The 230,686-nt window shown below is 38.0% G+C and carries 212 protein-coding genes, 5 tRNA genes, 2 pseudogenes and 2 riboswitches (1 of these 221 cut by a window edge); of the genes and pseudogenes, 84 read left to right on the top strand and 135 right to left on the bottom strand.

Annotation, left to right across the window (positions count from 1 at the left end):
- From QSH13_RS05600 to QSH13_RS05610, 3 genes are all read left to right on the top strand, one after another.
- Positions 1-126 (top strand): transposase (locus QSH13_RS05600; protein ID WP_196544385.1); only part of this gene is annotated, 126 nt, incomplete at its 5' end.
- Between the two features lie 432 nt (positions 127-558).
- Positions 559-816 carry a hypothetical protein gene (locus QSH13_RS05605; RefSeq protein ID WP_109398388.1) on the top strand — a complete coding sequence of 86 codons (258 nt, stop codon included), beginning with the start codon at positions 559-561 and terminating at the stop codon, positions 814-816.
- A gap of 110 nt (positions 817-926) precedes the next feature.
- Complete coding sequence (locus QSH13_RS05610; protein WP_109398389.1) at positions 927-1,619, top strand: XRE family transcriptional regulator; 693 nt, start codon at positions 927-929, stop codon at positions 1,617-1,619.
- Positions 1,620-1,628: 9 nt separating this feature from the next.
- Here the strand turns inward: QSH13_RS05610 and QSH13_RS05615 are convergent, their stop codons facing one another.
- From QSH13_RS05615 to QSH13_RS05630, 4 genes are all read right to left on the bottom strand, one after another.
- Positions 1,629-2,255 carry an ABC transporter ATP-binding protein gene (locus tag QSH13_RS05615; RefSeq protein WP_109398390.1) on the bottom strand — a complete coding sequence of 209 codons (627 nt, stop codon included), beginning with the start codon at positions 2,253-2,255 and terminating at the stop codon, positions 1,629-1,631.
- On the bottom strand, positions 2,249-3,025 hold the full coding sequence (locus tag QSH13_RS05620) for an ABC transporter permease (protein ID WP_109406656.1): 777 nt from the start codon (positions 3,023-3,025) through the stop codon (positions 2,249-2,251). The genes QSH13_RS05615 and QSH13_RS05620 overlap by 7 nt, the downstream gene beginning before the upstream one ends.
- A 100-nt stretch (positions 3,026-3,125) precedes the next feature.
- Positions 3,126-3,881 carry a molybdate ABC transporter substrate-binding protein gene (modA, locus tag QSH13_RS05625; RefSeq protein ID WP_109398392.1) on the bottom strand — a complete coding sequence of 252 codons (756 nt, stop codon included), beginning with the start codon at positions 3,879-3,881 and terminating at the stop codon, positions 3,126-3,128.
- 241 nt (positions 3,882-4,122) lie between these two features.
- On the bottom strand, positions 4,123-5,106 hold the full coding sequence (locus tag QSH13_RS05630) for a sugar-binding transcriptional regulator (RefSeq protein WP_109398393.1): 984 nt from the start codon (positions 5,104-5,106) through the stop codon (positions 4,123-4,125).
- Positions 5,107-5,474: 368 nt separating this feature from the next.
- Here QSH13_RS05630 and cutA point away from each other — a divergent pair, with 368 nt between their 5' ends.
- Together cutA and sra are read left to right on the top strand one after the other, a co-directional pair.
- On the top strand, positions 5,475-5,783 hold the full coding sequence (gene cutA, locus QSH13_RS05635) for a divalent-cation tolerance protein CutA (RefSeq protein ID WP_109398394.1): 309 nt from the start codon (positions 5,475-5,477) through the stop codon (positions 5,781-5,783).
- Positions 5,784-6,171: 388 nt separating this feature from the next.
- Positions 6,172-6,405: a stationary-phase-induced ribosome-associated protein gene (sra, locus tag QSH13_RS05640; RefSeq protein ID WP_109406657.1), complete on the top strand. Its 234-nt coding sequence runs from the start codon at positions 6,172-6,174 to the stop codon at positions 6,403-6,405.
- A 126-nt stretch (positions 6,406-6,531) separates the two neighbouring features.
- Here the strand turns inward: sra and QSH13_RS05645 are convergent, their stop codons facing one another.
- From QSH13_RS05645 to QSH13_RS05705, 13 genes and pseudogenes are all read right to left on the bottom strand, one after another.
- Positions 6,532-7,584, bottom strand: a complete 1,053-nt coding sequence (locus QSH13_RS05645; protein ID WP_109406658.1) for a DNA polymerase beta superfamily protein — start codon at positions 7,582-7,584, stop codon at positions 6,532-6,534.
- The gene (locus tag QSH13_RS05650; protein WP_286038915.1) at positions 7,568-8,347 is read right to left on the bottom strand and encodes a nucleotidyltransferase domain-containing protein; all 780 of its coding nucleotides are present in this window, start codon (positions 8,345-8,347) and stop codon (positions 7,568-7,570) included. Before QSH13_RS05650 ends, QSH13_RS05645 begins: the two co-directional genes overlap by 17 nt.
- A gap of 508 nt (positions 8,348-8,855) precedes the next feature.
- Positions 8,856-12,287, bottom strand: a complete 3,432-nt coding sequence (locus QSH13_RS05655; protein ID WP_286038916.1) for a DEAD/DEAH box helicase — start codon at positions 12,285-12,287, stop codon at positions 8,856-8,858.
- 119 nt (positions 12,288-12,406) lie between these two features.
- Positions 12,407-12,647: pseudogene (locus QSH13_RS05660) on the bottom strand (integrase core domain-containing protein); the annotation flags it as partial.
- 199 nt (positions 12,648-12,846) lie between these two features.
- Positions 12,847-14,616, bottom strand: coding sequence for a hypothetical protein (locus tag QSH13_RS05665; protein ID WP_196544234.1), 1,770 nt, complete (start codon positions 14,614-14,616; stop codon positions 12,847-12,849).
- Positions 14,617-14,968: 352 nt separating this feature from the next.
- Entirely contained in the window at positions 14,969-15,199 is a 231-nt protein-coding gene (locus QSH13_RS05670; protein WP_196544235.1) for a type I toxin-antitoxin system ptaRNA1 family toxin, read from the bottom strand.
- A 343-nt stretch (positions 15,200-15,542) separates the two neighbouring features.
- Positions 15,543-16,880, bottom strand: a complete 1,338-nt coding sequence (gene trbL / locus QSH13_RS05675; protein WP_286038917.1) for a P-type conjugative transfer protein TrbL — start codon at positions 16,878-16,880, stop codon at positions 15,543-15,545.
- Positions 16,881-16,891: 11 nt separating this feature from the next.
- Entirely contained in the window at positions 16,892-17,128 is a 237-nt protein-coding gene (gene trbK / locus QSH13_RS05680) for an entry exclusion lipoprotein TrbK (RefSeq protein WP_196544237.1), read from the bottom strand.
- 10 nt (positions 17,129-17,138) lie between these two features.
- Positions 17,139-17,918: a P-type conjugative transfer protein TrbJ gene (gene trbJ, locus QSH13_RS05685; protein WP_196544238.1), complete on the bottom strand. Its 780-nt coding sequence runs from the start codon at positions 17,916-17,918 to the stop codon at positions 17,139-17,141.
- Positions 17,919-18,023: 105 nt separating this feature from the next.
- Positions 18,024-18,386 carry a conjugal transfer transcriptional regulator TraJ gene (gene traJ / locus QSH13_RS05690; RefSeq protein ID WP_238564006.1) on the bottom strand — a complete coding sequence of 121 codons (363 nt, stop codon included), beginning with the start codon at positions 18,384-18,386 and terminating at the stop codon, positions 18,024-18,026.
- Between the two features lie 455 nt (positions 18,387-18,841).
- Positions 18,842-19,693: an ABC transporter ATPase gene (locus QSH13_RS05695; protein WP_235375947.1), complete on the bottom strand. Its 852-nt coding sequence runs from the start codon at positions 19,691-19,693 to the stop codon at positions 18,842-18,844.
- Positions 19,677-20,528, bottom strand: coding sequence for a helicase RepA family protein (locus QSH13_RS05700; protein ID WP_196544240.1), 852 nt, complete (start codon positions 20,526-20,528; stop codon positions 19,677-19,679). Before QSH13_RS05700 ends, QSH13_RS05695 begins: the two co-directional genes overlap by 17 nt.
- Positions 20,513-20,764 (bottom strand): helix-turn-helix transcriptional regulator, encoded by a 252-nt coding sequence (locus QSH13_RS05705; RefSeq protein ID WP_196544241.1) that lies wholly within the window; start codon positions 20,762-20,764, stop codon positions 20,513-20,515. Before QSH13_RS05705 ends, QSH13_RS05700 begins: the two co-directional genes overlap by 16 nt.
- A 94-nt stretch (positions 20,765-20,858) precedes the next feature.
- Here QSH13_RS05705 and QSH13_RS05710 point away from each other — a divergent pair, with 94 nt between their 5' ends.
- Positions 20,859-21,893: a LuxR family transcriptional regulator gene (locus QSH13_RS05710; protein WP_196544242.1), complete on the top strand. Its 1,035-nt coding sequence runs from the start codon at positions 20,859-20,861 to the stop codon at positions 21,891-21,893.
- Between the two features lie 177 nt (positions 21,894-22,070).
- Complete coding sequence (locus QSH13_RS05715; RefSeq protein ID WP_115983594.1) at positions 22,071-23,786, top strand: hypothetical protein; 1,716 nt, start codon at positions 22,071-22,073, stop codon at positions 23,784-23,786.
- 94 nt (positions 23,787-23,880) lie between these two features.
- Here the strand turns inward: QSH13_RS05715 and QSH13_RS05720 are convergent, their stop codons facing one another.
- The 3 genes from QSH13_RS05720 to guaB all read right to left on the bottom strand — a co-directional run bounded on the left by QSH13_RS05720 (position 23,881) and on the right by guaB (position 28,454).
- Positions 23,881-24,999, bottom strand: coding sequence for a tyrosine-type recombinase/integrase (locus QSH13_RS05720; RefSeq protein WP_196544243.1), 1,119 nt, complete (start codon positions 24,997-24,999; stop codon positions 23,881-23,883).
- Positions 25,000-25,308: 309 nt separating this feature from the next.
- On the bottom strand, positions 25,309-26,886 hold the full coding sequence (guaA, locus tag QSH13_RS05725; RefSeq protein WP_023581924.1) for a glutamine-hydrolyzing GMP synthase: 1,578 nt from the start codon (positions 26,884-26,886) through the stop codon (positions 25,309-25,311).
- A 101-nt stretch (positions 26,887-26,987) separates the two neighbouring features.
- The gene (gene guaB, locus QSH13_RS05730) at positions 26,988-28,454 is read right to left on the bottom strand and encodes an IMP dehydrogenase (protein ID WP_109398397.1); all 1,467 of its coding nucleotides are present in this window, start codon (positions 28,452-28,454) and stop codon (positions 26,988-26,990) included.
- Between the two features lie 169 nt (positions 28,455-28,623).
- On the opposite strand from guaB, the gene xseA reads away from it, so the two are divergent.
- A complete protein-coding gene (gene xseA, locus QSH13_RS05735) occupies positions 28,624-30,006 on the top strand; it encodes an exodeoxyribonuclease VII large subunit (protein WP_109406659.1) in 1,383 nt (460 codons plus the stop codon).
- Positions 30,007-30,121: 115 nt separating this feature from the next.
- Here the strand turns inward: xseA and QSH13_RS05740 are convergent, their stop codons facing one another.
- From QSH13_RS05740 to maeB, 5 genes are all read right to left on the bottom strand, one after another.
- Positions 30,122-32,365 (bottom strand): TonB-dependent receptor, encoded by a 2,244-nt coding sequence (locus QSH13_RS05740; protein ID WP_109406660.1) that lies wholly within the window; start codon positions 32,363-32,365, stop codon positions 30,122-30,124.
- Between the two features lie 170 nt (positions 32,366-32,535).
- Positions 32,536-34,704 carry a S9 family peptidase gene (locus QSH13_RS05745; protein WP_286038918.1) on the bottom strand — a complete coding sequence of 723 codons (2,169 nt, stop codon included), beginning with the start codon at positions 34,702-34,704 and terminating at the stop codon, positions 32,536-32,538.
- A gap of 26 nt (positions 34,705-34,730) precedes the next feature.
- Positions 34,731-35,522, bottom strand: coding sequence for an energy transducer TonB (locus tag QSH13_RS05750; RefSeq protein WP_235375946.1), 792 nt, complete (start codon positions 35,520-35,522; stop codon positions 34,731-34,733).
- A gap of 36 nt (positions 35,523-35,558) precedes the next feature.
- Positions 35,559-36,428: a ChaN family lipoprotein gene (locus tag QSH13_RS05755; protein ID WP_109398402.1), complete on the bottom strand. Its 870-nt coding sequence runs from the start codon at positions 36,426-36,428 to the stop codon at positions 35,559-35,561.
- A 183-nt stretch (positions 36,429-36,611) separates the two neighbouring features.
- On the bottom strand, positions 36,612-38,894 hold the full coding sequence (gene maeB / locus QSH13_RS05760) for an NADP-dependent oxaloacetate-decarboxylating malate dehydrogenase (protein ID WP_109398403.1): 2,283 nt from the start codon (positions 38,892-38,894) through the stop codon (positions 36,612-36,614).
- 555 nt (positions 38,895-39,449) lie between these two features.
- On the opposite strand from maeB, the gene QSH13_RS05765 reads away from it, so the two are divergent.
- A complete protein-coding gene (locus tag QSH13_RS05765) occupies positions 39,450-40,073 on the top strand; it encodes a response regulator (protein ID WP_109398404.1) in 624 nt (207 codons plus the stop codon).
- Positions 40,074-40,152: 79 nt separating this feature from the next.
- On the opposite strand, the gene QSH13_RS05770 is transcribed toward QSH13_RS05765, so the two are convergent.
- The gene (locus tag QSH13_RS05770; RefSeq protein ID WP_109398405.1) at positions 40,153-40,713 is read right to left on the bottom strand and encodes a hypothetical protein; all 561 of its coding nucleotides are present in this window, start codon (positions 40,711-40,713) and stop codon (positions 40,153-40,155) included.
- A gap of 206 nt (positions 40,714-40,919) precedes the next feature.
- Here QSH13_RS05770 and QSH13_RS05775 point away from each other — a divergent pair, with 206 nt between their 5' ends.
- Genes QSH13_RS05775 through QSH13_RS05785 form a run of 3 tightly spaced genes read left to right on the top strand, consistent with a single transcriptional unit; the run spans position 40,920 to position 43,092 of the window.
- Positions 40,920-41,291 carry an ArsC family reductase gene (locus QSH13_RS05775; RefSeq protein ID WP_109398406.1) on the top strand — a complete coding sequence of 124 codons (372 nt, stop codon included), beginning with the start codon at positions 40,920-40,922 and terminating at the stop codon, positions 41,289-41,291.
- 5 nt (positions 41,292-41,296) lie between these two features.
- The gene (dapE, locus tag QSH13_RS05780; protein WP_109398407.1) at positions 41,297-42,427 is read left to right on the top strand and encodes a succinyl-diaminopimelate desuccinylase; all 1,131 of its coding nucleotides are present in this window, start codon (positions 41,297-41,299) and stop codon (positions 42,425-42,427) included.
- Positions 42,424-43,092 carry a M15 family metallopeptidase gene (locus tag QSH13_RS05785; protein WP_109398408.1) on the top strand — a complete coding sequence of 223 codons (669 nt, stop codon included), beginning with the start codon at positions 42,424-42,426 and terminating at the stop codon, positions 43,090-43,092. Before dapE ends, QSH13_RS05785 begins: the two co-directional genes overlap by 4 nt.
- A 2-nt stretch (positions 43,093-43,094) precedes the next feature.
- Here QSH13_RS05785 and QSH13_RS05790 read toward each other — a convergent pair whose 3' ends face one another.
- Positions 43,095-43,478 (bottom strand): DUF454 family protein, encoded by a 384-nt coding sequence (locus QSH13_RS05790; RefSeq protein WP_286038919.1) that lies wholly within the window; start codon positions 43,476-43,478, stop codon positions 43,095-43,097.
- 98 nt (positions 43,479-43,576) lie between these two features.
- Between QSH13_RS05790 and QSH13_RS05795 the strand changes: the two genes are divergently transcribed.
- Positions 43,577-43,786 (top strand): YpfN family protein, encoded by a 210-nt coding sequence (locus tag QSH13_RS05795; RefSeq protein WP_109406665.1) that lies wholly within the window; start codon positions 43,577-43,579, stop codon positions 43,784-43,786.
- Here QSH13_RS05795 and QSH13_RS05800 read toward each other — a convergent pair.
- From QSH13_RS05800 to ypfJ, 3 genes are all read right to left on the bottom strand, one after another.
- A complete protein-coding gene (locus QSH13_RS05800) occupies positions 43,749-45,797 on the bottom strand; it encodes a tRNA(Met) cytidine acetyltransferase TmcA (protein WP_286038920.1) in 2,049 nt (682 codons plus the stop codon). The two genes, QSH13_RS05795 and QSH13_RS05800, sit on opposite strands and share 38 nt — an antisense overlap.
- A gap of 2 nt (positions 45,798-45,799) precedes the next feature.
- The gene (locus tag QSH13_RS05805; RefSeq protein WP_006533030.1) at positions 45,800-46,252 is read right to left on the bottom strand and encodes a DUF441 domain-containing protein; all 453 of its coding nucleotides are present in this window, start codon (positions 46,250-46,252) and stop codon (positions 45,800-45,802) included.
- Between the two features lie 61 nt (positions 46,253-46,313).
- Positions 46,314-47,198, bottom strand: a complete 885-nt coding sequence (gene ypfJ, locus QSH13_RS05810; protein WP_109398412.1) for a KPN_02809 family neutral zinc metallopeptidase — start codon at positions 47,196-47,198, stop codon at positions 46,314-46,316.
- 265 nt (positions 47,199-47,463) lie between these two features.
- On the opposite strand from ypfJ, the pseudogene QSH13_RS05815 reads away from it, so the two are divergent.
- Positions 47,464-47,559: pseudogene (locus QSH13_RS05815) on the top strand (HTH domain-containing protein); the annotation flags it as partial.
- 107 nt (positions 47,560-47,666) lie between these two features.
- Here the strand turns inward: QSH13_RS05815 and purC are convergent.
- The 4 genes from purC to dapA form a co-directional block, all read right to left on the bottom strand.
- On the bottom strand, positions 47,667-48,380 hold the full coding sequence (gene purC / locus QSH13_RS05820; protein ID WP_098942498.1) for a phosphoribosylaminoimidazolesuccinocarboxamide synthase: 714 nt from the start codon (positions 48,378-48,380) through the stop codon (positions 47,667-47,669).
- Between the two features lie 523 nt (positions 48,381-48,903).
- On the bottom strand, positions 48,904-49,494 hold the full coding sequence (locus QSH13_RS05825) for a phosphatase PAP2 family protein (protein ID WP_109398413.1): 591 nt from the start codon (positions 49,492-49,494) through the stop codon (positions 48,904-48,906).
- A 287-nt stretch (positions 49,495-49,781) separates the two neighbouring features.
- Positions 49,782-50,828, bottom strand: coding sequence for an outer membrane protein assembly factor BamC (bamC, locus tag QSH13_RS05830; RefSeq protein ID WP_109398414.1), 1,047 nt, complete (start codon positions 50,826-50,828; stop codon positions 49,782-49,784).
- Between the two features lie 16 nt (positions 50,829-50,844).
- The gene (dapA, locus tag QSH13_RS05835; RefSeq protein WP_109398415.1) at positions 50,845-51,744 is read right to left on the bottom strand and encodes a 4-hydroxy-tetrahydrodipicolinate synthase; all 900 of its coding nucleotides are present in this window, start codon (positions 51,742-51,744) and stop codon (positions 50,845-50,847) included.
- A 215-nt stretch (positions 51,745-51,959) separates the two neighbouring features.
- Between dapA and QSH13_RS05840 the strand changes: the two genes are divergently transcribed.
- On the top strand, positions 51,960-52,517 hold the full coding sequence (locus QSH13_RS05840) for a glycine cleavage system transcriptional repressor (protein WP_088495300.1): 558 nt from the start codon (positions 51,960-51,962) through the stop codon (positions 52,515-52,517).
- An 18-nt stretch (positions 52,518-52,535) separates the two neighbouring features.
- Complete coding sequence (gene bcp, locus QSH13_RS05845; RefSeq protein WP_109398416.1) at positions 52,536-53,006, top strand: thioredoxin-dependent thiol peroxidase; 471 nt, start codon at positions 52,536-52,538, stop codon at positions 53,004-53,006.
- Positions 53,007-53,079: 73 nt separating this feature from the next.
- On the opposite strand, the gene QSH13_RS05850 is transcribed toward bcp, so the two are convergent.
- Positions 53,080-54,156: an AI-2E family transporter gene (locus tag QSH13_RS05850; protein WP_109398417.1), complete on the bottom strand. Its 1,077-nt coding sequence runs from the start codon at positions 54,154-54,156 to the stop codon at positions 53,080-53,082.
- Between the two features lie 154 nt (positions 54,157-54,310).
- On the opposite strand from QSH13_RS05850, the gene bepA reads away from it, so the two are divergent.
- From bepA to QSH13_RS05865, 3 genes are all read left to right on the top strand, one after another.
- Entirely contained in the window at positions 54,311-55,783 is a 1,473-nt protein-coding gene (gene bepA / locus QSH13_RS05855) for a beta-barrel assembly-enhancing protease (RefSeq protein WP_286038921.1), read from the top strand.
- A gap of 8 nt (positions 55,784-55,791) precedes the next feature.
- Positions 55,792-56,148: an arsenate reductase (glutaredoxin) gene (arsC, locus tag QSH13_RS05860; protein WP_109398419.1), complete on the top strand. Its 357-nt coding sequence runs from the start codon at positions 55,792-55,794 to the stop codon at positions 56,146-56,148.
- Positions 56,149-56,840: 692 nt separating this feature from the next.
- Positions 56,841-58,091: an MFS transporter gene (locus tag QSH13_RS05865; protein WP_286038922.1), complete on the top strand. Its 1,251-nt coding sequence runs from the start codon at positions 56,841-56,843 to the stop codon at positions 58,089-58,091.
- Between the two features lie 217 nt (positions 58,092-58,308).
- Here QSH13_RS05865 and hda read toward each other — a convergent pair whose 3' ends face one another.
- The 4 genes from hda to upp all read right to left on the bottom strand — a co-directional run bounded on the left by hda (position 58,309) and on the right by upp (position 62,846).
- Positions 58,309-59,016: a DnaA inactivator Hda gene (gene hda, locus QSH13_RS05870; RefSeq protein WP_006533048.1), complete on the bottom strand. Its 708-nt coding sequence runs from the start codon at positions 59,014-59,016 to the stop codon at positions 58,309-58,311.
- A gap of 222 nt (positions 59,017-59,238) precedes the next feature.
- Entirely contained in the window at positions 59,239-60,444 is a 1,206-nt protein-coding gene (locus QSH13_RS05875; RefSeq protein WP_109398421.1) for a mechanosensitive ion channel family protein, read from the bottom strand.
- 285 nt (positions 60,445-60,729) lie between these two features.
- Entirely contained in the window at positions 60,730-62,031 is a 1,302-nt protein-coding gene (gene uraA / locus QSH13_RS05880) for a uracil permease (RefSeq protein WP_109398422.1), read from the bottom strand.
- A 188-nt stretch (positions 62,032-62,219) separates the two neighbouring features.
- Positions 62,220-62,846 carry a uracil phosphoribosyltransferase gene (gene upp / locus QSH13_RS05885; RefSeq protein WP_109398423.1) on the bottom strand — a complete coding sequence of 209 codons (627 nt, stop codon included), beginning with the start codon at positions 62,844-62,846 and terminating at the stop codon, positions 62,220-62,222.
- A 231-nt stretch (positions 62,847-63,077) separates the two neighbouring features.
- Here upp and purM point away from each other — a divergent pair, with 231 nt between their 5' ends.
- The 6 genes from purM (at position 63,078) to mgtE (ending at position 70,819) form a co-directional block, all read left to right on the top strand.
- The gene (purM, locus tag QSH13_RS05890; protein ID WP_286038923.1) at positions 63,078-64,118 is read left to right on the top strand and encodes a phosphoribosylformylglycinamidine cyclo-ligase; all 1,041 of its coding nucleotides are present in this window, start codon (positions 63,078-63,080) and stop codon (positions 64,116-64,118) included.
- A 13-nt stretch (positions 64,119-64,131) separates the two neighbouring features.
- Positions 64,132-64,761 (top strand): phosphoribosylglycinamide formyltransferase, encoded by a 630-nt coding sequence (gene purN, locus QSH13_RS05895; protein ID WP_109406670.1) that lies wholly within the window; start codon positions 64,132-64,134, stop codon positions 64,759-64,761.
- A gap of 106 nt (positions 64,762-64,867) precedes the next feature.
- On the top strand, positions 64,868-65,458 hold the full coding sequence (speG, locus tag QSH13_RS05900) for a spermidine N1-acetyltransferase (RefSeq protein ID WP_286038924.1): 591 nt from the start codon (positions 64,868-64,870) through the stop codon (positions 65,456-65,458).
- A gap of 46 nt (positions 65,459-65,504) precedes the next feature.
- On the top strand, positions 65,505-67,586 hold the full coding sequence (gene ppk1 / locus QSH13_RS05905; RefSeq protein WP_109398427.1) for a polyphosphate kinase 1: 2,082 nt from the start codon (positions 65,505-65,507) through the stop codon (positions 67,584-67,586).
- A gap of 4 nt (positions 67,587-67,590) precedes the next feature.
- The gene (gene ppx, locus QSH13_RS05910; RefSeq protein ID WP_109398428.1) at positions 67,591-69,123 is read left to right on the top strand and encodes an exopolyphosphatase; all 1,533 of its coding nucleotides are present in this window, start codon (positions 67,591-67,593) and stop codon (positions 69,121-69,123) included.
- 232 nt (positions 69,124-69,355) lie between these two features.
- On the top strand, positions 69,356-70,819 hold the full coding sequence (gene mgtE / locus QSH13_RS05915) for a magnesium transporter (protein ID WP_109398429.1): 1,464 nt from the start codon (positions 69,356-69,358) through the stop codon (positions 70,817-70,819).
- 71 nt (positions 70,820-70,890) lie between these two features.
- On the opposite strand, the gene QSH13_RS05920 is transcribed toward mgtE, so the two are convergent.
- On the bottom strand, positions 70,891-71,112 hold the full coding sequence (locus QSH13_RS05920) for a hypothetical protein (RefSeq protein WP_109398430.1): 222 nt from the start codon (positions 71,110-71,112) through the stop codon (positions 70,891-70,893).
- A 772-nt stretch (positions 71,113-71,884) separates the two neighbouring features.
- Between QSH13_RS05920 and QSH13_RS05925 the strand changes: the two genes are divergently transcribed.
- Positions 71,885-73,258 carry an MFS transporter gene (locus QSH13_RS05925; protein WP_185902028.1) on the top strand — a complete coding sequence of 458 codons (1,374 nt, stop codon included), beginning with the start codon at positions 71,885-71,887 and terminating at the stop codon, positions 73,256-73,258.
- A gap of 135 nt (positions 73,259-73,393) precedes the next feature.
- Here the strand turns inward: QSH13_RS05925 and dtpA are convergent, their stop codons facing one another.
- Entirely contained in the window at positions 73,394-74,860 is a 1,467-nt protein-coding gene (dtpA, locus tag QSH13_RS05930) for a dipeptide/tripeptide permease DtpA (protein WP_286038925.1), read from the bottom strand.
- Between the two features lie 561 nt (positions 74,861-75,421).
- On the opposite strand from dtpA, the gene QSH13_RS05935 reads away from it, so the two are divergent.
- From QSH13_RS05935 to fbaB, 8 genes are all read left to right on the top strand, one after another.
- Complete coding sequence (locus QSH13_RS05935) at positions 75,422-76,657, top strand: MdtA/MuxA family multidrug efflux RND transporter periplasmic adaptor subunit (RefSeq protein WP_109395688.1); 1,236 nt, start codon at positions 75,422-75,424, stop codon at positions 76,655-76,657.
- On the top strand, positions 76,657-79,788 hold the full coding sequence (locus QSH13_RS05940; protein ID WP_196544697.1) for an MdtB/MuxB family multidrug efflux RND transporter permease subunit: 3,132 nt from the start codon (positions 76,657-76,659) through the stop codon (positions 79,786-79,788). Before QSH13_RS05935 ends, QSH13_RS05940 begins: the two co-directional genes overlap by 1 nt.
- Positions 79,785-82,868 carry a multidrug efflux RND transporter permease subunit MdtC gene (mdtC, locus tag QSH13_RS05945; protein WP_109406672.1) on the top strand — a complete coding sequence of 1,028 codons (3,084 nt, stop codon included), beginning with the start codon at positions 79,785-79,787 and terminating at the stop codon, positions 82,866-82,868. The genes QSH13_RS05940 and mdtC overlap by 4 nt, the downstream gene beginning before the upstream one ends.
- Positions 82,865-84,241: an envelope stress sensor histidine kinase BaeS gene (baeS, locus tag QSH13_RS05950; RefSeq protein ID WP_286038926.1), complete on the top strand. Its 1,377-nt coding sequence runs from the start codon at positions 82,865-82,867 to the stop codon at positions 84,239-84,241. The genes mdtC and baeS overlap by 4 nt, the downstream gene beginning before the upstream one ends.
- Before the next feature lie 24 nt (positions 84,242-84,265).
- The gene (baeR, locus tag QSH13_RS05955) at positions 84,266-84,973 is read left to right on the top strand and encodes an envelope stress response regulator BaeR (RefSeq protein WP_109395692.1); all 708 of its coding nucleotides are present in this window, start codon (positions 84,266-84,268) and stop codon (positions 84,971-84,973) included.
- 119 nt (positions 84,974-85,092) lie between these two features.
- Positions 85,093-86,472, top strand: a complete 1,380-nt coding sequence (gene trhP / locus QSH13_RS05960) for a prephenate-dependent tRNA uridine(34) hydroxylase TrhP (protein ID WP_109395693.1) — start codon at positions 85,093-85,095, stop codon at positions 86,470-86,472.
- A 296-nt stretch (positions 86,473-86,768) separates the two neighbouring features.
- A complete protein-coding gene (gene yegS, locus QSH13_RS05965) occupies positions 86,769-87,662 on the top strand; it encodes a lipid kinase YegS (protein ID WP_109395694.1) in 894 nt (297 codons plus the stop codon).
- Positions 87,663-87,711: 49 nt separating this feature from the next.
- On the top strand, positions 87,712-88,761 hold the full coding sequence (gene fbaB / locus QSH13_RS05970) for a class I fructose-bisphosphate aldolase (protein ID WP_006533078.1): 1,050 nt from the start codon (positions 87,712-87,714) through the stop codon (positions 88,759-88,761).
- A gap of 50 nt (positions 88,762-88,811) precedes the next feature.
- On the opposite strand, the gene thiD is transcribed toward fbaB, so the two are convergent.
- Positions 88,812-89,609, bottom strand: a complete 798-nt coding sequence (thiD, locus tag QSH13_RS05975) for a bifunctional hydroxymethylpyrimidine kinase/phosphomethylpyrimidine kinase (protein WP_109395695.1) — start codon at positions 89,607-89,609, stop codon at positions 88,812-88,814.
- Between the two features lie 51 nt (positions 89,610-89,660).
- Positions 89,661-89,749: riboswitch (TPP riboswitch) on the bottom strand.
- 774 nt (positions 89,750-90,523) lie between these two features.
- On the opposite strand from thiD, the gene pagP reads away from it, so the two are divergent.
- Entirely contained in the window at positions 90,524-91,159 is a 636-nt protein-coding gene (gene pagP, locus QSH13_RS05980; RefSeq protein WP_109395696.1) for a lipid IV(A) palmitoyltransferase PagP, read from the top strand.
- A 114-nt stretch (positions 91,160-91,273) separates the two neighbouring features.
- On the opposite strand, the gene QSH13_RS05985 is transcribed toward pagP, so the two are convergent.
- Positions 91,274-92,656, bottom strand: a complete 1,383-nt coding sequence (locus QSH13_RS05985) for an amino acid permease (protein ID WP_109395697.1) — start codon at positions 92,654-92,656, stop codon at positions 91,274-91,276.
- Between the two features lie 149 nt (positions 92,657-92,805).
- Complete coding sequence (mgrB, locus tag QSH13_RS05990) at positions 92,806-92,982, bottom strand: PhoP/PhoQ regulatory lipoprotein MgrB (RefSeq protein WP_164996175.1); 177 nt, start codon at positions 92,980-92,982, stop codon at positions 92,806-92,808.
- 337 nt (positions 92,983-93,319) lie between these two features.
- Between mgrB and QSH13_RS05995 the strand changes: the two genes are divergently transcribed.
- The 3 genes from QSH13_RS05995 (at position 93,320) to brnQ (ending at position 96,289) form a co-directional block, all read left to right on the top strand.
- Positions 93,320-93,706 carry a helix-turn-helix domain-containing protein gene (locus tag QSH13_RS05995; RefSeq protein ID WP_006533085.1) on the top strand — a complete coding sequence of 129 codons (387 nt, stop codon included), beginning with the start codon at positions 93,320-93,322 and terminating at the stop codon, positions 93,704-93,706.
- Positions 93,707-93,833: 127 nt separating this feature from the next.
- Entirely contained in the window at positions 93,834-94,640 is an 807-nt protein-coding gene (yidA, locus tag QSH13_RS06000; RefSeq protein ID WP_109395698.1) for a sugar-phosphatase, read from the top strand.
- Positions 94,641-94,942: 302 nt separating this feature from the next.
- Complete coding sequence (brnQ, locus tag QSH13_RS06005) at positions 94,943-96,289, top strand: branched-chain amino acid transport system II carrier protein (protein WP_109395699.1); 1,347 nt, start codon at positions 94,943-94,945, stop codon at positions 96,287-96,289.
- A 130-nt stretch (positions 96,290-96,419) separates the two neighbouring features.
- Here the strand turns inward: brnQ and QSH13_RS06010 are convergent, their stop codons facing one another.
- Positions 96,420-97,259 (bottom strand): N-acetylmuramoyl-L-alanine amidase, encoded by an 840-nt coding sequence (locus QSH13_RS06010; RefSeq protein ID WP_109406674.1) that lies wholly within the window; start codon positions 97,257-97,259, stop codon positions 96,420-96,422.
- Positions 97,260-97,358: 99 nt separating this feature from the next.
- Positions 97,359-98,831: an alanine/glycine:cation symporter family protein gene (locus tag QSH13_RS06015; RefSeq protein ID WP_109395701.1), complete on the bottom strand. Its 1,473-nt coding sequence runs from the start codon at positions 98,829-98,831 to the stop codon at positions 97,359-97,361.
- Between the two features lie 1,329 nt (positions 98,832-100,160).
- Between QSH13_RS06015 and QSH13_RS06020 the strand changes: the two genes are divergently transcribed.
- Positions 100,161-100,394 carry a DNA polymerase III subunit theta gene (locus QSH13_RS06020; RefSeq protein ID WP_023581873.1) on the top strand — a complete coding sequence of 78 codons (234 nt, stop codon included), beginning with the start codon at positions 100,161-100,163 and terminating at the stop codon, positions 100,392-100,394.
- A 104-nt stretch (positions 100,395-100,498) separates the two neighbouring features.
- Here QSH13_RS06020 and yebF read toward each other — a convergent pair whose 3' ends face one another.
- Together yebF and QSH13_RS06030 are read right to left on the bottom strand one after the other, a co-directional pair.
- The gene (yebF, locus tag QSH13_RS06025; protein ID WP_109395702.1) at positions 100,499-100,888 is read right to left on the bottom strand and encodes a protein YebF; all 390 of its coding nucleotides are present in this window, start codon (positions 100,886-100,888) and stop codon (positions 100,499-100,501) included.
- A gap of 96 nt (positions 100,889-100,984) precedes the next feature.
- Positions 100,985-101,167 (bottom strand): YoaH family protein, encoded by a 183-nt coding sequence (locus QSH13_RS06030; protein WP_069367593.1) that lies wholly within the window; start codon positions 101,165-101,167, stop codon positions 100,985-100,987.
- A 112-nt stretch (positions 101,168-101,279) separates the two neighbouring features.
- Between QSH13_RS06030 and pabB the strand changes: the two genes are divergently transcribed.
- From pabB to mntP, 4 genes are all read left to right on the top strand, one after another.
- The gene (gene pabB, locus QSH13_RS06035) at positions 101,280-102,665 is read left to right on the top strand and encodes an aminodeoxychorismate synthase component 1 (RefSeq protein ID WP_185902019.1); all 1,386 of its coding nucleotides are present in this window, start codon (positions 101,280-101,282) and stop codon (positions 102,663-102,665) included.
- Positions 102,652-103,215, top strand: a complete 564-nt coding sequence (locus QSH13_RS06040; RefSeq protein WP_109395704.1) for a CoA pyrophosphatase — start codon at positions 102,652-102,654, stop codon at positions 103,213-103,215. The genes pabB and QSH13_RS06040 overlap by 14 nt, the downstream gene beginning before the upstream one ends.
- A gap of 184 nt (positions 103,216-103,399) precedes the next feature.
- On the top strand, positions 103,400-104,761 hold the full coding sequence (locus QSH13_RS06045) for an L-serine ammonia-lyase (RefSeq protein WP_286038927.1): 1,362 nt from the start codon (positions 103,400-103,402) through the stop codon (positions 104,759-104,761).
- A gap of 491 nt (positions 104,762-105,252) precedes the next feature.
- A riboswitch (yybP-ykoY riboswitch) is annotated at positions 105,253-105,366 on the top strand.
- A gap of 84 nt (positions 105,367-105,450) precedes the next feature.
- Positions 105,451-106,038, top strand: a complete 588-nt coding sequence (mntP, locus tag QSH13_RS06050) for a manganese efflux pump MntP (RefSeq protein WP_109395706.1) — start codon at positions 105,451-105,453, stop codon at positions 106,036-106,038.
- 91 nt (positions 106,039-106,129) lie between these two features.
- On the opposite strand, the gene rlmA is transcribed toward mntP, so the two are convergent.
- Both rlmA and psiE read right to left on the bottom strand, forming a co-directional pair.
- Positions 106,130-106,945 carry a 23S rRNA (guanine(745)-N(1))-methyltransferase gene (gene rlmA / locus QSH13_RS06055; RefSeq protein WP_109395707.1) on the bottom strand — a complete coding sequence of 272 codons (816 nt, stop codon included), beginning with the start codon at positions 106,943-106,945 and terminating at the stop codon, positions 106,130-106,132.
- Between the two features lie 147 nt (positions 106,946-107,092).
- Complete coding sequence (gene psiE / locus QSH13_RS06060) at positions 107,093-107,506, bottom strand: phosphate-starvation-inducible protein PsiE (RefSeq protein ID WP_109395708.1); 414 nt, start codon at positions 107,504-107,506, stop codon at positions 107,093-107,095.
- A 234-nt stretch (positions 107,507-107,740) separates the two neighbouring features.
- Between psiE and QSH13_RS06065 the strand changes: the two genes are divergently transcribed.
- Both QSH13_RS06065 and QSH13_RS06070 read left to right on the top strand, forming a co-directional pair.
- The gene (locus tag QSH13_RS06065) at positions 107,741-108,187 is read left to right on the top strand and encodes a universal stress protein (RefSeq protein WP_109395709.1); all 447 of its coding nucleotides are present in this window, start codon (positions 107,741-107,743) and stop codon (positions 108,185-108,187) included.
- Positions 108,188-108,439: 252 nt separating this feature from the next.
- The gene (locus QSH13_RS06070) at positions 108,440-109,024 is read left to right on the top strand and encodes a GrpB family protein (protein WP_109406677.1); all 585 of its coding nucleotides are present in this window, start codon (positions 108,440-108,442) and stop codon (positions 109,022-109,024) included.
- A 74-nt stretch (positions 109,025-109,098) separates the two neighbouring features.
- Here QSH13_RS06070 and QSH13_RS06075 read toward each other — a convergent pair whose 3' ends face one another.
- The 3 genes from QSH13_RS06075 to cycA all read right to left on the bottom strand — a co-directional run bounded on the left by QSH13_RS06075 (position 109,099) and on the right by cycA (position 112,241).
- Positions 109,099-109,917, bottom strand: a complete 819-nt coding sequence (locus QSH13_RS06075; RefSeq protein WP_109395711.1) for an MBL fold metallo-hydrolase — start codon at positions 109,915-109,917, stop codon at positions 109,099-109,101.
- Between the two features lie 198 nt (positions 109,918-110,115).
- Positions 110,116-110,550 (bottom strand): universal stress protein, encoded by a 435-nt coding sequence (locus QSH13_RS06080; protein ID WP_109395712.1) that lies wholly within the window; start codon positions 110,548-110,550, stop codon positions 110,116-110,118.
- 278 nt (positions 110,551-110,828) lie between these two features.
- Positions 110,829-112,241, bottom strand: coding sequence for a D-serine/D-alanine/glycine transporter (gene cycA, locus QSH13_RS06085; protein WP_109395713.1), 1,413 nt, complete (start codon positions 112,239-112,241; stop codon positions 110,829-110,831).
- Positions 112,242-112,501: 260 nt separating this feature from the next.
- On the opposite strand from cycA, the gene QSH13_RS06090 reads away from it, so the two are divergent.
- Both QSH13_RS06090 and QSH13_RS06095 read left to right on the top strand, forming a co-directional pair.
- Positions 112,502-112,577: transfer RNA gene (locus tag QSH13_RS06090), tRNA-Lys, on the top strand.
- A 192-nt stretch (positions 112,578-112,769) separates the two neighbouring features.
- Positions 112,770-113,000, top strand: a complete 231-nt coding sequence (locus QSH13_RS06095) for a hypothetical protein (protein WP_249717691.1) — start codon at positions 112,770-112,772, stop codon at positions 112,998-113,000.
- A gap of 493 nt (positions 113,001-113,493) precedes the next feature.
- On the opposite strand, the gene QSH13_RS06100 is transcribed toward QSH13_RS06095, so the two are convergent.
- From QSH13_RS06100 to QSH13_RS06200, 22 genes are all read right to left on the bottom strand, one after another.
- Positions 113,494-115,140: a hypothetical protein gene (locus QSH13_RS06100; protein ID WP_286038928.1), complete on the bottom strand. Its 1,647-nt coding sequence runs from the start codon at positions 115,138-115,140 to the stop codon at positions 113,494-113,496.
- Positions 115,137-115,730, bottom strand: coding sequence for a baseplate complex protein (locus QSH13_RS06105; RefSeq protein WP_196734776.1), 594 nt, complete (start codon positions 115,728-115,730; stop codon positions 115,137-115,139). The genes QSH13_RS06100 and QSH13_RS06105 overlap by 4 nt, the downstream gene beginning before the upstream one ends.
- Positions 115,702-116,424, bottom strand: a complete 723-nt coding sequence (locus tag QSH13_RS06110) for a hypothetical protein (RefSeq protein ID WP_286038929.1) — start codon at positions 116,422-116,424, stop codon at positions 115,702-115,704. Before QSH13_RS06110 ends, QSH13_RS06105 begins: the two co-directional genes overlap by 29 nt.
- A gap of 4 nt (positions 116,425-116,428) precedes the next feature.
- On the bottom strand, positions 116,429-118,450 hold the full coding sequence (locus QSH13_RS06115; protein WP_286038930.1) for a phage tail-collar fiber domain-containing protein: 2,022 nt from the start codon (positions 118,448-118,450) through the stop codon (positions 116,429-116,431).
- A gap of 3 nt (positions 118,451-118,453) precedes the next feature.
- A complete protein-coding gene (locus QSH13_RS06120; protein WP_060554721.1) occupies positions 118,454-119,011 on the bottom strand; it encodes a phage tail protein in 558 nt (185 codons plus the stop codon).
- Positions 119,004-120,188, bottom strand: a complete 1,185-nt coding sequence (locus QSH13_RS06125) for a baseplate J/gp47 family protein (RefSeq protein ID WP_249717678.1) — start codon at positions 120,186-120,188, stop codon at positions 119,004-119,006. The genes QSH13_RS06120 and QSH13_RS06125 overlap by 8 nt, the downstream gene beginning before the upstream one ends.
- Positions 120,178-120,513 (bottom strand): DUF2590 family protein, encoded by a 336-nt coding sequence (locus QSH13_RS06130; protein ID WP_036935273.1) that lies wholly within the window; start codon positions 120,511-120,513, stop codon positions 120,178-120,180. The genes QSH13_RS06125 and QSH13_RS06130 overlap by 11 nt, the downstream gene beginning before the upstream one ends.
- Before the next feature lie 11 nt (positions 120,514-120,524).
- Positions 120,525-123,041 (bottom strand): phage tail tape measure protein, encoded by a 2,517-nt coding sequence (locus QSH13_RS06135; protein WP_286038931.1) that lies wholly within the window; start codon positions 123,039-123,041, stop codon positions 120,525-120,527.
- Positions 123,041-123,184, bottom strand: a complete 144-nt coding sequence (locus tag QSH13_RS06140) for a DUF6890 family protein (protein WP_162837603.1) — start codon at positions 123,182-123,184, stop codon at positions 123,041-123,043. Before QSH13_RS06140 ends, QSH13_RS06135 begins: the two co-directional genes overlap by 1 nt.
- A gap of 44 nt (positions 123,185-123,228) precedes the next feature.
- A complete protein-coding gene (locus QSH13_RS06145; RefSeq protein ID WP_109373044.1) occupies positions 123,229-123,498 on the bottom strand; it encodes a putative phage tail assembly chaperone in 270 nt (89 codons plus the stop codon).
- Positions 123,495-123,713 (bottom strand): Rz1-like lysis system protein LysC, encoded by a 219-nt coding sequence (lysC, locus tag QSH13_RS18585; protein ID WP_232805433.1) that lies wholly within the window; start codon positions 123,711-123,713, stop codon positions 123,495-123,497. The genes QSH13_RS06145 and lysC overlap by 4 nt, the downstream gene beginning before the upstream one ends.
- Positions 123,607-123,981 carry a hypothetical protein gene (locus tag QSH13_RS06150; RefSeq protein WP_286038932.1) on the bottom strand — a complete coding sequence of 125 codons (375 nt, stop codon included), beginning with the start codon at positions 123,979-123,981 and terminating at the stop codon, positions 123,607-123,609. Before QSH13_RS06150 ends, lysC begins: the two co-directional genes overlap by 107 nt.
- The gene (locus QSH13_RS06155) at positions 123,981-124,313 is read right to left on the bottom strand and encodes a M15 family metallopeptidase (protein WP_159364093.1); all 333 of its coding nucleotides are present in this window, start codon (positions 124,311-124,313) and stop codon (positions 123,981-123,983) included. Before QSH13_RS06155 ends, QSH13_RS06150 begins: the two co-directional genes overlap by 1 nt.
- A complete protein-coding gene (locus QSH13_RS06160; RefSeq protein ID WP_036935263.1) occupies positions 124,310-124,603 on the bottom strand; it encodes a phage holin family protein in 294 nt (97 codons plus the stop codon). The genes QSH13_RS06155 and QSH13_RS06160 overlap by 4 nt, the downstream gene beginning before the upstream one ends.
- 17 nt (positions 124,604-124,620) lie before the next feature.
- Complete coding sequence (locus QSH13_RS06165; protein WP_036907273.1) at positions 124,621-125,073, bottom strand: DUF2597 family protein; 453 nt, start codon at positions 125,071-125,073, stop codon at positions 124,621-124,623.
- Entirely contained in the window at positions 125,073-126,191 is a 1,119-nt protein-coding gene (locus QSH13_RS06170; protein WP_286038933.1) for a DUF2586 domain-containing protein, read from the bottom strand. Before QSH13_RS06170 ends, QSH13_RS06165 begins: the two co-directional genes overlap by 1 nt.
- 14 nt (positions 126,192-126,205) lie before the next feature.
- Entirely contained in the window at positions 126,206-126,904 is a 699-nt protein-coding gene (locus QSH13_RS06175) for a hypothetical protein (RefSeq protein ID WP_060554729.1), read from the bottom strand.
- On the bottom strand, positions 126,901-127,389 hold the full coding sequence (locus QSH13_RS06180; protein WP_060557611.1) for a phage tail protein: 489 nt from the start codon (positions 127,387-127,389) through the stop codon (positions 126,901-126,903). The genes QSH13_RS06175 and QSH13_RS06180 overlap by 4 nt, the downstream gene beginning before the upstream one ends.
- Positions 127,386-127,838, bottom strand: a complete 453-nt coding sequence (locus QSH13_RS06185; RefSeq protein ID WP_286038934.1) for a head completion/stabilization protein — start codon at positions 127,836-127,838, stop codon at positions 127,386-127,388. The genes QSH13_RS06180 and QSH13_RS06185 overlap by 4 nt, the downstream gene beginning before the upstream one ends.
- A 98-nt stretch (positions 127,839-127,936) precedes the next feature.
- A complete protein-coding gene (gpM, locus tag QSH13_RS06190; RefSeq protein ID WP_286038935.1) occupies positions 127,937-128,641 on the bottom strand; it encodes a phage terminase small subunit in 705 nt (234 codons plus the stop codon).
- A 5-nt stretch (positions 128,642-128,646) separates the two neighbouring features.
- Positions 128,647-129,678, bottom strand: coding sequence for a phage major capsid protein, P2 family (locus QSH13_RS06195; RefSeq protein WP_286038936.1), 1,032 nt, complete (start codon positions 129,676-129,678; stop codon positions 128,647-128,649).
- A gap of 10 nt (positions 129,679-129,688) precedes the next feature.
- Complete coding sequence (locus QSH13_RS06200; protein WP_286038937.1) at positions 129,689-130,525, bottom strand: GPO family capsid scaffolding protein; 837 nt, start codon at positions 130,523-130,525, stop codon at positions 129,689-129,691.
- A 161-nt stretch (positions 130,526-130,686) separates the two neighbouring features.
- Here QSH13_RS06200 and QSH13_RS06205 point away from each other — a divergent pair, with 161 nt between their 5' ends.
- The 3 genes from QSH13_RS06205 to QSH13_RS06215 are packed head-to-tail and all read left to right on the top strand — an operon-like array spanning position 130,687 to position 133,816.
- Complete coding sequence (locus QSH13_RS06205) at positions 130,687-132,477, top strand: terminase large subunit domain-containing protein (RefSeq protein WP_286038938.1); 1,791 nt, start codon at positions 130,687-130,689, stop codon at positions 132,475-132,477.
- A complete protein-coding gene (locus QSH13_RS06210; protein ID WP_286038939.1) occupies positions 132,477-133,511 on the top strand; it encodes a phage portal protein in 1,035 nt (344 codons plus the stop codon). The genes QSH13_RS06205 and QSH13_RS06210 overlap by 1 nt, the downstream gene beginning before the upstream one ends.
- Positions 133,508-133,816, top strand: coding sequence for an Ogr/Delta-like zinc finger protein (locus QSH13_RS06215; protein WP_036935239.1), 309 nt, complete (start codon positions 133,508-133,510; stop codon positions 133,814-133,816). The genes QSH13_RS06210 and QSH13_RS06215 overlap by 4 nt, the downstream gene beginning before the upstream one ends.
- A 1-nt stretch (position 133,817) precedes the next feature.
- Here the strand turns inward: QSH13_RS06215 and QSH13_RS06220 are convergent, their stop codons facing one another.
- The 7 genes from QSH13_RS06220 to QSH13_RS06250 all read right to left on the bottom strand — a co-directional run bounded on the left by QSH13_RS06220 (position 133,818) and on the right by QSH13_RS06250 (position 138,506).
- A complete protein-coding gene (locus QSH13_RS06220; RefSeq protein WP_060554736.1) occupies positions 133,818-134,000 on the bottom strand; it encodes a hypothetical protein in 183 nt (60 codons plus the stop codon).
- 122 nt (positions 134,001-134,122) lie between these two features.
- Positions 134,123-134,779, bottom strand: coding sequence for a terminase large subunit domain-containing protein (locus QSH13_RS06225; protein WP_259493166.1), 657 nt, complete (start codon positions 134,777-134,779; stop codon positions 134,123-134,125).
- Complete coding sequence (locus QSH13_RS06230) at positions 134,745-136,892, bottom strand: replication endonuclease (protein WP_286038940.1); 2,148 nt, start codon at positions 136,890-136,892, stop codon at positions 134,745-134,747. Before QSH13_RS06230 ends, QSH13_RS06225 begins: the two co-directional genes overlap by 35 nt.
- Position 136,893: 1 nt before the next feature.
- A complete protein-coding gene (locus QSH13_RS06235; RefSeq protein ID WP_286038941.1) occupies positions 136,894-137,145 on the bottom strand; it encodes a DUF2732 family protein in 252 nt (83 codons plus the stop codon).
- 76 nt (positions 137,146-137,221) lie between these two features.
- Complete coding sequence (locus QSH13_RS06240) at positions 137,222-137,569, bottom strand: DUF5347 domain-containing protein (protein WP_049219058.1); 348 nt, start codon at positions 137,567-137,569, stop codon at positions 137,222-137,224.
- Positions 137,570-137,733: 164 nt separating this feature from the next.
- A complete protein-coding gene (locus tag QSH13_RS06245) occupies positions 137,734-138,243 on the bottom strand; it encodes a phage regulatory CII family protein (protein WP_049212274.1) in 510 nt (169 codons plus the stop codon).
- A 32-nt stretch (positions 138,244-138,275) separates the two neighbouring features.
- Positions 138,276-138,506 carry a helix-turn-helix transcriptional regulator gene (locus QSH13_RS06250; RefSeq protein ID WP_249717635.1) on the bottom strand — a complete coding sequence of 77 codons (231 nt, stop codon included), beginning with the start codon at positions 138,504-138,506 and terminating at the stop codon, positions 138,276-138,278.
- Between the two features lie 147 nt (positions 138,507-138,653).
- On the opposite strand from QSH13_RS06250, the gene QSH13_RS06255 reads away from it, so the two are divergent.
- The 5 genes from QSH13_RS06255 to QSH13_RS06275 are packed head-to-tail and all read left to right on the top strand — an operon-like array spanning position 138,654 to position 142,569.
- The gene (locus QSH13_RS06255; protein WP_286038942.1) at positions 138,654-139,244 is read left to right on the top strand and encodes a phage repressor protein CI; all 591 of its coding nucleotides are present in this window, start codon (positions 138,654-138,656) and stop codon (positions 139,242-139,244) included.
- 13 nt (positions 139,245-139,257) lie between these two features.
- Positions 139,258-139,707 carry a hypothetical protein gene (locus tag QSH13_RS06260; protein WP_286038943.1) on the top strand — a complete coding sequence of 150 codons (450 nt, stop codon included), beginning with the start codon at positions 139,258-139,260 and terminating at the stop codon, positions 139,705-139,707.
- A complete protein-coding gene (locus QSH13_RS06265) occupies positions 139,697-140,521 on the top strand; it encodes a SecC motif-containing protein (protein WP_286038944.1) in 825 nt (274 codons plus the stop codon). The genes QSH13_RS06260 and QSH13_RS06265 overlap by 11 nt, the downstream gene beginning before the upstream one ends.
- Before the next feature lie 12 nt (positions 140,522-140,533).
- Positions 140,534-141,550 (top strand): phage integrase, encoded by a 1,017-nt coding sequence (locus QSH13_RS06270; RefSeq protein WP_286038945.1) that lies wholly within the window; start codon positions 140,534-140,536, stop codon positions 141,548-141,550.
- Positions 141,547-142,569 (top strand): hypothetical protein, encoded by a 1,023-nt coding sequence (locus tag QSH13_RS06275; RefSeq protein WP_286038946.1) that lies wholly within the window; start codon positions 141,547-141,549, stop codon positions 142,567-142,569. The genes QSH13_RS06270 and QSH13_RS06275 overlap by 4 nt, the downstream gene beginning before the upstream one ends.
- A 353-nt stretch (positions 142,570-142,922) precedes the next feature.
- On the opposite strand, the gene QSH13_RS06280 is transcribed toward QSH13_RS06275, so the two are convergent.
- The 6 genes from QSH13_RS06280 to QSH13_RS06305 all read right to left on the bottom strand — a co-directional run bounded on the left by QSH13_RS06280 (position 142,923) and on the right by QSH13_RS06305 (position 149,924).
- Positions 142,923-143,612, bottom strand: coding sequence for a fimbrial biogenesis chaperone (locus tag QSH13_RS06280; protein WP_109406679.1), 690 nt, complete (start codon positions 143,610-143,612; stop codon positions 142,923-142,925).
- 2 nt (positions 143,613-143,614) lie between these two features.
- On the bottom strand, positions 143,615-144,994 hold the full coding sequence (locus QSH13_RS06285; RefSeq protein WP_286038947.1) for a fimbrial protein: 1,380 nt from the start codon (positions 144,992-144,994) through the stop codon (positions 143,615-143,617).
- Positions 144,991-147,519, bottom strand: coding sequence for a fimbria/pilus outer membrane usher protein (locus QSH13_RS06290; protein ID WP_286038948.1), 2,529 nt, complete (start codon positions 147,517-147,519; stop codon positions 144,991-144,993). Before QSH13_RS06290 ends, QSH13_RS06285 begins: the two co-directional genes overlap by 4 nt.
- 15 nt (positions 147,520-147,534) lie before the next feature.
- Positions 147,535-148,260, bottom strand: a complete 726-nt coding sequence (locus QSH13_RS06295) for a fimbrial biogenesis chaperone (RefSeq protein ID WP_109406681.1) — start codon at positions 148,258-148,260, stop codon at positions 147,535-147,537.
- 62 nt (positions 148,261-148,322) lie between these two features.
- Positions 148,323-148,853, bottom strand: coding sequence for a fimbrial protein (locus QSH13_RS06300; protein ID WP_109395717.1), 531 nt, complete (start codon positions 148,851-148,853; stop codon positions 148,323-148,325).
- Between the two features lie 624 nt (positions 148,854-149,477).
- Positions 149,478-149,924 (bottom strand): DUF6386 family protein, encoded by a 447-nt coding sequence (locus tag QSH13_RS06305; protein WP_286038949.1) that lies wholly within the window; start codon positions 149,922-149,924, stop codon positions 149,478-149,480.
- A 279-nt stretch (positions 149,925-150,203) separates the two neighbouring features.
- Between QSH13_RS06305 and QSH13_RS06310 the strand changes: the two genes are divergently transcribed.
- Positions 150,204-151,040 (top strand): hypothetical protein, encoded by an 837-nt coding sequence (locus QSH13_RS06310; RefSeq protein WP_286038950.1) that lies wholly within the window; start codon positions 150,204-150,206, stop codon positions 151,038-151,040.
- Between the two features lie 268 nt (positions 151,041-151,308).
- Here the strand turns inward: QSH13_RS06310 and putP are convergent, their stop codons facing one another.
- Positions 151,309-152,793, bottom strand: coding sequence for a sodium/proline symporter PutP (putP, locus tag QSH13_RS06315; protein ID WP_109395720.1), 1,485 nt, complete (start codon positions 152,791-152,793; stop codon positions 151,309-151,311).
- Positions 152,794-153,264: 471 nt separating this feature from the next.
- On the opposite strand from putP, the gene putA reads away from it, so the two are divergent.
- On the top strand, positions 153,265-157,233 hold the full coding sequence (gene putA, locus QSH13_RS06320) for a trifunctional transcriptional regulator/proline dehydrogenase/L-glutamate gamma-semialdehyde dehydrogenase (RefSeq protein ID WP_286038951.1): 3,969 nt from the start codon (positions 153,265-153,267) through the stop codon (positions 157,231-157,233).
- Positions 157,234-157,689: 456 nt separating this feature from the next.
- On the opposite strand, the gene fliZ is transcribed toward putA, so the two are convergent.
- The 6 genes from fliZ to QSH13_RS06350 all read right to left on the bottom strand — a co-directional run bounded on the left by fliZ (position 157,690) and on the right by QSH13_RS06350 (position 164,668).
- Entirely contained in the window at positions 157,690-158,220 is a 531-nt protein-coding gene (gene fliZ / locus QSH13_RS06325; RefSeq protein WP_075673009.1) for a flagella biosynthesis regulatory protein FliZ, read from the bottom strand.
- A gap of 58 nt (positions 158,221-158,278) precedes the next feature.
- Positions 158,279-159,001, bottom strand: coding sequence for an RNA polymerase sigma factor FliA (locus QSH13_RS06330; protein WP_036912728.1), 723 nt, complete (start codon positions 158,999-159,001; stop codon positions 158,279-158,281).
- A 441-nt stretch (positions 159,002-159,442) separates the two neighbouring features.
- The gene (locus QSH13_RS06335; RefSeq protein ID WP_235376121.1) at positions 159,443-160,558 is read right to left on the bottom strand and encodes a FliC/FljB family flagellin; all 1,116 of its coding nucleotides are present in this window, start codon (positions 160,556-160,558) and stop codon (positions 159,443-159,445) included.
- A 159-nt stretch (positions 160,559-160,717) separates the two neighbouring features.
- The gene (locus tag QSH13_RS06340; protein WP_286038952.1) at positions 160,718-161,845 is read right to left on the bottom strand and encodes a FliC/FljB family flagellin; all 1,128 of its coding nucleotides are present in this window, start codon (positions 161,843-161,845) and stop codon (positions 160,718-160,720) included.
- A 155-nt stretch (positions 161,846-162,000) separates the two neighbouring features.
- On the bottom strand, positions 162,001-163,116 hold the full coding sequence (locus tag QSH13_RS06345) for a FliC/FljB family flagellin (RefSeq protein ID WP_286038953.1): 1,116 nt from the start codon (positions 163,114-163,116) through the stop codon (positions 162,001-162,003).
- A gap of 442 nt (positions 163,117-163,558) precedes the next feature.
- Positions 163,559-164,668, bottom strand: a complete 1,110-nt coding sequence (locus QSH13_RS06350; protein WP_196544107.1) for a FliC/FljB family flagellin — start codon at positions 164,666-164,668, stop codon at positions 163,559-163,561.
- Between the two features lie 386 nt (positions 164,669-165,054).
- Here QSH13_RS06350 and fliD point away from each other — a divergent pair, with 386 nt between their 5' ends.
- From fliD to fliT, 3 genes are read left to right on the top strand one after another with little or no spacing between them, the layout of a single operon-like run.
- Positions 165,055-166,485 carry a flagellar filament capping protein FliD gene (gene fliD / locus QSH13_RS06355; protein WP_196544108.1) on the top strand — a complete coding sequence of 477 codons (1,431 nt, stop codon included), beginning with the start codon at positions 165,055-165,057 and terminating at the stop codon, positions 166,483-166,485.
- A 20-nt stretch (positions 166,486-166,505) separates the two neighbouring features.
- Positions 166,506-166,904 (top strand): flagellar export chaperone FliS, encoded by a 399-nt coding sequence (gene fliS, locus QSH13_RS06360; protein WP_109396455.1) that lies wholly within the window; start codon positions 166,506-166,508, stop codon positions 166,902-166,904.
- Between the two features lie 18 nt (positions 166,905-166,922).
- Positions 166,923-167,276 carry a flagellar protein FliT gene (gene fliT, locus QSH13_RS06365; protein ID WP_109396456.1) on the top strand — a complete coding sequence of 118 codons (354 nt, stop codon included), beginning with the start codon at positions 166,923-166,925 and terminating at the stop codon, positions 167,274-167,276.
- A gap of 140 nt (positions 167,277-167,416) precedes the next feature.
- Here the strand turns inward: fliT and QSH13_RS06370 are convergent, their stop codons facing one another.
- The 5 genes from QSH13_RS06370 to fliE form a co-directional block, all read right to left on the bottom strand.
- On the bottom strand, positions 167,417-167,887 hold the full coding sequence (locus QSH13_RS06370) for a GNAT family N-acetyltransferase (RefSeq protein WP_109406687.1): 471 nt from the start codon (positions 167,885-167,887) through the stop codon (positions 167,417-167,419).
- Positions 167,888-168,036: 149 nt separating this feature from the next.
- The gene (locus QSH13_RS06375) at positions 168,037-169,170 is read right to left on the bottom strand and encodes a hypothetical protein (protein ID WP_286038954.1); all 1,134 of its coding nucleotides are present in this window, start codon (positions 169,168-169,170) and stop codon (positions 168,037-168,039) included.
- 350 nt (positions 169,171-169,520) lie between these two features.
- Complete coding sequence (locus QSH13_RS06380) at positions 169,521-169,736, bottom strand: hypothetical protein (protein WP_023581839.1); 216 nt, start codon at positions 169,734-169,736, stop codon at positions 169,521-169,523.
- Positions 169,737-169,968: 232 nt separating this feature from the next.
- A complete protein-coding gene (locus QSH13_RS06385) occupies positions 169,969-170,307 on the bottom strand; it encodes a GlpM family protein (RefSeq protein WP_196544109.1) in 339 nt (112 codons plus the stop codon).
- Between the two features lie 484 nt (positions 170,308-170,791).
- Positions 170,792-171,103 carry a flagellar hook-basal body complex protein FliE gene (gene fliE, locus QSH13_RS06390; protein ID WP_162556427.1) on the bottom strand — a complete coding sequence of 104 codons (312 nt, stop codon included), beginning with the start codon at positions 171,101-171,103 and terminating at the stop codon, positions 170,792-170,794.
- Between the two features lie 276 nt (positions 171,104-171,379).
- Between fliE and fliF the strand changes: the two genes are divergently transcribed.
- The 13 genes from fliF to fliR all read left to right on the top strand — a co-directional run bounded on the left by fliF (position 171,380) and on the right by fliR (position 182,460).
- Complete coding sequence (fliF, locus tag QSH13_RS06395; protein WP_109396461.1) at positions 171,380-173,107, top strand: flagellar basal-body MS-ring/collar protein FliF; 1,728 nt, start codon at positions 171,380-171,382, stop codon at positions 173,105-173,107.
- Positions 173,104-174,102, top strand: coding sequence for a flagellar motor switch protein FliG (gene fliG / locus QSH13_RS06400; RefSeq protein WP_109396462.1), 999 nt, complete (start codon positions 173,104-173,106; stop codon positions 174,100-174,102). Before fliF ends, fliG begins: the two co-directional genes overlap by 4 nt.
- Positions 174,095-174,814, top strand: a complete 720-nt coding sequence (gene fliH, locus QSH13_RS06405) for a flagellar assembly protein FliH (RefSeq protein WP_109396463.1) — start codon at positions 174,095-174,097, stop codon at positions 174,812-174,814. The genes fliG and fliH overlap by 8 nt, the downstream gene beginning before the upstream one ends.
- Positions 174,814-176,181: a flagellar protein export ATPase FliI gene (fliI, locus tag QSH13_RS06410; protein WP_286038955.1), complete on the top strand. Its 1,368-nt coding sequence runs from the start codon at positions 174,814-174,816 to the stop codon at positions 176,179-176,181. Before fliH ends, fliI begins: the two co-directional genes overlap by 1 nt.
- A 36-nt stretch (positions 176,182-176,217) precedes the next feature.
- The gene (gene fliJ / locus QSH13_RS06415; RefSeq protein ID WP_006533149.1) at positions 176,218-176,664 is read left to right on the top strand and encodes a flagellar export protein FliJ; all 447 of its coding nucleotides are present in this window, start codon (positions 176,218-176,220) and stop codon (positions 176,662-176,664) included.
- Positions 176,664-178,067 carry a flagellar hook-length control protein FliK gene (locus QSH13_RS06420; RefSeq protein WP_286038956.1) on the top strand — a complete coding sequence of 468 codons (1,404 nt, stop codon included), beginning with the start codon at positions 176,664-176,666 and terminating at the stop codon, positions 178,065-178,067. The genes fliJ and QSH13_RS06420 overlap by 1 nt, the downstream gene beginning before the upstream one ends.
- Positions 178,068-178,244: 177 nt before the next feature.
- Positions 178,245-178,727 (top strand): flagellar basal body-associated protein FliL, encoded by a 483-nt coding sequence (gene fliL / locus QSH13_RS06425; protein WP_006533151.1) that lies wholly within the window; start codon positions 178,245-178,247, stop codon positions 178,725-178,727.
- Positions 178,728-178,732: 5 nt separating this feature from the next.
- Positions 178,733-179,764 (top strand): flagellar motor switch protein FliM, encoded by a 1,032-nt coding sequence (gene fliM / locus QSH13_RS06430; RefSeq protein WP_006533152.1) that lies wholly within the window; start codon positions 178,733-178,735, stop codon positions 179,762-179,764.
- Positions 179,757-180,167 (top strand): flagellar motor switch protein FliN, encoded by a 411-nt coding sequence (gene fliN / locus QSH13_RS06435; protein WP_006533153.1) that lies wholly within the window; start codon positions 179,757-179,759, stop codon positions 180,165-180,167. The genes fliM and fliN overlap by 8 nt, the downstream gene beginning before the upstream one ends.
- Before the next feature lie 3 nt (positions 180,168-180,170).
- Positions 180,171-180,617, top strand: a complete 447-nt coding sequence (gene fliO, locus QSH13_RS06440; RefSeq protein ID WP_109396466.1) for a flagellar biosynthetic protein FliO — start codon at positions 180,171-180,173, stop codon at positions 180,615-180,617.
- Positions 180,617-181,387 carry a flagellar type III secretion system pore protein FliP gene (gene fliP / locus QSH13_RS06445; protein WP_286038957.1) on the top strand — a complete coding sequence of 257 codons (771 nt, stop codon included), beginning with the start codon at positions 180,617-180,619 and terminating at the stop codon, positions 181,385-181,387. Before fliO ends, fliP begins: the two co-directional genes overlap by 1 nt.
- A 15-nt stretch (positions 181,388-181,402) precedes the next feature.
- Positions 181,403-181,672 carry a flagellar biosynthesis protein FliQ gene (fliQ, locus tag QSH13_RS06450; protein WP_006533156.1) on the top strand — a complete coding sequence of 90 codons (270 nt, stop codon included), beginning with the start codon at positions 181,403-181,405 and terminating at the stop codon, positions 181,670-181,672.
- Positions 181,673-181,677: 5 nt separating this feature from the next.
- Positions 181,678-182,460: a flagellar biosynthetic protein FliR gene (gene fliR, locus QSH13_RS06455; RefSeq protein WP_109396467.1), complete on the top strand. Its 783-nt coding sequence runs from the start codon at positions 181,678-181,680 to the stop codon at positions 182,458-182,460.
- A 199-nt stretch (positions 182,461-182,659) separates the two neighbouring features.
- Here fliR and QSH13_RS06460 read toward each other — a convergent pair whose 3' ends face one another.
- The 13 genes from QSH13_RS06460 to flgB all read right to left on the bottom strand — a co-directional run bounded on the left by QSH13_RS06460 (position 182,660) and on the right by flgB (position 194,878).
- Positions 182,660-182,860 (bottom strand): MrpH family fimbial adhesin, encoded by a 201-nt coding sequence (locus QSH13_RS06460; RefSeq protein ID WP_196544110.1) that lies wholly within the window; start codon positions 182,858-182,860, stop codon positions 182,660-182,662.
- A 419-nt stretch (positions 182,861-183,279) separates the two neighbouring features.
- On the bottom strand, positions 183,280-183,534 hold the full coding sequence (locus QSH13_RS06465; protein WP_109396469.1) for a helix-turn-helix domain-containing protein: 255 nt from the start codon (positions 183,532-183,534) through the stop codon (positions 183,280-183,282).
- Between the two features lie 1,178 nt (positions 183,535-184,712).
- Positions 184,713-185,657: a flagellar hook-associated protein FlgL gene (gene flgL / locus QSH13_RS06470; RefSeq protein ID WP_109396470.1), complete on the bottom strand. Its 945-nt coding sequence runs from the start codon at positions 185,655-185,657 to the stop codon at positions 184,713-184,715.
- 31 nt (positions 185,658-185,688) lie between these two features.
- On the bottom strand, positions 185,689-187,344 hold the full coding sequence (gene flgK, locus QSH13_RS06475) for a flagellar hook-associated protein FlgK (protein ID WP_286038958.1): 1,656 nt from the start codon (positions 187,342-187,344) through the stop codon (positions 185,689-185,691).
- 118 nt (positions 187,345-187,462) lie between these two features.
- Positions 187,463-188,449 (bottom strand): flagellar assembly peptidoglycan hydrolase FlgJ, encoded by a 987-nt coding sequence (flgJ, locus tag QSH13_RS06480; RefSeq protein ID WP_109396472.1) that lies wholly within the window; start codon positions 188,447-188,449, stop codon positions 187,463-187,465.
- The gene (locus QSH13_RS06485; protein ID WP_099075765.1) at positions 188,449-189,555 is read right to left on the bottom strand and encodes a flagellar basal body P-ring protein FlgI; all 1,107 of its coding nucleotides are present in this window, start codon (positions 189,553-189,555) and stop codon (positions 188,449-188,451) included. Before QSH13_RS06485 ends, flgJ begins: the two co-directional genes overlap by 1 nt.
- A gap of 14 nt (positions 189,556-189,569) precedes the next feature.
- A complete protein-coding gene (locus QSH13_RS06490; protein WP_109396473.1) occupies positions 189,570-190,313 on the bottom strand; it encodes a flagellar basal body L-ring protein FlgH in 744 nt (247 codons plus the stop codon).
- Positions 190,314-190,376: 63 nt separating this feature from the next.
- Positions 190,377-191,159: a flagellar basal-body rod protein FlgG gene (gene flgG, locus QSH13_RS06495; RefSeq protein ID WP_036935743.1), complete on the bottom strand. Its 783-nt coding sequence runs from the start codon at positions 191,157-191,159 to the stop codon at positions 190,377-190,379.
- 19 nt (positions 191,160-191,178) lie between these two features.
- Positions 191,179-191,934, bottom strand: a complete 756-nt coding sequence (locus QSH13_RS06500) for a flagellar basal body rod protein FlgF (RefSeq protein ID WP_109406693.1) — start codon at positions 191,932-191,934, stop codon at positions 191,179-191,181.
- 21 nt (positions 191,935-191,955) lie between these two features.
- Complete coding sequence (gene flgE / locus QSH13_RS06505) at positions 191,956-193,182, bottom strand: flagellar hook protein FlgE (protein WP_185900961.1); 1,227 nt, start codon at positions 193,180-193,182, stop codon at positions 191,956-191,958.
- A 27-nt stretch (positions 193,183-193,209) separates the two neighbouring features.
- Positions 193,210-194,040, bottom strand: a complete 831-nt coding sequence (locus QSH13_RS06510) for a flagellar hook assembly protein FlgD (protein ID WP_109396476.1) — start codon at positions 194,038-194,040, stop codon at positions 193,210-193,212.
- A gap of 12 nt (positions 194,041-194,052) precedes the next feature.
- Positions 194,053-194,457 (bottom strand): flagellar basal body rod protein FlgC, encoded by a 405-nt coding sequence (gene flgC / locus QSH13_RS06515; protein WP_006533173.1) that lies wholly within the window; start codon positions 194,455-194,457, stop codon positions 194,053-194,055.
- A 10-nt stretch (positions 194,458-194,467) separates the two neighbouring features.
- A complete protein-coding gene (gene flgB, locus QSH13_RS06520; protein ID WP_006533174.1) occupies positions 194,468-194,878 on the bottom strand; it encodes a flagellar basal body rod protein FlgB in 411 nt (136 codons plus the stop codon).
- A 209-nt stretch (positions 194,879-195,087) separates the two neighbouring features.
- Here flgB and flgA point away from each other — a divergent pair, with 209 nt between their 5' ends.
- The 3 genes from flgA (at position 195,088) to QSH13_RS06535 (ending at position 196,784) form a co-directional block, all read left to right on the top strand.
- Positions 195,088-195,744 carry a flagellar basal body P-ring formation chaperone FlgA gene (gene flgA, locus QSH13_RS06525; protein ID WP_196544112.1) on the top strand — a complete coding sequence of 219 codons (657 nt, stop codon included), beginning with the start codon at positions 195,088-195,090 and terminating at the stop codon, positions 195,742-195,744.
- A gap of 286 nt (positions 195,745-196,030) precedes the next feature.
- Positions 196,031-196,330, top strand: coding sequence for a flagellar biosynthesis anti-sigma factor FlgM (flgM, locus tag QSH13_RS06530; RefSeq protein ID WP_109396479.1), 300 nt, complete (start codon positions 196,031-196,033; stop codon positions 196,328-196,330).
- 13 nt (positions 196,331-196,343) lie between these two features.
- Complete coding sequence (locus QSH13_RS06535) at positions 196,344-196,784, top strand: flagella synthesis protein FlgN (RefSeq protein ID WP_109396495.1); 441 nt, start codon at positions 196,344-196,346, stop codon at positions 196,782-196,784.
- A 180-nt stretch (positions 196,785-196,964) separates the two neighbouring features.
- On the opposite strand, the gene QSH13_RS06540 is transcribed toward QSH13_RS06535, so the two are convergent.
- The 20 genes from QSH13_RS06540 to cspE form a co-directional block, all read right to left on the bottom strand.
- A complete protein-coding gene (locus QSH13_RS06540; protein WP_196544113.1) occupies positions 196,965-198,224 on the bottom strand; it encodes a two-partner secretion domain-containing protein in 1,260 nt (419 codons plus the stop codon).
- A gap of 120 nt (positions 198,225-198,344) precedes the next feature.
- Positions 198,345-199,568: a two-partner secretion domain-containing protein gene (locus tag QSH13_RS06545; protein WP_196544114.1), complete on the bottom strand. Its 1,224-nt coding sequence runs from the start codon at positions 199,566-199,568 to the stop codon at positions 198,345-198,347.
- Between the two features lie 181 nt (positions 199,569-199,749).
- Positions 199,750-200,532 (bottom strand): two-partner secretion domain-containing protein, encoded by a 783-nt coding sequence (locus tag QSH13_RS06550; protein WP_286038959.1) that lies wholly within the window; start codon positions 200,530-200,532, stop codon positions 199,750-199,752.
- A 186-nt stretch (positions 200,533-200,718) separates the two neighbouring features.
- The gene (gene flhA / locus QSH13_RS06555; RefSeq protein WP_109396482.1) at positions 200,719-202,809 is read right to left on the bottom strand and encodes a flagellar biosynthesis protein FlhA; all 2,091 of its coding nucleotides are present in this window, start codon (positions 202,807-202,809) and stop codon (positions 200,719-200,721) included.
- Positions 202,802-203,950, bottom strand: coding sequence for a flagellar biosynthesis protein FlhB (gene flhB, locus QSH13_RS06560; RefSeq protein WP_109396483.1), 1,149 nt, complete (start codon positions 203,948-203,950; stop codon positions 202,802-202,804). Before flhB ends, flhA begins: the two co-directional genes overlap by 8 nt.
- A gap of 424 nt (positions 203,951-204,374) precedes the next feature.
- Positions 204,375-205,031, bottom strand: coding sequence for a protein phosphatase CheZ (gene cheZ / locus QSH13_RS06565; RefSeq protein ID WP_023581808.1), 657 nt, complete (start codon positions 205,029-205,031; stop codon positions 204,375-204,377).
- Between the two features lie 9 nt (positions 205,032-205,040).
- Positions 205,041-205,430, bottom strand: a complete 390-nt coding sequence (gene cheY, locus QSH13_RS06570) for a chemotaxis response regulator CheY (RefSeq protein WP_109396484.1) — start codon at positions 205,428-205,430, stop codon at positions 205,041-205,043.
- A 59-nt stretch (positions 205,431-205,489) separates the two neighbouring features.
- On the bottom strand, positions 205,490-206,542 hold the full coding sequence (locus tag QSH13_RS06575; RefSeq protein ID WP_109373805.1) for a protein-glutamate methylesterase/protein-glutamine glutaminase: 1,053 nt from the start codon (positions 206,540-206,542) through the stop codon (positions 205,490-205,492).
- Complete coding sequence (gene cheR, locus QSH13_RS06580; protein WP_072063121.1) at positions 206,535-207,425, bottom strand: protein-glutamate O-methyltransferase CheR; 891 nt, start codon at positions 207,423-207,425, stop codon at positions 206,535-206,537. Before cheR ends, QSH13_RS06575 begins: the two co-directional genes overlap by 8 nt.
- 6 nt (positions 207,426-207,431) lie before the next feature.
- Entirely contained in the window at positions 207,432-209,078 is a 1,647-nt protein-coding gene (locus tag QSH13_RS06585; protein ID WP_109406699.1) for a methyl-accepting chemotaxis protein, read from the bottom strand.
- Positions 209,079-209,137: 59 nt separating this feature from the next.
- Positions 209,138-210,844, bottom strand: a complete 1,707-nt coding sequence (locus QSH13_RS06590; protein WP_109396486.1) for a methyl-accepting chemotaxis protein — start codon at positions 210,842-210,844, stop codon at positions 209,138-209,140.
- A gap of 384 nt (positions 210,845-211,228) precedes the next feature.
- Complete coding sequence (cheW, locus tag QSH13_RS06595; protein WP_023581802.1) at positions 211,229-211,729, bottom strand: chemotaxis protein CheW; 501 nt, start codon at positions 211,727-211,729, stop codon at positions 211,229-211,231.
- A 21-nt stretch (positions 211,730-211,750) separates the two neighbouring features.
- Positions 211,751-213,928, bottom strand: coding sequence for a chemotaxis protein CheA (gene cheA / locus QSH13_RS06600; protein WP_109396487.1), 2,178 nt, complete (start codon positions 213,926-213,928; stop codon positions 211,751-211,753).
- Positions 213,929-213,963: 35 nt separating this feature from the next.
- Positions 213,964-215,010 carry a flagellar motor protein MotB gene (gene motB / locus QSH13_RS06605; protein WP_109396488.1) on the bottom strand — a complete coding sequence of 349 codons (1,047 nt, stop codon included), beginning with the start codon at positions 215,008-215,010 and terminating at the stop codon, positions 213,964-213,966.
- A gap of 2 nt (positions 215,011-215,012) precedes the next feature.
- Complete coding sequence (gene motA / locus QSH13_RS06610) at positions 215,013-215,906, bottom strand: flagellar motor stator protein MotA (RefSeq protein ID WP_036935706.1); 894 nt, start codon at positions 215,904-215,906, stop codon at positions 215,013-215,015.
- Positions 215,907-216,040: 134 nt separating this feature from the next.
- Positions 216,041-216,622, bottom strand: coding sequence for a flagellar transcriptional regulator FlhC (flhC, locus tag QSH13_RS06615; protein WP_006533207.1), 582 nt, complete (start codon positions 216,620-216,622; stop codon positions 216,041-216,043).
- A gap of 2 nt (positions 216,623-216,624) precedes the next feature.
- The gene (gene flhD, locus QSH13_RS06620; RefSeq protein WP_072063484.1) at positions 216,625-216,975 is read right to left on the bottom strand and encodes a flagellar transcriptional regulator FlhD; all 351 of its coding nucleotides are present in this window, start codon (positions 216,973-216,975) and stop codon (positions 216,625-216,627) included.
- 3,717 nt (positions 216,976-220,692) lie between these two features.
- Positions 220,693-221,391: an MgtC family protein gene (locus QSH13_RS06625; protein ID WP_286038960.1), complete on the bottom strand. Its 699-nt coding sequence runs from the start codon at positions 221,389-221,391 to the stop codon at positions 220,693-220,695.
- Positions 221,392-221,781: 390 nt separating this feature from the next.
- Positions 221,782-221,976: a protein DsrB gene (dsrB, locus tag QSH13_RS06630; RefSeq protein ID WP_109396490.1), complete on the bottom strand. Its 195-nt coding sequence runs from the start codon at positions 221,974-221,976 to the stop codon at positions 221,782-221,784.
- 107 nt (positions 221,977-222,083) lie between these two features.
- Entirely contained in the window at positions 222,084-222,296 is a 213-nt protein-coding gene (cspE, locus tag QSH13_RS06635; protein WP_004243573.1) for a transcription antiterminator/RNA stability regulator CspE, read from the bottom strand.
- A 455-nt stretch (positions 222,297-222,751) separates the two neighbouring features.
- Here cspE and QSH13_RS06640 point away from each other — a divergent pair, with 455 nt between their 5' ends.
- Entirely contained in the window at positions 222,752-223,258 is a 507-nt protein-coding gene (locus QSH13_RS06640) for a YlaC family protein (protein ID WP_286038961.1), read from the top strand.
- Positions 223,259-223,414: 156 nt separating this feature from the next.
- Positions 223,415-223,490, top strand: a tRNA-Asn gene (locus QSH13_RS06645).
- A 141-nt stretch (positions 223,491-223,631) separates the two neighbouring features.
- Here QSH13_RS06645 and QSH13_RS06650 read toward each other — a convergent pair.
- On the bottom strand, positions 223,632-224,225 hold the full coding sequence (locus QSH13_RS06650) for an NAD(P)H-dependent oxidoreductase (RefSeq protein WP_286038962.1): 594 nt from the start codon (positions 224,223-224,225) through the stop codon (positions 223,632-223,634).
- 534 nt (positions 224,226-224,759) lie between these two features.
- On the opposite strand from QSH13_RS06650, the gene QSH13_RS06655 reads away from it, so the two are divergent.
- The 6 genes from QSH13_RS06655 (at position 224,760) to QSH13_RS06680 (ending at position 228,188) form a co-directional block, all read left to right on the top strand.
- Positions 224,760-224,835 (top strand) — tRNA-Asn (locus tag QSH13_RS06655).
- A gap of 327 nt (positions 224,836-225,162) precedes the next feature.
- Positions 225,163-225,238: transfer RNA gene (locus QSH13_RS06660), tRNA-Asn, on the top strand.
- A 261-nt stretch (positions 225,239-225,499) separates the two neighbouring features.
- Positions 225,500-225,575 (top strand) — tRNA-Asn (locus QSH13_RS06665).
- Between the two features lie 198 nt (positions 225,576-225,773).
- Entirely contained in the window at positions 225,774-226,826 is a 1,053-nt protein-coding gene (pyrC, locus tag QSH13_RS06670) for a dihydroorotase (RefSeq protein WP_109406701.1), read from the top strand.
- Positions 226,827-227,037: 211 nt separating this feature from the next.
- Positions 227,038-227,292: a biofilm formation regulator BssS gene (bssS, locus tag QSH13_RS06675; RefSeq protein WP_286038963.1), complete on the top strand. Its 255-nt coding sequence runs from the start codon at positions 227,038-227,040 to the stop codon at positions 227,290-227,292.
- 293 nt (positions 227,293-227,585) lie between these two features.
- The gene (locus QSH13_RS06680; protein WP_109396021.1) at positions 227,586-228,188 is read left to right on the top strand and encodes a response regulator transcription factor; all 603 of its coding nucleotides are present in this window, start codon (positions 227,586-227,588) and stop codon (positions 228,186-228,188) included.
- A 269-nt stretch (positions 228,189-228,457) separates the two neighbouring features.
- Here the strand turns inward: QSH13_RS06680 and ttrA are convergent, their stop codons facing one another.
- Positions 228,458-230,686, bottom strand: partial view of a tetrathionate reductase subunit TtrA gene (gene ttrA / locus QSH13_RS06685; RefSeq protein WP_286038964.1) — the 3' portion only. 852 nt of this gene lie beyond the right edge of the window; the window shows 2,229 of its 3,081 coding nt (coding positions 853-3,081); its start codon lies beyond the right edge, outside the window; the stop codon is at positions 228,458-228,460.

Consider the following 230,686-nt stretch of genomic DNA (forward strand, 5'->3'; position numbering starts at 1 on the left):
ACACATTTACGGATGCAAAGTAAAACGGGGCTTTTGTGGTCGAGATCGTACTTTGTCTGTAGCACCGGAGGGGCAACGATTGAAACGCTCAGAGCCTACGTTCAGAGTCAGTCAACGTCTGATTGATCTTTAAAGCCCTGCGGGCTTTTCGCCTTATATCCCCGCTCGCATTGGGCGAGGGTTTACGGCGTTTTTCGCTAAATATAAGGTTTTTTACCTAACATTATCTAATTAACAAACATTATTTAAATTAATATTTCATAGAGAATATTAATTTAAATAATACTAATAACAACATTACAACAAGTAAGCAGAGCAAAAAACAATTCTATTTGTTTTCACAATATATCATAGCGTATTATTGTCTGATATTTAGGTCATTCGCCTATAACACATTGCAAAAAAATACAAACAAACACTAGAAAAATTGTGATCACATACACTTTTTTGCATCATTAATGCTATTTAAGACAAATAGAAACTGCTTTTTTATCAACAAATAGGTAATCTAGCGGTCTGATTTTGATGACCAAACATGAATAGTTAAAAGGATATTTTATGTTTACTTCACAGCTCATGCTGGTCGGTTATGTATTGTTGGTAAGTCCTTGTGGAAATGATTCTTGTGATGCCGTTCCTGTTACAGAAACAATTTATACTAAAGATGAATGCACAACGCGACTTAACTACTTAAAACACAAAAGACCTGACCTTATTATTTTCTGTGGAGAAGTCTTGAGAGATCCTGAAGTTACTGATGAAAACCCTTATCTTACCCCACCAGATAGTGCTGACGACGTTTTCAAAATTAAGTAATTAATCTATTCTTCATTTTAAGCTTAAGATAAAATACAATTTAATTTGTTTTCTTTTTACGATATACTCTTTGTACTTGAATATGTAAGGACACGTATTAGGAGTCACTAATGTCTATTGCGAAACGTACCAAAGATAAACGCATTGCGTTAGGTTTAACACAATCAGAACTTGCCACTTTAGCAAGTACGACACAGCAATCCATAGAGCAACTAGAAAGCGGTAAAACTAAACGTCCCCGTTTTTTACCTGAATTAGCAAAAGCATTAGATTGTGATTTAGCTTGGCTACTTGAAGGTGAAGAAAAAACCAATGCAACTTCTGAAATTCCACCAGAGAATGAATGGCAACCTGTGAGTGAATGGGACAGTAATACCCCTTTAGGTGCTGATGAAGTAGAAATTCCCTATTTTAAAAGTATTGAGCTCGCAGCAGGTGACGGTTGTTGTACTAACGAAGATCATAATGGATATAAATTAAGATTTTCAAAAAGCACATTACGCCGTTATGGCGCATCTTCTCAGAACGTAATTTGTTTTTCTGTTTATGGCGACAGTATGTCACCTGTTATTCCAAATGGCTCAACAGTTACTGTCGATACGGGCAACACACGTATTGTTGATGGTGGTATTTATGCGATCGAACAAGATGCCTTGTTTAGAATAAAACTGCTCTATCGCCAACCGGGCGGTAAATTGATTATACGTAGCTATAATAAAGACGAATTTCCTGATGAATCAGCGGAAACAAATTCTGTAAAAATTATGGGCCGTATTATCCATTGGTCAGTAATGGCTTGGTAATCAATAATTTCATAGCATAGAATTCTCAGTCACAACTTGTCCTTTAGACAATAAAACCGTTTTATCTGCTAGCGCTTTTATTTCACGAGGCTCATGAGTAACCATGATCATCGTTATCTCCTTAGATTTTAAGGAATCAATTAAATCCCAAAGTTGATAACGTGTTTCCCAATCCAAACTTGAAAAAGGTTCATCCAGTAGTAAAAGTTTGGGTTGGCTAATAAGCGCTCTTGCCAATGCGACGCGCTGTTGCTCCCCTCCTGATATTTGATAAGGATAACGTGTAGCAAGATGTGCAATTCCCATTTGCTCTAATATCGCTTTTTCTCTCTCTTTACTTCTTTTCTGTTTTGCACCATATTGTGCTAACCATAAATTTTGTGTCACTGTCATAAACGGAAATAAATAAAGCCGTTGATTTAAATATCGGCAAGAGCGTAACCATACTGGTTGTTTATTTATATTTTTATCTGCAAGGTAGATATCACCAGAGTATAAAGTATATCCAGCAATTGCATTTAAAAGCGTTGTTTTACCACTTCCGGATGTACCACTTATTCCTAAACATGTTCCTTTTTCTACCTCCAACGAAACATTTTTTAATATACCCGTTGTTAATGAACGAATTTCTAGCATGATCTTTTCCTTTCTCGCTGTAAACGATGTAAGGCAAATAATAAAGTAATCGCGATAGCAATAAGAACAAGTGCACAGCCTATTGCCAGAGTGAAGTCTCCACTAGCGATATTTAAATAAATTGCCATAGGCAACGTTTCGGTTTTTAGCCTTGTTGCACCCGCTAACATTAACGTAGCGCCAAATTCACCTAAAGCTCTAGAAAATGCAATAATGCTTCCGCTCATTAGCGCCGACCAGCAAAGTGGTATTTCAATCAAGAAAAATGTTTTTGTTGGTGTTAATCCTAAATTTTGTGCAGTTTGAATATAAGCAGGATCAACCGACTTAAAAGCAGAAAGGCTATTTCTCATAATTATCGCGCTAGCGACATAAGTTTGAGCAATAATAATACCCAATGGTGAAAAAAGAGAGCGAGATAACTCAGGAAAAATACCCGTTAAAGGCCCCTGATTTCCTAACAATAATAATAATCCGATACCAATAACTAATGGAGGAGTCACCAAAGGCAAATCTAATAACGCATCAATGAAACGATGCCCTTTAAAAGGAATTCTTGCCATTGCCCATGCGGCGGGTACACCTAAGATAATTGCTAAACATAAAGACGTTAGCGCTGTACTAAGTGACATGCCAATAGCAAAATGGAATTCAGGATCAATAATAACTTGCCTCAATTCAACATAAGAAAGTTGAGATATCAGCGCAATTAGTGAGCCTAAGATCAGAAATAACAATAAAAAAAGTGGAATTAATGCCCATCGAAACACGTTATTTCCTTTTTTTAAGATAATATTTATTTTGCTATAATAATGAAAAAAGCCACCAGTGAGTTGGTGGCAAAAAAACACAATTTATGTGAGAAAAAATTTATGGTTTCGAAATTACAGGAAGAAAACCATAATCAGTAAAAGCCTTTATCCCTTCAGCGCGAGTAAAATAATCAGCAAGTAATTGTGCTTCTTCTGGATTGACTGATGTTTTTAAAACAGCAAGTGTTGCCACTTCTTCTGGGCTACCTTCGGGAACTGGAAGTAAAACAAGTTTATCTTGATTTTTCATTGCATCTGCATATCCAACAATGGCAGCATCCACTTCCCCATTTAATAAATACATAAGCAATTGTTTAATAGTTGCTGTACGTACAACAACTTTATCACGTAATTTATCGCCTTGGCCTGATGCATCAATAAGTTGTTCGCCACTTTTTCCTAATGCGATAGCTTTAGCATCCCCCATTCCTAGTTTTAATGAACTATTCGCAAGATCTTCTAGCGTTTTAATATTACCCACTTTATCTTTACGCACAGCAATAACTGGAATATGGCGAACAATAGAATACTGATTAACAACTTGGCCTTCTTTATCTAACTTTTCAACATAATCTTGTGATCCAGGAAAGAATAAATCTCCCTGCTTAGTTAAATTAAAGCGTGTTAATATTTGGCCTGAGCCACCATATTCAATAGTGACTTTATTTCCTGTCTCTTTTTCAAACACATCCACAACCTGCTCTACGGGTTGCTTTAATCCAGCCCCTGCATAAAGATGAAGCTCGGCTGCAAATGTATTATGGCAAATTAATCCTAATGCTAATCCTAGACTAGCAAGCAATTGGCGTTTCATAAAAGTGGTGATCCCAATCATCGCTATATAATTTTTTATATAATGAATGATATAAGTGTTTAAGGCAAGGGGCTCATATTAAAAAAGATAAAAATGTTAACAACTTATCATTTTTATCTTTTTCTTAAAGCTTACACATAAAGAAAAAGGCCGCTCAAAATAAATGCTTATTATCAGGGATAAGCAGATCTTAAATAGTCACACTTGCCAACAAATCCTCGCTTTCACGAGGATTTTATTATTAGTTATCTAGCTCTAATAATGCCAACGCTGTCACTTCATCAATCACAATATCAGTGGCATAACCTCCTTTTATCGCCCCTATTGTTGCTTGAATATTTTCCACACCACCAGCAATAAAAAGTCGCTGTGTTATTTGTCTTAACTGAGCAAGGCTTATTCCCATTATTCTAAGATCAATATCAGAAACTAAAGGATTACCTTGCGCATCATAAAAACGGCCACAAATTACACCAACAGCACCTAAATCACGATATTGAGCCATCTCACTGCTCGTTAAAACCCCCGTTGTTACCAAAGGATTATCATCAAATGTATTACCCACAACAAAAAGGGCTTTATTACACTGATTTAGCGCTGAAAAACTGCGCCTAATAATAGGCTCAGCTTGAAGTTCCATTGCTAGACGCGCACTAGAAACTACCGCAGGTACATGCAAATTAATACTGCACCCTGACAACTTGTTTGCAATTAACGCGGCTGCTTCTGTTGTTTTAAAATCTGGCTGTGGTGCTACGGCACCTATCATTTGTAGTACCGTGATATTTTTTAATGACTTGGGTGAAAGATAATTACCCAATTTATAAATTGTTCGTCCCCAAGCAACACCTAAAATATCATCATCATTAATTATCTGAGAAAGATACATTGCTCCTGCTTTTGCTAATCTTTCTCTGTTCATATTTAAAGTATGTTGCGACTTATTCTTTTCTTCATCAGGTAAAATAAGCACATTATTAAGATCGAATTTTGCTTTTATTCTGATGGCATAATCAATCGTAGAAAATACTGATGAATCCAAGTTAATATTTACGAATCCTTTTTCTCTAGCTAAATGCAAATATTTCACGACAGTAACACGAGAAACACCCATAATATTTGCAACTTCACTTTGGCTGAGTCCGTCCTGATAGTAAAGCCACGCTGCATAGAGAACGGGATCATTATCAAATAAACTCGCGTTTTTTAGCGAATTATTATCCATTTTAAACCCCACAAATTTTTATAAATCTTATGACTAATTAGTTTATTTTATATTAGAGATATTATTGAAGATAAAATGCCTTTGGCCAAATTAAGCCTATAACACAAATAGATAGATTTCATTAATCTGCTAATAATATCGGCACCCTGATATTTTTCTTTACTACAAGAACCTTATAATACGTAAAATGCCCTTAATAATGCCGTAAACAGCTCGTATCGAGAAAGTTTTTTTTGAAAATACTGTTTTATTTCGCTAAAAATAAAAATATTAGATTTAAGTTTTAAAAAGTTTTATTTTGATAAAATTAAAATCACCAAGCCTTATTGCTACTATGAAAAATCAAATTAATTTTAAAAGGAAAAACAATGATAATTGCATACTCAACAGCACCAAATGAAACAATCGCTAATGAAATTGCTCATTACCTCATCAATGAAAAACTTGCTGCTTGTGTAAACTTAATACCTCAAGTTAAATCTATTTATCATTGGGACAATAAAATTATTGAAGATAATGAAGTACTTATGATGATAAAGTCCGAAAAAAGCAAACAGCAAAACTTAATTGATGCTCTTGTCGAAATACATCCCTATGAGACTCCTGAAGTGATTATAATACCGATTGAAAATGGTTTTAAAGGTTATCTTAATTGGATCCATACCTCTTTAAATTAAAATAACGTAAATTTTTAGCGATATCTCGTTTCTAATATTTTTTCAAAAAAATGATAATTAATTGTAATTTGAAACAGCTTATTTTATCTCAATTATGAGACAAATAACTTATTGTTAATATTAAAGTAAATTTATTATTTTTAATATGACAAATATTTAAAATACACCTAATAAGTGTAAATAGTTTAATTTTAACTAAATACAATTTAGATAGTTAATTAAATTTTAAATAGAAAAATATTTATTTTATTAGTCTTGTTATATTTTAAAATATAGAGACTAAATAGCCTTTAATGCTAAACTAATAAGATTACCAGCATCTTATCCTTTTTATTTTCTGTTATAATGAATAGGCTTTCTCTAAATTACATGCAAAAAGGAGTGAGTTGTGAAAACAAACAGAGTCGCAAGACGTATTTTAGGTTTACCTTATAATTTAAGTCGGTCTAAAAGGAAAGTGCGTTTTTCCATTATTGCCTCTACAAACGCTGAAAATGTACCAGCAGAGTTAAAAAATACAGCTAAAATCTGTTTAAAACAAGATTTCAGAAAAAATGCAGAGCACAAACGTATATATATGAAGTTAACAGATGCTTACCCAGAGTACCTTGCAACTAATTAATATTTTTATACGTTAACGCTATTTAATAAATATTTTCATATTTTGTTCGTATATTTAAAATATTAAAAATAGCATATCCCTTACATTACGTAAGGGATATTAATTTCTAGTTAGTTTATTTTCCTACTATTTATAAAGCTCTTTTCTCATATTTATAAGAGCAAGTTCCGCACTTGAAGGTTCAATTTCATCAGGCAATAAGCTTAGCTGAAATGCACTCTTAATAGCCTTAATAAGAATTTCACTACGCTCTAATAATTCATCATAACTAAACTGTCCTGCTTTAATTGCTAATAATTCATCTCTATTATCACACCAAACCTTCACTTTCCCTTCTTGTGCTATCCCTAGTGCGATATAAAGTAATCTAAAAGTATGCATCATATTCTTACTATCGTAACTTCTTCCATGCCCGATGTTTTGTTGATAACGAGCATCATTACGTTGCTCAACCCATTGCCAATATTCATGATATTGTTTGCGATATGCGCTATAACCTTCTTTATTAAAACTAAGATAACCTTCTAGTTTTGCTGTTTTAGAAATACTACTTAGCAATACATCATTAGCATTCTCTTTTTTTATTATTCCTTGATAAGGCGCTTTATCATCATAATAAATTGCATAAATATCTTGAGCATGGGGAAGTTTTGTTAACCCAATATGCTCTTGTTTCCAATGTCGATTTTCTAGCCACGTATTGATTAATATTGTTTTCCCATTTTCAATTACATAACAAAAATCGAGGATCGTTTTTAATTTTTTTTCAACCGGATTTACTATTTTTTTGTTTAGTCCTTGAGCTTTCTTAATTTGTCCTTGAGCATAGTGCACAAATGTTTGAACGCAAGTTTTAGACAAAAACCATTCTGGTTTTATCAATGACATTAAAGGGTGTCGATAAATAACCATATGTTCAGGTGAATTCAACAGCTCTAAAATATTAGGGTTAGATGCACACAATAGTTCTATAAACCTTCCAAGTTCGTAATAGACTATATCATTAGTTTCATTACTTACTTGGGGTGTGTATTCCAATCCATAAAAAAGATCTTTAGGGAGATAAAATACACCTTTAATATCTGTATCCGATGTTTCCGTTGCAAGATTATGTGAACGACTTCCAGCAATACTTTCAAATAAAAGGTAAGGTTTTATATCTTCAATAGTCAGTTTCATCTAATTTTTTCCTAAACCAATTATTTAAAATTTCATTATCTGGTACTGTTCTTTTAGCTAATTGGACATTTGTCTCTTGCCATAAAAAAATCACCAGATGTTGCATCGCCACTGTTGGAACCCAAGTAAAATGCTCATCTTTATCTGATTTAAATTCTACTAATTCGTGGATAACATTTTGTTCTTCAACAGATAAGATTTTTATCAATTTATTTAGCTCCATGGGTGGGATATCACCTGTTTTTACTGTCCAATAAGCCGACAGCAGAGAGCGTAATAGATAGAACCATTTTTTTAATTTTATAGGTTTTTCATCGGCTTCATTTTTTGTTTTATCTTCCGGAAAATAGCCACTCACAACTTTAGCTATCCCTCTATAATGATGCACAATGACTTTTGGCTGGTAATAGAGTGTTGCCAGTTCAAACAACTCTTTTTGAACATTAGGATATTGTTGATAAACTATTGGCGATTGAAGCCATTCTAATAATATACAGTTCGATTTTCGCAATAGATGTAGTGCTTTGGTAATATCCCAAGCGCCTACATCAAACCAACTATTTTCTATCCATTCGAAGGTTTCTTTTGGCTTATCTATAGAAAGATAAGCATTGCGAGGACGTATAAAAATACCTCGTACATCATAATCACTATCTGTTGAAGCAAATCCCCAGGCTCGGCTACCACTTTCTGCAACATAAAGTAATTTAACTTGATGCTCTTGCTCTATTTGTGGGAGTTTTTTTAATATCTCATTATGCATGATCTCCTTATCTCCTATTTTCTTAATTTGTAAGATCTCTTAGTAAGAATAATAAAGGTCTATTCATTACGATAGAACAACTTATTCTAAATTACCGTTAAGCGAATAAATATCAATTCAAAAATTTATTGAGTTTATTGTTTATAAAAATAAGCCTATCGCTAATAAATAGAAATAGACAAAAAAGCCACCAGTAACATACTGATGGCTCTTGGTTTTTTAACCTTTATCAACTATTGCTGATAAACGGTATTTTATTCCCACTCCATTATTAATAGACATATAAATTATATATTTATCAGTAAATTATTAAGAAAGATACAAACAATACCATGATTGATGCCATGCTTAGAACTAAAGGCCCGGAGGTGCTCCCTTTTGCCGTTCAACAATGATTCACCGAAACCACAGAGAGAGGTTGTAAGCATGGCCGGGCCTGGACCGAAGGCGCCGTTCCTCCGCGACTGGTTGAACGGCGGGTCTGGCAAGTCGCGGACGCTCGATTACCCTAGTGCGCAAAGATCCTCAGCCTGGCGTTCGCGCGGCCGCACGTCGTCGACAGGCCGTCGATGTACATGAGAAGTTGCCGCGTCCGGTTGGTCAAAGTGTTCGCCAACGCACGTTTGCGCGCAGTCTCAATGTTTAGCAACCGGCCTGCGACGAGCCAGACCTCCTTGGCAATACGGCGATCACGCAACGCCGCGCGTACCGTATCAGCAACGTCAGCGGGAGCGACCCCTCCAGTGTTGCGGAAGATGCGGATACTTCCCGACGCTGGCGCTGGGATAGTGGTCTTGTTCGCGGTGTATGCGCGCTGCCACCGATCGTTCTCGATTTGGGGCGACGAGGTCAGGAAGAACCCTAGCGATGCAGCCACCTGGCGTCCAACCTCCTGGATGGCCGTCACGGAGGCGCTTTCGTCACCGTCGTCCTTCCCCAGAGCTTTTGCGTGAAGCAGCACCACCTTGCTGTCTGAGACCAGAATGAAGTCGGCCATCTCCTGGCCGTCGTCGTCAAGGAGGATAAGAGGGAACTCCCGCAGCGCCTTGGCGTAGTCGTCGGGTGCCGGGCCGGTGAGGCCGATGTATTTGGCAGTCAGTCCGAAAATCGACTCCTTTTGCCACTTGCTGACGTTGCCGTTCGCCCATGCTGCTTCTCCTTTCTCCACGAACGTGTCTCTCAGCGCCGGTACGGCAACAGCAACATCGAGTGCCGGGACACGTCTGTCCGACACGATCTCCCGCGCCTTGGCCCATTTGCCATGCATGTAAACCTTATCGGCCTCGTCGGTGAGGACGCGAAACGCCTGCTCGGCGTTGATTCTCTCGGTTAACGTCATGACCATACCCGAAGCCGAGAAGCCTTGCTGGAAAATGGCGTTGAGTTCGTCGCTTGAGATTGCGTAGCGGCCGGACTTGGGGTTGTAAGTGATCGAGCAGCCCAGCTTGCTACCATCACTCATCGTAACCTGGAATTGGCCGTCGTCGATGTCGGCGCAGAGGTCGATCAAGGACGGCGCCTTCGGCGTCGACGGCTGCCCCTCACGGTCGGCGATGAACGCTCCAAAGTCGTCAAGCGGCTGCAGATCGAGCAGTATATTCCGGGGGTTCTTCGCCTTTTCTGGGTCCGGTGTTGTGAGCTGCGCGAAACGATCGAACACCCGGTTGCCCGCCGTCGCGGCGGTGAGCTCGCGGTCGATATCGGTGGCCCACCTCACGTACTCATCGACGCCAACGCGGCGGACACTCGCGTCAGTGACCTTGGAACGGCTAAGGCCTAAGTAGCGTGCGGTGCCTCCAACATATCCCGCGACGTTGGTAGGAAGGAGCACCGCATCCAGCAAGTCCGTAAACGTATCCTCGAAAGATGCGGTGCTGGTCGTCGTCGCCCGGATCGCGCGGTCCGCCATTTCGAGCGATGTGGCAGCCAGCTTGGTGATGCGGACCTTACGGTCGTTGCTGCTCGGACCGAAGAGCCGGACGAGGATCTGCCTGTCCAGACGCGTGACGCCGATCTTGTTGGCATCGAACGGCACACCGTCGGTGTCGAACACGAACAGTCGGTCGTTGATCCGCACCATTAGCGTGACCCCAAACTGCCATTCTGTAACAAAATGGCGACTGAGGTAGGGGCTTTCGTCGACGGAGAAGAAGGTCCAGCCCCAGACTCCTTCCGGCAAATCGTCCACGGGGTGGACCACGAAGCGATTGCGGGCGACGATGCCCTCGCGGGTCTCAGTTTCCGCAAGAGTCGCGTCGAAGTCCGGACCGATGGCGAAAATCGCTGCGCGGCGGGGGACCAGAAGATCATCACGGTGCAACGGACCCGTTACAGGAAGTCTCTGGCGGAAGCTCCCATCAACATACTGTTGATCCGGCATCGCCGGGACGATCCTCTCGGGCAGATAAGCCTCGCCGGGAATGATGCTGGCAAGATTCTCCTCCCCTGCGGCTTCGAAGGCCAGGTATTGTGCCCAGCTGGTCTTGAGCCTTGCGAGCTGCTCGGCGTTGCGTGCAACCACCGTCGCCATCTGGATTTGCTGGCGCTTCGCATCGGTCGAGCGCAACACCCGACCGATCTGTTGCACGAGCTGGCGGTCGTTCGTGAAACCATCCAAAATAGCGACAGCGACGAACATCGGATCGTCGATGCCTTCAAGTAATTTTGTTTGGTGCAGCCAGAAGGTCGCTTCTCCGGCCTTCTTCTGCGCCTCCCTTACCGTGACGAAGCGAAGCGGATGCAATTTACGGTTATCACCCTTGCCCACTTGGTCATGGATCAACACCGCGTCTGTCTGTTTGCTCCCCGAAAGGAGGGGCTGCAACGTCGCGAGCGCGCTCCATGATGCGGCCCGCACGATGATTTTTGAACCGGCCGGGCGGTCCTTAGTAAGCAAGGGTGCGAGTTCGAGCAGCTGGTCAGCAAAGGTCTTGATTGCCGATGCGTCGCCGTCGGCTAACGCCTGGTCGATATCCTCGTTAAAGCAGTTGATGGCCGTCGCGCTACCGTTCTGCGAGTCTAGCGTGGCGAAGCACACGTCCCTCACGATTTTGGCGTCGGCCGCCTTCAGAAACGAGAAGTTGTAGGCGAACGAGCCGCGTACGGTGAAAAGTTTATAGTCGTTGCGGAAGGGGGTAGCGCTAAGCAGGATAGTTGGCAGCGCAAGTTCTCTGACGCTCCGGCTCCACGACGCTGCCGGCTCGTAGTGCCCCTCGTCCACGACGACGAGATCGAACGTGCCCAACAGATCAAGGATGCGGTCCAGCCGTGTGAGTTCCGCCAACTTTGCTTCATTTAGCGGAACGCCAGCAGCCTGACGCCTCAACTTGTCTCGCTCTGTCCGGATCTTGTCGAGAGCTTGGAGGGTGCCTACAAGAACGGTTCGGTCGCTAGCTTCCACCATGTTGCAAATCTGTTCGGTTCGAGCCCTGTTCGGCAGCAGAATTTCGATCGCCGCAGGTTCGACGCCAGAGTCCGACCAGACCTTGTTGCCCGGCTCTGCGCATCCCATGTTCGCCCAAAACCTGCGCCGGATATCGGCGTGCATTTGCTGAACAAGGCCTTCCCTTGGCGTTAGTACCAGCGCACGTCGAACCTTGGGGAGGCATCGAGTCAGCACGGCGATGACCCCCGATTTCCCGCTACCCGTCGGCATCTTGACAAGGGCGCCTTCGGGTTCACCCGTTTGTTGCGAAACGCGGACGTAGGCGGCACCGAGAGCTATTGCCTCCTTCTGGTTCTGCCAGAGTGATAGGCCGTTCGGAGTACCGGTCCACACAGGCAGGGCTTCAAGGACCTTAATGTCCGCAGCATAGGCGCCACCATCGAACTTAGAGGCCTCAGGCACGTCGAAGGTCGTGTTCCGACCATGGTAGGCAAGGTTCAATCTCACTCTGTTCACTCCAATATAGCTCCCGCTGTCAGAAAATGAATAATGCATGCTGTGCGCTCTTATCCAAACACTTTTCGCATTTGTAGTGGTCAACTAAAACTAGCTACTGTTTTAGAGTTTTTCCAGTATCTTGATCCTGTCCACCAACTGTAGATGTCTACTTCCCCTTATCTGAAATAGTTCTGATTAGCGTTTTCCAGTTGCTTACGGTAAAACTCGAGCGGAAGATTATTCAGGTTTTCATGTGTCAGGTTACGGTTGTAATCCTGCATCCAGAACTAGGCCATTTTTTTATCTGACTCAGTGATTCAAATAAATAGGCATCTAAAAAATCACGGCGAAAAATGCGTTTTGTTGAGGTTTACCCAGTTGAATATAATTCAGTGTGACACCGTTTTCTGTACAGAAAACGGTACCAGTTTATAAGATGAATCGGCCTGGAAAAGCTCGACCCTCGACTTGTCGTGACTACGGTCTTTCATCAATCACCTATAGTTCATGAATGCCCTCAGCCATAAGAATAACCTGCTCAAACCACTAAAAATCCGTCCATTCTTGGCTGTACCGCTTATCCGGACTGACTGAAACCGGACAGAAGCAGTCATTACTACTCGTCCGACTTATCAGTCTCACCGAACAAAAATTTTCCTATGTACCAAATCGATCGCCCAACGTTGTGAATGAGTTGCTCTCCCTGCCGCAATGGCGAGTTTTCTTCATCGACGCCCGCAAGTTTGATCGCGTCTGTTATCTTTGAGCCTGTAGGGTGTGCATCTCCCACTCGCATATCATAAGCACCGGCAATTTCAGCAAATACTCTCTTGGCTTTGTCGTCTCCAATTTTCTCAGCCAAAATACTTTGGAGCAACTTGTTTGAACCGAGCTTGGCTTTCTCTTGGTGTGTAGAAAGCTTGCGTAGCTCGGTTACGTTGAGCCTGTCCGAGAACACGCGAATAATATCCTTGGCTAGTCTGAGTAGTGTCACTCTGTCTTTGCTTGCAAACCTTGATATTTGCTGCCCTACTTCAGAGTCATCAATATTATGGGTGAACAGCGATATTCCGTATTTATGCCTGAAGCCGTCTTCCAAAAGCCTCATGCTTCCAAAAAACATTTCTTCAACCGCATATGTGGATGCTGGTTTCACCATCACCTGAGCGTCCAGTAGTTCACTTGAAACCTTTCCTTCAGGAGCTACATTATGCCCCGCCCAAACATGCTGCTCCCATGGGGCGAGTCGTGCGATATCATAAGCATATACGGTAATAAGATCCGAATTGTTTATCCCGAAATGCGTTTTACATCCTGATGTGGAATTAATAGCTCCAGTTTCAGCCGTATACCACTCCAACTTAAATCCTCGACTATTGAGAAGCTCATTCACGACGCTGACCCGAAACCATAGCCAGCGGCCTATGTCCTCGTTATCAAGCTCTGCTGATCTCATTCGCGTTCCATCAGTTTCCACGATGAATTGTGGTAGACTCGGATCTGTATCGCCACGGACACGTAGGCTTTTTGATTGGTGGTCTATCCATTCCTCACGCCAAAACTCTCCCTCTACCCGTACACCTTTATAGCCTCCACTATGCCCCTCAGATCTTTCATAGTCAGTGTTCGAGTCATTCTCAGGGCCCATCATAGGGGCGTCTTCATCCTCATCTACATCCGTTCTCCAGGCTCTAAACATCGCCCAGCTTCCCCCAAAGACGTCATCAAGTTTGCGAATGGTTAGGGTGAATTTACCATTATCTCGTTCCTCATTGTGAGACTGCAGATTTGAATATACGCTGTCCTCAAATACAGGGACGTTTTCTACCCTCTGTCGGTAATATGAAAGACGGAGCGATAAATTTCTGGCTGCTAGATAATCGAGTAAAAATTCTCTTTTTATTTCTATCTGACGATACTCGCCATCTTCACTCACTGTCTCGCGAGCTACCACAACGAAATTTTCTTCAGGTCTGACCCAGTTGTCCCCCTCTTTGATCAAGCGCAACGCGACTACCAAATCAGGGCTCAGTATCCATTTTTTACCACCAACAACAGGTTGCGGGTGTACATAAACTAGATTGACACCTATTGGCTCTTTATCATTGTATTGATATTGGTCAATGGACGCATAATATCCATCTTCGTATGCATGAGGCACGGCTGAGTACCCAATGCCTATATTGTTCCATCCAAGACGTTCCTCAACTAGCTGCCGATGCTCTGGCAGGAATGCAACAGAGCCACAGCCGAAATATTCACTGACATAGCCTACTTCTTTTAGCTCCCCTTTCTTACTCTCAACAGATGCTCTCAAAGGAACCCACGCCGCGTTAGAAAATACCCTGCGAGTTTCCTTAGTCTGGAGAATCCACTCTTCACTCATGGTTGAATTTCCTTTATTTATGACAACATGCTGGGATTAAGAAATGGCCATCGCTCGATAGTCTCCTACCCGATGAGGGTCACCCACACTCGATTGTCAATAAAAATTAAATATTTTTTAAAACAAATAATTACAAATACAATTTATCTTAAAACCACAAAAATACCATATTCAGTTAACAACTACTTTACTCGATCCACCAGTTCGATCATTACCGAAAACCCAATTGCGGTCAATTATATGCTACGCATTATAGTAAATATGATTGAGTTGTTAAAATCATAATACACAAAACTATTTACAGGCCTTACAGGACTCAAAGGCGGTTAATTACCGCCTTTGAATCGACAAATCATAATGTTAACAACACTTCCTGAAGCTTAGCCTGTGCTTCCTGAAAATCCTGTTTTGTTGCATCTCCGGTTTCTGCTTGGTAATAAAGCACCGTAAACATATTGGCAACCGCTTCGGCAACTTGTGAGATCTCGCGTGCAGCATCTTGATTTATAAACTCTAACGCTGCCAGTTCGCTCGCTACGTGATGAATTGTTTTTTGAACTTCTGTATTATGTGGAGCTGTCATATATCACCTCATATTCAGGTGGTCTGTGAAAATGCAGGTCAGTGCACCATCACTGGCCTGCGTGCTTTAAAAACACTAGCTAGTAAGCCCCGCAGCTATTGAAAATGGACTATCTTCCGATTTTTCCTCAAACACATTACCGGCTAGTTCACTACAAAATTCCTCATTTTTAACTTCAATTTCACACTTTTAATGAAATTAGCTATTTCTTCTGTCGCATCTGCTTTTTCTTCAGCGGGGACAATATCAATCGGCTCATAGGCAACTTTTGCATTTAAATCTGCAGTCTAGTCGAGCAAATCGAATGCGACCAAGAAGCTACTTTGTTTCATGTTCAATACCTCTATTTATCTGATTTGTTACGATTAACAAAGTCACTAACCTCATCATTATCAGTAGTTGATTGATTCATGCTGTGTTTATCACCTCCTGACAAAGCATTATCGGAAAACTCGGCCATATCATCACGAATTGATGAATCTGCATCCTTAGTACGGTTTTGGGTGCTTACAGAAGATCTGTCCGTGCAATCGAAACCAGCGGCCTTGCTGAAAGGTGAATCGCCTGAATCAGTATTAGACTTCGCGCTTCTCTTTTGTGTTGTCTCACTACCTCCACTTGGCATTGCTCCATCAGCCATGCTGCTTTGTGCTTGCTCAAAAGCCGCCTTTATCGCGCTGATACCACTAGTCGCATTAGCAGCTCCGCTTGCTATCGCACTACCTGCAATTTTCATTCCTGTCGCTCCCATACTGGCAGCCGTCATCACTGTCCCCATCGCGGCTCCAGCACCGAATGAACCAATCCCCATCGTTCCGATATTACCGCCAGAAACTAAGCCTGAAATCATCGGTGGAACCTTGTTCACTAAAAACAGTAAGCAAAGAGAAATAACTAACATCACGGCTAATTCCTGGCTTGCCATGTTCTCACTGATTTTATTGTGATAATCCAGCAAGAATTGTTTACCAATAGCGACGATAAGTACCATAGACAATAGCTGTGCAGCTATACCAAGAATGGATTTGTAATAGTTGATCGCCATGTCAGAAGTCCATCTGGAACCGCCAAAACCAAGGAAAAACACGCCTGCGTATAATAAAATCCAACTAGCAGCTAACAGTAATAATAAATTCACTGAAATAATGGCTAATACAACCAGTACTGCCAATGCCATTAGCTCCATCATTAAAGCTGTGGCAAACTCCTTCCAGCTTAATTCTGAAGTTGCCTCAACAGTTCTGTCATATAATTCAAAGCCCATATCTAAAATGCTGGAAGGGCCTAATTTACTGCTACTTAGCCCTCCCGCCTCGGCACCCAACTGTTGTAATGAATCCACTATTGAACCTGCTATATTCATTCCATGTGTTGCATTGGAGAGTAACCACCAATAGAAACCCGTGAAAATAGTAAAACGAACCAATTCAGCAAAGAACTCACCAATATCCGCTTTACGTAGCGCCATCATGCCAAACGTCCACACCATAGAAATGGTTACTAATGTCCAAAATAACCGACTGGCAGCGCCTTCTATTGTTGGAGCCCAGGTTGAAGCTGCACTATGAAAACGATTAAGAACATCATTCATCACACCACTACTACTTAGTTCTTGTGCTAATGCAATATCAGGAAATAACCCTAATATAATTAAGAAACAACATGAGATAGTGACTTTCATAATTTATTCCCTTAAAAGTTGTCTTCTGGACTTGATTTAAATTCCCACTCTCTCATTCCCTTCGATTTTCTTATGGAGTTACATTCACCAATAAATATTTCCTGTAAACTCTTATCTTTAATTTCCGATAATGACTTTTCATAATTATCTTCATGGCATGTTATTTTATTAGCCTCTATTATTGTCCTTTCACATCCAGTTAAAAAAACACAAAATAAAGTCAACGCGATAAAAAATAAATTATTCATATTTATTACCTCAATAATTATCGGTTGGGCTTGGTTGATAATTCCATGTCCGTAATTGCTTTTCTCTTGCTGCACCGCGAGCCTCATCATCCAGTTCAGAGGATAATCTAGCCGCAGCGGCATTCTGCTGAGTAATTAATAAACTACGAATTTGTAATAGCTGGTTTGCCTGATTACTCGCCAATTGGTTTGCATAACCAATTGCTGCTAATTGTCCATTAGCGCCTTGGGCTGCTTGTTGTAAACGTTGTAATTTCCTTGCATCTTCTTGTATATTTTTTTGCTGCTGATCTAATCCACGAAATAGCGCATCGTTCGCAGATTTCTGCGATTCAAAAGCCAATATGCGATTTTCTTCCATTGCTTTTTTTTCTGATGGCGTGCATCCGCCTGTACCATTAAAGCAAGGAGATCCTCGATAATATGAAACATCCTGGAATTTACTCAGGTATGCATCCAAGCTTCCTAATTGATTCTGATAGTGCTGAAGTGTATCCGTTGCCTGTAATAAATTATCAATCGTAGTTTGAGCCTGATCCCAGATATAGGCTGCAGGTGCTAATGTGTTTTGTAATTGATTTTCATATTGTTGTAGTTGAGTTTGGTACTGTTCAATTTGCTTCGCTGTTTGGGCTACAGCTTCCATAGCAGACATAATGTTCTGGCTTAAATTCGTACCATCAAGTACGGGAATGCCTACTGACATAGCAATTGGAGGCTGTATGTAAGTCACAGTTGAAATTGAAGCGACAAACATAATTTTAGCCGCTAAAATTTTTATTTTTTGCATAGGTATACCTCTTTATAAAAGATAATTAACATTAAGATGCTGCTTTTAATTACTGGATATTTATTTTTTAAGTCTGAAGTAAATTTTAGCCACTAAAGTTTACTATTATTTTCGCATTACAATATCTTTCATTATTCTTCCTATTTCATTTTGATTAGATTCTATTTTGTTTAATACTGCTCTTATGGTTACACTGCTAATGTTTTTTGTTTTGATATTATTTGTTAGCCATAATTTTAATAGCCCTCCTAACCGACCTAAATCACCATTTATTTTTGCTAGCTCTCTAACACATTCATAATCAACTATTCCTGTTATTCGATAGCCTTGACCTACTTCCCGTAAATATTTAGCAACACTCATACCTGCTTTTCTAGCTTGAGATTCAATATTCTCTTTTTCACTTCGCAAACAATAAACTTTTATAGGCGTGCTATTCTTCCGTGTTTCGTTTAATTCTTTATTCATCATCACCTCATTAATAGCGGTAGATTATAACCTCGTAGAGCAGGATTTATTGTTGAGCACCGAAGTGCGAATAAAATCGAGTGAAGAGCGACTAACAACTTGTTGGTAGTCCTACTTCACCTATCCTGCCCTAACTTCAGAGTTCATTACTTCACTTCATACTCATACAATAAATCGCTATTTTTTCGCTATACCTAAATTAACTGCTTTATATCGCCACATTCTTACTATCATTTAATAATTTAGTGATAAAACAGCGATTAAATAGTGTCGTTATAGTGCTCAAATAGCATTTCAATAGCGTTTGAGTTGTGTTCTAGTAGTGTTAAAACATCATTTTATTGATTAGCCCTTTGGGCGAACCAAACGCCAGGAAAGAAGCTTTATTTCACAGATAAAACTTTGTTCCTTTCTTGGCGTTCAAACCATCGGCGTATGCCGATTGAATTTAGGTGTTATGTCCGCATAAAGCGGGCAATACACCTTTTGTATATCCTGAATAATTCTAAAGATCCTGCCAAAACCAAAAAATATCGGGCCCCTGTGAGTCGTTTGATCCGATTTTCTGAATTGATATCAACGCCTATAACGCGCAAACTTTCTATATCATCTTTAATTCTGGTTCGATAATTACTCATTGTCTTTGCGCTAACATCATTGCCACTTACTGCGACAAATAATGTATCAAGATACCAACCACCAGGCGGGTTATTATTATGTGTTAGTACATGGCGAGCTACTGCCTGGCTAATTCCATGTTTCAGTCGTGCAATTAATTCAGGCCGATAATATAAAGACAAATCACGCTCCAGTAACATAACAAGCGCGATACCTAGTCTTACCTTCCAAAGCCTGCGAACTCCTCCCTGACTATCCGGAAGAGGATTATTCCTCGTCATTGGTGACGGAATAACATGATCAATTAAGCCACCAATAATACGCTCCCCAATTTGATCAAGTTTTGGAGTCACAATTTCGACTGTTGCAGCCTTCAACTCCAGAAGTAATTTATTTAACCTTCCTCCACTATATTGATTGTCTGATAATACTTTCCTCAGTTTTGCAGGGTCGACCAGCAATTCTATTCCGCCATCATTTATGTCTCGCCTACGTTCTGCCACGAAAAGCATACTTTTAACAATATCAGCGTGCCGTTGACCCAGTCTTCCTGTCACTCTGCACCTGCCAAATGAAGTATCAATCCACTGACCTTTACGCTCTAAAGGCTTTTTACTCGGCTGATAAATAACCACTCTCGCCTGTAAAACTGTGCTTGTTGGAACAAGCCTCTTACCAGTTATCGTCATCGCTCATCACCACTGCTTTGTTTCTGGTTACGTTCTGGCGTTTCTTTTTTGTCAAAGTAACTGGTAATAACACCCCGCCCTCATGACGTTGAAACCAGCGTTCAGTAAAAGGCTCACCATAATTTGCTTTACTGATACCAAAGCGAACAAAATAGTTCCTTTGGCTATGCTCTATACCCCACTCAGCTGCCTCTTCAGGTGTCATAGCTGATAGATATGATTGCCAACGGATATTATCGACTAATACAGAGGAACCTCGGCTGGCTTGTTGCTGGTCTCCCGTACGCATCATGGCAGCTCCTTTGCTTGAATGGTGCAGGAAGATGATTGAGCAATTTGTCTCGGTTGATATCGCTTCCATTTTTGCAATTACTTGCGCCATTGGGCCACTGGCATTTTCTTCTTCAATATGAAAGCGCCTTAAAGTATCCAAAATTAATAAACGCCTATTTTTTGCTATATTGCGTAAATCATCAAACCATTCAGAAGACATAACATTTGGGGATTTGCCAATTAAAGGTTCAATCATGAGTGCATTTGCCACAGATTGCTGCTGCTTATAAGTAAGACTTGCACCTAAAGCATATAGTCTGTGATATATCGCTATCGTTGGATCTTCAGCAGGTAAATACGCTACATTACCTGTCATTAGCTCCCCCATTCCTAATAAATCAGGCCCACCCGCTATCTGAACAGCTAATTGCAAAGCCAGCATAGACTTACCTACACCTCCTGGAGCAACTATTGCCCCTACAGTCCCAGCGACCATATTGGGTAAAACATAGTCAAATAGAGGTGGTTCATTTGTAAATGCAGACATTATTTCAATCGCCATGATAACTCCCTGCATAAATCTCCTGGTCTAGCCGCTTTTAACAGTGATCTGCGTCTTTCTTCTATCCAGTTTTCAACTTCAACCAAATCCCAGGCAACGCTCCGACTTGTCAGCACAATACGACGAGGAAACTCCCCTCGTTGCTCGAGGTTGTAGATGGTTCGGTCTGACAATGGGATCATTTTCAACAATGTCTTACGGTTGATCAGCGTTTTTTTCGTTACTAAAGCATTCATAGCTTCTCCAATCTTTTCGTCATTCTTTAGTTGATGATGCCTGACGATTCCAGTATGTTACTGTCATAGATTGGACAAAAAGGTTGGATGCTGAATGATTGAAACAGAAGAAAAAGCGCAATATAGGCTTGGTGAATTTTATATCCCTATTTGGAAGTATTCCGATATGTCTGTATCCAACGCTGTTAGCCTATTTCGAGAAAATTGGCACTCATATTCCTTGGAGTCCAAAAGTCATAATATAATTACACTGATTGAAAAAATAATTGATCCCGCTATAGCTGAGTATTTAGTTACTCTTCCAAAAACATACTTACGCTATAGCCCAATATCAAAAGAAAACTTAACCTATAGTGAGCTAATCAAACTAAAAGGTTTCCATTTTGTTATCGACCAAATTCATATTTATCTGCGTGATTTTATTAATCATTGCACATACACAGAACAAGATCTTTTATTTATTTCGACTCAGGATATGCTTAAAGAGCTATTTTCTCTTTGTGAAGAAAAACGACCTAAAAGAACTAAATTAGCTCCTGACATTCATTTAAATACCGAAAGGAAAATGAGGCTTTGCGCCTGTTGTGGGAACCTAACAGAATTTTCCATGTTTATTAGTACATGGGAAAAATATGGTACTGTTGAAGATGATGAATACGACGACTATGAGAAAGAGGGAAAAAAAAAGCGCCCAGACTTGAGCCATACATACTGCTTAAATCATCGACCAAAATTACATGATGGCTCATGGAACGCCATGTATAAGCAAGCCATACGCTCTAAAGAACAATTTGAGCAAGAACTTCTAAGACTCCGATGCCAAATCGCTCATCCTGATCGCTATAATGCAAAATCTGGTGATACCCTAATTGATGAGTATTTTTATCATTATATGTTTGATTCACCACTCGACCCCACCAATGTAGCTGAACTTCGCGATTTGGCACGAAGAATGGTTGACTCCCGACTGACTGATAACAAAAAACGTATGCTTGTTCTCCGTAAGCAAGGTTTGTCTAACCAACAGATTGGTATCAAGCTTGGAGAAATTACCAATAAATCATTGTCAAACCAGGCTGTTTCTAAGGCAATACTCTCTGTACGTGAAGAGTTTCACTTACTTGAGTAAAAATTAGACTTAAGTGGATGGTAGCTAAAATTCTCATCAAATTTTCAATAAAAGTGAAGACCTACTTTAATGGCTCACTCACCACCAAAAGTAAATGTTCAATAAATTATCTGTATCATTGAGCTCGCGACTACTACACGGTACACTTTGTCCAAAGCTATTTGATGGATTTAAGTGATGAAAAAGCGGAATAAAAAGCAAGTTAAAGCTAATCTCTCTCGTAAATTTCGTGCGACTAAGCCATGCCAAGAGCAAATACCAATTCAGAAACAAGAAAGTTTCCTCTCTGTTTGTGAAAAGGTCATCCTTCATACAGAAGAAACTAGCGAGACTACTGTAGATTATTATTTCAGCAAAGCTGTAGTGGCAAGGGAGGAAAAATCGTTTCAAACAGAAAGGCAGGCTATTCTGAACTTGATTGCATTTTCTGACCACCCAATTACACCACTAATTCAATCAGCATTAAACCAAGATAAACGGTATGAATTTAGCGAACAAATTTATACAGTACTTTCCTTGGTGAAAAATGATGGCTCACATAGCCCCTATATGGAAATCATCAAGGCATTTATTCTTTCTGGTACAAAACAACAATATACTACTTACTTCAATTGTTTGATGGGTACTTCATCGTCTTTTAATAAAGAGTTACCTATTTTTGATATCAATATTCTGAACAATACACAGTTATTAACCTTTTATGAAGTAACTCACCGTATCCTGCTGGATAATTCACGTCAACTTCAAACCCTTGAAAAATTAACTAATTTCATATCCAATCAAGTTGGTGAATACACATCTCAAAGTCTGCTTTTTTTTGAATCCTATTTTAGCATTGATAAAAATCCCAAACACAGCCTAGATATTGCAGGGCATTTTTTTGATGCTCCCAACCTTTCGGGTGGATGCACAAACTATCTAAGTTCACTAGCATTTAATACAGTACATGCAGCTATAGCTATGGCTGATATTGAGGAAGCTAATTACTGGGTAGATTATATTAGTGATGACGAGAAAGCCGCATCTCTCAGACACTCAATTACCAAACTAGAGGAAAAAATTGGTGCGAGAACTAATCACCCATTAAATCCTGAATATATTCCTCCTTCCTCACTTGAAAAAATATCAACTCGAATGCTAATGATTTTATGTGCGTTTGTTGATGGCTGCGGTGATGATTGGGGATTCAAAACATTAAAACATTCTGGGAAATACATATTTCCTTCAGATACAATCACAGAAACACTTTTCCAGTCCCTAGCAATCAATGGATTCATTAAAATTTCCAAATCCTCTTTTAATTCTCTGGATAATTCTGTACTGGAACACTTTAATGAAATACTGTGGAATGCTAAATTTCATTTAAATGTCATAGGTATTTCAGATAACCGATTGATGGCATTACCAATATTGTTAGAAGAGTTAGAGCGCCGAAATGATAAAAATGAGGTAGCTTGGCAAATCCGTCAACTCATAACGACAGGTTATTTTTACAGCTCATTTGAGTATTATCTCGGTAACGTTGATGAAAACTGGGCAAGAGAATTTACCCTGAACGAGGCTACGATAGAACGAATAAATTTATCAACACTCAGCGGCAAAGACTTATCCTATATTGCAAAATCGTCTATTCGCTTCACAGCAGGACAATACTCAATCGGTAGTACAAGTAGCAATAAACATACTTGTAATACTCTAATTGGTAGCATTAATAGGTATTTCGACTGGGTAGATGAAGGACGTTTTTCTCATAACGAATATGAACGAAGCAAAAAACAACCAATACTTTCCTCAGAAAGATTACTCGAGCTGATTTCAGGTTTCACACCTGATGATATCTACAACCTCCCATCTTTACCTCAAGAAACAGAAGAAGAACCTGAAGAATATTGATTTTCCAGGTTCTTCATACCCATAAGGTTAGATTTGGCTTTGTACAATAACTATGTCAGGCCAAATCTTGGCTGAGTACCTTTACATTAATAGTTTAGAGTATCCACTCATCAATCATATCTGCCCAATCCTGCAACATAGCGGTGCGCTGCTCACGGTACTCTGCCTTATTATACACTGCCCTAACCCCTTTTTGCTCGTGCGCCAGGCATTTCTCTATCCAATCCGAGTTATAACCAGCTTCATGTAGCAATGTACTCGCTGTTCTGCGCAAATCGTGAGGCCCAAATTTAGCAAGGTCGTGCCCGTCTTTTTGTGCTGCTTTATAGGTGAGATCCAGTACCCGATTCATTGTTGCACTACTCATTGGTGCATCTGAATCATAGCGCGATGGTAGAATAAAATCAGAACCGCCTGCAAAGGTTTTTAAGGCAACTAAAATATCCATTACCTGACGCGATAAGAAAACCAAATGCGGATTGCGACGTTTCATTCGCTCTTTTGGGATTGTCCAAATTGCTTCACTGAAATTAATTTCACTCCAGGTGGCATTCGTTAACTCACTTTTACGTACCATTGTTAACAATAGCAGTTTTACAGCTACCCGAATTGAGGGCGTTGTCCCAACCTTCTCAAGGTAGCGATACATTAAACCAATTTCACCTGGCGTTAACGAGCGATCTCTGGGTTCAAATTTAGCAATACTTGCAGGTCTCACTAAATCTGCTGGATTTTCTACCTTCTGGCCACGTTCAACAATAGTGTCAGTGATCGCCCGTAAGTCTTCGTGCGTGATTTCATTTAACTTTTGGTTGCCAAATTTGCCCTTGAGTTCCCTGGTATAAACTGATCGCCGCATATCCCGTGTAGAATCTGCCATTTGATAGCCACGAAGCCACTTTTCAGCCCATGTACCAAATGTTTCCGCACCTTTAATTCTCGCTTTATCTCTGGCTTTTTCTCTAGCCAGGGACTTACCATCTGCCACCATTCTTTTGGCTTCCCCTAGCCGCTTTCTGGCTTCAGCTAAAGTTATCCCTCCAATACCATAACGACCAAAAGTCACCGTTTCCTGTCTGCCATTAATAGCGTAGTTATAACGAAAAGAGACAGAGCCAGCAGGCGTTACAGCGACATACAGCCCATCTCTATCATTCACTTTATAGAGTTTTTCTTTCGGTTTTAAATTTCTTAGTTTGGTATCAGTCAGCATTCATTTTCATCCTTTTTTAACGTTTTGATACCATGCAAAACAACCGTAGGAAACTATAATTCAATTCCTTTAAAAACAAAGAATTACTTATTTTTAATACCATGTAAGGATCAAAAACTATCGCATGGTATCAGTCAGTGTGCATGGCATCTGCTTGCGATAATACCGACTTTAATACCACATTCAACTTGTGCTTGACGCTGCTAATAAGTGCCAGATACGGCAAGCTATAAAAACAAAAAAGCCCATTTTTACATGGGCTTAAGTCGTTATTTTGCCAGTCAGTGCCAGCTGATTCTTATTTGGGGATTATTCCCACTCAATAGTTGCTGGTGGTTTACCGCTAATATCATAAACGACGCGGGAGATACCACTAACTTCATTAATAATGCGGTTAGAAACACGGCCTAAGAAGTCATAAGGTAAGTGAGCCCAATGCGCTGTCATAAAGTCCACAGTTTCAACGGCACGTAATGAAACAACCCAGTCATATTTACGACCATCGCCCATAACGCCTACTGAACGTACAGGTAAGAACACAGTAAATGCTTGGCTTACTTTGTTATATAGGTCAGCTTTATGCAATTCTTCAATAAAAATAGCATCAGCACGACGTAATAAATCACAGTACTCTTTCTTGATCTCACCTAATACACGAACCCCTAAACCAGGTCCTGGGAATGGGTGACGATAAAGCATATCGTATGGTAAACCTAACTCTAGACCAATCTTACGTACTTCGTCTTTAAACAGCTCTTTTAATGGCTCAACTAAGCCCAACTTCATATCTTCTGGTAAACCACCCACGTTGTGATGCGATTTAATCACATGAGCTTTACCCGTTGCTGATGCGGCTGATTCAATCACATCAGGATAGATAGTACCTTGTGCTAACCATTTAACTTGTGGCTGTTTAACGGCTTCTTCATCAAAGATTTCAATGAATGTATGACCAATGATTTTGCGTTTTTTCTCAGGATCGTTTTCGCCTTTTAACGCAGTTAAGAAACGATTTTCTGCTTCAACATGGATAATATTTAGGTCAAATTTACCTTTAAACATTTCCATAACTTGTTCTGCTTCATTCAGACGCAATAAACCGTTATCAACAAACACACATGTTAAACGCTTACCAATTGCACGGTTTAACAGTAATGCAGTCACTGAAGAATCAACACCACCTGATAACGCTAAAATAACGTGATCATCACCAATTTGCTCTTTTAAACGAGCAACGGTATCTTCAATAATTGCGGCAGAAGTCCACAGAGCATCACAGCCACAAATATCTAAAACGAAACGTTTTAAAATCGCTAAGCCTTGATGAGTATGTGTAACTTCTGGATGGAATTGAACACCATAAAAGCGTTTTTCTTCATTGGCCATAATAGCAAATGGGCAAGTTTCGGTGCTAGCTACTGTCACAAAGTCTGATGGAATAGCAGTAACTTTGTCACCGTGGCTCATCCACACATCTAATAATGGTTTGCCATCTTCGCTAACTGAATCTTGAATATCATTGAACAGTGCACAAGTTTCACGAATTTCAACTTGTGAATAACCAAATTCACGCTCACCAGAAACTTCGACGTCGCCACCTAATTGCATCGACATCGTTTGCATACCATAACAAATTCCTAATACAGGAACGCCTGCATTAAAGACATACTCGGGTGCTCGAGGACTATTGTCTTCTGTAGTACTTTCAGGGCCACCAGACAGAATAATACCATTAGGATTAAATTCACGAATTTGTTCTTCTGTAACATCCCATGCCCAGAGTTCACAATAAACGCCGATTTCACGGATACGACGAGCAATAAGCTGCGTATATTGTGAACCGAAATCAAGGATAAGAATGCGATGATTATGGATATTTGCTGTCATTTGTGGTGAATTCCAAAACAGATAAAGTCATAAAGTTGAAAGGCTTGCTAATTTATAATTAAAACAAGGTAATAACTAAAACAAGCCTTTCTCGGGATAAATTACATGCCTAAACGATAGTTAGGTGATTCTTTCGTGATAGTCACATCATGAACATGGCTTTCTTGAATACCAGCACCACTGATACGGACAAATTCAGCTTTGGTATTCAACTCTTTAATTGTTGCGCAGCCTGTTAAGCCCATGCATGAACGTAAACCACCCATTTGTTGGTGAACGATAGTTTTCAATAAACCTTTATAAGCAACACGGCCTTCGATACCTTCTGGTACTAATTTGTCTGCTGCATTATCAGTTTGGAAGTAACGATCTGATGAACCTTTAGACATTGCACCTAATGAACCCATGCCACGATAGGATTTATAAGAACGGCCTTGGAACAGTTCGATTTCGCCCGGAGATTCTTCAGTACCTGCAAACATTGAACCAACCATAACACAAGCCGCGCCTGCTGCTAATGCTTTTGCAATATCACCAGAGAAACGAATACCGCCATCTGCAATAACAGGAATGTTGCGATCTTTCAGTGCTTCTACTGCATCTGCAATAGCGGTAATTTGCGGTACACCAACGCCTGTTACGATACGTGTTGTACAAATTGATCCTGGACCAATACCTACTTTAACTGCGCTTACACCAGCATCAGCTAATGCTAAAGCACCTTCTGCAGTTGCAACATTACCACCAATAATAGGTAAGTTAGGATATAAAGCACGAGTATCACGAATACGTTGTAATACACCTTCAGAATGACCGTGAGAAGAGTCAATCAGTAAAACATCTACACCAGCCGCGACTAATGCTGCCACGCGCTCTTCATTACCTGCACCCGCACCAACAGCTGCACCTACACGTAAACGACCGTGTTCGTCTTTACAAGCATTAGGTTTACGTTCTGCTTTTTTGAAATCTTTTACTGTGATCATACCTTTCAGGTGGAAGTGGTTATCAACCACTAACGCTTTTTCTACACGTTTTTCATGCATTTTTTGCATAACGATATCGCGTGCTTCACCTTCTTGTACCGTAACTAAACGTTCTTTAGGTGTCATTACCGCAGTAACGGGTTGGTCTAAATCAGTAACAAAACGAACATCACGGCCAGTAATAATACCAACTAATTCGTTATCATTAGTCACAACAGGATAACCCGCAAAGCCATTGCGTTCAGTCATTGCTTGAACTTCACGTAAAGAAGTTTCCGGTGTTACGGTGATAGGATCAGTGACAACACCACTTTCATGTTTTTTCACGCGACGAACTTCTTCAGCTTGGCGTTCGATAGACATGTTTTTGTGGATAAAACCAATTCCACCTTCTTGAGCTAATGCAATAGCTAAAGGGGCTTCAGTCACAGTGTCCATTGCAGCAGAAAGCATAGGAACATTTAGGCGGATTGTTTCAGTCAGTTGAGTAGATAAGTCGGCAGTATTAGGAAGAACAGTGGAGTGTGCAGGAACTAACAAAACATCATCAAATGTAAGTGCTTCTTTTTTAATTCGTAACATAGCAATATCTCACCAAGGCGGCTTTTAGGAAATAGAAAATATTGCCGCGGCATTATACACACCGAAATCGGTTGCTTCTAGCTTTTTTTCAAAAATTTTATTGACCCTACCACTAACTTAGGTAGTATCAATCAATTAAGTCTTTGTTTTAAAATTTGATCTGGCTCACATGACACTACCGATAAACAATAATATTTTTACTGTTAGCCGTCTAAATAAGACCGTTCGCCAGTTATTAGAAATGGAAATGGGTCGCATTTGGATCAGTGCTGAAATTTCCAATTTTACTCAGCCCTCTTCTGGTCACTGGTATTTTACGTTAAAGGATACTAATGCCCAAATTAGAGCTGCGATGTTTCGTGGGCAAAATACTAAAGTAACTTTTCGCCCTCAGCATGGTCAGCAAGTCTTAGTTCGCGCAACAATTACCTTGTATGAACCACGAGGCGATTACCAATTGATTGTTGAAAGTATGCAACCAGCTGGTGACGGACTTCTACAACAACAATTTGAACTATTAAAACAAAAACTCAGTGCAGAAGGATTATTTGATGCCATTTACAAAAAACCGTTGCCATCACCAGCAAAACAAATCGGGGTCATCACATCTTCAACGGGTGCAGCATTACACGATATTTTAAATATTCTTCGCCGTCGTGATCCTTCATTACCTGTGCTTATCTACCCTACTGCTGTTCAAGGTATTGAAGCGCCTATGCAGATTGTTCATGCCATCGAACTTGCTAATCGCCGTAAAGAGTGTGATGTTTTAATTGTTGGCCGTGGTGGTGGTTCATTAGAAGATCTCTGGGCGTTTAATGATGAACGTGTTGCTCGTGCTATTTTTGCCAGTGAAATTCCAATTGTGAGTGCAGTTGGTCATGAAACCGATGTGACCATTGCTGATTTTATTGCCGACCTTAGAGCACCAACCCCCTCTGCTGCGGCAGAACTCATTAGTCGTAACAAACTTGAGCTATTGCGCCAATTACAATCGCAACAACAACGCCTCGAAATGGCAATGGATTACTATTTAGCGAAAAAACTTCGTGCAATAACACAGCTCCATCATCGTTTGCAGCAACAGCATCCTCATTTACGCCTTGCTCGTCAGCAAAATGTATTAGCTTCCACACAACAGCGTTTAGTTTCTAGTTTTCAACGACTATTTCAAGCCAAGCAACATCAACAAATACAACTACAAAAACGCCTTAACTACCAAGAACCTAGCTCCCAAATTCAGGCATTACTTCGTCAACAACAACTGTTGATTTACCGTATGCGAGAAAGTATTTCACAACAGTTATCTCGTCAACGTGAACAGTTTGCAATTAGCTGTTCTCGATTAGAAAGTGTGAGCCCTCTCGCAACACTTTCTCGCGGTTACAGTATTAGTGAAACAGTGTCTGGAGAGGTGCTGAAAAATACTAAACAAGTAAAAGTGGGTGATCCACTAAAAACCCGTGTTGAAGATGGCTGGATCACTAGTGAAGTAGTTAAAACACAAAAAATAAGAACAAAACGTAAAACAACCACTAAAAGTGATAATTAACCTTCATTGCTGATTTAATTTCATACAAAAGAAAGACGGCATCAAAATCATATTTGATGCCGTCTTTTATTATTTATCTATTCAGATGGTATTTTTAGATAATTATCATTGAATACTAAAAACGCACTTCTCCTGCAAACAAGTAACTTCTACCGCGAGCGGTCTGTGTGTTAGCCCCCGGATCTTGCATAATTGGTGATGAATTACTTCTATCAAGTGCATTAGAATAATTTTTATTCATTAAATTATGCACAGCAAATTTCAATGAGACATTTTTATTAATTTGATAATTACTGTAAACGTCAATTATCGTTGGGATTTTTTCTTGCTCTACCATAGGTACTATACCTAAATCGTAGTCTATTCCTTCCGGTGCAGATTTACGTGATTTACCTGTTATTTGGATCACTGTGCCTAATTCTAATGACCGGTCATCAAAGAAGCGAACACCAGTATCAATAGTGGCATAATATTTAGGAAGTTCTGAAGCCGGAGTTTGTCCAAAATCTAAACTCGCAATTGATGTGGGTTGTGAAGTGCGTTGATCACTATAGGAAAGGTTAGCGTAAAATATCCCTGCATCATAATTAGCTTGTAACTCATAACCACGCAAAGTCACAGGATCGATACTGTTAGTATGAAGATGAATATTACCATCATTTTCCATATTGGCGTAGTCATCCAATGTTAGTGAATCATCCGCTCTACAACGGATCCCTCCTTTACACACGATAAAAGATTCACTAGAAATATAATTTTTGATCTTGGTGTGATACCACAATCCTTTAAATCGTAAGCTATCCCCTTCAATAATTAAATCAGGACGATAACTATTAAATCCAAGTTGGAATGTATCAGCCTTTTCACTCTTTAAATATGGGTTCATTGACGCACCACCTTCATTGGCAAAGAAGATCTCTTGTGAAGTTGGCGCTCTCATAGTGTAAGCATAACTTGCAAAAGGCTGAAATTCAGGAATAATTTCAGCTGCAATTAGCATTCCCGGCTCCCAATTTCTATCATGGCGATTAAGATCCATTGCACCTTCAGGGAAACACGCATCACGGCTAGCACACGCCGGTTTATGTCCTTTTATATTGTAATCCACATAATTTAAATTGAGATCTAACGTATAAATGTCATATTCAAATTTCATTTGTGAAAAGAAGCTGGTTAAATTATTTTTCCCTTTAGGTGCAAACGCGTTATTTTCAACCATATTGTTTGCTTGCCAAGCATCTGTCGATGGGGCAATAACGCTACGTTTATATTCTGTAAACATTAACTTTGAACCTAATGTAAATGCCATATCTAATTCACCATAATTAAAACGACTAGTATTTTTAGCCACTAATGAATCAGAGATATTTTCTGCATTTGCATTACGCAAGCTCATTAAAGAATCACCTTCAAATTTTTGAGATGCTTGGCTGTGACTTAAGCGAATTTCACTATCAAAAAGGTCATTTAATGGCGTATAGCGATATTTTGCATAATAATCTTTGGCATCAATTTTACGCCTATTAAAATTATTATTATAAAATCGACCACTTAATTCTAATTCATGAGAGTCATTAGGTTTAATATTAATTTTCGCCAATTCTGAATGTGGTTTTTGATTAAAGTGTTTATTAGTGGCAAATTCTTCACTATTAAATCCTGCACCATTCTTATAAGACGATTCTATTTTATGTCCACTTAAAGCAAGCATTGCGCCAACTGAACCATCATCATTAAATAGGGAACGTTGCCCAGCAAAAGCAACCATACCGTTATAACCTAGACCATTCGTACCACCAGCAGCTTTACTTCTTACTCCCCATGAATTCCCTTTAAATAAAACATCTTCTACACCAATAGTTTTAAAGTTAGCGCTACCTGCCAAGGCATTGATGCTATTTTCACCATCTTGTTGGCCTCGCGAAATATCCACTTGAACAATAAAGTTTGGGTCAAGCATGCTATTAAATTGGTTATATGGTTGGCCGCCATGGCTAATTTGACTAGGTGATGTGCTATATGTTGTTTGTGTGACACCATCCACCATCATATTCACACGCCCAAAACCACTAAGCCCGCGAATATTGACACTAACGCCCGGTTGACTTACATCCATTTGAGTATACGTTCCTGGCGTTGAACGTAATGCTTGTTCTACAGATTCAAGATTATTAATTTCACCAATAGCGCTATAAGCCCCCGGTTTTCCCAATGCTTTTTGTTCTGGTGTTTCTTTTTGTGCTGATGAAACTTTTAAGCTACTAAATTGAACTGCTTTATCTGTTTCAGATGCGATGACAAAATGATTAACACCCGAAAATAAAATAAGAGTGCTAAGTATTTTCCTTGTAACTTTCATAATAAACCTATTCTTTATTTTTATTTAAATAGGCTCACGTTGCTTTATATAAATATAAAGTGATTAAACTAGAAAATATTATTATTGTTATATTCGTTTTAAATAATAGCACTGTCCCTCTTAAAGAGAGACAGGCTAAATTATTAAACTGATTTATTATACCGATTATTCTATTTTATATTTTGAGTTTTAAAATAGACGTCAGGCTGTTCTAACATCAGAATAAAGGCATATTCTTTTGCTGTATCACGTAAACGATTAAAACGTCCTGATTTGCCACCATGCCCTGCACTCATATTAGTATCAAGCAATAGTAGGTTATTATCTGTTTTTAATTCACGTAATTTAGCAACCCATTTTGCAGGCTCCCAATATTGTACTTGTGAGTCATGTAATCCTGTTGTGACTAATAAATGAGGATAGTCCTTAGCAACCACATTATCGTATGGGCTATACGATTTTAAGCGGAAATAAACTTCTTTATCCGCAGGATCCCCCCACTCTTCATATTCCCCTGTTGTTAAAGGAATTGAAGCATCGAGCATTGTTGTCACAACGTCCACGAATGGAACTTGAGATACCACACCACGGTATAATTCTGGTGCCATATTCACAACGGCGCCCATTAATAATCCTCCCGCACTGCCTCCCATTGCATAAACATGTTTAGGTGCTCCATAACCTTTGGCAATTAGGTATTTAGTGGCATCAATAAAGTCAGTAAAAGTATTAACTTTATGTTCCATTTTACCTTGGTTATACCAACGCTTACCTAATTCACCACCACCACGCACATGCACAATCGCATAAACAAAGCCTCTGTCTAACAAACTTAAACGAGGTGAGCTAAATGAAGGATCAATGCTACTACCGTAAGAGCCATAGCCATAAATTAAGATAGGGTTTTCACCTTTCTTAAATAAATCTTTGCGATAAACCAATGATACAGGAACTTCAACACCATCTTGTGCTTTTACCCAAATACGCTCACTTTCATACAGATCGCGTTCAAAGCCTTTTACTTCTTGTTGTTTAAGTAACTGCTTTTGATGCGTTTGCATATTCCATTGATAAGTTGAAGACGGCGTTGTCATAGAAGTATAACCAAAGCGAAGCTCTTCGCTATCTGCTTGCGGGTTAAACCCTAGCCATGCCATATAAACAGGATCGTCAAACGTAACATAAGTTGATTGACCTGTTTTCCAATCAATCTGGCGTAATAACACGAGACCTTGTTTTCTTTCTTCAACAACCAACCAGCGATTAAAGAGATCAAAACCTTCTAAATCGACATCTTTTTGTGGTGCAATAACAGTTTCCCAAGGCTTATCGATTGACGCGGTTTTATAAAGGCCAAATAGTTCACTCTCATGATTCGAACGAATATAGAATTCGCCATTGAAATGCTCGATATCATATTCACGCCCTTCTTGACGAGCAGAGAAAACAACCATCGGTTTTTCTGGCGCATTTGCGTCAATTAAACGTGATTCTGAGGTTGTTGAACTTTCAATAGAGACCAGAATGTAATCTTCAGATTTACTTTTACCCATCCATGTATAAAAGCGATCATCGTTTTCTTCGAAGATTTTGACATCTTGTTTACGATCAGTGCCATATTGATGGCGATAGATTTGATAAGGCAGTAGCGTTTGCGGATCTTTATCAACATAAAATAGTGTTTTGCTATCATTTGCCCATACTAAGTTTGCTGAGATATTGGTTAACACATTCTCTTTCCATACATTATCCGATAAATCTTTATAGGCAACATTATAGTTTCTACGCCCTTCTTTATCTTCAGCAATAGCAATACGTTTGTTATCTGGGCTAATTGTCAGATCACCTAATTGATAGAATTCGTGCCCTTTAGCACGTTCGTTTCCATCAACGAGAACCTCCCATTCACCTTCACTATTTACTGGTTTACGCTGATAAATAGGGAAATTTTTACCTTCTTGATAAATAGTACGATACGTATATCCGTTATAAATATAAGGCACTGATTCATCGTTTTGAGCCATACGGCTTACCATCTCATTGAAGAGTGTTTCCTCAAGGGCGTTACCTTCTTTCATCACTGATTCAGTATAAGCATTTTCTGCATTCAGATAATCGAGCACTTTGGGATCTTTACGTGAATCATCTCGTAACCAATAATAATTGTCGGTACGCGTATCTCCATGCGCTGTCATCACGTGAGGTATTTTATTTGCTTTTGGTGGCATCACTAGGGAGTCCTTCTGATTTTGAGCCAATGCAGGTGTTGCTGAAATTAACAATGCCATGATCGCACTCGTTAATTTTAACGTCATCCGTTTTTTTGTTGCGATTAACATAATGTTTATTTCCTTTTAACCTGTCGTTAGAACATTAGTGTAGAAAACTCAATTGGCATTTCAACCATTATTTTACCTTTCGACAATAACTCGAGAGGCGGTGTAGGCAAGGGTTCAGCACGTTTGAGTACTCTTTGTGCTTCTCTGTCTAAAGAACGCACGCCACTACTGAGAATTAATTCACTCGATATAACATAACCTTGTTCATCAACAATAAAGCGCACTTTAGAGATACCTGTTCTACCTTTGTTTTTTGCTTCTTCAGGATAGTCTTTATAGCGATTAAGGTGCCCTTTTGTTTTAGATTGCCATAATGCTAACGCGCTTTCTGAACTATCTGAATCGCTGTCATAATTTGCACTAACATCATTAGATTGCTGTTTCGCCGCAGAGCGACTACTTGAAGGTGCTGATTGGCTAGACACATCTTCACTAACAGTAGGTGCTGGTTTTACAGGCGAAGTAACAGGTATCGTTTTAGCTGTCTGCTCAATATTGACTCTTTTTTTCGGCTTTTCGAACAAAATATCTGCATTTTCATTCACAACCAGATCGGGTTGTTTTTCAGCAATATCTTGCTCTACCTTTTTTTGGCTTGCCACTGCCAGTTGTTGATCGACGCCTATAACCTGTGTTTCATCGCTGATTGCTTGTACGTTTTCACTTAAGCTCATCATTACAGCTAATTCGGGCTCTTGTATAAATACCGCCTTCTCTTTATTGAAATAAAAATAAGCTATGACAAAAACAGCATGTACACCGATAGCTAAAATCAATGCCTTAAAACTATAAAGCTGAAATTTTGGTATTTGATCCATACAAGATGAAATAATCATATTCGTGTTATCAAGAAATTAAGGTAATGCAACAGGTGTTATCCAAAGATAATCCGCATGAACTGAAGTAATATCACTTCCCTTTTCCACCATTATCACGACTGTCACGTTTTCATGTGGTGCTAAATCAGTAACGTGTAAAGGTACACCCATTACTTTTGTGGCATGAAAAGAGCCAGCAATTAAAAGTGCGGGCGTCGGTGCATCTAATAAACTTTTTGCCATTGCACGATCACGCAATTGTTGAATAGCCGTCATTTTTTCGGCTTGTGTTTCATCAAGTTCACCGCCATGAGAAAGCTCGATTGTTTTTTGAATGAGTTGGCGAACAGATATATCTGTTGAATGCACACCATCAATAACAGGAGGATTTTTATACGCGCTAGATATTTCGCTACGGTCAATATTAGCAGCTAATAAAGGATAATCAGCGCTTAGCCCAGCTTTAACAATATTACCGTACCATTTCCAAGGCCAACCTGAATTCCATTTTAATGCCGCCATTAGACGTTCATCCCGTAGATATTCAGAACCAGAATAACGTTTCTTTGTGTTATCAACTAAGGATTGCTGGCTTGGTGTTAACATCTCGAGTAAAACGGCGCCTTGAGGGCGCTTTTTAGGCAGTTCTGTCATTAACCAATATTCAATATCATGATGATAAGCATTGTCATGTTTTTCACCAATAATCACACGTGATTGACTTGCTAATCGTGTTAACAGTGTATCTGCCGTGATGGATTGCCCAGTTCGTGTATCAATGATGTTTGCCGACTGAATCATTTCTAGATCTATGGTTGATACTGGTTGTTTTTCTATCGAATGACATGCTGAAAGGCTTATTAATGAGACGAGTAGTAAGATCCTTTTTGATATTGAGAAAAACATAATCATCCTATTAGTTATATATACTTATTTTAATTGGATTGCTAGATTAATATTATTAATAATAATTATCAATATCATTCTCATATTAATTTGTATTTAATAATTACTATCTATTTTAAACGTATAAAAAAAGCGCCGGATAAAAGGCGCTTTTTATGTATACAACTATTTAATTAGTAACAATTAATTTTGAGATTGAGCCTGAGCTTCAACAACCGCTAATGCCACCATATTCACGATACGACGTACTGATGCTATTGGCGTCAAAATATGAGCAGGCTTAGCAACCCCCATTAATACTGGCCCTACAGTCACACCATCAGAGCTCGTTACACGTAGTAAATTATAGCTAATACGTGCGGCTTCCATTGTTGGCATCACTAACAAGTTTGCAGAGCCTTTTAATGGGCTATCTGGCATCACATCACGACGAATAGATTCTACTAATGCTGCATCTGCATGCATTTCACCATCAATTTCTAATTCAGGTGCACGTTGTTTGATTATCTCTAATGCTTTTCTGAGTTTGATTGAAGATGGGCTATCAAATGAGCCAAAGCTTGAACGAGAAACCAACGCAGCTTTTGGCTCAATACCAAAACGACGAATAGTATTAGCGGCCATAATCGTAATATCGGCTAGTTGTTCTGCCGTCGGATCTTCATTGACGTAAGTGTCTGTAATAAAGGTATTACCGCTTGGCAATAACAGGGCATTCATTGCCCCTGCTGTCTCCATTCCTTCACGTAAACCAAACACATTTTTGTAGATTTCAAAATGTTCAGAATAGCTGCCCACTGTACCGCAAATCAGACCATCTGCTTCACCTCTGCGCACCATAATGGCGCCAATAAGTGTTGGATTGCCAATCATCGCACGGCGAGCTTGCTCTTGTGATACACCGCGACGCTTCATAATTTGGTGATATTCTTGCCAATACTCTTTGAAACGTGGGTCATTTTCATTATTCACCACTTCAAAGTCTTTACCCGCTTTAATATGTAAACCCAATTTCTGAATACGCATTTCAATTACACTAGGGCGACCAATTAAGATTGGTGTGGCTAATCCTAATGTGACTAATTCTTGTGTTGCATGCAGGACACGGTTTTCTTCCCCTTCTGCTAACACAATACGTTTTTTCTCTTTTTTCGCTTGAGAGAAAATAGGCTTCATAAATAAGTTTGTTTTATAAACAAACTCATTAAGGTGTTCAATATAAGCAGAGAAATCTTCAATTGGACGTGTTGCAACACCAGAATCCATTGCTGCTTTTGCAACAGCTGGCGCAATTTTCACAATCAAACGTGGATCAAACGGTTTTGGAATAATATATTCAGGACCAAAAGAGAGCTCCTGATCACCATAGGCAGAAGCAACTTCTTCGTTTTGTTCAGCTAATGCTAATTCGGCTATCGCATGAACACAAGCAAGTTTCATCTCTTCATTAATTGTCGTCGCACCAACGTCTAATGCACCACGGAAGATGAAGGGAAAACACAATACGTTATTAACCTGATTTGGGTAGTCAGAACGTCCTGTACAGATAATTGCATCTGAACGTACTGCTTTCGCTAACGGTGGTAAAATTTCAGGTTCTGGATTTGCAAGCGCGAGAATCAGTGGGTCTCGTGCCATTTTTTTGACCATTTCTTGCGTTAATACACCGGGCCCTGAACAACCTAAGAAAATATCAGCATTATTAATAACATCATCTAATGTACGAGCGCCGTTATCTTCTATCGCATAAGCAGCTTTGGTTTCTGCCATATTAGCTTCACGTCCACGATAAATAACCCCTTTAGAGTCACATACTGTGATGTTTTCGCGTGTTAACCCTAAAGCAACTAATAAATTCATACACGCAATTGACGCGGCACCCGCTCCTGATACCACTAATTTTACTTTGCTAATTTCTTTTTTAATAATACGCAAACCATTGAGAATAGCGGCTGTAGAGATAATCGCTGTACCATGCTGATCATCATGGAATACAGGAATATTCATTTTCTCACGCAGCTTTTTCTCGATATAGAAACACTCTGGTGCTTTAATATCTTCGAGGTTAATACCACCAAATGTTGGCTCTAATGACGCAATAATATCAACAAGTTTATCAGGATCTGTTTCATTTACTTCGATGTCAAAAACATCAATGCCAGAAAACTTCTTAAACAAAACGCCTTTACCTTCCATCACAGGCTTACCAGCTAAAGCGCCGATATTTCCAAGTCCAAGTACCGCAGTACCATTTGAAATCACCGCGACAAGGTTACCTTTTGCTGTGTAGCGATAAGCAGCAAGAGGATTTGCTGCAATTTCTAAACAAGGAACGGCGACGCCTGGTGAATAAGCTAATGCTAAATCACGTTGGGTTATGAGTGGTTTTGTTGGTGTTACGGTGATTTTGCCAGGTACGGGAAATTCATGAAAATCTAGAGCGCTTTGTTTTAATTTGTCTTCCATCTTCATATCCTTTGTATCAATAGGGTAAGGGCTTCGTTAGTATAATGGTAATGGAGCGTTAAATCATGACGGCTACGACACTTTTTTCAAATTAGTAAACTCGATTTATTAAAAACAATTAATACCTAGTTATAGGTATATTATTAACACTATTTAATTTCATCGATGTAATAAACTCGAACAGAAAAAAGACAATATTTGTTTATTATTTACCAGATATTAAATTAACATTTAAAATAATTAAAATTTTTATATAGTTAAAAAAAACAATAACTGTTTTCACTTATTGATTATTTTTAATATAGACTCTCTTCTGTACAACTCATTGTAACTATAAAGATTTTATAGAATTAGAATTTTTGTTAGTCTTTTCGGTTATTTTCTTTTTTACCCGTAACAATAATTGGTGTAATATTGCCAACCGTCAATTTTATTTTCTTATTGTTTTAATAAGATGTCTGATTCTAATTTTTATTCCTCATTTGGAATTTGCTTTTTTATTTTCTGCGATTGAAAAGATTACGCACATTATTATTTTTTTTAGGGAGAGGGGTTATGCCTAGCTACTCAATTATGATAGTGGATGATCACCCTATCATGAGATATGGATTACGGCTATTGTTAGAAAAAGACAAGGATTTTGTCGTAGTAAGCGAAAGTGGCAATGCTCAAGAGGCTGTAACCGCTGCAAAACAGTTAAAACCAGATTTAATTATGATGGATTTAAATCTGCAAGGGCGTTCAGGTATTGATATTATTCGAACACTTCGTCGCTCCGGATTAACATCTTATGTTCTTGTTTTATCCGTTTCTGATTCACGTAATGATGTTTATGCTGCATTGGATGCTGGCGCAAACGGTTATCTTTTAAAAGAGTGTGAATTAGACATGCTATTACTTAGCCTACGCAAAGCGGCTGTTGGGCATCCCGTTTATAGTGAGCGAGTGTGGCAATATATTCAACTTAGGCAAAACTATTCTGATCCACTTTCAGCGTTGACTAAAAGAGAGTTAGATGTTCTTCATGAAGTGTCTGTTGGAATGAAAAATAAACAAATTGCTGAGAATTTATTTATTTCTGAAGAAACAGTGAAAGTTCACATTCGTAATATTTTAAAGAAATTGCAAGTCACGTCCCGTTTAGCTGCTAGTCTTATTCTTATTAAGCATCAGTACTAAACGTTTTACCCCGACACAAGGTCGGGGTAATAAGATATATCGCTTTAATATTCCATTTAAATCTATATCAAATCATGTATTACTCAATCGGTACTGGATAACTCAATACTTTAAAATGGTTGCCAGGTAATTTTTCGATGTTTAGCTGATACAACTCTCGATTTATTCCATTAATCACAATATCAAGTTCACTAAAGGCGGATTGTATTTCTTCATTGGTTGCCCATGCTGGAATACCTCTCACACCATAATAAAAATAAATTTTACTTTTACCTGAGTCTATTGGCTGAATTTCTTTTATCTGACTAATGAAAAGGTGTCCATAACAGAAGTCTTGATAAGGTTGCCAAGCTTTACGCCCTTTTTCACTAAGATTAAACACCCATTCTTCTCCATTTTCGGTTTGTTCAATCAATCCAGCTTCAACTAATGCATGCATTCTTTCTAATACCCATGGTGCATCATCTTCATTGCTGTAGACAGGCCATTTCCCTTCGCCCAAACACAATAAATAATCACTGTTAAAAAAAGCCTCTAAGGCTATTTTATACTCATCAACTTTTGGGTCATCTTTTTCTTCATCAGCCCAGCTAAAAGAAGAGAGTAAAAGCAATATAAGACTCAGTGAAATACTTTTCATATTTTCTTTTACCAACGGAAATCTTTATTCGTATTTATATTACCCTACGCTACACAATTCGTTACACTAACGTGACAGTTTAATATCCGATATATTTTATAATGTAAATAGGATTTTTCACTACACCAAAAGCTGTTATTTTGGAATTGTATAACACTCATTCTCATCAATACTAATATTACGTATTGTCATATAAGGAAAATATCATGTCCACGACAAACCTGACATATACCATGTACGGCATAAAAAATTGCGATACCATCAAAAAAGCGCGTAAATGGTTAGATGATAATCACATTCCTTACGCATTTCATGATTACCGCAAAGAGGGTTTGACGGAAGCATTATTACGCACCTTTACAGAAAATTTAGATTGGCAGACACTTGTGAATAAAAGAGGAACAACTTGGCGCCAATTATCCGATGAAGAAAAGAGTGCAATCACTGATGTTACCTCTGCAATCTCACTTATGTTAGATAAACCTGCCATTATTAAACGCCCTATCCTTGTGTCATCAGACAATCGCTTTATTGTTGGTTTTGATGTCAATAATTATTCGACCTTTACAGGAGCTTAATTTTTATGTCCTGTCCTGTTATTGAGCTTGCACAACAACTGATTTCGCGTCCATCAATCAGTCCTGATGATCAAGGTTGTCAACAACTGATTATTGATAGGCTTGTCCCTCTTGGTTTTACTATTGAAAGAATGCCTTTTGGTGAAACTGAAAATTTCTGGGCTTGCCGTGGTGGTGAAGGTGAAACGCTGGCTTTTGCTGGTCATACTGATGTTGTACCAACAGGTGATCCTAATTTGTGGGATAACCCACCTTTTGAACCATCTATTCGTGATGGCATGTTATATGGGCGCGGAGCCGCAGATATGAAAGGCTCGCTTGCTGCAATGGTTGTAGCGGCTGAACGTTTTGTTCGCTCTTATCCCGACCACCGTGGACGACTCGCTTTTTTAATTACATCAGATGAAGAAGCAAAAGCTGCTGATGGTACGATTAAAGTCGTACAATCTTTAATGTCGCGAGGTGAACGCCTCGATTATTGCCTTGTCGGTGAACCTTCAAGTCAACATCATTTAGGCGATATGGTAAAAAATGGTCGTCGAGGCTCAATAACAGCAAATTTAATTATTCAAGGTGTGCAAGGTCATGTCGCTTATCCACACCTTGCAAAAAACCCTATTCATCTTGCCACCCCTTTTATCCAAGAACTCGTTAATACTGTTTGGGATGAAGGTAACGAATTTTTCCCTGCGACCACAATGCAAATTGCCAATATCCATGCCGGTACAGGCAGTAATAATGTGATCCCCGGTGAGCTATTTATTCAATTTAATTTCCGTTTTAGTACGGCTATTACAGATGAAGAAATTCGCCAACGTACAGAGGCGTTATTACAAAAACACCGACTTCACTATCAGTTGGAATGGTCTTTATCTGGTCAGCCTTTTATTACTGGGCAAGGAAAATTACTTGAAGCTGTACGTTACTCCGTTAAACATTACACCAACTTAGAACCGGAACTCTCCACCAGTGGAGGGACTTCTGATGGTCGGTTTATTGCCCAAATGGGCGCGCAAGTTGTCGAGTTAGGCCCCGTTAACGCAACAATTCATAAAGTTAATGAATGCGTTAATGCCGCAGATTTACAACAACTTAGCCGAATTTATCAGCGGGTTATGGAGCAACTTATTTTATGATAACGCCTTTAATGTTAACAGGCCGTTCTACCGACCATTTAGTCACTTTATCCGGTCAGCATCGCTTACAATTTAATGCCACTAAGGCTTTTTTAGCATTACAACAACAAGCCACAAAAGCGGGTTTTAAATTAATGCCTGCTAGCTCTTTTCGTGATTTTAATCGCCAATTAGCAATATGGAATGGAAAGTTTGAAGGCTCTCGTCCTGTTTTAGATGCACAAAGTCAGCCAATAGATATTCATACATTATCAGAAGGTGAACGCTGTATTGCGATTTTAAAATGGTCAGCATTGCCCGGTGCAAGTCGTCATCATTGGGGCACTGAGATTGATATTTATGATCCTTTTCGTTTACCTGCAGGCCAGTCATTACAATTAGAGCCTTGGGAATACGAGGATGGTGGCTATTTTGCAGAGCTTAATGAATGGTTAACAGAAAATATGTCAGCGTATGATTTTTATCGCCCTTTTACTCATAAAGAGAGCAATATTGCTTACGAGCCATGGCATATCAGTTATTGGCCTCTTTCTCATGAAGCGTCTCTTGCTTATACACCTGATATTCTAAAATCTGTGTTAGAAGAAGAGAATATTTATGGTAAACAGTGGCTTTTAGCTAATCTTGACGAGATATTTGCTCGTTACATTGTTTTACCTGAATAATGTTATTTTTCATATGGAGCTTCTTGTTGATCATTAACAGGAAGTCTCCACATAAAGATCAATAAACAGACTAAAATTACCAGTAATAATATTCTGACCCAAAGCATAGACACTAACCACAGTGAAATTGCAAAGGTAATTAAGATCACTAAAATAGCTTTAGGCTTTGCCCCTTTAGGCATAGCGCGATAAGTTTGCCAATATCGTAAATAAGGACCGAACCAAGAGCGATAAAGTAACCAATAATGGAAACGCTTTGACGAACGAGAAAAACACCATGCAGCAAGTAATAAGAAAGGTGTAGTAGGTAACACAGGCAAAATAACACCTAATGTGGCTAATCCAACACATAACCAACCTGCTATAATCAGTAATATCCGTTTCATGCTGTGTTTTTCCAACCTATGCTTTATTGCGTTATTTTATAGAGCAAATAAAAAAGATCCTCATTCTCAACAACAATTTTAAAATATAAGGCTTATTTATGCACTGGTTTGCTGACTATTGGTGGGTAATTTTAATTCTTTTAATAGGAATTATTATTAACGCTATTAAAGATATGAACAAAATCGATCCTAAGCAATTTCTTAAAAATAAGCGGAAATTACCTCCACATCGTGATTTTAATGATAAATGGGATGATGAAGATGATTGGCCTAAACAAAATCAAAACAAGAAGGATGAGAATAAGTAGATAACCACTGTTGATAACGCGATGTTAATTGAGCATCTTTTTCAGCCATTAATCGCGCACATTGCTCTCTTAATTGCTTGGTTAAGACTTTTTTTCCTGATAAAGAAAACTCAGCCACACACTGCTCAACTGATTTATTGTCTACAAAAAAAGCCACTAATAACGGATAGCGTTGCTCATAACCGACCAAAAAGTTAGCAACACTCTCATAAACAGTAAGAGCTGGACGATGAGCAAAGGCAAAACCTGCCATCATTAACCAATTGTCTTGTGCTGTCGCACTATAACTTGGTATTAATTTATCCGCTAAGCGGAGCTTTGTTTGCAGTTCTATCTGCTGATATTGCAAAGCAAAGGCACTTAAAGACGAGCGCAATAATTGTTCGCCTTTTTCAGTCAGTGGATACATCGCCATTGCGGTGTAACATCCACTACTTGCCTCTTTATGTACCCCTAGTCGTACTATTTGAAAACCACATTGCATCCAAAACTGCGCTAATGTCTCAGTGTAACCAAAGCTCACTGAAAGATAATCAATCGCCTGTTTGTGACTCTCTTTTACAATATTAGCAATCAAAGTTGCGGCAATTTTTTGGCGTCGATATTGAGGTAAAACAGCGATACGACTAATACGCAATGAGTTTAAACACATTGCATCAGGTATTAAACCATAAGTGACTAATGATTGAGCAACTAGATTACCTCTAGGCCGACGAATACCTAACCAAACATCGTGAGCAAGTTCGAAAGGTAATCCCCCTTCTTCGATACACCACACAGCACCTACAATATTGTTATTGATTGATGCTGACCAATAACGCTGTTTCTGACCATCGAGTAAACGTCGTAGGTCAAGTGGTGTTGTTCGATAATGCGCACTAGTCAGTAACTGATAAAAATCATATAGATGTGAAATATTATTATGCCAATTTCCTTGAAGCTGGTGAATATCGACATCACCTTGTTGCTGACAATCAAAATTGTATTTCGGCTCATCAAGCAATAACAACTGATTAAGCCAATTTTCTAATGGGCAATCAGTAGCCCAACGAATGGGGGTTTGTAATTGATAGGTACGCAAATTAGGAATGTTGTCTCCTAATTTCAGCATAAAACCTCGCCCAGTTCCTTCATAACCTTGTACTGTAGTTGTCATTAATACATTAGGAAAATAACCACACAGCGCTTCTAATTGTGCAATGGGCACAGAAGCAGCCTCATCAATAATCAGCCAATCACTTTGAATTTCGTTATTTATACACAGTGCTAATAAATTATCAGGAGAATAAAATGAAATAGCTTTACTGGTGTGTGCAGATAAAACATCTGTGCTATTTTTAGCAGGCGCACATACCAATACATTTCCTTGATATTGCTCGATAAACATTCCTGCTAAAGCTGATTTTCCTCGGCCTCTTGGTGCAATAACACTCGAAATACCAGATGTCGATAAAAGCAATTTGTCTAAAATAACTTGCTGTTCTGCTGTCGGTTTACCCTGTGGAAGCGCCCAAGGTTTAGCTTTTTCAATCAATGTAGGTAATTGAAATGGCATGGATTGTTGCCATACCATCACTTGCTCATCACCTAAAGTGATATTTTTTAACCATGCCATAAAATTTGGTGTTGAAAGCACACCTTGAGCATCATTCCAGCGCTGACTATCGTTATCGATATAACGATCCCAACTTTCAATCTCAGGTAGGCATAAAATCAATATACTGCCTGCTTTTAATGTCCCCGTTAACATAGCTAAAGCATCAGTATTAAATCCCTCATTAGCATCAAAAACAGCATGTAAGAACTCACGCCCTAATAGACGAATAGCTTGTTCAGGTAACAAAGCATCAGGCTGATTGGAAGAAATTGTGACCCAATCACCTTGGCATAATTGAGTAACTTGCTGGATCAGCGCAGTTTGCCATGCCGGTTCCCCCGCTAATAGTAGTAATTGGCGTTGCCCTAATTGAGCTAATTTTTGCTGATATTGATGTAAATGGGAAAATGACACAGCTAGGATTTACCGATTAACAATGAAAGAATACCTGCTGCAATTAATGGCCCAACGGGAACTCCTCGGAAAAGTGCGACACCAATGACAGTTCCTACTAATAAGCCGGCAACCGTCGAAGGCTGGTTATTCATTAAAGAAACGCCCCGAGCACCTAACCAAGAAACTGCGATACCTATTGCAATTGCTAGCAGTGATTTCCAGTTTAAAAATGAGTTAAGCACTTCTTGCCCTGAAATACGCCCAGTTGCAATGGGGGTCATTACCCCAATAGTCAGAATTAAGATCCCGATGGTCATACCATATTTTTCAACAACAGGAAAATATTGATTTAGCGGCGTAATTTTAATCACTAGCAAAGCAAGCATTGCTAGCGTTACAGTCATATTATGACTAATAATGCCAAGTCCGGCGAGAACCAGCAAAATTAATAGTGAGGGATCAACGTTACTCATATTTGTTCCTAAGCCTTTCGCTTTATAGCGTTAATTATCTTATAGTTACCGACGAATGGTATTAGTTCAAAGACGAAGAAGCAAATGTATCGCAAGATTTGATGCTACCACTGTTATAGCCTCTCATAAACCAAGTCTTACGCTGTTCTGCCGTGCCGTGTGTAAAGCTATCAGGCACGACATAACCTTGCTGTTGTTTCTGTAATTTGTCATCACCTATCGCTTGTGCCGTTTTGATCGCAGTTAATAAATCGCTTTCGTCAATACGACCTTCACCCGCAATAAAACGTCCCCACATTCCAGCAAAACAGTCTGCTTGCAACTCTAATTTTACGGATAAACGATTTACCTCTGCTTTCGAGCGCGCCATTTGTTGTTGTTCACGCATTTGATTAGTGATACCCAATAAATGCTGAACATGGTGTCCAACTTCATGTGAAATCACATAACCTTGAGCAAATTCACCACCACCACCTAGGTTCTGTTTCATTTCATTATAAAAAGAGAGATCTAGATAAATTTTTCTATCCGCGGGGCAATAAAAAGGTCCCATTATTTTCGTGCCTGTGCCACATTGCGTTGCGGTGCTATTGGTATATAAAACGAGTTTAGGATAGCTATATTGTTTGCCTGCTTGAGCAAAAATAGTTTGCCAAAAATCTTCTGTACTGGCTAAAACAACGCTACTAAAATCTGCAGCCTCATTATAAAGAGCACTTTGTTGTTCGTTGCGTTGTGGCGCTTGGTTGGTTTCACCGGTTAATGAGTTAAAGTCAAACCCCATAAAACTGGCTATCACTAAAATAATAATAACTACAAACCCGTATTTCGTGCGTAATAAAAGTGCAATTAATCCTAATGGGAGATTACCACCACCAGACGCGGAGGAAGATTGCCCTCTTCTATCTTCAACATTGTCACTTCTCCGGCGATCATTCCAACGCATAACTTATCCCCACAGTTTAAATAGATGACTTTAGCTTTATAATGAACAAATTTATCACTTGATTTGAGATAATAACAAAAAAATTGCAAACACTATCCTCTATTTTTTAAGAGCAAGATAATAGAGGCTATCAAAGTAAAATAGCGCTCGTTATCACCTCGAAGAAATGAGCATCATAAAGAATTAAAACTGCTTTCTTAATGATTTCATAATAGAATTCTTATATCTTGCTTCTGTTCTTCTTTACTAATAAATAGATATTTTAATGACTCGAACTCAACGTTTGTTCACTTTATTGCAGATTTTAAAAGAGAATCGCTATCCAATAACGGCAGAAGTTCTGGCTGATAAATTACAAGTTCGTTTAATACACTCCCTTTTAAACGTACCACTTAAGACAAAAGGTCAGCTTTTAGGCTGACCTTTTCTAATTACACCATGTTTAACTTGACGTAATCGTTTGCGTATTTAGTCTAAAGAAACACCAATTCGACGTGCAACTTCTTCGTATGCTTCAATCAATCCGCCTAAGCTTTGACGGAAACGGTCTTTATCCATTTTATCTAAGGTATTTTTATCCCATAAGCGGCTTCCGTCAGGAGAGAACTCATCACCTAATACAACTTTGCCATGGAATAGACCAAACTCAAGTTTAAAATCGACTAAAATAAGTCCTGCTTTATCAAAGAGTTCACTAAGGACATCGTTTGCTTTATAGCTCAAACGTTTCATTTCTGCGAGGTTTTCTTTAGACACCCAATCAAAGGTTTCACAATAAGATTCATTGACCATAGGATCATGGCGAGCATCATCTTTTAAGAATAAATCAAAGATTGGTGGATTTAAAAGTGTACCTTCTTCGATACCTAAACGTTTAACTAATGATCCCGCTGCACGATTACGAATAACGCATTCAACAGGTACCATATCGAGTTTTTTTACTAGCACTTCATTATCAGAAAGCAAACGTTCCATCTGCGTTGGGATACCCGCTTCTTCCAGTTTATTCATAATGAAATGGTTAAATTTATTATTTACCATACCCTTACGATCAAACTGTTCAATACGTTGGCCATCTAACGCTGATGTATCATTTCTAAATTCAAGGATAAGAAAATCAGAAGATTCAGTGGCATAGACTGTTTTTGCTTTTCCACGATACAACTCAGCTTTTTTCTGCATCTGACACACTCCAAAGATGTGATAGGTTTAACAAGAAATTTGCTTCCCATACTCTACTCTAGATTAGATAAAAAAGCTTTTAAAACGTGAGTACTATCACTAAAAAAATCTCATCGACAACGCACTACTCACAACATTTTTTATTGAAAACCACGCCATCATTAACAATCATATTTCAATTAATTCTATTGAATAATAATCCTAATAACAAAACTAATAACTACCAACAAAAGAATGGCGTGATAAAAATAGAGTCCATATAATATAAAACGTCAGAATAAGAACAGTTATAGATTATATCACCACATTATTTCTATTTTTAGATTATATTATTGTGAACATTAGGTCTGTTTCAAATTACACTTGTTTAGAGTAATTAATAATAAAAAAACCAGGCTAATTTCTTTTTACGGAGAATTAATCTGGTTATCAATATTCGCATCAACACGTTTTGATGATTTATCTCTTATCTATTTTTATATTTAACATATGCATATTATCTTTTAATAATGTAATGTTTGACTTAAATAATAAAACAATAGATCTCATAAGCAAGCCAACCTAATAAAGCGCCAGCAGGTAAATCAATTAAGTAATGTTGTTTCGTAAACATGCAAGATAATGCAATAAATAATGGGAATAAGAAAACCCATGGTCCTAAGGTTGCATAAGCAAGGCATGCTGTGAGTGTTGCAACGGAAACATGCATACTTGGAAAACAGTTTGAGGAGTCATCAAAATACTGAACGAACTTAAGAAATTTCTCTGACGCTGTTTTACCAGGATTTAAGGTACGCCAATGCGCTGGGGTTGCAACAGGGAATACAATAAAGAAAAACATTTGCATGACTAACAAAACAATATAACTAAAAACAATCATAATAAATTGTCTTGAGTCTTGAATGATCCAATTGAGATATAAAATGGCAGGATAATATAAAAAACTATAGATCCATGACCACCATGGCCAAAAAGGAATTTTTTCATCAATCGGTGAATTAATAATTTTCACTTCTCTCAATGTATATCGTTGAGTAAAAAAATAAAATTGATAAACACCTACAATAAGTATCCCACTTAATATCAAGTGAATAATCATATCACCTGCGCTCATAAATACTCCTTCATATAGTCAGAGAGTGCTTTGTTATTTTTATTTAAGAATAAGAATTGAGGCAATATTGCATAAATTTAAACGTATTGCATTAAGATTAATATTATTAATAATTTTAAATTAAACCTATCATTTAAAGAGTATTCAATTAATGATGTTTAATCTGATAGTTCCAATTGTATTTTTATAAATACATTTCAATTTAAATTAATACAATTAAATTAAGATCATAAAAAAAGCCACACAATTTTTATTGTGCGGCTTCTCATATTTTTGAAAAATAATACTTATTTAACAGGCTTACTGAAAGCAGCTTTCAGTGCAGCAACCATTTGATCATTTTGTGATTGTGTTAATGGTTTACCTTTATCACTGATAAATTGTAAACTACTACGGTTATTTAAATCACCGACTTGTAATTTATAATCTGCTTCTTCAACGGTTGGTCTATCAACACCTAATGCACTCCAGTTTGCACTGCTCATTCCTTTATAGGTTACTTCTATTGAACCTTTAGAACGTGTGCGATCGCCCATCTTCATACCAACACTTTCTAATGCGATAGGTAATCTATCCCAAACCACATCGAATGGCGCACGAACGATAATCACAGGAAGACCGGCATTATCACTGCCACTTTGGACATCAATAATACCTTGTAAGCTACTGCTTGCCGTATTTTCGCTTAAATTACGCATACGGTTTAAGCCATCAACCAATTCGTTAAGCATTAAAATATTGTAACGCTTCATTTCAGCCGGATCAGTCATTTCAGTTTCGCCTTGGCGTAAACCTTCATTAGTCACTGTTAACGAAATAACATTACCTGACTGGGCAATCGCTAAACGCTGACGTGTTTGGAAAGGTACGTTTTCATCAGCACGTAACCATGTGATCCAATCAGTATGGATCTCTTTTTGTCCAGCATCACTTTTAGTAATCGCAACACCTTTCTCTTTTAAGATAGTGCTAACTTGCTCATACAGTGTTGTATTTTCAGGTGAGTTTGGTAATAGTAAACGGCTATTATCTGCATTATTTTCACTACGTGAACCAGTTAACAGATTCAGTGCTTGAGTAGGTGGGCGAATATCAAGCGCTAAACCAACAGGTTCAGTTTTTTTAGGGGTTGGAATGTCATATTCCCCATTTTGCAAAGGCAACACCATACCCGCCGGAATCACTAAATTCTTTAGCCCTGCCGTCTCTAAATAAGACTCATCACCACTAACCTGACGTTTATAGCGCTGATCACTTGAACAGGCTGCCAGTAAAACCACCAGCGACAGACCCGCGACTTTCATAATCTTTGATTTATGCAATAGTGTTGCCATTAAAGTTCCCTAAGTTTTACAGTATTCCCGCTGTTAACAGCGCTTTCTCAACAATTTGCTGACCTGATGATGTCAACGGAGTCATAGGTAAGCGCAATGTGGCGTCTTCAATCAATCCAATGCGTTGACACGCCCATTTAGCGGGGATTGGATTAGGTTCAACAAATAACTGATGATGCAAATCCATCAGACGTCGATTAAGTTCACGTGCTTTTGCAAACTCACCCGCATTTGCTAATCGACATAATTCTACCATCTCTGACGCAGCAACGTTAGCAGTAACCGAAATAACACCATGACCGCCAAGTTGCATAAAGTCTAATGAGGATGCGTCATCGCCACTTAATAAGATAAAACTATCATCATTAACCAACTCTTGGATTTGACTAACACGACTTAAGTTCCCTGTCGCCTCTTTAATTGCCACAATATTATCCAACTTGGCTAAACGTGCAACTGTTACAGGCAATAAATCGCATCCAGTACGACCTGGTACATTATACAGGATTTGTGGTAATGCAGTGCTTTCAGAAATCGCTTTAAAGTGCTGATATAACCCTTCTTGCGAGGGTTTATTATAATATGGTGTCACACTTAAACAACCCGCAATACCTTTATTTTCAAACTGTTGTGTAAACCAGATAGCCTCAGATGTTGCATTAGCACCCGTACCTGCAATGACTGGAATACGCCCATCAGCCATATCTAATGTCATTAGAACAACATCAACATGTTCGTCATGGCTTAAGGTTGCTGATTCGCCTGTTGTACCGACAGAAACAATTGCGGCACTGCCTGCATTAACATGATAGTCAACTAATTTACGTAAACTAACCCGGTCAACATCGCCTTTTGCGTTCATTGGTGTAACCAATGCCACCATACTGCCTGTAAAATTAAATTCGTTATTCACCATAATCATTGCTCCGAGATAGACGTATACTCAATGGTACTCATTCATTGCTCTATTGAAAACTACTTAACTCTAGGTTTCTAATGAAATTTGCTAATATTCTTTGATATGAATTAAAGAGATATAATAATTGAAGATAGTGAGCAAGGGATCTTGGCAGAAATCGAAATTTGTGTTTACCTGTTAAGAATAAACTGAAAGTCAAAAGGAACCTTATTTTGCCCATACCTGATAAACATTTTCTCGTCATTACTGCATTAGGTGCTGATCGTCCTGGTATTGTTGATACCATTACACAATTAGTCAGCCAATGCGGATGTAATATCGAGGACAGCCGACTTGCGATGTTTGGTCAAGAGTTTACGTTTATCATGCTACTTTCAGGTGGCTGGAACGCTATAGCACAATTAGAAGCGTTGTTGCCCATTAAAAGTGCGGAACTGGATTTATTGACCGTAATGAAAAGAACCACCAATGGTGCACCAATTACCTATCCTTCAACAATCGCAGCGAAAGTTGATATTGAAGATGCACCCGGTATTGTTGAACGTTTTACTAATCTATTTAGCCAACATAATTTTAATCTTGCTGAATTAATATCTAAAACACATCCATCAGAAGATGGCTCACCTGCCCGTTTAGAAATACAAATTACGGCGCATAATCCATTAGATGATCATGGTATTGTTATTAATGAGAAATTTAATCAATTATGTACAGAGCTAAACGCTCAAGGCACAATAAGTATCGTAAATAGTCTGATGATGAAACAGTAAAAAATGGAGAATGACCTAATGAACCCATTAAAAGCCGGTGAAAAGGCGCCTCAATTCAGTCTGCCCGACCAAGATGGAGAAATAATTAATTTATCTGATTTCGCAGGCCAACGTGTACTCGTTTATTTTTATCCTAAAGCAATGACACCTGGTTGTACAACTCAAGCTTGTGGCTTACGTGATGAAATGGATGTACTAAAAAAAGCCAAAGTTGAAGTATTAGGTATCAGCACAGATAAATCAGAAAAACTTTCCCGTTTCGCTGAAAAAGAGATGTTAAATTTCACATTGCTTTCAGATGAAGATCATAAGATAGCAGAGCAATTTGGTATCTGGGGAGAAAAGCAATTTATGGGGAAAACCTACGATGGTATTCATCGTACTAGCTTCTTAATTGATAAAAATGGTGTTATCGAACATGTGTTTGATAACTTTAAAACAAGTAATCACCATCAAGTCGTTCTCGAATATCTCGCTCAACATCCATAATCAAAGCTTCGAATAGATAAAAAACAGACAGCGTAAACTGTCTGTTTTTTACTCTATATATTCAATACTGTACTTAGTTTTTCTTTATATGTTGTTCATTCGCAATTTCATCAGGTAATGCATGCAATACGGCTTTTATTAGCGTTGCTAATGGAATAGCAAAGAAAACACCCCAAAAACCCCACATTCCACCGAATATAATTACTGACAATATAATGACTAAAGGGTGCATATTTACAGCTTCAGAATACAGAATTGGCACTAATAAATTGCTATCTAATCCTTGTACAACAAGATAAGCGATAAATAACGCCCAGAAATCAGAGCCTAACCCCCATTGAGATAATGCAATTACAATAACGGGGATCGTTGCTAAAACAGCACCAACATAAGGGACTAAAACAGAAACACCGACGATAACCGCAAGTAATACAGAGTAACGTAAGTCAAAGAAAGCAAATACAAAATAAGTAAAAATGCCCACAATGATCATTTCAGTGACTTTACCGCGAATATAATTGGTAATTTGTTGATTAACTTCAATCCAAACTTGGGCGGCTAATATTCTATTTTTTGGTAAAACACGACGAACCGCATTAAGCATCTGTTGCTTATCTTTCAGTAAAAAGAACGTCATTAAAGGAACAAGAATAAGATAAATCGACAGTGTAATAATTCCGATTAACGAAGCTAAAGACACTTTTAATACAGACTCAGCCACCGTTGAGAACTTACTACGTAAGTTTTCTGCCATCATATCAACGATACCGGCATCCATTAATGCAGGGAACCTATCCGGTAACTCATGTGCAAATTCATTGAACTTATTGATCATATTTGGGATATCTGAGATCAATGTCATCCCCTGTTGCCACACTGTTGGCGCTAAAATCAAAATAACAATGGCACTAATACCGATAAAGAGTGTCAGAATTATCGATACTGCCCATATACGGGCACATCCTAATTTTTCGAGTAAATGTGTTGGCCACTCTAAAAGATAAGCAAGCACAATTGCCACTAATAAAGGAGCAAGTATGCCACTGAAAAAATACAGAATTAAAAAACCGGCAATCAAAATGACCACAAGGGCGATAACTTGTGGATCAGCAAATCGACGTTTGTACCATTGAACAAGCAAGTCCAGCATGAAAATAAAGATCCTTTATAATAATCAGAACAATAGAGCTATATGTATTCATTTACATAAGCAATAATCTTTTGACAGATTTTACGTTAGGTTTTGCTATCATACATCATTAATTATTAATTATTCGTTAAGATAGCCATCAGGATACAGTTGTATGAAACTCAGACTTAAAACCCCCTTAGTCGCGCTTCTTGTTTCTGCGTTGCTATCAACATCAGTAGTGCCAGCGCATGCTGCGATTGATATTGAAGATTCTTTACCTGATATGGGAACAACCGCAGGTTCAACATTAAGCATCAATCAAGAAATCGCTATGGGTGATTACTATACTCGCCAACTGCGAAATAGTGCACCATTAGTTTTTGATCCCTTACTTTCTAACTATATTAATAAGTTAGGACAAAAACTCGTTTCTAACGCCAGCTCGGTCAAAACCCCTTTTCACTTTTATTTAGTTAACAACCCCAATATTAATGCCTTTGCTTATTTTGGGGGAAACATTGTTTTGCATTCCGCGCTCTTTCGATATAGCCAAACGGAAAGTGAATTAGCCTCAGTTATTGCCCACGAAATCACACACGTTACTCAACGTCATCTAGCGAGAATGCTTGAAGATCAGGCTAAAACAACACCTCTTGCTCTTGCCGGCGTATTAGGTTCTATTCTGATATTTATGGCAAACCCAAATGCAGGCCTTGCAACATTTACAGGAAGTATGGCGGGTATGCAGCAAAATATGATCACCTTCACCCAAATGAACGAGCAAGAAGCAGACCGAATCGGAATACAGACTCTCTATCGTGCGGGATTTGATCCCAAAGGAATGCCTGATTTTATGCAAATTCTTGCTGATCAGGTACGATATAGCTCTAAACCACCGGAAATGTTATTAACGCACCCCTTGCCCGATAGTCGCTTATCCGATGCAAGAAGCCGAGCAAGCCAATATCCCGCTCGACAGGTTCCACAGTCAGCTGACTTTCTATTTGCTAAAATGCGTGTATTAACCATGCTGACGAAAAATCCAACATCAGAGAATGCATTACAAACGGTACTTGATCAGTTTAAGCAAGGTACTGCTCTTGAAAAATCAGCTGCAAATTATGCACTAGTACTGATCTATTCTCGTGATCGCAAATTTGATGATGCAAGAAAACTGCTCACTCCTATGTTAGAAAAAGAGCCTAACAATATTTGGCTTATTGATGCCATGACAGATATCGATTTAGAACAAAATCGTGCAGGCGATGCAGTTGCAAGATTACAACTGGCATTGAAACAAAGACCCAATAACAATGTCCTTATTGCCAACTTAGCTAACTCATATATGCATAATAAGCAATATAACGAAGCTAACCGCCTACTTTATCGTTATACCTTTGATAACCCAAACGATCCTATTGGTTGGCAATTAATGGCAGAAAATTCAGCTAAACAAGGTGATAGAGCGCATGAATTAGCTGCTTATGCAGAAGATTTAGCTCTAAGAGGTGACTTTGAAACAGCAATTCGTTATTTGGGTGATGCAAGCCGACAAGTCAAATTAGGTAGTAACGATCAAGCTCGCTTTGATGCTCGTATAGACCAATTAAGAAAAATTCAGCAAAGAGACAGTCAATTTAAATAAGGGACAACATGACCAAGAAAGTGACGATTTATCATAATCCACGCTGTTCAAAAAGCCGTGAAACCTTACATTTACTAGAAGAAATGCAAATAACACCTAATGTTATTCACTATCTAGATACAGCACCTTCAGTAGAGGAGCTTAAAACACTACTCAAAGCATTAGGTTTTAATGATGCAAGAGCGTTAATGCGTACAAAAGAAGAAATTTATAAAACGTTAAAGCTGGCTAATGAAACATCACAAGATGCTTTAATTCAAGCAATGCATGAAAACCCTAAACTTATTGAACGCCCTATTGTGGTTGTCGGTAATAAAGCGCGTTTAGGTCGACCACCAGAACAAGTAAAAGCGTTGTTTAATTAATCTTCAGCATTTAAAGCCCATATTTATATTCTTACATATATGGGCTTCTCTCTATTTACTTCATTATTAATCCCGCAACCGTTTACTCGTTATTCTCAATTAAGAAATAAATCATCAAATGTTATTAAATTGTAAACATTACAATGAGCAACGTATTTCTTATTTCTAAAATAGAAAAAAACAATTACTTTATGCTTTCAAAAATTTTCATCTCAACTTCATATTTTTTATGAGTAAGAAATTGCTATTTTTAAAAACTTTTATATAGATCACACCACACTGTACAAAGTCACGGTTATAAGAAAAAAATAATCATGTGTTTCATTTATATTGTGACTCAAGTCTCTTTACACAAATGCATTCCTACATATCATGGGCATCAGAAAATATGATAGCAGAATTGGTAAACAATAAATTCTCGCTAAAATATTTTTTCATTATCATCCAAGAAAGAAATTAACAAGAAGTACACATTTAAAACAATACTGCAACACAGCAATAAGCTTTCTATTTATTATTTACTCTATCTCTTCTTTTATTGTTGTTTTTTAATCTGATAACGATTAATCAGTGTGAAATGAAGTTATAGATGTATATGAAATAAACAACGTTATAGCCAACATTATGGGCAATTAAAATTAACCAATCACCATTATTGGTGTCGGGTGATTGCTAGGCTAATAGGAAAACAGATGAATATCGTACTTAGATTAAAACTTGTCTCATTCCTCCAGTTCTTTATATGGGGATCTTGGCTTGTAACATTTGCCTCGTATCTTTTTGGAGAACTGCATTTTAAAGGTAGTGATGTTGGACTTATTTTCAGTGCTCTTGGACTTGCTTCACTTATCGCCCCCGTCATCATGGGATTTATTGCAGATAAGATAAATAACCGCAAATTAGTGTTTATTACCCTGCATATTTTTTCTGCATTAGCATTAGTGTTAATGTCGCAAATGACGACAGTAACCACACTATTTTTTGCGACTTTATTGCACTTGTTGTTCTTTATGCCAAGTATCTCAATGGCAAACAGCATCATTTTCGAACTGTTAGAACAAAAACATTTAGAGCCGAATAACTATTTCCCTAAAATCCGTGTCTATGGCACTGTGGGTTTTATTGCAGCCATGTGGGTTATTAGCTTCTTAGGTTTAGGAAATAGCTACCACCAGCTCTTCGTTGCAGCGATCGCATCTATTGCTTTAGCTGTATTTGCAATGTTCTTGCCTGCAACGAAAGCAACTGACAAAAACGAAACTAAAGCCGAAGAGGTGGCATTTAGTATCACTAATATCTTGCAAGTATTTAAAAAGAAAAATGTCGTTGTATTCTTATTCTTTGCAACATTGTTAGGATCTGTACTGCAAATTACTAATACATTTGGTGTGCCATTCCTGCAAGATATGGCACAATCGCCAAATGCAGATGATTCATTCTTTGCACGTTATCCTTCAGTATTCTTATCTATTTCACAGATTTCAGAAGTCGTATTTATTCTATTTCTGCCACTGTTATTAAAGCGCGTAAGAATCGAAACGATTGTGTTATTCAGTATGATTGCGTGGATCATGCGTTTCGGCTTCTTTGCTTACGGTGACTACACATCATTAGGTCAAATCGTCTTATTATTATCAATGATTGTATATGGCTGTGCATTCGACTTCTTTAATATCTCTGGTTCACTGTTCTTAGAAAAAGAGATCCCATTACAATATCGTTCAACAGCACAAGGTATGTTTATGACCTTAGTGAACGGTTTTGGTACTTATTTAGGTGCAATGTTAAGTGGCTGGGTCATTGATTTATATACCACTAACGGGGCAGTTGATTGGAAATCATTCTGGCTAATCTTCACTGGTTACACAGTTGCAATCACTGTACTTTATCTGATTTTCTTACTGGTTCCTCAGAAGAAAGCTAAGGTAATAGCAGCAAACTAATTATTTCCTCCTCCCCAACTATTGTTTGTGTTTTTCACCGCTTGCCTTGTATAAAGACAAGCGGTTTTTTATCTCGTGTTTTTATCGGGAAAGATAAAAAAGAATTGTTCACCGTTAATAAATAACAAAAAATCGTTACCTTCAATGGGAATTTAATTTGGAAAAGTGAGGTTGGATTTAGATTATTCGCCTCACCTAATAAGATGAGTGAGGCCATTTAAAGTTTGAGTATATCTTTCACAAATGGGATAGTCAGTTTACGCTGAGCAACAATAGAAGCATGATCAAGTTCATCAAGCATTTCAAATAAGGTACGCATTTTTCTATCTAAACGTTTTAGTACAAAACGGCCAACATCTTCAGGTAATTCAAACCCACGAAGTTTTGCTCTTAATTGCAACGCTTGGATTTTTTCTTCGTCACTTAAAGGTTGCAAACGATAGATTTGCCCCCAATCAAGGCGAGATGCTAAATCAGGAAGTTGTAGCTCTATTTGGCGAGGCGGTCGATCCCCTGTAATTAATAAACAGGTGCGGCCATGCTCTAAAACACGGTTATAAAGATTAAATAAGGCGAGTTCCCACTCTTCATCACCAGCAATACACTGAACATTATCAATACAAACTAAGGATAAATGTTCCATACCTTCAAGAACATCGGGAACAAAGTAGGCGCGTTTATCAAGGGGAACATACCCAACGGCATCACCTTTTAATGAAAGCTCAGCACAAGCGGCATGTAATAGATGGCTCTTTCCACCTCCGTCACGAGACCAGAAATAGATATAACTGCCATGAGATTGATGAATGGCGGTTCGAATTGCCGCGACTAACGACGCGTTTTCCCCTGCATAAAAGCTATCGAATGTCTCATCATCGGGCAGAGATAGTGGTAATGATAGCTGTGACGGCGTATTCAGAAGCACCTCACCTGAATAGTTTAATAAACGTGGTGATTCTAACACAAATTCTCACAAGGTCAGAATCAATATTAAAAAAGCACATGACACTGGTTAAGATAACAGCAAGATCACCATAATAAGTCCATTTTATATACATCAAGCCCCTCATTAAATGGTTACTTGGCTATCCCTTAAATTATTTAAAACAAAATCAAAAAACATTCCGTGTTAATTCGTTTCACCTTATTATCTGAAATTTAATTTCGCAACATCATTACCGGAAGGTTGCTGATAAATATCGAGTTTAAAATATTTGGCTGATGCATTTATATACTCAAAAATTTCAGATTGAGTCTCTTCATATTCAACCCAAGTGGTTGCTCGAGTAAAGCAATATAACTCTACTGGTAATCCCATTGGGGTCGGTGGCATCGTTCTGATCACCAAATACATGTCAGGTCGAACATCACCACGCATTTTTATCCAATTTAGCATGTACTTACGAAATAACTGTAAGTTAGTCACGCCTTTTGTTTCTAACCACTCATTAATATCACCAATCTCTTCTTCTTTGCCTTCAAGCATTGTTTCTATGCTTTTACGAAGCGGAGCGGTATTTTTTAATTCTAATACTAGCTCTTGAGTTGCAAATGAAATCGAAGATTGGTCAATATAAAAACTACGTTTAATCCGACGCCCTCCTGATGAAAACATCGGTTGCCAATTAGTATATTTTTCAGTCAAAAAGTCTTTAGTTGGAATACGGGAAATTGTATTATCCCAATTGCGTACGGTGATCGTATGTAATGCAATATCAATAACCTCACCGCTGATATTACTACTGGGCAATTCAATCCAATCATAAAGCTTTAATACTTTTCCGTTAGAAATAAGAATATTGGCAACAAAAGAGATAAGTGTATGCTGAAAAACAAACATTAACACCGCTGCAATAGCACCAAAGCTTGAGATAATAATAAGCGGTGATTGTTCAGTAAATAACGCAATGATAAGGATAAAAGAGATAATCCAGACCACAATTTTGGCAATCTCAATATAGCCTTTGATGGAATTATTCCGATGCCACGCTTTTTTAGCATGCCTAATATTGAAGATATCAAGTGCGTTATTAAGCAATGAGGCGATATTGACGATAATAAAGGCACGAGCAACCGTCTCAAAGATAATATTCATTTCAGTTGAAAACGACGGTAGTAGCTGATTAATATAGAGAACGAGTGTAACAGCAACAATAGATGCACTCTTTTTAGCTATATCTTCTATGGTTTCTTCATCTGAAAGCTCAGTAAATAAAAAAAGTAAACGCTTTGCGATTCGACGGAAAATCATTTTGGCGAGAAACCATACCACCAACAACACAATAACTAAAAATATTGTGGTAAAAATCTGCTTTGATGCAATGAAATCATAAATTTCAATCAGCTTTTCCATAAATTACGTTATACCTTTATTGAGATACCCCAACCTTAAAACGAATATCACTTAAATCGCAAATAAGATGCCTATTTCGCATAAGAACAGCCTACCATTGTCTCATTTATTTTATTTAAATAAACATCATGATTGAATTAATCATGCTTTTCTAAGTTTTAAACACTTAAAATATCAAAAATCTTAGTTTTTAATATGACATAAAAACTAAAACACAATAAAAAAGGTGGAGATCATCCACCTTTTTATTAATTTCAGTATATTGCTTTAGATTTTCTCAATCGATTACTTTTTATTTGCTGTACCACTAACCGACTCAATGGTGTTATCCACTAATTCTGTTTCGGGACGAATAATACTGACGAGTTTAAAAATCAAACTTAAAACAATACCCACGATAGTTGCTAATGCCATGCCTTTTAATTCAGCCGCACCAATTTGAATGGAAGCACCACTCACACCAACAATCAGAATAATAGCCGTTAATATCAAGTTTTGCGGTTTATTATAATCCACTTTTGAATCTAACAAGACACGAATACCTGATGCACCAATCACACCGTAAAGCAGTAATGAAACCCCACCCATAACTGGAACAGGCACAGCAGCTATAGCCGCAGCCAGTTTACCCACACAAGATAATAAGATGGCGAGAATTGCCGCACCACCAATAACCCATGAGCTGTAAACCTTAGTGATAGCCATAACACCAATATTTTCACCATAAGTGGTATTTGGTGTTGAACCAAAGAAACCCGAAATAATGGTAGAGAAACCGTTTGCGAACATAGAACGATGTAATCCCGGATTTTTCATTAAATCGCGTTGCACAATATTTGCGGTGACAACAAGGTGCCCAACATGCTCAGCAATAACAACTAGTGCAGCGGGTAGGATAATAAAGATAGCACTCCATTCAAAACGCGGAGAATAGAATGTCGGTAGTGCAAACCAGTTAGCTTCTTTAATTGGTGTAATATCAACAACGCCCAAGAAGAAAGAGAGTGCATAACCTGCTAATACCCCAATAAGAATAGGAATAATAGCAAGAAATCCTCTAAACATCACAGAACCTAAAATAGTCACACCTAAAGTCACCATCGAAATAAGCAGTGTCTGACTATCAACTGGTGCATCTGCACTTGGTAATAATCCTGCCATTCCTGCAGCAGTTCCTGCTAATTCAAGCCCGATGACGGCAACGATTGCGCCCATTGCCGCAGGCGGAAACATCACATTAATCCAGCTTCGCCCTGCTATTTTTACAATACCAGCCACTAAGCAAAATAACACACCACAGACGATAAACCCGCCAAGCGCTAATTCATATCCTAATGGTAAAAGTAACAACACGGGTGAAATAAACGCAAAACTTGAACCTAAATAAGCAGGAATACGTCCTTTACAAATAAAGAGATAAAGCAGGGTTCCGATCCCGTTAAATAATAATATTGTTGCCGGATTAACTTTAAATAAAATTGGCACAAGTACGGTGGCGCCAAACATTGCAAACAGATGTTGAAGGCTCAACGGGATTGTTTGTAATAATGGTGGGCGCTCTTCTACCCCGATTGCACGACGAGTCATGCTTACGACCTCTCTTTAATATGAATGTGAAATTGGTTTGTATTTTTAACTTTTTACTCGTCCTACTTTAAATCGCCACATTGCTAACTGTGCTCACTCGCACTCGTCACCTAACGGCGCCTTAAAATATTTAGAGTCTAATAATAAGTGATCCAAAAAAAAGCCGACTATCAAAGTCGGCTTAACTATTATTTTGTACCAAATATCTTATCACCAGCATCGCCAAGACCTGGAACGATGTACCCGTGCTCATTAAGATGGCTATCAATAGATGCAGTATATAATTCCACATCTGGATGAGCATCTCCTAATGCCTTAATACCTTCTGGAGCAGCAACCAGTACTAATACTTTAATTGAAGTACAGCCCGCATTTTTTAATAAATCAATTGTGGCAATCATAGAGCCGCCTGTTGCTAACATAGGGTCAACAACAAGAGCCATACGCTCTTCAATATTAGATGCTAATTTCTGGAAGTAAGGGACGGGTTTTAATGTTTCTTCATCGCGGTAAACGCCAACTACACTGATTCGGGCACTAGGAATATTTTCTAATACTCCATCCATCATCCCGATACCTGCACGGAGGATAGGAACTACTGTGATTTTTTTTCCTTTAATCTGTTCTATCTCTACCGAACCACACCAACCTTCTATTGTTACCGTCTCTGTTTCTAAATCGGCGGTAGCTTCATACGTCAGTAGACTGGAAACTTCTGAAGCCAGTTCACGAAAGCGTTTAGTGCTTATATCATGATCTCGCATCAGCCCCAATTTATGTTGAATGAGTGGGTGTTTTACCTCAACGATCTTCATAATTTCTCCTAATGTACGACGCAGCCTGACAAAAAAATCGCGAGATTATACCGCTTTTTTGCCAACATTCCATCGTTTTTCTATTGATATTGATCAAGCGCACAGCTTTTAACCACACCAACATGAATAATTGTGACCTATAAAGAAGATCCTCGCAAACGTTTGCTTTGCCTGTTAGAATAGCACCCGCACACATTTTTTCTTAACAGCAACTTGCCGTGAGGGCTCTACGTGACTAACAAATCCTCTCTCAGCTATAAAGATGCCGGTGTCGATATTGATGCAGGTAATGCTTTAGTCGATCGTATCAAAGGTGTAGTAAAAGAAACCCGCCGTCCTGAAGTTATGGGGGGATTAGGTGGTTTCGGTGCACTTTGTGCCATTCCATCTAAATACCGTGAACCTATTTTAGTTTCAGGCACAGATGGCGTAGGAACTAAACTTCGTCTTGCGATGGATTTAAATCGCCATGATGACATCGGGATTGATTTAGTCGCAATGTGTGTCAACGATTTAATTGTTCAAGGTGCTGAACCTCTTTTCTTCCTTGACTACTATGCCACAGGAAAATTAGATGTCGATACCGCAGCTCGTGTCGTAACAGGTATTGCAGAAGGTTGTAAACAATCTGGTTGTGCATTAGTAGGTGGTGAAACTGCTGAAATGCCAGGTATGTATCACGGTAATGATTATGATATCGCAGGCTTTTGTGTTGGTGTGGTTGAAAAATCAGAAATTATCGATGGTAGCAAAGTTAAAGCTGGCGATGCGCTAATTGCTTTAGCATCAAGTGGTCCTCATTCTAATGGTTATTCATTAGTCAGAAAAATTCTTGAAGTCAGCAATACACAAGCCGAAAACACACCGTTAGGTGATAAATCATTGGCTGATCATCTGCTAGCGCCTACTCGTATCTATGTAAAATCCTTACTGTCACTAATTAAAAATGTTGATATTCACGCGGTAGCGCATATCACTGGCGGTGGATTCTGGGAAAATATTCCTCGTGTATTACCTGAAAACACACAAGCGCGTATTAACAGTAAAAGCTGGGAATGGCCACTGGTTTTCAAATGGTTACAAGATGCGGGACAAGTCAGCACACATGAAATGTATCGTACCTTTAACTGTGGCGTTGGATTGTTAATTGCCGTTAACCCAAATGATGTTGAAAAAACATTGGCACATCTTGCTGAGTGTGGTGAAAACGCATGGTTAATTGGCGAAATTGCGCCACAAGCTACGGGTGAAGCACAAGTTATTATTAACTAATGAAAGCATGTGAATGAAAAATATTGTTGTCCTCATCTCAGGAAACGGCAGCAACCTACAGGCGATTATTGACGCCTGTAGGGCAAATAAAATCACAGGTAATGTGGTTGCTGTCTTAAGTAATAAAGCTGATGCATATGGTCTTGAACGGGCAAAACTTGCTGATATTCCAGCTTATTTTATTGATCCAACTCTATATAATGATAGAGCTGATTACGATAAAGCATTAATTGAACAAATCGATGCTTATCAGCCCGATATTGTGGTTTTAGCTGGTTTTATGCGTATTTTATCGCCTGATTTTGTCACTCATTATCAGCATAAACTATTAAATATCCATCCTTCTTTGCTTCCTAAATATCCCGGGTTACACACTCATCGCCAAGTTTTAGCAAATAAAGACTCTTTTCATGGTGTTACCGTCCATTTTGTGACAGAAGAACTTGATGGTGGCCCTATGATCATTCAAGCGCGTATTCCTGTTTTACCAGATGATACTGAACAATCATTACAAACAAGAATACAAGCGGAAGAGTACCGTATCTATCCATTAGCGATTGGGTGGTTAGCTGATGAGCGATTAAAAATGCAGAATAATCAAGCCTTTCTCGATGATATTGCACTTTTCGACAATCTTGGGTAACTATTTCATTTAAGATAAAAAGTCACATTGTGCTACACTGTAGCCCGCGTGACTTTTTTTGTGTCACCCTTTTCTCTTTTTATTCAATGCATTCACCGAGGTGCTTATGTCCGGTGGTAAGAAAGTTCCACCTATAAAATTACGTCCTCTCGAACGAGAAGATCTCTCTTTTGTTCACCAACTTGATAATAACGCCAGCGTTATGCGCTATTGGTTTGAAGAGCCTTATGAGGCTTTTATCGAGTTAAGCGACCTTTATGAAAAACATATTCACGACCAAAGTGAACGCCGTTTTATTGCCGAAAGTAATGGCACTAAAGTTGGGCTTGTCGAGTTGGTTGAAATTGATTATGTTCACCGTCGTGCTGAATTTCAAATCATCATCGCCCCTGCGCATCAAGGCCATGGATATGCTGCACGCGCAGCAAGGCTTGCGATGAATTATGCTTTTTCTGTACTTAATTTGTACAAGCTCTATTTAATCGTCGATAAAGAGAATGCCAAGGCAATTCATATTTATGAAAAACTTGGCTTTAAAAAAGAAGGTGATTTAATAGATGAGTTTTTTGTTAACGGTGCCTACCGTTCTGCGATTAGAATGTGTACTTTCCAAGCGCCCTATTTTGAACAAAAAGCCAAAGAGGCGAAACCCGAAAATTTTGTTAAACCGGGTGCGACTATTAAGCAATACGTCTGATTTATTCAGATATTAAGTTTTAACTTTAACCCTTGTTGGAGTTCAGATGTCCCAGGAACGACTCTATATTGATAAAGAGATCAGTTGGCTTGCGTTTAACGAACGTGTATTACAAGAGGCGGCTGATAAACGAAACCCGTTAATTGAAAGAGTCAGGTTTCTGGGGATCTATTCAAATAATCTTGATGAGTTTTACAAGGTTCGCTTTGCTGATGTAAAACGCCGTATTCTAATTAATGAAGAGCGGGGTTCACGCTCTGCATCGAGTCATGCCCGCCATCTTATAAAGAAGATCCAATCAAAAGTGGCTAAAGCCGACCAAGAGTTTGATGCTTTATACAATGATTTGTTACTTGAAATGGCGCGAAACCAAATCTTTTTAATTAATGAACGCCAAATCTCACCTAATCAACAGATCTGGTTACGTCAATATTTCCGTCAAAATTTAAGAAAACACATCACACCTATTTTAATTAATCCTGAAACAGACTTGGTTGAGTTTCTTAAGGATGACTATACCTATTTAGCCGTTGAGATAGTGCAAGGGCAAATTATTCATTATGCCCTACTAGAAATTCCATCAGATAAAGTACCTCGTTTCGTTATTCTGCCAACAGATCAGGGGCGTAGTAAGAAAAAATCCATGATTTTGTTGGATAATATTTTACGCTACTGTCTTGATGAAGTGTTTAAAGGCTTTTTTGATTATGAGTCATTAAGTGCTTATTCCATGAAAATGACGCGAGATGCAGAGTACGATCTTGCGACAGAAATGGAATCAAGTTTACTTGAAATGATGTCATCGACATTAAAGCAACGTCTTACTGCAGAGCCTGTTCGTTTTGTTTATCAGCGTGATATGCCTGATGAAATGGTAGCATTACTGCGCAGTAAGTTAGGTTTATCGAATAATGACTCCGTCATTGCTGGTGGTCGTTATCATAATTTTAAAGATTTTATTAATTTCCCAAACGAAGGTAGTAAATTTCTCTTAAATAAACCGATCCCACGTCTACGCCATATTTGGTTTGATAACTTCCGTAATGGTTTTGATGCCATACGTGAACGCGATGTCTTGCTCTATTATCCTTATCATACTTTTGAACATGTGCTGGAATTGTTGCGCCAAGCTTCTTTTGACCCAAGTGTTATCTCAATAAAAATCAATATTTACCGTGTTGCTAAAGACTCACGGATCATTGATTCAATGATACACGCGGCACATAACGGCAAACGTGTTACGGTCGTTGTTGAGTTACAAGCACGTTTTGATGAAGCAGCAAATATTCACTGGGCAAAACGCCTAACAGAAGCCGGTGTACATGTTATTTTCTCTGCTCCGGGCCTAAAAATTCACGCGAAGTTATTTATCATTTCACGTTTAGAAAATGGTGAAATCATTCGCTATGCTCATATTGGTACGGGGAACTTTAACGAAAAAACAGCCCGTCTTTATACTGACTATTCACTATTAACAGCTAACACCGAAATTACCAATGAAGTCCGTCGTGTCTTTAACTTTATTGAAAACCCTTATCGCCCTGTAACTTTTGAACATTTAATGGTTTCACCACAAAATTCACGTATTCTTTTAAATCAATTAATCACAAATGAAATTCACAGTGCTCAAGCCGGACATCCTGCGGGGATCACATTAAAAGTAAATAATTTAGTTGATGAAGAGTTAGTTAATCGCCTTTATGACGCATCAGAAGCTGGCGTAAAAGTACGATTATTAGTCCGTGGAATGTGTTCTTTAGTCCCTAATCAACCAGGATTTAGTGAAAATATTCAGGTAACCAGTATTGTTGACCGCTTTTTAGAACACGACCGTGTTTATGTGTTCACTAATAAAGGCGATGAAAAGATCTTTCTCTCTTCTGCAGATTGGATGACAAGAAACCTTGACTACCGTATTGAAGTTGCGGTGGCTTTGCTTGATCCTCAACTCAAACAGCGCGTTCTAGATATACTGGATATTCAATTTAATGACACAGTAAAAGCACGTTATATCGATAAAGATTTAACAAATAACTATGTTCCTCGTGGAAATAAACGTAAAATCCGTTCCCAGCTTGCTGTCTATGAGTACATTAAATTGTTAGAACAACCAGATTCACGAGCGTAATTTTATGCCTTTATCACAAGATGACTCTTCACCACGCCCTTTAGAAATTGCGGCTATTGACCTCGGTTCTAATAGTTTTCATATGATAATTGCACGAGTTGTTAATGGTGCATTGCAAGTATTAAGCCGTTTAAAACAGCGAGTTTATCTTGCTGATGGACTTGATGATGATAACGAATTAAGCGAGGAGGCTATGTTACGTGGGCTCTCGGCTCTTTCTCTTTTCGCTGAAAGGTTACAGGGTTTCCCAGCAGAAAATGTCACCGTCGTAGGAACTCACACTTTACGTGTCGCCACTAATGCTAAAGTCTTTCTTCAACGAGCCAAAGACGTTATTCCTTATCCTATCGAAATTATTTCAGGCCATGAAGAAGCGCGACTTATTTTTATGGGTGTTGAACACACTCAATCTGAAAAAGGTCGAAAACTCGTTATCGATATCGGTGGTGGTTCAACAGAACTCGTTATTGGTGAAAATTTTGAACCCATTTTAATCGAAAGCCAACGCATGGGGTGTGTCAGTTTCAGCCGTCAATTTTTCCCAGAACAAAAAATTAGCGAATCCGCTTTTCGTAAAGCGCGAGAAAAAGCAGCACGTAAAATGGAAAAAATTGCATGGCAATACAATATGACAGGCTGGGATGTGGCTTTAGGTGCATCAGGAACAATTAAAGCTGCCCATGAGATCTTAGTTGAGCTTGGTGAAAAAGACGGTGTTATCACACCTGAACGCCTACTTATGCTCACTAAGCAAGTTTTACGATTTAAGAAGTTTAAAGATATTACCCTGCCAGGTTTATCTGATGAACGTAAACGTGTTTTTGTACCAGGTTTGGCAATTTTATGCGGTATTTTTGATTCATTAGGATTAAAATCCTTACACCTATCTGATGGTGCATTACGTGAAGGTGTGCTTTACGAAATGGAAGGCCGATTTCGCCATCAAGATATTCGCCAGCGCACAGCTAAAAGCCTTGCAGAGCACTATAATATTGACAGAGAACAAGCAAAACGTGTTCTTGACACAATGCAATCGCTTTACGCTCAGTGGGCAAAGCAAAATCCAAAACTGGTTCGCCCTGATTTAGAAGCTATTTTAGTTTGGGCTGTCATGTTACATGAAGTAGGATTAAGCATTAATTTAAGTGGATTACATCGTCATTCTGCTTATATTCTTTCAAATACGGATTTACCCGGTTTTAATCAAGAGCAACAACTGTTATTAACAACCCTCGTTCGCTATCACCGAAAAGGGATCAAGTTAGATGAGTTGCCTAAATTTAATCTTTATAAAAAGAAGCAGTATTTTCCACTCGTACAAATACTAAGGCTAGCGACTTTACTTAATAATCAGCGACAATCGACAACAAAACCGACATCTTTGCGTTTAGTTACAGATGAAAATCATTGGACGCTTTACTTTCCTAAAAAATATCTTTCCGATAACACATTGATGGAATTGGATTTAGAAAAAGAACAAGAACATTGGCAGTCAGTTCCAGGTTGGAAACTAGATATAAAAGAGGAATCTGCTTAACAATATGATATTATACAGAAAAAGACGCTAGTCAATGCGTCTTTTGTTGCATCTATCATACAACGACTATCACATAACAACATAGGTTTGATTTGTGACCATAATATGAACATCACCAACGCAATATTGTTCAAGATTCATATATTTTATACGGAGAAGACCGATAATCATCCTAAAATGGAATAATTAGTGTCAGTGGTTATCTCCCTCGTAAGAATTAAAAAGGAATAACATGTCTCAAACAGCTATCAACAATGATACTGCGGCTGCCATCAATCCGTATTCACAAAAAGTGGCACACCTGCGTCAGCAAATTTTGAGCATCTTTCTCGAAGATGAACGTTTTGTTGAAACCGTTTTAGGTGAAGCTAGTGAAAATGATAGGCTGAGCCACCATGAACTTCATGAAAAAATCACCACTGTTAGAGAATTACTACAAGATCTACACGCGGCAGATATTGCAGATATTCTTGAAGCCCTTCCCTATGACGAACGTCTAGCTCTGTGGCATTTGGTTGATAATAATGAACGTGGTGCTGTTTTAGTCGAAGCTTCTGTCGCCGTTTGGGACAGTTTAATTAAAGATATGACTGACCGTGAATTATTACGATCGGTTGCCACATTACATGTGGATGAGCAAGCGTACATCGCAGAACACTTACCTCGCGATACGATGCGTCGCCTTCTTACCTATTTAGAACCAAGCCTGCGTAATAGAATAAGAGAAGTTCTGCAATATCCCAAAGACAGTGTCGGTCAGATGATGGATTTTGAGTTCGTCACTGTACGAGGGAATGTCACATTAAAAACGGTACAACGCTATCTACGCCAACGAGGCTCTATTCCTGAAGCAACGGATAAAATTTTCGTTATTGATAATAAAAACCATCTGTTGGGCGAACTTCCATTAACCACCGTTTTAACGCAATCTCCGGATAAGCTTGTCTCTGATGTAATGAAAACAGATACCGTTAGCTTTATGCCTGAAGAAAAAGGTGAAGATGCAGCGGGTGCGTTCGAACGTTATGACTTAATTTCAGCGGCAGTTGTCGATAGTAATGGTCTTCTAATGGGGCGATTAACTGTTGAAGATATCGTTGATAACATGCATGAAGAGAGCGATACCAATATTCGTCGTATGGGTGGTTTGAGTCCAGAAGAAGACGTCTTTGCGCCCGTTGGACAAGCAGTTAAAACACGTTGGACTTGGCTTGCTATTAACTTATGTACCGCCTTTGTGGCTTCTCGTGTGATTGGTGTGTTTGAACATACTATTTCTCAATTAGTCGCTCTCGCTACATTAATGCCGATTGTTGCGGGTATTGGGGGAAATACAGGTAATCAAACCATCACAATGATTGTTCGTGCTTTAGCACTACATCAAATACAAACGGGTAGTTTCTCTTTCTTGATTTTAAGAGAGTTAGGTGTCGCCCTTATTAATGGTATTGTGTGGGGAGGCATAATGGGAATTGTCACCTTCCTACTCTATGGCGATATTGCTATGGGTGCAGTCATGACAATGGCGATGGTATTAAACCTCTTAATGGCTGCCATGATGGGGGTATTAATCCCAATGACAATGATTAAATTAGGTAAAGATCCCGCAATTGGCTCAAGCGTTATGATAACCGCTATTACCGATACAGGTGGTTTCTTTATCTTCTTAGGTTTAGCAACTATCTTCTTAGTCTAAGATACGCCTTATTACACTAACGCCACTGATAATAAAATACAGTGGCGTTTTTTATGCCAATCAAATAGATATTAGGCCGTTGTAGAGAGGTAATAATAGATAAGCAACAATGCAATAATCAATGAAGTAATAAAAGTCTTTTTAAAAGAATCACTTAATAAATAGCTATCATTTTGATTGGTGTTATTAAGCAGAGTTTTTAATACTAATCCCCCACCTAATGCAACAATAGAAAACGATACGAACAGAGCAATTGCAGTTAAGAGAACAGCACTCATTGAGATAGAGACCATAAATCCTCCGATATAACAATTGGCTTACTGATGTAATTATAACCAAAGATCGTTTTTTTGATGCCTATTTTTTGTTTTTATTTTCAATCCAACTGAAAGCTCAAAAAAAACCACATTATGCATAAAAATACCAAATTAAAATTATCTTTGTAAACTAAATTGAAATCAAATTTTAACAAATTAATATTTATTGGAATTTAATTTTAACGCATCGAGATTTAACATACAGCAGAATATTCTAATAATCCATTTTCTATCAGATCATATCTTTCATTATAAATACTGTTAGCTTTCTTAATTATCTAGTAATAACTTTATTTATGGAAAATAATAAATTAAATTATTACTTAATTTCTTATTTTCCATACTTATTTAAATTTGAATAAATATATTCAACATTAAACCTTCTTTATTTAAAAACATAGAATTCTTACTTGCTTTCAATACATATAATATATTTATTATCTATTGATAAAAATTGATAATGCAGAGTTTTCTTTCAAAAAACAAAATCAACAAAGTAAACAAAACTAACAATAAATAACAAAAAGGTTAATGATGTTGTTTTAATTTCATCCACTTACATTATTAAGAGCTTCCTGTTATAACTTAAACCATCATCACAATATTATTCTTTCTTGCATAAATAGCCTTTAAATAACCTTTTGCTGTTATTTATTTTCACTCTATTTCATTTGCTAATTTAAAAAGAATTTAATTGTGATCTTATTACTTATTTATTTTATCACGATGATTATTATAGGTTGTTATTATGACATCACAATCACACTCCACTCAGCCGTTGAGTCAACCTACGGCAAGACCATTGAATCGCAACGACTATAAAACGTTGGGTTTATCCTCACTAGGAGGAACATTGGAGTTCTATGATTTCGTGATCTTCGTGTTCTTTACGAAAACATTGAGCCACTTGTTCTTTCCTGGTGATAACGCCTTTATTGCACAAATGCAGACATTAGGTATCTTTGCAGCGGGCTATCTTGCTCGCCCTTTGGGTGGCATTATTATGGCACACTACGGAGATATTATTGGACGTAAACGTATGTTTACCTTAAGTATCTTCTTAATGGCTGTACCAACATTAGTTATTGGTTTATTACCAACTTATGCCAGCATTGGTATTGCAGCACCATTATTGTTGTTATTAATGCGCATTATGCAAGGTGCCGCTATTGGTGGTGAAATGCCGGGTGCTTGGGTGTTTATCGCAGAACACACACCAAAACAACGTTATGGCTTAGGCGTAGGAACATTAACCTCTGGCATTACTGGCGGTATTTTATTAGGTTCAATTGTGGCGATTATCGTTCAACGTAGCTATACAGCCCAAGAAGTGAATGATTTTGCATGGCGTATTCCCTTTATTTTAGGGGGTGTTTTTGGCTTAATCTCTGTTTACTTACGTCGTTTTTTACAAGAAACCCCTATCTTTAAAGAGATGGCAGCAAAAAAAGCGTTAGCACAAGAAATGCCTGTGGTTTCAGTTATTAAAAATCATAAACAAGCGTGCTTAATTACTGCTGCATTAACATGGTCTTTATCAACAGCTATTGTTGTCACCATTTTGATGACCCCCGGAGTCATTGTTGAAGGGATCTATAAAATTGATAGAACAACGTCATTAGAAGCGAACTGTGTTGCAACATTAACCTTAACCTTAGGTTGCATATTCTGGGGTTGGATTGGTGACAAATTAGGAACACGCGCATCAATGACATTATCATGGGGTGGTTTAATTGTTACTGCATTCCATTTTTATGGCAGTTTAGATGTAGCAATGTCCGGTTTCCAGTTGGCGTTTAACTATGCTCTGATGGGCTTTTTTGTTGGAGCAATTGCAACTACACCTATTGTTAGCACAAGAGCATTTCCACCCTCAATTCGTTTTTCTGGTTTGTCTTTCGCTTATAATATGGCTTATGCCTTGTTCGGTGGATTAACGCCAATGTTAACAGGAATATGGTTAGAAAAAACCGCAATGGCAGGTGCTTATTATGTTGCTGGTGTTTCTGCCTTAGCTATCGTGGTTGCATTCTTACCTTTAGCCTATAAAGGCTGGACCGCGGTAACACCGAAAGTTAGAGAGAAAGAAGTTGCATTACAAATTGATAAAGTTGTTAGTTAAGAGCAACTCATTATCACCCTCTCCAGTTCAATACAGCTCCCTAATAGGAGCTGTATTTTTTCTATATACAACAAAAAAGGATGCCTTATAGCATCCTTTATTTTTCTTAAATTTTTTGTTTTTCAATAAAACAAATTATTGTGTCATTTTACTTAGCATAGGTGCTGTGATCAGCATTAGAATTGCGATAACGCCTGTTACAATACCGATTTGTAAGAATACACTACTATAAATTTCTAATGAAGCGTGAGCACTTTGTACATCTTCCGGTACAGCCATTAAACTCGCAACTTTACCTGCAATAATTGCAGCAGCTGCCGAAGTTAAGAACCAAGCCCCCATGATAAAGCCCATTAAACGCTGTGGTACAAGTTGAGCAACCATAGCAAGACCTAACCCTGAAATCATTAGCTCACCAATACTTTGGAAACCATAACTTGCAACTAACCACCATGAAGACACAATACCCGCTTCATTTGCCATGCTTGCACCCAGTGGTAGCACTAAGAATGCGGTCGCACTTAAAAACATCCCAGCGGTGAACTTATAAGGCATTGGCAGTTTGTCGCCCATAAAGTTATATACAGCCGCTAAAAGTGGACTTGCTAACATGATCCAGAATGGATTAAGTGATTGGAATTGCTCTGGTTCAACACTGAAGCCTAACAGAGAATGTTCTACGTTATGAATTGCGAAGAAGTTTAAAGATGTTGGCATTTGATCATAAAGAACAAAGAATACCACAGCCTCAACCATCAGTAAGAATGCAACAATCATCTTACGACGTGCCACACCTTTCATCATAAAGGTTTCACGCGCAAAAATCAGGATGATACCTAGTGAAATGACCGCTAAAGACCAACTTGCCACTTCATTATTATGTAACAACCAAGTCGATACTGCCGTTAAAGCAACGATACCCACCAGCGTTAACAACAATTTTGAATAATTAAGTGGTTCAAAATCAGGTCTAGAACCTTTATCTTTGATCCAACCACGACAAACCATAAAGTTTGCCAAAGTGATCAGCATCCCTACAACACTTAATGCAAACGCAACATCCCAACCATAATTAGCCGCTAACCATGGTGTTGCTAACATAGATAAGAATGAACCGACATTAATAGACATATAGTACATAGTAAATGCACCGTCTAATTGCGGATCATCCTTCTCATAGCAAGTTGCTAATAATGAAGATGGGTTAGCTTTAAATAAACCATTACCCACTGCAATTGTTGCTAATCCCCAATAAATCACATCTTTATCGTGATCAGAGAATGCCACCATCGCATAACCAATTGCCAGTACGATCGCGCCAAGAATAATAACCCTTTTAGTACCAAGGATTTTATCCCCAAGCCATCCACCGATAGCAACAAAACCATAAACTAATGCGGTAAATGCAGCAAAAACAGTGATTGCTTCCGCTTCACCCATCCCCAGCATTTTAACCAAGTAAACGGCCATGATCCCTTGCAGACCGTAATAGCCGAAACGTTCCCATAATTCGATTGAGAAGATGAGATAAAACGCACGAGGCTGTTTAAATGCATTCAGACTCGGTTTTTGTCCATCATCAGGTGTGTTTGCAGTTGACACTAAAAACCTCTAATTATTCTATTACGCCTTTATAGTTAGGCTGATTTTTACAAAATTTTCGTTATTCAAGACAGAGTTAAAGCTCGGTGAATTTCATACTGGATTGTTATTCTTTGAAAAGAGTTCAACGCAGAGAAAAACAAGGTTGGCATTCTATCACTGGAAAGAATAATTATCTAAGAATTATAACTAACTATTGCGTTTTATCATAGTTACAGGCATTTGTACAAAATAGTTATGCGGTTAAAAAAACATCAAACAAAATAACTCACTGATAATAAATAAATTATTTTTCACTTAATTATCCCTATATAAACAATTAAGCTACGCTACTGCTTATCCCTTATTTGCTAAATTATCTCTTATTGAATAACAACGATAAAATAATGCCAGTAGCAATTTGTTTTAATTGATTAAAATAACATCAACAAAACACATTCCTTGACTTAATTTCCATATTTCCTCCATTTTTAACTATGAAGAAACAGGTAGAATGTCACCATTCCAGATTTTCATTTCAGTATTTCTGATTAGCTAGTTGCCAGTGGGATCACAAAAGTAATGAATAAAAACAAAAGTGCTAAAAAAAGAGTTTCTCTCATTATCGCTTTAATCGTCGTAATCGCAGGGGCTTACGCCTATTGGCAATTTAATGCAGCAAAAACCGCGTCGCCTGAAAATAAAGGGGCTCAAGTAACTAACTCACAAAATCGAGGTACATCTGGATCTCGACGCCCTCCTTTACCACCTGTTCAAGTTGCAACATCAACACAAGAGGATGTACCTCAATTTTTATCTGCTTTAGGGACAGTAAAAGCCACTAATAGCGTAACCGTTACGAGTCGTGTTGAAGGTCAACTAATGGCGTTACATTTCACAGAAGGACAACACGTTCAAAAAGGTGATTTATTAGCTGAGATTGATCCTCGTCCATTTGAAGTTCAATTAGCCCAAGCCAAAGGGCAGCTTGCAAAAGATCAGGCCACATTAGCAAATGCACGTCTTGATTTAGCGCGTTATCAGAAATTAGCGAAAACCAATTTAGTCTCACAACAAGAGCTAGATAATCAGCAAGCTTTAGTCAAACAGTCTGAGGCCAGTATTCGTATTGATGAAGCCACTATCAGTAATGCACAACTGCAACTCACTTATAGCAAAATCACCGCACCCATTTCAGGTCGAGTAGGGTTAAAACAAGTTGATGTTGGTAATTATATTTCTGGTGGTTCATCTACGCCTATCGTTGTTATCAATCAAATGGATCCTGTTGATGTGATTTTTACATTGCCAGAACAAGATCTGGCGAATGTTATTCAAGCACGTAAAAACAATACAAATTTACCAGTCATCGCATTAGATAGAAATAATCAGTTTGAATTAGCTAAAGGAGAATTATTTAGTGTTGATAACCAAATTGATGCAACAACTGGCACCATTAAATTAAAAGCACGCTTTCCACAACAAGAGACAACGTTATTTCCTAACCAGTTTGTAAATGTGCGTCTTTATGTCACCACATTAGAAAAAGCGGTGGTTATTCCTAATGCAGCTCTACAAATGGGTAATGAAGGCCACTTTGTTTGGGTTGTGGATAGTGAAAATAAAGTAAGTAAATTACGTGTTGAAGTTGCCTTACAAAATGCGGAAAAAGTCGTAATAGCATCCGGTTTATCCGCTGATCAGCGCGTTGTAACCGATGGTGTGGATAGATTAACACAGGGTGCAAAAGTCGATATCGTGACACCAACGGCACCAAAGACTAAAGAAAATAACCGTGTTGTTGCGGAGAAAGCATAATGACCGAAAAAACACACGGTACAGGTGGCGGCCCCTCTCGCTTATTTATTCTGCGCCCTGTTGCAACAACCCTTTTTATGGTTGCCATACTCCTAGCTGGGATTGTCGGCTATCGCATGCTCCCCGTCTCAGCATTACCTGAAGTTGATTATCCAACAATTCAGGTCGTTACGCTTTATCCCGGAGCAAGCCCTGATGTAATGACATCAGCAGTTACGGCTCCATTAGAGCGCCAGTTTGGGCAGATGTCTGGATTAAAGCAGATGTCGTCACAAAGCTCTGGTGGTGCTTCAGTGATCACGCTGATGTTCCAATTAACATTACCATTAGATGTTGCAGAGCAAGAAGTACAAGCAGCGATAAATGCAGCCACTAATTTGCTACCATCCGATTTACCTTACCCACCAATTTACAGCAAAGTAAATCCAGCTGATCCGCCTATTTTAACCTTGGCGGTTACTAGCTCAACATTACCGATGACACAATTGCAAGATATGGTTGAAACCCGTATCTCACAAAAAATTTCACAAGTTAATGGCGTCGGTTTAGTGGCTTTAGCTGGTGGTCAGCGCCCTGCTGTTAGAGTTAAACTCAATGCACAAGCCGCTGCATCTTACGGTTTAGATAGCGAACAAATTCGTGTAGCAATCAATAATGCGAATGTTAACTCAGCGAAAGGAAGCCTTGATGGGCCAACTCGCTCTGTAACGCTATCCGCTAATGATCAGATGAAATCATTAGAAGATTACCGTCAATTAATCGTTACTTATAAAAATGGCGCACCAATTCGTCTATCTGATATCGCCACAATAGAACAAGCACCTGAAAACAACCAACTAGGTGCATGGGCAAATAACAAGCAGGCGATTATTATTAATATTCAACGTCAACCTGGTGTTAACGTCATTGATACTACTGATAATATTCGTAATTTATTGCCTGATTTAGTCTCTAATTTACCAAAATCCGTTAATGTTGAAATTTTAACAGACAGAACCACTACGATCCGCGCTTCAGTTAAAGATGTACAGTTTGAACTTGGATTGGCTATCGCTCTTGTGGTAATGGTCATTTATCTCTTTTTACGTAATGGTGTCGCAACCTTAATTCCAAGTATTGCAGTACCGCTTTCATTAGTAGGTACGTTTGCAGTAATGTATTTTTGTGGATTCTCCGTCAATAACCTCACCTTAATGGCTCTTACTATTGCCACAGGCTTTGTTGTCGATGATGCGATTGTTGTGATTGAAAATATTTCCCGTTACCTCGAACGTGGTGATAAACCGTTAACAGCCGCCCTAAAAGGGGCTGGTGAAATTGGTTTTACCATTATTTCGCTTACCTTCTCTCTTATTGCCGTACTGATCCCATTGTTATTTATGGGTGATATTGTTGGTCGTTTATTTAGGGAGTTTGCAATCACCCTTGCTGTCGCCATTCTAATCTCTGCCGTGGTTTCGCTCACATTAACGCCAATGATGTGTGCTCGATTGCTAAAACCTGAAAATGAAATCAAACACAATCGTTTTGAAATGGCGTGCGAACGTTTCTTTGAAAGAATGATTGCGGTGTATGCCGTTTGGCTTAAACGTGTTTTAAACCATCAATGGATAACGCTTGGCGTAGCACTTAGCACATTGATGCTAACTGTATTGCTATATATGTTTATTCCTAAAGGCTTTTTCCCATTACAAGATAACGGGCTATTGCAAGGAACCATTGAAACCTCACAATCCATTTCTTATCAAGCAATGGTAGAAAAACAGCAACAAGTCGTTGATAAATTAATTGATGATCCAGCCGTTGATAATATTGCCAGTTTTGTGGGTATTGATGGCAGTAACGCAACACTCAATACTGGACGACTACAGATCACGCTAAAACCCCTTGATCAGCGTGATGATAGGATAGATGTGATTATTCCTCGTTTACAAGCGCGTATTGCTTCTATTGCGGGAATGACTCTTTATCTGCAACCGACTCAAGATTTAACCATTGATACGCAAGTTTCTCGTACTCAGTATCAATTTACATTACAAGCAACATCATTAGATGAGTTAGCTTATTGGGTACCTAAGCTCTCTCAAGCACTAAAAGATAGCCCTGAATTGACTGATATCAGCAGTGATTGGCAAGATAACGGCATGATGGCATATATCAAAGTGGACAGAGACTCAGCAAGTCGTTTAGGTATTTCAATGAGTGAAATAGATAACGCACTTTATAATGCTTTTGGTCAGCGTTTAATTTCAACTATCTACACTCAAGCCAATCAGTATCGTGTGGTATTAGAACAAGATATTCGTAATGGTGATGGATTACAGGCACTTTCAGCCGTGCATTTAACGGGTAAAGATGGTGCGATGGTACCTTTATTATCGATTGCATCCGTAGAGCAACGTTTAGCGCCACTCTCTATCAATCATCAAGAGCAATTTCCTTCAGCAACATTCTCATTTAATGTCGCAGAACAATCCTCTCTTGAAGAAGCGGTGAAAGCAGTAAAATTGGCTGAAGAGCAAATCTCTATGCCAAGAGATATCACCACCCAATTCCAAGGTGCGACACTGGCATTTGAAAGTGCGCTTTCAAGTACTTTGTGGCTGATTATCGCGGCAATTGTAGCTATGTATATTGTATTAGGAGTGCTATATGAGAGTTTTATTCACCCTATTACGATTTTATCGACACTGCCAACAGCCGGCGTCGGCGCATTATTGGCTTTAATAGCCGCAGGCAATGAGCTGGATATTATTGCAATTATTGGGATCATCTTACTTATCGGGATCGTAAAGAAAAATGCGATCATGATGATAGACTTTGCCCTTGCCGCTGAACGAGAACAAGGTTTAACACCTTACGATGCTATTTATCAAGCGTGTTTATTACGTTTCCGCCCAATCTTAATGACCACAATGGCGGCGCTTTTAGGTGCGTTGCCTTTAATGTTAAGTACCGGTGTAGGGGCTGAATTACGTCAACCATTAGGGGTTTGTATGGTTGGTGGCTTAATTATGAGCCAAATCTTAACCCTATTTACAACACCTGTAATTTATCTGTTATTTGATAAATTATCGCTCTACATCAACCGCAATAAACATGTTGAGAATAATAACGAGGCTGTATCATGAAGTTCTTCGCCCTCTTTATTCAACGACCTGTAGCAACCACATTACTGAGTTTAGCAATTTCTTTATGTGGTGCCTTAGGGTTTATGTTGCTTCCGGTTGCCCCATTACCCCAAGTTGATTATCCGGTTATTAATATTTACGCTTCATTACCGGGGGCATCACCAGAAACCATGGCATCTTCTGTGGCAACACCACTTGAGCGCTCTCTAGGGAGAATTTCAGGTATTGATGAAATGACATCAAGCAGTTCGCTTGGAAGTACCAGTATTACGTTAGTGTTCGACTTAAACAAAGATATCAATACAGCCGCTCGTGATGTACAAGCGGCATTAAATGCTTCGCAAAGCTTATTACCATCAGGTATGCCAAGTCGCCCGCGTTATTATAAATCGAATCCTTCTGATGCACCGATTATGATCTTAACGCTCACCTCTGACACCCAAAATACAGGGGAGCTTTATGATCTCGCCTCAACAAGGTTGGCACAAAAAATTTCTCAGATTGAAGGTGTCAGTGAAGTTTCTGTCGGTGGTGGCTCATTACCGGCGATACGTGTCGCCCTCAATCCTGATGCGTTATTTAACCAAAATGTCAGCCTTGATGATGTTAGAAAAGCAATTAACCAAGCAAATGTGCGCCGACCTCAAGGCTTTGTAAATAATGACGAAAGGCGTTGGCAAATCCAAACTAACGATGAGCTGAGTAAGGCGGCTGAATATCGCCCTGTGATCGTACATTACAATCAAGATGCCGTTGTGCGTTTAAGTGATGTGGCACAAGTTACCGATTCTATACAAAACTCTCGAGCTGCCGGAATGAGTGGCGGAGAGCCTGCTATTTTGCTGGTTATTCGTCGTGAAGCTGGTGCCAATATCATTGAAACCGTCAATCGTATTCGTGATGAGCTTCCAGAATTACGTGAGCTGATCCCTGCAAGTGTTGATTTAAAAGTTGCACAAGATAGAACCCCCACTATTCGCGCTTCATTAGCTGAAGTTGAACGTGCATTAGCTATTGCTGTGGCGCTGGTCATTTTAGTTGTGTTCTTATTTTTACGCTCAGGTCGCGCCACGCTGATCCCTGCAGTTGCGGTACCCGTCTCATTAATTGGTACTTTTTCAGCCATGTACCTTTGTGGCTTTAGTTTAAATAACCTTTCATTAATGGCATTAACCGTAGCCACAGGCTTTGTAGTTGATGATGCAATTGTGGTGCTTGAAAATATCTCTCGTCATATTGAGAATGGTTTAAAACCTAAAGATGCCGCCTTGAAAGGGGTCGGTGAAGTTGGTTTTACAGTCCTTTCAATGAGTATTTCTCTTGTTGCCGTTTTTATTCCATTACTATTAATGGATGGTCTAGTCGGGCGATTATTTAAAGAATTTGCCATCACCTTAACAACCGCTATTGCAATTTCGCTGTTTGTTTCTCTAACGCTCACCCCCATGATGTGTGCCCATTTACTAAAAGGGATGAAGCCTAAAGCACAGTCGCATTTACGGGGTTTTGGCAAGTTACTTTTCCGTCTCCAACAAGGTTACAGCGTCACATTGCAAGCAGCGTTACGTCATCGACGCTGGGTTATGGCTATTTTTCTTGCCACATTAGGCTTAAATGCTTATTTATACATCAGTGCACCCAAAACATTTTTCCCTGATCAAGATACAGGACGTTTAATGGGATTTGTGCGTGCAGACCAAAGTATTTCATTCCAATCAATGAAAGAAAAAATGACCCGCTTTATGCAAGAAATTAATGCAGATAAAGACGTTGATAGCGTAACGGGTTTTACTGGCGGGGGGCGTATTAATAGTGGATTTATGTTTATTTCCCTCAACCCACTGTCAGAGCGTACTGATAGCGCAAACCAAGTAATTAATCGCCTACGAACAAAATTAGCCAATGAACCTGGCGCTAACCTCTTTTTAATGCCAGTGCAAGATGTTAGAGCGGGTGGACGCCAAGCAAATGCCAGTTATCAATTCACATTATTAGCTGATGATTTGAGCGAGTTGCGTAAATGGGAGCCCATTGTTCGTAAAGCGTTAGGTGAACTGCCTCAACTTGTAGACGTTAACTCTGATAAAGAAGATAAAGGCGCAGAAATGGCACTAACTTACGATCGCGATACCATGTCGCAATTAGGTATTAATGTTAGTGATGCCAATAATCTACTAAACAATGCTTTTGGTCAGCGTCAAATATCCACCATTTATGCGCCACTAAATCAGTATAAAGTGGTGATGGAAGTCTCAGAACAATATACTCAAGATGTCTCTGCATTAGATAAAATGTATGTGGTCAATAATCAAGGTGAACGTATCCCATTATCCACATTTGCGAGTTGGTATCCTGCTAATGCGCCATTAAGTGTTAATCACCAAGGATTATCTGCATCTTCAACTATTGCCTTTAATATTCCAGAAGGCTATACATTAGCAGATGCCATTAATTCTATTGAACGCACAATGACAGAATTAGGTGTACCTAATACCGTCAGAGGTACTTTTGCTGGTACCGCACAGATTTTTCAAGAAACCATCAAATCACAGCTTATTCTTATCTTAGCGGCGATTGTAACGGTCTATTTAGTATTAGGTGTGTTATATGAAAGTTATATTCATCCACTGACCATTTTATCTACCCTACCTTCCGCGGGTGTGGGCGCCTTATTAGCGTTACAGCTTTTTAATACACCTTTTAGTCTGATTGCACTTATTGGCATTATGCTACTTATTGGCATTGTGAAGAAAAACGCCATTATTATGGTGGATTTTGCAATTACAGCCCAACGTGAAGGCAAGTTGTCAGCTAAAGAGGCGATTATTCAAGCCAGTCTATTACGTTTCCGCCCTATTCTTATGACAACACTCGCCGCACTATTTGGTGCATTACCACTAATGTTAGGTAGTGGAGATGGCGCAGAGTTAAGACAACCTTTAGGGATAACAATTGTAGGTGGTTTATTAATGAGCCAGCTACTGACCCTTTATACAACTCCGGTTATTTATCTATTTTTTGATGGATTGCGTGAACGTTGGCAACAACGACGTATCAGCAAAAAAGAGGCAAGTGCATGAAATTGAGAAGCAAGCTGTTCTTAGTGGTTTTTGCTACTTGTATGGTTGTTGTTCTCGCCATGCATATCGGTATTCGAGGTAGCTTCCAGCAAGGATTCATTGGTTATATCAAGAAAAACAGTGAACAGCGTGCAACTCTTTTAGCTGAAGCCTTAACTGAACAATATGCTTTAACGGGAGATTGGCGTTTCCTCAATAGAGATGATCGCTCTCTTTATCAAATATTACGAAGTATTGATCAAATAAGCCAAAGTAGCGAAGGACCGCCTCCTAGAGGTTGGCGTACACAATTTTGGATCGTTGATAAAGAGATGAAACGTTTATTTGGGCATGACAATCAATTTCCCGCAGAAACATTTAAAAAGCCCATTACCTTTCACGATGAAATTGTTGGATGGGTGATTGTCAGCGCGGCAGATAAAATCAGTAATGAGGCCGATATTAGCTTTGATAAGCAACAACTGCGTACTAGCTGGATAATTGCAGGTTTAACCGTTCTTTTTGCTTTATTGATCACTCTTATTCTTTCTCGCAATATGATACGCCCTGTTAAACGTCTTGTTGAAGCGACACATAAATTAGCAGCGGGTGACTTCTCTGTTCGCGTAACACCCTCAAGCAAAGATGAAATCAGTCAACTTGCTACCGACTTTAATCAACTTGCCAGCACACTAGAAAAAAATGAACAAATTCGTCGTGATTATATGGCAGATATCTCACATGAATTGCGAACCCCTCTTGCCATATTAAAAGGTGAACTTGAAGCGTTACAAGATGGTGTCAGAAAGCCCTCAACAGAGACGCTAAATTCCCTTTTATTTGAAGTTACAAATCTAACCAAATTGGTTAATGATCTCCACCAACTATCATTATCAGATAGAGGCTCTTTAACTTATCGTAAAGATTTTATTGATATCAATGAAGTAATTTTATTGGCTGTGGCTTCTTATCGTCATACCTATCAAACTAAAGATATTACTTTACTTACCGAATTAGATGATTCATTCCCACTCATTGTGCAAGCTGATCCTGATAGGTTGATCCAGCTTTTCCATAATCTGCTAGAGAATAGCGTACGCTATACTTATTCAGGTGGACAATTACATATCAGCACAAAAAAAGAGCAAAATCATGTTTTTATTTCATTAGAAGATAGTGCTCCAGGGCTAGACAGTGCTCAATACAATGCTGTTTTCCAGCGCTTTTATCGTGCAGAAAATTCACGAAATCGTGCAAGTGGAGGCTCAGGTTTAGGTCTTGCGATTTGCGAAAATATTGTTGAAGCTCATAATGGTAAGATAAGTGCCATGCCTTCCTCTTTAGGTGGCGTGAAAATCCTTATAGAATTACCCGCATATTCTGATGATCTTTAAGCCTAATAACCATTGAGCCAATAAATGACCATATCTGAATCCCCCTATTCAATCTTGATTGTTGAAGATGAACCTAAACTTGCCCAATTGCTTATTGATTATCTTCAATCATCAGGTTATCAAACTTATTGGTTAGCAGATGGTGCTAAAGTGAGCCAGTATGTAAAACAACAACACTACGATTTAATACTATTAGATCTAATGCTACCTGTTAAAGACGGCATTACAATCTGTAAAGAGTTACGTCAGTTTTCAGATATTCCAATCATTATGGTAACGGCTAAAACAGAAGAAGTAGATCGACTACTCGGTCTTGAGATTGGCGCTGATGACTATATTTGTAAACCTTATAGTCCAAGGGAAGTCGTAGCCAGAGTCAAAACTTTATTACGCCGTTTTTATCGACCACAAGATATTATTCAAAGCGATAAATTAGTCGTCATTGATGAGCAGGCTTACCAAATCCAATACAACAATAAAATTCTTGATTTAACGACTGCTGAATTTCGTTTACTAAAGGCTTTAGCCACTCAGCCAGGCAAAATATTGACACGTGATCAACTTATGGATCACCTTTATGATGACTACCGTATTGTGACGGATAGAACCATTGATAGTCACATTAAAAATTTACGACGCAAACTAGAGCAACTTAACGATCAAATTGAATTTATTCGTTCAATTTATGGTCAAGGCTATCGTTGGGAAACCCAAGCTTACCGTTTTCGATGATATTTTTTCAGGAATACATTGAACCGCGCTACACTTAAGCGCTAGAATCCCCCCCTTTATGATATACCCCTACCCAATGTGTGGGGGACTGACTTGAAATCAGAACCAGGAAATTAACCATGTTTACACCCGAATTGCTCTCTCCTGCTGGCTCATTAAAAAATATGCGCTATGCCTTTGCTTATGGCGCAGACGCCGTTTATGCAGGTCAGCCACGTTATAGCTTACGTGTGCGTAATAATGAGTTTAACCACGAAAACCTTGCTAAAGGTATTCAAGAAGCCCACGAATTAGGTAAGCGCTTCTATGTTGTGGTTAATATCGCACCTCACAATGCTAAATTAAAAACCTTTATTCGTGACTTAAAACCCGTCATTGATATGGGTCCAGATGCGCTGATTATGTCTGATCCGGGTTTGATCATGATGGTACGTGAAGCCTTCCCTGAAATGGATATCCACCTTTCAGTACAAGCCAATGCCGTTAACTGGGCAACCGTAAAATTCTGGCGCCAAATGGGATTAACTCGTGTGATCCTTTCTCGTGAACTTTCTATTGATGAAATTGCTGAAATTCGTAAGCAAGTTCCTGATATGGAATTAGAGGTTTTCGTTCACGGTGCATTATGTATGGCTTATTCAGGCCGTTGCCTATTATCTGGTTATATCAATAAGCGTGATCCAAACCAAGGTACATGTACTAACGCTTGCCGCTGGGAATATAAAGTTGAAGAAGGCAAAGAAGACGATGTCGGTAATATCGTTGAAAAATACACGCCAATCCCGGTTAAAAATGTTGAGCCTACTTTAGGTGTTGGCGCGCCAACAGATAAAGTCTACTTAATCGAAGAAGCAAAACGCCCTGGTGAATATATGACTGCGTTCGAAGATGAACACGGTACTTATATCATGAACTCTAAAGACTTACGTGCGATTGAACACGTTGAGCAATTAACTCAAATGGGCGTGCATTCGCTGAAAATTGAAGGTCGTACTAAATCCTTCTATTACTGTGCTCGTACAGCACAAATGTATCGTCGTGCGATTGATGATGCAGTTGCAGGTAAACCATTCGATCCAACGTTGCTAACGACATTGGAAGGCTTAGCACATCGAGGTTATACAGAAGGTTTCTTACGTCGCCATACCCATGATGCATACCAAACTTATGAATATGGTTACTCTGTCTCTGACACTCAACAATTTGTCGGTGAATTCACAGGTAAACGCGTAAACGGTTTAGCTGAAGTTGATGTTAAAAACAAATTTGTTTTAGGTGATAGCCTAGAATTAATGACCCCAACTGGAAATATTCAATTTACGCTAGACACGCTGTTTAATAAAAAACAGCAACCAACGGATGTTGCACCAGGTAATGGTCACATGGTTTATTTATCTGTTCCTGAAGATGTTGATTTAGATTTTGCACTGCTGATCCGCAACCTACAAGGTACAACAACTCGCCAACCGCATAAAATTGATGCGGTAGAAGTGAAGTAAAGCGTCATAATCTGATTTAAAGTGGTCAATTTCAAATACAGATCACATCAATAATGATTTGTTTGCCGTATCATCAGTTCCGAAAAATAAAGAACTAGAATGAATACAGTAAGACTAGGAACCACCTCCTTGGCAAATCCAATCTCCCTTGGATTTGCCTTTTCTTTTTTCACTTCCCGTTATCAATTTTCTTTTCGTAAAACACACTCCTTTTTCGTTATCCTTTGTAAAAAAAATAGTAATTTTCTCGATATCCATTACCTTTAAAAGAGTGATTTAATTAAAGGGATTCATCAATGAGTAAAATTAATTTACTAATCATTAATGGAAAAAGCGCTAACGATAGTACATTGAGAAAAGCGGTTTACCAATTACGTGACGAAGGTTTTAATCTCCAAGTAAGAGTGACTTGGGAATCGAGTGATATACGACGTTTTGTACAAGAAGCCATCGATATGCAGGCCGAAACTGTAATTGCAGCCGGAGGGGATGGAACAATTAATAGCGTTGTATCTGAACTCATACATCTCTCCCCTTCGTCTTTACCAACACTTGGCGTTATTCCATTAGGCACAGCAAATGATTTTGCCACCAGCGCACAAATCCCTCGCGATATGGAAAATGCACTTAATTTAGCCGTTAAAGGGCGAGCTGTACCCATTGATGTTATTAATGTGAATAAGACCCGCTATTTTATCAATATGGCATCAGGTGGCTTTGGAACAAAAATCACAACAGAAACCCCTGAAGCGTTAAAGTCAGCATTAGGTGGAGCCGCCTATTTTATTAATGGTCTTTTAAGTATTGACACCTTAAAAGCTGATCACTGCACGATAGAAGCGGAAAATTTCCACTGGGAAGGTGAATCACTCATTCTCGGTATTGGTAATGGTCGCCAAGCTGGAGGAGGACAACAACTCTGTCCCGACGCTTTAATTAACGACAATAAACTCAATATCACCATTGTTGAAGCACACGAATTACTTCCTTCTCTTTTAAATAGCCTGTTTGATCGTAAAAAAAATGACAAGATTATCGAGCGTGAAAGTCGCTGGGTAAATATTAGCGCTTCTCATGAAATGGTATTTAATTTAGATGGAGAACCCCTTTTAGGGAATAAATTTGAATTTATTGTGTTACCTGAAGCGATCCACTGCCGGTTACCGCCTCAATGTGACTTGTTATCTTAATGTAGATAAATGACAATCACTCTCATCTCATCATGAACTGGAGTATGTAATGACTGATATAGTAAGTTTGTTAGGTGCTGATGCGAAATCATTATTGGAACATCGTTGCCAAACCATCCCGAGCGAAAATCTCTACCTGCCAGGTTCTGACTTTGTTGATCGCGTTATGATTGATAACAATCGCCCTAATAGCGTGTTACGTTCAATGCAAACCCTGTTTAATCATGGGCGTTTAGCGGGAACGGGTTATCTGTCCATTCTACCTGTTGACCAAGGGGTTGAGCACTCTGCTGCTGCCTCTTTTGCTGCAAACCCACTCTATTTTGATCCGAAAAATATTGTTGAGTTAGCTATTGAAGCGGGTTGTAACTGTGTTGCCTCTACTTATGGTGTTCTTGCTTCTGTTTCTCGTCGCTATGCACACAAAATCCCTTTTCTTGTGAAATTAAACCACAATGAAACCCTAAGCTACCCAGCGCAATATGACCAAACACTGTACGCCAGTGTAGAACAAGCCTTTGAAATGGGTGCTGTTGCCGTGGGTGCAACCATTTACTTTGGTTCACAAGAAAGCCGTCGCCAAATTGAAGAAATTTCAATGGCCTTTGAGCGTGCTCATGAGTTGGGAATGGTCACAGTATTATGGGCTTATTTACGCAACCCAGCCTTTAAAAAAGATGGCGTAGATTACCATGCAAGTGCAGATTTAACCGGTCAAGCAAACCATTTAGCCGCAACAATTGGTGCTGATATTGTTAAACAAAAAATGGCTGAAAATAACGGTGGCTTTAAAGCGATTGGTTTTGGTCATACTGATGAGCGTGTTTACACCAAACTCACTACTGAAAACCCAATTGATTTAGTTCGTTACCAATTAGCAAACTGCTATATGGGTCGTGCGGGATTAATTAACTCTGGCGGCGCTTCAGGTAATAATGACCTTGAAGATGCTGTTCGTACCGCAGTGATTAATAAACGTGCGGGTGGTATGGGCTTGATCTTAGGACGTAAAGCGTTCAAAAAATCAATGAAAGATGGCGTGGCTCTAATTAATGCAGTACAAGATGTTTATCTAAACAAATCTGTCACTATTGCTTAATTATCTGATTTTACAATCAGTTAAAGCCCCTTTTTAGGGGCTTTTTAGTATTACCACCAACGATGAAAATGATGCACAGGGCCGAAACCTTGTCCAACATCTAAACTATCTGCATGTTCTAATGCTTGCTGCAAATAGTTTTTTGCTTGTTCAACACAAATCTGCCAATTAGCAACTTGAGGACGAATAGCAGCTAAGGCGGCTGAAAGCGTACATCCTGTACCATGAGTATTTTTAGTATTAATGCGTTTAGAGGTAAATCGCCACTCACCATCTTGAGTAAATAACCAATCAGGGCTTTCATTTTCAGTTAGATGCCCTCCTTTCATCAACACCGCTTTACATCCTTGTTTTAGCAATGCATAACCTTGTTGCTTCATCGCTATTTCATCTTGAGCGACATCACAACCTAACAGTGCTGCAGCTTCGGGTAAGTTAGGCGTGATCAAATCAACCAGAGGCAAAAGCTGATTAACCATTTTATTAACCGCATCAGGTTGTAATAGAGGATCACCACTTTTTGCAATCATCACGGTATCAAGAACAACAAAGGGGATCGCATATTGCTGAAGTTTGGTGCAAACCACATCAATAATCGAGGCATTAGAGAGCATGCCAATTTTGGCACTATCAATTCGAACATCAGACAAGACAGCATCTAATTGAGCGGCAACAAAATCAGGGGATAAATCATAGACACTACGGACACCACAGGTATTTTGAGCAACAAGTGCCGTCATTACTGTTGTGCCATAGACACCCAGTGCTGAAAATGTTTTCAGATCGGCCTGAATACCTGCACCACCACTAGGATCAGTGCCTGCGATAGACAATGCATTGAATCTCACTGATTAACTCCTCCTTTCACCAGTTACAGAAAAGTCGGGCTCTGTTAATCAGCAGAGTTACCTTGACTTCCCTACGCTGGCATTATCCAGATCAGGTTATACGGGTTCATCTCAGCCATAAGGCGCCCCGAGCCAAAGCCTGTAAATTCAGGCGATAAGGAGTATCGCATGCTCAAGATAAAGATGCTAGTTTGATAGCTAATATCGATTTATAAATTCTCTCTTGTTGAGATTTGTTATTCAGTAAGATAAATCAGTTATAGTTGTATATAATAAATAGTAAGCCGAGGGCCTCTATTGCACGACATATCGATTTAAGAAAGGGTAAATAACAATTTTTTAATTTGCACTCTCTAACCATAGGATTATCTGTATAAAAAACAGTCCAAACGCCAGTTGTCAACGCTTAAACTTAAACGCTTTATAAACTAACCTCTGTTTTTTTCTTTTTTTTATTTAACTCTTTTTATTTGTTACTCTATTATTCAGCCAGAAATTAATCTTTTTTTCTAAACTGATGTTATTAATATTAAATTTATCTCAATATTTTAATTAAGTCATAATAATAAATATTTGTTAGGTTTTTTCTATTGAAAGTAACTAAGCCTATATTAAGGCTTGCAAACCTTATTTATTAGCTATTTATTTTTTAAATCTAATAAAATTTAATTTTCGTTAGAAACGATATATTATCATAAAAAAATAACATCATTTAATATCAGACAAAATGACGTTCATAAGTACAATAAGTCTATCGTTTTATTCTTAACCAACTCTAACCCTTTAAGATTTTATTTAAGATGTAAAGTTTCAGATACCTCTTATCTTAAATACTTGTCGATTAAATAACACTATTAGTAATGTTTATTTGTCATCACCAGAATCACTGTTTATGTCGTACTCGGAGTTACATTATGTCATCGTCCTATTTTCACCCTAGCGTATTAGCTACAACGCTGTTTTCACTTGCGTTAACAACTTCCGCTTTCGCTTCTGAAAATAATGCAAATAGCCATCAGACTATTATGACAGAAAACCAACAAGTCGCCAGCAACCCTCCTCAATCTAATAATGACGAGAATTACTGGGAAAAATTCAAACGTAATGTTAATCAAACTTGGGATAACGACCAATATAATTACTATTTACCTGTATGGACTTGGCATAACCGTTTTACTTACGATAAAGAAAAAACTGATCGTTATAACGAAACACCTTGGGGTTTTGGTATGGGAAAATATCGTTATGACAATGATGGTGATTGGCACTCTCTTTATGCGATGGCATTTATGGACTCAAATAACCGTGTACAACCTATTATGGGCTATGGTTTTGAGAAAATGTGGTATCCCAGTGATAAAAATGGGTTTCGTATGGGAGCCGGCTTTACACTAAGCATTACAGCGCGCCATGAATATAACTATATTCCTATGCCACTTCCTTTACCGCTAGTTTCTATCGGTTATGGGCATCTTTCACTACAAGCGACTTATGTACCAGGAACTTATAACAATGGTAACGTGTTATTTGCTTGGTTACGTTGGCAGTAACTCCTTTATTTTTGCCACTCAGAATAAATACAAACAATAAAAATAGAACATAAAAAAACGCATCTCAGTGATGCGTTTTTTGGTTCAACCGTGTGTTAACCAATCAGTAATAGCTTAAATATCTTGGCTTGCTTGAGCACTGTTCGGTGTTTTCTTCATACGGGATATTTTAAAACCAACCCATAAGAACGCGATCCAGAATGGCATTAAAATTACCGAAATATTCACTTGTGGCATAAATAAGATAATCACTAAAATCATGCATAAGAAAGCAAGGCAAATGTAGTTACCATAAGGATACCAAAGAGCTTTAAAGAAAGGCTCTACACCCTCTTTCGTTTTTGCAGCTCTAAATTTTAAATTCGCCAAACAGATCATAATCCAGTTAAGTACTAATGTGGTTACAACCAAGGCCATTAATAGTTCTAACGCTTGATCAGGTAATAAGTAATTAACTAAAATACCTAATGAGGTCGCAATAGCAGACAATAGTAACGACACTACTGGTACACCACGTTTATTAATACGAGAAAGTGCATGTGGCGCATTTCCTTGTTTTGCCAAACCATAAAGCATACGACTATTAGAATAAACGCCACTGTTATAAACTGACAGAGCAGCAGTTAATACCACAGCATTTAAAATATTTGCGATTAAGAAATTATCCAAATTATGGAAAATCAGGACGAATGGGCTTTCACCTTTCACAACTTGCGTCCAAGGATAGAGTGAAAGTAACACTAACAATGAGCCGATATAGAAAATTAAAATACGATAAACAACTTGGTTAGTTGCTTTTGGGATACTGACTTTTGGATTTTCAGCTTCAGCCGCGGTGATCCCCACCAGTTCAAGTCCCCCAAAAGAGAACATCACAATGGCTAATGCAGACATAAAGCCCGTAAAACCATGGGGGAAAAAACCTAGCTCCCATAAATTGCTAACCGAAGCTTGAGGGCCACCATTACCACTTGCCAGTAAGTAGCTCCCAAATAAAATCATACCAACGATCGCCAACACTTTAATAATGGCAAACCAGAATTCTGTTTCACCATACATTTTAACGTTAATCAAATTGATTAAGTTAATTGCCACGAAAAAGATAGCAACGGAAACCCAAACTGGAATATCAGGTAACCAGTAGTTAATGTATTTACCTGCAGCGGTTAATTCTGCCATACCGACAAGAATAAACATCACCCAATAGTTCCAGCCTGATAAAAAGCCAGCAAATGGGCTCCAATATTTATTAGCAAAGTGACTAAACGAACCCGCAACTGGCTCTTCGGCAACCATTTCGCCTAATTGGCGCATGATCATAAACGCAATAAAACCACCAATAGCATATCCTAATATTACTGATGGGCCTGTCATATTAATAGTTTGCGCTATACCAAGAAACAGACCAGCGCCGACAGCACCACCCAGCGCAATTAGCTGGATATGTCGATTTTTCAGACCGCGCTTAAGTTCTGTCTGTTGCGACTCTCTCGCCATACATCCTCTTCTCTTTATTATTTTATCAACTTAACATGTAAACTAATGTTTACGATTTTATTCATTTCGAGCCACCATTAAAACACTATTCTGACTTGAATAACAAATACATTTTATGCTAGGCGAAAAATAATAAGAAAAGCTATCTTTTAGTGATGTTTCGAGGGGAATAATGTGGTAAAGCGACAAAGACCTTGTTGGAAATCCTCTCCTCGATCGCAAAAATTATCTAAAGCCACCAGATAAAGGCCAAAGGTAATGGCCAATGCAATAATTAAGCTAATAATTATTTTCTTTGCGTTCAATTTAAAATCCTTTAAATACATTTTGTTAGTATGACTTACCACATTACAAGTATTCGCTTAAATACGATAACAAGAAAAGGAGTTGTTGTTATAAAATTCGCAATCAATTATCTCTATAAGTAAATTTAGCATAACTTTCATTATGAAAGGTAAACGCTTCCTCGACAGACTTCAGATAATGTGCATTATTTCGCTCTAAACTGTATGTAAAATGACCTTATATTAGTAAGTACACATTTTGCCAACGATTAGAGATAGCTATCCATTAATATGGATTTCTCTGTCTGCCATTTTTTGTATAAGATTAGGGAGTTAATTTTGATTTTTACCTTAACTTCATTGATAGAATGGAACTGTAATGCCACAAGATAATCATCTCGCATTAGTTTGCGCGCTAAGTAAATGGATTGAGGAGCATTTAGGCCGTGTTATCCATCTTGAAGAGTTGGCGGCTTATTCTGGGTATTCTCTTTGGCACATGCAGAAAATCTTTAAAGAAGTCACAGGCACCTCTTTAGGAAAGTATATCCGTCAGCGTAGATTAGCTGGTGCTATTCATTTATTACGTACCAGTGAACGCTCTATCTTCGATATCGCCCTTGATTTCGGCTTTGGTTCACAATCTCACTTTACTTATATGTTCCGTAAAGAGTATGGCATCACGCCTTTCGACTTTCGGCAAAATCAAGAGATCGTTTTAGAAACCAAACAGCCGTTACATTTACAATCACCTTGTTGTGATTAACCCTTCTATTTATGTGGCATTATACAGATAGCCTTTAATGTCACATAAATAATACTCAAGCTATGTGATGATAGACCGCTTCGTCCTTCCTTTATCATGATTGCTTTTATTTAATATGGGGATGCTAATGAGTATTAAGCTTATCGCTATTGATTTAGATGGAACCTTACTTAACAAACAACACGAAATTACGCCAGAAGTAAAACAAGCCGTTCAGAGAGCAAAAGAAGCGGGAGTTAAGATTGTATTGGCTTCGGGACGCGCTTTTAATGGCATCTATCCCTATTTAAAAACACTCGGTCTTGATACATCTAACTGTTACTGCATCAGCAATAATGGCAGCCAAATCCATCAAGCAGATAATGGTGAAGTAATTATTCAAGATCTACTTAATTTTGAAGATTACCTCTATTTTGAAAACCTCGCTCGCGAGATTGGTGTCCATTTTCACGTTATCAGTGATAATAAGATTTATACCACAAATAGTCATATTAGCCATTTCACCTGCCAAGAAGCCTTTCTATCTTGGACTCCGCTTTATTATCGTCCACTGAATGAAATGCAGACTGATATGCATTTTAGTAAGTTTATGATTGTTGATGCGCCAGCCGTTTTGGATAATGCGATTCAATATCTTCCTGCTAATATTTATGAACAATACAGTATATTACGCAGTGCACCTTATTTTATTGAAGTGTTGAACACCAACGTCAATAAAGGGAGTGCGGTTCAAAAAGTCGCTGAACATTTAAAGATCACACCAGAAAAAATTATGTGTATTGGTGACCAAGGTAATGATTTGGCAATGCTGAAATATGCAGGCTTAGGTGTTGCAATGGGAAATGCCCCTGAAGAAGTGAAAAAAGTCGCCAAATTCGTCACACTTTCTAATGAAGAACACGGTGTTGCAGTCGCTATCAATAAATTTATTTAAACACGATCTTTTTTGTGTTTTATCGCGAATGTCTACAAAATTATATAGCTATTGTGATCCTTAGCAGAGGATCACACTGCTTTTCAACCAAAAACATAGCCTTTTATTATTCTATAATTGCTGTTAAATGAGCGTTAAATCTGCCTTTCTTCTTACATATCCTTCAGAATTTGTTACTATCAATTCACTTTTCGTTATTCAAACTGCATTTTCACAACATATTAAGCTGTTAATTAGGCTAGATGTAGAATAACAAATATAAATCATTTATATATTTTCTTCACAGACAGGTAGTTTAAGTTATGCTTTCTACAAAAGATATGCTCGTTCTTGGAATGATGGTTTTTGCACTCTTCCTTGGTGCTGGCAATATTATTTTCCCCCCTATGGCGGGTTTTCAATCGGGAAACCTCTGGTTTAGTACATCTTTAGGTTTCCTAGTTACTGGCGTCTTACTCCCATTCCTAACCTTAGTTATCGTTGCAATTCGTGGACGTGGTGAGCGTCTTTCTATTGATTTACCTTCATGGGTTGCCGTCATCTTCTGGGTAGCACTGTATCTTATCGTAGGCTCTACTTTTGCGATGCCTCGTGTTACCAATACTGCTTATGAAATGGGTTTCTTACCTTTAGGGCTCGTTGAAAAAAATACGGCAACACATCTCACTTTCGCTCTTGTGTTTAACATCACCAGTATGTTCTTCATGTTAAAACAAGGCACGATGATAAGCGCCATTGGTAAATTTATGACACCCGCGCTCTTAATTCTGCTGGTTGTTGTTGGTATTGCTGTTGTGGCTAAACCAATTTCCCCAATTGGTGAACCGACAGGCCTGTATGCGGTAAATGGCTTCTTCTCTGGCTTTATTGATGGCTACCAAACCATGGATGTCCTTTCAGCTATGGCATTTGGCGGTATCGTGGCTCGTGCTTTATATACCAAAGGAATTACTGAACCACGCCAGATCGGTTTGATTACCGTAAAAGCGGGTATGATTTCAGTCTTACTGTTAGCCGCACTTTATCTGTGCCTTTTCTACTTAGGTGCAACAAGCCACTCTGTTTCTGTTTTTGCTGATCCTGCACTCAATGCTACTAACGGTGGTCAAATTTTCTCACGATATGTCGATGCGCTGTTTGGCTCTGTTGGTACGTGGTTAATGGGCGGGATTGTTTTATTAGCCAGTATGACAACACTTGTAGGTGTAACAAGTGCTGCTGCTGACTACTTTGCGACATTCCATCACCGTTTAGGCTATCGCTTTTGGGTTGTGGTATTTACATTAATGACCACAATTGTATCAACGTTTGGCCTTGATACATTATTACGAGTGACTATTCCTGCATTATTAATGATTTATCCAACCGCAGTCACATTAGTATTACTGCAATTTATTCGTAATAAATTAAAAACGCCTCGCTTTACCTATCGCGTTACAATTGCCATCATCGTATTAATGAGTCTTTTCGATACGTTGAAACAATTGAAATGGTTAAATGCTGACTTACTGCAATTATTTAGCTATATCCCGCTTTCTGATTATGGTCTAGGTTGGGTATTACCTGGTGCGATTGCATTTATATTTTCGTTGGTGGTTAGCTTAAATCTTAAAGAAGAAAGCCTTCCAGTAGGAGATTCAGCGAAATAAGCAACAATATAACACCTAATTTGTAATGCTGATTGTAAGTTGAGAAAAAAGCGTCTTCCAAATTCTATATTGGAGACGCTTTTTGCGTTTCTATTACTTAAATTTTTACTATCTATTCATCATAGAAAACTTAAGTTCGGTATTTATCAATCAATGCTCTTAAAATCGCTTCTGATTGAGCATCAGGGATCCCATTCGCTTTGCTCGCCCTAAAATGCATTTGGAAGGCCTTCACTACTTTTTGTGCATTATTATCTAATACACCATTTGTTGGTGTTTGATAACCATATTGCTGCAATAACTGTTGGAAAGTTGCAACGTCAACAGGCTCTGAAGGTTCTCTACCCGCTAAATAAGTTTGTACTAACGCCTTATCTGGCCAAGCACCTATTCCTTGGCTGGCTAATCTTTCCCAAGGGAATAAAGGCCCCGGATCAACTTTTCTGAGAGGTGCAATATCACTGTGACCCAAAACATTTTGAGGTTCAATATTATAGCGTTCAATAATATCTTTCATTACCACTGAAATAGTCACAATTTGGTCTGCAGTATAAGAATACCAATACCTAAACTTCCCATTATCACGATAACCCAAATTAACTATTTCAATCCCAATGGAGCAATTGTTTAGGCTAGTTGCATTTCCCCACTGACTAATACCTGCATGCCATGCAATTTCTCTTTCATCCACTAATGAAGTAATCACTGGTTTTCCATCAATCGATGATGGATGTGTAGGGATCAAATAGTGACTACTGACTCGGCCAGCTGTAAGCACCTTAAACGAGCGTTCATCATCAAGGGCGGTATAGTGCATTACCAGATATTTTACACAGTCATTTGCTTCCTGCTTATTAGGAACAACTTTAACTATATATTCACCTCTATCGATAAATACGGGTTGCTTGGCACAACTGGTTAAGAGGCTTATTGCAATAAGTAATCCTATATAATACCGACTAGACCTCATTTCTGATCCTTGATTAATTATTCCCAAAGCTAAATTGTAATAAAAAAACCCATATTAAAAAATATGGGTTTTGAATTTTGACGCTTTTTTATGATTGCTTTAGTTATTGCTCACTTTTTCACATCGAACTAAAGGTTCATCAGGAATAATATTCTTATCCCAAATCCCTTCTTCAATATCATCTTGCAACTCTGGATATTGTCGAATATCAAATGTAGGCACTAAACCTGCTTGTCGTTGCTGGTTATAATCTTTAACTAATTTTAAGGCGACACCAGAAAGTAAGATGATTGCAATTAAATTAGTCATTGCCATTAATCCCATAGAGAGATCGGCCATTTTCCAAACAAGAGGCATATCCGCTAAAGCACCAAACATCACCATGCCTAACACTGCTGAACGTAACAGGAATAGCCCTGTTGTGTGATTACGTTCAAGAAAAATCATATTACTCTCAGCATAAGCATAATTAGCAATAATGGAGGTAAAAGCGAAGAAGAAAATTGCAATCGCAATAAAGGTGCTTCCCCATCCCCCGACACTCGATGACAAGGCCAATTGTGTTAATTGAATACCATTAATACCTTCCGGATAACTGTCTAATACCCCCGATGATAAAATGATCACCGCGGTGGCACTACAAATAACCAAGGTATCCATAAAAACACCTAACATCTGAATATAGCCTTGAGATGCAGGATGTGGTGGATAAGGTGTTGCTGAAGCCGCAGCATTAGGTGCCGATCCCATCCCTGCTTCATTCGAAAAGAGGCCACGCTGAATACCTTGAGTCATCGCTTGACTAATACCGTAAGCAACTGCACCTGCAGCGGCTTCTTGTAATCCAAACGCACTTTTAAAAATTAAAATGAAAACTTCGGGTAAGCGTTCAATATGATCTGCAACGACCCAAAATGCTAATAATAAATAAGCTGTTGCCATAATAGGAACAACTAACTCAGCAACACGAGCAACCCAACGCAGGCCACCAAAAATAATAAATCCGCTCGTTAATACTAAAAAGAGCCCCACATAGAATGGATCAAAATTAAAGGCAGAAGCTGTAGCTTGAGCAATCGAATTCGCTTGGACAGCATTAAAAACCAAGCCAAAAGCGATAATCAAGAAAATGGCGAAGAGAACCCCCATCCAGCGCATTTTTAGTCCTTTCGTCATATAATAAGCAGGACCACCTCGATAATTACCATCATCATCTTTTGTTTTATAAAGTTGCGCGAGTGTACTTTCTATTAATGATGTTGCCATGCCAATTAAAGCAACTACCCACATCCAAAAAATAGCGCCAGGACCACCCGCTGTTAAAGCAATCGCGACACCTGTCAAGTTACCAGTACCTACACGCGCAGCTAAACTGGTGCATAATGCCTGGAAGGAAGAGATCCCTGATTTATCTGACTTATGGCTATTTTTTAAAATAGAGAACATATGACTAAAATGTCGGATTTGTATAAATCCGGTACGGATAGTAAAGTAAATACCTACTCCGAGAAGCAAGTAGATAAGAACATATCCCCATAAAATGTTATTCGCAAAGTTTATTAGCCCTGTCAAATTAATCCCCTTATGTAATAACGTATATAACCTATCCTTACATCGCTATTGAAATAAAAAAGTAAGCAGATATCGTGTAATTAAGTCAATTACTGATCCGAATCCGTCTTAAAGTAATATCAAGAATTACTGTGTGAAAAGCGAACCAAATGTAACACAATATTGTGTGCCATGTATATTTTTTGTTTATTTTTTTACATGTTATTATTTTAATTTAATTATCTTATTAACTAAAGCAACCAATATTGAAAAATAAAAACCCTCTATATATCATTAAGATAAATAATTATTTCTTTATTTTATTAACGCAAAAAAGTAAGCTGAATACATTAATCATTAAGTTAATCAGTCATTTTAGAAAAAACACAAATAGAGTAAAAAAACATCAATTAATAATTTTCGCTATTTATCTAAAATAAGATTTAAATGAACCATTAAAGCAATTAATTAAGATGTTTTTTAATATTCAATTTAACATTTCAGTAATTAACCTTTAAGAAATAAAGCTTGTTACTAAAATCGACAATAAATATTTCATATTTCTTCATCCAATAAAATGCTTTAATATTAATAAGATATTAAGACAAGATAAAAAAACAAACTTTACATTTTTATTTTATCACACCTATTAAATTCATTAATTCTAATATGATTTGTGATCTTTCATTTTTTATGAATACGATTGATTGTTTTCTTTTCTTTTTTTATTCACTTACTATTCATGAATAACTCTATTTTTTGAATATTAATTAAAGTTTATTTCATATTAATAAAAAAATGTAGAATCACGTAAGTTTACCTATTAACCATTTGGTTAATTTTATTTATACTATGTTTTTCCCTGGTGTTGTATTATTTTTCGCCCTGTTTCCACAACAGGGCATTTTTTCATCTCAATATTTTAGCGCTTTATCATAACTCCTTGTCAAATATTAAAAAATAAAAACACATAAAATATCCAATTAATAAATCATCATTATTCATCTATTCTTGATACAAAATCTTCTACTTTTTTCATTGATCTAAATCAAACAAAACATTCGCATTACTTACCTTTTTTATAGATAAACTGCTTTTTTTCTACTTTAAAACCTATTTAATAAAAGTTGGAAATGCTCACTCTATCATTAGATTTATTTAAATTACCCACAAAGTAGTATAACAATTAAAGAGATATAAAATTTTATTGTTATATTTAATCGACTTGATTAAAAATCACCCAAAATAAAGTTCACTATTTTGCTATACATTAATGACTAATCTCTTTATCTGCTTGCATTAATAAGCAAGCTCTTTTACTTTACGTATATTGTTATAGAGGGAAAGATAATGAGTTATAACCTTTCAGAATTAACACAAGAAGAAAAAGATAAACTAAATATAAGCTTAGCCGCTTCAGGCGTCGCGTTTAAAGAACGCTATAACATGCCTGTCGTTGCAGATGCTGTTTTAAGAGAACAGCCTCAAGCTTTTCAAGCTTTCTTTCAAGAAAGACTGGTATTTTATCGTGCAAGAAGCCAACACTATTCTCGTTTGCCTTATGAACCACCAGTAAAAAAATAGTCAAATACTCTCCACTATTTTGATAATGACAAAAAAAAGAGATAAACCTTAGTTTATCTCTTTTTCTTTCAATAGATTAATTAGAACTCACTATCATTAATCTATTATTTAGGAGAAACATAAGTAATAGTATTGTCATCACAATTGACTTGAACATTGTAACGAAGATCTGTTCTCGCCCCTCTTACATTCAATACCATCTGGTAGCTATTATCCATCTTGATAATTTCATTAGCATTGATACTTGCAACAGGTTTTGAACCTAATGCATTTTTATCATCTTGCCAGCGAGGTAAACGATTCTGTAAATAATCATTCTTTACTCTTGCAACAAGTTGATTGTTATCTAAATTAACGCAACTCGCAAAAGGAGCAGAACGCACAATATCTTTATTAACATTTTCGATACTTTCTGCGGATACTCCAAAAGAAATAGCAAGCAAAAAACCTGCTCCAAGTATCCCTGTTTGACCAATAAACTTGCTTAATTTCATATAACCCCCCGAAAATATCCCTTAAAACAGGATGTGTATTCATTAAGCATAGCACAGGGTTAATAACACAATTGTGACATTTGTTAAAAAAATGTTCTATTCATTCTCATCGTCAAATACGATAGAAACTGATTCGCGGGTGGTATGTTTCTCTCTCAACTCTTGAGCGACTAACTGAATTGCCTCTCCGCTACTCATTCCTTCAGCCATTAGAGATTGAATTTTTTCTACTGCTTTTTGCTGCTCTTCATGTGTTAATGTAGGCATTCCTAGAAACATAATGTTACTCTTATCTTTATTAACGTCTATTTTGTATTTACATGAGTGTAATCTTTTTGATTACAATTTATTGTGCGAATAATACAACACACTTTGTTTACATGGTCATAAGATGGATATTCAATTACAACAACGTGAATTAATTTATACCCCAGATCTGGCACTACGGGTATTTTCTCCTATCGCGTCATTACCTTGGTCTAGTTTACTTCATTCTGGCTTTGCCGAACATCCTCATAATCGTTTTGATATTGTTGTTTCCGATCCTGTTGTGACTTTAGAAACTCGCAAACAAACGACAACAATTAAAGAAAAAAATGGCACAGTAAAACGTTCCAAAAAAGATCCCTTTACTCTCATTCAATCTGCATTAGAACAATTTGATTTTCACCCAGAATATAATGAGTCATTACCTTTTTTAGGTGGCGCTTTGGGTATATGGAGTTATGATTTAGGCCGTCGTTTTGAAAAATTACCTGAAATAGCGAAAAATGAACTTAATTTCGCAGATATGGCAATTGGTATTTATGATTGGGCACTTATTGTCGATCATCGCTTAAAAAAAGCCACTTTAGTTGGCTATCATAATATTGATGAGCGCTTACAATGGTTAGAAAGCCAAACGTCCACATCTCTTAATTCTCAATTTACCTTAACAACAGATTGGCAATCAAACATCGATAGTGATGAATATAACGAGAAAATTGCTAAAATTCATCAATACTTGCTTTCAGGTGACTGTTATCAAGTTAACTTGGCTCAACGCTTTTGTGCAAACTATACTGGCAGTGAATGGAATGCATTCTTAACATTAAATCAAGCTAATAAAGCACCGTTCTCTTCTTTTATGTGTTTACCCAACAATTTTGTGATTAGTGTTTCACCTGAGCGCTTTATTCATTTAGCTAATAATAAAATAGAAACACGCCCAATAAAGGGAACACTTCCTCGTAAAGCATCACCTGAAGAAGATGATGAACAAGCACAATTATTAGCAAATTCGCGTAAAGATCGCGCAGAAAACTTAATGATTGTAGATTTAATGCGTAATGATATTGGAAAAGTTGCAGTAACAGGTTCAGTAAAAGTGCCAGAGTTATTTGTTGTTGAGCGTTTCCCAGCAGTACATCATTTAGTCAGTACAATTACAGCGCAGTTACCTTCTCATTTAACTGCGACTGATTTATTAAGAGCAGCTTTCCCCGGCGGTTCTATCACGGGGGCCCCAAAAATCAGAGCGATGGAGATCATCGAAGAGCTTGAACCTCATCGTCGCCATGGATACTGTGGTGCAATTGGTTATATCAGTTTTTGTGGCACAATGGACACCAATATCAGCATTCGCACTTTATTGACTGAAAAAAATAAAATTTACTGCTGGGCTGGAGGTGGTATTGTTGCTGATAGCGTTGCTGAAAAAGAGTACCAAGAAACATTCGATAAACTTGGGCAAATATTAACTGTTTTAAGTGAGTCTACTATCGATGACACCCATTGATACTTTTATCAATCGTTTTCAACTCACATTACCGAATGACAAGGTAAATCAGCCTCTTGATACCCAAAAATCGGCAGCCGTCTTGCTGCCGATTATTAATAAACCGAATCCAACATTATTATTAACTGAACGTGCATCAACGTTACGTTCTCATGCTGGGCAGGTTGCGCTACCCGGCGGTAAACGTGATCCTGAAGATAATAACCTTATTGTAACAGCACTAAGAGAAGCGCATGAAGAAGTCGCCATTCCTCCTAATGCAGTAACCGTTATTGGTCAATTAGCCCCGTTGCAAAGTTCTAGCGGATATTTAGTCACTCCTATTGTGGGCGTTATTCCTGCCGGTTTGCCTTTACGCCATAACCCTGCTGAAGTCGCCTCTATCTTTGAAATGCCACTAAGCCATGTACTTAATGCCCAACATTATCAACCTCTAGATTTTCATCGTGCTGGTGAAAATCATCGGATCTACTTTTATCCCTATAATGGACATCTAGTTTGGGGATTAACCGCTGCTATTTTGCATAGACTCGCTTTACATATCACTTAACTCACTATTTTATATTCAGCTTGTGCTTTTTCTCACCACCTTCACAACTCTACTTAGCTATTTTAAAAAAATGTTGTAAACTACATCATTAACGGGACGATATAATCGTAAAAACGATCCCTTTACTATAAATAACTATATTTTATTCTTTTTAACCCTCTCTCTTATTATTAAGGAGTCTGACGTGATTAGCGTTTTCGACATGTTTAAAGTGGGCATCGGACCATCTAGCTCTCACACCGTAGGGCCAATGAAAGCGGGTAAAGAATTTGTCGACGATTTAGTCAGCCAGGAATTGATTGCCTCTGTCACTCGCGTAGCTGTTGATGTTTACGGCTCCTTGTCTTTGACAGGCAAAGGTCACCATACTGATATCGCAATTATTATGGGGTTAGCAGGTAATGCACCAGCTACTGTCGATATTGACAGCATTCCCGGTTTTATTCGTGAAGTTGAAGAAACTGGCAAGCTATCATTAGCAAACGGCTTAAAAGTGGTCGATTTCCCAGCAGAAAGCATGCATTTCAGCAATGACAACCTGTCATTACATGAAAATGGTATGACAATCCATGCTTTTGCTGGCGACAAAGAAATCTATCGAAAAACCTACTACTCTATCGGTGGGGGTTTTATCGTTGATGAAGAAAACTTCGGTAAATCAACATTAAATAGCAAGCCTGTTTCATATCCTTATGCTAGTGCAGAAGAGTTATTAAAGCACTGTAAAGAAACAGGTTTATCTATTTCTAGCTTAATAATGAAAAATGAGCTAGATCTGCATACTCAAGCAGAAATAAATGCTTATTTCGCTGATGTTTATAAAACAATGCAAGAGTGCATTGAACACGGTTTAAATACAGAAGGCGTATTGCCGGGGCCATTACGAGTACCTCGTCGTGCCGCTGCATTAAATCGCTTATTAACGTCAAGCAACAGCCTATCAAACGATCCAATGAAAGTTGTTGATCTGATCAATATGTTTGCACTGGCAGTTAATGAAGAAAACGCAGCAGGCGGACGCGTTGTAACAGCACCAACAAATGGTGCATGTGGTATTGTTCCTGCTGTATTAGCTTACTACGATCGTTGTATTGATCCCGTCACACAAGAGATCTACTTACGTTATTTCTTAGCATCCGGTGCAATTGGTATTCTTTACAAAATGAACGCTTCTATTTCAGGTGCTGAAGTCGGTTGTCAAGGCGAAGTTGGCGTAGCTTGTTCAATGGCAGCTGCGGGTCTTGCTGAATTATTAGGTGGAAGCCCTGAACAAGTCTGTGTTGCTGCCGAAATCGGCATGGAGCACAACCTTGGTTTAACTTGTGATCCAGTTGCAGGCCAAGTTCAAGTTCCTTGTATTGAACGTAATGCAATTGCTTCAGTTAAAGCAGTTAATGCCGCACGTATGGCTATCCGTCGCACCAGTGAACCTCGTGTTTCCCTCGATAAAGTTATTGAAACTATGTATGAAACAGGTAAAGACATGAATGCTAAATACCGTGAAACATCACGCGGTGGTCTTGCAATTAAAGTGCAGTGTGACTAATTAACGCTATCTAGACGAAAAGCCATTCATTTTGAATGGCTTTTTTTATTTTAGCTATTTTATTTCAATCACCGCTTAACTCTTAGATAACTAAAGATAATAATCATAAAATACACATTTAAAATTAAGTAATATATTTTTTATAACTTAAATACTTCTTATTTCTCTATATTACATACAAGTATCAAATATACGTATTAAATATAGGTTCATTTAATATTCATTTAAATTTATAGAAAATTGAGCTTATAATTTTCAGGTGTATTCATTTTTATAAAAAATTAATATTTTATTATAATGATAATTAAAACCCATTGTTTATTATATGGTTATTTATTCATCACATTGAAATTTATCATTTTTTTAACATCTAAGAATTATTTATAATATATTTTAAGTTGCCATACACAATAATGATAATTATTATCAATATCATCTTTAAAATATAATAAATAATATGTTGCCTTTCGAAAATAATATGTTATCTTCTGCACCAAGTCATTGGGGAGTAGCCTGTCTTAAAATAAAAAATCTTATTTTAAGAAATCTGTATCAACATACTCGCTTATTTTTATCTAGCGTGGTACAGATGCCGTAATACGGTTGGCAAGACCATAGACACATGATTGTACTTCTTTGGTTGGGGGTCAATTGTGTGTATATGGAAATACCCCAACCGAGGCTTTATTATGAGTTTCTACGCTACTATCATTCTCGCCCTAGCCCTTTCTATGGACGCATTTGCTGTTGCTGTCTGTAAGGGTGCCACATTACACAAACCTCGTTTCCGCGAAGCACTCCGTACTGGATTTATATTTGGTATTATCGAAGCCAGCACACCCGTTATTGGTTGGGCACTCGGTTTATATACTAGCCAATATATCATTCAATGGGATCACTGGATTGCCTTTGGATTACTGTTTGTTCTTGGTAGCCGGATGATTTACCAAAGCTTAAAACGTGGTGATGATTGCCCTTGTGAAGAAGATGCGCCACAACGTCACGGCTCACTATCTTTAATCGCAACCGGTATTGCAACAAGCCTTGATGCAATGGCAATTGGTGTCGGTTTAGCGTTCCTTCAAGTTAATATTGTTCATACCGCAATGACAATTGGTATGATGACCATGATCATGGCAACTCTGGGTATGTTAATTGGCCGTTATATTGGCCCAGTACTTGGAAAAAAAGCAGAAATTATTGGTGGGATTGTATTAATTGCTATCGGCTTTAATATTGTATTTGAACACTTAGAATTATTTATGTACGCTAAATAATTGCTAATAAAGCATATTAAAAAGCTTAGGTTTGTAATATCACGACCTAAGCTTTTTTATTCATTTAACAAAATACTTTGATTTCACATTATTAAGCATGACGTTGATAGACACGAATCAAAAAATCTGTTTCGCATTCAAAGTTTTTACTTTCCGCTAATGCCTGTTTTACTTCTTCACTTGCACGCCATGCAAACGGTGTCATTTGTAATAAATCAAAAGCCTGCTTACCGTTTAAATTCATCATATAAGCAACTTGATGTTCAGATACTTTATTAAATCCATCAAAATGTTCTTCTTTTAATGGATGCAGATGTACTTCTGAATAAATCAGTGATTTTAACTGATAGAGATGACGTGGCGCTGGTGTAACAGTAATAATGTAACCATTGTTCACAATAACTCTTGCTAATTCATCACTATTACAAGGGGCGTAAATACGCACAACCGCATTTAAAGAAGCATCACAAAAAGGTAAACGTTGACTTGAGGCTACACAAAAATGAATTGATGAATAACGTTTAGCTGCATATTTAATCGCAACCTTTGAAACATCTAAGCCATACACTTGTGGATTATGCAATTTTAGATTTTGATAAAACTGATGAGTATAATAGCCTTCACCACACCCAATATCCAATATCACACTGTTATCTTCAGGTAATAATATTTGTATTAATTCAGCCACTTTATCTCGCATTGGCTGGTAAAAACCTGCATCTAAAAACGTACGACGTGCATTTATCATTTCTGCACTATCACCGGGCTCTTTTGAGCGTTTAAATTGCACTGGCAATAAATTGACATAGCCTTCTTTAGCACAATCGAATTGATGATTATTTTCACAGATCCAACTGTGAGCTTGAAGAGAAAGAGCCTGATAACATAATGGACATTGATAAGACATAGTAATAATTTTTGTATAACCCAGAGTAGAATAAGGAGAGATAATAACATACCTCTCCTAATCTTGCGGAAAACCTAACTCTTTATTTTTAATTTTAAGTCATGCTTTCTATGCTAAGTCGCTTAATAAGTACAACTTATAGGCGGATCAAGTTCGTTTTAGTTTTTCAGTATTCGCGATAAATAACGCAATAACTAACAGCAATATTGCACCTGATTGTATTAGCGTATCAACCGAATTTTTATGCTCAACAATAATTAAACGCACTATTGCCGTTATTCCAATATAAATAAAATATCTAAGAGGGAAATGCCCGCCAGATAAAAAATACTTAACAATAAGCGCAATAAACTCAAAATAAAGAAAATAGATCAAAATACCTTCTAATAATTGATAAGATGACTCTTCTGCACCTAAATTAAATAATAATGAAGCGATTACATACGTTTCTTTGATAAGAAAACTGACTAATACAATCGCTAAAATAAGTAACCCAATATTAAGCACCCACTGTAATATAGTGGCAATACATTTCAGTAATTCTTCGCTTGATTTTTTCATATAAACTATAACCTAGTGAGATCATTCCGTGATATGTAAAAATAATAAAAGCTCAATTAGACAATTTTACTAAATTTTAATGGATTTACGCATTCACCACACCATTTTTTATCTTTTAGAGCCAAAAAACCAAGAATAATGATGCTGCAATCGCAATATTTACTTTTAAATTTCAACTTATAAGCTGATTTACCTATACTTAATTTAAGAGCTAATATATTGAAAAGGCACACTATGGCTAACAAATACCTCGTTGCAATTGATTTATTAGAAGATAGCAGAATTCAGCGCATGATCGAAGATATTCACTTCTTAGCTAGAAAACCAGAAAATTATTTCCATTTCATTACAGTGATGCCCAACTTGCGCTCTTTAGAAGCTTACGGGCTTAATTGTGATAGCTCGTCTGTTGTTGAGAAAAAACAACAAGCTTTAGTTTTATTAACCGAAAAATTAGAGCAATGTGTGACACAACAATTTAACTTACCCAAAGAACAATACCAATGCCATGCCATTATTGGTACACCTAATTATAATATTCTAGAGCTAGCAGAAAAAATTGATGCGGATACCATTATTATAGGTTCAAGCTCACGTAACCAACGCAATATATTGCTGGGGTCAACAGCGGATTATATTGTAAACAACACGTCGCGTTCAGTAATGGTTATTCGTAAGTAAAATCACTAAGACACTTTCCTTTTGGCAATAAAGTTAAATTATTTATTGCCAATAAATATTCTACCATTCTTTTCGTTATAAATAGCACTAAATGCACTTTAATTTTTTTGTTTCAGTAGGTTATTTTGTTAGAATGTAGATCAAAAAACAAAAAATTTATCTCTTTTTTATTTCGATTTCTGCTTTTACCCTAAATTTAATTCCAATAAATTTTTTCACTCTCTATCTTCCAAAACCTTAAATGAGATACTTATGCATCAAGATCTAAAACAGAAAATCTGTACATTTGAAGCAGGTTCTCCTGATGAAAACCCATGGGTAAATGGAAAACCAACACCTAGTGTAATAAAGATTGAGCCATATAATGAATTATGGGTAACATTATATAATCAACAAAAAGAAAATATTATCCAAAAATTAAAAGATAAATGTTTAGCTATTGAGCATATTGGATCAACAGCAGTACCTAAGTTAAATGCAAAACCGATCATCGATATTGATTTAATTGTTGCTGATCCTACCGATGAACCTAGCTATATTCCTAAATTAAATCAATTAGGCTATAAACTTACGGTAAGAGAGCCTTCGTGGTATCAACATCGTATGCTAAAACTAGAAACACCTAATGTGAATCTACATGTCTTTGCACCTAATTGTCCTGAACACCTTAGGCATATTTTATTTAGAGATTGGTTAATTAACCATAAAGAAGATAGAGAGTTATATATAGAGGCAAAACTCAGCGCCAAAGAAGATGTTGAAAATGTACATCAATATAATCAGAAAAAAGATCACATTGTAAAAGCCATTTATCAGCGAATTTTTAATTCACTTTGAGTGACCTATTCTCCTCTTTATTTCGTATCCTTAGACTATTTCTAAAATAAGGATATAAATTTTACTGTTAATTTTTATTCAAAAGATAGCGATTGTCCTGTATTGAAATCTTTAGCATTAAGATATTTTCGCCCTAATACACCTGTACAATGACATCCATACACATCAATATTTTCATCTATAGCTTTTTTAGCGCGTTGTAATGCAAATGGTGTTGCACAACGTAAATGTAAGCCCCCCACAATTGCTTGAATTTGATGATTACCTGTTATTTTTTTCGCATGCCCAATGATAGATTCAATCCCCGAATGGCTACAACCAGTGATAATCACTAGGCCTTTTTTCCCTTGCCAAACAAGAAAGCTATCATCAAGAACATAATCATCTTCTTCACCTGATCCATGAATAATAACACCGTAGCGTTTATTCACTTGACGTTGAGTCACTTGTCCCGAATAGATAAAATTTTCTTCGATTACTATCGGTACTTCTGTTAATTCAAAAGAAAATTGTGCTTCAAGCTTTTTGCGATCAAATAAAGGAGCTAATCGTTTAAATTTAATATTCTTATTGCCTAAAAAAAGCGCTGAATAACGAACAGAAAATAAATGAGGATGAGCGACAATACGCGGTTTATGAGTAAAAAAATCTGCGGGTAAATGTGTAAGTCCACCCAAATGATCATAATGCCCATGGGACACAACTATCGTTTTCAATGTAGTTAAATCAATCCCCATCTTTTTGGCATTTGAAATAAAGCTAAGATCTTTTCCTGTATCAAAAAGTATTTTAGCTTGGCACTCATCATCTTCTAACAATAGTGACAAACCAGGATAATGGTTAAGTTCAGGGTTAATCGATTTATTTTCTAGTAATGCTGTGATGGTTAACATAGGAATTTTTTAATTATTATTAGGGAATAACTTTATAGTAATAAAAAAAAGAATTCTTTCCAAACATAAAAGCTATTGATTTGTACGATTACTTTACTTGCTTAACTGCATAATCGCTGTTACGTATGAACAAAACATAACAGCGATATCACTAAACTCTACAAATGTTCTTATTTATTATTTATCAACATATTAGGCTTATCGTACAACCATAACAGAACGTTTTGCATAACGTGTAATATCTGCGGCTGTTGAACCGATATGATAAAAATCGTCTTCAGGATTATGCGAACCAATCACAATTAAATCCGCATCTACTTCATCAGCAATCTGCAATATTGCATCTCGTGGTGTTCCAATACAAATGTGAGTTTGCATTCTATCGTCAGGTAAATCAAAACGCTCAATTATTTTTGTAAGCTCTTTTTCCGCTGACGCTTTTAAGCATCCTTGATCTAATTGTTCGTTATTTATAACAAGTCGATAATAGGAAGATTGTGGAAGTTTAGGAAGTACATACAAAAAGTGAACATAAGGATCTTCATTTTTTGCAATATTTTCTACTAACGGAATTGCTTTGTTCATCAGGTTATCTTCATCAATATCAATGGGAACCAAAATATTCTTATACATACCGCCTCCTTTTATTTTAATTGTAGGATAGTGTATTTTTAGAAAAATACCGGATGTAGTTAACACATTTTAAAAATAATTTATTTCAGAAAGATAATATCAACTATTCACTCAACAAAAAGGTGAAAAAAAAAGTAAAAAAGGAATGAAAATAAAATAAACTTTATTTTTAATACTTTTTTATTTTTAATAACTGTTAATTAGTATTAGCATTTTATTTTTAATAAAAAGCCTTATTAAATAATAAGGCTTTTCACTTTTTCGATATTGCTATTGAATTATTTTTGAATAAGGTTTTTCTGTTTATTCTTCTTAACGTATTGATAACCAACTGCTAATGCAATAAACCATAATGGAGTCACACTTAATGCTTGGCGAGTATCATGTTCAAAAGCTAATAGCACTGTCATAAATACAAAAAATGCAAGACATAGCCACGACATAATAATTCCTAAAGGCATTTTATAGATAGACTTCTCATGCAGTTGAGGGCGTTTTTTACGATATGCCAGATAAGAGCATAAAATCATACTCCAAATAAACATAAATAATAACGCAGAGACTGTTGTTACCAAAGTAAATACATGCATAACATCAGGAATAAAGTAGATTAATATAATTCCACATGATAAACATAAGCTGGTAAATAACAGTCCATTGGCAGGCACTGCACGTTTAGATAATTGACTAAACTGTTTTGGTGCTTCGCCTTCTTTAGATAAACCAAATAACATTCGGCTTGTAGAAAATATCCCACTATTCGCAGAAGAGGCAGCTGCAGTTAATACCACGAAGTTGACTAAACTTGCGGCTGCAGGTATTCCTATCATAACGAATAACTCAACAAATGGACTTTTATCCGCCAAAATAGAGCGCCATGGTGTTACCGACATAATAATAGCTAATGCTAATACGTAAAAAGTAATAATACGGATAGGTATCGCATTGATTGCTTTCGGTAAAGATTTTTCTGGATTACGTGTTTCAGCAGCCGCAGTACCGACTAATTCAATCCCAACAAAAGCAAAAATGGCAATTTGGAATCCGGCAAAAAATCCACTTAACCCTTTAGGGAACATTCCTCCATCATTCCAGATATTCTCTAGTGCTGCGGTATGTCCTGCTGGTGATTCAAACCCAATACTAATAAGAACAATACCAACAATAATTAAAGAAACTATTGCGGTTATTTTTATCATAGAGAACCAAAATTCCATTTCCCCGAAGAGTTTGACTGTCGCTAAATTTAAAATAAGCAATGTCAGCACACAAATAAAGGATGTGCCCCACTCAGGAAAATTAGGAGCCCAATAACTAATATAAGACGTTATAGCAACGATATCAGCAATACCAGTGATGACCCAACAAAACCAATATGTCCAACCAACAAAGAAACCAGCCCATGGCCCTAATAAATCACCAGCAAAATCACTAAATGACTTATATTCTAAATTTGATAATAACAGCTCGCCCATTGCTCTCATCACAAAGAATAAGACAAAGCCAATTATCATATACACAAAAATAATTGATGGTCCAGCTAACGAAATGGTTTTTCCTGATCCCATAAATAGACCAGTACCGATAGCACCACCAATAGCAATTAACTGAATATGACGATTTGTTAGCCCGCGCTGTAGAGTGGCATTTTTCACTCTAGCGGGAGGAGAAATTTCTGTTTGATCTTCCATATAATACCTGAAGTGTTTTCATATTTTCGATGTTGTTTTCACCGCTATTTTATTTTTTAACGCGGTAATATGTTTGCGAAATTATTGTGACACAAATCTCAGTATAAGTAATGAAAAGATCACTTTTAGTAAAATGAATGATGATTTGATAACCAGATAAGATCCTTTCTTTAATTTAATCGGCGATATTTTATCCATTTGAAAAAAAATCGAAATAAGCACTTGACCATCACATTTTAGAGGAGAATAATCAGCGCATCGGGTTGTTAGCTCAGTCGGTAGAGCAGTTGACTCTTAATCAATTGGTCGGGAGTTCGAGCCTCCCACAACCCACCAATTTTAAGCTGACAAATCAGACATTTACGCCACTTAACAATAAGTGGCTTTTTTGTATCAGGAAGAAAGTGGCGACAAAATGGCGACAGAGATTTTTTACTCTTTAGCTTCTGCATAGAAGTTTACATTCTATATCTTCCTTAGTATGTTTATATATCAATCAACCAGATATATTCAAATAAGGTATACTTTATGAAAGAAATATTATTTATTTCAGAAACTAGCTTTGCAGAACCAATAATGATGAATGAAGAAAATGATTATCTAATTTATAATTATAAAGATAATGAGTCAGGAGAAAATATAACAAAAAAACTTCCAATAGAAGAATATCTAATTAATGATAAAAAATACCTAATTATAAAAGAAAGTAAATTAATTACTCCCGAAAGAATAGAATATGAAATATCAAATTTTTATTAACTTTTTCAGTTTCAAAAATCTATAACTCACTGAAAAATAAATATTCTCTAAATTGCTCTCGCGTAAAATGTGGATCATCAACCCCACGTAAAGTATGAAATTTCTTTTACTATCAATGCATTAATTTTTTATCGCGATCCTTTTTCTATCTCTCAAACTGAAATAACCTGAAATCTTTTACAATCATTTCAGTTTGACGCCTACGCAAAGAACCCAATCCCCGCGCACCCTCACGATATGTTTTGTAAAAATTTCAAACTGAAATAATTTTTAGATCCAAATTGTGCAGGCGGGTGCGGATTAGTGCGTTTTACGTGGTGAATGATTTTATTTCGTGGGGATTATGCGCCCGCAGTCGCACGCTATCGATGCGATCCATTTTGAGCTAATGCAGATGTATTATGAGAATTGAACGCCTTAGCGTGGCGTAGAAGTGGTTATATTGAGGGTATAAAAAAGCCCGCAAGCGCGGGCAAGGATGGTAACGATTTTATCACCCAATGACAGGTGAATACTTCTGTTTTAGTCCTATTGATTTGGTGCCTGTGTTGCTAATGACAGAGGCATTTAATGGACTGCCCGTGTTGTTATGAGTATGGTTTGCCGTGAGTGTGGCTAACTCATTCACCACATCTAAGGTATCTAACATGCACTGCATCACATTCAATTGTTCATTACCCAAATAAACAACGGGTGCCATGATTTTTTGCATCGCGCCTGCAATACTAGAACGCACTGCCCCGATTTTTTCCTCCAGTTTCTGACCAACATCTATCGTCATATTTTGCCCCACAGCAATAACCCTATTAGCTTGCGTTGCTTGGCTAAAATCGCCCTCTGCAATTTGCATAATGGCACCTGCCATTAACGTGCTGGTGCCAATGACTGTGGTTTTATCGGTAGCTTGTACGGTGGTTTCTCTGGCGATAACGGTGCGATTTTCTGTGTCGGTTTTGACTTCGCGGTGCATCGACTCTTCAATGATTTTCTGGTCAGTTTGACGATGCCATGTACCGTCCTGCGTAACCCGTTGTGATACCTCTTGACGTTGCTGTTGCAGTTGTTCGCCTGGCTTAATATCGGGCAAGGTATTGCCCTGACTTAACACTTGGCGAATAAACGGTTTATCTGCACGGCCATTTTCAAACGCAATTTCAACCATCGAACCCACTGGCGGATATTGAAACATTCCTGACTCATTGCCAGCCATGGGTAACGGTAACGGCACTGCGTGATAAACGGGTGCCACATCATTGCCGTCGGCATCAACCATTTGCACGTCAACGGCGTATTTCGGTCTAAAGGGGTCTGAAATATCCCCCGCGGTAGTGTTTTCTGTGGGTGCTTCAACACGGGCAAATTTCGGCAAGTGCAACCCTGCAGAAAGTTCGGGGTAAGCATTATCAATTTGTTGTTGTGCTATGGTGCGATTTTCGGCTCGTCCTGTAATCGCATCGGGGCTAATCCACGTTAACGTCATATTGTCGTTATCAAGGGCAACACGCTCTAAGCGTTTATCATTCACTTTCACACCAGGACGCAAACTTTGCACCATCGGGATAGTCATTTGATTACCGGCACGTTGTTCAGAAGAAAACTGATTGTCTATTTCAATCTCTTTATCTTTCCAAAATGAATCATTCCAGCTTCCTACGAACACGTCACCGTCTGGTGTTTGATACCATACGTAATCGGGAATATTGAAGACTTTGCCCAGGCTATTTAATAATTGATAACCCGTACCGTTATGGGTGTAGTGTGGAATTGGGGTATTCACATATTCGGCACTCGGTAACACAAAATGTAATCCGCTGTGCTCTTTTAGATAATCGGTGATCTGTTTTAAGGTGGGATGCTGAAAAGAGCATGGCCACATTCTGTCGAATACGCCAACCAATTCGCGCACGAACAATTTTTGAAAACCATTTTGTGACGGTTGCGAACGCTCCACATAGCCCGTGAAATACCGTAATAGTAAATCCGTGTAGCCAATATCAAGGCGCACCAATTTACCCGTGTAGTCTGTGTCTGTTTTAGCAGTAATAAACCCTCGGCCACATTGAGATAATTCCAGCACCATTTTAACGTCAACGAGGTGTGTTTCATCACCCGATAAATAAAGTCGATTAATTGATTTCATTTAAATATCCCACCGAGTCCGTCGTTAATTGGTTTTAACACCTCTTTTTCAAACCGACTCAATTCCTGCTCTTGTTCTGGCGCTCCTTCTCCGTTGGCTTTCGGCTTATCACTCATGTTTTGTGTTTTAGCCTTAACTTGCCCTGCCGAACGACTCTCACGTTTTTCGGGTACCGATAAATGCTCACGCAGAGTAAAAGTAATTTGCCAAGCTTGCTTGCCGTCCATTTTTGAAGCATCGATGCCATTAGTGAATGTGCCCAGGCGAAAATTAATCGCGCTGGCCATACGGTTGGCCACACGATAGCGTTTTAGTAATCCATTTTCTTTGGCTTCCGCCAACGCAAATAAACGGGTTAGCGTTTTTTCTTCGGTGAAAGGGATCGTGCCCGTGATGCGTAGCTCTTTGGGTTTAATCCCCTGCTCACTGTTTACCGTGCTTGATGACTGCCCCGACTGGTCTTTGTCTTGATACATCATGGAGGGTGTAACCGTGAGATTTTTTAATAAAATCGCTTCACCGTCCAGCGCTAATGTAATGATTTGACTGACTTTCGGTGTGTTATTTTCGTTGAGTGGTGTCTGTGTCATGCATCATTCCTTTGATTGCATCAATATCTCCCGCAAACAATGTGGCCAAGGTATAAACCGCATCTTGTTCAGGGATTTCTTTTTTCATTTTATCCGCTAATTCTACGCCGTTACCTTTTCCCTGGAACACCCAAACCGTGGTTGATTTTCCCAGTAAGCCCGCCAATGAATCAGCCATGCCTTGCAAGATATTTTTTCGACTTTCCGCAAATCCTTTTACGCTAGAAAGTAACCCCGCCACACTTGCCCCGCTTGAGGCTTCACTTTTTGCCTTTTCAATTAATCCCGCATTGATTACCGCACGGCTATTATTGGTTGATAATGTTTGTGGTTCTGGAATACCCGCTAACGTTTTAGCGGGTATCTGCATTTTGGTGATATTCAGGCTTTCGGCTGTTTTGGCCATACGTTCAACTTGGCTAAACACAGGCAAAGGCAATACGCCCGAAAAGGCTTGAATTGCATTGATAAACTCGTCATGAGTACGGGCACAAATCATTGTCACCACAATATCAACCTCGCCCGCACCCTGAATTTTATTCGCAATATAATTAATCGCATTGGTGGGGCTTAAATAACTGCCTGTGGCGGTATTCTGCCCAACACCATAAATAAATGGGTGAACGGGCAGTAATGAACAGGTAATTTCTGTTAACCCGCTGGAAATCGCTAATTTTTTATATTTCCAATTCATTTTATTACACTCCCACCACCCACACTTTTTTCAATATTGCACCTTGGCCAGCAACAACCGTAATGCCATCTTTTTCTATTTTGTATTGTATTGCACTATCATAACCAGTTTGTACATATGTGTTGTAAGCAAAATCTAGAATAGGAAATAGCGGAATAACTCTGTCGTAAACTTGAGTCATTAACCAAGCACCTGAGAAATTACCACCAAAACTCATTTTTTTATTCCAATTATATCCTGGGCCGTCATAAATTAATTTAACGCCAGCACCGATGCCTTTTCCTATTTTCGCATAGCGAACATCACCTTGTGCAGGCGTTAATGCTCCCACATCTCCCGCGTTTAATGTGATATCTGCATTTAACTGCTTACCATTCACTTTACGAGTATTAGGCACACGACCATTGGCATTGTTATTGGCATTATTGGCGGTGGTTTGTGCGGTATTGGCTTTACTCACGCCATCATTGGCGGTTCTTTGGGCATTGTCAGCCTTAGTTACGGCACTATTTGCCGTATTTTGTGCATTAGTCGCCATGGTTTTGGCTTCATTGACTTGTGCGGGCGTGGATGCGCCCACATCGCCCGCCGTTAATGTGATATCTGCATTTAACTGCTTACCATTCACTTTACGAGTATTAGGCACACGACCATTGGCATTGTTATTGGCATTATTGGCGGTGGTTTGTGCGGTATTGGCTTTACTCACGCCATCATTGGCGGTTTTTTGGGCATTGTCGGCTTTAGTGACAGCACTATTTGCCGTTCCTTGGGCATTATCGGCTTTAGTCTCCGCTCTATTTGCCGTATTTTGCGCATTGGTGGCCATGGTTTTGGCTTCATTGACTTGCGCGGGCGTAGCTGCCCCCACATTTCCCGCCGTTAACGTAATATCTTGCGTACCATCAAACGGCACCCCCGAAATTTTGCGCGGTGTCGCTAGCTTTTGCGAGGCAACGGCCGTTCCCGTTGACGGTAATCGGGTATTAGCATTGTCATTCGCCGACTTGGCTGAAGCCATAGCGTTATTATGTAAATCAGTCACTAATTTTTGTGTCGGAGCTAATGCCTGGCTAGTGCCCGTTTTATCCGTTAGTTGGGTAAATCCTTTTGCCGTCAATGTTGCATCGGGATGATTACGGGATTTTTCGTGCGCTTTTAACGCATCATCTAATTGTTGAAAATCCAGTGTCCCTTTAGGGCGTAAATCGGTAATTTGCCCATCTGCTGAAATCGACGCAATCGCAAACACAAAATGCGGAAAACCCGCGTTATCGATATAGTTTTTTAAATCAGGCTTAACGGTCAGTTGAATCTGAGTTTGCCAACGACTGGTAATGTTTCCTTGGTAACTGACATCAGCATAAACCTTGGTACTTTCCGCTGGCACGGTGATATTCTGGTTTGAGGTTAATTCCGCTCGTAATCCACCAATGTAACCAATACCTTTTGTGACAAAATATTGATTCCCTGTTTTACCCACTAAAAACGCATCGCCAAAAAAAGAGGCTTCACCGTAATTGTCGGTATTAACCAGGCGTTGCATTTCATCTATGCCAGAAAGCCTAGCGGTAAAATCAATCTGCCACATTTCTGCTAGGGTATTGATAGCGGTTTCTTTGCTGGCACCTAAATACTCCAACAAGAAAGAACGGGTTAATACGTTACCCTGTTGCCCTGCTTGGGTTTTAATTTTGCGTTGGGTAGGTGCGTGCACAATCATCGCTACCGTGCCAGATTTTTTATTTAATAAACCAATCCAATTAAAATCAAAATCTCCAATTTCAGCACCAACAGTAACCGAATAGGCCACCGCATTTTGATTGACGACGCCCGTTTTATTTACCATTTGACGATGCACAATGTATTTTGCATCGGGCAACCCTTCATTGCGGTCAATCGGTTTTTCAAGCTCTAAATTCGGGATATGTGCAAAGACAAATTCGTCTAATACAATCAAGTTTCCATCAATCGACTCTTGGGCTTTCCAGCGCTCAAATGCCGTTGTAATAATAGATTGTGACATTTGTTACTCTCCTTGTAACAATGACGCGCTAAAGGTCTGATATTCACAATCAGCCCAACCAAAACGCATCACTAATTGATTATTGGTGATCACTTCAAAACGATAACGGCGACAGGTGCGCCCATACTGGCGAATAATGCCCATTAATAAATCGGGATTACCTGCGATTTGCCCGTCACTAACCCGTAAAATAATGACATCCCAATCAATATCAGGCTGGCGCTCTAACAGCTCGACATAGCCCACACCGAGGCGCTCAAAAATAGCAATAAAGCCACTGACCGAACCCGCATCGCGCGCATTAATAAACGCAAACTTTACGCGCTTGCGAAATAAATCTAATGGCTCGCCTTTAAAACGGTGAATATCGCGTTGATACGCAAGCACCGATAACAATTCTTCTGAGCAGGTTTCTGCGTCCAATTGTTTAAGTGGCCATAACATCCAGTCATAAACACCCGACCAAAATTTGCGCACCGCATTTAACAGCTTTGCGGGCTCACCTTTGTTCATCCATGACGGCAAATTTAAGCCTTTTAATCGTTCCTTGAAATCAGGCATCTTGTAACTCCACGGTCAGCGATTTTAAACGGGGCACACTCAATTCACTGATAATGTCTGTTTGATTAAATTGCAGGGAATCGACCAGGGTAAAATGGCGGTGAATTTCACGACCTAAGTTAGAGAAAGAAAAACGCGAGTATGGCCATGTTTTTTTCACGTCATAACTGGTGTTTTCACGAAACGCACAGCGCACCAGATTTTCAATATCTTGTTTGAGTTTGCTCTGCTCATTGGCGGTTAAGTTGGTGATATTTTCCACGTACACTATCAATGTAATGGCGTGTTGTGTTTCAGGCATGGGCATACATTGCATATCATCACCGTGCCCGTGATGCCCTTGTGTATTGACGTAATCATTCACTTTGTCGATAAACGGCTGGCTGATCACGCCACTGTCTAACAGTAAATAGGCATTGGCGGTACCCGCGCCTCGAGGCGCATCATGTAAAAAGAAAATACGGTCAATACTCAAACCCACCACGCTGGCAATCATCCCTTGATATACCGCGTCAGTATGATAGTTCCCCACTAAATTATATTGGTTACGGCAACGGTCACGTAAATCATCATCGCTCTCTTTATCCGCACCTGGCACTAACAACCAATTTTCTTCATTTTGCGCCCGTTCAATACCTGGCACGGCAACGGGTAAAATACGGAAATAGCCTGGTGCGAGATTAAAAGCGCCACCTGCTTCGCTCGCATCAACAGCAATCAAGGCTGACTCTTTTTCAATCGTGACCGTTTCCGTCGTCACGACACTGTAAATCTGCCCGTTAATGCGCTCTGTCTGCACGACGGTGCCCGCGGGCACTGTGACACTATTTTGCCCTGCGACGCGATAAAAGCGCACTTGCCCTTTGGCTTTGGTAGCGGGTTTGCGTTGCAGATTCACACCCCATGCGAACATTTCTAGCCACGCCCCCGATGCGGTAGCCAGATACATATTGGTGAACACCAAATTAATCAAGGCGTCTTTGAGCCATTGAACGGGGGTTGTGACAAGGGTATTAATCAAACGCCAAAACGGTGACATAGAAGAAGTGTTGGTAATTAAGCCTTCTTCTTTCACTATGTCGTTAAATTGCTGATTAATGTCATCGGCAGTAATGGGCATGCCGTTGTCTTTTAATGCCAACTCATAGTCAATTTGTGGACGTTGTTTATTCGCCATAATTCACCCCGACACTAATACGGCCAAAATCATAGGTGTCTGCGGTCACCCATAATTTTTTTACGTTTTCTTCATCAACGATAATCGTGCCTGGAATCAGTCGCACATCATCTTCAACCAGTAACACAATCTGCATCCGAATATCGGCGCGTAAAGTAGGGCTACGTTCGGCGACTAATTGTGTCGCTAAACCACTTTCAATAATCGCATGTGCAATGTCTTGTGTGATACTTTCACGGTTATTACACAATTTAGGCTCAAAGCCTGCATTGAGCGTAAAGTCACGCTCGGTTATCAGTAAATCAATGTATTTCGCCTGTTCCATGGCTTCTATCCTTAATTAAGCGCGCTCCACTCTTCCAAATCCGCGGGTGACATCACATTGCCATTGTTGATCGTGATATTTCCGTATTGTCTGCGATTATCAACATTGGTTTGATTGTTATTAATTTCTTTACTTAAACCGCCTTTATTAATGCCTTTTAAATCCCCACCCGTTAATAATGACGGCTGATAATCAAAACGGCGGTTAGGTTGATTTTGATTAATGGCATTAAAATCAGGTTGAACCGGCACACTGGGCAACGCCGAATTGACGACGGCGGTTTCAGTTTCTTTTAAATCAATGCTCACGCCAGGGAGATAATTTAATTTGCTGGCCACCGCATTAAATACGCTGTTAAAACTGTCACTTAACCAATTCCAAAGCCCATCAAATACGCTCTTAATGGAATCTGAAATACCATTAAATGTGTCACTGATAGAGAAGTTTTCAAACCAACCGCACAAGGCATCCCAACCGCCTGCGACCCCATTCCATAAATCGGCAAACAGTTGTGATACCGTGTTATAAATCGCAATAAAGGCTTGCACAGGTGACAATGAGAAAAACCATTGGCACACGGCATCCCAACCTTTGGCAATGCCTGCATACATCAAATTTGTTATGCGGGTAATGGATGCCCAAAAACTGGCAAATACGCTAACGGGATTGATGCGTTCTAAAAATTGAACGGTAGCATCCCAGCCCTTAATAATATTGGTTTTTACGCCATCCCATTCCTTCACTATCCATTTCGCGCTATTCGTAAATGCAGTGGCAACCATCATTACCGCTTTAATGGTCATTCTTAATGGGAATGTCAGTAACGCAATGGCTTTCGCCACACTCTTACCAAACGCCTGCCCCGCAATCGTGGTTTTATTCAGTGTCTTTTCTGAAAACTCAATAGGGGTAAGTAAATCCGTAAACCAATTAAAAACCGTTTTGACCGCTTCCCACACGACACCCAACGCTTTACCGATGTCCTCAAACATGGAACCAACGGGCGACATAGAGTCAAAGGCCTCTAAAAAGCCTTGCACAAAACCTTTAAAAAACGCCTTGATAGGTTGCCAAAATTTCACAACTGCGATCGCAATCAGGGCAAACAAGCCGATTAACAATAAAACTGGCCATGTGATAGAAGTAAATCCTAATGCTGTGGCAAAAGAGGCCATTTTTGTGGTATTTAAAAATCCCGTCAGTTTAGCGAGAGAACTGCTAAAAAAGCCTGTGGCTTTCGTCACTAAATCGTATTTGCCTTTCATCAGTGAGAGCAACACGCCCCCCGTTTTCCACAAAGGCAGAATACCCACCCACAGCAATCGACCGATACCCAACACGATATTCGCCATGGCACCCATTGCGGTGAAGGCAATAAACCCCGTCACCACATAACCAATCGCGCGGGCAATATTTGGAAATAATGTTAACCAACGCACGAGCATTTGCCCCATATCGGCAATTTTATTAATCAAGGGCACAATCACAGGCAATAATGTCATGCCGACCGCAATGCGGATAGACTCCCAAATCGACAATAACCGTTCCCACGGATTGGCTAACATACTCGCCATTTCTGTGGCACGTTTCATCCCGTCGTCACCGCCTAATGCTGTGATGTTTTTTCGCAACACATCGACGTTATTAAACAGCGATTTAACGACAATAGCGGAATCGCCAAAAGCGTCCTCTATTTCTTTTTGTGCCTTTAAATTGCCCGCAATCGATTTGCCGTATTTGCCTTGCAGTTTCTCCAGCATTTCGGGCATCGTCAGCATTTGCCCTGACGCATTAACAAACGATAGACCGAGTTTTTTCGCCCCGTCCGTTGCTCCTGACAGAAACGACTCATATGCGCCACTGGATTCCGTGCCTAATGAGCGTTGTAGTTCCCCTAATACCGCTAACTGTTCATCAATACCAACCCCAAATTGTGTACCCGCAGAGCGAGCCCCTTCCATCAAATCAGTGATTTCAGCCATAGAAGTGCCGAACGTTTGCGACATAATAACGGCCTTGCCTGCCAGCTCTTCCGCGAACGTCACTTTGCCCACGCTATCAGCATAGCCTTGAAATTGGGAAAACATTTTCCCCATATAGGCATTGGATTCTTCGGCAGTGGTTTTTAGTGCTGATGCCGTAATGTTGCTGATTTTGGTTAGTTGCGGGAGTTCATTATCAGAAATACCACTAATGGCCTTTCTGATAGAAAGAGAAGATTCAACGAATTGTACGGCGGATTTACCGTATTGTGCGCTAAAGGTCAGCGCATCATTGGTAATTTTTTTCATCGCGCCATCGTCTACACCCGTGACTTTTGCCATGTCGAGTGCATCTTGAATAGCTAACGCGGGGTCTAAAACGTTTTTCAACGCAAAGACAGAGCCAGCCAAGCCAGCCCCACCGACCGCGATATTTTTAAATGCTTCTTGTGAGGTTTCAGCGAATTGAGTCACGCCTGCTTGCACTGCCTTCAAGGGCTGAGTGACTTTATCAATCATGCTGAGTGTAAAATCTAATGTACTCATCATTCACCCTTGAAAGCTAATGCAATGCCATTTGCGACCGCAATGCGGTGATTTTCTGTGAAGTGGTTATCTAGCCAAATTGCGCATGCGAAGCTGTCGATATCATCCTGTTCATGAGGGAGATAGTGCCGTCGTAACGCCATATATTGTCCGAAGGCACTGCGTTCAATCGCTTCGACTCGCGCCGTTAGTTTTTTAGTTCAATATCCAATTTAGGTGCGTATTCTGAATTCACCTTTTCCAGTAATTGCATCGCCGAACCTGGGATATTCAAAACCTCTGTTAAGGCTTCTTTGCTTTCAGGGGTAATAATTCGGCGTAAATAAGTGACAGTGGGCGCGACTTTATCCGTTGCTGAAATTTCATTTAACCAGCCGTTATACGCCGTCATATTCGGCTCAAAAACCAGTTCTTTACCCATCACGACTAAGGTAATTGTGTTTTTCTTGGTACTCATTTTTCCATCCTTTGACGAATTTCGTCCGTTAATTGGTTGTGCCGAACGGCACATTTTCCGTAAATCTCATGGTATTTTAATAATGCAGTGGCTAAATCTGCCCCTGTATTACCGTTTAGTTTCGGTAAGGTTGTCGTGCATTTTGTCAGTAGATTTTCCTGATAAGGCACGTTCGGTGCGCTCAATGGCGTCGTTGTACATCCTGATAAAATCATCACTAACACAAACGTGAGTGAACACAGGCTTAATAATTTCGGTGCGTATTTCAGGCGGTTGCGCATTGGCGAGTTCCTCCAATTTATTTTCTAACGTCCTTGCTGATTGACTCGCTAAATCGTGTTGAGCCTTTAAACTGGCGTTATTAACTTTATTCGCTGTTTTTAATGCGACCAGTTCAAGACTGTCTTGATGCCAACCTTTAACCAACCAGCCAGCTCCAAAAGTTAAAATAAACGCAAAGATGATCGCCGTTGCTTGTTTCATTATTTCACGCCGTTGTGCTCTAACGAGTAGTGATTACCGTCATTGAAACGACCGCCCCACGTACCGCCAATGGATTCCCAATATTCGCCAAGGGGCTGATGGTCAGTTGTCTTGGTGAGATAAACACCCTCTTTAAACAGGTTAAAATCCACGGCCAATCGCTGAGTGTGTAAGCTGTTTTTAATACCAGTGCCTGATTTAGCGTTTAACTTTGCTTGTTCTTCTGTGCGATACGCTTCTGAAAAGGTCAGTTCATAACCGTTGTCATAAGCAAAGAGGATCAAGTCTGCAATCATGCGCGTAAACTTGCGTTGTTTTTCACCCAGTGTCATTTTTTTAACTTCCCTGTCAGTAAGTCACTGCCTCGTTTTTTCAGCCATAATTCCACTAATTGAAAGCCTGCGATGCCTAATGCCGAACCTAGTCCCGTAATGGCCAGTGGCGAAAGACCAGGTATCCAAATCAACAATCCCCCTGCCATTAATGACACTGCCGAACCTAGAATGACTCGACCAATAAAGAGGCGTAACGTAATGGGTTCACTGCCTGACATCATTTTGCCAATCGCAATTAAAGCGCCCAAGATAATCAAAGAAATCAGTGTTTTGTTATGTTCTTCCATGAACATCTGTCCTTTTATTACAGTTTGTCGGTAAGTTCTGATTCCAAATATGGAATGCCATTAATGCGCACAAAATCGGGGGAAGTGACGATAAATTTAATTTTATGCGTCATGACTGCCCCGCCTTTGGGGTCAACGTCTAAAATATCGGTGACGTTTAATTTACAGCCGAAAGACTCAACCTTAAGTTCTTCCGTCCCTGCTTTTGCGTACCACATCAAATCGACTAAGGGGATAGCACGCCAAGAACCTGCGCTACGGGCTTTGGCTGTAATCACATTTAAATACTTGGTGGATAATTCCAGCTCACCCTCTGCCGATACATCCCCGTTCACATAACCGTCAGGCACACCATTGGTTTGAGCGACACCTGTATTGTCTGTAATCGATAGACTGACTTTTTCAACATGAACTAAATCACCATCGATATTAAAATCAATCGACTGCCCAGAAATCCGTTTCCCACTCATTATTCATTCTCCAATGACGTGTCTAACAGGATGCCAATGGTGATCCCTTTCGGGCATTCATAAGTTCGCACCGTGATATACACTTCAACGTTATTTTTGTTTTTCCATGTAATAACCACATCGCCTTCTTTCGGTGGTTTTACTTCGCCTGGGAAACTCACCCCATTAATTTGCGTACTGCGTGACATTTCACGTAGCACTTTGGCAAAGTAGGCTTGATGGGCTTCAATACTGGACGGTGTGCTGTTTAAACTGCGGTCAGCAATTTTAGCAATCGCACGAATACGCACCGTTCGCGCGACTTTATCAACGACACGTAGATTCTCAATAGACTGATAATCACCCCCTTCAACATCTAAGGTACGACCATCAGACCAATAAAGTCCGTCATAATCGGGATACCACATCGGCACACTAAAACGCTGTTTTTCCAACGATTGCAGTGTCGCCAAATCAAGGCTTTTCCCCGTGCCGTCTAATGGAAGATACGCACTACCTAAATCGGTTAATGCGCCCGTTTTAACGCGTGCAGGGCTATCTGCAATCGTCACCGCACGGTTACATAATCGCCCAGCCAGAGCACCTGCCTCATTTCCCCATAGCATTGGCACTAATTGAATGGCGGGTTCCGCTTCCCCTTTTGATAAAGCAGACAAGCGTTCAACATAGCCCGACCATGCTTCATCGTCTTGCGTTGCACCGACACCTAAAATGGCAAATAACCAGCGCCCGTGTTTTGCGATTAAATCAGAGCGTAGGGATTTAGCCGATTGAATAACGGTTTTTGTTGCATCACCAATTAATACATACCCTTCGCAACTGGCAATCGCTTGTGCATCCATCACCGCATCAACAAATGCCAATTCTTCCGCATCCTCTGCTAATACATGCACATAACCTGACCAGTTTTGACCTGCGTTACGCATCGCCGATAACACGTTACTTTTTAACGGGCTATCTGGCGTTCCTAACACATCATCGAAATCGGTTTGCGTATTGACCGCAATAGTTTTACCGACATTGGTTTTTCCTTTACCAATAAACAGCAAAATGCGCTCAATTTCCTTTGTTTCGCCTTGCAGTTGGTTATGTTGATTAACCTGAACAGTTGGCCACATAGTAAATTCCTTTTTTATGCACCGTAGCCGATGCCTTGAAGTTGTCTCTCTAACGCTTTGATAAAGTCTTCATCACTGATACCTAAAAACTCACGACTGGGGATATCTACCTCCCAACTGGTTTTTTTAGGTTTATTTTGTAAAAGACGGATTAATAATCCCGCCTGAAAAAAACGCATCTTTCCTGTAATCTCTTTTAAAGGAGGCTTTACCCAACGCTTTCCTTTTTTGATTTTATAGCCCAATGCCCGTAGTTTTTTGGCTTGTTTCGGTGTTGCGGTAGGCTCTGGCTTCTTCTCACTCGTTGCTTTTCGGATATTATTATCGTTGGCATTTTTACGACTAATTTTTGCTGTCATACCATATTGCTGGCTATATCCCACGACACCAGCACCCACAGGTTTACTGCCATTGCGATAATTTCCGCCTCCGAGATAAATACGGACTACGCCTTTTTCGGGAATTTCACGAATTTTTAATAGTTTAGGCATTTTACGGAGCATCTTTTTTTTGTAGTTACCGTGTCGCCCTTGCCATACCTCACCATCAGGTGTCTGCTGGTTTTTTACCGCACGTTTTGAAGCAACAATCACACCGTATTTCGCAATTCGCCAAAGTAACCGCTGGCGCTTTTTCGGTGGTAATTCCAATTCTTTGAGCTGTGCCCGTAATTTTTTTAGTTGCTCTGCGTTTAATTGCCCTTGAATGCTCATTTCACACCACGGGGGATCACATCAATATTTTCAGCAAATAACACTTCTGGGTTGGCTAATGACCAACGTTTACCGTCAAATGGCACGAGGCCTTTTTCATCTTCTTTTAACACAATGGCGTCGCTTAATTTAAGGGTGACAACAACCATTGCTATATCCTCGTCCACATCAACATCAATCGTCGGTGGTTCATCATCAAAATCGGGTTCAGTTAAATCTGTTTTTAACTCTTGATACCAGGCCTCAATCAAAATAGGGATATAACGTGTATCTATTTCACGATATGGCCAACGTCCCCAAGCAATTACCGCATCATATTCTTGCGTTAAAATTTGATATTGTTCTTTATTCGACTCATCTTTACCCAAATCTCTGTGAGCACGTTTAAAAACAAGTTCATCCATTTCGCTACTAAATTCTGTCGCAAATAAGGATTCAGGCAAATTTGCACGTAAGAACGCAGTCAATTTTTGTAGTCGGGTCATATCATTTTCACCGTAATGCGAGGCAACTGTTTCATATTGCGAATAACAAAAGTTGATTCCGCTAATAACCGTGACCGTAATTCGTCGCTTTCTTGCTGTGGATTGGGCGCTCGACTGACAATCGACAAATATTCACCCAATAAATCCGCTTTTGCCCTGGCATACACCGCTTTTTTATACTGCGCACAAAGGGCATTAACGCCTTTTATTTTTGCGCCTGGGGCGTCTTTTGCCTGATTAACACCTTTTGATAGCCAATAACTTTTCACATCTTTTAATTCACAATTAATTTCCGTGACCGTGGTTAATAATGCATCAGCAATAAAATCGGCATCGATATTGGCGGGAATAGCGCGACTCTTTTGAAAATCACCTAAATTTAAATCAGGCCAAAATTTATCATTTGTCAGTTCTTCATTTTTATAGGTAATGCCATCGCCATTTAACATGCTGACCTCTAAATAAAAAGCGGGCGTACCAGTTTCCACGACCAATAAACAATAAATTGTTTTGTCTCCACTGTGCCCGCTCCGGCTTGCGGTAGTCTTTACTCTTGCTCTAATGCCCGTAATCGTGAGGCAATGCGCAAACGATGTGTTTTAACCCCGCTTTTCGGGTTTAATTGATGTGCTCTAGCAAGATAGGCATCGGCTTGATTCAACGTATCAACACAATCAATTGCGCTGGCTCTTGCATCGCCCACATCGCCTTTTAATAACTCTAACGCGTGGAATTTAAACCACTTCGCTTGTATTTTTTCGTGAACTCGCCAAATTTCTGTGACATTCTTAAATGTCCTTGAAAAATAAGGCTCAATGGGGTTTCCTGCTTCCGCTTCTAACTGTGCCCATTCAAGGATGGTGTCAGCCACAAAAGCAGGGAAACCGCTTTTAAAATTGTCGGGGGTGCGCTGTCCTTGCGCGATGGCGATATCCGCCCAGTCCAGTCCTTTATCGAACTCCCCCACATCAAATAGCCAAATGACGCAATACACAAAAATCGGGTTTTGATACACTTCGCCTTCATCTAAATAACGTTGTGCTGTCGGTAGATACATGGGCAATAATTCATCACGTTTCATGGCCACACGTTCATAAGTTTGATTGAGTGCTCGCAGTCGTTTGACATCCCGCTCAATGGCACGCGCTTGAAGATGCATACTTTCACCGTCAGCAATGGCAACTGCCTGTCGCTGTTCAAGTTTTTGTTGCATTTCAATTTTTTGCTTGTGTCTTTGAGCGGGTGATAGCATGACGCTTAACCTTCTACTTTTTCAGTCGGCTCGGTGACTTTACCGATAGTCACGGCAGATTCGTCGATAGCTGCATAAAGCTCTGGTTGCTCAATAGCATAACCTTCATTACGCAGATACTTGTTTTCGTATTGTTTACGGTCTTCAACAAACTCCGCTTTACGCTGACGGGTATTACGTTGCGTATAGATATGAAGATTTGTTGGGATGGTAACTACCATACGTTTACCAGGCATAAATGGTGGAACCATAGCAGGACGGCCAGCAATCGTAGAACCGAGCATTTGTGCGGCAATCTTTTCTGTTGGGCGATCAGCTGACTGGTATAAACGGTGTTGCTCCGCAGAAACTAAATCAGCGCCAACCATCACAACTAATCGCGGGTCATTTTTAAATTGAGGCGGAATACAGTTATTAATTAAATCTGACGCCATCGCATCTAATGAACGGTAATCACCGCTATCATCTAATGTAATAGGGTCAGTCAGAACTTGAGAACCCTCATTCCACTCTTTGGCGATTTGATGCCAGCCTTTGTTAACATCTTCACCATTTGGATTTTTAACTGGGTCAGTATTTACTGCAACAGATTGACCATTCCAACCAATACGAAGCATATCTAATGCAAAAGATTCTTGAACAAAGGCTTGCATGCGATTAATAAATTCTGCTTCACCGCCTGAATTTGCCCAAACTGACAATAAATCCCACGGTAAAATCGCACCCGAATCTGTTTCGACTAATTTATAGTCATTACCATCAACACCAACTTTACGACCAAAGCGACCATCTTTAGAACGTCCCGTAAAGAGACCAGGATTACCTACGGAAATAACTTGCCCTGTTAATTGGTCAACATCAGCAACAGTAATCATTCTTAGAAATTCAGATGTTTCTAATAATGCGTCACGTAATTGTGTTTCTTTAGGTTCAGTTAAATAAAAATATTTACTAACATTAGGCACACCGCATGATGCAGAAAATGCGGCTCTATACGCATTCCAATACTCACTAGCACGTTGATTATTTAATGACATCACAATCCCCTTACACTAGGTTAGCAAAGCGTTTTTCTTTACTACCGCGTGGATTTTTACCAGGGATGCGTGTTGCCACATCATCCAACTTACTGAATTTACCTAAAATGGAAGATAAGTTATCTTTCAATTGTTTAAATTCAGGTGTATCAACAGCATCTTTGATGACTTCCACATCCTCTTCAACATCATCCACTTTTTCTGTTGTTGAAGTCAGTTGTGTTTCAATTGCTGTGACACGAATTTCAAGCGCAGATAATGCTTCCGCAAGTGCTTGCATTGCATCAGTGGCACCTGTGTCTCCTGGTGTATCATCAACACTTGGTTCATCAATATTGAAAAAACTACGCCAGCCTTTTCCTTTAGCCATTTTTTCTTCCTTAAACTGTTTAACTTCATCAAAAACCAACGGTTTTAATGCACCATAGCGAAACTTCTTACCTTTTTTATTAAACTGCAATCGGTCAGTACCAACGCTGGCTGGCGAACAAGTCACGCCAAGCCCTTCAAGATAAGTTTTCCCTGTTCCGCGAAAATTACCCGTTGGGGTAAATTCTGCGGAGGTAAAAAGCAACTGGCCGTCACGATTCGCTTGCAGTAAATGCTGATTAGGACGTAGCCGAGCATAAAGTTTTAACGTTCCTTCTTCGTCACGTTCGGCTTTTAACTCTAATACTTCGCCCATCGAACCGAACCAGCGCTCATGCTCTGGCCAAATACACGCGGTATAGAGTTGGCGGTCATAAAGTTCAGCAGAATCTAAAATCCAACTGTCCTCAATAATTCGACCATCAACCGTATCTCCCGCTGTTGCGATACAAAGCCAATTTGTCATTAATTGTGACATTACATAGCATCCCCCATCCGTGGGTATTTTCATCACTTCCGTTTGAGTCAATAGTATTGCGAATTTGTTTGATGTGGGCGAATGGTTAAATTTGGATATGGCGTATAACCAAATTCCTCCCAACGCCAGATAGAATCTGACTAGGCATAATGTTTTACATTATGGCGAACTCACGATATTCAGATGAATTAATAGGAGTAGCGAAATCGCTGTACTTGCGACGCTATACTCCTGCAGAAATTGCAACAGAACTTAATTTGCCGAATAGGCGAATCGTTTACTATTGGGCTGAAAAAGGGAATTGGCAGGATTTACTCAGTCATGAATCGGTTTTAGATGCGATTAATCGACGCATTATTTTGCTCAGTGAGCGAAACAATAAAACTGTTTTTGAACAAGAGGAGTTAGACCGTTTAATTAACCATCATATCAAATTGATGGCGCAACAAAATAAACACGCAGAGAAGCTGGCGCAGGCAAAAGCACAAAATAATCAATCTGGTTACTCAAATGATAATGAGTCTGACGATGGTGAACCAAGGAAGAAAAAACGCTATCGTAAAAATGATATTTCTGAATTAACAGAAGAACAATTTCAGCAATTCGCTGACAAAATGCTTTTTGGCTATCAAAAACATTTACGCAATAACATTAAAAAATCCATTCGTAATATTTTAAAGTCACGCCAAATTGGGGCGACTTGGTATTTTGCGTTTGAAGCGCTGGAAAATGCGGTACTCACGGGCGACCCACAAATCTTTTTATCCGCATCAAAACCGCAAGCCGAGGTTTTTCGCTCCTATATTGTCAATATTGCAGAGCAATTTTTCGGGGTGACATTAACAGGCAACCCGATTCGTTTAAGCAATGGCGCAGAACTTCGCTTTTTATCCACCAATAAAAACACCGCGCAAAGCTATTCAGGTCATCTTTATTGTGACGAATATTTTTGGGTACCGAACTTTAAACATTTAAATGAAGTTGCCTCTGCAATGGCAACCCATGATAAATGGCGCACAACCTATTTTTCTACGCCTAGCTCAAAAACCCATCCCGCATATCCGTTTTGGACGGGTGACGAATGGCGCGGTACAGAAAAAGCCCGTAAAAATATCAAATTCCCTACATTTAAAGAAATGCAGGACGGTGGACGCGATTGTCCTGATGGTCAATGGCGTTACGTCATTACGCTGGAAGATGCAATTAATGGCGGTTTTAACCTGGCATCCATTGAAAAACTTCGCAATCGTTATAACAAAGATACGTTCAATATGTTGTATATGTGTGTCTTTGTCGATAGTGGCGCATCCGTCTTTAAATATAACGATTTAGAAAAATGTTGGGTTGATGTAGGGCTATGGGAAGATCACTTTCCTGATGAACCACGCCCATTTGGTAATCGTGAAGTCTGGGGCGGTTATGACCCTGCCCGTTCAGGAGATACCTCCGCATTTGCTATTTTAGCACCGCCTTCTGTATCTGGTGAGCGGTTTCGTGTTCTGGCTATTTATTACTGGCAAGGTATGGCGTGGAAACATCAAGCTAAAAAAATCCAAGAACTTTATGGGCGTTATCGCTTCACACATATCGGTATTGATACGACAGGTATAGGTCATGGCGTCTATGAGATGGTGCAAGATTTTGCGCCACGCGAAACGATGGAAATTCGTTACAGCCTTAGCATGAAAACCCAACTCGTTTTAAAAATGGTGGATTTAGTCGATGAAGAACGTATCGAATGGGATAGAGAGCAAAAAGAAATCACCGCCAGTTTTTTGGCTATTCGTCGAGACACAACCAGCAAGGGCGGTGCCATGACCTTTGTGGCAGACCGCAGTATGGAAACTGGTCATGCCGATAGTTTTTGGGCAATTGCTCATGGCGCAATCAATGAACCGTTGAATACTGATAATCAACGTAAATCAAAATGGATATTTCAAAAGGCATCATAATGGCTAAGAAAAAATCACGGAAGAACCTCTCTATTTCGGCCTCCAATACTCCTAAAAAAAATATGAGCATTATTACACTGGGTAAACCCGAGCCGATATTAACAACGCATACAGACTATCAAAATATCTGGTATGACAATGAACATGATCATTATTCACTCCCGATTGATAGAACCGCGCTTGCTCAATTAGTTAATTTAAATGCTCAACATGGCGGAGTAATTTATGCGCGTCAAAATATGATTTTATCCGATTTTTTAGGCGGTGGTCTTAGCCATGAACAACTAAAAGCGTCCGTAATGAGTTACCTTATTTTTGGTGATACGGCCATTCTAAAAGTGCGAGATTATTGGGGGAATGTCATTCAACTTTTTGTTTTACCGTCACTTTATCTTCGTTGTCGAAAAGACGGTGATTTTGTCATTTTGATAGAAGGTGAACCGTTAGTGTATCCACCTGAAGATATCATTTTTATCAAACAATATGACCCTCAACAGCAAGTTTACGGTATTCCCGATTATATCGGTGGTATACATGCGGCACTCTTAAATAGTGAAGCCACTATTTTTCGTCGTAGGTATTACCACAACGGGGCTCATACGGGCGGTGTTTTTTATTGTAATGACCCGTCTCTCACTGATGAAGTGGAAGCCCAAATCATTAAAAATCTAGAAAATAGCAAAGGCATCGGTAATTTTTCTACGATGTTTGTGCATATTCCCAAAGGCGATCCCGAAGGGATTAAATTTATGCCTATTGGGGATATTTCGGCTAAAGATGAATTTAATAATGTCAAAAATATCAGTGCTCAAGATATTTTAACCGCGCACCGCTTCCCCGCAGGTTTAGCTGGGATTATTCCTGGCAACGTTGGCGGTTTAGGTGACCCCATCAAAGCCCGTGAAGCCTATCGACAAGATGAGGTTATTCCCGTGCAACGCATGTTTGAGAATGCCGTCAATAGTGACCCGGATATACCGTCACATTTGCATATCAACTTTAAGAAAGATAACAACAGTTTGGGTGCAGAATGAGGCAAAAAAAGGTAAAATTACGTAAGTTCGATTATTTTGGAGTTCGTAATATGAAAGTGATGAAAGTCCTCTGCCCCGCGTGCGGTGAAAAGGCAATCATAAGAACAACAAATAGAAAACATCGCCAATTTGCTGACCTTTATTGTCAATGCACAGACTTAGAATGCGGAATGACTTTCGTTTTAAACGTCACTTTTAGCCACACACTAAGTCCTAGCGCCAAAGACGTGAATAAAATGATTGATAAACTGCTACCGGATAATAAACAAATGGCGCTTGATTTACTCAAAGCGCCCATTGCTTAAATTATTGAGCCACATTTTGTGGCTTATTTTTTTCCAATAAGTCCACTCTGGCATTGTCGGCTAACTCAAATATTAATGATAAAACAATATCTTTTTCCTGCGATGTGAAAGAATCAAAACTGCCTACTTTTGCGATAAGTGCAATTCTTTCAAATGCTTCCATGCTTTTTATATTATCTGTCATTATCATACCCTTAAAGAATACTGTATGAATAAACAGTATAATAGCTTTGTGATTTTTGTGAACCCCTAAGTGATAATAAATGTTAAAACCATCACATGTATGCACGATGGTTTTATTTTATATTAATAATTTAACTTACAAAGTATCTCTTCCCCCCATCTATCATGACACTCAAAATGACCAATCATATTATTTACATTGATAATTTCGGGAACATCCCAACCGTTAACTCGGTCAAAAAAAGTAGGTTCACCATTCACTTTGTCACCAGCAAAAAGGGTGTATTTTAAATCCCCGCTATTATCTTGTTCACTACGTGATGAGTAAAAAGTCCTTCTCCAGCGGTCATGTAACGTTATATTTAACGCAATATCTACCCATTCTTTTGGTGATTCTAGCCATGCCCATTCTGAAATATAGACATCGCCAAATCGCCCACTAAAAGTTGTTTCTAGATTTCTAATAAATGAAATCTGAGCACCATTACTTAACTCAAAAAAGCCCTCCTCATTATGTTTAATATTTAAATGCCCACAGAAGTAATCTAACGCGCACTCACTCATTTCACCTAAAAATAGTTTGTTTCTTCCTGTCAACATCGCATCATGTAACGCTTCCAATGAAAAATACCAATCAGCACCAACCTGTCGCCCTTTATGCAATATCCTATTTCGATGAAATTGATTATTCTTCCAATTCTTTTGCCACTCAAATAACGCTCTTGAATATTTTTCACAAATATCATTAAGCAATTCGACTGTGATTTCTATTTTCTTCATGGCTGATCTCTCTTAATTTATTTACTTTGTTAAAAATACGGTCTTTCCGTTCATGGAATTGACGGTATTTCAGTTGTGTTGTGCCCGTTCTTATCAAAGAACCATCTTTGAAACTTCTAAATGCCTTATCATCAATGACTATTCCCGACCCATTTCTCATTTTTTGGGCATCCTCTAGGGTAATTTCATGCCCGATTGACCTGAAATTATCTAAAATTTCCGTTACCACCTTTTCTTCATCGTTAATCGTTCGGGTTTCCCCCGTACAGTTATTGACAGAACTCCAAGGGGCGCTAATCGCGCCATCAAAAGCCAAACCACTCCCTTTAACTGAGGTAGATTCTTTGGCAACCAGTTCCCACTTAGCGGTGCGAGTAAGATAAAAAGAGTCCTCACACGCAAGCGGTGAGTAAACCCCTTTGATTTTTTTAACGTCTTCGCCGTATTCATTCCCCATTTCCGTGACTTCATAAGAAAGTCTCACGGTTAAATCTTGGCGTTTTACTGTTGCACCACCTTGTAACTCGGTGTAGGCATACCAATCGCCCACATCTGACGCAAAACGCACGTTATCCATATCTTCCGTTGCTAGAATTTGCTCATCACCTGGCAAGCGACGCAACTCACGCCAAACCGACACAGGAGCACCGCCAATTTGCTGAAACTGACGAATGCGGTGTAAGCTCGCCCATGCTGAAACCGCTTTAGCCATGTCTTTGCATTTCTGCCCCGTTTCATCATCTATCTCGTCATCCATTGCGTAACCATCAATATTTTTAGAAATATATTTAGCGATATAGCCCGTTGCGGACCCTTTTTCTTTATCAATAGGTTCAACATAAAAACGGGCTTCTTTTGCCTCTTTGGTTTTTAACTCAAAAGCATCTTCTTCGCGGGCATATTCCGCAAAAATTCGTCTCAACGTTGCAACGTGATCAGGATGAACAAATAACAATAAATGCCAGTGGGGAGTTGAATCATGGTGAGGTTCTACGACACGAAAACCGAAAGGGCGAATACCTTCGCGGGCATATTCAGCGCGAACTTTTGACCAAACTTTGCACAGGTATTTCTGAACATCACGAGGGGAGGCTCCGTTCCATTGTTCAATGAAACCGCCCTTACTGTATACATTGTGATACTTTGATGGGGCTGTGAGGGTGTAAAACTCACCAACATAACCCATTTCATTAGCCATATTTTCAAACCCACGCATACGCACCATCAATTCACAACGGCGAACCGCAGGATTAGAAACACTGGCTAATACCATTTCTTCAAGAGAAACACGCTCACCATTCTCATTGGTTAAATCGAAACTTTTAATATAATCCCAGTTACGTTTTTTTTGTTCTATCCACTCATGTAAAGCACGACGGGAAATATAAGGGGAAGCACTTTTTTGCACTTGCCCGACTGCAATAGCCAAATGTTCAGCACGCAAATCGCGCATGCGCTTTAAACGTCCATACCACCACTTATCAGACATCATGCGTAATAAGCCTGATAACATTTGCCCTTCTGTTATTCCACGCCCTTGCGTGAACTGCTTCCAGTACGGTGGCACAGTGCCTATTTGTGAAGTGATCTTACTTATTTTCTTGTAGCCGAACTTAGCACCGTCTGATTCATTCTCATAATCAGCACGTTGGCAAAATTCAGTAAATGTAGATGTAAGATAGCGAGCGATACCGTTCGCCAGCTCTTTGATGGTTCCACGGTCTAACGTGTGTAGGTTAGAAATTTGTTCGACGTATTTTTCAGGGAAAAAATCATAACCTGATGTAACACCATCAAATTGATACTTTGATAAAACAAGGTTGTATCTTGGTAATACATTCTGTGCAAATTTGCGTAAAAATGTATTAGCAAGACGCCTGCTATTTTTTTTCCCACTTTTAAATATTTTTGAATATCGGGTGGCAAAATAAATCGCCAATGAATCGGGCACATTACCCAAGATGCTATTACGGAATTCAATATCAAACGGGTTTGCATCATACATAATGCGTTCAGCCAAGGACGCTTTTGGCGATAGCCCTGGCTGAAATTCTTCTTTTTGGCGACGCATTGAGATAAATACGTCGCTGTTATTCTCCACCGCACTAGTCATATCAAACCAGTTCTTGCGCTTGACGTTCTAGCTCTGATGCTTCACTTTCCAACAGTTCAGCAACGTCGGCGTAATCCATTTTGTTTTGAATGATAAGGCGACGTAACTTGCGAATGTGTGAAGCGTATTTATCTGCACAAATTTGCTTTTGTTCATTGCGTGCAAATACCAACATGGAATCTAAAGCTAACACCTGGTCAATTTCAGACACTAAATCAGGTGTAAAAATGGGTTCTGGTATTGATGTTCTCATAATGTATTTCCTTTATTTAGGTTGCAAAAAGCCCTGACTGATTAAGGTCATTTATTTTTATTTTGGGTTTAATTAATTATTGCGGTAATGCTAATTGTTTAGGTAATAATGCCGTAACGGCTTTGATATGATTAATAGCTTTAATAATGTCGAATATTTCCGATGTTTTAAAATCTTCAAATTTTAAATCATGTCTTTCTTTGGGAATACCTGCCATATATAAAATGACGCCTAAGAATTTTTTATTTTCTTGATAGCAATCATCAAATCTATCGCGCATATCAAAAAAGAAGCGTTTTAATTCTTCATTTTGTAAACCAAAATGGCGAGAACGTAATTTAGCGGTATGATTTAATCCATCGACACGTTGAGCAACTGGAATATGAAAAGCACGTTGTTCGTTTTCAACTTGATTCTGATACATAATAACCTCTTTAATTAACTTAAAGCTGATATTAATAAATAACCCATAAATAAAATGAGACTAACAATATAAATAGAATTGTTATTTTCATTTTTAAATGAATCACTTGATAATTTATATTTGTGTTGTTGAAGCTGTAATGAATTTAATTTCATTTTAAAACCTCACATCATTGATGGGCTAAGATTAGCGACTGCATCCACTGCACAGGCAAACGCCGGATTAGTATGTAATCTTGCCGATAGTGTTATGCCTGCCAACGTTAAACAACGAATTGCTGTATTAACAGAACGTTTAAAGTCAGCGACACGTGCATTATTTAAATTACCGCCTGAAACTGTATTTGTTGCTAACTTCCCCACTTCACCGACCGCCGTTAGTAAATAAGCAGGTACATTAGAATCACACACTTCATTAACTGGCACTGACGGCTGACATTGCATTTGTTCTAAGACACCATCAAGGATAGAGGCGTCCTCAGTTGCATCAGTCAGTTTCATTAAATCAATGCACGTTAATTGGTGCGGTTGTTCAGGGTTTAACTTGTTACGCAACATTTGGGCGTTCATGCCGATGCTTTCAGCTATTTGCACTAAATCCCCTTTATGGGTATTTGCGAAAGCACGGCATGCATTATCAAAGTGCGCTTGTTTGGAAACCTGATAATCAAACATGGTGTTTATTCTCAAAATGCGAAAGACTTGGCTTACAAATTAGGTTGAAGCGAAATATTGCAACCTTCCGATGCATCCGTATAAAGAGCAAGCATATTGATTAATACTTTTCCACGCTTCATGTCTGCTGACTTAGCGCGCACAGGTAAACGCCCATCAGCAATCATGTCACGAATGGTTGATTTAGATAATCCAGTGCATGTGCTGAACGCGTCAATTGTAAGATAAGGCGTGTTTATGTTGATTGTAATATTAGGACGCATAAGGCAAAATCTCCTATTCGATGTCACTCGATGCTATTCAATACTATTCGTTACTTTCCATAACGTGAAGACTAATTCACTTTTCGCGGATAGTCAACATTAAAAAACAAGAAACTTCACGTTTTGCGTAATTGAGGGTTATTTAAGATGAACCAGCCTTTTGACTTTGTGTTCTGTGAAAACAGTGGCGAGGTGTTAGATAGAATAATAAAAGCCTATGGTTTCACTTCAAAAATAATGCTAGCTGAACACTTCAATATGGGAGCTAGCGGTATATCAGGAAGATATAAACGTAATAATTTTCCAGCTGATATGGTTGTACGTTGCATGTATGAAACAGGTGCTAATTTAGAGTGGTTAGCATTTGGTGAAGGTAAACCGTTTAACCATGAAAAACTAGACAACTTAAAAATTTCTAACTTTCAACTGAAAAACGGACAACTCATACCCTCAGACCATATCATGTTTGATAAAGTGATTTTCCCCAATCAATCCCCTTTGCCATCAGAGCCAATATCTATCCAAGATGGGGATAGTTACTTCATTATTGATAAAAAATATAACGATGTTTTCGATGGAAAATGGCTCATCGAAATTGATGGAAAAAATAGCATTAGAGAACTGACTAGAATGCCTATGCAACGTGTACGTGTTTCTGGCGTAGGTATGGCATTTGATTGTGAGTTAGCTGATTTAACTGTTATCGGGCGGGTTGTCGCTACAATAACAATAGATTAAAAGGATACTTATTATGAATACTTTAAACTTTCAGATATTAGATTCAAATAATGAACTAGTGAAATTGATTAATGAAAACAAAGATAATAATACTAATATTGCCTTGCTCATTGATAAATCTGGTATTACAGGAAATGATAGCAGAGAGTTTTTTAGCTTTGTAAAAACACAGTACAACGATATAAAAATATATGGCGATTATAGTAAAGTATCATATTATAATTTCAATAGCATTATTATGAGCCTTGGCACTTTTGTTGTATTAAGTGTCGCTTTACCTATATTTTTAAATCTTATTTCCAATTTTTTACAAAAAAAAATGGATAATTTAAATGAAGATGATGTAGAACTAAGAGTTTCAATTTTACACAAAAAACCAGATGGAGAAATAGAAGAAATAAATATATCAGGAAAAGGGAGTGATGTTTTATTGGCCATAGGTAAAATAAAAAATGGAAAGTAACAAAAAATACATTAAATATATTATCAACTGGATGGATATAACTAAAAATGATAAGTCAACTTTAAAAGAAGTTAATGCTGATTTATTAAACAGTCAAAAAGAAAACAATGAAAACAATTCAAATAAGCTATATTTAATAAAAACAATCATTGATTCACACATGTTATATTGCGATGTTTTTGAATTACTTACAGAAAAAAAATATTATGAAGCATGGTGTAAACTTGAGCGAATTGAAATAAATTTAATTTCAATTAAAAATAATATAGAATATCTGGATACACACCATGACTATGGATTACAATTCCTTACTAATATGGTTAGAAATTGGCAAATGCTATATCCATACAAGATATTTCTTAGCTCTCGTGAGATAATTCACGAACTACAATGTTCAATATGTCACACGCAAAGAAGTTTTCTTGATAATTGTATCCATGAAAAAGGAAAACTATATAATGGACAAGTATGTTATGATGAAGTGACAAAATTTGAAATAATTACATTCGATATAGTATCCACACCCGTCCATAAATATAGTGTTTTATTTCCTAAAAGTGGAGATAATAACAATTACCAATACCTTGATTTGGTTCTTAATTATGTAAAATCAACACACCAAATTTTTTCTGTTCGATTATTAAATCGTTTTTTTGACAATCATCATGGAATTTTATCTCCTGATGCGCCTTGTCCTTGTAACCGTTCAATGAAACTTTACAAAGATTGTTGTTTGAAACGAAAATATATTTATATTCAGCATGTAGATCTTAGTTTCCCAACGCCATTAAATGTACCTGCTATTTTTCAATGAATTACTTAAATTATGGCAATAAATAAACAACCAGATGGCCGTTGGCAAGTTGAGAGTTACCCTAACGGCCGAACAGGTAAACGAATTAGAAAAGTATTCACTACAAAAGGTGAAGCTATTTCATTTGAACGTTATATTCTTGAACAAACAGAAGATAAGCCGTGGCTAGGCGAAAAAGAAGATAAACGTTTATTGTCTGAGTTGGTTGAAATCTGGTTTCGTGCTCATGGTATTACATTAGCTGATGGTGAAAGCCGAAAACAAATGATGTTATTCGGTTGCAAAGCAATGGGCGAACCTTTAGCAAAAGAGTTTAATGCTAAGTTATTTTCTGTTTATCGTGAAAAGCGATTAAGTGGAAAAATTACTCGTGCCGATAGGATCAAGTCTGTTGCACCAAGAACAACAAACCTTGAACTAGCCTATTTTCGCGCTATGTTTAATGAGTTGCATCGATTGGGTGAGTGGAAAGATGATAACCCATTAAAGAATGTTCGCTCATTTCGTACTGATGAATCAGAAATGGCGTTTCTTTCTGATGAACAGATTATCCAACTGCTAGAAGAATGCGATAAAAGCAAAGCGAAAGACTTATCTATTATTGTCAAAATAGCACTTTCCACTGGTGCGCGTTGGTCAGAAGCTGAAGGTTTAACTAGTTCACAAGTTACCCCTTACAAAATTACGTTTACTAAAACAAAAGGTAAACGTAATAGAACTGTACCTATATCAGAAGAGTTGTTTAATGAAATTCCGAAGCGTAGAGGTCAATTATTTACGCCCTGCTATTCTGCTTTTCGTTCAGCAATAAAACGCGCCAATATTGAATTACCACATAGACAGTCATCTCATGTTTTACGACATACTTTTGCCTCACACTTTATGATGTCAGGCGGTAATATTTTAGTTTTACAGCGGATATTAGGTCATACCGATATTAAAATGACTATGCGATATTCGCATTTCGCCCCAGAGCATTTAAATGATGCGCTGATGTTTAATCCTTTGGCCAAATTGGATACATTATGATTTTAATTGGTTATGCAATTTTAGTCACATTAACGTTACTATTTATATTTAAGCATAAAAATAAATTCATTCTAAATGAAAAAAGTCTTCATAAACAATGGCTATTCTGGCTAGCAATTATAGCACCATTAGTATCAGGTATTTATTTTGGAGCAGGAATTTGGAGTGAATTTTCTTTACGACTTGATTTTAAAGGGTTTAGTAATTTTTTTGAAATTAGTAAATTTCCATTTGGTATTTTAGCCCTATCACCAATATTAGGTGCTTTTGTTGTTAGTGCACATAGATCATATCAAACAGATATCCAGATAAAAACGGCAAAAAAACAACTTGGAGAGGCTCAAGAGAAAAATAAAGTTGATATCTACCTATCTAAGAAAAAAAGCATTTATGAACAATTAGGATATATTTATGACATAGAGCAAAAAAAAATAAAACAACTATTAACTATTTATAGTAAAGCATATATAAATTCAAATGAATATAATGACACATTAAATAAAAATTTCACAACCAAATTAAATGACAAAATTAAAACCCTTATTATTTCATTAAACGATTTCCTTAACCTTGATAAAAAATATATTTTTTATAACAAAAAAGAAACATATCCAACCCAATATCTTTCCTTCCTTCTGAATGTTGAAATGAAGGTTGATTCATTATCAAATAATTACTCTGATATCAAAAATTATCTAACTTTTGATATAAATAAATCTTTAATTTCTTACTTTAGAGATTTAGTTAAAAGCGATGATGAACATAAATATTCATCCATTTTATACTCTATGCTACTAACAGAAATAGTAAGAAAAACATATGATATTATTAATGTAACAACTGAAGTTTTTACGGCTCTGTATCCTAACAAAAATTTAAATACTTATATAACTTATCTAAGCAATCTATATAATATTAAATATAATATAGAAGAAAGAATAAGACAGGAACAGAGCTTTTTCTTAAAAAATGATAATGGCGACAAAGTGGCGACAGAAAACCAGAACAACCATGAATAGTCATAGCTTATCGTTTTCTAACTTATTGAAAAACTTATAACTTATTGATTTTAATGTGGTATGAATACTACTCTTAATCAATTGGTCGGGAGTTCGAGCCTCCCACAAGCCACCAATTTTAAGCTGATAAATCAGACACTTATGCCACTTAGAAATAAGTGGCTTTTTTGTATCTGAAAGAAAGTGGCGACAAAATGGCGCATTTATCTTAAGCCGAAAACTTAAAATAATACGCCAATTAATAAAAACAGCATCTACTTATATTTCATCCCATTTTTATAATTAATAGAGTTAATTAAAATAGAGAATTACTCTAACTTAATCAGGTAATTTAATACAAACCACTAGAAAGTCTATTTTATCTCTTTTTTATCTTCAAATTCTCCACCAAAATCATCAATTAAAACATAGTTAATGGTATTTATTTTACTATCCTCTAGATTGATTTTCTGTTTGGAAAATGGCGCTATCATAGGAATAAGAATATTAGGATTATTTTCACCAGATGCGGATTTAATGGTGACATAAAAAGGTGTCGGATTTTCAATTGTTAACTGTTTATCTAATTTTGTAAAAATAAGAGCTCGACTAACATCAGAAATCACCATGATTAAATCATCAGGGCGATAGAATACTTTTACTTGTAATCTGATGACAACATTAATTAAACCTTCATCATATTTTTTGTTCGCTGGCTTAGGCATGATTTCATATAAATTAAGCCAGTAAAGTGTCTCTTTCGCTTTATCTGTATGAGTAAATTTATTAATCACTCGTACCCGTTGTGATTCACTCGGTTTTAATTGTAATACTGGTGGTAATGATAAAGCGGAAACATCAGTTATGGTTTCTGGGGTATTTTCTGGGTTACCATCATCCACCCATGTTTGAACTACCACAGGAAGTTCACCATCATTTTTTATATTTAAGGATGCTTCTCTATCTGAGTGATAAAGGATCACTCTAGAACCCTCTAAGGCTAAATTCGCTTTGGCGATAAACGAAAAGCACAGCAACAAAATAAAAATACCGCTCTTTTTCATATTTATTGCACCTGTATAATCACTTGTAATGTCGCATTAAATTTACCAGCAGTTATTTTCTCTCTCGGTAACGCTTCTAATGAGGCATATAATGTTTTAGTTAAATCGGTAATACCATTATTAAATGAGACTGAACTAGCATCATCATAAATAGGATACCAACCATAACTTTCACCTTGCCCTTCATTCGCTAATGTTGATAATAAGTTTAACGCCACACCTGATGGACGATATATTCTTACACCAACCCCTTTTGCCATACTTGAGTCAGTACCATAACCATCTGTCACTAAATGAGTAATTGCGGCACCATTAGGTACTGTTAATCCTAATTCAATTGCTTTGTTAACATTTGCAGGTCTAGGTAAAAACCCCATTGCGGTTTGCCCCGCTCCAGTCCCACTAGAAATATTACTCAAACCATCGCTCGCAGGCGGTGCTGATTGACAATAAAAATCAATCGTAATAGGTAAAGTGACTTTTTTGCCACTTGCTAACTCATTAATAGTAACCAATGGAAATAAAACATAAGGCGTAACGTTTCGCACAAAACAAGTAGACGCATTACGTATATAAATTCGGCGAGACATATTTACAGCGGCAGGCCAATAAGCATAAAAACCATGATAATTTGTAGCGTGATCTGCACCATCTTTTAATAAATAAGAGAAATTAGAGCTTTGAAAAGCGATATAACCTGCCGGTTGATTAATAAAAGTAATTAATCCACTACTTGATTGTGCCGGTGGCATATCACTTGTTCTTTCATAGTTAATCTTAAATAACTCCACTTCCATATTAGAGAAATTTTTTGCTTTTACTAAGATCCATCCTTGGCTATCTCTTTCTAAATTATCTAAAGCACGAGATTTCCAATAGCGACTATAATATTCGCCTGTAATGGTATTTTTAATGCGAATACCCAATCCTCTTGCCAGACTAATATAGGTATCATTTAAACCTAATGCTGGATTAACTAGATTTCTGCCACCATAATTATAGTCACCATTAGTTGAGTAAAACTCTCTTAATTTACCCTCTTCATCGGCTGTGCAACGAAATAATATCTGCTCAGGATCATAAACTTCATAACCCGCCTCAAAAAAAGAGACAAAACCACTCGCCACTAATGTACCCGGAATTTGAAACTGATCATTATTAACATTAATGACTTTAGGGGTACTTCCCATTGATCCCGAATCATCTCTCGCACCTTGCCAACTTTTCGCTGAACCTTTGCCCGGCTCGGTATAATACACACTATTAGGATTAGTCGTCGTAGTTGTTATTTTATAACATGTTGCCAAGGCTAAAGAAGGGAATAGCATCAAGGCTAATAAAATAGAGGAGTACTGAGAAAATAAACAGCGATTTAATTTCATAAGCATTGACCTGATAATAAAATGAGTTTATCTGCTTCTTTTTCTTCTGGTATTGCGTAATCAATTTGGCAACTATCTTCATCTTTACCGACAGTCAGTATCCCTTTCCTATTTTCAACCCTGACATAAATCTGGTTACTTTGCCCTACCATACCAACAATGTGCTTATCTTTATCGAAAACATTTTCGCCTAATGCCAATTCGCTTTCTGGCTTAATCGAAATCAATACAGGATATCCGACTTGGGTTTTAAAAACGATTTTGGTGCTTGAACCTGAATACGGTGCTATTTGCTTCGTATTTTCCAATAGCTCAATATTATTATTTCTAATATTTTTCCCATCCAAGCTAACATTGTTATATTGATAAGGGACAAGAGAAGGCACAATAGCATAACCAAAAGGATCAATGCGGGCGCCCATACCATTACTCACACTCGCACCACTTGCACCTTTTGCTTCCACTAAAGCAAAAGAATCACTAATACGAGGACCTAATGTTATCCCACCACTGTGTGCAACTAACGCTCCTTGAATACCTACGCTACCTTGCGTGTAATGTTTACCATTAGAGATACTGCCTGATAGCGTGGTAAAAGGAAGCTGTTTAATTAAATGTAAACCACTGCCTATCGCTCTATTTTGTGTGTCATAATCCGCATTTACACTATAAGAAAGCGTTTTATCTTCACCTAAAAGTCCTGATAAATTCGTTTGATAACTCGAATCATCGCTAGAATGACTAGAAGATAGTGATAGCATAGGTGAATAATCAGAGCGTCCTAATGGCATAGAAACAGATAACATAACCATATCCTCAGATATCGGATCGGTTGTTATTGGTGTAAAAGTATTATTTGCCGTCATTTGTCCCGTTTTTTGGCGACTATAAGCAAGGCTATAAGCAATATCTTTATAGGTATTTGAATAACCAATTTGATACTGGGCATCATGTCCTTTATTACCATAATAGTTACTGATAGAGCCCGAAATATAAAGCTGCCCCCACCTATCAAGAGACTGATTAACACTAAGTGTAAACTGGCTTTCTTGGTTATAGCTGCTGGAATTCCATTCCATGTCATTACTTGCACTTTTTCTCAAACCCAACACATCATTATATTCGCGAAAATTCTCTGTTGAATATTTATAACCTGCGAGTGTAATAACAGTATTTGTTGGGCTAAAAGTACGGCTATAACTAATACCTAATCGTCCACCTTGATAATTTTTACCCTCCACTTCAGCGTTTGAAAATGCCGAATTAAAGCCGATTGCCCCTAATTTTGTAGCAATAACAGAGCCGACAAATACGGCTTGATATTGGTGTCCTACACGTACCCCCGTATTTAGCGTTACCGTATTGTTCACACCATATTGCAAAGCAATATCTGAAAAATAGCTATTTTCTGTAGCAAAGTTATTCACTTCACCCGCAGTAAAGTTATATTTAAGGCGCCCAGCTCTTACAGATTCAGGTAATGCGGTAAATGGCACTGTAAAAGAAGAAATTTTGCCATTACTTTCGTAAATTTCGACAAACAAATCTCCTTCATAACTAGTTGGATAAAGATCATTTATTTCAAATTGCCCAGGTGACACAGTCGTTTGATAAATTTCAGTACCATTTTGTTTTATCACTACACGGGCAGTTGTCGTCGCAATACCACGAATAACAGGTGCATAACCTTTTTGAGAATCCGGCAACATTCTTTCATCAGACATTAATTGAATACCTTTAAATGCCAGACTTGAAAATTGTGCGCCTGTTGTATAAATATCACCGACAACTAACATCGACTTTAATGTCAGTAGCGGTTTTTGTAGATAAGTTCTAATCCAATTAAATTCACTATTACTTCCCGACTTTGATGAATTATAAGAGTAAGACGCTTGTTGACGAAATTGCCAGGTTCCTAAATTTATGCCCATGTTGACACTACCAAAACCATAGTCTGAACTTTGTCCGTTCGATTTATTCTTATAGTAATTACCAGAATAATTAGTGAACAACATGGTATTGCCTGCATCTAAATCATCTTCATTGACATAACCTTGTGGTCTTCGTTTTAATAAGATTTGAGGCACTGCAATCATGATCCTAAAATTAGAAGCATCAAATGAATCTACAATATTTTTATTAATTTGGTTTAATACTAAACATTGATTATTATCTTGACTGAGTTCATCATCCAGCAATATCCCCATATCATCAATCTGTTGTTGATTAAAACAAGGCGTTACTTTACCGTTATCATTTAATTGAAAATGCACTATTTTTCTTTCAAAAAAGCGATTATTAATGTAGATATCAACATCATAATTGCCAGGCTCCACATAATTACTATCATGAAGCTGATTAATGTTGATATTATTTTTGCTACCTAATAATAAAGAAGGATCAAATTCATAATCATCAGCCAATGCAAAAGGCATTGATTGAATAAATAGAGAAAATGAGCCGATTATGAATACGACTTTTATTCTCTTATTTAATTGTGCTGTGTTTTTTTCTATGGATTTCATTTCAATTCCATTTTTTTAATGAATTAAATCTGTCGCACTATTTTGCCCACCTAGATCATTAATGTATTTATAGGTCATTTTATCGGGTGAAAATGAAATCGTTCTGCCATTTTCAGCGACTAATACTTCCGTTGATAACGGAGAAACCATAGTTGGTTTAAATATAAATTTTTGACCCGAAGTATTCGTGGCCTCAAGTTGCGCAAATGACACAAAAAAAGGTGAATCATTTTTAACTTTTATAGTTCCATTATTCTCTTTTGAGAATGATATTTTTTTCTCGATATTATTTAGCTGTGAGACAATCTCAGTTGGACGATAAAATATTTTTAATCGATGATGCACAATGACCGTAAAGCTATTTCCTTCTTTTATATCTTTATTCAAATCTTTAGGTGGAATTTGTGCCACATTTAAAAAGAAAATAGATTCTTTATCTTGTGGTAGGCCTTCGCCAGTATAAATTAATCGTGCGTCTCTCCCTGTTTTAGGATCGATACGAAAAACGGGGGGTTGAATAACAAAAGGGGCATCTGCATTATCCGGGGTTGAATTAGGATTATTTTTATCTGCCCATATTTGCATAATATAAGGAATTTCATCGTTATTCATAAACTTTAAAACTTCAAAGCGTGAATCCGATGAATAAACAATACGTGTTTTTAGCATGGTGACACTAGAATACGACGCAGTGCTATAACTTAAGAAAAATACGATAATTAGCATTATTATTTTTTTCATTACTTATCTCCCTCTTATATAAATAAAAAATGCCTCCTTTATATAAAGGAGACATATAAACATTATTGATAAGAGATAGAGTACTGCACACTACCTTCTACTTTACCTGCTGTTGCAACATCATCTGCATAATAACGTACAGCATAATCATAAGATGCTGATTTTTCGTTTGCTTTTAATACTAGGCCTTCGTTACCTACACCAGTTAAATCAATTTTTGTACCTGTTTTCGCAGGGTCAATAATTTCTAAACTAACATTGTTATTTGCTGCTGTATTACCAATACGACCTTCTGTTGTCAGATTATTAGCAATAAATATAGTTTTAATATTTGTATCTGCTGGTTTAGAACCAGTACAACCACTCACTGCAATAGTAAATGGTGTCTGACCTGCTGTTTTACCCGCAGTATCTAATGCGGTTACGGGCACGGTTGGTAATAAAACAACAGGAAGTGCTGAATTACCATTAACCGTTACAGTACAAGTTTCATCAGAAACTTCGCCTTGAAAACGGATAGTGTTATCAGAAGCCGCATAAACTGTAGATGAAAAAATACCTGCGATCATCGCAGTAAGAAGCATTTTATTCATAATAAAACTCTCTCTTGTTATATATTTAAATAAGTTGTTTTTGGGGGTAAATAAACGAAAAGGCTCACACGAAATAAAATGTTATCAACAACATTATTTCATGTTTATTACGTACTAATATTTAAGTATTTGCAATTATCATCTCATTTACTCGTAAAACGCAACTATATTTAACACGTATAAAGAGTAATATTTATATATTTTTCGATTTTAAGCATATTCTTATAGTCTAAATATGACTATTTCGCATTTTTAACAAAAAAAACATCTATTTATTAAGATTAATATTAAAAAAATATTAACTTACTTAAAATTGATATTTATCATTTTTAATAAAACAAGTTCAATAAATTCATTATTTTTTAAAATTTAAAAATAAAATCTTCCATATTATTTTATCATTATCTATATCACCTGTTTCTTTCAGTAACATTTAAATTAGATTAATAAATTAACATTTATTTAATTGATAAAGTTTATTTACAACAAATGCATTCGCTATATTATAATCAATATAACCAAAGATTGTTTAATTTATATTTATTAACTTATTAATGAAAAACAAGGGGGGCATTTTAAATAATAGCATCTTTCACTTATTATTATATAACTATATATATTCATTTAATCCAAACGTAAAACATTCTCAAACTTATTCAGTTTCGCTTTACTGAAAATAATAGAGATAAAAAGTATGTTGCTTACTTTTTTTAATGAAACTTCATAATCGCCTACTGGGAGAAAAATAATTTCTCCTGCGCGATATTGTGGATCATCTGGCTCTAAGTTACCGCCAGTTGTATCCTCTCCTGCACCAATAAAAACTTCACCTGATGGACAGTTTATGTTTATTCTTACATCGGGATCTTCAATTTTATCGCATAGATTAATTGTATAAAAACCATCATTACCTAAACCAATAAATGCAATATTGCCTTTGTTCATCTCATCTAACTCATCATCCTGTATGCTCCACCAATCTGCTGTATCTGATTTCCTATGTTGGATTGCTTGTAAATCAAAAATAACCAAAGTTGCCGTATCAGTAATAAAAGAAAATGCGTTTGACATTTTTATGCTCCCAAAAACAGTATGATCGTACCAAAATTTTTTCTTTCTTTTATATATCGGTTAATCATATAGGATTTTATCTATACTATTTGATCATTCAATTACCTATACTATAGAACTTATTTTCTATGCTCTACCCAGACTCTAAATAATTCAAGATGTAGTTAGGCAATAAATGAGTAAGCGACTAGTTACACACTTAAGTATGTAACTAGAGCGAATGAATATAAGCAACAGCGCTAGGCTTGAAATATGACGAGTATCTACATGGATGACCTTATGAAATTACAACGACTTCTTATCGCCCTTTCTCTTTATGCGGTTTCCTCATTACCAGCAATCGCCGATCCAATTCAATGCTCAGAGACTGAAAAGCAAACTAATATTACTAATAACCACATTATATTATTCAGTTCTTATAACGGCCCGATTAAATCAGTCACGATGACAAGCACGATACCTCATGACGGACGTTTTAAAGCACTAAAAGGTGAAATCCACTTTGATGAGTGTGGAAAATTATTGAAAAATAGCACATCAATGCAAGAGTACTTTGAAGGTAATGTAGAAACTAATTTAATAAGAACATTGCCTAATAACCCTTCTGTTATCCGATATCAATTTCAGATAAAAAATGCCTATGGCTCACACTCTATCTACATGCAAGAAACCTATCATAAAGATGAACAAAACCGGTTCAACAAAAAAGTAATCCAATATTACGCAAATGATGGCGCTTTACTGGATACCATCACTAGCCAATTCGACTATAAAGATGGACGCATTATTAAAGAGACAAGCAAGTCGTCTGATCCTACAACTAAGACTATTACAACAGAGTACATCTATAGTCCTCAAGGAAAACTACAATCAGTAATAGAAGACGGCAAAATAAATGTAGAATACCAGTATGATCTAGAAGGAAAAGTTGTTACTCAATCAAACTATATCAAAGGCGTTAATGGAGAAGATAAAGCCTTTATCACCACCTGTCTTGAATGGGATAAATTTGCTAACTGTTCAAAAGAAGAACTTGAAAGTACAATTAAATTTAATGATAAAGTCATTAATTTTAGTAAGGCCTTGCTTCATAACGAATTTATTTACTACGAATAATGTTTACATTATATCTTTTGTATCTAATTTAAGTTAAAAATATAAAAATCAGACTATCAACAATAGACTGATTTTTATATTCATCATATATCTTATTATCTATGACTAAATCCCCTTCATAATACTTTCATTTAAAAACAATCCGTGTAAAACGATTTAAATCTGTTAATGATAAAATTACTTTATTGTATATTCTCTATTTTATTATAATATTCAATAAGAAAGGCCACCTTATTAAATAAGATAGCCTTTGATTTATCTAATTTTATTATGTATTACGATATTGAGTCTCAGCTTCTTCAAAGCGTTGTTGATTCTCTTTGCTTGGTGCTTTCCCCATTAAACTAATGACAACGATAGCAATAGAAGCAAAGATAAAACCGGGAATAATTTCATACAACCCAAACCATTTATATTGCATCCACACTAACACGGTTAAAGCCCCAATCAACATTCCAGCAAATGCACCATTACGAGTCATACGTTTCCACATTACAGAAATGAGGATCACAGGGCCAAAAGCAGCACCAAAACCAGCCCACGCATTACTCACTAAATCAAGCACCTTATTGTTTGGATCTCGTGCTAAGAAAATTGCGATAATCGCAACTAATAACACCATGCCACGTCCTACCCAAACTAGCTCTTTTTGGCTCGCACTTTTACGAATAAATGGTTTGTATAAATCTTCAGTTAATGCACTTGCACAAACTAATAATTGGCAGCTTAATGTACTCATAACCGCAGCTAGAATTGCAGACAAAAGAATACCAGCAATCCATGGATTAAAGAGCAGTGAAGCCAGTTCCATAAAAATACGTTCATTTTTAGCTGTTACAGCACCCGCTTGTGCTGGGTTCATTTCAAAATAAGCAATACCAAAGAATCCAACCGCAACGGTTCCACCTAAACAGAGGATCATCCACGTCATACCAATACGGCGTGCTTTACGAATAGTTTGGTTAGAATCAGCCGCCATAAAACGTGCAAGGATATGAGGTTGCCCAAAATAGCCTAATCCCCATGCTAATAACGAAACAATAGCGATAAAATCAAGCCCTTTGAACATATCTAAATAAGATGGATCTTTTGCTTTAATAATAGCAATAGACGTATCAATACCACCCACAGAGAAAATGACAATAATAGGAGTCAAGATCAGAGCAAAAATCATTAAAGTCGCTTGAACTGTATCAGTCCAACTTACAGCAAGAAAGCCACCTAAAAAGGTATATGCAATCGTTGCAATGGCACCATAAATCATCGCTTCGTGATAAGGAATATGGAACGTAGATTCAAATAGCATTCCACCAGCAACGACACCTGATGCACAATAGATAGTAAAAAAGGTCAGAATAACTAACGCTGAAATGATACGTAGCATCTTGCTTTTATCATCAAAACGCGATGTCAAATAATCAGGTAGCGTTAATGCATTATTGTTTTTTTCAGTTTGCAGACGTAAACGTCCCGCGACTAAACGCCAGTTTAGCCACGCACCTAAACAGAGTCCAATAGCTATCCAACTTTCTGAAATGCCAGCAAAAAACACCACGCCAGGTAATCCCATTAATAACCAACCACTCATATCTGAAGCACCCGCTGACAATGCAGTTACTACACTGCCCAGCCTCCGACCGCCAAGAATATAATCATCAAAGTTTTTTGTTGAGCGATAAGCAAGGTAGCCAATAAAAAGCATACCCAAGATATAGATAGTAAATGTAATGAGCATTGGCGAAGTTAGAGCCATAATTGCAGTTCTCCATAAATCTGTTTCCGACCATCGGTATGCTTTTCACTTGTACAGGAACGTTGCACTTCGTTGCGCATTAATGATCTTTTCAGTTTTTAATTAAAATAATTTCTTACAGCAACAGATAAAACATTCACATCAATCCTAGAATAGGTTAGCTGCATTTAACAAGAAATTAACGTTTAAATGTTTAAATTTTGTATATGACTTCACACTATTTGTCTTAATTAAAGGATGCATTATAAATATAAACATTAACAATATAAATATAATTTATTGATTTATATGTAAATATATTAATTTGATAAATTAGATGTTTTTTTAATTAAACACAAAACCTGACTACTTTCACATTATTTATAAATAAAATGTTAACAATGTTGCACAAAGTTGCAACATGAATGATATTAATAAAAATAACGGGTAACTGATACTTGTGAATTAGAAATAGAATATGAGGAGCACTGCATGAGTAGCACAACAATGGGTGTTAGGCTTGACGAAGAAACCCGCAATAGATTAAAAGAAGCTGCACAGAAATTAGATAGAACATCGCATTGGTTAATAAAACAGGCTATTTTCAATTATCTAGAACAAATTGAAAATGATCAGGTTAATCTTGGTCACTCAGCATTTGCAGATCAAGATCTTGATGAAAGCACTGAAATACCAGCCACTCATTATCAGCCTTTCTTGGAGTTTGCTGAACATATTCACCCGCAGTCTGTTTTACGCTCAGCAATTACTTCTGCATATCGCACACCTGAAACACAAGCTGTACCGATGCTATTGCAACAAGCAACCTTACCTGCAAATGAAGCTCAAGCAACACATAAATTAGCCTATTCCATTGCCGAAAAATTACGTAAACAGAAAAATGGCATTGGACGTTCAGGATTGGTTCAAGGTCTATTACAAGAGTTTTCACTCTCTTCACAAGAAGGTGTTGCCCTAATGTGTTTAGCAGAAGCTTTATTGCGTATTCCAGATAAAGCCACGCGTGATGCACTTATTCGCGACAAAATCAGTCATGGAAATTGGCGTTCACACTTAGGACAAAGTCAATCTATGTTTGTGAATGCTGCCACATGGGGCTTATTATTTACAGGTAAACTAGTTTCTACACATAATGAAGAAAAATTGTCTAACTCTTTAAATCGTATTCTCACTAAAAGTGGCGAGCCATTAGTCCGTAAAGGTGTTGATATGGCAATGCGTTTAATGGGTGAACAATTTGTGACAGGCGAGACTATTTCTCAAGCACTCGCAAATGCGCGTAAACTTGAAGAAAAAGGCTTTAGCTACTCTTATGACATGTTAGGAGAAGCGGCATTAACAGAAAAAGATGCTCAAGATTATTTGGTTTCTTATCAACAAGCCATCCATGCAATTGGTAAAGCTTCTAATGGCAGAGGTATTTATGAAGGCCCAGGAATATCTATCAAGCTTTCAGCATTACATCCTCGTTATAGCCGTGCTCAATATGAACGAGTGATGTCAGAACTTTACCCACGCCTACTCTCATTAACATTACAAGCAAAGCAATATGATATTGGGATTAATATTGATGCCGAAGAAGCAGATAGACTAGAAATTTCACTCGACCTACTTGAAAAACTCTGCTTTGAACCTGAATTAGCAGGTTGGAATGGTATTGGCTTTGTTATTCAAGCTTACCAAAAGCGCTGTCCATTAGTTATTGATTATGTCATTGATTTGGCACGCCGTAGTCGTCGTCGTTTAATGATCCGTTTAGTGAAAGGCGCCTATTGGGATAGCGAAGTAAAGCGCGCTCAAATCGATGGCCTTGAAGACTATCCTGTCTATACTCGCAAAGTGTATACCGATGTCTCTTATCTTGCTTGTGCGAAAAAGCTACTCTCATCACCTAATTTTATTTATCCACAATTCGCCACGCATAATGCACACACACTGTCAGCAATTTATCATTTAGCGGGTCAAAACTATTATCCTGGACAATATGAATTCCAGTGCTTACACGGTATGGGTGAACCCCTTTATGCTCAAGTAGTCGGTAAAATAGCAGACGGAAAATTAGGTCGCCCTTGCCGTATTTATGCACCAGTAGGGACTCACGAAACATTACTTGCTTACTTAGTCCGCCGTTTACTTGAAAATGGTGCTAATACTTCATTTGTTAATCGAATTGCGGACACTACAATTTCGCTTGATGAATTAGTCGCCGATCCAGTCAAAGAAGTGAATAGAATAGCTCAAACTGAAGGCCAAGTTGGGCTTTCTCATCCTAAAATTCCACTTCCTAATAAACTGTATGGTGATGAGCGTAAAAACTCCCCCGGTATTGATATGTCAAACGAACATCGCTTGGCATCGCTTTCTAGCGCCTTATTAACATCAGCAACTGAAAACATACATTGTGAACCTTTATTAGGTGATACGTTTAACTCTTCAGAAAAAACACTAGAACCACAATCTGTATTAAACCCAGCCAATCATACGGATGTTGTAGGTACAGTAAGAGAAGCCACTGAAGCAGAGGCAGATTTTGCCTTAACCATTGCCCAAGAAAAAGGTGAGATCTGGTTTGCAACACCACCAGCACAAAGAGCTTCATTCTTGATCCGTACAGCGGAATTAATGGAACAGCAAATGGGGCCACTTATGGGAATATTAGTGCGTGAAGCGGGCAAAACTTACAGTAATGCCATTGCTGAAGTCCGTGAAGCCATTGATTTCCTTTATTACTATGCAGCACAAGTAGCTCAAGATTTTGATAATAATACACATCGTCCTTTGGGACCTGTGGTTTGTATTAGCCCATGGAACTTTCCATTAGCCATATTCAGTGGGCAAATTGCAGCTGCTTTAGCCGCGGGTAATACCGTGCTTGCTAAACCAGCAGAGCAAACCCCATTAATTGCCTCAAAAGCAGTAGCACTTTTCCATCAAGCAGGTATTCCTTCTTTTGCACTACAACTGCTACCAGGACAAGGTGAAACTATTGGTGCACGTTTAGTAGCTGATGAACGTGTTCGTGGCGTGATGTTTACAGGTTCAACCGATGTTGCTCATATTTTACAAAAGACCTTAGCAGGTCGATTAGACAGCGAAGGACATCCAGTACCTTTAGTGGCAGAAACCGGTGGTTTAAATGCCATGATTGTAGATTCATCTGCCTTGACAGAACAAGTAGTGAGTGATGTTATGGCTTCCGCTTATGATAGCGCAGGCCAACGTTGTTCTGCTTTACGCCTTTTATGTATTCAAGAAGAAGTGGCGGATCATACTATTGAAATGCTTAAAGGTGCGATGGCACAAGCCACAATAGGTGATCCAAGTTTGCTATCCACAGATATTGGCCCAGTTATCGATAAAGAAGCAAAATCGGCCATAGAGAAGCATATTCAATCTATGCGCACAACAGGCTTTGATATTTATCAAGCATCACACAATAATTTGTCAAAACACATTGAACATAACAGTACTTTTATTCAACCGACTTTAATTGAGTTAGATAAAGTCAGTTCATTGAAGAAAGAAATCTTTGGTCCAGTGTTACATGTTGTACGTTATGCAAGCCAAGATTTGCCTGCTTTGCTAGAAGAGATTAATGCAACAGGATATGGGTTAACCATGGGCGTTCATACGCGTATTGATGAAACTATTGCTTATGTTGCCTCAAATGCCAAAGTGGGAAATTTATACGTAAATCGTAATATGGTTGGTGCGGTTGTGGGAGTTCAACCTTTTGGTGGGGAAGGATTATCTGGTACAGGACCAAAAGCAGGTGGCCCTGTTTATCTGTATCGCTTATTATCTAAACGCCCTGAAAATGCGGCCACACAAACATTGGCTCGCCAAGATGAAACACTCCCTCTCGATACTTCCATGCGTAATACGTTATTACAGGCTTATCATAAGTATATGGAATGGTTATCAAACAGAACAGATCAATCACACTATGAAGCTTTAGATAAATATGCTCTTGCATCTCAAGCTGGAACATTACGCGTACTACCAGGACCAACAGGTGAACGTAATACTTATCAATTAGTACCTTGTGGTCATGTGCTGTGTATTTCAGATAACGAACAAGATGCATTCACTCAAATTGCAGCGGTTCTCGCTTGCGGTTGTCATGCTATTGTCGTTAATAGCCTATTCTCACAAAAAACATATCGTGAATTACCTGATATTGTCAGAAAAGCCATTGCATTAACTGAAAAATGGGATAATGAGTCACTGAAAATAAATGCCGTGATTTACCATGGTGATGGTGATCAATTACGTGAAACTTGCCAGAAAATTGCTCAACGCAAAGGGGCAATAATTTCTGTACAAGGGTTTTCTCGCGGTGAGACTGGTCTATTATTAGAGCGTTTATTACATGAAAGAGCATTAAGTATTAATACAGCAGCTGCAGGAGGTAATGCAAGCTTGATGACGATCAGTTAATTACCCCTTCTCTTTTTATCTCTTTGTTTTGGAGACCACCTTTAAAATGTATTTTCTGAAAGGTGGTTTTTTCTTTTGTTACTCTATGTCGTTATGTCGTTATGTCGTTATGTCGTTATAAAGAGAGCGCCCAACATGTTATTTTCTAATGCTGTGATTGTCCTCACTCTTTTTATATTTATGATTCGCGATTAGTTAGCTGGGTAAATATACTTACCATCAGGTCAACCTAGAAGTTGATTTAATTATATCTTTATGAATACCTGAAACTTGCGCCCCACTGTGGGCGCTTTTTTTATCTATCAATATATTATTAGTTTAAATATTCTTATTAAAGGATAGATAAAGAATTTTAAGATAAGAGGGAAAAACAGAAAAGTAAATAAAGTATGATGATAAGTGACAAAGAAAAGGAGTAGGCTAGGCTACTCCTTTTAAGGTCTCTCTTGAGCGCAATTAGTGACTACTACTCATCGATGGTGGCTCTTGGCACCAATCGAGATATTGCTCATACTTACGTAGTGCAATATTGTAGTTACTAAATGCAGAGGGAGTGAGCTTTTTACTCAAGTCTGACTGAATTTTCTCGGTCGTAAACTCTTGACGTGGAAAATTAGTTGAAGTCAGTAATTCATCGAGCCGACGTAAACGAACCACATACTCACGAACAGTACTGTGGCTCATCTCCGTTTGTTCAAACAAATACTGCTTAAAAGACATAATATCAAAGTAGTCAGTTTCACTATTACAGTAAATCTCACTACAGAAACGACATAGCGCAGAAAATTTCTCTTGTAATGTTTCCCACGTTTCATCATCAATTAAATCCGTCATTTCAGAAATGGCTTCTTTATTGATAACTTGGCGATTGAATACGAGAGAGATCCGATCCAGCGCCTTGTGGCAATGTAGACAATGAGTCTGGCTGTGTTTATAGTCTTTAATGTAACGGCTTAGCGGCCGTTTCTTTTGTGTTGAAACAGACATAAGAGATAAAGCCCTGTGTTGTAGTCTTAATAAACAAAAACAAAAATAAGCAAAACTTCTATTTCTCTGGGTTTAAGCGTGCTCGCAGCCTTTTTATGGCTTGGCTGTGTAGCTGGCTCACGCGGGATTCCCCGACATTAAGCACTGCGCCTATTTCTTTCAAATTAAGTTCTTCCTGATAATACAGGGTAAGAACCATTTTTTCCCTTTCGGGAAGCAATTCTATCGCGTCTATGACTCTTTGGCGAATATCACTTTCTAATAACATCTGTAATGGATTGTCATCATGATCTTCGTCTTGAGACGGTTCACAGCTTTCACCGTAAATTTCATGCCATTCGTCATAAGAGAACAATTGGCTGTTATTCGTATCCAATAGGATCTGCCGGTATTCTGCTAACTCAATCTGCAAATGATCAGCAACTTCCTGTTCTAATGGTGGTCGTCCTAGATCCTGTTCTAGTTGATGAATAGAATGAGTTACTTCTCTTGCATTACGACGCACACTACGTGGCGCCCAATCTCGACTGCGTAGCTCATCTAACATAGAGCCACGGATACGTTGAACAGCATAAGTGGTAAAGGCAGCACCTTGCATTGAGTCATAACGCTCAACGGCGTTTAATAACCCAATTCCACCCGCTTGCAAAAGATCATCCAATTCAACACTCGCAGGTAACTTGACCTGTAATCGTAATGCTTCATGGCGAACCAACGGGACATATCGCTCCCAGAGGCTATTTTTGTCCATCACGCCTTCGGCGGTATACAAATCACTCACAACAAAAGACACCTTTGGATAAAAGACCGGAAACCATTATCTGGCGAAATAAATTTAGCAATCGACTGAACAGTGAAGCAAAAGCGCCTCTTTTTCACCTATGCCAAATTTTCAGCAAAAATCGGGTTTTCATTGATAATTAATTTGTCATTGCATTACGAGAACTACTTTACCTTAAATGATCGGCGACTAATCCTTAGAAAAACCGTTAATTAAATTGATAATTTAGCTCATTAAAAGAAATTGATGCATTGAATATGCATTCTGTTCATAAAAAAATAACATATAAATCATAGTATTTTATTTTGTGAGATTTTAGCGTCTTGAGCACAAGTTGAAATACTCATAAATGATTAATTAAAAAAACGATTGTTTTGATGATAAAACACCCACTACAAAAAAATGTAGTGGATGCGATTTGAGGATTATTTAAAATTGAAATTAACGAAGCAGTGATAATACGTTTTGAGGAATTTGGTTTGCTTGAGCAAGCACAGAAGTCCCTGCTTGTTGCAGTATTTGACCTTTACTCATATTAGACACTTCTGTTGCATAATCGGCATCTTCTATACGACTACGTGATGCGGTTAGATTATTCACTGTGTTGCCTAAGTTAGTAATGGTTGAATCTAAACGGTTTTGTACAGCACCCATGGCACTGCGTAAGCTATCGACTTGAGATAACGCTTTATCTAATGTCGCTAATGGTTTTTCAACTGCTTCATCGAGGGTTATAGCCGTACCTGAGTCCTTTACTTTGTATGCTTGACCTGCTGTAGCACCTGTTGCAGAAATGCTATAATAAGCATCCACACCATTTTTATCTACAGAATGAACAACCAATGTTGATTTATCATCTTTACCATTAGCATCTACACCATAAAAGATATCGTAACTTTTCCAGTCGTTATTGGAAACTTTTGCATCCAATGCTGTTGTATCTAATTTTTGCATCTCTTTTGTTGCAGGGCTACTTGAAGTAATAGTCGCTTCAACTTCAGTTGCTTTAGATCCAATTTGACTTTTTGCTGATAAATCCAATTTATCAATACCCAATGTAGTCGCATCAGTTTTTTTCAAATTAACACTGATCTGCTCTTTATCATGCGCACCAACCTGTAAATTTAATGTGCTATCTTCACTTAATACTTTTACACCATTAAATTGAGTCTGTGCTGAAATACGATTAATTTCAGCGGTACGTTGGTTCACTTCTTCTTGAATAGATTTAATATCAGAATCTGAATTAGAACCATTCTTTGCTTGGACGGTTAACTCACGAATACGTTGCAAGTTATTATTAATCTCATTCAAAGCCCCTTCTGTGGTTTGCGCTATCGAAATACCATCGTTCGCATTACGTGCCGCTTGAGTTAAACCTTTAACATTAGCCGTAAAACGGTTTGCTATTGCTTGACCCGCTGCGTCATCCTTGGCGCTATTAATACGTAAACCCGAAGATAAACGTTGAATTGCATTACCTAATGCACTTTGTGAACGATTCAAATTATTTTGAGTGACCAATGACAAGTAATTGGTATTAATGACTTGTGCCATAATATCTTCCTTTTTGCTACTCTTAGCAAAATAAGTTAATTTAATATTTTTCTCTTTATTTCTTTTTAATTTAATTCCTAAATACCGAGTCAATTAATTAATATGACTTTACATTTAAAAATAAATTAATCCGAAATATAAAAGCGAATAACGCCGTTATTATCTTAAAAGTGATAATACGTTTTGAGGAATTTGATTTGCTTGAGCAAGCACAGAAGTCCCTGCTTGTTGCAGTATTTGACCTTTACTCATATTAGACACTTCTGTCGCATAATCGGCATCTTCTATACGGCTACGTGATGCGGTTAGATTATTCACTGTATTACCTAAATTAGTAATAGTTGAATCTAAACGGTTTTGCACAGCACCCATGGCACTGCGTAAGCTATCGACTTGAGATAACGCTTTATCTAAAGCGTCAAGAGGCATTTCATTAACTTTATCGATAGTCATTGCACTACCAACCGTAGCAGTAGCGTTATCACCAGGATTCGAACCGGCGGTCACAGTGGTGGATAAATATTCAACAGTACCATCATGTTTGGTTGCTTTAACAATCAAAGTAGATGCATCTTCTTTTCCTGTTTTACTGTCTACTCCATGTAAAACTTCATAGCTTTTATACATTTTTGTTGTATCATTTGGATCGACTTTCCCGACAAAAGTCGTATCGACATCAAACTTCACGGTTTCTTCTTTAGCTTTATTACCTTTATTAATAACAACATCAGCTGCACTTCCACCAATTGGGCTTTTTGCTGATAAATCCAATTTATCAATACCCAATGTAGTCGCATCGGTTTTTTTCAGAGCAACACTAATTTGTTCTTTATCATGCGCACCAACCTGTAAATTTAATGTGCTATCTTCACTTAATACTTTTACACCATTAAATTGAGTCTGCGCTGAAATACGATTAATTTCAGCAGTACGTTGGTTCACTTCTTCTTGAATAGATTTAATATCAGAATCTGAATTAGAACCATTCTTTGCTTGGACGGTTAACTCACGAATACGTTGCAAGTTATTATTAATCTCATTCAAAGCCCCTTCTGTGGTTTGCGCTATGGAAATACCATCGTTCGCATTACGTGCCGCTTGAGTTAAACCTTTAACATTAGCCGTAAAACGGTTTGCTATTGCTTGACCTGCTGCGTCATCCTTGGCGCTATTAATACGTAACCCAGAAGATAAACGTTGAATTGCATTACCTAATGCACTTTGTGAACGATTCAAATTATTTTGAGTGACCAGTGACAGGTAATTGGTATTAATGACTTGTGCCATAATATCTTCCTTTTTGCTACTCTTAGCAAAATAAATTAATTTAATATTTTTCTCTTTATTTCTTTTTAATTTAATTCCTAAATACCGAGTCAATTAATATGACTTTACATTTAAAAATAAATTAATCCGAAATATAAAAGCGAATAACGCCGTTATTATCTTAAAAGTGATAATACGTTTTGAGGAATTTGATTTGCTTGAGCAAGCACAGAAGTCCCTGCTTGTTGCAGTATTTGACCTTTACTCATATTAGACACTTCTGTTGCATAATCGGCATCTTCTATACGACTACGTGATGCGGTTAGATTATTCACTGTGTTGCCTAAGTTAGTAATGGTTGAATCTAAACGGTTTTGCACAGCACCCATGGCACTGCGTAAGCTATCGACTTGAGATAACGCTTTATCTAATGTCGCTAATGGTTTTTCAACTGCTTCATTGGTATTCACAGATGTACCTGATACATCCACTTTGGCTTTTGCACCTGCTGTAGCACCGGTTTTTGCAGCGATACTAAAATAGTCATCCTTACCATTTTTATCGACGGAGTGAACAACCAATATAGATTTATCATCTTTACCATTAGCATCTAGAGCATAAGAAATATCGTAGCTTTTCCAAGCGTTAGTGGAAACTTTTGCATCCAAATCCGTTGTATCTAGTTTTTGCATCTCTTTTGTTGCAGGAGAACCAGTTAAAGTGACTTCGACTTCAGTAGCTTTAGAACCGAGTTTGCTTTTTGCTGATAGATCCAATTTATCGATACCTAATGTAGTCGCATCGGTTTTTTTCAGATCAACACTAATTTGTTCTTTATCATGCGCACCAACCTGTAAATTTAATGTGCTATCTTCACTTAATACTTTTACACCATTAAATTGAGTCTGTGCTGAAATACGATTAATTTCAGCAGTACGTTGGTTCACTTCTTCTTGAATTGATTTAATATCAGAATCTGAATTAGAACCATTTTTTGCTTGGACGGTTAACTCACGAATACGTTGCAAGTTATTATTAATCTCATTCAAAGCCCCTTCTGTGGTTTGGGCTATCGAAATACCATCGTTCGCATTACGTGCCGCTTGAGTTAAACCTTTAACATTAGCCGTAAAACGGTTTGCTATTGCTTGACCCGCTGCGTCATCCTTGGCGCTATTAATACGTAAACCAGAAGATAAACGTTGAATTGCATTACCTAATGCACTTTGTGAACGATTCAAATTATTTTGAGTGACCAATGACAGGTAATTGGTATTAATGACTTGTGCCATACAATATTCCTTCAACTTGATTTTAAAATACTTTTAAATGAATAGGTTTGTTATTACGTCACTGTAACAACGTTGCCTAAACACTATCGTCATCAAATTTGAGGGATTTACGATTTTTGGCGTCGCGAAAATAGCAAAAAAAGCCAGTTAGTTAATTTATAAGAAGTAATTGATTGCAGAAAAAAGTAAAAGAGATTGAGAGAAAAAATAAAACTAAAAAAAAGTGAATTTAAATATAATAGACTGAGAATCTATATTTTAAATAATTCAAAGTGCAGAACTAAGCGACAAGCGAATATATCCTTAAAAACGTCTAGTTACATAAGCATGTAACTTGATAGATAAAGAAAAAATATAAATACTTTTTAACACAAAACAAAAAAAGGCCCTCTTACGAGGACCTTTTGAATATAGAAAGGTATCTTTTGTGTCAGTGTACGAATTAACGTAACAGAGACAGAACAGTTTGTGGTACTTGGTTTGCTTGAGCAAGTACAGAAGTACCAGCTTGTTGCAGGATTTGACCACGGCTCATGTTAGAAACTTCTGTTGCGTAGTCAGCATCTAAGATACGGCTACGTGCAGCAGATAAGTTGTTAACAGTGTTGTTCAGGTTATTGATAGTAGATTCAAAACGGTTTTGAATCGCACCTAAAGAAGAACGCATACCGTCAACTTTAGCCATTGCTTCATCTAATTTTTCTAATGAAAGTGCATTTTCATCAACAACTTCATCAGCTTTAGCTGTAACTTTAACTTTACCATCAGCTTCTGGTTTAGCATCAGCAGCTAAATCAGTTTCAAATGTACGCGTTTTTCCGCCAACAGTTGCAGTTACAACAAATGAACCATCATCAGCTTTTTGTAATTTAGCGTTTTCAACTGGCAGATTACCACCTTTGCCATCATCAATTTTAATAGCAGCGGTATCTATCTCAAAACTTTTACCAGTAACAACATTTGCTGGGTCTGTTTCATCTTTAAATTCAGATGCTTTAACATCAGAATAAGCTTTTTCTGCACCAACTTTAAAATCATTAACTTTCAGTTCAGTGCTATCAACTTTATCTAATTTGAAGCTAATTGCTTCTTTATCGTTAGTACCAACGTGAACAGTCATAGTAGACTTCTCACCGCTCAGTACTTTAACGCCGTTAAACTGAGTTTGTTCAGAAATACGGTCGATTTCTTTCAGACGCTCTGTAACTTCGTCTTGGATAGAAGTGATATCTGATTCTGAGTTAGAACCATTTTTAGCTTGAACTGTTAGCTCACGGATACGTTGTAAGTTGTTGTTGATTTCGTTCAGCGCACCTTCAGTTGTTTGAGCGATAGAGATACCATCGTTCGCATTACGTGCAGCTTGAGTTAAACCATTTACGTTTGCAGTAAAACGGTTAGCAATCGCTTGACCCGCAGCATCGTCTTTAGCGCTGTTGATACGCAGACCAGAAGACAGACGCTCGATTGCACTTCCTAAAGCTCCCTGAGATTTGTTCAGGTTGTTTTGAGTTACCAGAGATAGATAGTTGGTATTAATGACTTGTGCCATAGCTAGATTCCTTTAAAATCAAGTCGATAAAATAAAAGTTTGCCTATTCATTTACGGTGTCAATCACCGGCAACAAGTTTATCGGCACCCCACATGCAACCTTTAACTTTTCCTACAAATATTTCTGCGATTTTTTATAGAGCTAACATCAACCCAATGATAAATAAGGAAATTAATTTATTATTTTTTTATTCATTTTTTATCAATTTTCGTCTCAAGCTATTTTTATTCATCTAAATTCGACTTTGGTTCCCAATGCCAACAAATGGCTTCTATATGGCAGCCTGTTTACGTCATCAAAAATACCAAATAGACGTAAACTTTTCGCCGATTCTACCGATAACGGTTCTTGAGGATTATTTTACGAACACAGAAAGGAGACCGGTATGGCTGGTATTGCTTCACTAGGCGTGGGCTCAGGGATGCCTCTTAGCCAAACATTGGCACAATTAGAGGCGGCGGAAAATAAACGCCTTGAACCCCTTGATAAACAGATGAAAAGCTATGAAGCGAAAATTACCGCTTACGGTAAAATGCGTGGACAGCTTGATAAGTTACAAAAAGCTTCTGAAGATTTAAAAAAATTCGATAAAATTGTTGCTACAAAAGTCGATGATGAGTTTGATGCCTTTAAAGTCAGTACTGACGGTAAAGCTAGTATTGGTAACTATACTGTCTCAATTAAAGCACTTGCTCATGCTCAAACGTTAAAATCTACAGCAGTAGATGATATTAAAAAACCATTAGGTGAAACCTTAGGTGAAGGTAATAAACGCACCTTAGTGATTACCCAAGAAGGTGAAAAAGAACCTTTACGCATTCCATTAGAAGATAAACAAACTTCAATTATTGAATTGCGTGACGCTATCAATAAAAAAGAGGGCAATGTTTCTGCCACTATCGTTAAAGCAAAAGACGGTGAAAACTATTTAGTCCTAACTTCCCGTAAAGAAGGCACTAAATCTGAGATGAAAATCACCGTTGAAGGTGATGATAAACTTAATCAATTTCTTTCTAATTCACCTGCTACCGATGAAGCATCTCATACTTCAGGAATGAGAGAAATCGTTAAAGCCAATAATGCAGAATTAACGATTAACGGTATTGATATCGAACGTCAAACCAATGAGATTAAAGATGCCCCAGAAGGGATCACATTAAATCTTAAGAAAAAAACCAGTGATAACAAAGACGGTATTGATAAACCAGAAATTATTACTGTTGCTCGTGATATTGAGCCGATGAAAAAAGCCATAAAGGCTTGGACTGACGCTTATAATGAATTAAATAGTACTTACAAAGAGCTGACCAAGTATACCCAAGTAGAAAAAGGTGAAGCCGCGTCTAATAATAATGGCGTTTTATTAGGTGATAGTACTAGCCGTATGATTATGTCAGAACTAAAAAGCTTTGTAACAAGTTCACAAAGCACCTCTGATTTAGATACCCTTAATAAAATGGGGATTAAATTTAAGGTTGATGGCTCTTTAGATATCGATAGCAAAAAACTGGATGAAGCGTTAAAAGAGAAACCCGCTAACGTGAAAGAGTTTTTTATGGGTGACGGTAAAGAAACAGGCTTTGGTACTCAAACCTATAATTACTTAAAGAAAACCCTGCAATCTAATGATGGTGCTTTAGATGTTGCCACTGATGGCGTGAAAAAACGCAAGAAAACATTAGATAGCCAAATTAAAAACACAGAGCGCAATATTGCCGCCACGATGGAACGCTATAAAAACCAGTTCCAACAGTTAGATAAAATGGTCAACTCCATGACTAACTCTAGTGCCTCAATTGGCCGTTTATTAGGTTAATTTTTAAAAAGTAGGATAATATGTATCAACAATCAGCCAGTAAAATGTATGCTCAAATCGACGTTGAAAGCGAGATTTTAAATGCTTCTCCTTACCAGCTGATCCAGATCCTATTTAATGGGGCGCTAAGCGCCCTTCGCCGTGCATTAATATTAATGGAACAAGGAAATATCGCCGGTAAAGGCGAAAATATTTCTAAAGCCATTAATATTATTGGTAACGGATTAAAACAAGGTCTGGATAAAGAAAAAGGCGGTGAGCTTGCAGAAAATCTGGAGCTCCTTTATGACTATATGGTTAATCAGCTACTCGATGCTAACTTAAAAAATAATCCAGAAAAAATTCATGAAGTCATCAAGCTCTTAACTGAAATTTCTGATGCTTGGCAACAAATCGGCACACAGATTAATTCTTATTAAATTAGAGTGGACAACAATATGGATATTATGGCGGCTTACGAGCATGTTTTAAAATCAAGTGAGCAAATGTTAACGCTTGCCAAAGATCAGCAATGGGACAAGCTGATAGAAATGGAAATGGATTATTTAAAAAGCGTAGAAAATATCACTAAGATGATAAAACCGGCTGATGGTGAGCTGAGACTACAACAACGCCTCACGGATATGCTAAAAAAAATCTTAGAAAACGAAAACGAGACGCGCAATTTATTACGGGCTCGTCTAGATGAGCTTGGCATATTAATAAGACAGACTGAACAAGAGCAGAGGGTACAGAATAGCTATGGTCAGTTTACAGAACATAGTTATTATCCTGATCTCAATCTTAAATAACTCTCCTCTGCGCCAAAAGCGGTTTTATTAGCTAATGGCGTCTTTACTTAGAAAAGCCACTCCTATTATTCAGCTTAACTTGTTATCGGTAACGTAAAAATCAACGTCTACCACTTTTTATTTTTGTTTTTTATTTTTGATTACATAGACATAGATTGCACAGATTGCACTAACACCATATCAATATGTGGAATGTTGTCTTCAAGATACGTTTCTGAATCGATAACAAAACCATGTGATTGATAAAATGAGACTAAATAAACCTGTGCCATTATTTTTATTGTATGGGTATTAAATTGATGGCATGTTGTTGCAATCGCCTCTTTTATTAACTGATGAGCAATACCTCTTCCCCGCTGTTTTTGAGCAACAATTACCCGCCCTATTGAAGCTTCTTTAAATGCGATGCCTTGTGGCAACAAACGAGCATAAGCAATAAGTTGCTGGCTATCTTCCTCTTTCGCAAACAGATGTAATGTATTTTGATCTACCCCATCCAGATCTTGATAAGCACATTGCTGTTCACAAATAAAAACCTGATTTCTTAAAGCTAAAATAGCGTACAACTCATCGGTGGTGAGTTGTGAAAATGATTTTAAAATCCAATTCATGTGATTAGCTCGTGATTTTTTATCTCTTGATTATAGTGCATTAGTATAATTTCAATAATTTCTTATTATCTTTCTACGAAAGCAAATAAAAAATCGCCTACTTAACTGTAGGCGACATATTAGCTCATAATAATCTGATAACTAGTAATTTATTTAATTACATCATACAGTTGCTGATTAGATAAATAATCCGCTGTTAAACCCACTGATGGGTTATATTGTTCACCATAGATCTCAGAGAATGCTTTCCCCTCTTTACCTAATGAAACTTTGCGTTCATCTTTACCCGTACTTTCATGGATAGAGTAGGTTTTACGGCGCATTGCTATATATTTATCTGCATCATTAGCAATATCAGTCTGATAATCTGTTATTTGTGTATCCGTTAAGGCTAATTTATTTGCTAAATCACAACCCCAGCGAGTTAAACAGACTTCTGCAAAGTGGCGAACCACTAAACCCGGTGCATACAATGCATTTTCACCTGTACTACCATCAATAGAAGCATTGCCGACTAATGTGGCGTGGCGTCCTGAAATAGGGAAAATATGCATTTTAGTATCAGCAGCGACGGTTGGGATCACGCAAGTAAATCCTTTAGAGCGCTCATCTCTTGCATAAAATCCGACATATTCTTTGACGTTTTTACCCAGCGTGACTTTTTCTGGTTGGAAATTCAGTGGACCTGGAACAGGGTCAATAGCAAAAATATTCACTGGTATATCTTTTAATTGAGGATCTGCCAACATCGCATTCGCTAGCATATGGCAAGTAATACCACCACGACTCCACCCCACTAAGTTAACTTGTGTTGGAATAATGCCATCTTTACGGAAGATACGAATAATTTGCTGTTGAAGTTGTTGCTGAGTGACTTGACGGTCGCCATAGTCATATTTACGCCATAAAAAAGAGCCTGTGACTTTGACGTCTTCAATAGGAATACCAGCTTTTTTCAGTTGGTTATACTGCTCTTCGGTTAACTTTTCACGTTGCCAATCAAAGTTACCTTTCATTAAGCAAAGTGCGTGATTGACATTTTCTTCCCAGCCACTGCCAAATAACGATCCCTTAATATCAGAGTAATTAGGGCTTTCAACCCATAAATCATCTTCTTGCAGATTACCACTACCCGGGCCATCAATAATAAACCACTGTGCAAACTCTCTTCCTTGATTATTTTGCGCTAACGTGGAGACTAATTCACCTTGCCAGAAAGTCGGATTATTATTATCAAATGAGTTAGACCCAGTACCACATAAATAAACGGTTAATACTGTCATAATTAAATTTCCTTTTATTAATAACTAAAAAATCAAAATAATGATTTTTATTTCCTTGTATTGAGCTATTCCTTAGCTCACCAGCACATTAACCATAAGCTTTTTTTTATTCAATGAGTAAAAGTAAATTAATAGAGCTGAGATCACATAATTAAATATTATTTAGGTAAAAGAAATGAAAAAAGTCTATCAGATCAATGTAATTATATTTTATAAGTGGATACCTTACTTTTTTATTAATTCTATTAGTTAATCAGTTCATAAAAAGTGTATTAAATAACCAAATTTTAAATTTAGATAAAAAAAATCCCACATTAATAAATGTGGGATTTTCTATTAGGAAGAATATGTTATAAACGATTAAAAGCAACTACTCTCACTGCAGGAATATCAGCTTGTGCTCCTTCAGCAACTTCCTGACATGCTTTTTCTAACGCAATATGGGGTGTGATCCCACTTTCTGTTTCTACAATTTTATGTCCGGCGTAGGTATCACCATTTCTGGAACGCACTTTATACGCAATAAACCAATATTCCATATCATCACCGTTTACGTTATTAATCATGTAATTACCATAGCGGTTTATGACCTACTTTAATGTGATAATAATCAATAAATTTTAGTTTAATAAAACCGTTTTATAAAAAGATGAACTTCATCGTAAGAAAATTAAGTGTACTCTCCTTTAGCTAAATTTTTGTCATTACATATTTGAATTATTTTTTGTTGCAATGATCTTTTCATATTCTCTCTAGTTTTATTTTTTGCGCGATAATAACTAGATAAGCGTAAATACGCTATCCATGAAATCTGTTCCATAATTGAATAAGTAACCAAGCCGCGATAATCCAGCAGATAACTGCCGTTGCCAGTGCCGAAAGTAATTTTACATAGTTGATCATCAGATAGAGTGAAATTAGATAAACCAGATAAGGAATAACAGCCCATAGACTAAAAATAATGGTGGTACGCAACGCTTCAATAGAGCGTTCAGAGCCAACAATATAGTGTGCAATAAGTGCAAACGTTGGAAATAACGGAACCAATCCCGCAATATAGTAATGACGAGATTTCGATAATACCGCGATTAATACTACTACAAATGCACCTATCAGCGCTTTAATCAGTAATCCCATGATGTTTTCATCAAGTTATAAAAATCTTAGTTTTATCATACCTATTCATATTTGTATGTGGGCTGGTTTTATTTTTAGTTATTTAAAATGTAATTAAATATTTAGAAAATATAATAGAAAAAATTAAGAAGAAAGACGATGACCAAGCTTTATACAAAACTAATCCAACATAGGTTAAGTAACTTATTTAACAATTACTTTTGATCTTTTTTGAAAGATAAGAAGAGATAAGAGAGCAAGCTACTTTGAGATGGATGTGCAAAATCGCACATCAATAAAATGACGTGTCTATCCCATCTGCAAAAATCGGGGCACTCATTACCATAAATAGCAAACAATAATATAAGTATTCGAATATTTAATCACATTCGAAAGCTTATATCATCTATTCAATGATTTTGAGCAAGCTGCCCCATTCTATTGTGATTAGGTGCTTCTTTATAGTTATATAAAAGAAAAGCTACCGTTATCAAATGATAAGGTACTACACCTGCATCGACATGATTTCTTGATAAGCAGTCACGAGCTTATTACGCACTTGTATGCCCATTTGTAATGAAATACTGGATTTTTGCATATCCACCATCACATCGTTTAATTCAACACCCGGTGTACCTAAAGTAAACGCTTGAACTTTGTTGGTTGCATTCATTCGAGTTTCATTAATTTTACCCACGGCTTGAACAAGCTGAGTTGCAAATCCGGCTTGTACGGGTTGGGGTTTCGCAATATTGGATGCTTGTAAAGTCTGGATTTGCATTTTATCCAGAACACTTTCAATAGCTGGAATTGACATATAAACCTCTGCGTTAATCATCTAATTCAATTATTGAATCAATGTCATAGTAAGGAAGTGAACCAACACGCTTACCGAGTTATACCCTAACACAGGGGCTTCATTCCAAAGCGAGTAATTAACGCAAAAGTTAAGGGCTAATTACGCCATTAAATGAAACGCAAAAGGCCAATAATGAGACACCTGAGAGTAGGTTTATTTATTTGCGTAAGGGGAGTCTGTTTTGTTACGCCACGCTTTTAGTATTCATCCCGAACTACAAGGCAAGGATTGTCTATGAATGCCGAAAAAACCGACGTTGTGAACCAGAATAAGGGTTTTAACGCCATTATTAACCGGATAAAAGCCGATCCGAAAATTCCGCTCATTATTGCGGGCTCGGCGGCGATTGCCATTTTTGTTGCTGCATTTTTATGGTTACAAAGCCCTGATTATAAGGTGCTTTATAGTAATCTTAGCGATAAAGACGGTGGCGAAATTGTCACACAGTTAACACAGATGAATGTACCTTATCGCTTGTCACAAAATGGCGCGGCGATTATGGTGCCTGACAATCAGGTTCATGAATTACGCCTGAAACTCGCACAAGCGGGGCTTCCAAAAGGCGGTGCTGCCGGTTTTGAACTGTTAGATAAAGAAAAGTTCGGGATCAGCCAATTTAGTGAACAGATTAATTATCAACGTGCACTTGAAGGTGAGCTTGCTCGCACTATCGAAACATTAGGTCCTGTACAAAATGCTCGAGTTCATTTAGCACTGCCAAAACCATCTCTTTTTGTTCGTGAACAGAAATCCCCTTCTGCATCCGTTACGGTGGGTCTTTTACAGGGTAGAGCGCTGGATGAAGGTCAAATTAATGCCATTGTGCATATCGTTGCGAGCAGTGTTGCAGGTATGCCTGACAGCAGTGTGACTATCGTTGACCAGAGTGGCAAACTATTGACACAACCAGATGCGTTAGGTCGCGATCTTAACTCTATCCAACTGAAATATGTTCAAGAGCTAGAAAGCCGTTATCAGCAGCGTATTGAAACGTTATTAGGCCCAATTGTGGGTCGCGGAAACGTTCATGCACAGGTGACAGCTCAAGTTGACTTCTCTCATACAGAAGAGACAGCGGAAGAGTACAAACCAAACCAGCCACCAAATCAAGCCGCGGTGCGTTCAAAACAGTTGAGCCAAAGTGAGCAAAATGGCGGCATGTTAGCTGGCGGTGTCCCCGGAGCATTATCTAATCAACCTGTTGCTCCACCACAAGCGCCAATTGAAACGCCAAAGGCGCAAGAAGGTGAAAAAACAGATGGTGCCAATGCAACGGGAACTAATCGCTCATTAACACGCAATCCAAACAGCAATAGCCGTTTAGATGAAACAACCAACTATGAAGTTGATCGCCGAATTCGCCATATCAAACGTCCTGTAGGTAATGTCGAACGTCTTTCTGTAGCTGTTATTGTGAACTACAAAACAGTTGAAGATAAGAAAGAAGCCGCTGAAGGCGAAGAGCCTGTTGTTGAAACTAAACTTGTTCCGCTAACTGATGAGCAAATCCAGCAAATTGAAGGACTTGTTCGTGAAGCGATGGGGTATTCCCAAGAACGTGGTGACTCTTTAAGTGTCGTAAACTCACAGTTCAACGATATTGAAGAGAAAGTGATCACCGTTCCTGTATGGGAAAATCCTGAAATTATTGCGAAAGCATTAGATTTAGGTCGCTGGTTATTACTTATTATCATCGCATGGATCTTGTGGCGCAAACTGGTGAAACCACAGATTGAAAAACGCCGTGAAGCTGAAGCTGCAGCACAGAAAGCCGTGCTGAAAACCAAGCTAGAAGTTAAAGATGATGTTGATGAAGCAGAATTAGATGACGAAGCAAGACGTAAGCAAGCACGTCAACGTGTAAGTGCCGAATTGCAGAGCCAACGTATCCGTGAAATGGCAGAGAAAGATCCTCGTGTCGTCGCAATGGTAATTCGTCAATGGATGAGTAAAGAACAATGAGTAATAACTTAACTGGAACCGAAAAAAGCGCCGTTATGTTACTAACACTCGGTGAAGATCGAGCGGCGGAAGTATTTAAACATCTAAGTACACGCGAAGTTCAACAGCTGAGTATTGCAATGTCTTCAATGCGTCAGATTTCAAATCAACAATTGATTGATGTTATGGCAAGTTTTGAAGAAGACGCTGTTCAATACGCAGCATTGAACGTCAATGCGAACGATTATTTACGCTCAGTTCTTGTTAAAGCCTTGGGTGAAGAACGTGCAAATAATCTATTAGATGAGATATCAGAAACTCGCGAAACAACGACGGGTATCGAGACACTTAACTTTATGGAGCCACAAATGGCTGCCGATATTATCCGCGACGAACATCCGCAGATTATCGCAACCATCTTGGTTCATCTCAAACGAGGTCAAGCAGCAGATATTCTTGCCCTATTTGATGAGAAATTACGTAATGACGTAATGTTACGTATCGCAACATTTGGTGGTGTTCAACCGTCAGCATTAGCAGAGTTAACTGAAGTACTGAATAACCTGCTTGATGGTCAAAACCTCAAACGCAGTAAAATGGGTGGTGTTCGTACTGCTGCTGAAATCATCAACTTGATGAAGAGCCAGCAAGAAGAGAATGTCATTACTGCGGTTCGCGATTATGACGGCGAATTGGCACAAAAAATTATCGACGAAATGTTCCTGTTCGAAAACCTTATCGATATCGACAACCGTTCTATCCAGCGCATTCTACAGGAAGTGGAATCCGACTCCTTGGTTGTGGCATTGAAAGGATGCGATCAAGAGCTACGCGATCACTTCCTCAACAATATGTCACAACGTGCTGCTGAAATCATGCGTGATGACTTGAGTTCTCGCGGCCCTGTTCGTATGTCTCAAGTGGAAGCAGAGCAGAAAGCCATTCTGCTTGTGGTACGCAAATTAGCAGAGACTGGAGAGGTTGTTCTTCATGGAGGAGACGATACCTATGTCTGATAAACATACTGATACTAACTGGAAGCCTTGGGTTCCAAAAGAACTCACTGATTGGGCATTAACTGTCGAGGAAACGACAGAAAACGAAAAGGAAGTCGAAAAACAGGAAAAAGAAGTCGTTCAGCAACAGAAAGTCCTTGAGCAAATTAATATGCTTGATGACATGAAAGAAAAGGCCCAGAAATTGGGCCACGCTGAAGGCCTTGAGGCAGGGAAAAACCAGGGTTATCAGGAAGGCTATCAGGCTGGATTACAATCAGGTATTGAAGAAGGTATTCGCCAAGGCATTGCTCAGCAATCACCATTAATTAATGAATGGCAAGGTTTGTTGGCTGAGTTTAGGCACTCTTTAAATGGGTTAGACAGTGTTATTGCTTCGCGTTTAATGCAAATCGCCCTCACTGCGGCAAAAGAAGTTCTCGGTCAGCCTGCGGTTTGTGATGGTTCTGCATTACTGGCGCAAATCACCTTAATGTTGCAACAAGAACAAATGTTCTCAAGTAATCCACAATTAAGAGTTAACCCAAAACATATTCCACAAATTGAGAAAGAGCTGGGTGATTCACTTTCTGCTCATGGTTGGAAAGTGGTTGCCGATAACAGTATTCATGTTGGTGGATGCCGTGTTGTGACAAATGATGGCGATCTTGATGCCACGATTGCAACTCGTTGGCATGAGCTTTGCCGTCTTGCTGCTCCGGAGGCGTTGTAATGACAGCAAGATTGGGGCGTTGGTTAGAAAAGCTCAGTGATGCAGAAGCGCGTTTAAATAAAATTCCGCGTGTACGTCAATATGGTCGTTTAACCAGAGCTACAGGTTTAGTCATGGAAGCTAAGGGGCTTGTTATGCCCCTTGGCTCTACATGTTTAATAGAACGTACCATTGGTAAAACTGTTGAAGAAGTTGAAAGTGAAGTCGTTGGGTTTAATGGTAGCCAAATGTTGTTAATGCCTTTACAAGAAGTCGAAGGATTAACACCGGGTGCTCGTGTTTATGCACAGGCTACTCCGGGTGGGGAAAATGAAGGTCGTCAATTACCTCTTGGAGATGCGCTGTTAGGGCGTGTTTTAGATGGCTCTGGTTATCCTTTAGATGGATTACCACCACCAGATACAGGTTATCGTGCCCCACTTATTACGCCACCTATCAATCCACTACAACGTACCCCTATTACTGATGTACTGGATGTGGGCGTGCGTGCAATCAATTCACTGTTGACTGTAGGTCGTGGTCAGCGTATGGGACTTTTTGCAGGCTCTGGTGTCGGTAAAAGTGTGCTATTAGGCATGATGGCACGTTTTACTCAAGCTGATGTGATTGTTGTTGGATTAATTGGTGAACGTGGACGTGAAGTTAAAGATTTTATTGAAAACATTCTCGGTACAGATGGTTTAGCACGCTCTGTCGTTGTAGCAGCACCAGCGGACGTGTCACCACTTCTTCGAATGCAAGGCGCTTCTTATGCAACACGTATTGCCGAAGATTTTCGTGATCACGGAAAACATGTCTTACTGATTATGGACTCACTCACACGTTACAGTATGGCGCAACGTGAAATTGCCCTTGCTGTCGGCGAACCACCTGCAACCAAAGGCTATCCACCTTCTGTATTCGCTAAATTGCCCGCACTGGTCGAACGTGCAGGAAATGGCGTTGATGGTGGCGGTTCTATTACGGCTTTCTATACTGTTTTAACAGAAGGTGATGATCAGCAAGATCCTATTGCAGACTCTGCGCGTGCAATTTTAGATGGCCACATTGTGCTTTCGCGTTCTCTGGCAGAATCAGGACACTACCCTGCTATCGATATCGAAGCGTCTATAAGCCGTGCAATGACCTCATTGATTGATAAAACACATTATCGTCGCGTACAAGTGTTTAAACAACTTTTGTCTAGTTATCAACGTAACCGCGATTTAATTAACGTAGGTGCTTATGCTGCGGGGAGTGATCCTATGCTTGATAAAGCCATTGCACTTTATCCATCCCTCGCGAAGTTCTTACAACAAGATATCCAAGAGCAATGCAGTTATCAAAGTGCATGTGAGCAACTTAATCAACTGATCACAATAAACTAATTCTGAACATAATCAGAGAAAGTAAAGAGGGTTCCAATGCGGGAGCAGTCACCTTTAGTGACACTGAGAGAACTGGCACAGACAGCGGCTGAACAAGCCGCTATTCAACTGGCTCAGGTCCGGCAGAGTCATCAACAAATGGAACAGCAACTCAATATGTTGATTGGGTATCAGGATGAATACCGTGTACGTCTAAATGAAACGTTGAATTTAGGGGGGATGTCGTCAGCATCGTGGCAAAACTACCAACAATTTCTAAAAACGCTCGAATTGACTATCGAACAACATAAACAACAACTTCAACATTGGCAGGCGCAGCTAGATCTTGCAACTGAACAATGGAGAGAAAAACAGCAACGACTCAATGCATTTGAGACTTTGGAGCAACGCGCTGAAGATAGCCGTAAGCGACATCTTGATCGTATTGAACAGAAACAAATGGATGAGTACGCACAGCGTAGTACTTTACGGAGAACAACTTGATGGAGATAACGCTTCTGACCATGGATGTCGCTGCAGCCTCTCCGGGAACGACATCCGCTTCAAATAGTCAACCCGGTGATAATGCCCCGACATTTGCTCAGCTTTTGGGTTCTCAACCTCAAAATGCACAGAGTGATAAAAAGACAGCCAATATCACAAATCATTCAACAAAAGAAAATAAGGCACATTCACACTCTGATGAAGACAAAACAAAAGAAGACGGTAGTCATCTTGCGTCTGCTACCACAGAACCTAGTGTGGTAGAAGAGTCATCTCTTGAGAAATCTCAATTGGCTCTTACTTTGCCAGATAATGAACAATTTGCGACTATTGTTGAAAATCAAACCCCTTCTTTATTAATGTCAGCAGAAGAGCTTGCAGCCGAACTGCCAGTTCAATTAGCAGGATTACCTGGATTAAAACGCTTAACCCTGCCCACAGAACAACTGACTCAAGCATTACAACAGCATCAATCAGTTAAAGGTGATGAAGGCTTAGCCTCGTTAGCGCGTACTATTTCAAAAGATAGCGATATGTCGGAATTCAACCTTACCGACAAGCTAAATCTATCAAAATCAGATGAAAAGTCCTTGTTAACCCAGCTACGTCCAGAAGCTGCAACATTAGCAACAGAAAGTACACTTGTCGGCGCTAATCAAACAGAAAAATCTTCTGTGAAAAAAGGAGATAGCGTCGCAACGCTTTTAACGCCAACAGCAGAAAAAGTGAATGCATTACTAAACGGCGATAAGCAAGTTACAAATGCAAAATTAGCAGACAATGTTGCTCAACAACTGGTGCCCCGTAATCCTGTTGTAGAAAGTGATCTTCATAACCCGCTTTCTAGCTCTTCTTCTTTGGCTTCACAAAGCATTGCGGGTCATGCTCACTCTTCAACACAACCACAAATGCAATTCTCACCGATGGCAACACAGGTATTAAATGCACAAGTGGGAACACAAGAGTGGCAACAGCAGCTAAATCAACAAATTGTGATGTTTAGTCGTAATGGCTTACAAAAGGCCGAGCTACGTTTACACCCTGAAGAGCTAGGTTCATTACATATCCGCATGAAAATAGAAGATGGGCAAGCACAGCTACACCTAGCTTCACAAAACGGACAAGTTCGTTCTGTATTAGAAAATGCCATGCATCAATTGCGTCAAGCGCTCTCTGAAAATGGGATCCAGCTCACGCAGAGTCAAGTGTCTAGCGACACTAATGACAGTTGGCAACAACAAAATATGTCAGATTCCTCTCAATTTAGTGGAGATGGTGCCGATAATCATCAAGGAAGCGAGGGTAATTCTCTGCAATTAGCCTCTGAAACGGCACTACAAAAGATAACTCTTACGCCTCAAGAATTAGCATCTGCTCGTGGTGGTGTTGATATTTTCGCCTAATACAAATGTATTGGGAGGAGACACTATGTCAATAAACGTAAGAGTTAATGGTTTTTTCCCTATCTGTTTCTGCAATTAAAAAACAGAAATAGCGGGATAATTAAGGTTGATTTAGATGGATATGGAAGTCCACAACAGTGAACACGTATCCACTACAAAACAGGAATTTAACTGTCCATGTCTAATTACAGCAATGAACGTAAAAGCTATAGCTTAATTCTGATCATCGTATTATTGGTGATCGCCATTATTGCAGCGGCATTCGGTGGATATAGTTGGTGGGCATTGAAGCATGCTAAATCAGGTTCAGCGGGCACAAGTCAGCAAAAAGTTATACCAGCACCCGTTTTTATGTCATTAGAACCCTTTACGGTAAATCTAATTGATGACGAAGAACACTTAGACAGAGTGCTCTACATAGGGATCACACTAAGATTACATAATGAAGACACTCGTAAGCGTCTACATGATTATTTACCTGAAGTTCGTAGTCGCTTGTTATTACTGCTTTCTCGTCAGCAGGCTAATAAGCTCGCGACAGACAATGGAAAACTCCAGCTAATGACGGATGTAAAAGAAACGCTGAGACCGACTCTCGTACCGGGAGAATCTGAACAGATCCTCTCCGATGTACTGTTTACCACGTTTATTCTGCGATAATCATTATGAGCGATAATATCCTTTCACAGGCAGAGATTGATGCTCTGCTGAATGATGACACATCAGGTGACGACGCCAAAAAAAGCGCGAACAGGGAACCTGCGATAGCGAAGGATCCGAATGAACCGGATATTCAGCCTTATGACCCCAACACGCAACGTCGTGTGGTTCGAGAACGTTTACAGTCGTTAGAGATTATTAACGAACGCTTTGCGCGTCAATTCCGTATGGGGCTGTTTAACATGCTTCGCCGGAGTCCTGACATTACTGTTGGTGGCATTAAAATTCATCCATATCACGACTTTGCTCGTAATTTACCTGTGCCAACGAATCTTAACTTGGTGCATTTAAAACCGTTACGAGGAACAGCATTATTTACTTTTGAACCCAATCTGGTTTATATCGCGGTAGATAACCTGTTTGGTGGTGATGGACGTTTTCCAATCCCTGTGGAAGGGCGTGAATTTACCAACACAGAGCAGCGGATCATCAACAAAATGTTGAAATTGGCACTTGATGCCTACCGTGATGCTTGGGATTCCATATTCAAAATTCAGGTGGAATATGTTCGTTCTGAAATGCAGGTGAAATTTACCAATATCACCTCATCACCGAATGACATTGTTGTTACGACACCTTTTCAGGTAGAAATTGGCTCCATGGTTGGGGAGTTTAGCATTTGTATTCCATTTGCCATGATTGAGCCATTACGTGAACGACTGATCAATCCACCAATTGAAAATGTTCGTCAAGAAGATGGGGTTTGGTTAGATAGTTTAGTCAACCAAGTTCAGCATTCAGAGCTTGAACTGGTCGCAAACTTTACTGACATCCCACTGCGCTTATCAAAAGTGTTAACACTTAAAGAAGGGGATGTTATCCCGATTGATAAACCAGAAAGATTGATTGCACATGTTGATGGTGTGCCCGTATTAACGAGCCAATACGGTACAGTAAATGGGCAATATGCCCTTCGTGTTGAACACCTAATTAACCCTGTTTTAAACGCTCTGGATGAGGAACAAACCAATGAGTGATGCAAATCGCCCAACTGATAATTCACAATCGGCTGAGGATATGTGGGCTGATGCAATGGAACAGCAAACTGGTAAAAGCCAGGATAATAGTTCCGATCTATTTGAACATCTTTTACCTGAAGACGACACATTGAACCATCTATCTGACATTAATTTGATTATGGATATTCCAGTCAAATTAACAGTAGAGTTAGGTCGCACCAAAATGACCATTAAAAAATTACTTAGCCTGTCACAAGGTTCTGTCGTTTCACTGGATGGTTTAGCTGGTGAGCCTCTTGATATTCTTATCAATGGCTATTTAATTGCTCAAGGTGAAGTTGTGGTTGTTTCTGATAAATATGGTATTCGCATTACCGATATCATTACACCATCAGAACGTATGCGTCGCCTGAGTCGTTAATCTATGGAACAGCTTCCTTCCTTTTCCAGCCAAGGTGCGGTAAATACTACCGCGCCCGCTACAACACAAACTGTTCAAACACCGACACAACCGTTGCCTGTAGGCCAAAGCCTTGCTCAAGTTAGCACGGCACTTGCAGGCATCATTGTTCTTATTATTGTTGCAATGTGGTTATTTCGCCGTTTTGGCTTTACCCGTGGCTCATTAAAAGGAACGACTGCACAACTTAATGTTAAAGCAAGTTGTTCATTAGGTGCAAAAGAGCGTGTGGTGGTGGTTGAAATAGAACAGGAATGGCTCGTATTAGGGGTAACTACATCGCAGGTAAATCTGCTGCATAAATTACCCGTTCCTGATAAAGCCTCGCAGGAAGCGATCTCATCACCAACATCGTCACTGTTTACTCAAATATTACAAAAAACGCTAAAGCGAGATAAAGGCAACTCATAATGCATCAGTGTGTCATTTTTTTTAACGCATTAAAGCGTTGGCGTCTCTTCGCTAGTGTGCTGGTTTTACTCTTGTTACCTACCAGTGCGTTTGCCCAATTTCCGGGTATTATTACACAGCCTTTACCGGGTGGTGGTCAAAGTTGGTCATTACCAGTACAAACTTTAATCTTCATTACAGCATTAGGGTTTATTCCTGCTGTTTTACTGATGATGACAAGCTTTACCCGCATTATTATTGTCCTTGGATTATTACGTAATGCGTTAGGTACACCTTCTGCTCCGCCAAACCAAGTGGTTCTTGGTTTAGCGTTATTTATGACATTTTTCATTATGGCACCGGTTTTTGATAAAATTTATCAAGATGCCTATATGCCATTTACTGAAGATCAAATTACCTTCGAGCAAGCCTTAGAAAATGGTTCGAAACCTCTACGTCAGTTTATGATGCAACAAACTCGTGAAACTGACTTGGCTCTGTTTGCTCGTCTTGCTGATGCACCTGCGTTTGAAACTCGCGAAAGTGTGCCAATGCGTATTTTAGTGCCTGCTTATATCACCAGTGAACTAAAAACCGCCTTTCAAATTGGTTTTATGATTTTTATTCCTTTTCTTATTATCGACTTAGTTGTTGCCAGTGTGTTGATGGCGCTAGGTATGATGATGGTGCCACCAGCTACAGTTTCATTGCCATTTAAACTTATGCTTTTTGTTTTAGTAGATGGCTGGCAATTAATACTAGGCTCGCTTGCACAAAGCTTTTTTAATTAGCGCAGAGGTAACCCTATGACACCAGAATCCGTCTTAGCACTAGGTACTGAAGCGATGAAAATTGCTTTGTCACTAGCAGGCCCGCTTTTATTGTCCGCTCTGGTGACGGGGCTTGTGATCAGTATGCTTCAAGCTGCAACGCAAATAAACGAAATGACATTATCGTTTATTCCAAAAATTCTTGCTGTATTAGTCGCTATTTTAGTTGCGGGTCCTTGGATGCTAAGTTTACTTGTCGATTATATGCATAACTTATTTACAGGCATTCCAGGGATGATTGGTTAATAGCAATGATAACCCTGACCAGTGAAATGCTTAGCGGCTACATTAGTGATTTTTTCTGGCCATTTGTGCGAATACTCGCCCTTTTTAGCACCGCACCGCTATTTAGTGAAAAACAAACACCTAAAAAATTTCGTATTGCACTCGCCTTTTTAATTACCGCATTAGTCGCACCAGGTTTACCGCAAAGTCATGTGCCTTTATTCTCGCTAATTGCCTTTTGGGTACTATTGCAACAAATTTTGATTGGTACAATTCTAGGGTTATCAATGCAGTTAGCATTCGCTTCTGTTCGTCATGCGGGTGAAGTGATTGGTTTACAGATGGGGCTTTCATTCGCCACCTTTGTCGATCCATCAGGTGGCCCTAACATGCCTATTCTGGCACGTATTTTTAATATGCTAACAATGCTGTTATTTATGGTCTTTGATGGTCATTTATGGTTATTGTCTGTATTAGTTGATACATTCTATGTTGTTCCTATTGGAAATCAGACTTTTAACTCATTAGGTATACTGACTTTAGTTCAAAGTGGTGGCTCAATCTTTATTAACGGTATGATGTTAGCTATGCCATTAATCACCCTACTTTTAGTGCTCAACCTTTCATTAGGCATTCTAAACCGTATGACACCACAACTTTCTGTCTTTGTGGTGGGTTTTCCGCTGACATTAACCATTGGTATGCTCGCGCTATCAATGATTATGCCTGCTCTTCCTGTCTTTACTGAGCGTGTCTTTAGCGATACGTTTAATCGCATTACTTTAATATTACACCAGTTGGTTTCTTGATATAAAACTGATTAAAAATAAAAAATATCTACATTATTGCGCATTAATAAGTTTAAAAAGTATTTAAAACCGATGTGAAAAATTGGAAATAAATTTGTTTTTATCAAAAAATAATATGTGTGGGACTATTGTTAGCCTATTCCCTGTAAACTTGCGATATAACAACGTTAATTTACAGGAAATATCAAAAAAACACTTATTAATCAAAGGGTGAAATTAGCCAAGCAGAACCATGGTAACTACCTGCCGCCGTATTTTCCCCTTGAATATGGCTACTCACACTGATAGTTTTTATATCATCAATCGTGACTTTCAACTCTTTTCCTGATTGCCCTGTTGAATCATCTGCCAATTTTAATTCACTGTAGATTTTATTATCCGGATTTTCCTTACTGATCATTGGCAATCTTTTTTTAGTGAGTCTTGTTTAATATTACAAGGTGTATTCACTACAGAACCTGTGAAATTAATTACACCCGTATTAGAACCAGTAACAGGTGTGACAGCATCGTCGGCCATAGAAGCGAATGACACAATAGCAGTAGCAAAAACAGAAGCAATAGCTAATTCAGTTAATTTTATTTAACTTTAGATTAAACATACATACGATGAGTCTTCTCAATAATAAAATTGATAAAAGGCTCTTTTATTAAAAATTAACATTATTATTGACAACACACTCATACTTGAATTGATGAGAATATGTATCCTATATAAAGCTATATATAAAATTTTCATAGAGAATAATAATCCTCTACAAAATAATTTATTTATTAGTCATTTAATTAAAAAGAATAAAAATAAAAACCATACCTATTTTTACATTTTTTTATTTTCATACTCTCGTATAACATGACAATAAAAATCCCCCCAGTCTTTATCTAATTTTTGTAAAATGACATATAATGTTTCAATATTAATACTCGTCTCTGCATTTTCATATCTTGATATTTGTTGCTGACTGACATTCAATAGCATTCCTAATTGTTCACCTGACAATGATTTATTTATACGCGCTTCTTTTATATACTTTCCGATTATTTTACGTAATGGTTCGCAACAATGCCTTCTCATATTAATAACCTATTTTTTTATATATCATTAAATAAAATTTATAAAAAATAAAAATATAATCATTTTAATTTAGAAAACCTAACACTTCTAAATTTTCACTTAAAATATAATTCCATATATTCATAAGTATTTGTTATTAACTAAATGAATTTTTTAACAATATAAATTTATAAATATTCACTGTAAATACGCTATTATCGATCAATAACACCACTCTTGATAGTTTTCACCTATCAAATAACCACAAAGTGATCGTTACACGCTATTAATGTAAGGTTTAAAACCTTACTTATCAAATAGATAATTAAAAACAGAAGAGAAAATCATTATTTTTTTATAAATATTAGCTTTACTTAACCCACAATGACCTATTTTTATACAAATCTTAAAAAATAATAATCAATTTTATATTAAATTAATGAATAAAATATATATCAAGACTAAAGTAAAAATAATATCCATTGACTTATCCGAATGAATTCCAATTAATTATCTTTAAAGGAATATCTTTATTAGATATTCTTTTTACTTTTTAAATCAATAATGTAAATTAAAAAAAGAAAATCATATTATGACGAGTGATAAATTGCTTTGTATAGTTTATACACACAACGACTCCTATTAGGATTTATCCTAATTGAAGTTTAATAACGACATTACTTTCAAATTTAGAATATCAAATCAAAAAAACAACTAATATGCGTAAAATAAACTGATGATAAGGCAGCTTTATTCTGCAAGGAGCATCTACACAAGAAGGCTGGATATAAAATTAGATGTAGTGAAATCACATTAGATAACTGGATAAAGCAAGGGAATTAAAAAACAATGATTAGGTATATCTCGTATTTTGTAGTTTATAAACAAAATAATTACTATGTTATCTAGACTTACTGTTGATATTATTTTAATAGGAAAGGCCTTGATGCTAATTTATTAAGAAAGGTAGTTTTACAATATTTTATACTGCCAAAAATATTGGCGTTAACTAACTATAATTAGTACCTTTAAAAAATATAAAACGGCTTTATCTTTATCAAGGTTTTTAAGCTTCATCAGAAAAACACTCTATTTCTAAAATTAGAAATAATCTGTCTGTTCTATCCATACATAATAAAAAAACCCTGATAAATAAATACCAGGGTGATATCAAAATGCTTTAAGACAAAGCTAAATAATTAGCGATACATTTTGAACATAGACATCTCTTTCATGTCGTTAAAGACTTTATAAGAAGCCTGTAATACAGACTCTTCTTGATAATAATCAGAAATGGCTTGTGTCCAATCTAAGTCACGTAACTCACTTAAACGTTTTGCATTTCTTAAAGATGCGTCAGCCCCTAAATCATCTAAATTATCGAGCTCTTGAAGTTGTAAACCTAATTTAGCTTCTACACTTGAAATATTATTTAATGTTGCTCGGTTCACACGGTTTGCTGCATCAATTTTATCTAATGCCGCATCACGGTCAGCTTGTGGTTTACCAATTAAAGGTTCACGTAATGCTTCGATAGCATCATCAAGAGCATTAAAAATATCAGGCTCTGTCCCTTTACCACCTGAAGATTGTAATGTTTCAATCCCCGTGAAGTTGGTGGTCATTTCAATATTACTATCTACTTTTTGGGTAATTTGCTTATCACCACCTTGATAGGTGATTTTACCCGTTGCATCAGCAACAAAAGGTGGCTTATCTGATTGGAAGCCAGCAAAAATATAACGCCCCACACCATCTTTTGTATTACCAATACCCACTAGCTGATCTTTTAAACCTTGTAATTGATCAGCTAAAGATGCACGGTCTTCATCACTTAATGTAGCATCATTACCCGCAGCAACCAATGTTTCTTGAATTTTGGTGGTAATATTCACCATTTGGCTGGATAAACTCATTTGCAAAGACATGCTGTTTTTAGCAAATCCACGTGCTGTCGCATACTGCTGATTGCGCGATTCAGATTGTTTAACCATAACAGCTTGAGAAGCAGCCATAGGATCATCTGAAGGCTTTTCAACGCGACGACCACTTGAAATTTTATTTCCTTCAGTCATCCATTTGCTTTGCGAGCTAGTGATATTATCCACGCGCTGGCTAAAAATTTGATTTGAACTTAAACGCACCGTGTTATTCCTTATTCTGATGAAGGGTTACTTAGAGAACTTGCATAATCGCATCAAACATACTGTTTGCAGTTTGAATTACTTTTGCATTTGCCATGTAATATTCTTGGATACGATACATTTCACCGTACTCTTCATCCAAGTTCACACCAGAAACAGACTGCTGTTGTTTTACAATACTTTTAGTAATAGAAACCTGAGCATCGAAATCAACTTGCGCGGTATTCACTTTATTACCCACCATACTGATCAGTGAGCCATAACCACCTGCAATCGTTGTTTTACCATCAATCACTTTTTGGTCTGGTAACTCAAACAGTTTTTTCATGTTTTCGTTATCACTTGGTGCCGTTGTTCCATCCGCGTTTAGCGAGCCAGCAGCAGCTATCTTGCTTGGATCTGTCACTGCAACTTCCATACCTGCAATTACATTACCGACAGATTGAACGACAATGGAATCACCTTCTTGGGCGTTACCATTGACTGTGATATTCATGCCTTCAAAGGTCAGTTCTTTCTTTGCTGCATCAAAATTAGCGGCAACTTTACGTCCACCCGGCTCAACCGTAACATTCCACTTACCAGCTGCATATTCAACCGTGTAGTCAGCAGCTTTCACTTCTTTGGTATCGGTATATTTCACATCAAAAGTGGCATCACCTTTATTTTTACCGTTTGGCATAATGTGAGCACCACCGATTTTGAAGAACTCCTCACCTTTTTTTCCGTCTAAATCAAAACCTTGCTCGTGTTGCTTATTAAATTGATCACCCAACACTAATGCTAATTGATTTAATTGGTTACGGCTTGGATCTAACACTTCTTCACGGCTACGATACGCGCCACCAAGTTCGCCACCTTTAATGCGTTTTGCATCTACTTCACGAATTTCATCAATACCATTGCTATAGCCAAGAACAAGGCGTTCACTGTTTTTATTAGATGGAATAGCAGAAACTTCGTAAGAACGAGTACCAGATACTAACGGCAAACCATTAGCAAATGTGACGTTAACAAAACCACCATCTTGTTGAGTCACTTGAACATCAACTAGTGTGTTTAGCTCTTGAATTAAACGATCGCGTTGGTCTAATAAGTCGTTAGGATCAGCACCATTAAACCCCTTAGAACGACTGATTTCGTTATTGAGTTTTGCGATCTGTTTTGTGTATTCATTGATATTTTTAGAGGTGTTTGTCACCTGACTATTAATATCTTTTTCTAAATCGCGCAATGATTGGTCTGCTTTAGCAAACATATTAACCATTGCTTCTGCTTTACCAATAACCGTTGTACGCGCAGGATTATCTTCTGCATTATTGGTAACGTTAGGTAAACTGGTAAAAAATTCGTCAATTGCACTGGAAACGTCATTCCCTTTATCTGCTAACAAATCATTGATTTGTGAGATATTTTGGGTATAGCTATTAAGTGCACTTTGTTTTGACATTGCACGGTTCATTTGACCGGCAAGAAATTCGTTATACTCACGATGGATACGGCTAACATTAACACCATTACCGATATAACCATTACCGGTCATTGTGCCACTGTTTTCATTAAAAACAGTCATTTGACGGTTGTACCATTTTACATTTTGGTTAGCGATGTTATTACTTACAGTGCTCATCGCAGCTTGTGCCGCATTAAGTCCGCTCATCGCTGTATTAATTAAACTGTTGGACATTTGTCTATCCTTTTACGTTTAGTCATCACCCGTATGCACGGAGCATAGCTGGCAAGTTGGAATGAATGCTCTGGTCTTTATTATCGGTTCTTCCCCTCTAAACTTGAGGGGAAAATGATTAAAATAGATCGCTTAAATCGTGAGTATAAGTTTTAGCAACTTGCTCACCACTTCCTTTTAATTGACCAATAATTGAAACCAGTTTTTTTGCATAACCTGGGTCAGTGGCATAACCTGCTTCTTGAATACGATAAGCCGCTTGTTCAGGCGTTTGAGCTTGAGGTACTTTGGCGTAACGAGGACTTTCTGTGATCAGTCTGAGGTAATCTTGAATAGCTTCGACATAGGAGCCATAAACTCGGAAATTATCCCGCATTTTAATTGATTTACCGTCAATGACTTCGGTTGTCATGATATTTGTGACAGGCCCTTTCCAGCTACTTCCCGCTTTAATACCAAACAGGTTATAACTTGGTTTACCATCACCAGTTAGAATTTCACGTTTTCCCCAACCTGATTCAAGCGCAGCTTGAGCAACAACTAAAAGATGGTGTACACCAGTACCTTCTGTCGCTTTTTTCGCAGGCCCTAACAGTTTTGATGCAAAAGAAGCACTGCTTTCAGATAAGCCCTTAAGCTTACCAATCGTACTTTCAACTGCATTTTGATAAGGCTGCATTGCACGGTAAATTTGTCCCAAAGCTTGCGTTGGCATAGATTGAAAAATATCACTACCATCTAATGGCATTGGTGTTTTTCCAGCCATTTCACTTGGTTCCATCGTGACTTTGGCAGAAAGTTGTTTTTCTATCATGTCAGCAAAGCCCAAGCCTTTTTGTGATAAGTCTTGAGCAATTTGTTGATCATAAAGAGAGGTGTACATCTTGGTACTTTCTGAGTTGAACATGCTTTCTTGAGGAATAGCATCACGCATGCTTTTTAACATCATTTGAACAAAAACACCTTCAAGTTGTTGCGCCACTTGGCGCAACCCTTGCTGATCAGCATTTTGTCCAACCTGATATTTAAGTTTATTCAATGCATTGCTGTCATATGCCGGAGTAGAAACGTTCGGCATTGAAGAAAGCAGAGATAAATCTTTCATCAGATAATCTCCAATCTCGCACGTAAGCAACCCGCACTTTCCATTGCTTGCAAAATTGACATTAAGTCTGTTGGTGTTGCACCAAGTGCATTTAATGTACGGATCACTTCGTTTAAACTTGCACTAGCATTCACCTGCTGTAATGAGCCACCTTGTTCACTCATATTCACGCTAGTATTACGCGTTACAACAGTGCTCCCCCCCGCAAATGGGGTATTAGGTTGGCTAACATTGACTTGGCTATCAACGGTAACGGAGAGATTTCCTTGAGCAATAGCACAGCTTCCTAATGTCACATCACGATTCATAACAACAGAACCGGTTCTTGCATTAATGATCACTTTCGCATCAGCAACAACACGTTTAATTTCAAGATTCTGAACTTCAGCCAAGAAACGTACTTGTTCACTTTTACCAATAGGAACACGCAATTGAACTGTACGTGCATCTAAAGGAATAGCCGTTCCCACACCGCGTAATTTATTGACGGTATCAGAGATATGTTGTGCCAGAGTGAAGTTTTCTTCATTTAGTTGTAAATTTAGCAGACCTGTTTGGCCAAATTGCGAAGGCAGTTCACGTTCAATGATAGCTCCGCTACTAATGCGTCCACCCGCTAGCTGATTAACTTTAACGCTATTACCACCCGCAGATGCGCCGGCTCCTCCGACAACAATATTGCCTTGTGCTAAAGCATAAATCTGATTATCAACACCTTTTAATGGTGTCATCAGCAACGTACCACCACGTAAGCTTTTTGCATTACCTAAGGATGAAACAACGACATCGATTGATTGCCCGGTACGACCAAAAGGCGGTAATTTTGCAGTGACCATTACCGCAGCAACGTTTTTCAATTGCATATTGGTGCCGGGTGGTACTGTGATCCCCAATTGTGAGAGCATGTTATTCAGACTTTGCGTGGTAAACGGGGTTTGCATTGTTTGGTCACCCGTTCCATCTAATCCCACGACCAAACCATAACCAATCAGCGCATTTTCTCTTACCCCTTCAACAGAGGTGAGATCTCTGATCCGTTCGGCATGAGCGGAAAAACCGACACATGTCATCACGATAAAGAAAAGGCTCATCGCTATTTTTTTCATCTGGACCCTACTCATTAAAAAGGTGATACATTTAAGAAGAAGCGTTGTAGCCATCCCATAGATTGAGCTTCATTGATATAACCGTCTCCGATATATTCAATACGAGCATCAGCAACTTGGGTTGAATTTACGGTATTGGAACCACTAATTGTTCTTGGATTCACAACACCTGAAAAACGGATAAATTCAGTACCTTGATTGATAGCAATTTGCTTTTCACCAATAACGTGCAGGTTGCCATTGGCAAGAAGCTGATCGACGGTAACAGTAATGGTGCCTTTAAAGGTATTGTTCGCATTTGCGCCACCTTTACCGCCAAAGTCACTGTTTCCTTCCATTCCCATATCAGCGCGACTATTACCAAACAACCCTTCTAAGAATCTTGGGGTGATCGAAGCAAGGAACCCAGCTTTACCATTACGACTTGCATTAGCAGATGAGTTTTTGCTTGCACTGACATTCTCTTGCAACGTGATAGTCAGCGTGTCACCTATATTTCGAGGGCGTCTATCTTCAAATAAAGGCTGATAACCAAAATAAACAGGCTGAGTTGCCTGAAAAATAGAGCCATTTGGTGCAGGTGCTGTTGGTGCCGTTGGAACCGCCGTTGTGTTACCTTCTACCAACGGTTTTTTCGGTATATGTGCGCATCCCGCTAGTGTCAGTACCAACAGGGCGGTACCTAAACGTTGATGACGACGCCATCTGACACTAAGCTTTCTTGCCCCAGAATTGTCAGTAATGACCTTTGTATCCATCTTCGATACTCTTTTAGTAATATGCCTGACAGGAAATCCTGTCAGGCTAATGAACAAACGAAATTAGAGTTGCGTTAGTTTCTGTAACATCTGATCAGATGTTGAAATTGCTTTACTGTTAATTTCATAAGCACGTTGAGTCTGGATCATATTGACCAGCTCTTCAGCTACGTTAACGTTAGAGGTTTCAACATATCCCTGATACAACAAACCTGCGCCGTTGATACCTGGGGCATTTTCAGTAGGTGCGCCAGAACTTGCGGTTTCTAAATATAAGTTTTCACCAACACTTTCTAATCCGCTGTCATTAATAAAGGTTGTTAGTGTCAATTGCCCCACTTGTTGTGGTGCAGGTGAACCTTCAATTTCAACACTAACAGTACCATCACGACCAATCATGACCTTCTTCGCCGTTTCAGGCAGAATAATGGCTGGAACGACTTGGAAACCACTGGTTGTCACTAATTGCCCATTCTGATCCATTTGAAAAGAACCATCACGGGTATAAGCGTCTGTGCCATCAGGTAACTGAACATGGAAGAAACCCTGCCCTTTAATCGCTACATCACGCGTACCATTAGTTTGAGCCAAGTTACCTTGGCTATGTAAACGTTCAGTTGCAACAGGACGAACCCCCGTACCAATTTGTAAACCTGACGGCGCATTCGTCTGTTCTGATGTCATAGCACCCGGTTGACGAATAGTTTGATACAGTAAATCTTCGAAAACCGCACGTTGGCGTTTAAAACCATTGGTGCTGACGTTTGCGAGGTTGTTGGAAATCACATCCATGTTTGTCTGTTGTGCATCCAACCCAGTTTTAGCAATCCATAAAGAACGGATCATGGTTTTCCCCTTACACTATTTAACTCAGTGATAGCAATTGGTTAGCTCGTTGTGCATTATCGTCAGCACTATGAATAACCTTCATTTGCATTTCGAAACGTCTAGCGTTTGCTATCATATCGACCATGGCTTCTGCTGGATTAACATTACTGCCTTCTAACACACCAGCTAACACCTTCACGCTATCATCTGCTGGTAATTCCTCACCCGCACGTGCAACGCCTTTCGGTGATAAATGGAATAAACCATCATCGCCACGAACTAAATCGTTTTGCTCTGGTTTTACCATTTTCAAGCGACCAATTTGCCCCAACATTTTGGGTGGATCAGTCGGTACATGCGCGGTCACAATACCGTTATTGGCAATACTGACATTTGCTTGAGGAGGTACTTCAATCGCACCGTTATCCCCCATTAACAAACGTCCTTGTACCATCAACATGCCGTCAGCGTTACGTTGGATATTCCCGTTTCGGGTATAGGCTTCGGTACCATCATCAAGCTGAACAGCCAAATAGCCGTTATCGCTTAACGCAACGTCCATTGATCTGCCGGTATAGTTCATCGTTCCTTGACTCTGATCGCTACCTGGCGTTGAGGCGACCGTTAATGTACGAGTCGGTAAGGTATCGCCATTGACAGGTACGGCTCGCATTGCACTAAGCTGCGCTTTGAATCCCGGCGTTGATGCGTTTGCTAAGTTGTTCGCCACGACAGCTTGATTTTCCATCGAGTGTCTGGCGCCGCCCATCGCGGTATAAATCACATGATCCATAACAGATTATTTCCGGCTTTATTAGCGCAAGCTAACCAGAGTCTGCAGGATCTGATCCTGAGTCTTAATGGTTTGTGCGTTTGATTGATAGTTACGTTGAGCAACGATCATGTTGACTAACTCTTGGCTCATATCCACGTTAGACGCTTCTAATGCGTTATTGGTTAATTTGCCGAAAACACCAGAGCCTGCAACCCCCACGATTGGTGAACCTGAAGCGTTAGTTTCAGACCACATATTGTCGCCTTGTGAGCTTAAACCGCCAGCGTTTGCAAAGTTAGCTAATGCGATTTGACCAACCACTTGGCTTTGTTGGTTTGAGTAAGTCGCCATGATTGAACCATCTTGCTCAATACGGAAATTGGTGAATTCACCCGCTTGATAACCATTTTGTGCTAATTTAGAGACACTTGATTCTGATACTTTCTGTTGAGTACTACCGGTAAAATCAAGTTCAATTTTGCTCGCAGCAGAACCATTCAAAGAGGCAATATCCATATCGGTTTTTGTATAACTTTCCAGCACACCCGCGTTGGTATATTTTAAAGTGCCTAAATCTTGGTGAGGCGTTGGCGCACCACCTGCTGCCTTGGTTGACGTATCTTGTCCATAAACTTTCCATTCATTGTCATTTGTCTTTACAAAGAATAAGTTCAGATTATGTTCATTACCTAAGCTATCGTAAGTGGTAACGTTAGTACTAAAGTTATAAGTATCACTATCTTTAGGATCGAACGTTGTTTTAGCAGGTTTTTCTTCACCTGAGTTCAGGTTAACCGCCATATCAATTTTATTGGTTGCACTGGCATTCATCATATCGGTAGGGATCACGATAGGTGTTGGTGTTGCCCCTTTTTGAACCACGTTTTTACCATCAACTACCTGCACGGGATAACCTGTGATACGCATACCTTGCATATTGGTCAGGAAACCATCTTTATTTTTTCCAAACTCACCATTACGTGAATAAAACACACCACCGTTTTGATCTTCAATACGGAAAAAACCACCGCCAGAAATTGCCACGTCAGTTGGGCGGTTAGTGGTTGTGATACTACCGTCTTTAAAGTTTTGGCTAATACCCGCAACTTTAACACCTAGACCAGCACCAGAGCCGGCGAAAACGTCAGCAAAAGAGACTGTTGCGCCTTTAAAACCGTAGGTTGCGGAGTTAGAAATATTGTTACCGATAGTATCTAAGTTAGCGGCTGCTGCGTTTAAACCACTTACTGCTTGTGAAAAGGACATGCGCCCTCCAAGTTGAATATGTGTTAGTTAAAGAACCTGACGAATTTCATCCAATGAAACGGTATTACCTAAGCCAACATCAAGGCGGGCACCACCATCCACCATGGACACACTATTCACCAGCGCATAATTCAGTGTCTTAACAGGGACCTGAGCATCATTAAGCGTGGCGTTAACGGTAAATTTATAGCTTCCTGTTGGAACAGGATTATCATCTTCATCAGTGCAATCCCAAGAGAAGTTATAAACATCCGGTAGCATCTTTTTGTCCATCTGGATTGTACGAACGGTAACACCACTCGCATTGGTGATGTTTATCGTAAGAGAATCGGTTGGACTGAGTAATTCAAAACCAAAAGGTGTTGAAAAAAGGTGTTCATCGCTAGGCGTAGTTGGGTCAGTACCTTCTGATTTATACGCTCCCATTTGCTGGCGCGTTTTTTCATTTTGAGTATCAGGTGTTGGAATTGTGTCATCCCCGTTACCAGGTTTTTCAGTCTCACCTTTACCGTCGGTTGGCTGAAAGACAACAATTTTATTCCCAGAGACCATGACACCATGGCCAACTAGAGAAGAAGCTCGCAATGCCTGACTTTGATCAATCTGACCAACAATGTTATTCACTGTTTTATTCAGTGTTTCAATGCCTTCAACGGTTGAAATTTGAGCTAACTGGGAGGTTAACTCATTATTTTGCATTGGATTTGTTGGGTCTTGGTTTTTCATCTGAGTGATGAGTAGTGTTAGGAAATTCCCTTTGATATCCTCGCTACCACTTTTTTTCGTATGGTATGAAGAAGGTGCATCCCCGATAATGGTATTATCATAAGGTTCATTCATTGAGGCGGAAATACCCACAATTTATTCTCCCTATTGACCTATCATCAGTGTTTTTTGCATCAGCGATTTTGCCGTGTTCATCACTTCGACGTTAGCTTGGTAGCTTCTTGAGGCAGAAATGGTGTTAATCATTTCACCCACGACATCAACATTCGGCATACGTACATACCCTTTTTCATCGGCAAAAGGATGTCCCGGCTGATATTCCATACGAAATGGAGCAGGATCATCCACCACTTCAGTGACACGAACACCACCAACCTCTTGGCCAGCAGGTGCATTGACCTGAAAAACAACCTGTTTTGCACGATAAGGTTCACCATCTGGGCCCGCAACACTGTCGGCATTTGCCATATTGCTGGCGCTTACGTTTAAACGTTGAGATTGCGCTGAAAGTGCTGAACCTGAAATATCAAAAATACTAAATAAAGACATGCTCTTTACCCTACTGTTGCAATACAGCCATCATGCTTTTAACTTGCGAGTTAATAAATGTCACATCAGCCTGATACTTAAGGCTATTGTCAGCAAAATTACTACGTTCCATATCCATATCCACGGTATTACCATCCATCGCCGTTTGATGAGGTACGCGATAGAGTAAGTCCGCTTCTAAGCGATAACCGGGTTTGATCGGGATATGGCGCTCTGATGTCATCGCCAATTGCATGCCATGACTACCAGTACGTCCGTTTTCAATGGTTTTCTTCAATTCAGAAGCAAAATCAATATCACGAGCCTGAAAGCCTGGGGTATCTGCGTTAGCGATGTTCGCAGCGAGAATTTCTTGGCGTTTATTGCGTATTGAGAGCGCTTCTTGTTGAAAATGAAACGTATTTTCTAATTTATCGAGCATCTTCTATCCTTGGTGGCTAAGCCACTTACCTCAGCTGATAAAACAATTTCAGTTGACAGAATAAACGCTCAAAAAAAAGATGATTGGAGGAATAGGCGTAAATTGGATTGCTATTTATGCGTTTAAGGCATGCAAAGTCGCTGTACACTGTTGTTGCTAAATAATGACAAACGCACAATTAGCATCAACTCTGTAAGGTGATACAAACTATGTTAGTTAAAACTCTTATCGGTCTATTTTCTTTTTTCTTTATGGTGAATGTGAGTATCGCGAAATCACTCCCTGAAGAACTACAAGATTTCTTTGTCGCACTTCATCAACAAAGCGACAAAGTGACTGTGAGCGTTTTAACGCCAGAACAGAAATGGCCTATCTGCCAAACACAAGAGATCCAACGCCATGCGGGCTCTCGTAATTGGGGACGGCTTTCAATCCCAATTCAGTGTGATAATCAGCGTCGCTTTATTCAAGTTGATGTGAGTGTAACGGGCAAATATTTAGTCGCCAAAAAAGACATCAATCGTGATGATGCGATTGAAACTGCATCAGTCAGCATGATAACAGGTGAATTAGAAAAGCAACCTTATGACGTATTACGTGATCCTACGTTAATTAAAAATGCCATTGCTATGCGCCAAATTTCTGCAGGAAAACCGATTACATCGACCATGATCCGTCGCCCTTGGGCTATTTTGGCAGGTCAAACCGTTACTGTTTTTGCACAAGGCGATCATTTTCAAATTCGTTATGAAGGCAAAGCAATCAACAATGCTGTTGCCAATGAGACTATTCGAGTCAGAGTAAAATCGGGCCAAATCGTCACCGGCGAAGCACTTGAAAACGGCTCAGTACGCATTCCTCTTTAATAGATGAAAAAACTGATAAGCAGAATAAGCCTATATTGGATTGTTTGTTAGACGTTTCAGTTATAGCAAGCCAAGGTAAACTCTCTTGCACTACATTTTTTACTCTAAATAATTTAAGTTTGTAGCCAACAACGCTACAGCTAAAAGTATGGCGAGTATAACAAGTAAATTAAAGTTTTTGATTTCACAGCCGATATAAAGAACCAAGATGATAGGCGAAAACACATAGGTTGTTTTACAATGGCTTCATCTGACTATTAATTGATGCCTAACAAAGGATTTTCCTATGAGTATTGAACGCGCAAATCCACTGCTTCCGATTAACGCAATTGCACAACGTAACCCAAGTGAAATCACGCAAGGCTCTCGTAAATCGGGAACAACTGAACAAAAGACTGCAACAGGCGACACATCTGTAAAACTGAGTGAAGCGCAGAAAAAACTTGTTCAACCTGGAAATAAAGACATTAACGTTGAGAAAGTTGCTCACTTAAAAGAAGCGATTGCCAACGGAACATTAACTATGGACAGCGGTAAAATTGCGGATGCTCTTTTCCGTGAAGCTGCTGAAAGCATAACTCAATAATATTTTAATGATTATGATGGAAGAACTCCGCCAGACTTTAGATCTTCAATTATCACAGCTTAATACCATTGCGAGTATTTTACGTGCTGAACAACAGTTATTATGCGCAGGTAATATTGATATCAATGCCCTACACGAAGTAACTGAACAGAAGAATTTTGTCTTGTCGGCTCTAGGTCATACAGACCAACAGCGCCATACGCTAAGCCAACAAGCCGGTGTAGAAAAACCTTATGCAGGGTTACCGTTCTTATCTGATTTATGGACACAGATAATAGACATCACGGCGGAGTTAAGATATCTAAATCAACATAACGGATTACTACTTGATCAACACATCTCTCGTAATAGTGATGCAATCCGTTTTTTGCAGAAGAACCACAGCCCAACCCTTTATGGTTCTGATGGGCAAGCACAACGTTCAATATTAGCTGGACGAAAAATCCAAGTATAAAATTTAAAGAAAATAACAGTCCTTGCATTATATCAACATAATACAAGGACTATTTTATGTAGCCTATTATTTTTACTTATATATAGTAACTATAAAATAAGCATTAAATTAATGTTACACGTTAAATCGATAGTAATAATAAACATGATATTTTTATCATTAATCTTTAATTAGAGTCTATTAAAGATTTTTATGGTTGATATTTTTTTCTATAATAGTTGATGTACCTAATTGAAATTTCGGTTGTCCCTTTAATTCTGCTAAGCCTTTTCCTGTTAACTCTATTTGATCTTTTTTATAAAAAACCCCGTACATCCCTTCTAACACAATACTACCTTCCCCATGGATTTTACCATAAATAGCTATATCCGTATTGGAGGTAACATCAAAATAGCTTTTATTCAACGTAATGTTATTAATATTTATATAATTAACACGTGATATTAAATAGCTATTGTCGATAATATAATCGTTAGATAACGTCATACCTTTCGCATTAATAAATAAAGCACTATCTTTAACATAAAAAGATGATTTCCCATAACTATAATAAGTCTCTGAAATATCTAACCTTGATTTTTTTACATCATCATAAGATTTTTTATATAAATTTATATCTCTATTTAAATCTATAATTGAACCATCCTTGTTAAACCATTCATTGACACTTGCATTTAAAGATAAAGTATCAATATGACCATGATGGCTAACCTTAGCATTATTCCCTCTTATTATTAAATACCGACTGTTTAACGTTGCCCAATCGGTTATTAACAAATCCCCTTTGCGATTATAATCATTTGAATAGTTAAGGTTAAATTTATCTAAACCAATATCAAAACGGATGTATTTAGAATTAAAATCACCTTCACCCAACGCTACATTATTAGATATAATATTTATATATGCAGGTGAAATGTCTTTATAATGACGATTAATATGAGTAAACTCATTTCTAGGTAATTTATTAACAAAAGCAAAATTAACAGGTTTATCTGTTATAATAAATTCCTTAGAAAATTTCCCTACACTGCTACCGGAAATTAACTTAATATTATCGATTCCTGAGAAAGAGCAATCATAACAATCAATTCCATTAGGGTTGGCTATAATTACTGTCGCCTTTTTTCCTTGTAACTCAAGATCACCACGCAACGCTGAACCCTCGTAAGAAACAACCTCATTAATAATTAATTCTGCTTTATCATTATCTAATGATAAACCATTATTATTAATATTAAAATGGTCGTAATAGATATGGGCTACATTATCTTGATTAGTGTTTATGATTTTAACTTGTGTTTTACCTATATCATCATTAATTGATACTTGTGCATCAGATAATGAATTAGCATTTAAAACAACATCTTGAGTAGCATAACAAGATACTGAAACAAATACAGATAATAATGAAAGAGTAAATAGAGGGATTTTTTTCATAGCCATTTCCTTTGGTTTTAAAGTAATTATCATAATTAATATATAATCCGATTAATATTAAAAACCATCCACATAAAAATATTCACATAAAATATTTTATAATAAAATATATGTGAATAATTAATGCTTAATAAGGATATTATCGCTTTTTGTCGGATTAAACCTAATATTCGTACTATTTTGAATAAAAATTTTATCAAGGGAATCAATAAAGAAAATTTCCCCATTGAGCATTACTCTTTTTTCAGCATCAATAACCATTAAAGAGTTAATATTAAATAATTTACTTTCGAAAGAATGAATATAATTACGTACATTAGCAGAAATTTTACTCTTCTCTAAACGTAGGGAACCATTATTAAAAAAGTTACCTTTAGATAAATTAAAATAAACATTAGTCTTATAAATAGTTAATCTAGAATTTTTTTCATTACTGAATGTCTTAGCATTAAATATGGTATTTTTTTCTGAAAAATCAGTGTTACTATATTTCTCATAAACATTTTTAAAAATGGAATCAATACGCCAATTTAATATATTTATTTCACCTGAATTAATTATTTTCCCCTTTGTATCTACAACTATCTCTCCCACATTTAAAATACCATTATTTATAAAAACATTATTTCCAGCAGAATAAATAAATTTCTTTACATTAATAATCGAGCCAAAATCTAATAACAACTTTCCTTTATGATACTTTGAGGGGAATTTATTATACATATGGTAAATCTGCTTACCATTAATAATATTTAGTTTATTAGAAAACAACGTTAAATTTTCATTAAATTTAACATCCTTAGAAATAATATTTATTTTATCAAAAATAAATTTATTCTTCTCAGCTTCCTCACCTGTACTAAACTCAATGCTTCCTTTATTAGAAACTCGATACTTACCTAGATTTAAGTTATCACTCCTGCCATTGATTAAAGTGACTGTTTCAATACCATTAAATGAACATCCTTGACAATGTATTCCATTAGGATTTGCAATAACGATACTTACAGGGTTGCCATTAATAGATAGGTCACCTTTAAGCATTGTTTTATTTTTAGATGTCACTTCATTTATAATGGTTGTTACATATTGCTCTTTAGCGTTATTAAACACTACACCTTTTTCATCAACATTAAAGTCACTATAATAATTATGTGAAATCCCACGAATATCATTTGTCTCAATATTAATTACAGCTTTTCCACTTTCATAATTAATAGAAAGTTTTTTTGCTTTATCATCATCTTTAACGATTAACATATCCGAAGAAGCTTGAGAGGGAAAAAATAGTGATATTATAAATAAACCATGATAACAAAAACAAAGTATTCTTTTTAATTTCATGACTAAACTTAATTATATTATTTATTAGCAGAGATAATAAGAAGTATTTCATAGAATACTTCTTATTAAATTTATTGTTTCTAGAAAAAAATATCAGCACATTAACGAAATATATAATTTACCTAAATTAACACCTATATATTTTATATTTAAAAATAAAAATGTTATTTTTATATATTAATTATCTAGATATATAAAGAGCACTATTCCCAGACAAACCATCAATATTTAGTTTACTTTTAGTTATATTATAAGCACCTTTATCAAAATAAACTTCACCATAGCCATGCTTAATATTAATTTTATTTAAATTAGCTTTAAACCCTTCAAAAAAAGAAACCTGCCCATTATGATTAAATTCATTTTTTGAAAAAAGATGATATGTTTGTAACCCACTCAATATATTTAATGTATTAATGGATTTATTTAATCTTCCCTCCATAAAAATTTTATTGGAAATAAGATTAATTTTTTGACTAGCGATCCGCTTTAAACCACGAATAGAGACATAATTCTTATCTGATAAAATAAAATCACTGACACTGTCATTAGTTTTTCCACTAATTAGTGTAAAATCAGTGACTCTGGAGGCAGAACACTGGTGACATTCAATACCATTAGGGTTAGCAATAATCACATGAGCCTTTAGTCCTTTGACTCTAACATTACCATTAATTAAACTCATTTCATTTCCGGTGACTTCATTAATAATGATATTGGCTTTGGCTTCTTTATTATTAAGAATGATCCCCTCTTTAGGAATATTAAACTTATGGTAAAAATTAAGTGAAATACCATCCTCAAGGTTTGAATCTATATTAATTACATTTTTATTCTTTTCATTATCAAAAGTAAGCGTTGTCTTAGGCGACAAATCATTGTTTATAATGATACTTTCATCTGCCAAAACCATTTGTGAATTGAATAAAAAAAATAATGGGAAAAGTAAATTTTTATTTTTCATTAATAAATCTCCTATAAAGAAATTATATTAATGATAATAATTTTTATTAGATATTATAAATCAAACATCATCTATAAGGATTAAAACGAGATAGAGATAAAAAAACACGCAACCAATCAAATTAGTCGCGTGTAATAACATATTCCAAATAAAGATTATTGGTCTATATGACACCTAATTATTAGTTTAGTGCGGCTGTCCACCAATCATCGACGTCATACGAATGCGACGACCTTCACTAATCTCCATATTTGATAATACGGCTAATTGTGGCAGGCTACGACGTAAAAAACGTGACAATAATGAACGTAGCGAATGATTCACTAATAATACAGGAGCGCCGCCAGACATCTCTTGGTGACGAACAGCATCTGCCGCTTGTTGTTCAATATTTTCAGCAAGCCCTGGCTCTAATCCACCGCCACTTTGCATCGCTTGAACCAGAATACGTTCTAAGCTTGCATCTAAACCAATGACTTGAATTTCATCTTGATCACCAAACCAGTGTTGTGTAATCGCACGGCGAAGTGCAACACGAACAACGGACGTTAATTCGGCTGGATCTTTCTGCTCTGGTGCATGCTCCGCTAAGGCTTCTAATATGGTTCTCATATCTCGAATAGGCACCTGTTCAGACAGCAGGTTTTGCAATACTTTGTGCAATACTGTGAGTGAAAGCATATCTGGGATCATATTTTCTGTCATTTTAGGGAGCTCTTTACTGACCCTATCAAATAACATTTGTGCTTCTTGACGACCAAATAATTCTGATGCGTATTTCGTTAATGCATGATTAAAGTGCGTTGCAATAACAGTACTTGCGGCAACAACTGTATAGCCTTGAACCTGTGCTTGCTCTCTTAAACTGTCATCGATCCACACAGCAGGTAAACCAAATGCAGGCTCTTGAGTAATATCACCCTCTAAAGAGCCAACAGCATTACCCGGATTGATGGCTAACCAACGCCCAGGATGTGCTTCACCGTGACCAATTTCAACCCCTTTCATTAGAATGCGATAAGAAGAGGGTTTTAATTCCATATTGTCTCGAATATGAACAACAGGAGGGAGATACCCTGTTTCCTGAGCAAACTTTTTACGAATACCACTAATTCGACCTAACAGCTCACCATTTTGGCGGTTATCTACCATTGGAATTAAGCGATACCCTACTTCCATTGCTAATGGATCTTCAAGTTGTACATCTTCCCATGAAGCTTCAACAACACGGTTTTGCTTTTCGACTTCTTCCATCTCTTTTTGTTGTTGCACTTCAGGATTAGCGTTACGACGTAAGATATACCAACCTAATCCACCTAATGCTGCCGTGAAAAAGAGGAAAACAAAGTTAGGCATACCCGGCACTAAACCTAACAAACCTAGTACGCCTGCGGTTAACAGTAGAACACGAGGATTGTCAAACAGCTGGGTAACCATCTGCTGTCCAACATCTTCATCTGTTGCAACACGAGTTACGATAACACCCGCTGCTGTTGAGATAATCAATGCAGGAATTTGCGCAACCAGACCATCACCGATGGTTAAAAGGGTATAAGTCGTTGCAGCATCATTTAATGCCATTCCGTGTTGAGCAACACCGACGATAAGACCACCCACCACGTTAATCACAAGGATCATTAACCCTGCGATGGCATCTCCACGGACGAACTTACTCGCACCATCCATTGAACCGTAAAAGTCGGATTCCAATGAAACTTCTTTACGGCGTTTTTTTGCTTCCTCTTCGTTGATAATGCCTGCATTCAAGTCAGCATCGATTGCCATCTGTTTACCTGGCATTCCATCTAACACAAAACGCGCACCCACTTCAGCAATACGTCCCGCCCCTTTTGTGATTACCATAAAGTTAATCAAAATAAGGATGATAAAGACTACAATACCGATAGCAAAATTACCGCCAACAAGGAAATGGCCAAAGGCCTCGACAACGCGCCCTGCAGCTTCTGGTCCTGTATGCCCTTCCATTAAGATGATACGCGTTGAAGCAACGTTTAATGATAAACGTAACAACGTGGTAAACAGCAAAATAGTTGGGAAAGCAGCAAAGTCCAACGTACGTCGAGTGAACATTGCAACCAACAGCACCATAATGGAGAGTGCGATGTTAAAGGTAAATAATAAATCCAATAGAAAAGGTGGCAATGGCAATACCATCATTGACAGTATCAACAAGATAAGCACTGGCCCTGCCAGTATCTGCCACTGAGAACTTTTCCAATTTCCCGGCAAGCGGAGTAATGAGGCCAAATTAGCCATGACGATTATCTTCTCCAGCAAAGTCCAGTGCGGGAGGCACTGGCAAGTTCATAGGTTGTTTAGGTTTTAAACCACCTTCGGTTTTCCATCGTTTCAGTTGATAAACCCATGCAAGTACTTCTGCAACCGCAGCATAGAGGGTTGAAGGTATTGCATGACCTATTTCACTGTGACGATATAACGCCCTAGCAAGCGGTGGTGCTTCTAGAAGCGGAATTCGATTTTCTGCACCAATCTCTTTAATTTTTAACGCAATAACACCAGCCCCCTTCGCTAAAACTTTAGGGGCTGCCATTTTATCGTTATATTGCAGTGCGACAGCATAGTGGGTTGGGTTCGTCACAATCACATCTGCTTTAGGCACATCGGCCATCATTCGACGACGTGACATTGCATGTTGTTGCTGGCGGATACGCGCTTTAAGTTGTGGATCACCCTCTTGCTGTTTAAATTCGTCTTTAATTTCTTGGCGCGTCATTCGTAATTTTTTCAAATGACTACGAATTTGAAAAATAATGTCAAATGCCACCATTGGTATCAGCATAAAAACCGTAATGTAGACAGCGAAAATTAGCAGTTGCATCGCATTGGCTAGCGCACTAAGTGGTGGAAGCGTGATCAGATGAAGAATATCGTTCCAGTTGTGCCATAAAAACACGGTTGCAGCGATCCCCACAAAGGTTGATTTCAGTATCGCTTTAAATAACTCAGCTAACGCATTCATAGAAAAAATACGTTTTAACCCAGAAATAGGATTCCATTTTTTGGGATCAAATTTAATGGATTTACTACTAAAGTTAATCCCGCCTAATAAGGCAGAGCCACCAATTGCGACAAAGACTAACCCCAAAAACACGGGTGATAGTGCAAAAACGGCTTGTTTAATCAAGCTACCAAATCGAGGGATCAATAAATTCTCATTACCGATAAGGTGATGATTAAACGTAAACCCTTCTGTTAACATGGCATATAATTCACGAGTGATAAATCCACCACTCATCCACAGCAAACTCACGCCACCCAAGACCATTAATACGGACGATAGCTCTTTAGAACGAACAATTTGTCCATCTTTTTTTGCTTTTTCCCGTTTATGGGGTGTGGGTTCCTCTGTTTTTTCGAGATCGCTATCTTCAGCCACAGTCAGTCCGATTCAGGTAATGAGATTAAAAGCATGAATGAAATGACTCTAAGCATGACAAATTCGGAGGAAATTGATGGGCTGAACAATCGCAAATTTACGGGGCTTTTTGAGCTATGACAGCATTCGCTGAAAAAACAATCCAATGATAAAGATGGAGATATAAGCAATATTGACACTGATTATAAGGAAATCAGCAAAATTCACAGTAAAATAGAGTAATTCTACTTTTATGATGTTTATTTCGACAACGTCAAAAGCCGCTTAAAAAAAGCGGCTTACATTTTCTTCAATAGCGTGAACTATTAAAGCATTATTACATGATTTTTTATCCATAAAATACATCATCCTAAAAGAGCTGAGCATAGAGCGAATGCGTCCTGCGTATCTCAACGTCCTTATCGCCCTAAAACTCATTAGAAGGTTAGAAACCTAAACTTTCCAGTAAATCATCAACTTGATCTTGATTTTTGATCACACCAGCGTTGTTTTTATTAACCTGAGGACCATTTAATAAAGAGTCAGTCTCCTTCTTCACATTAGACTTTTCAAGTTGCTCTGGTGGCAGGTTTTCCATTAATACCATCACGAGTTGTTTTTCAATTTCTTGAACGACACTCATCATGCGTTTAATGACCTGACCGGTCAGATCTTGGAAATCCTGTGCCATCATGATTTCCAATAACTGACTGTTAGTAAAAGCCGTACTCTCAGGGATATCCCGCAAATAATTGCGGGTATCGGTTACAAGAGAGCGTACATCTTTCAGCTCTTCTGGCTGTTCAAACCATTGGTCCCAACGTTCAGTCAGCTTAGTCGCATCGGCACTTAACGCATCCTGTTTAGGTTGCGCAGCTTCGACACAGTTCAATGTACGCTCAGCTGCCTGAGCGGTCATTTGAGCAACATAGTCCAATCGTTCCCTAGCGTCAGGGATGGCTTCTGCTGCTTCGGCTATTGCTTTATCCAATCCTAATTCTCGCAAACTGTCGCGTAACATCCGCGTCAATTGTCCGATCCGGCTGATAATATCAGATGTCATTTCAATATTATCTTTCGGCATAATTGGATTCCCACTCATTGCGACTCCTTAGATGCCCAGTTTTTCAAAAATTTTATTTAGTTTTTCTTCAAGAATTGCTGCTGTAAAAGGTTTAACAACATATCCACTTGCACCAGCTTGTGCTGCTGCAATGATATTTTCTTTTTTAGCTTCAGCGGTTACCATAAGTACTGGTGTTGCTGCAAGTCCCGCGTCACTACGAATATTTTTAAGAAGCTCTAGACCATCCATGTTTGGCATGTTCCAGTCTGTAATCACAAAATCAAATGCCGAATTGCGTAATTTAACTAACGCGTCAGCACCATCTTCTGCTTCTTCTACATTCGTAAATCCTAATTCCTTTAGCAAATTACGAACTATGCGGCGCATTGTTGAAAAATCATCAACCACTAAAAATTTCAGATCCTTACTTGCCATCGAAAACTCCTTCAAAATATATCGGCAAATTACTGTGTTGCTTTTTAAACTGAACTTAATCAGATACGCAATGATTGTGTACTACTGATTTTCATCAGCACGGCTTTACTCATTGCGCTTATGCTTTTCACTTCGTCTACTGCGCCTAATTCAACCGCAGCACGAGGCATGCCAAAGACGACACAACTCGCTTCATCTTGTGCAAAGGTATAACTACCCGCACGACGCATTTCTAATAAACCAGCAGCACCGTCACTTCCCATTCCGGTTAAAATCACACCGATGGCATTACGCCCCGCATATTTTGCGACAGACCTAAATAACACATCGACAGAAGGACGATGACGGTTGACTGCGGGCTCTTTATTAATGTGAATCTGGTAGTTAGCACCATTACGACGAAGCTCCATGTGATAATCACCTGGCGCAATATAAGCATGCCCAGGTAATACACGTTCGCCGTCTTCTGCTTCTTTTACACTAATTTGACATAACCGATTTAATCGTTCTGCAAATGAGTGTGTAAACCCAGCGGGCATATGTTGCGTAATTAATATCGCAGGGCTGGTAATGGGTAATGGTTCTAGAAAATTACGAATAGCCTCTGTGCCACCAGTTGATGCACCGACAGCGATCAACTTTTCACTCGAAATCATCGGTGTAAATGACAATGATTTAGAAGGCGGTGCTTGTACTTCTCGGCGATTAATTCGTGCCTGTGCTGCCGCGCGAATTTTCTCGGCAATCAGTTCGCTATAAGCCATCATACCTTCACGCAAACCAAGCTGTGGTTTAGTCACAAAATCAACCGCACCCAACTCTAACGCTTTTAACGTTACTTCTGAGCCTTTGGCTGTTAATGATGAAACCATAACGACAGGCATAGGTCTTAATCGCATCAATTTTTCCAAGAAATCAATACCATCCATGCGTGGCATTTCAACGTCTAACGTTAATACCTGTGGGTTGTACTTTTTTATTAAGTCACGAGCCACTATAGGATCTGGTGCACAATCAACAACTTCCATATCGCTATGACTGTTGATGATTTCTCGCATGATTTGACGCATTAACGCCGAATCATCAACACAGAGTACCGTTATTTTATTCATAACCTCTCCTTGCTGGTGTCAGCCCGTAAACGGTATGCCCATGCAAGTAGAAATTCTTGCTAAGCTGGCTTACATTCTCTGAATGTCCAACAAACAGCATTCCGTCTGGCTTAAGTAATGAGGTAAAACGATTAAGTAAGGTTTGTTGTGTCTCTTTATCGAAATAAATCATGACATTACGACAAAAAATCGCATCAAAACTACCTTCTAAATCCCATTGCTTGTCGAGTAAATTCAAATACTGAAAAGAGACCATCTCGCTAATTTGATGTCTAATTTTCACGTATCCTTCAAACTCGCCGACACCTTTGAGAAAATATTTTTTCAAATATTCATCATTTAATGTTTTAAGCTCTTCCTGTCGGTAAACACCTTTTCGTGCTTTATCCAACACATTAGTATCGATATCACTGGCAATAATTTTGGTTTTATACGGGTTATTTCCAAAAACATCGCGTAAAGTCATCGCTATTGAATAAGGTTCTTCTCCAGTAGATGCTGCTGCACACCATACTCGGTAGACGCCTCCTGCTTTTTTTCTGGCATGTTTCGCCAAAATAGGAAAATGATGCGCTTCCCTGAAAAATGCAGTGAGATTGGTTGTTAATGCATTGACAAACTCTTGCCATTCAGGGTTGCGTACATCACTTTTAAGAAACGCAAGATAGTCACCAAAGTTATTCATCCGTAATTCACGTAACCTCCTCGTGAGACGGTTATAAACCATCTCCCTTTTGTTGTTAGTCAGCACAATACCGGCCTTTTGATAAATCAATTGGCATATAGATTGGAACTGATCATCGGACAACATGAACCGTTGGGTAAAAATATCCAACGGTTGAGCAGCGATATCTGATAAGACTTCAGTAACATTACGTTTCATTGTTTTTTAATGGGTCTTTTTAAAAAATGATTTTTTATCTGCTTTTTTCAACCCATTACCTTCTAGGGATGAAGAGTTATCTCCCTCATCCGTGTCAGGCAACTCGAATGCCGATACAGCATTAACAAGGTTATTAGCCTGATCTTCTAATGCTGCGGCAGCAGATGCTGATTGCTCCACCAAAGCAGCGTTTTGCTGTGTCACCTGATCCATCTGACTGACTGCATCAGCGACTTGGTGAATACCTCGGCTTTGTTCATCAGAAGCTGAGGCAATTTCTGCCATTAACTCAGTGACTTTATTTACTGATGTGACGAGTTCCTCCATTGTTTGCCCTGCATTATTAACAAGTTGAGAACCTTGAGAGACACGTAAAACGGACTCATCAATCAACAACTTAATTTCTTTTGCAGCATCAGCACTGCGTTGAGCAAGATTACGAACTTCTCCAGCAACAACAGAGAATCCACGCCCTTGTTCACCTGCGCGAGCAGCTTCAACCGCCGCGTTAAGTGCTAATATATTGGTTTGGAACGCAATACCATCAATCACACTGATAATAGCCCCTATCTTTTGAGAACTTTGTGTAATCGCATCCATGGTTTCAACAACACTATGTGTGATTTGGCCACCACGTATCGCTGTTTCAGAAGCAGACTCCGCGAGCTTGCTCGCTTGCAGAGCGTTATCAGCATTTTGTTTAACCGTTGCTGTTAACTCTTCCATGCTTGCCGCAGTTTCTTCTAACGAAGCAGCTTGTTGTTCAGTTCTTGAGGATAAATCCGTATTTCCTTTGGAAATTTCTTGAATACCAGAATACATAGCATGGCTATTATCACGAACGAGGCGAATAGAACGCGCGAGCTCACCACGCATCTCTCGTAGTTTTTTAAACACATTTCCTATTTCATCATCGGTAAAGACAAGAATTTCACGATTTAATTTACCAGTGGCAACATCATTAAAATAACGACTTAAACTTGCGAAAGGTTTAATGATATTAAAACGTAGCCAGCGATGAGCGGCGATTGATACAACAATAACCATCGTTATTGCACCGATAAACATCAAGATAGCAATAGTATAAGAGCGATGTCCTTGCTCTATAGATTCAGTAATTTCTCCCTGAACATAATTCATATAGGTATTAAATGAATTTTCCATCGCTGTTTGATAACGTTCCGTTGGTTGATCTAAAAAGCCTTGGAAGTTATCGTTTTTTAACATGCTATGTAATTCGGTTAATGCACCATACAAAACGTGGTAATCGTTTTTCACTGCTTCAACAATTTCTTTTTCTTCTGTCGGGATTGCCTCTTTATTTATATCAGCAAGGAAATTTTGAAAATGAGTATTCGCCGTTTCCAAACGTGAAAGTGCGATTGATTCAATAGATTGAATATAATCCGTTGACTGTTCAGTTTTCACTGCGATAGCAACACGATTAATCGCATTACGTGTTTGTATTAAAGATGCCCAACTTAATCCTAATTCATCTCGCTTAGATGTATCTATATCTATTTTGGTGATCTGTTTGTTATCCAAATGAACGATCCCTAGCGAAATACCACTAGAAATCAATTGCATAACGCAAAACATCATCAGTAATAAATAGAGACTGGTGGATATCTTTAATTTGCGAAACCTAAACATGCCTTCACCTCGTTTAAAGCGGTGGTTTAAAGCCACCGCTTGTCAGCCACTTGTTGTTGTTAGAAAGTTTCCCAATTAGCGGGATCTTCAACACTGCTGCTCTTTTTCTTTTCTGAGGTTCCTGGTTTTATAAGTGGAGCAGCGGCTTTAACTACAGGGGTTGCATCCGATTCCTTTCTTTCTAGCGTTTTTTCTTCCTGACCCGGTAATTTGAAGATTGAAACTAAGCGGGTTAATGCAACTGCTTGATCTTCAAGACCAGCAGCCGCGGCTGCAGATTGTTCTACTAAAGAGGCGTTTTGCTGAGTGACTCGATCCATTTCAGAAACCGCAAGGCCAACTTGTGAAATACCTCGGCTTTGCTCATCTGATGCTGAAGCAATTTCGCCCATGATATCAGTAACGCGCGTTACTGAATCCACGATGCGCGTCATCGTCTCACCCGCACTTTCAACGAGTACAGAGCCCGTTTCAGTACGATTTACTGAATCTTCAATCAGTGTTTTTATTTCTTTAGCAGCTTCTGCACTTCTCTGTGCAAGGTTACGAACTTCACCGGCAACTACCGCAAATCCGCGACCATGCTCACCGGCTCTAGCAGCTTCAACAGCCGCATTCAGTGCCAAAATATTGGTCTGGAATGCAATGCCATCAATAACAGCTGTGATATCGGTGATTTTCTGAGAACTTCCGGCTATGTCGTGCATCGTTTGCACCACATTAGCAACAACTTTTCCACCTTGGCGGGCAATATCTGAGGCATCATTAGCAAGGTTACTTGCTTGGCGAGCATTGTCTGCGTTCTGTTTTACGGTCGCCGTTAACTGTTCCATACTTGCAGCAGTTTCTTCTAACGAAGCCACTTGTTCTTCTGTACGAGCAGATAAGTCATTATTCCCAGCAGCAATTTCACTTGTACTGTTATAAATGTTTTCCGTACTTTGATAGACACCACGAACAGTTTGAATAAGCTCTTGTTGCATATGTTTTAAACCACTTGCTAACAAGCTCATTTCATTACGTCCATTCACTTCGATATTTGGACGTAAATCACCTTCAGAGAAAGTTTTAATACTTAATAGAAGTGAATTTAATGGTCTAATTAAGGCATTACGTAATGCAAACCAACATAGAATTAATGCTGCGATAACGATAATGGCTAACACTGCCATAGTAATGATAGTGCGTTGGTGAGAGGCCTCTAGTGCCACATTTAACTCTCCGTTAAATTTCTCATTACGCATAACATATGAAAGATACTCTTTGTAAAAAGCGTCTTGATAACCCGTAGTTGGTTGCTCAAAAAAGTCTTTTAAGTTCTTATCTTGAAGTAAAATTTCTAATTGGTTTAATGCAGAGAAATATTCGATAAAGCGCCCTTTTAGGCTACGAACATCATCTTCTGAGTGAATCTGATAAGCTGTAATATTCTTTTCAAATTCTTTAAATTTCTCGTCTGCACGAGACATATTTTTACGAGCAAGCCCCGCCAAATAATCAACAGACAGAGAATCATCTACATTAAGATTTTTATCTTGTAATAAAAAACTAATCGCAGCACGATTAATATTATTACGAGCTTGAAGTAAGTTAGCCCAGCTTTCATCTAGGCGTTCACGTTGCGATTGTATTGTCAGTGTTTTATTAAGGTCGTTTCTTGTCTCAACGATATTTGAGTAAAAAACGCCCCCTGAGACAAATTGCAAAACACCAAACAACAGAAGAATGGATAATAATCCAGTCACTATTTTCATTCGGCTAAACATAGTTTCCCTTTTTATAATAAACGGTAATGAGCAAGTTATCGGCAGACTTAAGAGAAACTTTATAGGATTCATTTCGTCTTGGTCACGTTTTTGCTCTATTAGAAAGCGGTGGTAATACTCTTTTTAATTAAAATTATAAGTATAAAAAACTTTAAAGTTATTTCCGTCAGTAGAAAAACATTACAGCTAAGTGATAGCTACTTATTAAGTTAATAAGTAATAAAATAGAACTTAACTAAAATTATTAGTTCTTTTTTATCTTTTAATTTTACTTAAAGTTAATTTAATGCTTTAGCACTCGCTAATAAAATAAAAAAGATAAAAATAACTATTCCGGCAAAATTACCGGAACAGTATTTAGGTTATTTTTTAAAAAATAAAAACTTATTTAGCTTGAATTGTTGCACTATCGACTAATTCCATTTCTTCACTATTGAGTAATTTTTCAATATCAACAAGAATAAGCATTCTTTCATCTAAAGTACCTAAACCTGTTAAATACTCAGTAGACATGGTGACTGCAAACTCTGGCGCAGGGCAGATTTGCTCTGGCTTTAGCGTAAGAACATCAGAAACGCCATCAACAACAATTCCCACAATTCGATTTAATAAGTTAACCACAATAACAACAGTATTGTCATTATAAGTTACACTTTCTTGTGAAAATTTAATACGCAGATCAACTATCGGAACAATAACGCCCCGTAAATTAGTTACACCTTTAATAAAGCTAGGTGAATTAGCAATACGTGTAACTTGATCATATCCACGAATTTCTTGAACCTTTAAAATATCAATTCCATATTCTTCATCACCCAGCGTAAAAATTAGAAATCCTTGTCCAACAGTTTCACCGGATAATTTCTCGAAATGTTCCGAAGCCATAATCTTATTTTATCCTCACTATTAAATGACTGCGCTTGCAGTTGTATTCTTTTTCTTATTCGTCATTTGTGTATGACTTAAACGTTGCAATTCTGGTACATCAAGAATTAAAGCTACACTACCGTCGCCCATAATTGTTGCAGCCGATATACCAGGAACTTTTCGGTAATTGCTCTCTATATTTTTAACAACAACTTGATGCTGACCAACTAATTGATCTACTAATAAAGCATAACGACGTCCGGCACTTTGAACAATAACCGCAATGGCTTGGGTAATATCAGTTTGAGCGCCTTCAATATTAAAAGTACGATGTAATTCAATCAGCGGTAGATATTCTCCTCTAACCTGCAATAATTTTTCATCGCCAGCCAATGGATAAATATCATCTTCTTCCGGTTGTAAAGAACTGACTACCGTTCCTAATGGTAAAATAAAGACTTCGTCATGAACTTTAACAGACATACCATCTAAAATTGCTAATGTTAGTGGAAGTAAAATACGAATACGCGTTCCTTTACCAACCTCAAAACTGATCTGAATTTGCCCCCCCATCTCTTGGATATTTCGTTTCACAACATCCATACCCACACCACGGCCAGAAACATCCGTTACGACTTCGGCGGTAGAGAAACCCGGTGCAAAAATTAGCATAGCAACTTCTTCGTTGCTCATATTTTCAGAAACTGCAAGTCCAGAAGAAATCGCTTTTTTCAAAATACGTTCGCGGTTTAATCCAGCACCATCATCAGTCACTTCAATACAAATATTACCACCCTGATGTTCCGCAGACAGAGTTAACTGCCCTGCTTCCGGTTTACCCAGAGCAATCCGATCCGCTGGCATTTCAATACCATGATCAAGGCTGTTACGAACTAAGTGAGTTAAAGGATCGATAATTTTTTCAATTAAGCTTTTATCCAGTTCTGTTGAGCTACCAATCATGTTTAACTCAACTTTCTTATTCATTTTACCTGCTACATCACGCACAACTCGTGGGAAGCGACTGAAAACATATTCCATCGGCATCATACGAATTGACATAACAGATTCTTGTAAATCACGAGAATTACGCTGCAACTGAGCAATACAACTTAGTAAATCACTATATATTGCAGGCTCAAGGCTACCGCTGTGTTGTGCCAACATTGACTGTGTAATAACTAGTTCACCAACTAAGTTGATTAATTGATCAACTTTTTCAACTGCAACACGAATACTGCTTGATTCTGTTTTTGGTGCTGCCGCTGTAACGGGTCTTTTCGCTGGTGCTGCCACTGGAGCTTTAGTTGGTTCTGCCGATGGCATCACTTTTTCAACCACTGTTTTTTCTACAGGTGCAGGTTGCTCAATGTGGTTTTCAACATGAGCATCATCAACAGATGTTGTACTTTCTTCTGTAACTGTATTTTTTTCTGGTGCTTTTTCTGCAAGCGCCTCTTTTTTAAACGAGATTTGTTCAGGTTCAATCACAAAACAAAGTACAGCGCTGATATCTTCTTCTGTTGCCGTAGTTTTCAATATTGCTTCAAGGCCATGATGCTGTTTTTCAACCTGGCTAACTTCACCAAGATGTTTTAATTCATCAAGCATTAAATCAATATCTGTCTCTTTCAGATCAGACAGAATGATATGATGGTAATAATGCCCATCAGCCGCCATTGTTGATGCGACTTCAACTATATTTTCTACGGCTTCACTTTGCACATTTTCGGCGTCAGATGACAAAACAGGAGTTTCAATCATTGTGGCCTGTGAGTCTGAAGCTTCAGATCCAGCAACAGCCTCAACTCGAGGTGTGGATTGTTCTTCTTTTACATCGAGAGCCAGCTGACGCAACTTCTCACAAATATAGTTAAATGTTTCCTCATCAGGTTCTTGTGAGTTTTTATGTGCATCCAATTGCTGTTGCATAATATCTTTCGCTTCCAGAAACAGGTTAATAATGTCGTCGGTGAGCGCCATCTCATGACGTCTTGCACTATCGAGCAAGTTTTCAAGCACATGAGTGGTCTGTTGAAGTTTAACGAAGCCAAATGTTGCAGCTCCTCCTTTTATGGAGTGTGCACTACGGAAAATCGCATTCAACTGTTCTTGATCTGGATTTGCCGGATCAAGTAACAGCAAATGCTGTTCCATATCAGCTAACAACTCATCTGCTTCATCAAAAAATGTTTGATAAAACTCAGTAATATCCATCGTTACTCATTCACCTTTACGCGATTACTAACAAATTAGGGGGCTGTTCCCTGCTTTGTAGTAATATTTGTCGATTGTGATGGCAAACTTTCCCCAGAAACTCCTGTTTCAACATTTTCCTTTTTTGATTCGGGAAGCTCAGATGCAGAAGACACAGACGACCCCGTCTGTGTGTTTTCTGCTTTTTCTTGTGGGGTTTCTTGCCCTGAAAGTAGAGGTTTAATTTCTGCGGCCTCTGTTACTGTCGGTGCAACCCGCTCATTTTCTTGTACAATTTTTTGTTCTGCTTGCTTCGTTAAGACCAAAATACTGATCCGCCGGTTAGCCGCTGCAAAACCGTCCTCTTTAACTAAATGAACTGTTGATGCCATACCTACAACACGCAACACTTTCCATTCATTTAAGCCTGCACCAATTAACTCTCGACGAGAGGCATTTGCGCGATCCGTTGATAGTTCCCAGTTACTATATTTAAAAGCACCACTTGCATAAGGGATATCATCGGTATGACCTGATAAACTGATTTTGTATGGCGTGTCATTTAAAATTGGTGCAATTGCCGTCAAAATATCCTTCATATAAGGTTCAACGGTGGCACTACCGACTCTAAACATAGGTCGATTTGCTTTATCAATAATTTGAATGCGCAAACCCTCATCCATCATGTCGATCAATAAATGGGGCTTCAGATCTTTTAACCTAGGATCATTTAGAATGACTTGTTCTAAATTCTCTCTTAATCGGCGGAATTGTTGCTTTTCATTGAGCTGTTTATCTTCTTGACCTTTTGGCAAAATATCGCCTTCGTTATATACAGGATCACGCCCCCCTCCAGGAATAGGATTGGTTGCATCTCCACTAAATCGCCCTTTTTCAATAGCGACTTTTAATGGCGTACGAAAATATTCGGCTACACGAGTTAATTCTTGTGGGCTAGAGATTGAAAGTAACCACATCACCAGAAAGAAAGCCATCATTGCGGTCATAAAGTCAGCATAAGCTATCTTCCATGCACCACCGTGAGCTTGATGTTGCTTTCTCCCTCGCTTTTTAACTCGAATGATTTGTGAATTACTCTTCATAATTACTCTTCTTTCATTGCATCAGGATTTGCCTGCATTGGTGTCCGTACCTGACGTACATGTTCTTCCAATTCAATAAAAGAAGGTCTGTCTGCCAGAAAGAGGGTTTTACGTCCAAATTCAACAGCTATCTGTGGCGCATATCCATTCATGCTAGATAACAATGTTGTTTTAATGCACTCCATCATTTTCATTTGCTGACTAGAGCGCTGTCTGAGTCTAGAAGCTAATGGTGAAATAAAGCCATAAGCTAGTAAAATACCTAAGAAAGTACCAACCATTGCGTGTCCAATTAATACGCCCATTTCACCAGCAGGCCTATCCGCGGCACCTAACGCATTAACAACCCCCATAACCGCGGCAACGATACCAAACGCAGGTAGTGAATCACCCATCGCTGATAAGCCTGTTGCAGGTACTTCACTTTCTTCCTCAAAAGTTGCAATCTCTTCATCCATCAGAGATTCAATTTCATAAGGATTCATATTTCCTGTTACCATCAAACGCATATAGTCAGTAATAAAACTGAGCATATAAACATCTTTCATAATGCGCGGATATTGGGAAAAAATGTCACTTTGTTGTGGGTTTTCTATATCTCTCTCTAATGCCAACATTCCGTTTTGACGAGCTTTTGACAATAAACGAAACATAAGTGCCATTAAATCCATGTACATCGCTTTATTGTAATTTGTACTGCGAAGTAATTTCGGTAGGATCTTCATTGTCGATACAATTGCTCTACCATTATTACCTACAATAAAAGCACCGATACCGGCACCAAAGATGATTATAAATTCGGCTGGCTGGTATAAGGCACCTAAACTACCACCGACGAGAAGATATCCCCCGATGACGGCGCTCATAACCACGATATATCCTAAGAGTACTAACACGCGATATCCCTTTAGCTAATTTCGTTATTGAGAGAATGGCGAACATAGCAGCAAAAGATAGGAGGGGGAGAGGAAACGGTTCAGGTTATAGATAACTAAGCTCTATAACCTGATATTTAACTTTCAATCTCGAATCACATTGCAAACTGTTCAAGACCATCCAACAGTTGTAAGTTAATATCGGCAGGATTGGCGGAAAGTTTACGTTTTTTTATTGCGCGAGAAGGTGGCTGGCAAAGACTACAAACATAATTGCTAGCTGGCTGGTGTGCGTGTGTAATAAATGAACCATTACATTTGGTACAAACGGAAAGTTGCAACATACCACTTTCAACAAAACGTACTAATGTCCATGCTCTTGTTAGTGCTAAAATAGGTTCTTGATCTTTAACAGGCGGACATTGCTCTAAGTATAAACGATAAGCTTTAACAACAGCCTCAACGCCAACACAACCGCCATTTTTTAATAAAAAGCGATAAGCATTATAAAACATTGAGGAATGGATATTTTGTTCCCATGTCATAAACCAATCCGTTGAAAATGGCAGCATTCCTTTTGGAGGGGGGCTCCCTCTTAATTCTTTGTATAATTTAATTAAACGCCCCCGACTTAATTGAGTTTCACTTTCAAGCATTTGCAAGCGGGCACCCAAGGTGATTAATTCCATTGCTAAGCGAATATCTTTCGCTTCTCGGACGATACTTTTCTCACTCATTGTTATGCCCGTTTCTTTGTCGCAGTAGTGTCTTGTTCCGATAACTGACGAAACAAGTTAGAAGAAAGAAGAATGCCAGTATGAATTTGTTGTAAATCATCCACTCTAGATTCTTTAGTGAGTTGTTCTATTGTTTCGCTGTCTTCAAAGCGGAAATTACAGATTAGCTGGTTTGTTTCAGCCAACTTAACCAATTGTGGCAATGTAAGCTCTGCCAGTGCATCCGCCATTGCATCACTAATCCCAAGCCGAAACATTGCGGAAGCCTTTTCTTGGTTAATTAACCTTTGCGCCAAAAGCAAATACGATAAATTTATGTCATAAATATGCTTAAGCAATTCAACCGTACTCATCTCTTTACATCCCGTCCGATTATATTGAACAAAGAGGATCTTTCTAATGAAAGATCCCGAGGAAATTAATATAAATGTAATATTAAATTCCAGGCCCCATTTTATGAACATGACACGTAGTAACACTACCTTGTATTACTTAGTTACGGTCATTTTCAAAAGTAGCGAAAAAATCATTTAAATTAAAAGTAAACTTTAAATGCTCGCCAATATAGCTCGTTAAGAATAATCCTAACGCAACAACTTTACTCCTTAACGATTAAGTTATTCAACGGATAAAGTAGTCTAATTTAAATACTATGTGAGTCACATCACAAAAAGATAATCATTATTATGGAATTAGTTCATTAACTATTCAAGTGATAAAAGTAATAAAACTTGGTGTAAATTAATAAGCTAATCTACCCAAATTAAAATATTAATGATAATTTTTTATTTTATACGATCTATTAAACTTATAAACCTAAAAATACAGCATAAAAATTTGACAAATCCACAATTAGAGATTTTTTTGATCACAGTAACATATATTGATATATCTCCCCCTCATCTTTATCTAAACAAGCTTCTTAAATTTAATAAATATTTCTATAGATATTATTTTTTTCACCATTTACGCAAACCTTCATAAATGATCACTTTTTGTTTACAATTTGTTTGAAAAACAATCAATTCTAATTATTTATAGTTATCCTAAATTTTTTTATTATTTTAAAATGATAATTTTACTTTTAAATCAACATGATATGATAACGATTTTATTAGACAGGACGATAAGTCATATAAAATTAAATTCTTAGTTATGCATCTTCACCCTTAAATCATTGAATATTTATTTCTACATTATTAAAGTTTCAACTGTAATAATTTAATTTAACTAATGCTTTTCAAGTGCTATTTAACACTTAAATTACAGAACTCTTAATAAGAGTTTTATTGCCTGTAAATTAATCACAGAGAAATAATATCCACATATAAATAAGTTTTTTTTATGAATCACAGTATAATTTATGAACAATATAAATTTAAAATCACCACTAGATTAATATAAAAATAAAAGAATATTTTTTATTTAATTAAATAATCCCCCTTACTAATTTAATTATCAATTAAAAATTGAATATGAAAATAATACAACATTTAACTTAAACCAAATCAAAAAAAACACGCGTTTTTTTATAAAATAAAGTCACAGTCTATTAATATAAAAAATAAAATTAAAACTTTCCTATTTTTCACTGTATATATATATATTAGTCCAATAATCCATAGATAATTAAAAATATAAAAGACAGTAAAAAAATAAAGAAAAAGCAGATTTATAATATCATGTATTATATAACCACTTATCTTTTGTTATAAAAAAGACATTTTTTGAAATATAAATTTCAATTTCATAAAAAAAGATCTCAAGATCTCCAATATAAAGTAATTAATTCATAAAATAACAATGCAAAATATAAATTCTGTTTTTCCTGTTAACCATATTGCCTCAACATAATAAATGGCTGTAATGGCAAATTATGACAACTCCAAGTTAACACTTGTATAGATGTAGTTTCTCAATGTAAAGCAAGGAAGGTAAATATGATCAAAATAACATCTCATTGATTACTCTATTAGCATCGGTGCAAATGAAAAATATCAAATGTTAACTTTTAGCCCCGAAATAGTTTCTAACAACAATTTATTTTACGCTTACAAATGATGAGTATTGTTTCACCTTCCCTCTTATCATGTGGTTAGTCTCTTTTTTTCAACCTAGCTATCACAAGTCTCAAGACATTACGGAACCAAAAGTGCTGGCTTCGTAACAACCCATTACTTAACAAAAGTTGATGTTGACGAACCTAGGAAAGTATAAAGATTTAAATATCAGAATGCCTTTACTTAACGCGCTAAAATATATCTCTAAATGTCCCTCTATTCTAACCACTAATTTGACTCATTTTATTACCCTTTTTATGAGTAATTTCAACTTTAAAAAGACTTTTCTTCTCGATCAAAACCTAATAAAAATATTGATATACCTAAATAATCAAGGCTTATATCTCATTTATTAGACTAGTCTTAAAAATCAATAACTATGCTTAGTATTCTATAACCCCAAAGTGTTCTAAATTTTTGGAGAAAGAAGGTTTTAAAAAATATTGTAACCGTATTTTTCTACAGTAATAATTGAGATCATTCATGATATGAATGCAAATAGTTTGTGTATTGCTTTTAGTTCTATTGAAACGAGTTACATCGTTTTTTAGTAAGCAAAGATGAAATGTTTGTTCACACTTTTATACCAGCAATGTTTTAAATTAGTGTTCCTCTTATACTTAGTTTTATCTTTTTTGGTAAATCAAAAAAGGTCAGTACCACAATTATCCTTTATATATATTTTCACAGGAAATACTAACGGAACATCTATTTCATACTAAGATAATTCTCCTTCTGTAATAAGTAAGATTTACATCCTTGACAAAGTTATAAACAATATAATTTTGAAATGATTATTTTATTGAACAGAAAGAGTGGTGTGATTTTTCTACTCTTCTTATAAGATTACTTATTGGTATCAATTTTTCCACATGGTCTTTACAAAAAAATCCACAATTTTTCAAAAGATTTTCATTCACCAATGATTAGTGATTGCAGACAACATACCTCAGCAATTCATCAGCTTTACTGTAGCAGTATAAATCCATCGTTTTCCTAAATTCCTCTTCATATTTTGAGAATCTAATTTGATTAAATTAAAAACATTACTCAAAAAAATCACACTTAAATTAAATGCGGTAGTAAATATTGATAAATTTTTAGCCAAATACATTGAAATAATTTGAGAGTATAACTTAGGTATTAAAAAAATCTAATATAATCAATAGAAAACATCACTTTTCACCCAAAATTCTATACTACTTTAAGCCCCTTAATAACAACTTTTTGTTCTACAATACTCCTAAGAGCCCCATTTAATCAGTCAACCATAGGTAGCAATCGCTTACTTGATTTTAGTTTTTTCTATTTATTAAAAACAAAATAAACAGAGATAAATCAAATCAAACCAAAAGGAGCGATTAATAAAAATGAGAAATCACACCAACCTCTCCCCAAATGTGGTTCAATTTTTTTCATTCATAACTCATTATATACGGGTTAACCACAATACAAATAATTGTGCATTAATCAATTTAGACAAAAATGTTTGTTTTTATTAAAACGAAAATGAACATATGCCGCCCAACCACGTATTTTAATTAGCTTTTTTTGAATATATTTTTCTGTTTTTTATTCCATAAAGTAATAGTTACACAAATAATAATTACACAAACAAAATACTTTATTTCTATATATCAGTAATAATACGTAACCTATGACTAAAGCCTCATTCTCCTCATTAGAGAAGTTAGTTTTAGAATTAAATATTATGTAAATGCTATAAATAATTTGGACTTAGATAGGAAAAAGTGAATGCTTTACTATAAACACACAAAAGAATATGTCTGTACGAATAAACATAATCAGCCATATAACAACTTGAAATATGACAGTTCTATTACTTACAAATTACAAAGTTATATTTTTTATAACTTTTATCAATATTCATATTCCTTTTTGAAATAACTTTGTAAGTTGATCTCTAACTCGTATCTAGATAACAAAAAAGCTCCCTATACAGAATATAGAGAGCCTTGATTAGAAAGAAATTGCCTTAAAAAAGCTCCGTTAAACAGGATGCTCCGCGGCTATCTTCCAATTAATTGCACTAACACTCTTTTCTAAACTTACTCTGCAAACAATCGCTTCTATCTCTTTTTGCTCAACAGGTGTTGCAAGTAATTCAGCACAAACTTCCAATTGATTAGGCATCAATGTATCAGCACTACTTAAAGACTGTAATCGAACATGTAATCCATTTATTGCTTGTAAAATCAGTGTTCTAACTAAGACTTCATCTTCTTCATGACAAATAATTCGTATTGAGTAGCGTTGCTCAATATCTATTGCTTGATATTGTGGCTGAGCGTTTATCCGCTGAGCGGCTTCTCGCAGTAAAATATTCGCACAAAGAATAAGAAGTGTTGCTATAGTCGCCAATTGATATAAACCTAATCCACATAACACACCAATTCCTGCGGAACACCAAAGCGTTGCCGCAGTATTAAGTCCACGTATATTCATTCCCTCACGCATGATCACACCAGCACCAAGAAATCCAATACCTGAAACAACTTGAGCGGCGATCCGACCAGGGCTATCAGGCGAAGTTTCTATTGAGCTTAAGATAAAAACAGCAGCCCCCATTGCCACTAAAGCATTTGTTCTTAAACCCGCCATTCTTTGTCGCCATTGACGTTCAGCACCAATCAAAGCACCAAGGCACATTGCAATCATGAGATTTAAAATATAAGGCGTCATCGTCATGTTTATTTCCTCTACATGATGATTAAAATCGATATGAAAATTTTGCTCTGATAGTTCAGAGTGTTGAAATTAATTCATCGCTTTAGGAGGAGGAAATAAAGAGAAAAAAATATAGCACATAAAATTACCCTTCTTGTTTTAGCTACATAAGGGAAATTATTTGGGTAAGTGCATAATTAAAATATAAGAAAAGAATATTACAACGCACTGCCCACCAAAATGGTAAGCAGTTTTAGTGAAGAAAACAGCTTACCTATTTATTTGTCTCAATTAATGGGTTTATCATTAACCTACAACTTTGTGTATCCAAGATATTTTCTCCTAACTATAATTTAGCAAAAGTATAAGTAGCTGATTTAAAAATGTAAATGAACCAAACCTAAACGTCTGTCACTTTTGCTGTATTGGTCTCACAAATGTTCCTTCACCGCCCTCTTTTTCATTAAAAAACCAAATTCCTTTTGGATATTCAGGGAGTGATACCAAATACATTATACCTTCATTAAATTCTTCGATAAGTAGGATAGTTCCTTCACGATCGTCACTACCATCTGTTTTTACAACAACCTTATCATTAACCTGCATTTTCTCTCCTGATAAATATTATCATTCTCTTTTTTTATTTTACCCATAAAGAAAAAGCCTGCCACCATAAGGTGACAGGCTTGAAGAAAATTTTTAAAAGGCTTTAATTACAGAGCTGTTACGTTAGCTGCTGCTGGACCTTTTGCACCGTTTTCAATTGTGAATTCTACGTTCTGACCTTCAGCCAGAGTTTTGAAACCGTTACCTTGAATGGCAGAAAAGTGAACGAATACGTCTTTGCTTCCGTCTGCTGGAGTAATAAAACCAAAGCCTTTAGACTCGTTGAACCACTTAACTTGACCTTTCATTTTGTCAGACATGTGACTTTCCTATATATCAATAAAACGTTGCCTTCTCGGCATCTACTGGCCTGAACTACCTATAACTTATGGGCACACATGAAGAAAACGGTCAAAAAGCGATGCTGTTTAAAACTCATTAACTTAGAATGTCAATCATAAATCAGGTCTGTATTGAGGCCTTACTCATTAACGCATGAGACAAGTTTAATAGCAATAGTTTTATGCGTCTAAAGATTAAAAAAATGCAAATTGCACATTAAAAATACAATTCTTCCTCGATTTTTATCACTGTGCATAAAATTTATTTGATATTTTATCTCTATTATTAACAATGACTAAGAATATTCTTAATAGTCTAACAATAACAGTTAATGCCAGAATTTAAAAAAACTGTTCTACCCGCTTATCTTGCCCACGTGATAATCTAGCAACAAGAAACAAGTTCGCAACATTCATCTCTTAAGGTGTTTACAATGAATGTATTAAAAGAAATCTTAGAGCGTGATTTAGACCGGATCAATAAAGCAGAAAAAAGAGACGGGAAACCACATTTTAATAGTCAGTTTTTAAAAAACCATATTTGGCTATGTATCAGCATGGTTCTCTCTTATGTATTACTCGCTGCGTTATTAATATATTCACCTTACTTTGGTGTTATCTCGCTGGTTCTTTTTACTGTGATGTTCTTAGTTATGGCGGGTATCTTGTTATTTGATATAAAACCTATCTATAAATTTGAAGATATTGGCGTTCTCGATTTGAGGGTTTGTTATAACGGTGAATGGTACACCTTTGAAAAACTCTCTGATGAAGCGATAAGTGAGATCCACCAGCACCCTGCTATTCCTCAACAAATAAAAGAAGACATTCGTGAGATTATTAATAAAAAGCAAGAAATTCATTTTTACGATGTGTACTTGATGGCATTTGATCCCGTTCAGCAATCAATTTCAGCATCACAATTATCTCCTCAAGCCTAATTGATTCTCCGTGTTACAGACAAAAACACGGAGAATAACTTCTATTATTTAGCCACTTTGTCGATAAACCAACCAAACAGATATTTAATCCACTTTTAACGTTGACACCCTGATACATCATCGTTATTATGCGCCTCGTTCTCACGAGAACTCGCTTCCTCCATAGTTCAGTCGGTAGAACGGCGGACTGTTAATCCGTATGTCACTGGTTCGAGTCCAGTTGGAGGAGCCAAATTTAGAAAAGCCCGCACTATTAAAGTGCGGGCTTTTTGCTTTCTGAGCGCAACTCATCTAAATCAGCTACCTAAATGCAACCTGTATCATTACCTTGATTGATTAATAAATACTAGTTTATATCTAGCAAGATAAATACCTAACCGACTAATCCAACAATTTCATGTATTAGGTGTTTTTTATATGCTTCAACATCTTGTTCAATTTGCGGTTGTTTCACTACATCAAACATTCCAAAAGTTTTTAATCCTTCCATCCCCAAAAATTGGTTCGCTTTATGGAATGGAAAATAGACCGCATCAATACCTTTTCCTTCAAAAAACTGCTCTTGTTCTTCAAAAGCTCCAAAAGGCGCATTCCAAGTTACAGAAAGGAGGTACTTTTTACCTTGTAATAATCCACCAGAACCATATTTTTTCGAAGGATCTTTTCGCGTACGGCCATCATCAATATACATTTTTCCGTATCCGGCACTAAATACATCATCAATGTATTTTTTTAAGATCCAAGGCCCTTCCATCCACCATGCTGGCATCTGATAAATAATGACATCTGCCCATAAATATTTATCAACTTCTTCGTCATTATCATAACCGTCATCAATATGCGTTGATTGCACAGTTATCTGATGAGATGACAACAATTCTGTGGCAACTTGCGTTAAATGATCATTGAGCTTCCCTTCAGAGCCATCAAACTCTTTTGCAGCATTAACAATAAAAACATGAGTCACATCTAAACTCCTTTGCATACACATAGTTAACAAAATGACTGTAACGTAATTGTCTATTACTGTCTTAATTCATTTATCCATTATTCTTGTCTAAGGATCCAAAGATAACCTTTTTGATCTCGATACTTTTACTCGTTGAAGATATTTTAAAAACGATAATCTAAATAATCGCTAATTTTCACGACTAAACGGCGGTGGATTTTCATAATCCACAATAAATGCCATTTCAGCAACATCACGCCTTTCGATTAGCATAATCCTTCTCACCTCATTCAGTCGTAACTATTTTTGATATTGCTACGACATCATATCCAATTTTTTCTTTCCATTCTTTCCAATGCAAGGCACGTTTCATCCGGTATAAATATCATTTCAGATATTATTCCAACTTATAACCATCTATTTTTTATACATTTTTATCAAAAAAGAAACAATCTGATGCACTCTTAAGCAAACGATGATTTTTTTTCATTTTTTACTTTACAAGGCGAACTAGGATAGCTATTATTCGCCTCGTTCTCACGAGAACTCGCTTCCTCCATAGTTCAGTCGGTAGAACGGCGGACTGTTAATCCGTATGTCACTGGTTCAAGTCCAGTTGGAGGAGCCAAATTTAGAAAAGCCCGCGCTATCATAGTGCGGGCTTTTTGCTTTCTGCTCATCAACTATTTTTATTTCTCTATTTTCTTATTTATTTTTACATATCCATCCTCAATTCCACGTTAACGCAAAATCATTAATAAAAGAATGCGTTTTTATAAGCTTATTTCAATCAACATTGTTCTACTGACTATCTTTTAAACTCAAAACCACCTTATTTGATTTAAAAATCATAAATTAGTTATTTTTTAACCACTTAAACTGTTATTTCACTTTTTTTACTTTACAATGTTCATTACCCTCGCTATTATCCATCTCGTTCTCACGAGAACTCGCTTCCTCCATAGTTCAGTCGGTAGAACGGCGGACTGTTAATCCGTATGTCACTGGTTCAAGTCCAGTTGGAGGAGCCAAATTTAGAAAAGCCCGCGCTATCACAGTGCGGGCTTTTTGCTTTTCACCTTTTATCACTACCTTTCTTCTTTTTTCATCTCTTTATTTTCAGTATTTGACGTGAAAAAACAGCCCGTTAAAAACGTTTATTATCTCATAATTCGATTATCTGTTTTAGAAACAAGCAATATGTTGTTTATCTATGCACTTAAACAAATATCATCGATTGTCCTTTGACATATCAAACCACCCACTATATGATACACGCCACTTAATGATGTTCCTCCATAGTTCAGTCGGTAGAACGGCGGACTGTTAATCCGTATGTCACTGGTTCGAGTCCAGTTGGAGGAGCCATTTCTCTTTGTGTCACCCTCGTAACCTTTTGATTTTATTCTCTGTTTTACCTTACACAATTCCAAAAAATATAATAAAAAATACGATTAAATGGTAGCTATTTAATCGTTTTCGTATTAGCATTCATTTCCGGCTTGACTACCTAGTCCAATCCAATCCTTGATCTTTCGATTTTCCTAAGACACACGGAGCCGGTATATGACCACTGCACAACCTATCACCCTCACTATTCACCGTCCAGATGATTGGCATGTTCACTTTCGTGATGATGACATGCTGAAAACTGTTGTTCCTTATACCAGTCGCTATTTTGGCAGAGCTATTGTTATGCCAAACCTTGTTCCACCAGTTACAACGATTGAAGCTGCTCGTTCTTACCGTGATCGCATCAAAGCGGCTATTCCTGCCGGTGATAACTTCGAACCGTTAATGACTTGCTATTTAACAGATAGCACACTGCCTTCAGAAGTCGAACAAGGTTTCTTACAAGGTGTTTTTACTGCTTGTAAACTTTATCCTGCGAATGCAACAACTAACTCAAGTCATGGTGTATCTGATATCACAAAGATTTATCCTATCTTAAGTGTGATGGAAAAAATCGGTATGCCATTGCTGATCCACGGCGAAGTAACCGCTTCAAGCATTGACATTTTTGATAGAGAAGCACGTTTCATTGATAGCGTTATGTCTCCTGTACGCAAGCAATTTCCTGAGCTAAAAATTGTTTTTGAACACATTACAACTAAAGAAGCAGCTCAGTATGTCTTAGAAGGCAATCAATTTCTCGGTGCCACTATTACCCCGCAACATCTGATGTTTAACCGCAATCATATGTTGGTAGGTGGTGTTAAACCTCACCTATATTGCTTACCTATTCTTAAACGCAACGTTCACCAAGAAGCACTAAGAGAGGCTGTTGCATCTGGAAATTCTCGCTTCTTCTTAGGCACAGATTCTGCACCTCACTTACAACATCGTAAAGAATCATCTTGTGGTTGTGCAGGGGTATTTAATGCACCAACTGCGCTGGCAGCCTACGCAACCGTATTTAAAGAACTCAATGCATTACAACATTTTGAAGCTTTCTGTTCTCTAAATGGCCCTCGTTTCTATGGTTTACCTGTTAATGAAGGAACAATCACATTAACTGAAAAAACTGTTGAGGCTCCAGCACAAATCCTTTGTGGTGATGAAGCACTTATTCCTTTCTTAGCAAATGAAAATATTCATTGGGATATCACTGTCGATTAATCCTCGCCCTTGATATTTGTCTAAAATGCACCATATAACATTTGTTCGATTGTTAATGGTGCATTACTCTTTTATCTGAGCCAGCACACGTTTTTTTGTTATAACAAAAATTTATCTTTTTAATCGCGATAAATCTCGTATACTGAAAAGTAACCACTCTATGTGGGCGCTTCTCTCTTAGTCAAAACCGGTTGTATGATTAGGAGGTACTATGAGTAGAAAAAATGAAGTTATTCAGACACATCCTGTTGTAGGCTGGGACATCAGTACCGTTGACATCTACGATGCCATGATGTTGCGTTTACATTATCTTCCTGAAAACGAACATCATCCAGAACATGCAGTTGTAGATAAGACACTTTGGCTCACAACAGACATAGCTAAACAGTTGATTCATATTCTTCAAGCAGGTATTGATAAAATTGAATCATCTGAAGATTCTGTTTCAGTCAACACCAAGCATTAATAAAAAGATCTAGAAAAGATAGCGAACGCAAAGCAGGGGTACTTGGTACTCCTGTTCTCTTTTATCTCTCAACAATCCACTACCACATATTGTTTATATCTATATATAAGCCAGCTCTTACCGTACACAAATAATTAGTTATATTAATAAATCGATTTCTATTTAATAGAAAAATAATCATAACCTTTTTATTCGATATATCTTCAAGAAAAGAACATATAAGCCGAATTGACATAAATTAAGGTTATCTTTATTTTAATAAATTAAAATAGTTACAAACAAGGAAGTTATTTGTGAAAGTATTAATTATTGATGAATGTTTTTTTACTCGTAATGGCATAAAACACTATTTTGCGAAAAGAAATGTAAGACATGAAATAATTGATATATCATCTATACAGGAAGCCAATAATTATATTAATCGCTCAATGCCAGATATTATATTTATTGATCTTACAAGATATTGTCGGGAAGTAGCACATTGCCCTCATTTGCAGCTTTTTTTCCTTTCAACAAAAAACTGTCGGCTTTATCTTTATCTTGATGCAAACTATCCAGATAAAGAAAGGCCTATCTCATTGACAAACAACTGTTTTATCCTTCCCAAAAAGATACTTCCATGGGTACTTGAAAAGACATCGTTGTTCACTTCTCGATGCCAAGTTTTCTTTCCAACTTATAAACATTCATTCTGTTCTATTTTTAGTTTACAAGAACAAAAAATAATTAATTATTGGATGAGTGAAATACCTAATTATCAAATTGCTAAAAAACTATCTATTAGTAGTAGCACAGTATATTCACACAAAAGACATATTACAGAAAAGATTAATGTAAAAAACAGAATTGAATTGTTTTTCATATATAATATTTTAAAATACATATATGAGAAATAATCCTATTGAAATTCAATAAAAAAACAAATAAAAGAAAAAAAGGAGTCCGTTTCCTATTATTACTCACTGTAATTTAGCTGGCTAATATGCGTGTTAGCCAGCTTAAAATTATTATACTATTATGTATGTAGGGTACATATGATATTAAAATAATTAAACTAATATAGTTTTATCTTATAAAAGATAAAGTAAAAATGATTTATTTTGCAATCACTTCACTCTGCTTTTAATAAAGAGTGAAGTGATTATTTACAATACCAGAGTAAAAATTAAGCTATACGTTCAATCTTAGCAGGTAAACCTTGACGAACAGATGCACCAGATACCCAATCTAACCATGTATTCGTGATTTGACGTGTTGGATCGGCAAATCCTAAATCATTAAGGTTAATACCACTCCCAATGCCTTTATCCATTGGCAATGGTTGTTCATCTAAGTAATGCTGACGAGAACCTAATTCGTGATGTCCATATCCATGTTCAATTGCTAAAACTCCCGGCATCACACCATCGAGTAAGCTAATCTCAGCTTCTACTTGTCCACCAGGTGTTACAATACGAACTTTATCACCATGATTAACCCCCCATTTTTTACCATCTTGAGGATTAATTGCGACCAAGTTACTCGGCTTCACCATTCTTAAACGTTGGATCATACCTGTTGAACTGCTCACCACATGAGATTTAAAGGACATTAATTTTAATGGCCACTGCTCTTCAGGATAATGCTGATGAATATCACTACCATCCGATAAACGTGGTGGATAATAAGTCGGGCAACCACTATAACGTTCACCGGTTATTGCATGATGATTTTTCGCAACTTCTTCATTCCAAATCTGTAATGGTTGTTTCCACTGTGGCCCTGTTTCATCACCATTCCATGCTTTTTCATAAGGTGCAAAACGACCGCCTCGTGTATAGATATACGCAACTTGAAGAACTTCTTCATTTTTTAACGTTGAGGTTATCGCTGGTAAAATGCGGTCTACACCACTCAATAAAATATCTTCATTGGTTGCTGGTGCGACAGGTTTCTCACCCATAAATGCCATATTAGCAGCAACGCGTAAATAGTAGTCTTCTGCACTATTGATTGGATAGAAGTTACCCTCCATATCTTCAATTGCTTTATCACCAAAACCGGGCAAATCTAAGGCTTTTGCCACAGCGATACAGAATGTTTCCATTGAAATTGGCTGGCCATCTGCAGTTTTTGCAACACGAGGTTCAATAATCGGCCAACGCGCTGTACTTGCTTTAGTTTGAACACCAGACCAAGGCGCACTAAATCCCCAGCTCTCAAAGTTATGTGTATCAGGAACAATATAATCTGCCAGTGCTGTTGTTTCATTCATAAATGCATCAATACCAATAATCAAAGGCAGATGCTTCGGATCTTTTAAACGCGCTTCCATCACTTGGCGAATACCCGCGATCCCATAAATGGGGTTGGTCATATTCGTTATCCATGCTTTTAATGAATAAGGATAACCTGCTAATGCAGAGCCTAGCTGTTCAGTTAATTGTCCAGCAGCAAACGGATACCAAGGTGCTTTTGCTGGATATGGAGATTCACCTTTTTCTACTCGCTCACGGTACTCATCAGATTTTTCATAAGCTACTTTACTGCGTGATAACACCATACCTTTTGGTTTCACTTTGCCTTTAAAGCTGTCCATTTTGTAACATGGGCCATCAGTCGCGCCATTAAACTTACCACCACCAACAGATACTCCACCTTTAAGGTTTAAGTTACCTATTAGCGCATTAAGCATGATCACGCTCCACGCTGTATAGAAACCATTACCGCCCATCATACCGCCATGAGAGATAACTGCCGCTTTTCGTCCATAAGCAGTAAATTCGCGACCTAATGCAACAATTGTTGTTTCTGGGACTTTACAACGTTCACTATATTCCGCCAGTGTCATACGTTTAGCCGCTTCATCAAGTAATTGGAAACTTGATTTAACCGTAACGGTAGCCCCTGTTTTTAATGTCACAGTATGCGTAGCAAACAGTTGTGCTTTATTAACTTGGGTTGATGGAACTAATTCCCCCTCAAGAGATAAAACTAAGTTTTGCTCTTCCCCTTCTGCAACATCATTAAAATGTGCAGTTGTCAGCATTTGTCCTGATAACGGATGTTTTTCATCACTGATCACAAGGTGAGTCGCATTTGTCCAGCTCTTCTCACCCACATTTTTCATTGAAACTTCGCTTGGCACTGACAGATATTCTGCATTGTAGCGATTGTTTTCAATGATCCAGCGGATCATTCCCATCACTAAAGCCGCATCCGTTCCGGGTTGAACAGGAACCCAATGACCATGATCGTTAGCTAATGTTGTTGTTAAGGGTAAAGCTGGTGCCACAACCACATAATTGAACGAATCACGAATTCGAGCGTTAGCTAACTGACGGCCTTGACGCTTAAATGGATTACCTGATTGTGCCGGTGATGTTCCTAAAAACAGAGCAAATTCAACGTAATC

Origin of the sequence: Proteus faecis (assembly GCF_030286765.1) — a bacterium.
Lineage (GTDB): Bacteria > Pseudomonadota > Gammaproteobacteria > Enterobacterales > Enterobacteriaceae > Proteus > Proteus faecis.

Bases quoted from the DNA above. Each gene is read 5' to 3' on its own strand.
- QSH13_RS05605 (WP_109398388.1), top strand. From the start codon at position 559: ATGTTTACTTCACAGCTCATGCTGGTCGGTTATGTATTGTTGGTAAGT.
- QSH13_RS05610 (WP_109398389.1), top strand. From the start codon at position 927: ATGTCTATTGCGAAACGTACCAAAGATAAACGCATTGCGTTAGGTTTA.
- QSH13_RS05615 (WP_109398390.1), bottom strand. From the start codon at position 2,255: ATGCTAGAAATTCGTTCATTAACAACGGGTATATTAAAAAATGTTTCG.
- modA (WP_109398392.1), bottom strand. From the start codon at position 3,881: ATGAAACGCCAATTGCTTGCTAGTCTAGGATTAGCATTAGGATTAATT.
- QSH13_RS05630 (WP_109398393.1), bottom strand. From the start codon at position 5,106: ATGGATAATAATTCGCTAAAAAACGCGAGTTTATTTGATAATGATCCC.
- cutA (WP_109398394.1), top strand. From the start codon at position 5,475: ATGATAATTGCATACTCAACAGCACCAAATGAAACAATCGCTAATGAA.
- QSH13_RS05645 (WP_109406658.1), bottom strand. From the start codon at position 7,584: ATGAAACTGACTATTGAAGATATAAAACCTTACCTTTTATTTGAAAGT.
- QSH13_RS05650 (WP_286038915.1), bottom strand. From the start codon at position 8,347: ATGCATAATGAGATATTAAAAAAACTCCCACAAATAGAGCAAGAGCAT.
- QSH13_RS05655 (WP_286038916.1), bottom strand. From the start codon at position 12,287: ATGCATTATTCATTTTCTGACAGCGGGAGCTATATTGGAGTGAACAGA.
- QSH13_RS05665 (WP_196544234.1), bottom strand. From the start codon at position 14,616: ATGAGTGAAGAGTGGATTCTCCAGACTAAGGAAACTCGCAGGGTATTT.
- QSH13_RS05670 (WP_196544235.1), bottom strand. From the start codon at position 15,199: ATGACAGCTCCACATAATACAGAAGTTCAAAAAACAATTCATCACGTA.
- trbL (WP_286038917.1), bottom strand. From the start codon at position 16,880: ATGAAAGTCACTATCTCATGTTGTTTCTTAATTATATTAGGGTTATTT.
- trbK (WP_196544237.1), bottom strand. From the start codon at position 17,128: ATGAATAATTTATTTTTTATCGCGTTGACTTTATTTTGTGTTTTTTTA.
- trbJ (WP_196544238.1), bottom strand. From the start codon at position 17,918: ATGCAAAAAATAAAAATTTTAGCGGCTAAAATTATGTTTGTCGCTTCA.
- traJ (WP_238564006.1), bottom strand. From the start codon at position 18,386: ATGAATAAAGAATTAAACGAAACACGGAAGAATAGCACGCCTATAAAA.
- QSH13_RS05695 (WP_235375947.1), bottom strand. From the start codon at position 19,693: ATGACGATAACTGGTAAGAGGCTTGTTCCAACAAGCACAGTTTTACAG.
- QSH13_RS05700 (WP_196544240.1), bottom strand. From the start codon at position 20,528: ATGGCGATTGAAATAATGTCTGCATTTACAAATGAACCACCTCTATTT.
- QSH13_RS05705 (WP_196544241.1), bottom strand. From the start codon at position 20,764: ATGAATGCTTTAGTAACGAAAAAAACGCTGATCAACCGTAAGACATTG.
- QSH13_RS05710 (WP_196544242.1), top strand. From the start codon at position 20,859: ATGATTGAAACAGAAGAAAAAGCGCAATATAGGCTTGGTGAATTTTAT.
- QSH13_RS05715 (WP_115983594.1), top strand. From the start codon at position 22,071: ATGAAAAAGCGGAATAAAAAGCAAGTTAAAGCTAATCTCTCTCGTAAA.
- QSH13_RS05720 (WP_196544243.1), bottom strand. From the start codon at position 24,999: ATGCTGACTGATACCAAACTAAGAAATTTAAAACCGAAAGAAAAACTC.
- guaA (WP_023581924.1), bottom strand. From the start codon at position 26,886: ATGACAGCAAATATCCATAATCATCGCATTCTTATCCTTGATTTCGGT.
- guaB (WP_109398397.1), bottom strand. From the start codon at position 28,454: ATGTTACGAATTAAAAAAGAAGCACTTACATTTGATGATGTTTTGTTA.
- xseA (WP_109406659.1), top strand. From the start codon at position 28,624: ATGACACTACCGATAAACAATAATATTTTTACTGTTAGCCGTCTAAAT.
- QSH13_RS05740 (WP_109406660.1), bottom strand. From the start codon at position 32,365: ATGAAAGTTACAAGGAAAATACTTAGCACTCTTATTTTATTTTCGGGT.
- QSH13_RS05745 (WP_286038918.1), bottom strand. From the start codon at position 34,704: ATGTTAATCGCAACAAAAAAACGGATGACGTTAAAATTAACGAGTGCG.
- QSH13_RS05750 (WP_235375946.1), bottom strand. From the start codon at position 35,522: ATGGATCAAATACCAAAATTTCAGCTTTATAGTTTTAAGGCATTGATT.
- QSH13_RS05755 (WP_109398402.1), bottom strand. From the start codon at position 36,428: ATGTTTTTCTCAATATCAAAAAGGATCTTACTACTCGTCTCATTAATA.
- maeB (WP_109398403.1), bottom strand. From the start codon at position 38,894: ATGGAAGACAAATTAAAACAAAGCGCTCTAGATTTTCATGAATTTCCC.
- QSH13_RS05765 (WP_109398404.1), top strand. From the start codon at position 39,450: ATGCCTAGCTACTCAATTATGATAGTGGATGATCACCCTATCATGAGA.
- QSH13_RS05770 (WP_109398405.1), bottom strand. From the start codon at position 40,713: ATGAAAAGTATTTCACTGAGTCTTATATTGCTTTTACTCTCTTCTTTT.
- QSH13_RS05775 (WP_109398406.1), top strand. From the start codon at position 40,920: ATGTCCACGACAAACCTGACATATACCATGTACGGCATAAAAAATTGC.
- dapE (WP_109398407.1), top strand. From the start codon at position 41,297: ATGTCCTGTCCTGTTATTGAGCTTGCACAACAACTGATTTCGCGTCCA.
- QSH13_RS05785 (WP_109398408.1), top strand. From the start codon at position 42,424: ATGATAACGCCTTTAATGTTAACAGGCCGTTCTACCGACCATTTAGTC.
- QSH13_RS05790 (WP_286038919.1), bottom strand. From the start codon at position 43,478: ATGAAACGGATATTACTGATTATAGCAGGTTGGTTATGTGTTGGATTA.
- QSH13_RS05795 (WP_109406665.1), top strand. From the start codon at position 43,577: ATGCACTGGTTTGCTGACTATTGGTGGGTAATTTTAATTCTTTTAATA.
- QSH13_RS05805 (WP_006533030.1), bottom strand. From the start codon at position 46,252: ATGAGTAACGTTGATCCCTCACTATTAATTTTGCTGGTTCTCGCCGGA.
- ypfJ (WP_109398412.1), bottom strand. From the start codon at position 47,198: ATGCGTTGGAATGATCGCCGGAGAAGTGACAATGTTGAAGATAGAAGA.
- purC (WP_098942498.1), bottom strand. From the start codon at position 48,380: ATGCAGAAAAAAGCTGAGTTGTATCGTGGAAAAGCAAAAACAGTCTAT.
- QSH13_RS05825 (WP_109398413.1), bottom strand. From the start codon at position 49,494: ATGAGCGCAGGTGATATGATTATTCACTTGATATTAAGTGGGATACTT.
- bamC (WP_109398414.1), bottom strand. From the start codon at position 50,828: ATGGCAACACTATTGCATAAATCAAAGATTATGAAAGTCGCGGGTCTG.
- dapA (WP_109398415.1), bottom strand. From the start codon at position 51,744: ATGGTGAATAACGAATTTAATTTTACAGGCAGTATGGTGGCATTGGTT.
- bcp (WP_109398416.1), top strand. From the start codon at position 52,536: ATGAACCCATTAAAAGCCGGTGAAAAGGCGCCTCAATTCAGTCTGCCC.
- QSH13_RS05850 (WP_109398417.1), bottom strand. From the start codon at position 54,156: ATGCTGGACTTGCTTGTTCAATGGTACAAACGTCGATTTGCTGATCCA.
- bepA (WP_286038921.1), top strand. From the start codon at position 54,311: ATGAAACTCAGACTTAAAACCCCCTTAGTCGCGCTTCTTGTTTCTGCG.
- arsC (WP_109398419.1), top strand. From the start codon at position 55,792: ATGACCAAGAAAGTGACGATTTATCATAATCCACGCTGTTCAAAAAGC.
- QSH13_RS05865 (WP_286038922.1), top strand. From the start codon at position 56,841: ATGAATATCGTACTTAGATTAAAACTTGTCTCATTCCTCCAGTTCTTT.
- QSH13_RS05875 (WP_109398421.1), bottom strand. From the start codon at position 60,444: ATGGAAAAGCTGATTGAAATTTATGATTTCATTGCATCAAAGCAGATT.
- uraA (WP_109398422.1), bottom strand. From the start codon at position 62,031: ATGACTCGTCGTGCAATCGGGGTAGAAGAGCGCCCACCATTATTACAA.
- upp (WP_109398423.1), bottom strand. From the start codon at position 62,846: ATGAAGATCGTTGAGGTAAAACACCCACTCATTCAACATAAATTGGGG.
- purN (WP_109406670.1), top strand. From the start codon at position 64,132: ATGAAAAATATTGTTGTCCTCATCTCAGGAAACGGCAGCAACCTACAG.
- speG (WP_286038924.1), top strand. From the start codon at position 64,868: ATGTCCGGTGGTAAGAAAGTTCCACCTATAAAATTACGTCCTCTCGAA.
- ppk1 (WP_109398427.1), top strand. From the start codon at position 65,505: ATGTCCCAGGAACGACTCTATATTGATAAAGAGATCAGTTGGCTTGCG.
- ppx (WP_109398428.1), top strand. From the start codon at position 67,591: ATGCCTTTATCACAAGATGACTCTTCACCACGCCCTTTAGAAATTGCG.
- mgtE (WP_109398429.1), top strand. From the start codon at position 69,356: ATGTCTCAAACAGCTATCAACAATGATACTGCGGCTGCCATCAATCCG.
- QSH13_RS05920 (WP_109398430.1), bottom strand. From the start codon at position 71,112: ATGGTCTCTATCTCAATGAGTGCTGTTCTCTTAACTGCAATTGCTCTG.
- QSH13_RS05925 (WP_185902028.1), top strand. From the start codon at position 71,885: ATGACATCACAATCACACTCCACTCAGCCGTTGAGTCAACCTACGGCA.
- QSH13_RS05935 (WP_109395688.1), top strand. From the start codon at position 75,422: ATGAATAAAAACAAAAGTGCTAAAAAAAGAGTTTCTCTCATTATCGCT.
- QSH13_RS05940 (WP_196544697.1), top strand. From the start codon at position 76,657: ATGACCGAAAAAACACACGGTACAGGTGGCGGCCCCTCTCGCTTATTT.
- mdtC (WP_109406672.1), top strand. From the start codon at position 79,785: ATGAAGTTCTTCGCCCTCTTTATTCAACGACCTGTAGCAACCACATTA.
- baeS (WP_286038926.1), top strand. From the start codon at position 82,865: ATGAAATTGAGAAGCAAGCTGTTCTTAGTGGTTTTTGCTACTTGTATG.
- baeR (WP_109395692.1), top strand. From the start codon at position 84,266: ATGACCATATCTGAATCCCCCTATTCAATCTTGATTGTTGAAGATGAA.
- trhP (WP_109395693.1), top strand. From the start codon at position 85,093: ATGTTTACACCCGAATTGCTCTCTCCTGCTGGCTCATTAAAAAATATG.
- yegS (WP_109395694.1), top strand. From the start codon at position 86,769: ATGAGTAAAATTAATTTACTAATCATTAATGGAAAAAGCGCTAACGAT.
- fbaB (WP_006533078.1), top strand. From the start codon at position 87,712: ATGACTGATATAGTAAGTTTGTTAGGTGCTGATGCGAAATCATTATTG.
- pagP (WP_109395696.1), top strand. From the start codon at position 90,524: ATGTCATCGTCCTATTTTCACCCTAGCGTATTAGCTACAACGCTGTTT.
- QSH13_RS05985 (WP_109395697.1), bottom strand. From the start codon at position 92,656: ATGGCGAGAGAGTCGCAACAGACAGAACTTAAGCGCGGTCTGAAAAAT.
- mgrB (WP_164996175.1), bottom strand. From the start codon at position 92,982: ATGTATTTAAAGGATTTTAAATTGAACGCAAAGAAAATAATTATTAGC.
- QSH13_RS05995 (WP_006533085.1), top strand. From the start codon at position 93,320: ATGCCACAAGATAATCATCTCGCATTAGTTTGCGCGCTAAGTAAATGG.
- yidA (WP_109395698.1), top strand. From the start codon at position 93,834: ATGAGTATTAAGCTTATCGCTATTGATTTAGATGGAACCTTACTTAAC.
- brnQ (WP_109395699.1), top strand. From the start codon at position 94,943: ATGCTTTCTACAAAAGATATGCTCGTTCTTGGAATGATGGTTTTTGCA.
- QSH13_RS06010 (WP_109406674.1), bottom strand. From the start codon at position 97,259: ATGAGGTCTAGTCGGTATTATATAGGATTACTTATTGCAATAAGCCTC.
- QSH13_RS06020 (WP_023581873.1), top strand. From the start codon at position 100,161: ATGAGTTATAACCTTTCAGAATTAACACAAGAAGAAAAAGATAAACTA.
- yebF (WP_109395702.1), bottom strand. From the start codon at position 100,888: ATGAAATTAAGCAAGTTTATTGGTCAAACAGGGATACTTGGAGCAGGT.
- QSH13_RS06030 (WP_069367593.1), bottom strand. From the start codon at position 101,167: ATGTTTCTAGGAATGCCTACATTAACACATGAAGAGCAGCAAAAAGCA.
- pabB (WP_185902019.1), top strand. From the start codon at position 101,280: ATGGATATTCAATTACAACAACGTGAATTAATTTATACCCCAGATCTG.
- QSH13_RS06040 (WP_109395704.1), top strand. From the start codon at position 102,652: ATGACACCCATTGATACTTTTATCAATCGTTTTCAACTCACATTACCG.
- mntP (WP_109395706.1), top strand. From the start codon at position 105,451: ATGAGTTTCTACGCTACTATCATTCTCGCCCTAGCCCTTTCTATGGAC.
- rlmA (WP_109395707.1), bottom strand. From the start codon at position 106,945: ATGTCTTATCAATGTCCATTATGTTATCAGGCTCTTTCTCTTCAAGCT.
- psiE (WP_109395708.1), bottom strand. From the start codon at position 107,506: ATGAAAAAATCAAGCGAAGAATTACTGAAATGTATTGCCACTATATTA.
- QSH13_RS06065 (WP_109395709.1), top strand. From the start codon at position 107,741: ATGGCTAACAAATACCTCGTTGCAATTGATTTATTAGAAGATAGCAGA.
- QSH13_RS06070 (WP_109406677.1), top strand. From the start codon at position 108,440: ATGCATCAAGATCTAAAACAGAAAATCTGTACATTTGAAGCAGGTTCT.
- QSH13_RS06075 (WP_109395711.1), bottom strand. From the start codon at position 109,917: ATGTTAACCATCACAGCATTACTAGAAAATAAATCGATTAACCCTGAA.
- QSH13_RS06080 (WP_109395712.1), bottom strand. From the start codon at position 110,550: ATGTATAAGAATATTTTGGTTCCCATTGATATTGATGAAGATAACCTG.
- cycA (WP_109395713.1), bottom strand. From the start codon at position 112,241: ATGGAAGATCAAACAGAAATTTCTCCTCCCGCTAGAGTGAAAAATGCC.
- QSH13_RS06095 (WP_249717691.1), top strand. From the start codon at position 112,770: ATGAAAGAAATATTATTTATTTCAGAAACTAGCTTTGCAGAACCAATA.
- QSH13_RS06100 (WP_286038928.1), bottom strand. From the start codon at position 115,140: ATGAAATCAATTAATCGACTTTATTTATCGGGTGATGAAACACACCTC.
- QSH13_RS06105 (WP_196734776.1), bottom strand. From the start codon at position 115,730: ATGACACAGACACCACTCAACGAAAATAACACACCGAAAGTCAGTCAA.
- QSH13_RS06110 (WP_286038929.1), bottom strand. From the start codon at position 116,424: ATGAATTGGAAATATAAAAAATTAGCGATTTCCAGCGGGTTAACAGAA.
- QSH13_RS06115 (WP_286038930.1), bottom strand. From the start codon at position 118,450: ATGTCACAATCTATTATTACAACGGCATTTGAGCGCTGGAAAGCCCAA.
- QSH13_RS06120 (WP_060554721.1), bottom strand. From the start codon at position 119,011: ATGCCTGATTTCAAGGAACGATTAAAAGGCTTAAATTTGCCGTCATGG.
- QSH13_RS06125 (WP_249717678.1), bottom strand. From the start codon at position 120,188: ATGGCGAATAAACAACGTCCACAAATTGACTATGAGTTGGCATTAAAA.
- QSH13_RS06130 (WP_036935273.1), bottom strand. From the start codon at position 120,513: ATGGAACAGGCGAAATACATTGATTTACTGATAACCGAGCGTGACTTT.
- QSH13_RS06135 (WP_286038931.1), bottom strand. From the start codon at position 123,041: ATGAGTACATTAGATTTTACACTCAGCATGATTGATAAAGTCACTCAG.
- QSH13_RS06140 (WP_162837603.1), bottom strand. From the start codon at position 123,184: ATGGCGTTACGACGGCACTATCTCCCTCATGAACAGGATGATATCGAC.
- QSH13_RS06145 (WP_109373044.1), bottom strand. From the start codon at position 123,498: ATGAGTACCAAGAAAAACACAATTACCTTAGTCGTGATGGGTAAAGAA.
- lysC (WP_232805433.1), bottom strand. From the start codon at position 123,713: ATGATTTTATCAGGATGTACAACGACGCCATTGAGCGCACCGAACGTG.
- QSH13_RS06150 (WP_286038932.1), bottom strand. From the start codon at position 123,981: ATGAAACAAGCAACGGCGATCATCTTTGCGTTTATTTTAACTTTTGGA.
- QSH13_RS06155 (WP_159364093.1), bottom strand. From the start codon at position 124,313: ATGACACTGGGTGAAAAACAACGCAAGTTTACGCGCATGATTGCAGAC.
- QSH13_RS06160 (WP_036935263.1), bottom strand. From the start codon at position 124,603: ATGGAAGAACATAACAAAACACTGATTTCTTTGATTATCTTGGGCGCT.
- QSH13_RS06165 (WP_036907273.1), bottom strand. From the start codon at position 125,073: ATGAGTGGGAAACGGATTTCTGGGCAGTCGATTGATTTTAATATCGAT.
- QSH13_RS06170 (WP_286038933.1), bottom strand. From the start codon at position 126,191: ATGTGGCCAACTGTTCAGGTTAATCAACATAACCAACTGCAAGGCGAA.
- QSH13_RS06175 (WP_060554729.1), bottom strand. From the start codon at position 126,904: ATGAGCATTCAAGGGCAATTAAACGCAGAGCAACTAAAAAAATTACGG.
- QSH13_RS06180 (WP_060557611.1), bottom strand. From the start codon at position 127,389: ATGACCCGACTACAAAAATTGACTGCGTTCTTACGTGCAAATTTGCCT.
- QSH13_RS06185 (WP_286038934.1), bottom strand. From the start codon at position 127,838: ATGTTAAATGGCGATGGCATTACCTATAAAAATGAAGAACTGACAAAT.
- gpM (WP_286038935.1), bottom strand. From the start codon at position 128,641: ATGCTATCACCCGCTCAAAGACACAAGCAAAAAATTGAAATGCAACAA.
- QSH13_RS06195 (WP_286038936.1), bottom strand. From the start codon at position 129,678: ATGTCATTAAATAATCAACGTGCTAGTGAGTATTGGAATGCGTATAGA.
- QSH13_RS06200 (WP_286038937.1), bottom strand. From the start codon at position 130,525: ATGTCACAATTAATGACAAATTGGCTTTGTATCGCAACAGCGGGAGAT.
- QSH13_RS06205 (WP_286038938.1), top strand. From the start codon at position 130,687: ATGGCGAACTCACGATATTCAGATGAATTAATAGGAGTAGCGAAATCG.
- QSH13_RS06210 (WP_286038939.1), top strand. From the start codon at position 132,477: ATGGCTAAGAAAAAATCACGGAAGAACCTCTCTATTTCGGCCTCCAAT.
- QSH13_RS06215 (WP_036935239.1), top strand. From the start codon at position 133,508: ATGAGGCAAAAAAAGGTAAAATTACGTAAGTTCGATTATTTTGGAGTT.
- QSH13_RS06220 (WP_060554736.1), bottom strand. From the start codon at position 134,000: ATGACAGATAATATAAAAAGCATGGAAGCATTTGAAAGAATTGCACTT.
- QSH13_RS06225 (WP_259493166.1), bottom strand. From the start codon at position 134,779: ATGAAGAAAATAGAAATCACAGTCGAATTGCTTAATGATATTTGTGAA.
- QSH13_RS06230 (WP_286038940.1), bottom strand. From the start codon at position 136,892: ATGACTAGTGCGGTGGAGAATAACAGCGACGTATTTATCTCAATGCGT.
- QSH13_RS06235 (WP_286038941.1), bottom strand. From the start codon at position 137,145: ATGAGAACATCAATACCAGAACCCATTTTTACACCTGATTTAGTGTCT.
- QSH13_RS06240 (WP_049219058.1), bottom strand. From the start codon at position 137,569: ATGTATCAGAATCAAGTTGAAAACGAACAACGTGCTTTTCATATTCCA.
- QSH13_RS06245 (WP_049212274.1), bottom strand. From the start codon at position 138,243: ATGTTTGATTATCAGGTTTCCAAACAAGCGCACTTTGATAATGCATGC.
- QSH13_RS06250 (WP_249717635.1), bottom strand. From the start codon at position 138,506: ATGCGTCCTAATATTACAATCAACATAAACACGCCTTATCTTACAATT.
- QSH13_RS06255 (WP_286038942.1), top strand. From the start codon at position 138,654: ATGAACCAGCCTTTTGACTTTGTGTTCTGTGAAAACAGTGGCGAGGTG.
- QSH13_RS06260 (WP_286038943.1), top strand. From the start codon at position 139,258: ATGAATACTTTAAACTTTCAGATATTAGATTCAAATAATGAACTAGTG.
- QSH13_RS06265 (WP_286038944.1), top strand. From the start codon at position 139,697: ATGGAAAGTAACAAAAAATACATTAAATATATTATCAACTGGATGGAT.
- QSH13_RS06270 (WP_286038945.1), top strand. From the start codon at position 140,534: ATGGCAATAAATAAACAACCAGATGGCCGTTGGCAAGTTGAGAGTTAC.
- QSH13_RS06275 (WP_286038946.1), top strand. From the start codon at position 141,547: ATGATTTTAATTGGTTATGCAATTTTAGTCACATTAACGTTACTATTT.
- QSH13_RS06280 (WP_109406679.1), bottom strand. From the start codon at position 143,612: ATGAAAAAGAGCGGTATTTTTATTTTGTTGCTGTGCTTTTCGTTTATC.
- QSH13_RS06285 (WP_286038947.1), bottom strand. From the start codon at position 144,994: ATGAAATTAAATCGCTGTTTATTTTCTCAGTACTCCTCTATTTTATTA.
- QSH13_RS06290 (WP_286038948.1), bottom strand. From the start codon at position 147,519: ATGAAATCCATAGAAAAAAACACAGCACAATTAAATAAGAGAATAAAA.
- QSH13_RS06295 (WP_109406681.1), bottom strand. From the start codon at position 148,260: ATGAAAAAAATAATAATGCTAATTATCGTATTTTTCTTAAGTTATAGC.
- QSH13_RS06300 (WP_109395717.1), bottom strand. From the start codon at position 148,853: ATGAATAAAATGCTTCTTACTGCGATGATCGCAGGTATTTTTTCATCT.
- QSH13_RS06305 (WP_286038949.1), bottom strand. From the start codon at position 149,924: ATGTCAAACGCATTTTCTTTTATTACTGATACGGCAACTTTGGTTATT.
- QSH13_RS06310 (WP_286038950.1), top strand. From the start codon at position 150,204: ATGAAATTACAACGACTTCTTATCGCCCTTTCTCTTTATGCGGTTTCC.
- putP (WP_109395720.1), bottom strand. From the start codon at position 152,793: ATGGCTCTAACTTCGCCAATGCTCATTACATTTACTATCTATATCTTG.
- putA (WP_286038951.1), top strand. From the start codon at position 153,265: ATGAGTAGCACAACAATGGGTGTTAGGCTTGACGAAGAAACCCGCAAT.
- fliZ (WP_075673009.1), bottom strand. From the start codon at position 158,220: ATGTCTGTTTCAACACAAAAGAAACGGCCGCTAAGCCGTTACATTAAA.
- QSH13_RS06335 (WP_235376121.1), bottom strand. From the start codon at position 160,558: ATGGCACAAGTCATTAATACCAATTACTTGTCATTGGTCACTCAAAAT.
- QSH13_RS06340 (WP_286038952.1), bottom strand. From the start codon at position 161,845: ATGGCACAAGTCATTAATACCAATTACCTGTCACTGGTCACTCAAAAT.
- QSH13_RS06345 (WP_286038953.1), bottom strand. From the start codon at position 163,116: ATGGCACAAGTCATTAATACCAATTACCTGTCATTGGTCACTCAAAAT.
- QSH13_RS06350 (WP_196544107.1), bottom strand. From the start codon at position 164,668: ATGGCACAAGTCATTAATACCAACTATCTATCTCTGGTAACTCAAAAC.
- fliD (WP_196544108.1), top strand. From the start codon at position 165,055: ATGGCTGGTATTGCTTCACTAGGCGTGGGCTCAGGGATGCCTCTTAGC.
- fliS (WP_109396455.1), top strand. From the start codon at position 166,506: ATGTATCAACAATCAGCCAGTAAAATGTATGCTCAAATCGACGTTGAA.
- fliT (WP_109396456.1), top strand. From the start codon at position 166,923: ATGGATATTATGGCGGCTTACGAGCATGTTTTAAAATCAAGTGAGCAA.
- QSH13_RS06370 (WP_109406687.1), bottom strand. From the start codon at position 167,887: ATGAATTGGATTTTAAAATCATTTTCACAACTCACCACCGATGAGTTG.
- QSH13_RS06375 (WP_286038954.1), bottom strand. From the start codon at position 169,170: ATGACAGTATTAACCGTTTATTTATGTGGTACTGGGTCTAACTCATTT.
- QSH13_RS06380 (WP_023581839.1), bottom strand. From the start codon at position 169,736: ATGATTAATAACGTAAACGGTGATGATATGGAATATTGGTTTATTGCG.
- QSH13_RS06385 (WP_196544109.1), bottom strand. From the start codon at position 170,307: ATGGGATTACTGATTAAAGCGCTGATAGGTGCATTTGTAGTAGTATTA.
- fliE (WP_162556427.1), bottom strand. From the start codon at position 171,103: ATGTCAATTCCAGCTATTGAAAGTGTTCTGGATAAAATGCAAATCCAG.
- fliF (WP_109396461.1), top strand. From the start codon at position 171,380: ATGAATGCCGAAAAAACCGACGTTGTGAACCAGAATAAGGGTTTTAAC.
- fliG (WP_109396462.1), top strand. From the start codon at position 173,104: ATGAGTAATAACTTAACTGGAACCGAAAAAAGCGCCGTTATGTTACTA.
- fliH (WP_109396463.1), top strand. From the start codon at position 174,095: ATGTCTGATAAACATACTGATACTAACTGGAAGCCTTGGGTTCCAAAA.
- fliI (WP_286038955.1), top strand. From the start codon at position 174,814: ATGACAGCAAGATTGGGGCGTTGGTTAGAAAAGCTCAGTGATGCAGAA.
- fliJ (WP_006533149.1), top strand. From the start codon at position 176,218: ATGCGGGAGCAGTCACCTTTAGTGACACTGAGAGAACTGGCACAGACA.
- QSH13_RS06420 (WP_286038956.1), top strand. From the start codon at position 176,664: ATGGAGATAACGCTTCTGACCATGGATGTCGCTGCAGCCTCTCCGGGA.
- fliL (WP_006533151.1), top strand. From the start codon at position 178,245: ATGTCTAATTACAGCAATGAACGTAAAAGCTATAGCTTAATTCTGATC.
- fliM (WP_006533152.1), top strand. From the start codon at position 178,733: ATGAGCGATAATATCCTTTCACAGGCAGAGATTGATGCTCTGCTGAAT.
- fliN (WP_006533153.1), top strand. From the start codon at position 179,757: ATGAGTGATGCAAATCGCCCAACTGATAATTCACAATCGGCTGAGGAT.
- fliO (WP_109396466.1), top strand. From the start codon at position 180,171: ATGGAACAGCTTCCTTCCTTTTCCAGCCAAGGTGCGGTAAATACTACC.
- fliP (WP_286038957.1), top strand. From the start codon at position 180,617: ATGCATCAGTGTGTCATTTTTTTTAACGCATTAAAGCGTTGGCGTCTC.
- fliQ (WP_006533156.1), top strand. From the start codon at position 181,403: ATGACACCAGAATCCGTCTTAGCACTAGGTACTGAAGCGATGAAAATT.
- fliR (WP_109396467.1), top strand. From the start codon at position 181,678: ATGATAACCCTGACCAGTGAAATGCTTAGCGGCTACATTAGTGATTTT.
- QSH13_RS06460 (WP_196544110.1), bottom strand. From the start codon at position 182,860: ATGATCAGTAAGGAAAATCCGGATAATAAAATCTACAGTGAATTAAAA.
- QSH13_RS06465 (WP_109396469.1), bottom strand. From the start codon at position 183,534: ATGAGAAGGCATTGTTGCGAACCATTACGTAAAATAATCGGAAAGTAT.
- flgK (WP_286038958.1), bottom strand. From the start codon at position 187,344: ATGTCCAACAGTTTAATTAATACAGCGATGAGCGGACTTAATGCGGCA.
- flgJ (WP_109396472.1), bottom strand. From the start codon at position 188,449: ATGAAAGATTTATCTCTGCTTTCTTCAATGCCGAACGTTTCTACTCCG.
- QSH13_RS06485 (WP_099075765.1), bottom strand. From the start codon at position 189,555: ATGAAAAAAATAGCGATGAGCCTTTTCTTTATCGTGATGACATGTGTC.
- QSH13_RS06490 (WP_109396473.1), bottom strand. From the start codon at position 190,313: ATGGATACAAAGGTCATTACTGACAATTCTGGGGCAAGAAAGCTTAGT.
- flgG (WP_036935743.1), bottom strand. From the start codon at position 191,159: ATGATCCGTTCTTTATGGATTGCTAAAACTGGGTTGGATGCACAACAG.
- QSH13_RS06500 (WP_109406693.1), bottom strand. From the start codon at position 191,934: ATGGATCATGTGATTTATACCGCGATGGGCGGCGCCAGACACTCGATG.
- flgE (WP_185900961.1), bottom strand. From the start codon at position 193,182: ATGTCCTTTTCACAAGCAGTAAGTGGTTTAAACGCAGCAGCCGCTAAC.
- flgC (WP_006533173.1), bottom strand. From the start codon at position 194,457: ATGTCTTTATTTAGTATTTTTGATATTTCAGGTTCAGCACTTTCAGCG.
- flgB (WP_006533174.1), bottom strand. From the start codon at position 194,878: ATGCTCGATAAATTAGAAAATACGTTTCATTTTCAACAAGAAGCGCTC.
- flgA (WP_196544112.1), top strand. From the start codon at position 195,088: ATGTTAGTTAAAACTCTTATCGGTCTATTTTCTTTTTTCTTTATGGTG.
- flgM (WP_109396479.1), top strand. From the start codon at position 196,031: ATGAGTATTGAACGCGCAAATCCACTGCTTCCGATTAACGCAATTGCA.
- QSH13_RS06535 (WP_109396495.1), top strand. From the start codon at position 196,344: ATGATGGAAGAACTCCGCCAGACTTTAGATCTTCAATTATCACAGCTT.
- QSH13_RS06540 (WP_196544113.1), bottom strand. From the start codon at position 198,224: ATGAAAAAAATCCCTCTATTTACTCTTTCATTATTATCTGTATTTGTT.
- QSH13_RS06545 (WP_196544114.1), bottom strand. From the start codon at position 199,568: ATGAAATTAAAAAGAATACTTTGTTTTTGTTATCATGGTTTATTTATA.
- QSH13_RS06550 (WP_286038959.1), bottom strand. From the start codon at position 200,532: ATGAAAAATAAAAATTTACTTTTCCCATTATTTTTTTTATTCAATTCA.
- flhA (WP_109396482.1), bottom strand. From the start codon at position 202,809: ATGGCTAATTTGGCCTCATTACTCCGCTTGCCGGGAAATTGGAAAAGT.
- cheZ (WP_023581808.1), bottom strand. From the start codon at position 205,031: ATGAGTGGGAATCCAATTATGCCGAAAGATAATATTGAAATGACATCT.
- cheY (WP_109396484.1), bottom strand. From the start codon at position 205,430: ATGGCAAGTAAGGATCTGAAATTTTTAGTGGTTGATGATTTTTCAACA.
- QSH13_RS06575 (WP_109373805.1), bottom strand. From the start codon at position 206,542: ATGAATAAAATAACGGTACTCTGTGTTGATGATTCGGCGTTAATGCGT.
- cheR (WP_072063121.1), bottom strand. From the start codon at position 207,425: ATGAAACGTAATGTTACTGAAGTCTTATCAGATATCGCTGCTCAACCG.
- QSH13_RS06585 (WP_109406699.1), bottom strand. From the start codon at position 209,078: ATGTTTAGGTTTCGCAAATTAAAGATATCCACCAGTCTCTATTTATTA.
- QSH13_RS06590 (WP_109396486.1), bottom strand. From the start codon at position 210,844: ATGTTTAGCCGAATGAAAATAGTGACTGGATTATTATCCATTCTTCTG.
- cheW (WP_023581802.1), bottom strand. From the start codon at position 211,729: ATGGCTTCGGAACATTTCGAGAAATTATCCGGTGAAACTGTTGGACAA.
- cheA (WP_109396487.1), bottom strand. From the start codon at position 213,928: ATGGATATTACTGAGTTTTATCAAACATTTTTTGATGAAGCAGATGAG.
- motB (WP_109396488.1), bottom strand. From the start codon at position 215,010: ATGAAGAGTAATTCACAAATCATTCGAGTTAAAAAGCGAGGGAGAAAG.
- flhC (WP_006533207.1), bottom strand. From the start codon at position 216,622: ATGAGTGAGAAAAGTATCGTCCGAGAAGCGAAAGATATTCGCTTAGCA.
- flhD (WP_072063484.1), bottom strand. From the start codon at position 216,975: ATGAGTACGGTTGAATTGCTTAAGCATATTTATGACATAAATTTATCG.
- QSH13_RS06625 (WP_286038960.1), bottom strand. From the start codon at position 221,391: ATGACGATGACGCCTTATATTTTAAATCTCATGATTGCAATGTGCCTT.
- dsrB (WP_109396490.1), bottom strand. From the start codon at position 221,976: ATGCAGGTTAATGATAAGGTTGTTGTAAAAACAGATGGTAGTGACGAT.
- cspE (WP_004243573.1), bottom strand. From the start codon at position 222,296: ATGTCTGACAAAATGAAAGGTCAAGTTAAGTGGTTCAACGAGTCTAAA.
- QSH13_RS06640 (WP_286038961.1), top strand. From the start codon at position 222,752: ATGAATGTATTAAAAGAAATCTTAGAGCGTGATTTAGACCGGATCAAT.
- pyrC (WP_109406701.1), top strand. From the start codon at position 225,774: ATGACCACTGCACAACCTATCACCCTCACTATTCACCGTCCAGATGAT.
- bssS (WP_286038963.1), top strand. From the start codon at position 227,038: ATGAGTAGAAAAAATGAAGTTATTCAGACACATCCTGTTGTAGGCTGG.